This window comes from Velazquezella soli (assembly GCF_977018685.1).
This window is the reverse complement of sequence record NZ_CDRNXF010000005.1, coordinates 679023-909708: the sequence shown is the minus strand read 5'-3', so window position 1 is coordinate 909708 and position 230686 is coordinate 679023. Positions and strand designations below refer to the sequence as shown.

206 protein-coding genes and 1 pseudogene (1 of these 207 running past the window's edge) are annotated in these 230686 nt (G+C 59.9%); 83 read left to right on the top strand and 124 right to left on the bottom strand.

What is annotated here, in order from left to right:
- Positions 1-300 precede the first annotated feature (300 nt).
- Entirely contained in the window at positions 301-549 is a 249-nt protein-coding gene (locus AC0JZ8_RS24565) for a hypothetical protein (protein ID WP_471893838.1), read from the top strand.
- Between the two features lie 56 nt (positions 550-605).
- Here AC0JZ8_RS24565 and paoC read toward each other — a convergent pair whose 3' ends face one another.
- The 3 genes from paoC to paoA are packed head-to-tail and all read right to left on the bottom strand — an operon-like array spanning position 606 to position 4411.
- Positions 606-2813, bottom strand: coding sequence for an aldehyde oxidoreductase molybdenum-binding subunit PaoC (gene paoC, locus AC0JZ8_RS24560; protein ID WP_471893837.1), 2208 nt, complete (start codon positions 2811-2813; stop codon positions 606-608).
- A 3-nt stretch (positions 2814-2816) separates the two neighbouring features.
- Positions 2817-3767: an FAD binding domain-containing protein gene (locus AC0JZ8_RS24555; protein WP_471893836.1), complete on the bottom strand. Its 951-nt coding sequence runs from the start codon at positions 3765-3767 to the stop codon at positions 2817-2819.
- Positions 3764-4411 carry an aldehyde dehydrogenase iron-sulfur subunit PaoA gene (gene paoA, locus AC0JZ8_RS24550; protein WP_062454375.1) on the bottom strand — a complete coding sequence of 216 codons (648 nt, stop codon included), beginning with the start codon at positions 4409-4411 and terminating at the stop codon, positions 3764-3766. The genes AC0JZ8_RS24555 and paoA overlap by 4 nt, the downstream gene beginning before the upstream one ends.
- A gap of 363 nt (positions 4412-4774) precedes the next feature.
- Here paoA and AC0JZ8_RS24545 point away from each other — a divergent pair, with 363 nt between their 5' ends.
- The gene (locus AC0JZ8_RS24545; protein WP_471893879.1) at positions 4775-7318 is read left to right on the top strand and encodes a DNA translocase FtsK; all 2544 of its coding nucleotides are present in this window, start codon (positions 4775-4777) and stop codon (positions 7316-7318) included.
- A 50-nt stretch (positions 7319-7368) separates the two neighbouring features.
- On the opposite strand, the gene AC0JZ8_RS24540 is transcribed toward AC0JZ8_RS24545, so the two are convergent.
- The 5 genes from AC0JZ8_RS24540 to AC0JZ8_RS24520 are packed head-to-tail and all read right to left on the bottom strand — an operon-like array spanning position 7369 to position 11588.
- Positions 7369-7785 carry a DUF2177 family protein gene (locus tag AC0JZ8_RS24540; RefSeq protein WP_062454982.1) on the bottom strand — a complete coding sequence of 139 codons (417 nt, stop codon included), beginning with the start codon at positions 7783-7785 and terminating at the stop codon, positions 7369-7371.
- Positions 7786-7822: 37 nt separating this feature from the next.
- Positions 7823-8203: a DUF2147 domain-containing protein gene (locus tag AC0JZ8_RS24535; protein ID WP_471893835.1), complete on the bottom strand. Its 381-nt coding sequence runs from the start codon at positions 8201-8203 to the stop codon at positions 7823-7825.
- Complete coding sequence (locus tag AC0JZ8_RS24530) at positions 8196-9428, bottom strand: class I SAM-dependent methyltransferase (RefSeq protein WP_430249575.1); 1233 nt, start codon at positions 9426-9428, stop codon at positions 8196-8198. Before AC0JZ8_RS24530 ends, AC0JZ8_RS24535 begins: the two co-directional genes overlap by 8 nt.
- Positions 9415-10230 (bottom strand): DUF1365 domain-containing protein, encoded by an 816-nt coding sequence (locus tag AC0JZ8_RS24525; RefSeq protein ID WP_113110202.1) that lies wholly within the window; start codon positions 10228-10230, stop codon positions 9415-9417. The genes AC0JZ8_RS24530 and AC0JZ8_RS24525 overlap by 14 nt, the downstream gene beginning before the upstream one ends.
- The gene (locus tag AC0JZ8_RS24520; RefSeq protein ID WP_471893834.1) at positions 10227-11588 is read right to left on the bottom strand and encodes an NAD(P)/FAD-dependent oxidoreductase; all 1362 of its coding nucleotides are present in this window, start codon (positions 11586-11588) and stop codon (positions 10227-10229) included. Before AC0JZ8_RS24520 ends, AC0JZ8_RS24525 begins: the two co-directional genes overlap by 4 nt.
- Before the next feature lie 197 nt (positions 11589-11785).
- Here AC0JZ8_RS24520 and AC0JZ8_RS24515 point away from each other — a divergent pair, with 197 nt between their 5' ends.
- From AC0JZ8_RS24515 to AC0JZ8_RS24505, 3 genes are read left to right on the top strand one after another with little or no spacing between them, the layout of a single operon-like run.
- On the top strand, positions 11786-12580 hold the full coding sequence (locus AC0JZ8_RS24515; protein ID WP_062577451.1) for a DUF1295 domain-containing protein: 795 nt from the start codon (positions 11786-11788) through the stop codon (positions 12578-12580).
- A gap of 12 nt (positions 12581-12592) precedes the next feature.
- Complete coding sequence (locus AC0JZ8_RS24510) at positions 12593-13621, top strand: SAM-dependent methyltransferase (RefSeq protein WP_062454391.1); 1029 nt, start codon at positions 12593-12595, stop codon at positions 13619-13621.
- Positions 13622-13641: 20 nt separating this feature from the next.
- A complete protein-coding gene (locus AC0JZ8_RS24505) occupies positions 13642-14676 on the top strand; it encodes a trans-3-hydroxy-L-proline dehydratase (RefSeq protein ID WP_471893833.1) in 1035 nt (344 codons plus the stop codon).
- 7 nt (positions 14677-14683) lie between these two features.
- Here AC0JZ8_RS24505 and AC0JZ8_RS24500 read toward each other — a convergent pair whose 3' ends face one another.
- From AC0JZ8_RS24500 to cyoA, 6 genes are read right to left on the bottom strand one after another with little or no spacing between them, the layout of a single operon-like run.
- The gene (locus tag AC0JZ8_RS24500; RefSeq protein ID WP_471893832.1) at positions 14684-16552 is read right to left on the bottom strand and encodes an adenine deaminase; all 1869 of its coding nucleotides are present in this window, start codon (positions 16550-16552) and stop codon (positions 14684-14686) included.
- Between the two features lie 33 nt (positions 16553-16585).
- The gene (locus tag AC0JZ8_RS24495; RefSeq protein ID WP_471893831.1) at positions 16586-17341 is read right to left on the bottom strand and encodes an SURF1 family protein; all 756 of its coding nucleotides are present in this window, start codon (positions 17339-17341) and stop codon (positions 16586-16588) included.
- 7 nt (positions 17342-17348) lie between these two features.
- The gene (cyoD, locus tag AC0JZ8_RS24490) at positions 17349-17750 is read right to left on the bottom strand and encodes a cytochrome o ubiquinol oxidase subunit IV (RefSeq protein ID WP_113166559.1); all 402 of its coding nucleotides are present in this window, start codon (positions 17748-17750) and stop codon (positions 17349-17351) included.
- Entirely contained in the window at positions 17747-18367 is a 621-nt protein-coding gene (gene cyoC, locus AC0JZ8_RS24485; protein ID WP_062454402.1) for a cytochrome o ubiquinol oxidase subunit III, read from the bottom strand. The genes cyoD and cyoC overlap by 4 nt, the downstream gene beginning before the upstream one ends.
- A gap of 5 nt (positions 18368-18372) precedes the next feature.
- Positions 18373-20376: a cytochrome o ubiquinol oxidase subunit I gene (gene cyoB / locus AC0JZ8_RS24480; protein ID WP_062454404.1), complete on the bottom strand. Its 2004-nt coding sequence runs from the start codon at positions 20374-20376 to the stop codon at positions 18373-18375.
- A gap of 11 nt (positions 20377-20387) precedes the next feature.
- Positions 20388-21509 (bottom strand): ubiquinol oxidase subunit II, encoded by a 1122-nt coding sequence (cyoA, locus tag AC0JZ8_RS24475; RefSeq protein ID WP_244473942.1) that lies wholly within the window; start codon positions 21507-21509, stop codon positions 20388-20390.
- Between the two features lie 304 nt (positions 21510-21813).
- Between cyoA and AC0JZ8_RS24470 the strand changes: the two genes are divergently transcribed.
- Positions 21814-23163 (top strand): MFS transporter, encoded by a 1350-nt coding sequence (locus AC0JZ8_RS24470; protein WP_184656015.1) that lies wholly within the window; start codon positions 21814-21816, stop codon positions 23161-23163.
- An 84-nt stretch (positions 23164-23247) separates the two neighbouring features.
- Here AC0JZ8_RS24470 and modC read toward each other — a convergent pair whose 3' ends face one another.
- The 5 genes from modC to AC0JZ8_RS24445 form a co-directional block, all read right to left on the bottom strand.
- Positions 23248-24318, bottom strand: a complete 1071-nt coding sequence (modC, locus tag AC0JZ8_RS24465; RefSeq protein ID WP_471893830.1) for a molybdenum ABC transporter ATP-binding protein — start codon at positions 24316-24318, stop codon at positions 23248-23250.
- Positions 24315-25016, bottom strand: a complete 702-nt coding sequence (gene modB, locus AC0JZ8_RS24460) for a molybdate ABC transporter permease subunit (protein ID WP_092664528.1) — start codon at positions 25014-25016, stop codon at positions 24315-24317. The genes modC and modB overlap by 4 nt, the downstream gene beginning before the upstream one ends.
- A gap of 48 nt (positions 25017-25064) precedes the next feature.
- Complete coding sequence (gene modA / locus AC0JZ8_RS24455; RefSeq protein WP_471893878.1) at positions 25065-25808, bottom strand: molybdate ABC transporter substrate-binding protein; 744 nt, start codon at positions 25806-25808, stop codon at positions 25065-25067.
- A 232-nt stretch (positions 25809-26040) separates the two neighbouring features.
- Complete coding sequence (locus AC0JZ8_RS24450; protein ID WP_174197375.1) at positions 26041-26217, bottom strand: hypothetical protein; 177 nt, start codon at positions 26215-26217, stop codon at positions 26041-26043.
- Between the two features lie 67 nt (positions 26218-26284).
- Positions 26285-27877 (bottom strand): isocitrate lyase, encoded by a 1593-nt coding sequence (locus AC0JZ8_RS24445; RefSeq protein ID WP_471893829.1) that lies wholly within the window; start codon positions 27875-27877, stop codon positions 26285-26287.
- Between the two features lie 117 nt (positions 27878-27994).
- Here AC0JZ8_RS24445 and AC0JZ8_RS24440 point away from each other — a divergent pair, with 117 nt between their 5' ends.
- Entirely contained in the window at positions 27995-29395 is a 1401-nt protein-coding gene (locus AC0JZ8_RS24440; protein WP_471893828.1) for a helix-turn-helix domain-containing protein, read from the top strand.
- A gap of 213 nt (positions 29396-29608) precedes the next feature.
- On the opposite strand, the gene AC0JZ8_RS24435 is transcribed toward AC0JZ8_RS24440, so the two are convergent.
- The 6 genes from AC0JZ8_RS24435 to pcaD all read right to left on the bottom strand — a co-directional run bounded on the left by AC0JZ8_RS24435 (position 29609) and on the right by pcaD (position 34585).
- Positions 29609-30784, bottom strand: a complete 1176-nt coding sequence (locus tag AC0JZ8_RS24435; protein WP_062454420.1) for an ABC transporter substrate-binding protein — start codon at positions 30782-30784, stop codon at positions 29609-29611.
- Positions 30785-30896: 112 nt separating this feature from the next.
- Positions 30897-31967, bottom strand: a complete 1071-nt coding sequence (locus tag AC0JZ8_RS24430; RefSeq protein WP_471893827.1) for a 3-carboxy-cis,cis-muconate cycloisomerase — start codon at positions 31965-31967, stop codon at positions 30897-30899.
- Positions 31968-32008: 41 nt separating this feature from the next.
- Positions 32009-32626: a protocatechuate 3,4-dioxygenase subunit alpha gene (pcaG, locus tag AC0JZ8_RS24425; RefSeq protein ID WP_192087844.1), complete on the bottom strand. Its 618-nt coding sequence runs from the start codon at positions 32624-32626 to the stop codon at positions 32009-32011.
- 2 nt (positions 32627-32628) lie between these two features.
- Positions 32629-33369: a protocatechuate 3,4-dioxygenase subunit beta gene (gene pcaH / locus AC0JZ8_RS24420; RefSeq protein ID WP_192087845.1), complete on the bottom strand. Its 741-nt coding sequence runs from the start codon at positions 33367-33369 to the stop codon at positions 32629-32631.
- Complete coding sequence (pcaC, locus tag AC0JZ8_RS24415; protein WP_174197378.1) at positions 33366-33785, bottom strand: 4-carboxymuconolactone decarboxylase; 420 nt, start codon at positions 33783-33785, stop codon at positions 33366-33368. The genes pcaH and pcaC overlap by 4 nt, the downstream gene beginning before the upstream one ends.
- 5 nt (positions 33786-33790) lie before the next feature.
- Positions 33791-34585, bottom strand: coding sequence for a 3-oxoadipate enol-lactonase (gene pcaD / locus AC0JZ8_RS24410; RefSeq protein ID WP_471893826.1), 795 nt, complete (start codon positions 34583-34585; stop codon positions 33791-33793).
- Positions 34586-34677: 92 nt separating this feature from the next.
- Here pcaD and pcaQ point away from each other — a divergent pair, with 92 nt between their 5' ends.
- Together pcaQ and AC0JZ8_RS24400 are read left to right on the top strand one after the other, a co-directional pair.
- A complete protein-coding gene (gene pcaQ, locus AC0JZ8_RS24405; RefSeq protein WP_471893825.1) occupies positions 34678-35616 on the top strand; it encodes a pca operon transcription factor PcaQ in 939 nt (312 codons plus the stop codon).
- A gap of 53 nt (positions 35617-35669) precedes the next feature.
- A complete protein-coding gene (locus AC0JZ8_RS24400) occupies positions 35670-36926 on the top strand; it encodes a glycerate kinase type-2 family protein (protein WP_471893824.1) in 1257 nt (418 codons plus the stop codon).
- Positions 36927-36938: 12 nt separating this feature from the next.
- Here AC0JZ8_RS24400 and AC0JZ8_RS24395 read toward each other — a convergent pair whose 3' ends face one another.
- The 4 genes from AC0JZ8_RS24395 to AC0JZ8_RS24380 form a co-directional block, all read right to left on the bottom strand.
- On the bottom strand, positions 36939-37844 hold the full coding sequence (locus AC0JZ8_RS24395; RefSeq protein ID WP_471893823.1) for a S1C family serine protease: 906 nt from the start codon (positions 37842-37844) through the stop codon (positions 36939-36941).
- Between the two features lie 198 nt (positions 37845-38042).
- Entirely contained in the window at positions 38043-38570 is a 528-nt protein-coding gene (locus AC0JZ8_RS24390) for a DUF992 domain-containing protein (protein WP_062454438.1), read from the bottom strand.
- 192 nt (positions 38571-38762) lie between these two features.
- The gene (locus AC0JZ8_RS24385) at positions 38763-39176 is read right to left on the bottom strand and encodes a TIGR02588 family protein (RefSeq protein WP_174197382.1); all 414 of its coding nucleotides are present in this window, start codon (positions 39174-39176) and stop codon (positions 38763-38765) included.
- Positions 39177-39186: 10 nt separating this feature from the next.
- Positions 39187-40080 (bottom strand): TIGR02587 family membrane protein, encoded by an 894-nt coding sequence (locus tag AC0JZ8_RS24380; protein ID WP_245341392.1) that lies wholly within the window; start codon positions 40078-40080, stop codon positions 39187-39189.
- 118 nt (positions 40081-40198) lie between these two features.
- Here AC0JZ8_RS24380 and AC0JZ8_RS24375 point away from each other — a divergent pair, with 118 nt between their 5' ends.
- Positions 40199-40834 carry an alpha/beta hydrolase family protein gene (locus AC0JZ8_RS24375; protein ID WP_471893822.1) on the top strand — a complete coding sequence of 212 codons (636 nt, stop codon included), beginning with the start codon at positions 40199-40201 and terminating at the stop codon, positions 40832-40834.
- A gap of 28 nt (positions 40835-40862) precedes the next feature.
- Here AC0JZ8_RS24375 and AC0JZ8_RS24370 read toward each other — a convergent pair whose 3' ends face one another.
- The 11 genes from AC0JZ8_RS24370 to bcoG all read right to left on the bottom strand — a co-directional run bounded on the left by AC0JZ8_RS24370 (position 40863) and on the right by bcoG (position 51818).
- Positions 40863-41657, bottom strand: coding sequence for a DUF1194 domain-containing protein (locus AC0JZ8_RS24370; RefSeq protein ID WP_471893821.1), 795 nt, complete (start codon positions 41655-41657; stop codon positions 40863-40865).
- 103 nt (positions 41658-41760) lie between these two features.
- Positions 41761-41937: a hypothetical protein gene (locus AC0JZ8_RS24365; RefSeq protein ID WP_175487295.1), complete on the bottom strand. Its 177-nt coding sequence runs from the start codon at positions 41935-41937 to the stop codon at positions 41761-41763.
- Positions 41938-42228: 291 nt separating this feature from the next.
- On the bottom strand, positions 42229-43008 hold the full coding sequence (locus tag AC0JZ8_RS24360; RefSeq protein WP_062454446.1) for an ABC transporter ATP-binding protein: 780 nt from the start codon (positions 43006-43008) through the stop codon (positions 42229-42231).
- Positions 43005-44021, bottom strand: a complete 1017-nt coding sequence (locus AC0JZ8_RS24355; RefSeq protein ID WP_471893820.1) for a FecCD family ABC transporter permease — start codon at positions 44019-44021, stop codon at positions 43005-43007. The genes AC0JZ8_RS24360 and AC0JZ8_RS24355 overlap by 4 nt, the downstream gene beginning before the upstream one ends.
- Positions 44018-45004 carry a FecCD family ABC transporter permease gene (locus tag AC0JZ8_RS24350; protein WP_471893819.1) on the bottom strand — a complete coding sequence of 329 codons (987 nt, stop codon included), beginning with the start codon at positions 45002-45004 and terminating at the stop codon, positions 44018-44020. The genes AC0JZ8_RS24355 and AC0JZ8_RS24350 overlap by 4 nt, the downstream gene beginning before the upstream one ends.
- Entirely contained in the window at positions 45001-46047 is a 1047-nt protein-coding gene (locus AC0JZ8_RS24345; RefSeq protein WP_471893818.1) for an iron-siderophore ABC transporter substrate-binding protein, read from the bottom strand. Before AC0JZ8_RS24345 ends, AC0JZ8_RS24350 begins: the two co-directional genes overlap by 4 nt.
- Positions 46048-46127: 80 nt before the next feature.
- A complete protein-coding gene (locus tag AC0JZ8_RS24340; protein WP_430244834.1) occupies positions 46128-48233 on the bottom strand; it encodes a TonB-dependent siderophore receptor in 2106 nt (701 codons plus the stop codon).
- Positions 48234-48527: 294 nt separating this feature from the next.
- The gene (locus AC0JZ8_RS24335; RefSeq protein ID WP_244508902.1) at positions 48528-48992 is read right to left on the bottom strand and encodes a GNAT family N-acetyltransferase; all 465 of its coding nucleotides are present in this window, start codon (positions 48990-48992) and stop codon (positions 48528-48530) included.
- Between the two features lie 48 nt (positions 48993-49040).
- Positions 49041-49334, bottom strand: coding sequence for an Rmf/CrpP family protein (locus AC0JZ8_RS24330; protein WP_062576751.1), 294 nt, complete (start codon positions 49332-49334; stop codon positions 49041-49043).
- A 73-nt stretch (positions 49335-49407) separates the two neighbouring features.
- On the bottom strand, positions 49408-50910 hold the full coding sequence (locus AC0JZ8_RS24325; RefSeq protein WP_471893817.1) for a carnitine 3-dehydrogenase: 1503 nt from the start codon (positions 50908-50910) through the stop codon (positions 49408-49410).
- 5 nt (positions 50911-50915) lie between these two features.
- Complete coding sequence (bcoG, locus tag AC0JZ8_RS24320; protein ID WP_062454994.1) at positions 50916-51818, bottom strand: 3-dehydrocarnitine:acetyl-CoA trimethylamine transferase BcoG; 903 nt, start codon at positions 51816-51818, stop codon at positions 50916-50918.
- A 107-nt stretch (positions 51819-51925) separates the two neighbouring features.
- Between bcoG and AC0JZ8_RS24315 the strand changes: the two genes are divergently transcribed.
- Positions 51926-52912 (top strand): GlxA family transcriptional regulator, encoded by a 987-nt coding sequence (locus AC0JZ8_RS24315; RefSeq protein WP_471893816.1) that lies wholly within the window; start codon positions 51926-51928, stop codon positions 52910-52912.
- On the opposite strand, the gene AC0JZ8_RS24310 is transcribed toward AC0JZ8_RS24315, so the two are convergent.
- Both AC0JZ8_RS24310 and AC0JZ8_RS24305 read right to left on the bottom strand, forming a co-directional pair.
- Complete coding sequence (locus AC0JZ8_RS24310) at positions 52896-53054, bottom strand: YqaE/Pmp3 family membrane protein (protein ID WP_082471680.1); 159 nt, start codon at positions 53052-53054, stop codon at positions 52896-52898. The two genes, AC0JZ8_RS24315 and AC0JZ8_RS24310, sit on opposite strands and share 17 nt — an antisense overlap.
- Positions 53055-53159: 105 nt before the next feature.
- On the bottom strand, positions 53160-53660 hold the full coding sequence (locus AC0JZ8_RS24305) for a hypothetical protein (RefSeq protein WP_062454454.1): 501 nt from the start codon (positions 53658-53660) through the stop codon (positions 53160-53162).
- 265 nt (positions 53661-53925) lie between these two features.
- Here AC0JZ8_RS24305 and AC0JZ8_RS24300 point away from each other — a divergent pair, with 265 nt between their 5' ends.
- The 5 genes from AC0JZ8_RS24300 to AC0JZ8_RS24280 all read left to right on the top strand — a co-directional run bounded on the left by AC0JZ8_RS24300 (position 53926) and on the right by AC0JZ8_RS24280 (position 58518).
- Entirely contained in the window at positions 53926-54705 is a 780-nt protein-coding gene (locus AC0JZ8_RS24300; RefSeq protein WP_471893815.1) for an SDR family oxidoreductase, read from the top strand.
- 67 nt (positions 54706-54772) lie between these two features.
- Positions 54773-55006 carry a hypothetical protein gene (locus tag AC0JZ8_RS24295; RefSeq protein ID WP_113110177.1) on the top strand — a complete coding sequence of 78 codons (234 nt, stop codon included), beginning with the start codon at positions 54773-54775 and terminating at the stop codon, positions 55004-55006.
- Between the two features lie 249 nt (positions 55007-55255).
- Positions 55256-55711: a MarR family winged helix-turn-helix transcriptional regulator gene (locus tag AC0JZ8_RS24290; RefSeq protein ID WP_471893814.1), complete on the top strand. Its 456-nt coding sequence runs from the start codon at positions 55256-55258 to the stop codon at positions 55709-55711.
- A complete protein-coding gene (locus tag AC0JZ8_RS24285; protein ID WP_471893813.1) occupies positions 55698-57410 on the top strand; it encodes an efflux MFS transporter permease in 1713 nt (570 codons plus the stop codon). The genes AC0JZ8_RS24290 and AC0JZ8_RS24285 overlap by 14 nt, the downstream gene beginning before the upstream one ends.
- Before the next feature lie 37 nt (positions 57411-57447).
- Positions 57448-58518, top strand: coding sequence for an HlyD family secretion protein (locus AC0JZ8_RS24280; RefSeq protein ID WP_471893812.1), 1071 nt, complete (start codon positions 57448-57450; stop codon positions 58516-58518).
- Between the two features lie 109 nt (positions 58519-58627).
- Here AC0JZ8_RS24280 and AC0JZ8_RS24275 read toward each other — a convergent pair whose 3' ends face one another.
- Complete coding sequence (locus AC0JZ8_RS24275) at positions 58628-59710, bottom strand: glycoside hydrolase family 25 protein (RefSeq protein ID WP_062576737.1); 1083 nt, start codon at positions 59708-59710, stop codon at positions 58628-58630.
- Between the two features lie 311 nt (positions 59711-60021).
- Here AC0JZ8_RS24275 and AC0JZ8_RS24270 point away from each other — a divergent pair, with 311 nt between their 5' ends.
- Entirely contained in the window at positions 60022-61728 is a 1707-nt protein-coding gene (locus AC0JZ8_RS24270; RefSeq protein WP_471893811.1) for a glycoside hydrolase family 13 protein, read from the top strand.
- Positions 61729-61781: 53 nt separating this feature from the next.
- Here AC0JZ8_RS24270 and AC0JZ8_RS24265 read toward each other — a convergent pair whose 3' ends face one another.
- On the bottom strand, positions 61782-64007 hold the full coding sequence (locus AC0JZ8_RS24265) for a heavy metal translocating P-type ATPase (protein ID WP_471893810.1): 2226 nt from the start codon (positions 64005-64007) through the stop codon (positions 61782-61784).
- A 240-nt stretch (positions 64008-64247) separates the two neighbouring features.
- Between AC0JZ8_RS24265 and AC0JZ8_RS24260 the strand changes: the two genes are divergently transcribed.
- From AC0JZ8_RS24260 to AC0JZ8_RS24225, 8 genes are all read left to right on the top strand, one after another.
- Entirely contained in the window at positions 64248-65288 is a 1041-nt protein-coding gene (locus tag AC0JZ8_RS24260) for an ABC transporter substrate-binding protein (protein ID WP_471893809.1), read from the top strand.
- A gap of 141 nt (positions 65289-65429) precedes the next feature.
- Positions 65430-66254, top strand: a complete 825-nt coding sequence (locus AC0JZ8_RS24255) for an ABC transporter permease (protein ID WP_471893808.1) — start codon at positions 65430-65432, stop codon at positions 66252-66254.
- Positions 66255-66258: 4 nt separating this feature from the next.
- The gene (locus AC0JZ8_RS24250; protein ID WP_062576729.1) at positions 66259-67047 is read left to right on the top strand and encodes an ABC transporter permease; all 789 of its coding nucleotides are present in this window, start codon (positions 66259-66261) and stop codon (positions 67045-67047) included.
- 16 nt (positions 67048-67063) lie between these two features.
- Positions 67064-68122 (top strand): ABC transporter ATP-binding protein, encoded by a 1059-nt coding sequence (locus AC0JZ8_RS24245; RefSeq protein WP_471893807.1) that lies wholly within the window; start codon positions 67064-67066, stop codon positions 68120-68122.
- A 121-nt stretch (positions 68123-68243) separates the two neighbouring features.
- Positions 68244-69185, top strand: coding sequence for a 2-dehydro-3-deoxygalactonokinase (locus AC0JZ8_RS24240; protein WP_471893806.1), 942 nt, complete (start codon positions 68244-68246; stop codon positions 69183-69185).
- 4 nt (positions 69186-69189) lie between these two features.
- On the top strand, positions 69190-69810 hold the full coding sequence (locus tag AC0JZ8_RS24235; protein ID WP_471893805.1) for a 2-dehydro-3-deoxy-6-phosphogalactonate aldolase: 621 nt from the start codon (positions 69190-69192) through the stop codon (positions 69808-69810).
- Positions 69811-69890: 80 nt separating this feature from the next.
- A complete protein-coding gene (locus AC0JZ8_RS24230) occupies positions 69891-70148 on the top strand; it encodes a hypothetical protein (RefSeq protein WP_471893804.1) in 258 nt (85 codons plus the stop codon).
- 34 nt (positions 70149-70182) lie between these two features.
- The gene (locus AC0JZ8_RS24225) at positions 70183-71352 is read left to right on the top strand and encodes a pyridoxal phosphate-dependent aminotransferase (RefSeq protein WP_471893803.1); all 1170 of its coding nucleotides are present in this window, start codon (positions 70183-70185) and stop codon (positions 71350-71352) included.
- Positions 71353-71431: 79 nt separating this feature from the next.
- Here AC0JZ8_RS24225 and AC0JZ8_RS24220 read toward each other — a convergent pair whose 3' ends face one another.
- From AC0JZ8_RS24220 to hutI, 5 genes are all read right to left on the bottom strand, one after another.
- Complete coding sequence (locus tag AC0JZ8_RS24220) at positions 71432-71935, bottom strand: invasion associated locus B family protein (protein WP_062576716.1); 504 nt, start codon at positions 71933-71935, stop codon at positions 71432-71434.
- 236 nt (positions 71936-72171) lie between these two features.
- Entirely contained in the window at positions 72172-72765 is a 594-nt protein-coding gene (locus AC0JZ8_RS24215) for a HutD/Ves family protein (protein WP_471893802.1), read from the bottom strand.
- A 5-nt stretch (positions 72766-72770) separates the two neighbouring features.
- Positions 72771-74456: a urocanate hydratase gene (gene hutU, locus AC0JZ8_RS24210; RefSeq protein WP_471893801.1), complete on the bottom strand. Its 1686-nt coding sequence runs from the start codon at positions 74454-74456 to the stop codon at positions 72771-72773.
- Positions 74457-74484: 28 nt separating this feature from the next.
- On the bottom strand, positions 74485-76020 hold the full coding sequence (gene hutH, locus AC0JZ8_RS24205; RefSeq protein WP_471893800.1) for a histidine ammonia-lyase: 1536 nt from the start codon (positions 76018-76020) through the stop codon (positions 74485-74487).
- Complete coding sequence (gene hutI, locus AC0JZ8_RS24200; RefSeq protein WP_471893799.1) at positions 76017-77264, bottom strand: imidazolonepropionase; 1248 nt, start codon at positions 77262-77264, stop codon at positions 76017-76019. The genes hutH and hutI overlap by 4 nt, the downstream gene beginning before the upstream one ends.
- A gap of 105 nt (positions 77265-77369) precedes the next feature.
- Between hutI and AC0JZ8_RS24195 the strand changes: the two genes are divergently transcribed.
- From AC0JZ8_RS24195 to AC0JZ8_RS24175, 5 genes are all read left to right on the top strand, one after another.
- Positions 77370-78719, top strand: coding sequence for a formimidoylglutamate deiminase (locus AC0JZ8_RS24195; protein WP_471893798.1), 1350 nt, complete (start codon positions 77370-77372; stop codon positions 78717-78719).
- Between the two features lie 50 nt (positions 78720-78769).
- Positions 78770-79513, top strand: coding sequence for a histidine utilization repressor (gene hutC / locus AC0JZ8_RS24190; RefSeq protein ID WP_471893797.1), 744 nt, complete (start codon positions 78770-78772; stop codon positions 79511-79513).
- 296 nt (positions 79514-79809) lie between these two features.
- On the top strand, positions 79810-80097 hold the full coding sequence (locus tag AC0JZ8_RS24185; RefSeq protein WP_371816237.1) for a DUF1488 family protein: 288 nt from the start codon (positions 79810-79812) through the stop codon (positions 80095-80097).
- Positions 80098-80190: 93 nt separating this feature from the next.
- Entirely contained in the window at positions 80191-81087 is an 897-nt protein-coding gene (locus tag AC0JZ8_RS24180; RefSeq protein WP_062458480.1) for a transglutaminase family protein, read from the top strand.
- A 74-nt stretch (positions 81088-81161) separates the two neighbouring features.
- Positions 81162-81989, top strand: coding sequence for a transglutaminase-like domain-containing protein (locus AC0JZ8_RS24175; protein ID WP_062458483.1), 828 nt, complete (start codon positions 81162-81164; stop codon positions 81987-81989).
- 61 nt (positions 81990-82050) lie between these two features.
- On the opposite strand, the gene AC0JZ8_RS24170 is transcribed toward AC0JZ8_RS24175, so the two are convergent.
- From AC0JZ8_RS24170 to AC0JZ8_RS24110, 13 genes are all read right to left on the bottom strand, one after another.
- Positions 82051-84147: a hybrid sensor histidine kinase/response regulator gene (locus tag AC0JZ8_RS24170; protein WP_471893796.1), complete on the bottom strand. Its 2097-nt coding sequence runs from the start codon at positions 84145-84147 to the stop codon at positions 82051-82053.
- A complete protein-coding gene (locus AC0JZ8_RS24165; RefSeq protein WP_471893795.1) occupies positions 84089-85597 on the bottom strand; it encodes an ATPase domain-containing protein in 1509 nt (502 codons plus the stop codon). Before AC0JZ8_RS24165 ends, AC0JZ8_RS24170 begins: the two co-directional genes overlap by 59 nt.
- A 112-nt stretch (positions 85598-85709) precedes the next feature.
- Positions 85710-87110, bottom strand: coding sequence for an FAD-dependent oxidoreductase (locus AC0JZ8_RS24160; protein WP_471893794.1), 1401 nt, complete (start codon positions 87108-87110; stop codon positions 85710-85712).
- Positions 87107-87721 (bottom strand): cysteine hydrolase family protein, encoded by a 615-nt coding sequence (locus AC0JZ8_RS24155; protein WP_471893793.1) that lies wholly within the window; start codon positions 87719-87721, stop codon positions 87107-87109. Before AC0JZ8_RS24155 ends, AC0JZ8_RS24160 begins: the two co-directional genes overlap by 4 nt.
- A complete protein-coding gene (locus tag AC0JZ8_RS24150; RefSeq protein WP_471893877.1) occupies positions 87718-89814 on the bottom strand; it encodes a hydantoinase/oxoprolinase family protein in 2097 nt (698 codons plus the stop codon). The genes AC0JZ8_RS24155 and AC0JZ8_RS24150 overlap by 4 nt, the downstream gene beginning before the upstream one ends.
- 5 nt (positions 89815-89819) lie before the next feature.
- Positions 89820-91586: a hydantoinase B/oxoprolinase family protein gene (locus tag AC0JZ8_RS24145; protein ID WP_471893792.1), complete on the bottom strand. Its 1767-nt coding sequence runs from the start codon at positions 91584-91586 to the stop codon at positions 89820-89822.
- Positions 91583-92476, bottom strand: a complete 894-nt coding sequence (locus AC0JZ8_RS24140) for an isocitrate lyase/PEP mutase family protein (protein WP_471893791.1) — start codon at positions 92474-92476, stop codon at positions 91583-91585. The genes AC0JZ8_RS24145 and AC0JZ8_RS24140 overlap by 4 nt, the downstream gene beginning before the upstream one ends.
- 49 nt (positions 92477-92525) lie before the next feature.
- Positions 92526-93227, bottom strand: coding sequence for an ABC transporter ATP-binding protein (locus AC0JZ8_RS24135; protein WP_325264294.1), 702 nt, complete (start codon positions 93225-93227; stop codon positions 92526-92528).
- The gene (locus AC0JZ8_RS24130; protein WP_471893876.1) at positions 93220-93966 is read right to left on the bottom strand and encodes an ABC transporter ATP-binding protein; all 747 of its coding nucleotides are present in this window, start codon (positions 93964-93966) and stop codon (positions 93220-93222) included. The genes AC0JZ8_RS24135 and AC0JZ8_RS24130 overlap by 8 nt, the downstream gene beginning before the upstream one ends.
- 11 nt (positions 93967-93977) lie before the next feature.
- Entirely contained in the window at positions 93978-94952 is a 975-nt protein-coding gene (locus AC0JZ8_RS24125; protein WP_471893790.1) for a branched-chain amino acid ABC transporter permease, read from the bottom strand.
- A complete protein-coding gene (locus AC0JZ8_RS24120; protein ID WP_062458510.1) occupies positions 94949-95821 on the bottom strand; it encodes a branched-chain amino acid ABC transporter permease in 873 nt (290 codons plus the stop codon). Before AC0JZ8_RS24120 ends, AC0JZ8_RS24125 begins: the two co-directional genes overlap by 4 nt.
- A gap of 82 nt (positions 95822-95903) precedes the next feature.
- On the bottom strand, positions 95904-97130 hold the full coding sequence (locus AC0JZ8_RS24115) for an ABC transporter substrate-binding protein (protein WP_471893789.1): 1227 nt from the start codon (positions 97128-97130) through the stop codon (positions 95904-95906).
- The gene (locus AC0JZ8_RS24110) at positions 97127-97927 is read right to left on the bottom strand and encodes a GntR family transcriptional regulator (protein WP_244473911.1); all 801 of its coding nucleotides are present in this window, start codon (positions 97925-97927) and stop codon (positions 97127-97129) included. Before AC0JZ8_RS24110 ends, AC0JZ8_RS24115 begins: the two co-directional genes overlap by 4 nt.
- Before the next feature lie 150 nt (positions 97928-98077).
- On the opposite strand from AC0JZ8_RS24110, the gene AC0JZ8_RS24105 reads away from it, so the two are divergent.
- Positions 98078-100063: an oxidoreductase gene (locus AC0JZ8_RS24105; protein ID WP_471893788.1), complete on the top strand. Its 1986-nt coding sequence runs from the start codon at positions 98078-98080 to the stop codon at positions 100061-100063.
- Positions 100064-100085: 22 nt separating this feature from the next.
- Positions 100086-101057, top strand: coding sequence for an NAD-dependent epimerase/dehydratase family protein (locus tag AC0JZ8_RS24100; protein ID WP_062576682.1), 972 nt, complete (start codon positions 100086-100088; stop codon positions 101055-101057).
- Between the two features lies 1 nt (position 101058).
- On the opposite strand, the gene AC0JZ8_RS24095 is transcribed toward AC0JZ8_RS24100, so the two are convergent.
- Entirely contained in the window at positions 101059-101805 is a 747-nt protein-coding gene (locus AC0JZ8_RS24095) for an SDR family NAD(P)-dependent oxidoreductase (RefSeq protein WP_092664416.1), read from the bottom strand.
- 125 nt (positions 101806-101930) lie between these two features.
- Here AC0JZ8_RS24095 and leuC point away from each other — a divergent pair, with 125 nt between their 5' ends.
- The gene (gene leuC / locus AC0JZ8_RS24090) at positions 101931-103349 is read left to right on the top strand and encodes a 3-isopropylmalate dehydratase large subunit (RefSeq protein WP_471893787.1); all 1419 of its coding nucleotides are present in this window, start codon (positions 101931-101933) and stop codon (positions 103347-103349) included.
- The gene (gene leuD, locus AC0JZ8_RS24085; protein WP_471893786.1) at positions 103346-103966 is read left to right on the top strand and encodes a 3-isopropylmalate dehydratase small subunit; all 621 of its coding nucleotides are present in this window, start codon (positions 103346-103348) and stop codon (positions 103964-103966) included. Before leuC ends, leuD begins: the two co-directional genes overlap by 4 nt.
- Before the next feature lie 80 nt (positions 103967-104046).
- Here leuD and mce read toward each other — a convergent pair whose 3' ends face one another.
- The 4 genes from mce to denD all read right to left on the bottom strand — a co-directional run bounded on the left by mce (position 104047) and on the right by denD (position 108546).
- Positions 104047-104448: a methylmalonyl-CoA epimerase gene (mce, locus tag AC0JZ8_RS24080; protein WP_471893785.1), complete on the bottom strand. Its 402-nt coding sequence runs from the start codon at positions 104446-104448 to the stop codon at positions 104047-104049.
- 6 nt (positions 104449-104454) lie between these two features.
- Positions 104455-106599 (bottom strand): methylmalonyl-CoA mutase, encoded by a 2145-nt coding sequence (scpA, locus tag AC0JZ8_RS24075; RefSeq protein WP_471893784.1) that lies wholly within the window; start codon positions 106597-106599, stop codon positions 104455-104457.
- A gap of 82 nt (positions 106600-106681) precedes the next feature.
- Positions 106682-107566 carry an NAD(P)-dependent oxidoreductase gene (locus tag AC0JZ8_RS24070; protein ID WP_471893783.1) on the bottom strand — a complete coding sequence of 295 codons (885 nt, stop codon included), beginning with the start codon at positions 107564-107566 and terminating at the stop codon, positions 106682-106684.
- Positions 107563-108546 carry a D-erythronate dehydrogenase gene (gene denD, locus AC0JZ8_RS24065; protein ID WP_471893782.1) on the bottom strand — a complete coding sequence of 328 codons (984 nt, stop codon included), beginning with the start codon at positions 108544-108546 and terminating at the stop codon, positions 107563-107565. Before denD ends, AC0JZ8_RS24070 begins: the two co-directional genes overlap by 4 nt.
- 173 nt (positions 108547-108719) lie before the next feature.
- On the opposite strand from denD, the gene AC0JZ8_RS24060 reads away from it, so the two are divergent.
- Positions 108720-110156: an FAD-binding oxidoreductase gene (locus AC0JZ8_RS24060; protein WP_471893781.1), complete on the top strand. Its 1437-nt coding sequence runs from the start codon at positions 108720-108722 to the stop codon at positions 110154-110156.
- Between the two features lie 26 nt (positions 110157-110182).
- Positions 110183-110902 (top strand): FadR/GntR family transcriptional regulator, encoded by a 720-nt coding sequence (locus AC0JZ8_RS24055; RefSeq protein WP_113165028.1) that lies wholly within the window; start codon positions 110183-110185, stop codon positions 110900-110902.
- 57 nt (positions 110903-110959) lie between these two features.
- On the opposite strand, the gene AC0JZ8_RS24050 is transcribed toward AC0JZ8_RS24055, so the two are convergent.
- From AC0JZ8_RS24050 to repA, 10 genes are all read right to left on the bottom strand, one after another.
- Positions 110960-111874 (bottom strand): TIM barrel protein, encoded by a 915-nt coding sequence (locus AC0JZ8_RS24050; protein ID WP_471893780.1) that lies wholly within the window; start codon positions 111872-111874, stop codon positions 110960-110962.
- A gap of 14 nt (positions 111875-111888) precedes the next feature.
- Positions 111889-112647: a glycerophosphodiester phosphodiesterase family protein gene (locus AC0JZ8_RS24045; RefSeq protein WP_471893779.1), complete on the bottom strand. Its 759-nt coding sequence runs from the start codon at positions 112645-112647 to the stop codon at positions 111889-111891.
- A 20-nt stretch (positions 112648-112667) separates the two neighbouring features.
- Positions 112668-113549 carry an ABC transporter permease gene (locus tag AC0JZ8_RS24040; RefSeq protein ID WP_471893778.1) on the bottom strand — a complete coding sequence of 294 codons (882 nt, stop codon included), beginning with the start codon at positions 113547-113549 and terminating at the stop codon, positions 112668-112670.
- A gap of 14 nt (positions 113550-113563) precedes the next feature.
- Positions 113564-114490 (bottom strand): ABC transporter permease, encoded by a 927-nt coding sequence (locus AC0JZ8_RS24035; protein ID WP_062458560.1) that lies wholly within the window; start codon positions 114488-114490, stop codon positions 113564-113566.
- Between the two features lie 11 nt (positions 114491-114501).
- Complete coding sequence (locus tag AC0JZ8_RS24030) at positions 114502-115500, bottom strand: ABC transporter ATP-binding protein (RefSeq protein WP_471893777.1); 999 nt, start codon at positions 115498-115500, stop codon at positions 114502-114504.
- Complete coding sequence (locus AC0JZ8_RS24025; RefSeq protein WP_471893776.1) at positions 115497-116510, bottom strand: ABC transporter ATP-binding protein; 1014 nt, start codon at positions 116508-116510, stop codon at positions 115497-115499. Before AC0JZ8_RS24025 ends, AC0JZ8_RS24030 begins: the two co-directional genes overlap by 4 nt.
- A 72-nt stretch (positions 116511-116582) precedes the next feature.
- Positions 116583-118217 carry an ABC transporter substrate-binding protein gene (locus AC0JZ8_RS24020; protein WP_113110141.1) on the bottom strand — a complete coding sequence of 545 codons (1635 nt, stop codon included), beginning with the start codon at positions 118215-118217 and terminating at the stop codon, positions 116583-116585.
- A 332-nt stretch (positions 118218-118549) separates the two neighbouring features.
- A complete protein-coding gene (gene repC / locus AC0JZ8_RS24015; RefSeq protein ID WP_471893775.1) occupies positions 118550-119878 on the bottom strand; it encodes a plasmid replication protein RepC in 1329 nt (442 codons plus the stop codon).
- A gap of 157 nt (positions 119879-120035) precedes the next feature.
- Complete coding sequence (gene repB / locus AC0JZ8_RS24010; RefSeq protein WP_471893774.1) at positions 120036-121061, bottom strand: plasmid partitioning protein RepB; 1026 nt, start codon at positions 121059-121061, stop codon at positions 120036-120038.
- Positions 121062-121064: 3 nt separating this feature from the next.
- The gene (repA, locus tag AC0JZ8_RS24005; protein WP_062576652.1) at positions 121065-122261 is read right to left on the bottom strand and encodes a plasmid partitioning protein RepA; all 1197 of its coding nucleotides are present in this window, start codon (positions 122259-122261) and stop codon (positions 121065-121067) included.
- 385 nt (positions 122262-122646) lie between these two features.
- Between repA and AC0JZ8_RS24000 the strand changes: the two genes are divergently transcribed.
- From AC0JZ8_RS24000 to AC0JZ8_RS23990, 3 genes are all read left to right on the top strand, one after another.
- Positions 122647-123735 (top strand): RHE_PE00001 family protein, encoded by a 1089-nt coding sequence (locus tag AC0JZ8_RS24000; protein WP_471893773.1) that lies wholly within the window; start codon positions 122647-122649, stop codon positions 123733-123735.
- A gap of 127 nt (positions 123736-123862) precedes the next feature.
- Positions 123863-125065, top strand: a complete 1203-nt coding sequence (locus tag AC0JZ8_RS23995) for a mandelate racemase/muconate lactonizing enzyme family protein (RefSeq protein WP_471893772.1) — start codon at positions 123863-123865, stop codon at positions 125063-125065.
- An 11-nt stretch (positions 125066-125076) separates the two neighbouring features.
- Positions 125077-125991 (top strand): DMT family transporter, encoded by a 915-nt coding sequence (locus AC0JZ8_RS23990; RefSeq protein WP_471893771.1) that lies wholly within the window; start codon positions 125077-125079, stop codon positions 125989-125991.
- Positions 125992-126047: 56 nt separating this feature from the next.
- Here the strand turns inward: AC0JZ8_RS23990 and AC0JZ8_RS23985 are convergent, their stop codons facing one another.
- From AC0JZ8_RS23985 to AC0JZ8_RS23970, 4 genes are read right to left on the bottom strand one after another with little or no spacing between them, the layout of a single operon-like run.
- On the bottom strand, positions 126048-127052 hold the full coding sequence (locus AC0JZ8_RS23985) for a TRAP transporter substrate-binding protein (RefSeq protein WP_062458586.1): 1005 nt from the start codon (positions 127050-127052) through the stop codon (positions 126048-126050).
- Positions 127053-127102: 50 nt separating this feature from the next.
- The gene (locus AC0JZ8_RS23980; RefSeq protein ID WP_174197429.1) at positions 127103-128380 is read right to left on the bottom strand and encodes a TRAP transporter large permease; all 1278 of its coding nucleotides are present in this window, start codon (positions 128378-128380) and stop codon (positions 127103-127105) included.
- On the bottom strand, positions 128381-128914 hold the full coding sequence (locus AC0JZ8_RS23975) for a TRAP transporter small permease (RefSeq protein WP_062458592.1): 534 nt from the start codon (positions 128912-128914) through the stop codon (positions 128381-128383).
- Positions 128915-128943: 29 nt separating this feature from the next.
- The gene (locus AC0JZ8_RS23970) at positions 128944-130104 is read right to left on the bottom strand and encodes a fumarylacetoacetate hydrolase family protein (protein ID WP_062576644.1); all 1161 of its coding nucleotides are present in this window, start codon (positions 130102-130104) and stop codon (positions 128944-128946) included.
- Between the two features lie 397 nt (positions 130105-130501).
- On the opposite strand from AC0JZ8_RS23970, the gene mdoH reads away from it, so the two are divergent.
- From mdoH to AC0JZ8_RS23945, 5 genes are read left to right on the top strand one after another with little or no spacing between them, the layout of a single operon-like run.
- Entirely contained in the window at positions 130502-132406 is a 1905-nt protein-coding gene (gene mdoH / locus AC0JZ8_RS23965) for a glucans biosynthesis glucosyltransferase MdoH (RefSeq protein ID WP_471893770.1), read from the top strand.
- Positions 132403-133380 (top strand): zinc-dependent alcohol dehydrogenase, encoded by a 978-nt coding sequence (locus AC0JZ8_RS23960; RefSeq protein ID WP_471893769.1) that lies wholly within the window; start codon positions 132403-132405, stop codon positions 133378-133380. Before mdoH ends, AC0JZ8_RS23960 begins: the two co-directional genes overlap by 4 nt.
- Before the next feature lie 20 nt (positions 133381-133400).
- Positions 133401-133799 carry a 6-pyruvoyl trahydropterin synthase family protein gene (locus AC0JZ8_RS23955; RefSeq protein WP_062458601.1) on the top strand — a complete coding sequence of 133 codons (399 nt, stop codon included), beginning with the start codon at positions 133401-133403 and terminating at the stop codon, positions 133797-133799.
- Positions 133796-134860, top strand: coding sequence for a glycosyltransferase family 4 protein (locus AC0JZ8_RS23950; protein WP_471893768.1), 1065 nt, complete (start codon positions 133796-133798; stop codon positions 134858-134860). Before AC0JZ8_RS23955 ends, AC0JZ8_RS23950 begins: the two co-directional genes overlap by 4 nt.
- Entirely contained in the window at positions 134857-135642 is a 786-nt protein-coding gene (locus AC0JZ8_RS23945) for a class I SAM-dependent methyltransferase (RefSeq protein ID WP_471893767.1), read from the top strand. Before AC0JZ8_RS23950 ends, AC0JZ8_RS23945 begins: the two co-directional genes overlap by 4 nt.
- A gap of 16 nt (positions 135643-135658) precedes the next feature.
- On the opposite strand, the gene AC0JZ8_RS23940 is transcribed toward AC0JZ8_RS23945, so the two are convergent.
- Positions 135659-137044 carry a hypothetical protein gene (locus tag AC0JZ8_RS23940; RefSeq protein WP_471893766.1) on the bottom strand — a complete coding sequence of 462 codons (1386 nt, stop codon included), beginning with the start codon at positions 137042-137044 and terminating at the stop codon, positions 135659-135661.
- A 314-nt stretch (positions 137045-137358) separates the two neighbouring features.
- Between AC0JZ8_RS23940 and AC0JZ8_RS23935 the strand changes: the two genes are divergently transcribed.
- From AC0JZ8_RS23935 to AC0JZ8_RS23915, 5 genes are all read left to right on the top strand, one after another.
- The gene (locus tag AC0JZ8_RS23935) at positions 137359-138666 is read left to right on the top strand and encodes an ABC transporter substrate-binding protein (RefSeq protein WP_471893765.1); all 1308 of its coding nucleotides are present in this window, start codon (positions 137359-137361) and stop codon (positions 138664-138666) included.
- Positions 138667-138788: 122 nt separating this feature from the next.
- Complete coding sequence (locus AC0JZ8_RS23930; protein WP_471893764.1) at positions 138789-139670, top strand: branched-chain amino acid ABC transporter permease; 882 nt, start codon at positions 138789-138791, stop codon at positions 139668-139670.
- Positions 139667-140629: a branched-chain amino acid ABC transporter permease gene (locus tag AC0JZ8_RS23925; protein WP_471893763.1), complete on the top strand. Its 963-nt coding sequence runs from the start codon at positions 139667-139669 to the stop codon at positions 140627-140629. Before AC0JZ8_RS23930 ends, AC0JZ8_RS23925 begins: the two co-directional genes overlap by 4 nt.
- On the top strand, positions 140617-141351 hold the full coding sequence (locus AC0JZ8_RS23920) for an ABC transporter ATP-binding protein (protein WP_471893762.1): 735 nt from the start codon (positions 140617-140619) through the stop codon (positions 141349-141351). Before AC0JZ8_RS23925 ends, AC0JZ8_RS23920 begins: the two co-directional genes overlap by 13 nt.
- 1 nt (position 141352) lies before the next feature.
- Entirely contained in the window at positions 141353-142051 is a 699-nt protein-coding gene (locus AC0JZ8_RS23915; protein WP_471893761.1) for an ABC transporter ATP-binding protein, read from the top strand.
- Between the two features lie 38 nt (positions 142052-142089).
- On the opposite strand, the gene AC0JZ8_RS23910 is transcribed toward AC0JZ8_RS23915, so the two are convergent.
- From AC0JZ8_RS23910 to AC0JZ8_RS23900, 3 genes are all read right to left on the bottom strand, one after another.
- Entirely contained in the window at positions 142090-143808 is a 1719-nt protein-coding gene (locus AC0JZ8_RS23910) for an ABC transporter ATP-binding protein (RefSeq protein ID WP_471893760.1), read from the bottom strand.
- A 157-nt stretch (positions 143809-143965) separates the two neighbouring features.
- Positions 143966-145393: a mannose-1-phosphate guanylyltransferase/mannose-6-phosphate isomerase gene (locus tag AC0JZ8_RS23905; RefSeq protein WP_471893759.1), complete on the bottom strand. Its 1428-nt coding sequence runs from the start codon at positions 145391-145393 to the stop codon at positions 143966-143968.
- Positions 145394-145432: 39 nt separating this feature from the next.
- The gene (locus AC0JZ8_RS23900) at positions 145433-146857 is read right to left on the bottom strand and encodes a phosphomannomutase (RefSeq protein WP_471893758.1); all 1425 of its coding nucleotides are present in this window, start codon (positions 146855-146857) and stop codon (positions 145433-145435) included.
- Between the two features lie 247 nt (positions 146858-147104).
- Here AC0JZ8_RS23900 and AC0JZ8_RS23895 point away from each other — a divergent pair, with 247 nt between their 5' ends.
- The 5 genes from AC0JZ8_RS23895 (at position 147105) to AC0JZ8_RS23875 (ending at position 153890) form a co-directional block, all read left to right on the top strand.
- The gene (locus AC0JZ8_RS23895; protein WP_471893757.1) at positions 147105-148640 is read left to right on the top strand and encodes an O-antigen ligase family protein; all 1536 of its coding nucleotides are present in this window, start codon (positions 147105-147107) and stop codon (positions 148638-148640) included.
- Between the two features lie 219 nt (positions 148641-148859).
- Positions 148860-150068, top strand: coding sequence for a polysaccharide biosynthesis/export family protein (locus tag AC0JZ8_RS23890; RefSeq protein ID WP_092664360.1), 1209 nt, complete (start codon positions 148860-148862; stop codon positions 150066-150068).
- Between the two features lie 106 nt (positions 150069-150174).
- The gene (locus tag AC0JZ8_RS23885; RefSeq protein WP_430252945.1) at positions 150175-150861 is read left to right on the top strand and encodes a hypothetical protein; all 687 of its coding nucleotides are present in this window, start codon (positions 150175-150177) and stop codon (positions 150859-150861) included.
- Between the two features lie 72 nt (positions 150862-150933).
- Positions 150934-153192 (top strand): polysaccharide biosynthesis tyrosine autokinase, encoded by a 2259-nt coding sequence (locus AC0JZ8_RS23880; protein WP_471893875.1) that lies wholly within the window; start codon positions 150934-150936, stop codon positions 153190-153192.
- Positions 153193-153194: 2 nt separating this feature from the next.
- On the top strand, positions 153195-153890 hold the full coding sequence (locus AC0JZ8_RS23875; protein ID WP_113165051.1) for a hypothetical protein: 696 nt from the start codon (positions 153195-153197) through the stop codon (positions 153888-153890).
- A gap of 238 nt (positions 153891-154128) precedes the next feature.
- Here the strand turns inward: AC0JZ8_RS23875 and AC0JZ8_RS23870 are convergent, their stop codons facing one another.
- From AC0JZ8_RS23870 to AC0JZ8_RS23830, 9 genes are all read right to left on the bottom strand, one after another.
- Complete coding sequence (locus tag AC0JZ8_RS23870; protein WP_471893756.1) at positions 154129-155676, bottom strand: cryptochrome/photolyase family protein; 1548 nt, start codon at positions 155674-155676, stop codon at positions 154129-154131.
- Between the two features lie 321 nt (positions 155677-155997).
- Complete coding sequence (locus tag AC0JZ8_RS23865) at positions 155998-158433, bottom strand: PAS domain-containing protein (protein ID WP_113165151.1); 2436 nt, start codon at positions 158431-158433, stop codon at positions 155998-156000.
- Between the two features lie 591 nt (positions 158434-159024).
- Positions 159025-159387 (bottom strand): response regulator, encoded by a 363-nt coding sequence (locus AC0JZ8_RS23860; protein ID WP_471893755.1) that lies wholly within the window; start codon positions 159385-159387, stop codon positions 159025-159027.
- A 122-nt stretch (positions 159388-159509) separates the two neighbouring features.
- Complete coding sequence (locus AC0JZ8_RS23855) at positions 159510-161381, bottom strand: ABC transporter ATP-binding protein/permease (protein ID WP_062458656.1); 1872 nt, start codon at positions 161379-161381, stop codon at positions 159510-159512.
- Between the two features lie 91 nt (positions 161382-161472).
- A complete protein-coding gene (locus AC0JZ8_RS23850; protein WP_274604884.1) occupies positions 161473-161601 on the bottom strand; it encodes a hypothetical protein in 129 nt (42 codons plus the stop codon).
- 254 nt (positions 161602-161855) lie between these two features.
- Entirely contained in the window at positions 161856-162311 is a 456-nt protein-coding gene (gene derI / locus AC0JZ8_RS23845; RefSeq protein WP_062460374.1) for a D-erythrulose-4-phosphate isomerase, read from the bottom strand.
- Positions 162312-162323: 12 nt separating this feature from the next.
- A complete protein-coding gene (locus tag AC0JZ8_RS23840) occupies positions 162324-163094 on the bottom strand; it encodes a triose-phosphate isomerase (RefSeq protein WP_062458658.1) in 771 nt (256 codons plus the stop codon).
- Positions 163091-163870 carry a DeoR/GlpR family DNA-binding transcription regulator gene (locus AC0JZ8_RS23835; RefSeq protein ID WP_471893754.1) on the bottom strand — a complete coding sequence of 260 codons (780 nt, stop codon included), beginning with the start codon at positions 163868-163870 and terminating at the stop codon, positions 163091-163093. Before AC0JZ8_RS23835 ends, AC0JZ8_RS23840 begins: the two co-directional genes overlap by 4 nt.
- Before the next feature lie 110 nt (positions 163871-163980).
- Positions 163981-164661, bottom strand: a complete 681-nt coding sequence (locus AC0JZ8_RS23830) for a GntR family transcriptional regulator (protein WP_092664351.1) — start codon at positions 164659-164661, stop codon at positions 163981-163983.
- 169 nt (positions 164662-164830) lie between these two features.
- Between AC0JZ8_RS23830 and AC0JZ8_RS23825 the strand changes: the two genes are divergently transcribed.
- The 3 genes from AC0JZ8_RS23825 to AC0JZ8_RS23815 all read left to right on the top strand — a co-directional run bounded on the left by AC0JZ8_RS23825 (position 164831) and on the right by AC0JZ8_RS23815 (position 168695).
- Complete coding sequence (locus tag AC0JZ8_RS23825; RefSeq protein WP_471893753.1) at positions 164831-165868, top strand: 4-hydroxythreonine-4-phosphate dehydrogenase PdxA; 1038 nt, start codon at positions 164831-164833, stop codon at positions 165866-165868.
- Between the two features lie 164 nt (positions 165869-166032).
- A complete protein-coding gene (locus AC0JZ8_RS23820; RefSeq protein WP_174197447.1) occupies positions 166033-166971 on the top strand; it encodes a sugar phosphate isomerase/epimerase family protein in 939 nt (312 codons plus the stop codon).
- An 11-nt stretch (positions 166972-166982) separates the two neighbouring features.
- Positions 166983-168695 (top strand): dihydroxyacetone kinase family protein, encoded by a 1713-nt coding sequence (locus AC0JZ8_RS23815; protein WP_471893752.1) that lies wholly within the window; start codon positions 166983-166985, stop codon positions 168693-168695.
- Between the two features lie 22 nt (positions 168696-168717).
- Here AC0JZ8_RS23815 and AC0JZ8_RS23810 read toward each other — a convergent pair whose 3' ends face one another.
- The 7 genes from AC0JZ8_RS23810 to AC0JZ8_RS23780 form a co-directional block, all read right to left on the bottom strand.
- The gene (locus AC0JZ8_RS23810) at positions 168718-169446 is read right to left on the bottom strand and encodes a sulfite exporter TauE/SafE family protein (RefSeq protein WP_471893751.1); all 729 of its coding nucleotides are present in this window, start codon (positions 169444-169446) and stop codon (positions 168718-168720) included.
- Positions 169447-169532: 86 nt separating this feature from the next.
- The gene (locus AC0JZ8_RS23805) at positions 169533-170915 is read right to left on the bottom strand and encodes an NAD(P)H-dependent oxidoreductase (RefSeq protein WP_471893750.1); all 1383 of its coding nucleotides are present in this window, start codon (positions 170913-170915) and stop codon (positions 169533-169535) included.
- 44 nt (positions 170916-170959) lie between these two features.
- Complete coding sequence (locus AC0JZ8_RS23800; RefSeq protein ID WP_471893749.1) at positions 170960-172474, bottom strand: tripartite tricarboxylate transporter permease; 1515 nt, start codon at positions 172472-172474, stop codon at positions 170960-170962.
- A 17-nt stretch (positions 172475-172491) separates the two neighbouring features.
- Entirely contained in the window at positions 172492-172986 is a 495-nt protein-coding gene (locus AC0JZ8_RS23795) for a tripartite tricarboxylate transporter TctB family protein (RefSeq protein ID WP_192078665.1), read from the bottom strand.
- 70 nt (positions 172987-173056) lie between these two features.
- Positions 173057-174046 carry a Bug family tripartite tricarboxylate transporter substrate binding protein gene (locus tag AC0JZ8_RS23790; RefSeq protein WP_113165061.1) on the bottom strand — a complete coding sequence of 330 codons (990 nt, stop codon included), beginning with the start codon at positions 174044-174046 and terminating at the stop codon, positions 173057-173059.
- A 624-nt stretch (positions 174047-174670) separates the two neighbouring features.
- The gene (locus tag AC0JZ8_RS23785) at positions 174671-175648 is read right to left on the bottom strand and encodes an amidohydrolase family protein (protein ID WP_471893748.1); all 978 of its coding nucleotides are present in this window, start codon (positions 175646-175648) and stop codon (positions 174671-174673) included.
- A complete protein-coding gene (locus AC0JZ8_RS23780) occupies positions 175649-176968 on the bottom strand; it encodes an MFS transporter (RefSeq protein WP_471893747.1) in 1320 nt (439 codons plus the stop codon).
- Positions 176969-177103: 135 nt separating this feature from the next.
- On the opposite strand from AC0JZ8_RS23780, the gene AC0JZ8_RS23775 reads away from it, so the two are divergent.
- Positions 177104-178150, top strand: a complete 1047-nt coding sequence (locus AC0JZ8_RS23775; RefSeq protein ID WP_471893746.1) for a LysR family transcriptional regulator — start codon at positions 177104-177106, stop codon at positions 178148-178150.
- Positions 178151-178191: 41 nt separating this feature from the next.
- Here the strand turns inward: AC0JZ8_RS23775 and otnI are convergent, their stop codons facing one another.
- Entirely contained in the window at positions 178192-178959 is a 768-nt protein-coding gene (gene otnI / locus AC0JZ8_RS23770) for a 2-oxo-tetronate isomerase (RefSeq protein ID WP_471893745.1), read from the bottom strand.
- Between the two features lie 4 nt (positions 178960-178963).
- Entirely contained in the window at positions 178964-179878 is a 915-nt protein-coding gene (ltnD, locus tag AC0JZ8_RS23765; RefSeq protein WP_325264411.1) for an L-threonate dehydrogenase, read from the bottom strand.
- Between the two features lie 123 nt (positions 179879-180001).
- Here ltnD and AC0JZ8_RS23760 point away from each other — a divergent pair, with 123 nt between their 5' ends.
- The 3 genes from AC0JZ8_RS23760 to otnC are packed head-to-tail and all read left to right on the top strand — an operon-like array spanning position 180002 to position 182985.
- Positions 180002-181045: a LacI family DNA-binding transcriptional regulator gene (locus tag AC0JZ8_RS23760; protein ID WP_471893744.1), complete on the top strand. Its 1044-nt coding sequence runs from the start codon at positions 180002-180004 to the stop codon at positions 181043-181045.
- Positions 181046-181078: 33 nt separating this feature from the next.
- Entirely contained in the window at positions 181079-182341 is a 1263-nt protein-coding gene (gene otnK / locus AC0JZ8_RS23755; RefSeq protein ID WP_471893743.1) for a 3-oxo-tetronate kinase, read from the top strand.
- A complete protein-coding gene (otnC, locus tag AC0JZ8_RS23750) occupies positions 182338-182985 on the top strand; it encodes a 3-oxo-tetronate 4-phosphate decarboxylase (RefSeq protein ID WP_062458713.1) in 648 nt (215 codons plus the stop codon). The genes otnK and otnC overlap by 4 nt, the downstream gene beginning before the upstream one ends.
- A 32-nt stretch (positions 182986-183017) precedes the next feature.
- On the opposite strand, the gene AC0JZ8_RS23745 is transcribed toward otnC, so the two are convergent.
- The 3 genes from AC0JZ8_RS23745 to AC0JZ8_RS23735 form a co-directional block, all read right to left on the bottom strand.
- Positions 183018-183227 (bottom strand): hypothetical protein, encoded by a 210-nt coding sequence (locus AC0JZ8_RS23745; protein WP_430244696.1) that lies wholly within the window; start codon positions 183225-183227, stop codon positions 183018-183020.
- A gap of 144 nt (positions 183228-183371) precedes the next feature.
- Positions 183372-184253, bottom strand: a complete 882-nt coding sequence (locus tag AC0JZ8_RS23740; RefSeq protein WP_471893742.1) for an MBL fold metallo-hydrolase — start codon at positions 184251-184253, stop codon at positions 183372-183374.
- 46 nt (positions 184254-184299) lie between these two features.
- Entirely contained in the window at positions 184300-184500 is a 201-nt protein-coding gene (locus tag AC0JZ8_RS23735; protein ID WP_062576573.1) for a hypothetical protein, read from the bottom strand.
- 276 nt (positions 184501-184776) lie between these two features.
- On the opposite strand from AC0JZ8_RS23735, the gene AC0JZ8_RS23730 reads away from it, so the two are divergent.
- Together AC0JZ8_RS23730 and AC0JZ8_RS23725 are read left to right on the top strand one after the other, a co-directional pair.
- Complete coding sequence (locus AC0JZ8_RS23730; protein ID WP_062458725.1) at positions 184777-185112, top strand: hypothetical protein; 336 nt, start codon at positions 184777-184779, stop codon at positions 185110-185112.
- Positions 185113-185311: 199 nt separating this feature from the next.
- Entirely contained in the window at positions 185312-185716 is a 405-nt protein-coding gene (locus AC0JZ8_RS23725) for a host attachment family protein (RefSeq protein ID WP_062458727.1), read from the top strand.
- Positions 185717-185850: 134 nt separating this feature from the next.
- On the opposite strand, the gene AC0JZ8_RS23720 is transcribed toward AC0JZ8_RS23725, so the two are convergent.
- The 6 genes from AC0JZ8_RS23720 to AC0JZ8_RS23695 form a co-directional block, all read right to left on the bottom strand.
- The gene (locus AC0JZ8_RS23720; RefSeq protein ID WP_471893741.1) at positions 185851-186258 is read right to left on the bottom strand and encodes a response regulator; all 408 of its coding nucleotides are present in this window, start codon (positions 186256-186258) and stop codon (positions 185851-185853) included.
- A gap of 11 nt (positions 186259-186269) precedes the next feature.
- Complete coding sequence (locus AC0JZ8_RS23715; protein ID WP_113110107.1) at positions 186270-187376, bottom strand: PAS domain-containing protein; 1107 nt, start codon at positions 187374-187376, stop codon at positions 186270-186272.
- Positions 187377-187558: 182 nt separating this feature from the next.
- Positions 187559-188095: a hypothetical protein gene (locus AC0JZ8_RS23710; protein WP_471893740.1), complete on the bottom strand. Its 537-nt coding sequence runs from the start codon at positions 188093-188095 to the stop codon at positions 187559-187561.
- Positions 188096-188173: 78 nt separating this feature from the next.
- On the bottom strand, positions 188174-188935 hold the full coding sequence (locus AC0JZ8_RS23705; protein WP_062458743.1) for an amino acid ABC transporter ATP-binding protein: 762 nt from the start codon (positions 188933-188935) through the stop codon (positions 188174-188176).
- Positions 188932-189612 (bottom strand): amino acid ABC transporter permease, encoded by a 681-nt coding sequence (locus AC0JZ8_RS23700; RefSeq protein ID WP_062458746.1) that lies wholly within the window; start codon positions 189610-189612, stop codon positions 188932-188934. Before AC0JZ8_RS23700 ends, AC0JZ8_RS23705 begins: the two co-directional genes overlap by 4 nt.
- A 94-nt stretch (positions 189613-189706) precedes the next feature.
- Complete coding sequence (locus tag AC0JZ8_RS23695) at positions 189707-190480, bottom strand: amino acid ABC transporter substrate-binding protein (RefSeq protein WP_113110284.1); 774 nt, start codon at positions 190478-190480, stop codon at positions 189707-189709.
- Positions 190481-190752: 272 nt separating this feature from the next.
- Between AC0JZ8_RS23695 and AC0JZ8_RS23690 the strand changes: the two genes are divergently transcribed.
- Both AC0JZ8_RS23690 and AC0JZ8_RS23685 read left to right on the top strand, forming a co-directional pair.
- Complete coding sequence (locus AC0JZ8_RS23690; protein WP_471893739.1) at positions 190753-190959, top strand: hypothetical protein; 207 nt, start codon at positions 190753-190755, stop codon at positions 190957-190959.
- A 423-nt stretch (positions 190960-191382) separates the two neighbouring features.
- Complete coding sequence (locus AC0JZ8_RS23685; protein ID WP_471893874.1) at positions 191383-192048, top strand: DUF6030 family protein; 666 nt, start codon at positions 191383-191385, stop codon at positions 192046-192048.
- 14 nt (positions 192049-192062) lie between these two features.
- On the opposite strand, the gene AC0JZ8_RS23680 is transcribed toward AC0JZ8_RS23685, so the two are convergent.
- Positions 192063-192203: a hypothetical protein gene (locus tag AC0JZ8_RS23680; RefSeq protein ID WP_156461709.1), complete on the bottom strand. Its 141-nt coding sequence runs from the start codon at positions 192201-192203 to the stop codon at positions 192063-192065.
- Between the two features lie 1096 nt (positions 192204-193299).
- Here AC0JZ8_RS23680 and AC0JZ8_RS23675 point away from each other — a divergent pair.
- A complete protein-coding gene (locus tag AC0JZ8_RS23675) occupies positions 193300-193980 on the top strand; it encodes a sugar transferase (protein ID WP_281401120.1) in 681 nt (226 codons plus the stop codon).
- Between the two features lie 85 nt (positions 193981-194065).
- On the opposite strand, the gene AC0JZ8_RS23670 is transcribed toward AC0JZ8_RS23675, so the two are convergent.
- From AC0JZ8_RS23670 to AC0JZ8_RS23655, 4 genes and pseudogenes are all read right to left on the bottom strand, one after another.
- Positions 194066-196303, bottom strand: coding sequence for a glycosyltransferase (locus tag AC0JZ8_RS23670; RefSeq protein ID WP_471893738.1), 2238 nt, complete (start codon positions 196301-196303; stop codon positions 194066-194068).
- Positions 196300-199488: a glycosyltransferase gene (locus AC0JZ8_RS23665; RefSeq protein WP_471893737.1), complete on the bottom strand. Its 3189-nt coding sequence runs from the start codon at positions 199486-199488 to the stop codon at positions 196300-196302. Before AC0JZ8_RS23665 ends, AC0JZ8_RS23670 begins: the two co-directional genes overlap by 4 nt.
- A gap of 97 nt (positions 199489-199585) precedes the next feature.
- Positions 199586-200749 (bottom strand): annotated as a pseudogene (locus tag AC0JZ8_RS23660) (glycosyltransferase family 1 protein); the annotation flags it as partial.
- A gap of 71 nt (positions 200750-200820) precedes the next feature.
- Positions 200821-201963, bottom strand: coding sequence for a glycosyltransferase family 4 protein (locus AC0JZ8_RS23655; RefSeq protein WP_471893736.1), 1143 nt, complete (start codon positions 201961-201963; stop codon positions 200821-200823).
- A gap of 215 nt (positions 201964-202178) precedes the next feature.
- Here AC0JZ8_RS23655 and AC0JZ8_RS23650 point away from each other — a divergent pair, with 215 nt between their 5' ends.
- Positions 202179-203852 carry an FAD/NAD(P)-binding protein gene (locus tag AC0JZ8_RS23650; protein ID WP_471893735.1) on the top strand — a complete coding sequence of 558 codons (1674 nt, stop codon included), beginning with the start codon at positions 202179-202181 and terminating at the stop codon, positions 203850-203852.
- A gap of 4 nt (positions 203853-203856) precedes the next feature.
- Here AC0JZ8_RS23650 and AC0JZ8_RS23645 read toward each other — a convergent pair whose 3' ends face one another.
- Positions 203857-204588, bottom strand: coding sequence for an MOSC domain-containing protein (locus tag AC0JZ8_RS23645; RefSeq protein ID WP_471893734.1), 732 nt, complete (start codon positions 204586-204588; stop codon positions 203857-203859).
- A gap of 99 nt (positions 204589-204687) precedes the next feature.
- Between AC0JZ8_RS23645 and AC0JZ8_RS23640 the strand changes: the two genes are divergently transcribed.
- From AC0JZ8_RS23640 to AC0JZ8_RS23610, 7 genes are all read left to right on the top strand, one after another.
- The gene (locus tag AC0JZ8_RS23640; RefSeq protein ID WP_062458772.1) at positions 204688-205089 is read left to right on the top strand and encodes an NUDIX hydrolase; all 402 of its coding nucleotides are present in this window, start codon (positions 204688-204690) and stop codon (positions 205087-205089) included.
- 174 nt (positions 205090-205263) lie between these two features.
- Entirely contained in the window at positions 205264-207087 is a 1824-nt protein-coding gene (malQ, locus tag AC0JZ8_RS23635) for a 4-alpha-glucanotransferase (protein WP_471893733.1), read from the top strand.
- Positions 207088-207248: 161 nt separating this feature from the next.
- Positions 207249-208163 carry an EthD domain-containing protein gene (locus AC0JZ8_RS23630; protein ID WP_245341363.1) on the top strand — a complete coding sequence of 305 codons (915 nt, stop codon included), beginning with the start codon at positions 207249-207251 and terminating at the stop codon, positions 208161-208163.
- 240 nt (positions 208164-208403) lie between these two features.
- Positions 208404-209414: an HWE histidine kinase domain-containing protein gene (locus AC0JZ8_RS23625; RefSeq protein WP_471893873.1), complete on the top strand. Its 1011-nt coding sequence runs from the start codon at positions 208404-208406 to the stop codon at positions 209412-209414.
- A 142-nt stretch (positions 209415-209556) separates the two neighbouring features.
- Positions 209557-210066 (top strand): recombination regulator RecX, encoded by a 510-nt coding sequence (recX, locus tag AC0JZ8_RS23620; protein WP_062576544.1) that lies wholly within the window; start codon positions 209557-209559, stop codon positions 210064-210066.
- A 437-nt stretch (positions 210067-210503) separates the two neighbouring features.
- On the top strand, positions 210504-211451 hold the full coding sequence (locus AC0JZ8_RS23615; RefSeq protein WP_471893732.1) for a class I mannose-6-phosphate isomerase: 948 nt from the start codon (positions 210504-210506) through the stop codon (positions 211449-211451).
- Positions 211448-213736 carry a glycosyltransferase family 4 protein gene (locus AC0JZ8_RS23610; protein WP_471893731.1) on the top strand — a complete coding sequence of 763 codons (2289 nt, stop codon included), beginning with the start codon at positions 211448-211450 and terminating at the stop codon, positions 213734-213736. Before AC0JZ8_RS23615 ends, AC0JZ8_RS23610 begins: the two co-directional genes overlap by 4 nt.
- Before the next feature lie 36 nt (positions 213737-213772).
- Here the strand turns inward: AC0JZ8_RS23610 and AC0JZ8_RS23605 are convergent, their stop codons facing one another.
- On the bottom strand, positions 213773-213988 hold the full coding sequence (locus tag AC0JZ8_RS23605) for a hypothetical protein (protein WP_471893730.1): 216 nt from the start codon (positions 213986-213988) through the stop codon (positions 213773-213775).
- A 39-nt stretch (positions 213989-214027) separates the two neighbouring features.
- Between AC0JZ8_RS23605 and AC0JZ8_RS23600 the strand changes: the two genes are divergently transcribed.
- The gene (locus tag AC0JZ8_RS23600; protein WP_471893729.1) at positions 214028-215074 is read left to right on the top strand and encodes a glycoside hydrolase family 130 protein; all 1047 of its coding nucleotides are present in this window, start codon (positions 214028-214030) and stop codon (positions 215072-215074) included.
- 49 nt (positions 215075-215123) lie between these two features.
- Here AC0JZ8_RS23600 and AC0JZ8_RS23595 read toward each other — a convergent pair whose 3' ends face one another.
- On the bottom strand, positions 215124-216050 hold the full coding sequence (locus AC0JZ8_RS23595) for a manganese catalase family protein (protein WP_113110092.1): 927 nt from the start codon (positions 216048-216050) through the stop codon (positions 215124-215126).
- Positions 216051-216266: 216 nt separating this feature from the next.
- Here AC0JZ8_RS23595 and AC0JZ8_RS23590 point away from each other — a divergent pair, with 216 nt between their 5' ends.
- Positions 216267-217178 carry a PhnA-like protein gene (locus AC0JZ8_RS23590; protein WP_174197472.1) on the top strand — a complete coding sequence of 304 codons (912 nt, stop codon included), beginning with the start codon at positions 216267-216269 and terminating at the stop codon, positions 217176-217178.
- Positions 217179-217322: 144 nt separating this feature from the next.
- Here the strand turns inward: AC0JZ8_RS23590 and AC0JZ8_RS23585 are convergent, their stop codons facing one another.
- The 3 genes from AC0JZ8_RS23585 to AC0JZ8_RS23575 all read right to left on the bottom strand — a co-directional run bounded on the left by AC0JZ8_RS23585 (position 217323) and on the right by AC0JZ8_RS23575 (position 220772).
- Positions 217323-218114, bottom strand: a complete 792-nt coding sequence (locus AC0JZ8_RS23585; protein WP_430259152.1) for a metallophosphoesterase family protein — start codon at positions 218112-218114, stop codon at positions 217323-217325.
- A gap of 101 nt (positions 218115-218215) precedes the next feature.
- Complete coding sequence (locus AC0JZ8_RS23580) at positions 218216-219520, bottom strand: UDP-glucose dehydrogenase family protein (RefSeq protein ID WP_471893728.1); 1305 nt, start codon at positions 219518-219520, stop codon at positions 218216-218218.
- 232 nt (positions 219521-219752) lie between these two features.
- Entirely contained in the window at positions 219753-220772 is a 1020-nt protein-coding gene (locus AC0JZ8_RS23575) for an Ldh family oxidoreductase (RefSeq protein WP_471893727.1), read from the bottom strand.
- Between the two features lie 214 nt (positions 220773-220986).
- On the opposite strand from AC0JZ8_RS23575, the gene AC0JZ8_RS23570 reads away from it, so the two are divergent.
- The 5 genes from AC0JZ8_RS23570 (at position 220987) to eutC (ending at position 226676) form a co-directional block, all read left to right on the top strand.
- A complete protein-coding gene (locus AC0JZ8_RS23570) occupies positions 220987-223281 on the top strand; it encodes an FdhF/YdeP family oxidoreductase (RefSeq protein WP_430252890.1) in 2295 nt (764 codons plus the stop codon).
- Positions 223278-223568, top strand: coding sequence for a hypothetical protein (locus tag AC0JZ8_RS23565; protein WP_348635241.1), 291 nt, complete (start codon positions 223278-223280; stop codon positions 223566-223568). Before AC0JZ8_RS23570 ends, AC0JZ8_RS23565 begins: the two co-directional genes overlap by 4 nt.
- Positions 223569-224206: 638 nt before the next feature.
- Positions 224207-224428 carry a hypothetical protein gene (locus AC0JZ8_RS23560; RefSeq protein ID WP_062460391.1) on the top strand — a complete coding sequence of 74 codons (222 nt, stop codon included), beginning with the start codon at positions 224207-224209 and terminating at the stop codon, positions 224426-224428.
- 74 nt (positions 224429-224502) lie between these two features.
- Positions 224503-225900 (top strand): ethanolamine ammonia-lyase subunit EutB, encoded by a 1398-nt coding sequence (locus AC0JZ8_RS23555; protein ID WP_092664284.1) that lies wholly within the window; start codon positions 224503-224505, stop codon positions 225898-225900.
- Positions 225897-226676 (top strand): ethanolamine ammonia-lyase subunit EutC, encoded by a 780-nt coding sequence (eutC, locus tag AC0JZ8_RS23550; protein WP_471893726.1) that lies wholly within the window; start codon positions 225897-225899, stop codon positions 226674-226676. Before AC0JZ8_RS23555 ends, eutC begins: the two co-directional genes overlap by 4 nt.
- Before the next feature lie 63 nt (positions 226677-226739).
- On the opposite strand, the gene AC0JZ8_RS23545 is transcribed toward eutC, so the two are convergent.
- Positions 226740-228068, bottom strand: a complete 1329-nt coding sequence (locus tag AC0JZ8_RS23545) for a dicarboxylate/amino acid:cation symporter (RefSeq protein ID WP_471893725.1) — start codon at positions 228066-228068, stop codon at positions 226740-226742.
- Positions 228069-228282: 214 nt separating this feature from the next.
- Here AC0JZ8_RS23545 and AC0JZ8_RS23540 point away from each other — a divergent pair, with 214 nt between their 5' ends.
- Both AC0JZ8_RS23540 and AC0JZ8_RS23535 read left to right on the top strand, forming a co-directional pair.
- On the top strand, positions 228283-230172 hold the full coding sequence (locus AC0JZ8_RS23540) for a sensor histidine kinase (RefSeq protein WP_471893724.1): 1890 nt from the start codon (positions 228283-228285) through the stop codon (positions 230170-230172).
- On the top strand, positions 230159-230686 hold the 5' portion of the coding sequence (locus AC0JZ8_RS23535) for a sigma-54-dependent transcriptional regulator (RefSeq protein WP_471893723.1). 840 nt of this gene lie beyond the right edge of the window; 528 of the gene's 1368 nt are visible here — the first part of the coding sequence; it begins with the start codon at positions 230159-230161; its stop codon lies off the right edge, out of view. The genes AC0JZ8_RS23540 and AC0JZ8_RS23535 overlap by 14 nt, the downstream gene beginning before the upstream one ends.

Genomic DNA, 230686 nt, shown 5'->3' with positions numbered 1-230686 from the left:
CAGCGGTGATATGCGGGCGGTGCCGTTTTGCGGCCTCCCGCACCCAACTCTGGATCCGGCAGCCTCTTCAATCGCGTGCGGCTCCTGAACGAAACTGTTTGAAGGTCGCAGACCGGGGTATCCCGAAGACGCAGGAAGCGTATCGCAAGAATGACACCAGCCATTGTCGAGGGCCGCGCGTGCGGAACCTGCACCCTTTGCTGCCGGTTGCCGGACATTGATGATCTGGACAAGCCTGCGGATGAGTGGTGCAGGCACTGCGTTGCCGGACAAGGCTGTTCCATCTACCAGGATCGACCGATGCTTTGCCGCGACTTCGTCTGCCATTGGCTAACGCGCGAAGGACTGGGCGACGAGTGGGCTCCTCAAAGATCCCACCTGATGGTCTATGGGGAAGGACAGCAGATTACGGTCCTTGCCGATCCGGACTATCCCGATCTGTGGCGTCATCCGCCCTATATGCAGCAGTTCAAGGCATGGGCATCCAACGCTGAAGCACGCGGCGGCTATGTTATCGTCTTCTGGTGCGACGAGGTTCTAAAAATATAAGGCCGGAGCATCTGTGGATGCTCCGGCCAGAGGTTTGCATAACAGTGCCGAGTGGATCAGCCGACCTGCGGCATGTTCCGCAGCAGCTTGTCGAGCGTGACAGGGTAATCCCGGATACGCACGCTGGTTGCGTTGTGCACGGCGTTCGAAAGCGCTGCCGCCACACCGCAAAGGCCGAGTTCGCCAACACCCTTTGCCTTCATCGGCGAGGTGGTCGGATCCGTCTCATCGAGGAAGATGACATCCTGATGCGGAATATCGGCATGGACAGGAACTTCGTAGCCGGCCAAGTCATGGTTGACAAAGAAGCCGCGACGCTTGTCGACGGCCAGTTCTTCCATGAAGGCGCCGCCGACGCCCATCGTCATCGCACCGATGACCTGGCTGCGGGCCGTGATCGGGTTGAGAATGCGCCCTGCTGCACAGACGCTCAGCATGCGTCGAACGCGGATTTCAGCCGTGTACATGTCGACGCCGACCTCGACGAAATGGGCACCGAATGTCGACTGCTGCATCTCTTCTGCGAGATCGCCATACTCGATCGTATCTTCCGCAACGACACCATCCTTGCCAGCTGCCTCAGCGAGAGCAATGCTGCGGTTGCCGGAACGGATCTGGCCGTCGGCAAACGTGACATCTGCGGAGTTGAAACCGACCTTTTGCGAGATCGCATCCCGCAGCGCCACGCATGCGGCGTAGACGCCGGCGGTGGAGCTGTTTCCGCCCCACTGTCCGCCCGATCCCGACGACGCCGGGAAGCGGGAATCGCCGAGTTCTACGGCAACCTTGTCGATCGTTACGCCCATCATTTCGGCCGCGGTCTGGGCGATGATCGTGTAGCTACCCGTACCGATATCCGTCATGTCGGTTTCGACAGTCACGACGCCTTCGGAATCGAGCCGCACGCGGGCGCCAGACTTCATGTTCATGTTGTTGCGGAACGCTGCCGCAACACCCATGCCAACCATCCAGCGTCCATCCTTGACGCGACCCGTCTCGGCGTTGCGCTTGTCCCAGCCGAAGGTTTCAGCACCCCGGCGAAGACATTCGACCAGCTGACGGTGCGAGAACTTCCGTTCAGGCTTTTCCGGATCAACCTGCGTGTCGTTGATGATCCGCAACTCGACGGGGTCGAGGTTGAGCCGCTCGGCCAGTTCGTCCATAGCGATTTCAAGCGCCATGAGACCAGGCGCTTCGCCCGGTGCGCGCATCGCATTGCCTTCGGGCAGATCGAGTGCAGCAAGCCGCATGGAGGTCATCCGGTTTTCGCCGGCGTAGAGAAGGCGAGTCTGCGCCACGGCTGTCTCCAGGCTGCCACCCGGCAGGTTGCCGTTCCAGCTTTCGTGGGCAATCGCGGTGATCTTGCCTTCCTGCGTGGTGCCGATGCGGATACGCTGGATCGTTGCCGGGCGGTGCGTCGTGTTGTTCATCACGAAGGGACGCGGAAGCGCAAGCTTGACGGGGCGTCCCGCCGCTTTCGCACCAAGCGCTGCAAGCACCGCATCCGACCGGAGGAAAAGCTTTGAGCCGAAACCACCGCCGACAAACGGCGACATGATATGGACTTTCTCCGGATCGATGCCGAGCGTGATCGCCATTTCTGACTTGTTCCAGGCAATCATCTGGTTCGAGGTCCAGACCGTAACTTCGTCGCCGTCCCACATGGCAAGAGACGAATGCGGCTCCATCATCGCATGTGACTGGTCGGGTGTCGTGTAGGTCTGGTCGAACTTGACCGCTGCCTCGGCGAACGCCTTGTCGAAGTTGCCGGCAGAGGTGTCTGCGTCTTCACCTTCGGAGCCCTCCGGCTTCTTGGCCGTGTCCTTCGCTGCTTCCAGATCGTAGGAACCGGGAGCGCGAACGTAATCCACCTTGATGAGGCTCGCTGCGGCGCGAGCCTGCTCAAAGGTTTCAGCGACGACGACGGCGATGGCCTGGTGATAATGCGAGATCTCGGGGCCACCGAGAAGCTTGGCCGCATTCATCTTGCCCTTGGAGAGCTTGCCAGCCGTTTCCGCCGTGACGACAGCCAGAACGCCCGGAGCGTTGCGGGCCGCCTGGATATCCATCGAGCTGATCCGACCCTTTGCGATGCCGGCGCCTACGGGATAGCCGTAGGCAACATTGAGGTTGGCGTGGTTCCATTCATAGGCATAGGTCGCCGTGCCGGTGACCTTCTTAGGGCCGTCGATACGCGTGATGTGCTGGCCGACCACCTTCATCTGGTCGATGGGATTGGTCGTGGCGGGACGATCGAATAGCATGGCTTACCCCTTGGTTTCTTCAAGGATGCCGGCGAGCGTGCGCTCGGCCAGTGTCACCTTGAATGAATTTTCTTCTGTCGGCTTTGCGCCTGCAAAGACCTTGGCCATCACGGCCTTGGACCCCTGCGGCAGGTCGGCTTCCGCCTCTTCGACGCGCCATGGCTTGGGCGCCACGCCGCCAACTGCAACGCGACCGGTGCCGTCAGGCTGGATGATCGCAGCGACCGAGACGAGAGCGAAAGCGTAGGACGCACGGTCTCTCACCTTGCGATAGACGTGCTTGCCGCCCACAGGTGCCGGCAGCGTAACGGCCGTGATGATCTCGCCGCGCTCAAGCGTGGTTTCGATCTCGGGCGTATCGCCGGGCAGTTTGTGGAAATCCGCCATCGGGATAGCGCGTGTTGCGCCATCGGGCTTGACCGTCTCGATAGTTGCATCGAGGGCACGCATGGCGATTGCCATGTCGCCGGGGTGGGTGGCGATACAGGCATCGCTGACGCCGATCACGCCCAGCTGGCGGGTCACGCCGCCGATGGCGGAACAACCGCTACCGGGCTTGCGCTTGTTGCAAGGCTGGGCGGTGTCGTAAAAGTAAGGACAGCGCGTCCGCTGCAGAAGGTTGCCGGCCGTCGTTGCCTTGTTACGAAGCTGACCAGATGCGCCTGCGAGAAGTGCGCGCGAAAGCACGCCGTAGTCGCGGCGGATGCGCTCGTCCGAGGCGAGATCCGTATTGCGCACGAGCGCTCCGATCCGGACGCCGCCGTCTTCACTCTGCTCGATCTTGTCGAGGTCGAGACCGTTGACGTCGATGAGATGGGTCGGTGATTCGATCTCGAGCTTCATCAGGTCGAGGAGGTTGGTGCCTCCCGCGATGAACTTGGCGTTCTGGTTGTTGGCGGCCTTGGACGCAGCTTCAGCCGGTGATGCGGCGCGTTCATAAGTAAACTGTTTCATGCCTGCCTCCCCGAAACTTCCGTGATAGCCGCAACAATGTTCGGGTAGGCCCCGCATCGACAGATATTGCCGCTCATACGTTCGCGGATTTCCATCTCGGAAACCTGCGTGGGGGCTGTCAGGTCTTCCGTCACATGGCTCGGGATGCCGGCCTTGATTTCTTCAAGAACGGCGACGGAGGAACAGATTTGCCCAGGGGTGCAATAGCCGCACTGGAAGCCATCGTGCTTGACGAATGCCGTCTGCATCGGATGCATCTCGTCCGGTGTGCCAAGGCCTTCGATCGTGGTGATCTCGGAGCCCTCGTGCATGATGGCAAGCGACAGGCACGAATTGATGCGGCGACCATCGACCATGACAGTACAGGCGCCGCACTGGCCGTGATCGCAACCCTTCTTGGTGCCGGTCAGGTGCAGGTTCTCACGCAACGCGTCGAGCAGGGTCGTACGGTTGTCGAGATCGAGATCCTGGCGTGTGCCGTTGACGACAAAACCCACCCGCGACGTCGCCGTCCCCGGCCGGGGAGGCGGTGTTGCCGCCTGCGCATTTGCAGCTCTGTTGCTGTTTGCCACGGCCACAGAGCCGGCAGCGGTTGCGACGAGAAGATCCCGTCGTGACATTTCAAACGAATTCGGACTCGACATGGGGCCTCCATCTTGACGACTACAGTTGACCCAATAACCACCAACTGCCCGAGTCTGTTCCGTCCCAAAGACCATTTCACCGGCGCCTTTTGTCACAGGCCATCACCGCGCTCTGACGATTTATCGGCGCCGGCAACGCATGGTTAATGTTTGTTTTATATCCAAGGACGTTCGTGTCCCAGATTTGTTCATATGGTTTCATTGGTGGCAATGCGTCTCACAGGCCCGCAATTTCGCGAAACTGACAAGCTGGAAGCCCAGGCTTCCGAACTGCCGGATACCGGCCACTCTCACCCCATAAATCCGCCTGAGCCCCCGAATGCGGGGCAACAGGTGGCTTGCGACATCGTGTCGACAGTCCAGATGCAGGCTCACGAGATCGAGGCGCTGCCGGACTGGCAGAAGGCCTTCATGTTGGGCCCGACCGTTCGTTTCACCCGCACGCCGGAGAAGACCATCTCCAGGCGTGGGGCACCCTCCGGCCCGGAAGCGGAGGGCGAAGCCGTCGCTTCCCACGCCGTCCCCGAGGCTGTCATTCCGCCTATGGCGGCGCCAGCCGTTCAGGAGATTCCAGAGATTACTTTCACCCAAAGACATGACGGCGACGCGCTGTCGACCTCTATCGCTAGCTTCCTGTCGCCTGAACCCGGCGCCCGCAATCTCGTCGGCACTCTCGATCAGGCGCTGAGGGAACGCCGGGCCACGTTTGCCCGGGAAACCGTTGAACCGGTGCTGGTCGCAGTTGCGCCGCCGCAGCCTGAAGCAGTGATTGATGCTCCGTTGATTAGCACTGAAAGACAGTCTCCGATCGCCAACCTGCCGGATCATCTGTTCTTCGAGGTGATGAGCCTTGGAGAGGCCACCGGCGAAGAGTTCGCGCTGACCCCGCCTCCCCCGCCAAAGGTCGAGCAGAGACCTGTGTTCGTTGCTCAGCGTCCGCTCCCGACCTATCCGAAACAGCCGGTCCGGCCCGAACCTGTGCGGGTTGCCCTGAGGGCGCCGGTCATTCGCCAGCCGATCGAGACCCTGACCAAACGTCTGGTTGAAGAAATTCCGGTGGGGCCGTCGCCGCTTGATCTCTATCGTTCGATCACGTTGCGCCAGGCCGGCCACGATGCTGCGCCAAATCCGGTGGTGCCTCCAGTGCAGGATGCGCCCGTCATCGCTGCTCCGGTCATTCCTGAGCCTGTCATTCCTGAGCCTGTTATCGTTGCGCCCGTCATCGCTGAGACCGTCGTCGAGGCCCCGGCGCCTGCGGTCGCTCCCGTTGTGCCAATAAAGTCGATGCGGCAGGTTGTCATGGCCACCCGCGCGATCTCTCCGATCCGGCCGTTCAACACCGAACCGCTGCATGCGTCCGACGACTACGAGTTCCCGTCGATCGAATTGCTGCAGGCACCGGTGGACGACCAGATCAGCCCCGTCAGCCAGGAAAGCCTGGAACAGAGCGCCGGGCTTCTGGAAAGCGTGCTCGAAGATTTCGGCATTCGCGGCGAGATCATCGACGTTCGTCCCGGCCCTGTCGTGACGCTCTACGAATTCGCCCCGGCACCCGGCGTCAAATCCTCCCGCGTCATCGGCCTTTCGGACGATATCGCCCGCTCGATGTCAGCGCTTTCGGCCCGCGTGGCTGTCGTTCCCGGTCGCAACGTGATCGGTATCGAACTGCCAAACCCCGTGCGCGAAACAGTCTACCTGCGTGAGCTGATCGAAAGCGGCACCTATGCGGGTACCGGCTTCAGGCTTCCGCTTTGCCTTGGCAAGACGATCGGCGGAGAACCCGTCGTCGCCGAGCTTGCAAAGATGCCGCATCTGCTCGTCGCCGGCACAACCGGTTCGGGCAAGTCGGTCGCGGTCAACACGATGATCCTCTCGCTGATCTACCGTCTGCGGCCGGATCAATGCAGGCTGATCATGGTCGATCCGAAGATGCTCGAACTGTCGGCCTATGACGGTATCCCGCATCTGCTCACCCCTGTCGTGACCGACCCCAAGAAAGCGGTTCTAGCGCTGAAATGGGCGGTGCGCGAAATGGAAGACCGCTATCGCAAGATGTCGCGTCTCGGCGTTCGCAATATCGACGGCTTCAACGCTCGTGTGGCGGCCGCGTCCGCATCCGGCGAGGTCATCTCGATCAGCGTCCAGGTCGGTTTCGACCGTCAGACCGGCGAGCCGATCAACGAGCAGCAGGACATGGACCTGACGCCGTTGCCGTATATCGTCGTCATCGTCGACGAGATGGCCGACCTGATGATGGTGGCCGGCAAGGAGATCGAAGGTGCGATCCAGCGGCTTGCGCAGATGGCGCGTGCTGCCGGCATCCACCTGATCATGGCGACGCAGCGGCCTTCGGTCGACGTCATCACCGGTACGATCAAGGCGAACTTCCCGACCCGTATCTCCTTCCAGGTGACGTCCAAGATCGACAGCCGCACCATCCTTGGCGAACAGGGCGCGGAAAACCTGCTCGGTCAGGGCGACATGCTACATATGGTGGGCGGCGGACGCATTGCCCGCGTTCATGGTCCCTTCGTGTCGGACCAGGAAGTCGAGCGCATCGTTGCGCATCTGAAGACGCAAGGTCAGCCGCTCTATCTCGGCAGCGTCACGGAAGACGAAGAGGGTGAAGAGGTCGAGGAGGAAGACCAGGCGGTCTTCGACAGGTCCGCGATCAGCGAGGAAGACCGGGACGAGATGTACGAGCAGGCGATCAAGGTCGTCATGCGCGACAAGAAGTGCTCGACCTCCTACATCCAGCGCCGCCTGTCGATCGGCTACAACAGGGCCGCATCGCTTGTCGAACGCATGGAGAAGGATGGGCTGGTCGGCCCGGCCAACCATGTGGGCAAACGAGAGATACTCGACCAGCGCGGTCAGCCGACCGTGGCCGAGGAGCCTGAACAGTAATAGCTCAAAGATATGGCCGGGATTTCCCGGCCATATTGTTTTCGAAACGCTTAGTGGTGTTTTGTTCTGAAGAACCGCAGAACGATCCAGGTGGCAAGACCGCTGGCGAGACCCGAAAGCAAGGTTCCCCAAATGATGTCGGCCACGGAAAGCAGCGTCGACCAGTTCTTCATGACCGCATGGTTGGTGAGATCGTAGGTCATGTACGACATGAACCCGATCGCTGCTCCCTGCCGCACCGCTGCTCCGACACCGCCTGCAATCAGGGCCGGACGCACTGCCATCAGCGTCAGTCCGCCGATGTAGAGAAGGTAGAAGATCACGGCAGGCGCGAGACGGAAACTCGGCAGAAGCATATCGCCCATGACCGGCCGGTAAAGCAGGCTTGTCATCGTGCTGAGCCAGACGGAGTCTATCGCGCCGAACACGATGAACGTGGTGATGTAGGCAAGAGCCAGCGTCTTCAGCGAGATCTTCGCCATGGGTTCGTTCCCTCTTTTCGTGTCAGTCGATGCGGGACCAGTTGACGGCACGGCAAAGAATACCGCCAGCAACGCAGCCTTTCGTCGTCATCTTCTTTTCCGCGACAACGACCGTGATCTTGAACGTCATGTTGCGTTGCGGATCAAAGGCGGTACCGGAATAGGATCCGTCCGCTGTTCGGTCGATCGTCATGACCAGCTTGTCGCCGGCCTTCTCGCTTCCCGATCCGGGCTTGATCCATGTGTTGGTGGCGCAGATCTGGGCGCCGCAAGGCGCGATCTCGACCTTGGCATTGCCGTCGCCACGAGCCCAGTTGCCGTCCAGATCAGCGGAAAGAAGCGGCCCTGCCGACAGTGACAAGAGTGCTGCGACAGCACCGCCTCGCAAACCCAGATTACGCATGTTCAATCGTATAGAAGCCAACATTGATCGCTTCCTCCTCGAAGCCAGCCTCGCAATAGCAAAGGTAGTAGTCCCACAACCTACGGAAACGGCTGTCGAAACCGAGTTCCGCAATCTTCGGCCAGGCGGCGTGAAACCGCGTCCGCCACTCGGCCAGCGTCCGCGCATAGGACGCGCCAAAATGTTCGATGTCGCTCACGACAAGCCCGGATTTCTCAACGGCTGCCGTGAACGCGCTGTCCGAGGGAAGAAATCCTCCCGGAAACACATATTTCTGGATGAAATCCGGATTGCGCCGATAGGAATCGAAGCGGTCCTCGTTGATCGAGATCACCTGCAGAACCGCACGGCCACCGGGCTTCAAACAGCGACGGATGGTGTCGAAATAAGCTGGCCAATAGGCCTCTCCGACCGCTTCGAACATCTCGATCGAGACGATCCGGTCGAATTGCCCTGATGTATCGCGGTAGTCCTGCAGTCGGAGATCGATCTGCCCTTCCACGCCGGCCTGCCGGATGCGCTCGTTTGCAAAGGCCAGCTGCGAAGGAGAAAGAGTAAGGCCGGTGACCCGGGCATTGACGTTCTGTGCGAGATCCAACGCGAGAGCGCCCCAGCCGCAGCCGATCTCCAGCACGCTGTCGCCGTGGCTCATGGCGAGCTTTTCGCGGATACGCTCGAGTTTTTGACGCTGGGCATCTTCGAGAGACTGTCCCTGATGCTCGTAGAGCGCCGAGGAATAGAACATCGAAGGGTCTAGCCACTCAGCGTAGAACTCGTTGCCGAGATCGTAATGCGCCTCGATATTGCGTTTGCTGCCACGCTTGGTATTGGCGTTGAGAAGATGCGACAGGCGAACCGCGATCCGGCCGAGATAGCCCCCATGGGTCGCAAGCGTCAGCCCATGCCGATTGCGTGCCGCAAACCGGATCACATTGGTAAGATCAGGTGTCGTCCATTCCTGCTTGAGATATCCTTCCGCAAAGCCGATGTCGCCCGCATGCAGAACGCGGCTCAGCATCCGCCAGCGCTTGATGACGATAACGGCGTCCGGCCCTTTTTCCGGCCCGGCCATCTCTATGGTGCGACCGGAAGGCAGCACAACGCGAATGGAACCGTAGCGGATACCGCTCAGCAGCCGGTTCACAACCCGCGCACCGAAGCCGGCAACGCCAGCTCCGGGTGTGCGATCGGTCGTTACGGAGGTGAATTCGTCAGATTGGCTCATGGATTTCCACTTTGCGTAGGGGAGCAGCAGGAGTGACGGAGACAGGGTTTTCCGGTGGCTTTGGACGCTTGCGCAAACGCACGCCCTTGAGCCAGATTTTCAGTGCCTCCCAATGGATGCCGCCGATGACACGGAGCGTCAGGAAGGGAATGGCGAAGAAGGCCTTCAGAAGCGCCCGGTCTGTCAGATCACGGCGGTGCGCGAGATGACGAGCAGTCAGCATCGGCCCCTCGGCATCGAATGTATCGATCTTGATCGACAGCCGTTCGGACGGCGGCGTCACGCGAAAGGTATAGCGCTGGTCCATGTCCATGAACGGCGAGACATAAAATGCCTTGTCGCAGTGCTGGACGATCTCGCCGCCGACACGATTATCGGCCGGGATGAGGTAGCCATGGCGTTCGCCGAACGTGTTGTCCACTTCCCACAGGATCGCCTTCACCTCGCCGTCGCGCCCGTAGCAGAAGAAGATGCTGAGCGGATTGAAGGCCCAGCCGAGTATTCTCGGCATGGTGAGAAGCTTAATCGACCCGCCATCAGGCTCGAGCCCTGCGGCGCGCATCCATTGCTCTATCTGGCCCCGAAGATCGGATCCCGAGCGGTCGCCGCGATCTCTTTGCCGAAACGAGAATAGATTGAACCGGTCGACGGAAAACAGTTTCAGGCCGCGATCAAGCGCGTCGAGCTCGTCGAGATCGATCAGCAGCGAATAGATCCTGTAGGCCAGCCGATGCTCTTTCGGCCGCATGCGTGCATGCGTGACATGACCGGGATAAAGCGCCGACCGAAACGAAGCCGTCATGCCGTGACCTCGATCGGAACGGTAGCGCCGAGCGGCCGGCGCACGATCCGGGCGCTTTCCTCGGCGACCTTCCAGGGACGCCGAACGCCGCCAAGATCTTCCGCGACCGCCAGGCCTGCCTGGAGGCCGTCTTCATGAAAGCCCGAGCCGAAGTGGGCGCCGCAGAACCATGTGTTGCGCACACCCTGAAGCGACCAGATTTCCCGTTGTGCCCGCTCGGTTGCCATGTCGAAGATCGGATGCTCGTAGATCTCGCGTCGGATGACTGCGTCCTCGCGGGGCTGACGTGGGGGATTGAGTGTCACGAAGGTCGGCGGCGCATCGCCAAGCGGCTGCAGCTTGTTCATCCAGTAGGTGATGGCAGGCTGGACCTGCGCCTCGCCGGTCTTTGCCGAATAATTCCAGCTGGACCATGCGCCCTTGCGCTTCGGCATGAAGCTCTGGTCGCTGTGCAGAATCGCCTCGTTGCGGGAATAGCGGAAGGCACCCAGAATGCGTGTCTCGTGGTCATCAGCGTCCGACAGAAGACGACGTGCCTGATCTGCATGCGTTGCGATCACCACCTCGTCGAATGCCTGCCATCCGTCCGGTCCGGTGGAAATTTCAACACCGCCACCGGTTCGCCTGATCGCCTGGACGGGTGTCGACAGGCGAATGCGATCGCGAAAGTCAGCTGTCAGGCGATCCACATACTCCCGGCTTCCGCCCGTCACCGTGCGCCAGATCGGCCGGTTCCAGAGTTCGAGCAGCCCGTGATTGCCGCAGAAGCGGACGAAGTTGACCGCGGGATACTCACCCACCTTACCCGCGGGCATCGACCAGATCGCAGCCGCCATCGGGTAGAGATGGTCGTCGCGGAACGCCCGGCCGTAGTGATGTCGGTCGAGGTAGTCATCGAGTGACAAACCGCCCATCGTCGACAGGTCACGCGGCGCATTGCGGTAGAAGCGGACGAGATCGCGCATCATCGACCAGAAGCGTGGGCTGACGATGTTGGACTTCTGGGCGAACAGTCCGAACCCTGTGCCACCAGAATATTCGAAACCGCCATCGTCGAGCGAGACGGCGAAGGACATGCTGGAGGCCGTGGTTGGAACATCCAGATGACGGAACAACGCCGTCAGATTAGGATAGGTCACCTCGTTGTAGACGATGAAGCCGGTGTCGACGGAAACGGTTCTTCCCGATGCGTCGAAATCCACGGTATGGCTGTGGCCGCCGATACGATCGGCTGCCTCGAACATGGTAACATCGTGGGCCTTGGCCAGAAGCCATGCAGCGGACATGCCGGATATTCCACTGCCGACAACTGCGATGCGTCGACGTCCCGAGGTCCTATGCGTCTCACGAATTGCCATACAATTCCCCCAGCTCCCAAAGCAATCGATCACCTGCCCTGTGGGCTCTGTAATCATTACGAGAGATTGAGATAGAGAGTTTCACGCAATATCACTTCTTTTTGCGACATTTTTTCCAAGCCCATGAAACTGATTGGCTATGTCAGCCGTAGAGGGACACAAAGAACGTGTCGGGCTTTCTACGTTCGAGGAGACCAATGGATTACATTCACCTCATTTTTCTGGCGATAGGCCTGTCGCTGGCCATGGCGATCTCCTGGGCCGTACAACGCGCGACGGGTGCGAGCGGCTGGATAGACACGATCTGGTCGCTTGCCGTCGGCGTCGGCGGCGTGGCTGCGGCCTATCTGGCGGCCGGTCCCGTCGAGCGCCGCGTGACAGCAATCGTCATCGTTGCGGCCTGGTCGCTGAGGCTTGCCTTCCATATTGGCGCCCGCACGCGCCTCGGTGGCGAGGATCCCCGCTACGAAAAGCTTATCAAGGAATGGGGCGATCGCGCTTCCTTCCGCCTGTTCTATTTTCTCCAGATCCAGGCGGTCGCTGCCTTCATTCTTGTGCTTGCAGTCTACTGCGCCGCTTCGAACCCGGCAGAATACCCGCAGGTGGGCGATCTTCTCGCGCTTGCCGTGGCAGCGATTGCCGTTATCGGCGAGATGGTAGCCGACGTTCAGCTCTCGAGATTCCGCAAGACGCCGGAAGCCAAGCGGGAAATTTGCCAGAAGGGGCTGTGGGCCTACTCCCGCCACCCCAACTATTTCTTCGAGTGGCTGTTCTGGTGCAGCTGGCCGCTGATGGCGCTTCCGGCGCTGGGCTTTGCCGCTGTCGCGCTCCTCGCGCCGGTGATGATGTACTGGCTGCTGGTGCACGTCTCCGGCATTCCGCCGCTCGAGGAACACATGCTGAAATCCCGGGGTGACCAGTTCCGTGCTGTCCAGGCACGCGTCAACGCATTTTTCCCCGGTCCGCGTCGATCCAAACTCTCAACACAATAAGGGAACGCCACGATGAACATGTTGGCCTTTGCCATCAATACGGCTGAACGAGCACCCTTAAGCGATGGCGTGACGCTTGCCGGGATCGACTTTCTATGCGGTCGCACCAAGCGGAAGCTGGCCTCCACGCCGGCAACCGCCGAGGACGCGTTCGCAAGGTCGATGGCCGACTTTCCGATCGCCACCCATACAGATGACGCCAACCGCCAGCATTACGAACTGCCGCCAGAGTTCTTCAGCCTCGCTCTCGGTCCACAGCGGAAATACTCCTGCGCATTGTATCTGGCTGACGATACCACGCTTGCGGAAGCGGAATCCTACGCGCTGGCCGAGACCGTGCGTCACGCGGAACTGAGCGATGGAATGGACATTCTCGAGCTCGGCTGCGGCTGGGGTTCGCTGTCGCTCTACATGGCCCAGCATTTTCCCAATGCCCGGATCACCTCCGTCTCCAACTCGGCCCCGCAGCGTGAGCACATCCTCAGCGAAATCGAGCGGCTGAAGCTCGACAACCTCACCGTCATCACCGCCGACATGAACGACTTTTCGACGGATGAGACCTACGACCGGGTCGTTTCGGTGGAAATGTTCGAACACATGTCGAACTGGCGAGGCCTTATGGAGCGCACAAGAGGCTGGCTGAAGCCCGACGGAAAGCTGTTCCTGCACGTGTTTACCCACAAGGATCGGTCCTACCGGTTCGAGCACGACAACCCAGCGGACTGGATCGCCCACCATTTCTTCACAGGCGGCATCATGCCCGCGCACGACCTGCCGCGGCGTTTCGATGATATTTTCACCGTCGAACAAGACTGGCGCTGGTCGGGTCTCAACTATCGCCGCACCGCGATGCATTGGCTTGAAAATTTCGATCGCGAGATCGGGCAAATCCAGCCGATCCTGAAGGATGTCTACGGCAAGGATGCCTGCCTCTGGCAGCGCCGCTGGCGTCTGTTCTTCCTTGCCACTGCCGGATTGTTCGGCCATGACAAGGGAGAGGTCTGGGGCGTTGGGCATTACCTGATGACACCCAAGCGGTAACATCTGCCGGGGGGTCGCGTTTGCGCACATCAAAGGTCATCCACATCGTCAGCTGCCATGCGGAGGGCGAAGTCGGGGACGTCATCGTCGGTGGTGTGCTGCCGCCGCCGGGCGATACACTCTGGGAACAGTCACGCTTCATCGCCCGTGACGAGACGCTGCGCAACTTCGTGCTGAACGAGCCCCGTGGCGGCGTCTTCCGGCATGTGAACCTGCTGGTGCCGCCGAAGGATCCGCGCGCCCAGATGGGCTGGATCATCATGGAGCCCGCCGACACGCCACCGATGTCCGGCTCCAACTCCATCTGTGTTGCGACCGTACTGCTCGACACCGGCATCATTCCCATGACCGAGCCAGTGACACGCATGACGCTCGAAGCGCCAGGCGGCCTGGTCGAGGTCACAGCGGAATGCCGCGACGGCAAGGCCGATCGGATCACGGTGCGCAACGTGCCATCCTTTACAGACAAGCTCGCAGTGTCGCTGGAAGTGGCCGGCTTCGGAACACTCACGGTCGACACAGCCTATGGCGGCGACAGTTTCGTCATCGTCGATGCGGCTTCACTGGGGTTCGAGGTGAAACCCGACGAGGCACGCGAGATTGCAGAAGCGGGCGTGAAGATTACCGCGGCTGCCAACGAGCAGATCGGCTTTACCCATCCGGACAATACCGGCTGGGACCACATTTCCTTCTGCCAGATCGCCGCTCCCCTTACCCGGGAAAACGACGTGCTGAGCGGCGCAAACGCCGTCGTCATCCAGCCCGGCAAGATCGACAGGTCTCCCACCGGCACGGGCTGCTCGGCGCGTATGGCGGTTCTCTACGCCCGCGGCGAAATGGCGATCGGCGAGACCTATATCGGACGCTCGATCATCGGTTCGGAATTCCACTGCCGTATCGATTCGACGACGCGTGTCGGTGATCGCGAGGCAATCTATCCGCTGATCTCAGGCCGCGCCTGGATTACCGGAACGCATCAATTGATGCTGGATCCGTCGGACCCTTGGCCGGGCGGCTATCGTCTTTCGGATACCTGGCCGAAGCTCGGAGCGTGAAGCGGCGTCAAAATACGACCGGATGGGTTTTGCCTGTCTGGACGTTGACGAGCCCCTCCGGCGCGTAATCGCTCGGGGCGACCAGAACCCAGCGCCAGGGTGCGCAGGTGAGCGTCGCAAAGGCGAGACGCTCCGGGAAACCTGCGGACCAGCGCGGATGAAAACTCGGCTCGAACATCCACTCGACCTTTTCACCCTCGGCATAGAGCGCCTGCATCTCCTCATGCAGAGCGTCGGCCGACCGGCAGCTCATCAGCCCCGCCACCTCGTAGCGAACCCGCGCGACGACCTTTCCATCGCGAACCAGTGCCCAGCCACCATCATTGGCAGCGACGGCGTTAACGGCTGCGGCCATGGCTTCATCCGATGAGCCGACGCACCAGATATTGTGCTTGTCATGTGCCATGGAGCAGGCAAGCGCCGTATCCGGGGTCCGCGGCCCGCAGCCGAGCCAGAACATTTTCGACACCGCTCCCTTGCCCGAAAACCGGTCGATGATCGAGAACTTGGTTATGTTGCGATCGGCATCCCGCTGAACGAGACCATCTTGGACAGGAAGGTCGATGGTCAGGAAATGATCGGTCCAGTGGAACGGCCGCAACACGGCAGCCGTCATCGTCTCGCGTCCGGGGTGAGCGGCGATTGCGAAATCCTCAGCTGTCAGCTCGCGGCCGATATTGATGGTCTTCGTTGCCCAGTCTGGCCAGTCGATTTTGGGCACCTCGGGCAGATAGCGCTTGTCGTCAGAGACCTGGATGCCATCGGCCCAGACCTTGGCTATCTCGAATTTATCGACGTCGGAGAGAAGCACGATATCGGCATAACGTCCGGGCGCGATCGTGCCCACCCACGGCGTAAGGCGCATGTGACGGGCCGGATTGATGGTCACGCACTGGATGGCTATCTCGGGCGCAAGGCCTGCCTCGATGGCGAGGCGAACGTTGTAATCAGTGGCGCCGAGTTTCAGAGTATCGGAGGCGCTGCGATCGTCGGTCGTCAGGGCGATCTGCGACCAGTCGGCGAGGCCCTTCTCGAGGAGACCTGCGATGACCTCCGGCAAACTGTGCGGGCGCAGTTCCATGAACAGGCCGCGGGTCAGCTTGTCCCAGAACTCCTCGACCGTCCAGGCTTCGTGATCCGATGCCAGACCGGCCGCGGCGAAAGCGTTGATCGTTGGGATGTCGCGAATGCCCGCCGCGTGACCTTCAACGACTCCGCGCTTCTCGAACGTTGCTCGGATCATGCCCCAGAGGCGGTCGTAGGAAGGGCTGGTTCTGTCCCACACGCCCGGCCAGTCCATCACCTCGTCGAGACCCGCAACCATCAGGCTTTCGGTCATGAACTGCTTCTGCTCGTCGTAGCCGAGATAGCCGCCACCGTGCTCATAACCTGTGGGCGGCACGGCCGAGCCGGGCAGCGGAAAGATCTTGAGCGGCGAACCGGCCGCGCGGGCCTTCAGCCAGAATTCGAGCGTCTTTGCACCGTTGACGTTCGAAAACTCATGGCTTGCCTCACAGGTCCAGGTATTGCCGCGGGGAAGAACGAGTGCTGCTTCCCATTCCGGTGTCAAATGCGAGCTTTCGATATGCTTGTGCACCTCTCCAAGCCCTGGAATGGCAGCCAGATCGGGTTCATGCACCCGGTGAGCGACGGTGCCCGGATAGGATCCTGCATCGCCGACATAGGCAATGCGGCGGCCCTTGATGATGATTTCCTGATCGGTGCGCCATGTCCGGGTGCTGACGTCAAGCAGCCGCCCTACCCGGAGCGCTGTATCCGCCGGCAGCTTGCCAAGTGCAACGAGCGTCAGTTCCTGGCGAACCGCGATCTCGACATCAGAATCGAGGCCAATATCGTTGATGGCGGGAGTATCCAAGGCTCGTTCTCCTCAAGATGAAATCGTTGCGGATCAACCGGCCGCGCGCTGCAAGCGTCCGAAGAAGATCGCAGCACCGAGAGACATGATTGCGAGCGCAAACCAGGTCAGTGCGTAACTCAGATGGCTGTTGGGAAATTGGATGACAGTCAGGCCGCCGACCGGATAGCCACCCGGGTTCGACGTTGCGTCCGCATCGATAAAAAAGGGCATGACGCCCTGAAGACCGCGCGACGCGCTGATCGCTGCGACATCGCGCGAATACCAACGCTCGTTGCCCGGATCGTTCTCGCGCAGGAAGCCGCCGCCGGGTTCGGAGAGGCGGACAAGACCTGTGACGGCGGCCTCGCCGACGGTTTGGCTTTCAACCCGGGTTGAGGGATCCCTGCGGTCAGGGGGCGCGAAGCCGCGATTGATCAGGATCGTCCTGCCGTCTTCAAGCTTCAGAGGCGTCACGACCCAGTATCCGGGCCCGAGCTTCGTCACGGCCTGAACCAGCGCTTCCTTCGTGTGATCGAAGGACCCGGAGATGGCGACGTGGAGATATTCGATATCGTCAGGTGACTGGCCGGCTGCCGGAGGTGCCACCGGCGTTGCATGCACACGGGCGTCGACCCTTGCGATAAGATCGAGCTTCCAGAACAGGCGTTGCACCTGCCAGGATCCGAGCGCCACGAAAATCAGCGCCGCGAAGACCAGAAACGCCCGCATGATATGGGAGCGAGAACGGGAAAGTGGCGCGGAATGACCCGCGCCACTTTGATTGGTGTCTGTCTCAACCGGTCTCATGACCGCCTCAAGGCATGTTCTTCATCATCTCCGGCGACATGACCATCATGTTTGCATTGAGATGGTGCATGACCCAGAGCGAGCCGGAGAGAGCGATGACCACGATGACGATCGTGAAGATCAGTGCCATCGCCGTCCAGCCGCCTTCGGACTTGGTGTTCATGTGCAGGAAGTAGATCATGTGCACGACGATCTGGATGACGCCGAAGATCATAACCAGAGCGCCGGTGACAGCCTTGTTCTCGAAGACATCTCCCATCACAAGCCAGAACGGTATCGCCGTCAGGATCACCGACAGGATGAAGCCGGTCGTATAGCTTTTCAGCGAACCGTGGCTTGCCTCGTGCCCGTGGCTATGGGCGTGATGCGCTGCGTGCGCATCTTCGTGCGCGGGTGCTTTGTCGGTCATCCGAGGACTCCCATGAGGTAAACGACGGAGAAGACGCCGATCCAGATGACGTCGAGGAAGTGCCAGAACATCGACAGGCACATCAGGCGACGGCGGTTTTCCGGGATCAGGCCATGCTTTGAAACCTGCACCATCAGCGTGACCAGCCAGATGATACCGAAGGTGACGTGCAGACCGTGGGTTCCGACCAGCGTGAAGAACGCCGACAGGAACGCAGAGCGCTGCGGACCGGCACCTTCGTGCAGGAGATGGCTGAATTCGTAGAGTTCGATGCCGAGGAAGGCGAGACCGAACACGCCGGTCACGCCCAGCCAGAACAGCGTCTCCGCCTTGGCGCCACGCTCCATCTGAAGCATCGCGAACCCGTAGGTGATCGACGAGAACAGCAGCATCGCGGTGTTGAGCGCGACGAGCGGCAGGTCGAACAGATCCGCCGGCGATGGGCCGGCCGCATAATTGCGGCCGACGACAGCGTAGGTGGCGAACAGGATCGCGAAGATCAGGCAGTCGCTCATCAGGTAGAGCCAGAACCCAAGATTGGTGCTGTTCTCCGGATGATGATCTTCTTCCAGGTAGAATTGCGGGTTTTCCGCCGTCTCTGTTTTAGAAGCACTCATGGTTATCACACCTGCCTAGCGAGCAGTTCGGTCCGCTTGTTCTCTTCCGCGACAACGTCGTCCGCCGGAATGTAGTAGTCGCGGTTGTAGTTGAACGTATGGACGATCGACACAACGATGATGGCGATGAAGGACAGGGCAGCAAGCCACCACATGTACCAGATCAGGCCGAAGGCGAGTGCCACGCTGATGCCGGAGAGGATCGCGCCGGTGCCGGTGTTCTTCGGCATGTGGATCGGCTTGAAACCCTGAAGAGGACGCGCATAACCGCGGTTCTTCATGTCGTACCAGCTGTCGTGATCGTGGACCACCGGAGTGAAGGCGAAGTTGTAGTCCGGTGGCGGCGAAGATGTCGACCATTCCAGAGTACGGCCGTGCCATGGGTCGCCCGTTTCGTCCCTCAGTTCATCACGCTTCCAGACGCTGACGCCGATCTGGATGATGAACGAGGCGATACCGATGGCAATCATACCTGCACCGCAGGCTGCGATGATGAACCAGATCTGCAGCGACGGATCTTCGAACTGCGATACGCGGCGGGTAACGCCCATCAGGCCAAGAACGTAGAGCGGCATGAAGGCGAAGTAGAAGCCGACGAACCAGAACCAGAACGATACCTTGCCCCAGAATTGGTTCAGCTTGAAGCCGAACGCCTTCGGGAACCAGTAGTTGACGCCTGCGAGAAGGCCGAACAGCACGCCGCCGATGATGACGTTGTGGAAGTGGGCGATCAGGAACAGGGAGTTGTGGAGCACGAAGTCGGCAGGCGGAACAGCCAGCATGACGCCGGTCATACCACCGATGGCGAAGGTCACCATGAAGCCGACCGTCCAGAGCATCGGGACGTCGTAGCGAATACGACCGCGATACATCGTGAACAGCCAGTTGAACATCTTCGCGCCCGTCGGGATCGAGATGATCATCGTGGTGATGCCGAAGAAGGCGTTGACCGAAGCACCCGAACCCATCGTGAAGAAGTGGTGCAGCCACACGAGGTAGGACAGGATCATGATCACGCAAGTCGCGTAGACCATCGAGGCATAGCCGAACAGGCGCTTGCCGGAGAAGGTCGCAACGATTTCCGAGAAGATCCCGAAGACCGGAAGGATTAGGATGTAGACTTCCGGGTGACCCCAGATCCAGATCAGGTTCACGTACATCATCGGATTACCGCCGAGGTCGTTCGTGAAGAAGTTGGTGCCGACGTAACGGTCAAGCGACAGCAGCACGAGGGTTGCGGTCAGGATCGGGAACGAGGCAACGATCAGGATGTTGGTGCAGAGTGCCGTCCAGGTGAAGATCGGCATCTTCATGAAGGACATGCCGGGAGCACGCATCTTCACGATCGTCGCGATCAGGTTGATACCTGACAACGTTGTGCCGACACCCGCCACCTGCAGACCCCAGATGTAATAATCGACCCCGACGCCCGGGCTGTAGTCAGCGCCCGACAGTGGCGGATAGGCCAGCCAGCCGGTACGTGCGAACTCGCCGATGAACAGCGAGATCATGATGATGATCGCACCGGCCGTCGTCATCCAGAACGAGAAGTTGTTCAGGAACGGGAACGAGACGTCACGCGCGCCGATCTGCAGCGGCACGATATAGTTCATGAAACCGGTAACGAAGGGCATCGCCACGAAGAAGATCATGATCACGCCATGGGCGGTGAAGATCTGGTCGTAGTGGTGAGAGTTGAGGTAGCCCTCGTTGCCGTTGAAGGCGATGGCCTGCTGTACGCGCATCATGATTGCGTCGGCAAAGCCGCGAAACAGCATGATGATGGCCAGCACGATGTACATGATGCCGATTTTCTTGTGATCGACACTGCAAACCCAGTCGCGCCAGAATGGCCCCCAGAGCTTGAAGTAGGTCATGAGACCCACCACGCCGATGCCGCCCAGACACACGGCCGCAAACGTCACGATCAGGATCGGTTCGTGAAACGGCAGTGATTCGAAGGACAACCTTCCGAAGATAAACTTCAGGATGTCAGGATTGGAAAACATGGGACAACCCGTTAATTGTTGATCTGCGCAGGCGCCGGATCGGCGTCGCCATTGTTCGTGTCCGGCATCGAGTGGTTGCCGTGACCTTGCTCATTGTGCGGCTGTTCATCGCTCTTGGCAGGGGTGCCAGTCGCGGGGAAAGTCGCGGCGTTTGTACCTTCCGCATCTCCGATACGACGATTGTCATACTGAAGTTTCGCGCGGTTCTCGTGGCTCTCGGTGCCGGCACCACCCATCATGTCGATATGCATCATCTCGTTCATGCACATCTTGCCCGGTTCGGCACACATGTTGAGGATCGCGCTGTAGAGATCCTTGTCGGCCGCCGCAAAGTAGCGGATCGGCTCACGCTCGGACGGCTTCTCAAGCTTCAGATAGGCATCGCGGTTGAGTGCGGTACCCTGCTGCTTGACCTTTGCGATCCAGCCGTCGAAGCCTTCGGCCGTGTAGCCGTGGAACTTGAAGCGCATGTGCGAGAACCCGGCACCGCTGTAGTTTGCCGAAAGTCCCTCGAACTCGCCTTCCTTGTTGATGACGGCGTGCAGTTTGGTCTGCATCCCCGGCATCGCGTAGATCTGGCCGGCGAGCGCCGGAATGTAGAACGAGTTCATCACCGAGCTCGAGGTGATCTCGAACGTGATCGGGCGATCGACCGGTGCGGCCATCTCGTTGACCGTGGCGATGCCGTATTCTGGATAGAAGAACAGCCACTTCCAGTCGAGCGCCACGACCTGAACCGTCAGAGGCCGCGTTTCGGCGGGAACCGGACGTTCCGCATCGAGGCGGTCGAGAGGACGATACGGGTCGAGACGGTGGGTGCTGATCCAGGTGATCGCACCGAGCGCCACAATGATCGCCAGCGGCGCGGCCCAGATAACCACTTCGAGCCGTGTCGAGTGATGCCATTCCGGATCGTATTTTGCTGTGGTGTTCGCATGACGATAGTGCCAGGCGAAGTAGAGCGTGAGAAACACGACCGGCACGATGATCAGCAGCATCAGAACGGTCGAGACGATAATCAGATCTGCCTGCTGCCTGGCGATATCGCCTGATGGCGACATCACGACGAGATTGCAGCCCGAAAGGGTGGCCAAAAGCGGCAGCAAAGCGATTTGGATGAGACGTTTCAACATTGGGAACATTGGTCTGCTCGAAACTTTCGATGTGTCCAGTCGGCCTAACGGAGCAAGCAACTGATCTCCATGAGGTGTTTCGTCGCAGTGCAATAACTTTTTCGCGCTGCAATGCAAGCGGGGTGTGTGGATTGATGATGGTCGTTGCAAAAACATCAACTCCGCCTCAATGTCCATCTGTTGCCATGGGTGCCTCAGAAAACACCAAAATCCGCCCAAAATATGCTTTTTGCGCGACGTCTTGATTGACAGCTGGTACGCCCGACATTCTCATGTGGAAACAGACGTGCAGGAGAACACATTCATGAGCCAACTTGCCAATCCTACATCCACAGAGATGGAACGGGATGCCCGGCAGATCCACGACGACAAGCCGGTCGAACCGAGCAATATTGCTATCGGGGTCGTCATCGGCAGAATGTCGGAATTTTTCGACTTCTTCGTGTACGGCCTCGCCTCGGTCCTGGTTTTCCCTCGAGTGGTCTTTCCGTTTGCCGGAGACCCGGTCACCGCCACGCTTTACTCGTTTGCGATCTTCTCGCTCGCGTTCATCGCGCGTCCTGTTGGCTCGGTTGTCTTCATGTGGGTAGACCGTACCTATGGACGCGGCACGAAGCTGACGATTGCCCTTCTCGTGCTCGGTGGCTCGACGGCCTCGATCGCCTTCCTGCCCGGCTATGAGACGATCGGATACTGGTCGCCGGCTCTGCTGGCGCTGTTCCGTCTCGGCCAGGGCTTTGCGCTGGGTGGAGCCTGGGACGGTCTTGCATCGCTGCTGGCACTGAATGCACCCCCGAACCGCCGCGGCCTTTACGCGATGATCCCGCAGCTCGGCGCGCCATTCGGGTTTGCGCTCGCGAGCGTCCTGTTCGGCTATTTCGTCTTCAATCTCTCCGACGCCGACTTCCTGAGCTGGGGCTGGCGCTATCCGTTCTTCGTCGCGTTTGCCATCAACGTTGTGGCCCTGTTTGCTCGTCTGCGCATTGTTGCATCGAAAGAGTTCGGCGATGCGCTCGAAGCCCACGAATTGCAGGCAAAGCCGGTTCTGGAAGTGCTGCGCGTTCACGGGGGCGACGTCGTTCTCGGCGCCTTTGCCCCGCTTGCAAGCTTCGCGATGTTCCACCTTGTGACGATCTTCCCGCTGAGCTGGGTGACACTTTTCGGTGGCCAGAGCGCCGGGAAATTCCTGTTCGTCCAGGTCATCGGTGCTTTGCTCGGACTCGTGACGGTCGTGATCTCCGGTCTTCTTGCAGACAGGATCGGTCGTCGCCGCCAGTTGATCATTGGTGCGGTGATCATCGCCATCTTCAGCTTTACGGCGCCGTTCCTGCTGAATGCGGGCGGTACCGGCCAGGATGCGTTTATCATCATCGGCTTTGCCATCCTCGGCCTTTCCTTTGGTCAGGCCTCCGGGTCGGTTTCGTCGCGCTTCAGCCAGCCTTACCGTTACACCGGTTCGGCCCTGACGTCCGACCTCGCATGGTTGGTCGGCGCAGGTTTTGCGCCACTGACCGCGCTCGGTCTCGCGAGCCAGTTCGGCATCATCTTCATCGGCGGATACCTGATTTCGGGTGCCATCTGCACGATCGTCGCCCTGATGCTCAGCCGTGCACCTGACAGGTCGGCCGACAGCCCGCAGGGCGTCACGACCTGATCGAACGGGTTAAAGCCTATAGACAGACGAAAAGGGTCAGCCAGCGCTGGCCCTTTTTATTTCGGGCACATCGTACCCGGCCAATTACCGTGCCAGGGCGACGGTCTTGATCACCGCATAGACGGGCAGTCCGGTTTGAAGTGCAAGGCGCTGCACCGACAGGCCGGTGATCCGGGCAAGAACCACGTCTTCGCCACACCGGATCTTGACGCGTACCATGCCCTCCCCTTCGGCATTCATCTGGGCGATCTGCCCTTCCAGAATGTTGAGGGCGCTCAGCCCTTCGGGCTTCCTGGTGGCGAGCATCACATCTCGCTCCGGCACATGGAGCCTGACGCTCTGTCCAACCTGCGCCTGCGCGTTCGAAACGACGAGAACTTCGGACGAAAGCCGCACAGTCGCCAAGCCATGCGCCGAATCGATCGCTTCGACGGTTCCGGAAAGAACCACGCCGGCTTCGCGGCGCTCTGTGGCCAGTACTTGGCTGCCGGACAGCACGTCCGACGGTGTGCCTGATATCTCCACCCGACCGTCGCTCATCATCACGACGCGGTCCGAGAGCCTCGCCACTTCCGCGACCGAATGGCTGACATAGACGATGGGCATCGCGGTCTCATCGCGCATCCGCTCCAGATAGGGCAGGATTTCGGCCTTTCGCTCGTCGTCGAGCGCTGCGAGTGGTTCGTCCATCAGGAGCAGTCTGGGTGACGACAAAAGCGCTCGGCCGATCGCCACGCGCTGCTTTTCGCCACCGGAAAGGTTGCCCGGCCGGCGGTCGAGGAGCGGACCGATGCCGAGCAGTTCGACAACATGCGAGATATTCTCGACCTGCCCTGACTTGGGCGCGAACCATTTTCCGTAAAGAAGGTTCTGACGGACGCTTAGATGCGGGAAGAGCCGTGCTTCCTGGAAGACATATCCGAAGCGACGCCTGTGCATTGGCACGAAGATGCCACGTTCGGTATCCAGCAAGACATCGCCGTCGATCTCGATCCGTCCGCGCTGCGGTTTGGAGAGGCCGGCAATGGCGCGCACCAGCGATGTCTTTCCGGATCCCGAGCGGCCGAACAGCGCCGTCACGCCGCCTGTCGAGGTGAAGGATGCGTCGAGCACGAAGCTCTTGAACGACTGCCGCACGTCCACGATCATCGTCATTCGACCGCCACCTTGCGTCCGACCAGATAGGCCATGAATTCGGACGCGAGCAGCGCCGCAAACGAGATCGCGATCGCCACGATGGTAAGACGCATGGCGCCGACATCACCGCCGGGAACCTGCGTGAACGTGTAGATCGCTGCCGACAGCGTCTGCGTTTCGCTGGGGATATTGGATACGAATGTGATCGTCGCACCGAATTCACCCATGGCCTTTGCGAAGGCGAGGATCATACCGGCGATAATGCCGGGAAGAATGAGCGGCAGGGTAACGGTCAGGAAGACCCAGAGCGGACTGGCGCCAAGCGTTCCGGCCGCCTCCTCCAGCTTCCGATCGACAGTCTCGATCGACAGCCGGATCGAGCGGACCATCAGGGGAAATCCCATCACCCCGCAGGCAAGGGCGGCACCCGTCCAGCGAAAGGAGAGGACGATGCCGAGATAGTCCGCGAGGAACGAGCCCACCACGCCACGTCTGCCGAAGACGATGAGCAACAGGAACCCGGTCACAACAGGCGGCAGGATCAGCGGCAGAAGCACGATGCCGTTGAGGATCGATTTGCCCCAGAATTTTCCGCGCGCCAAGACATAGGCGACGAGAATGCCGAGGGGCAGGCTGACAAGGACGGCCACGCTCGAGACCCGAAGGCTCAGGCGCACCGCCGTCCATTCCTCCTCGCTGAGTACCAACCAGTCCAACGCTGCTTCCCTTCAGACATCAGCCCAAGGGGGCCAAGTCAAACTGGCTTACTTCAGAACCGTAAAGCCTTCCTTCTCGAAGAAAGGCGCGGCTTTGGCGGACTTCAGGTAATCAAGATATCCCGCGGCATCCGGCGATTTTGAATCCGAGAGAATCGCAATCAGGTAGATAATCGGCGCATGGCTGTCCGCGGGGAAGGTTCCGACCACCGCGACACCCGGATCGGCAGCGGCATCGGTTGCATAGACGATGCCGTAAGGCGCTTCGCCGCGCGACACCAGCGCGAGCGCTGCCCTCACACTTTCGGCACCGGCGACGCTTTTTTCGACCGACGACCAGATGCCGAGCTTTTCCAGCGCCGACTTTGCGTATTTGCCCGCAGGAACCGAATTCGGCTCACCCATGGCAAGCTTGCCGCCGTTCAGAAGCCGGGCAAGGTCGAGACCCCTGATGATATCGACCGGTGCGGCATTCTCTTTGGGCGCGACCAGCACGATTTGATTTCCGAGCCAGTTGGACTTTGTGTCTTCCTTCACCAGAGCCTTGTCGGACAGATAGTTCATCCAGTCGAGATCCGCGGAGATGAACACGTCTGCCGGCGCACCGCTTTCGATCTGCTTGGCGAGCGCCGAGCTTGCCGCATAGGAGGCTGTCACCGGCTTGCCATAGGCCTTGTTGGCAGCGTCGAGCGCATTCTTCATGCTGGCTGCAGCAAACACCGTCACCTTCCCATCCGCCGCGGCCGGAGCAGCCAGCAAGGCGAGAGACAAGGAGGCTGCGAGGACGGTCATCAACCCTTGAAAAACATAGGAACGTCGAGTCTTACCATTCATCCAATCGCGCTCCCAGGCATAAGCAAGATATCCATCTCGATATATCGCACGCGGAATTTTTGCCAAGGGATATATTCCGCGAAATATCTCGCTGGGTAAGCCAATCCAGAACGCTCCACAGCAATCGGCCCCAAGCACCAGCATCGAGTGCCGCACCGATGGTCTTAATCACCGGTGCTGCTTTGCGGGTTCAAACAACGCGACCGAGCCGGTGGTACAGGTTCGAGTATTTTACCGCCTCCGGCTGCTCCTTGATTTCCTGCAAATAGTGACTGATCGCGACCCGGATGAGTTCGAAGTCCTGGTTTGAGAAGACGGCTCTCGATCGTTCGGGTTGTGACGTCTTGGTCTCAGTATTTGTCGACATTTCAGCTCCTCCGTTGAAAGTGTACCTCGAAGGAGCATCGCTCCTTCGAGGCGTATGATCCTGCAGCTCAAGCTGCAAACTGGTTCATCGTATTGTGCTCTCCAGCCGCCTTCAGCGCCGCATCGCCACCAAAATATTCCTTGTGATCGTCGCCCAGATCCGAACCGGCCATATTCTGGTGCTTCACCGCTGCGATCCCCTGGCGAATTTCCTGCCGCTGAACGCCGGCGACGTAGCCAAGCATTCCCTGATCGCCGAAGTACTCCTTCGCAAGATTGTCGGTCGAAAGAGCGGCCGTGTGGTAGGTCGGCAGGGTGATCAGATGATGGAAGATGCCTGCTCGCTTTGCTGCGTCACGCTGAAATGTCCGGATGCGCTCATCAGCTTCTTTGCCGAGTTCCGTACCGTCGTAGTCGACGCTCATGAGCTTCGCACGGTCATACGCCGAAACGGCCCTGCCCTGCTCGACCCACACGTCAAAGACCTGTTGCCGGAAGTTCAGCGTCCAGTTGAAGGAAGGCGAGTTGTTATAGACGAGCTTCGCGTTCGGAACGACATCGCGAATGCGGTCGACCATCCCGGCGATCTGCTCGATGTGCGGTTTCTCGGTCTCGATCCAGAGAAGGTCCGCGCCGTTCTGAAGCGCATTGATGCAATCGAGCACGCAACGATCGGCACCCGTGCCGGGTCGGAACTGGTAGAGGTTCGAGCGGAGGCGCTTCGGACGCAGAACCTTGTCGCCACGGGTCAGCAGGACGTCACCGTTCAATCGCTGGCCCGCGCCGACCTCCTCGCAATCCAGAAACGAATTGTACTGGTCGCCGATATCGCCTTCGGAGACCGAAAAGGCGATCTGTTTGGTCAGCCCGGCGCCCAAAGAATCCGTGCGAGCCACGATGACGCCGTCGTCCACTCCCATCTCGAGAAAGGCGTAGCGCAACGCACGGATCTTCGCGACAAAGTCTTCATGAGGGACGGTAACTTTACCATCCTGATGGCCACACTGCTTCTCGTCGGAGACCTGGTTTTCGATCTGAAGAGCGCAGGCCCCTGCCTCGATCATTTTCTTGGCGAGCAGGTAGGTCGCTTCGGCATTGCCGAACCCGGCATCAATATCGGCTATGACCGGGACGACGTGCGTTTGGAAATCATCGATCGCGGAGGTGAGCTGCCGTTCCTTGACAGCATCGCCTGCCTCCCGGGCTTTGTCGATTTGCCGGAATAGGTCACCAAGTTCACGAGCATCGGCTTGCCGCAGGAACGTGTACAACTCGTTGATCAATGCCGGTACGGTCGTCTTCTCGTGCATCGACTGGTCTGGCAGCGGCCCGAACTCCGAGCGTAACGCGGCGACCATCCAGCCGGAGAGGTAAAGGTAGCGCCGCTCCGTGCTTTTAAAATGCTTTTTGATCGATATGATCTTCTGCTGACCGATGAACCCATGCCAGCACCCGAGCGACTGCGTGTACTTGGACGGGTCGTTATCATACGCGTCCATGTCTCGCCGCATGACCTTGGCGGTGTATTTGGCGATGTCGAGGCCGGTCTTGAACCGGTTCTGAAGCCTCATCCTCGCAACGGCCTCGGGTGTCATTCCAGTCCAGCATTCATTCGCACCTATCAGGTGCTCGGCTTCTTCAAGTAGCTTTTGATACGACATGAGACCCTCCAATGTTTCTGTCCATGGGAGGATAACAGCCGGTAAGGCCATGGCGAGCCACGCTGAAGTCAAGCTGTCAAACTTTACAGAAGTTCTTCGTAATGCTGTAATGCTTGTATGGATAATCGTGTTTACCTTGGGCCGCGCTTGCGAAGACTTCGCCGAGACTTGGGCCTGAAGCAGGTAGAGATGGCGAGCGACCTCGACATCTCGCCATCCTATGTCGCGCTGATGGAACGCAATCAGCGCCCGGTGACAGCTGAAATACTGCTGCGCCTCGCCAAGGCATATAAGATCGATTTTAGCGAATTTACCGCTGACGCAGGCCAGGATCTTGTCGCGCAGTTACGGCTTGCAGCACGAGACGCGATCTTCACTGACATCGATTTGAATGCGGTCGATATCGCGGATATCGCACACAGCTTTCCCGGGTTTGCTGAAGCGCTGCTGCGACTTTACACGGCATACAAAGAGGAGCAGTTCGCTTTAGCCGACCGGCGCCAACACACGACAAACGACGGACGCCCGTTTGAAGGGGATTCCATCGCCGCCGTCAGAAGCTTTCTAGCCGCCCGAAAGAACTTCTTCCCGATTTTGGACACGCTGTCGGAAAAGCTGGCGGGCCGGGTAAGCCAAGGCGGCGGTTTGCCAGCCTTCCTCCAGAACGAGCACGGGTTTAAAGTCCGAAGGCTTCCCACAGAGGTGATGTCAGGATCCCTCCGGCGACTTGACTGGCATCGCAAAGAACTGCTGCTCAACGAAGCTCTGGATCATTCAAGCCAGAATTTCCAGATGGCGCAGCAGCTCGCCTACCTTGAGTTTGAGAACGAGATTGCAAGCACCGTTGCCGAAGGGAATTTCGAATCGCAGAATTCGGAGCGGCTTGCTCATCGAGCCATCGCTGCCTATTGCGCGGGGGCAATCCTCATGCCGTATGCTGGCTTTGCCAAAGCTGTGGAGGCTCGCCGATACGATATAGACTCATTAGCCCGTTTCTTCGGGACGAGCTTCGAGCAGACTGCACACCGGCTCACGACGCTCCAGAAGCCCGGACACGAGAGAGTTCCCTTCTTCTTCATAAAGGTCGACGTTGCCGGAAACGTCTCCAAGAGACTGAACAGCGGCGCCTTTCCCTTTGCACGACACGGCGGCGGCTGTCCGTTGTGGACGGTCCATCAGGTGTTTACCTCTCCAAGGCGGGTCGTGACACAATGGATGGAGCTGCCTGATGGCCAAAGGTTCTTCTCGATAGCTCGAACCGTGCACTCGGGCGGTGGCAGCCACGGCCTTCCGAGCGTCGACCGCGCGATCGCGATCGTCTGTGAGGCTCGATATGCAGACCGGCTTGTCTACGCCTCAGAGCACCCTCAGACACATAAGCCGACGCCTATCGGCATTGCGTGCCAGCTCTGTCAGCGCACAGAATGCACTTCTCGTGCCGAACCGCCGATTGGACGGCAGGTACTTCCAGACAACTATCGAAGGACGGAGGCTCCGTTTGGGTTCTCCGACGCGTAGCCCGACTGAGGACGCGTACGATGCGCTCGACATGGGTAAGAAGGGTAATGGCGCTTTGCAAACTAACGGATGCTGCGAACCTGTCGGCGAGCCGGGGATCATGACTCGAAGGCTTTCCAACCCTGCTGAACACGGGCTCAGCAGGGCCGTTTTGACAATTGGGTTGGTCCTACAAACCCATTGACAGGCCGGAGCAGCACTCAGCCGGAACGCCTACTTCTTGGCGAAGGCCAGACCCGGATCGCCCTGTTTCTCGAAGGTCTGGATTTCCTTGTTGAAGTATTTGCCGTCTGCGCCTTTCTCGACGCTGCGCAGATAGATGTTCTGGGTGATGTGCCGGCTGGTAGGATCGATCGTCACGGGTCCACGCGGACTGGTCCATGACAGGCCTTTGACGGCCTCGACGGCCTTGGCCGCATCCTGCTTGCCGCCGGTCGCCTCGATCATTTTTGCGATGACATGCATGCCATCGAATGCGCCGACGGCCGGGAAGGAAAGTTCGGCAGGGTTGCCGATCGCCTTTTGCGCTGCTTCGACGAAAGCCTTGTTTTCGGCCGAGTCATGCGAGACCGCGTAGTGGAAACTGGTGGTGAGGCCAAGGCCGGCTTCGCCCAGAGCCGGCAGATCGGATTCCTGCGTCAGATCGCCCGTTGCGAAGAACTTGATGCCTGCTGCCTTGAGGCCGGTGTCGTTATAGGCCTTCACGAAGGCAAGCGTCGGCGGGCCGGATGGCAGGAAGGTGAACAGCGCCTGCGCGCCGGAATCCTTGATCCGCTGCATCAGGGGTGCGAAATCCGTTGTCGAAAGCGGCATCCGGATGGATTCGACAACCTGCCCGCCCTCTTTCTCGAACGCTGTTTTGAAAGCCGTCTCGGCATCGGCGCCTGGGCCGTAATCGCTGACCAGCGTGATCGTCTTGGTGACGCCGCCATCCTTGGCGACCTTGGCGAGCGGCGTGGCCGTCTGCCAGGTGGTAAACGAGGTGCGCACCACATAAGGGCTCGCGTTCACGATTGCGGACGTGGCGGCGTTCATGACAACCATCGGCACATTGCCCTGCTGCAGCATGGGGGCCGCCGCCATCGCGTCTGGCGTGAAATAATATCCGGCGAGATACTGGACCTTCTCGCGAACGATCAGCTCCTGCGACATCGCTTTGGACTTGGCGGGATCGGCGGTCGGCACGTCGCGATAGACCACCTCGATCTCGTTATCGCCAACCTTCTTGCCGTTCAGGGCAAAGAAGGCATCGATACCGGCTTTGAAGTTTTTTCCCTGCAGCGCGAATGGGCCCGAGAAGGGACCGACGACGCCGACCTTGATGGTCTCGGCATAGCTGGCTCCCGACATCAGCGTCAGTGCGAAAACAGTTGAAATCAGCGTCTTCATTAGGCTCTCCCGTGCCATGTGTCGCATCGCCTCCCGATGTAACGTTGCGAGAAGATTGCATGCGGTGCTGCAATGTAAAACCGAAATCGGCGTGTCAGCCGATTGCTATTCGTCAAATATCGCGCGGGGCATCGCGGCCGAGCGCGGTGATGTTGAAAGCGAGCTCGCCGGCCAGCCGCAGGCCCGCACCCGCCGCCATCACGATATGCGGCAGGACCAGCCATTCCAGCGTCCAGGCAGCGCCCGAGCGCTCCTGCTCGTGGACCATGGCCAGTTGCATGCCGGAAAGCTGGACCGCGGTGTAGCGCGAAAGAGCGACAAGCGCTTCGGCCGCCACCGGGTTCTGCTTGTGCGCCATAGCGGACGAGGCCCCCCCGCCAGACAGCGTTATCTCGTCCCCCATCTGCGCGAGAAGGGCGATATCCTGTCCGAATTTGCCGAGGCTTCCAGAAATTGTCGCAAGGATGCCGGCGAACTCGGCAAGCCTGCTCCGCTGGCTCTGCCATTGCGGAGCATCGGCAAGGCCGAGCTCGGCGGCCACCATGGCGCGCACTTCCGCCGCGTGATCACCCAGTTTTTCCAGCGTGCCGACGGCACCGCCAAACTGCAGCGCAAAGCCATCCTCGGCAAAGGCGGCAAGCAGATGTTTCTGCCGGATCAGCGGATGGCGCCAGGCATCCACGCGGTCCGATACCTTGATCGGCAAAGCCGCCTGCATGCGCGTATGCCCCATCATCGCGCGGGAACCGTGCGCCCGGTCAACTTCACCGAACCGCTCGGCCAGATCCTGCAGTCGCCCCAACAGAAGCGTGGCGACCGATTTCAGGCGGAGCATCAGGGCGGTGTCGATCACATCCTGGCTGGTTGCGCCGAAATGGACATGCGGGGCTGCCTCATCCCCGATCGTACCGCGCAGCTGTCGGACCAATTCCGGCACGACGACACCGTCCCTGGCTGTCGCCTGCTTCAACTTGGCGATGTCGGGCGAAAACGACGCGCATGCCGCAGCGATCGCCTGCGCGGATGCATCCGGTATCAGACCGCTTTTTGCCTGCGCGGTGGCGAGAGCCGCTTCGAACGCAAGCATCGCCGCGACCTCGGCCTCTGGAGACAGAAGACTTGCGACCTCCTCATCGCCGAGCAGACCGGACAGGAAGGGATGTTCGAATACGGAAACGGTCATGCCGGAATTGTCACCTTGCTGGTCTTTCTCGAAATTGGCCGTCAGATATCGAAGAATATCGTTTCCTTGTCACCCTGGAGATGGATGTCGAAGCGAACCGTATCACCGTCCCGCTGCCCGATCAGGGTCGGCACCCGCACGCGATGCTCTATGCGGGCAAGGACCGGATCTTCCGCATTGGCGGCTTCCTCGTCGGAGAAATACATCCGTGTCTGCAGGCCGAGGTTGATGCCGCGCGCCACGATCCAGAACGTGACATGCGGCGCCATCGGCCGGCCGTCCCGGAACGGCACCCGCCCGGGCTTGATCGTTTCGAAGGCGAACTCGCCAGTTGCCATATCGCCGGGACAGCGGCCCCAGCCAAGAAAACTGGGATCGGCCGTGCCGCGCGTTTCTGACGGGCTGTTGTAGATCCCGTCGGCATCGGCCTGCCAGATCTCGATCAGGGCGTCCTTCAGAGGCGCACCGGCACCGTCATAGACGAACCCCCTGATGGTGATTCGTTCGCCCTTGGTCTTGTCGCTGGCCATTGGCCCGGACCCGAGATCCTGGTCGTAGATGCCTTCAAGCCCTGCGAAATTCGGCGTGCAACCGATATGCACGTAGGGTCCGGCCGTCTGGGATGGCGTTTCCTTGAGGTAGTTCAGCGGCTGCGCCATGATCAATTGCCTTCCAGACGATTTTCGAAAAGGGTCGAGCGGCGCCCGCGCAGGATGATATCAAACTTGTAGGCCCGCAGATCGTGCGGGATCGAGGCATTCATGTCGAGCGGTGCGATCAGGCTTTCGATCGCGTGCCTGTCCGGGATCGTCTTGACGATCGGGCAGAGCCAGATCATCGGATCACCCTCGAAATACATCTGCGTGATCAGGCGCTGGGCAAAACCGTTCCCGAATACCGAGAAATGGATATGCGCCGGACGCCAGTCGTTGACGCCGTTCGGCCAGGGATAGGGACCGGGCTTTATCGTGCGGAAACAGTAATAGCCCTCTACATCCGCAATCGCCCGGCCGAAACCGCCGAAATTGGGATCGAGCGGTGCAAGATAGCTTTCCTTCTTGTGGCGATAGCGTCCACCGGCATTGGCCTGCCAGAATTCGACGAGAGCCCCCGCAACGCCCCTGCCCCGTTCATCGAGCACACGGCCATAGACCATGATGCGCTCGCCGATCGCGGATTCACCGGGCTTGGCGTAGTTGACGATCAGGTCGTTGTCGAATTCGCCGAGAATGTTGTGACCGAACACCGGCCCGGTGATTTCGCTGCGCGTGCCTTCGAGCGAGATCAGCGCCCGCTGCGGCGAGCGCAAGACCGAGGTCTTGTAGCCGGGCGTGTATGCCGGAGGGTGCCTCTCCCGGTCTCGGGCAAAGAAGGGTGTCGTTTCTGGTGGTGCGTTGCTCATTTCTGCTCCTCCGCAGCAGGCTTTGCCGCATCGATTTCGGCATAGGTGGCCTTGGCGATCTTGAAAGCGTGGTTGGCGGCGGGCACGCCGGCGTAGATCGCCACATGCATCAGCGCCTCGCAGATATCCTCGCGCGTCGCTCCGGTATTGGCCGTGGCGCGGATATGCATCGCCACCTCTTCATCATGGCCGAGTGCGGCCAGAAGCGCGATCGTCACCATCGACCGTTCCCGCTTCGACCATTGCTCCCGCGACCAGACCGAGCCCCAGGCGCCTTCGGTGATCAACTGCTGGAACGGCTGGTCAAACGGCGTCCCGTTGGCAAGGGCGCGGTCCACATGCGCGTCGCCGAGAACCGAGCGGCGCGTCGCCAGTCCCTGCTTGTAGCGTTCCGACGGGATTGAAGCTTCTGCCATATCGTTCAGGACTCCAGTTCTTCGAGAAAGCCGCGGATCAGGGCCGCGTAGGCGCCAGGCGCTTCGATACAGGGTATATGCGCCGTGCCTTCGATGACTTCATAGCGTGCACCGGGAATGAGATCCGCAAGCGACCGCACCAGTTCGGGCGGGGTCGATCCATCTTGATCGCCTGCGATGCACAGCGTCGGCACCGAGATCCGGGCTGCCTGCTCCGTGAAATCCGCCTTGCTGATCGCAGCACATGTGCCGCTGTAGCCGAGTGCGGGTTGGCGCACCAGCATGTTGCAATAGGCCTTGTAGGCGGCATTTCCGGGCTCGCGGAACGACGCTGTAAACCACCGCTGCATGACAGGTTCGAGAATGCTGGCGATGCCGTTTTGCTCGACGGCGCCGATACGGTCAGCCCACATCTGCGGCGTCCCGATCTTGTGCGCGGTGTTGGAAAGGATCAGCGCGCGAACGAGATCCGGCCGCGACGCGTAGAGGCTCTGGGCAATCAATCCACCCACGGAAAGGCCGCAGACGATGACATCGGACAGGCCGAGATGATCGAGCAGCGCTGCAAGCTCTCCGGAGAGGTCCTCGATGGAATAGGGAGGGTTTCCAAGATCCGACAACCCGTGACCACGCTTGTCGTAGGTCAACACGGTGTAGTCGCCTGCCAGCTTGGGGACAACGTGATGCCAGATACGGCTATCCGTACCGAGCGAATTCACGAGCACCACGACCGGCCGGTTATCTCCCGCCCAGTCGATATCGTAGTGAACCGCGACGCCGTCGAGATCGACAAACTGCATGAACCAAATCCTCCTGGGCACAGTGTTCGCACTGGCATGCGGTTAAGTAAAATGATAATTTTTGGCCATTGCTTAACCCATGGGTTATGAATTTGGACAATCTGAAGATCAAGTTCCGCCACCTGCAGACCTTTGTCGAGGTCGCCCGGCAGAAGAGTGTAGTGCAGGCCTCCAAGGTGCTGAATGTCAGCCAGCCGGCGGTGACGAAGACCATTCGCGAAATGGAGGAGGCGCTTGGTGTGACGGTGTTCGAGCGCGAAGGCCGCGGTCTGCGCTTGACGCGGTCAGGGGAAGTGTTTCTGCGCCACGCCGGGACCACGCTCGCCTCCTTGAAGAGGGGCATGGATGCCGTCTCCACCACCCGCTTTGGTGACACGATGCCGCTGCGGATCGGCGCACTCCCGACGGTCGCCAGCAACATCATGCCGCGGGCAATGACGCTTTTCCTTGCCGAGAATGCAGGCGGCCAGGTCAAGATCGTGACGGGCGAGAATGCCGTCCTGATGGAACAGCTACGCCTCGGCGACCTCGATCTGGTGGTGGGACGGCTTGCGGCGCCCGAGAAAATGGCGGGGTTGAGCTTCGAGCATCTCTATTCGGAACAGGTCGTGTTTGCGGTCCGCACCGGGCATCGACTGCTCGATGCAAAACAGTCGCTGTTTGAAACGCTTGGCAATTTCCCGATCCTGATGCCGACGCGCGGATCGATCATTCGGCCGGTCGTCGAGCAGTTTCTGATCACCCAAGGCATTACCGATCTCCCGGTCCAGATCGAGACGGTTTCCGATACGTTCGGTCGCGCCTTCGTCCAGACCAGCGACGCTATCTGGATCATCTCCCACGGCGTTGTGGCGGCCGATATCGCCCACGGCCTGCTGGCAACGCTGCCCATCGACACGGCGGAGACGAAGGGTCCGGTGGGGCTGACCCTCAAGGCCGAGGCCGGCGTCCCTGCGCCGCTCGATATTCTGATGCAGACGATCCGCCAGGCGGCGCGCGACATTGCAGGGGCGGCGGGCAAACGCGATTGACGACCGCAGGTCATCGTGATCGAACGGGCTAAAGAGGCATGAGGGAGCGGAGAATGCAGGATCGGGCGTTGTTGGAGGCGATGTTTCGTGCGGCGGTAAAGGCCGCCGATCCTCTGACCGGCATCAGCCGGCACCTGCCAGCGAAGCCGCAAGACGGCCGTACCGTCGTTGTCGGTGCCGGCAAGGGCGCGGCCCAGATGGCCGCTGCGCTCGAAACGATATGGCCCGGCGAACTCTCGGGCGTCGTCGTCACCCGTTACGGCTACGGTTGCGAAACACGGTTTATCGAGGTTCTGGAAGCGTCTCACCCGGTGCCCGATGCGGCCGGTCTCGCCGCTGCCGTCAGGATCATGGAGGCGGTCTCCAGCCTGACGGAACGGGATCTGGTGATTGCACTGGTCTGCGGCGGCGGCTCTGCCCTTCTGCCGGCGCCACCGGAGGGACTGACGCTCGATGACGAGATCGCGCTCAACGAGACCCTGCTGGCATCGGGCGCGCCGATTTCAGCGATGAACGTTGTCCGCAAGCATCTTTCGACCATCAAAGGTGGCCGGCTTGCAGCAGCAACCCGGGCCAGGGTCGTCAGCCTGATCGTCTCCGACATTCCCGGCGACAATCCAGCCTTTGTCGCGTCCGGCCCGACAATCCCCGACGAGAGCACGCGGCACGATGCGCTGGCCATCGTCGAAAACTACGGACTCAATCTCACGCGGGCCATGATGGCGCATCTGACGTCGCCCGCAGCCGATGCTCCCGATCCTTCAGACCCGGTTTTCGCCCGGAACGAGCATCACGTCATCGCCTCGGCCGGCGTTTCGCTGCAGGCCGCCGCCGAGATAGCGCTGGCACATGGCCTGACGCCGCATATCCTGTCGGATTCCATCGAAGGTGAAGCGCGCGATGTGGCGCTCGTTCATGCAGCGATTGCGCGGGAAATTGCAAAGCACGACCGGCCGTTCGCCAAGCCTGCCGTGCTTCTCTCAGGTGGCGAAACGACTGTGACGCTGCGCTCCGACGGCGGACGTGGCGGACGCAACGGCGAATTCGCACTGGCCCTTGCGCTAGCTATCGACGGCCTCGAGATCACTGCGCTCGCAGCCGATACGGATGGGATCGACGGCTCCGAAAACAACGCCGGCGCCTTTTGCGACGGCAGCACGAGAAGGCGACTGATCGCGGCCGGACAGGATGGACGCGCGCTTCTGTCACGCAACGACAGCTATACCGGCTTCGAAGCGACCGGTGACCTGTTCGTCACCGGCCCGACGGGCACGAATGTCAACGATTTCAGGGCGATCCTGATCCGGTAATCCGGCTGTCGTTCACTGCAGTTGCGGTTTCAGAAGGTAGTCGTTGCGGTCCGCCGATTTCACGCGAAGCCAGGCTTCGCGGCCGTCACGGAGAACACGCATGGGAATTTCGGCACCGGGCGGACCGCTTTCCCAAACCTTGCGGTAGAAGTCAGCCAACCCGTCGACCTCACCGTCGCGGATTTCCGAGATGACGTCGCCACGCTTGAGCCCTGCCTTTGCGGCCGGGCCATTTTCGGTGACGCTCATGACAACGACGTCGCCATTCGTTTCTGCCGAGAACGCGCCGAGCCAAGGGCGCGGCTGGCGCTTGAATTCGCCGCTGTTGAGCAGGTCATCCAAGATTGGAGCCAGTAGGTTGATCGGGACCACCATATTGATATCGGCGATCTCTCCGCCCTTGCTCATCTGCAGTCGTAGGGAGCCGACACCGATCAACCGGCCTTCGGCATCGACCATCGCGGCGCCTCCCCAGGAGGGATGCGCTGGCGTGATGAATATCGCCTCGTCGAGCAGGTACTCCCAGTATCCGGCGAACTCCTGCTTGGCGACGATATTGCCGCGCACATACTGGCCCTCCCCGTCCGCAAAAACGATCGGATCTCCGACAGCAGCATTGTCGGAATCGCCGATCTCGAGCGCCGGCAGTTCCAAGGGCGCCAAGGCCTGGACGAGACCGAAGCCGCTTTCCTGATCGTAGGCGAGTGCATGGCCCGGGACCTTGCGGCCATCACGGCTCGTGATCCACACGTCATCGGCCTCGGTAATCAGATAGCCGATCGTCAGGATAAGACCGTTTTCCCGGATGACCACACCGCTGCCTTCGCGCCGGACGCCGAGAGCATCGGCCGTGAACGCGTTATCGGGAATGGAGGCGCGTACCGCGACGACGGACGCCAAGATTTTCTCTATATCCATGATGCCGATCCTTATCTTGTCGCGGTAGGGGCGCGGCCGCCTAGCCGAATTGATTGATCGCAAACTGCACGCTGTTTCCAAGCGACAGGGTCAAAATATGATTTTGCGCGGACCGGTTCAAGAGGTTGCTACCAGACATGGAAAGGCCGCCGGAGTTACCCGGCGGCCTTCCAAATGACTTGACGTCTGGCCGATAGATCAGTTGGCTGGGGTCAGCGTAACCGAAGTACCTGTCGCAGCAACGTTCAGGCCGAGCTGACCGGTGATGCTGACGGTCTGGAGATGGATCGAACCGGATGTGCCGCCGACGAGAATGTTGGCGCCGATGCCGGCACCGACAGTCGCTTCAGCCGTTGCGCCCTGGTAGAGGCCGCCGAGCGAACCGTGGTGATAGCCAGCGGTCGGTGCGAAGACTGCCCAGATCAAGCGGCTGCGCGTGGTGAAGCCGAGATCGACACCCATCTTGCGAATGACGCCGGTGTACTGATCGATCGGCTCGCTGCCCATCGTGGACGAGAAGGTGCATTCGGCTTCCTTGGCGGAACCGATGACGTAACCGACGCCACCGCCGACCTGGCAATCGAGATAGCCGATACGGACGCCGCCGCGCTGGTCAGCTTCCTGGTATGGTGCATCCCTGCGCGAAATCACGTCAGCAGAAAAGGCGGTCGTTGCGGTGAGAACGATCGGCAGGGCGGCAACAGCCGCGGCGAAAGTCTTATTCATCCCTGTACTCCATTTAATTCTTCTTTTACCGCGACCTCACCTCTTGGTCGGTCGCAGGCAGCGAACATAAACGCACATGACTCCGAATCGATCCCGTCATCGCTACACGAAATGTCACGCCGGATTCCAGAACGTGAGTGGATTGCATTGGCGGCGCCCGTCGAAAAGCCATGATCGGCTGGCGGCGCCCGTTCAGGGATCGGTGAAGCTGATCGTCCGCAACCGGATCTGGTCCTGACGCGGCTCACGGGCGAAAAGGATGGCTCCCGAGGCCTTCGATTGCGCGGGAACGTAATCGAAGGTGACATCCGCCTGTTCGATGGCCGCATCACCATCCATGACCTCGCCGCGCACGACGACCACTGCCGCCGTTCGGTTTGCGCTGTTGGAAACATCGAACCGGATGCGGTAGCCGCCCTCGACGGGCATGCGTTCGGTGATCTCGATACGGAACGCGGGTGAGACTTTCTCTTCGCTTACGGCGCGCCAGCCAACCCAGCCTAGGACGCCCGCGACAATCAGCGTCGAAACGATCGCAGTGACCCATTCGATCCAGTGTGCCTCACCCTTTTCGGTGACCTTGCCGATATCGCTCGTGTCTTTCATCAGGGCCTCGCTAAAGGATCAGTCGGGCCGCGGCAGCGCCGATCGCCCCCGGGAATGAGAGGACGATGACCGAGATCAGCACCGGCGTTGCCGCCATGCCGTCCAGCCGGCCGAAGATCCACAACACATAGAGACTGACCAGCATCGCGACCATATAACCGGGAAGCGTGTAGCGGAAGAAGATAGGCCAGCGTGAGCTGTCTTCCGGCATTCTGTGCCCGCCGCGAAAAGACACCGCGTAGACGAAACAGTGCATGATGGCGATCGACACCAAGATCGTCAGCACGCCATGCCAGTTCATCATCTTGTAGGAAATCAGGACGACTTCTTCCGTCGGCGCGACATTGAGGTTGAGAAACAGTGCACCGATCGCCATCAGAAACAGCTCGCGCACGTAGTTCGTCGAAAGACTGTCGGGAACGGCATCTGATGACTGGGACGTCTCGTCGTCCTCGTCGTCAGCGTTATCCTCTCCACCCAGCTGGGAGCGCCCGAGCATGGCGCCGATGCTTGCGGGCACCGCCTGAATGGCGATCTTGCCGATGATGGTTGCCATGGGCATATCGGCCTTCAGCACTCCGAGCATCACAAGTGCCGCACCACTCATGACGATCCCGAGCGCGAAGGCCGTCAACGCGTCGCGCACGGCCTGCCAGAACGTAGAAGTGCGCTCAAACCCGATGAGATGCGCCAGCACGATCAGGAGCGGGATGTTGAAGAGGAGCAGGATCAGGAGCCGGGATTGCTCGATATAGAAACCCAGCTCCCACAGCTCCATCGTCATCAGCATGGGAATGCCGAACAGCATCGCGCCCGCGGCACCCCGGCCAAGGCCCACGAGAAAGCGCCGCAATTCGCCATCGGCTTGCGTCTTGCTGTTTTCGATACTGGCAGTTCCGCCCAAACCGGTCGCTTTCGCTTACACGCCTGAATGGCATAGATAGGAACATGGCCCCGATTGGCTAGCTATCCCTCTGCCGATAAAAGGACTTATCCTCAGTTTGCGGAAGGGCTTCTTGACGATGGCGACACAATTTCTGATCGATGGACGACAAGACGCGCCGGTGACCATCCTTCTTGCGCATGGCGCAGGCGCCCCGATGGATTCAGGCGCTATGACAGCCGTCACTGAGGCTCTCGCTGCCGAAGGGTTTCGCGTGGCGCGGTTCGAGTTCGCATACATGGCGGCGCGGCGTGAAAGCGGCAGCAAAAGGCCGCCACCGAAAGCCGAACGATTGCAGGACGAATACCGCGAGGCCATCGGCGATCTCGATGGGAAATCGAAGCTGGTTATAGGCGGAAAATCCATGGGCGGACGCGTCGCCAGCATGATTGCCGACCAGGAGTTTGCCGATGGCAGGATCGCCGGGCTCCTCTGCCTGGGTTATCCGTTCCACCCGCCGGCCAAGCCGGATAAGCTCCGCACCGCGCACCTGAGCGACCTTAAGACGCCGACGCTGATCTGCCAGGGAACCCGCGACACGCTCGGCAGCGAAGAGGAGGTCAAAGGCTACGATCTTTCGGACGCGATCGAACTCCTGTGGCTTCCCGATGGCGATCACGATCTGAAGCCGCGAAAAACCGTTTCAGGCTATTCCGCAGACGATCACCTGAAGACGGTTGCGGCCCACGTCAAAAGCTGGTCCGCGCGGCTTTGATGCTCACTGCCCCGTCTTGAGTCCCGGTCTAACGGTCGAAAATGTCCTGCCACTGTTTCTCGCCCATCATGCAATCGCTCTTGGGCGCCGAAGCAATCTTCATGACTTTCTCCGGTGGCGTGATGCCGCTCACCTCCATCACCAGCTTGCGGCGCACCGCAACTGCGAAATCCTCGATGCGGTGAACCGGGAGAACGAAGGAGCCCGGACCACCCGTCACGCAATCCGCGTAATACTTATCCAAGCCGCCCGGTGCACCAGACGGTCGCAGCATCAGAGCCAGACCGTTGATGACAATTCCGGCCTCGACCGCCTTGTTCCGTGCAGGCTCAACCGGGTTGCCGGAATTGTTGGGCCCATCGCCCGAGATATCGATGACATGGCGCATGCCCCTCAACGGGTTGGAGACGATCATCGTCGCCCCTTGCGTGATCGCCGCGGAAATCGACGTCCGCCTCTGTGTCTCGATCGGACGCGCTGCCAGTTTTTGCGTAAAGACAAGCGCATCCTGCGCATTTTCGATCACGTGCCAGTCGATGACCGACCCCGGCACGACCCCGCCAGCCCATTCGAAATAGCTGATCGCAATGCGGCCGGTCATACCTGACCTGACCGCATCGAGAAATTCCCTGTGCTGGAGAGCTTCGATATAGCCTTCGCGCTGGATGGCGACCTCTTCGAAATCCATGGAGCGTGAGGTATCGACGGCGAGGACGAGTTCGACATCGACCTGGCCGGACGGACCGCCCGCAGTGGCAGGCGATTGTACGACGGGCGTTGCAGCCGAAGACAGGCTGATCAGCATCGCGAGTGTTGCAAGCATCTGCACTCCAATCACTGCGTTTGTACTGCTGAAAACAGTAACACAGGAATGAAAAGCTTCGATGCCGTTGCGCGAACTCGACTTCAACTCTCAGTGATGAGAATCATTCTGCAGGCGTCACCTCCTGCTGGGTGCCTTGTGTGAGCGCTTCGACAAGGCAATCCATGATCGCTTTTCTGAGCGCGTAGGTGCTTGCGCTGGTTCGCTTGCGGTCAAGGCACTGCGCGGCTTCGATCAGGCTCATACCGTGGTGGACGACAATCTGATGGGCCCTGTTCATGGCCCAGTATTCGACTGAAGAACTCTGGTCTTCAAACCTGTGGCTTACTGCGTCCAATGTGGCCTCACTAGATAAATGCATCGTGACGGCGAATCATTTGCTGAGCATAATCTAGCGCAACAGTATAGATTCGTGAATCCGGCACGGATTTGCTTCGCGGCAATAAACAGTCCAAATTCTTAAGTGAAAACAATCACTGTTAGTTTTTATGAATGAGATCTTCCCCGTGATATGAATATATATCACGTTTCTGGCGCGAGGCTTGTCGGCATGCCGCCGGCATCGACCAGTTTACCGCGGGACGACCATCGGTTTTCCCGTCACCGGATCGGCAATGATCATTGATTTCAAACCGAAAGCCGCGTCGAGATTGGCTTCCGTCATGACCTGCTCGGGGCTTCCCACATCCACCAGTCCGTTACTGCCGAGCAACACGAGATGATCGGAAAACCGGACGGCTAGATTGAGATCGTGCAGTACGGCCACAACCGTCGTTCCGTGGTTGCGATTGCGCTCGCGCAGCACGGAAAGCACGTCCATCTGGTGGCTGAGGTCAAGCCATGTCGTCGGCTCATCGAGCAAAAGGTAGGGCGTATCCTGTGCGAGCACGAGCGCGATCCAGGCCCGCTGCCTCTGGCCGCCGGACAGTTCGTCGAGCGGCCTGTCGGCGAGATCGGCAAGGCCGACCTGTGACAACGCCCGTTCGCAGGCGATCGCATCGGTCTCGCTCCAGGGCGCGAGCAGTCCGCGCCAGGGTGTGCGGCCTCGCCGCACCAGATCAGACACACTGATGCCTTCCGGGGCCTTGGATGCCTGCGGCAGGATGGCGAGCCTTCGTGCGAGAGCTCTCGTGTCGATCTTCGCAATATCATCCCCGCCCAGCGTCACAGTGCCGTGCAGCGGCGGGATAAGCCGTGCCAACGCTTTCAGAAGCGTCGATTTTCCGCATCCGTTCGGCCCGAGAATGGTCGTGATCTTGCCGTCCGGCAGTGTGAGCGACAGATCCTGGATCACGATCCGGTCGCGATAGCCAAGGGTCAGGAGTTCGGTTTTCAGCGCCTTGCCTGTCACAGGTCTCCAGTCTCCATTTCACGCGAGAGCAGCCACAGTAGATAGGGCGCTCCCATGATCCCTGTCATCACGCCGACCGGTAGCTGCAGACCTGGCACAAGCGAGCGGGCGACGAGATCCGCGAGTACAGTGATTGTGGCACCTGTGACGGCGGCTGCTGCAAGCCGCGATCCCGGCCTGCTGGCCTTAGTCATCCGCGAGCCGAGCGGCCCGGCCATCAGCGCAACGAACGGCACCGGCCCCGCCACGGCGACACCGGCGCCAGCCAGCAGCACACCCGTGGTGATCAGCAGATATTTCGACCGGCGCACACGCGCGCCGAGACCCGTTGCAAGCTCATCGCCCAGTTCGAGCAAGCCGAGCGAGCGCACCTGAAAGGCCAGCAAAGCAAACAGAACGCCGCCGGTGGAGGAAACCTGAAGCGCATGTCCCCAGTTACGGGCGGCCAGAGAGCCTGCAAGCCAGCGCTGCGCATCCGCAGCCTCCTGGAGCGGCAGGCGGGTCATCAGGAAGCTGCTTGCAGCAGAACAGAAAAACCCCATCCCGAGGCCGACGAGAATAAGCGTCAGCGCCACCTGCGTACCGTGCCGCCGGTAAGAAAGTCCCGCAACAATGACAGCCGCGATCAATCCGCCGGCCGCGGCCAGAAATGGCAGCGGCAGGGAAAGGCCGAAGGCGACGCCGCAGATCACCGCAAGGCCAGCGCCTTGCATGAAACCCATCACATCCGGCGCCGCCAGCGGATTGCGCAGCAGGATCTGGAAGATCGTGCCGGACGCACCAAGAACTGCCCCGACACCGACTGCCGTCGCAATTCCCGGGCCTCGCAGGACACGCAGCGTCAGCGCTCCTGGCCCGGTCCCGGTCCATAGACCGGTCCACAGATCCTGCGGTGTCAAAAAGATCTGGCCGAGCATGAGCGATGCGAGAATGGAGGAAAGCAGCAGGCCAACCAGCAGGACGACGCCAGCCCTGCCGCCACCCCTCGCCCGACCATTGCCTCGCGCCGTCACGATGTCGCTCCGGGACGAAGCCGCCGTGCGATGATGACGAAAGCCGGGGCACCGATCAGCGCCGTCATGATGCCGACGCGAATTTCCGATGGCGCGAGAAGGATACGCCCGAGCGTATCCGCATAGAGCAGGATCGACGCGCCGATGACGGCGGCGGCCATCAGCTCGAACCGCAGGGCGTGTCCGGCGACGCACCGTGCGAGTGGCGGGACCAGAAGGCCGATGAAAGCGATGGGGCCCGCGACCGCGACCGCAGCACCCGTCGTCAGCGTGATCGCCACGAGGGCTCCGGCCTGCACGCGCGCCGGTTTCGTGCCCAGCCCGCGGGCAAGCGAAGACCCGAGTGAAAGTGCCTCGATGCGCGGCGCAATCAGGAGAGCCACCCCGATACCGATGGCAGCGGCGATCCCCATGCCGGCGAGCGGACGCGCGCCAGCCTGTGCCAGAGATCCTGTGATCCAGAAACGGAGAATTTCGAGCGTCTCGTTGCGGGCAAGGACGATGGCCGACACCAGAGACAGAAGCATCGCATTGAGCGCTGTGCCCGCGAGCGCCAGCCGGACGGGGCCCGCATCGCCGCGTAGTCCGCCGCCCAGCATGAACACGGCGGCGGCGGCGAGTGCTGCGCCCGGAAAGGCCATGGCAGACATCAAGCCACTATCGGACCGCCCTGTCAGCAAAGCCGCAATCACCACAGCGAAGGCGGCACCGGAGTTGACGCCCATGATGCCGGGATCCGCCAGCGGATTGCGAGTGAGCGCCTGCATGATCGTGCCGGCGATACCGAGGCCCGCACCGGCGATCAGCGCCGCCACAAGGCGCGGCATTCGGACGGAACCGATGACGATATGGACCGGATTGCTCTTATCATATTCAAAGATTGCCTGGAACACATCGATAGGCGTGACATCGCGCACCCCGACGCCAAGTGTCAGCACCACGGCGAAGAGGAAGATCAGGCCAAGGATGGCAGCTGACTTCACGGGGCAAGCCCGGCGGCAACGCTTGACGGAACCTGTGTCTCGGCTTTTCCGTCCAAAGCCAACCCGATCTCCGCTTCGAGCCGCTCGAGCGCGAACGGCAGGGAAAGAACGCTGCCGAAGGTCAACGCTCCGGCCAGAAGCGCTCCGGCCAGAACCTCACGACCCTCGACATGAGCCTTCAGCGTCTTGCGCATCGGCATCGAGACGATGTCCGGCACGGCATCGGACGTGGAAACCCAGATCAGCAGGTCCGCGTCGAGACTGGAAAGATCCTCCGGGGAAAGCCGGGCGTAAAAACCCTCGTTTGTTTCGAGGTTGGCGAGTGCTGGCGGCGGCCTGAAACCCAATTCCTTCAGGAACGTCGCGCGGGTATCGGTGCCGATAAAGGCGCCGGTTTCTCCGCCGAAATTGTAGGCGCAGACAGCGGTCTGTTCCGCCCATTGCGGATGCCGTGTCCTGATGTCCGCAAACCTCGACTTGACGCCTTCGATGAGTTCCTCAGCCTTGCCAGTGTTGCCGACCGCGCGACCGATGACGCGGGTCTGGGCGTCCCAGGTGGTGCCATAGGCGAGATCGCCCTTTTCCTGCATCAGGACAGGCGCAATCTGGGATAGGATATCGTATTCGGCCTGCGAGATACCTGATCCGATGCCGATAATCAGGTCCGGTTGGAGCGAAGCGACGATCTCCATTGACACTTCACCAGAGATGACCTGCGGCTGGGCATATCCCATCAGCGCCCGGGCCCAAGGCCAGACGTTGTAGGGATAGCCTCCGAACCATTGGCGCGTGGCGACAGGGACGACACCCAGCGCCAGGAGGGGATCATGGGTGGAATACCCGAGCGAGACCACACGCCTGGCCGGCTGCGGCAGTACCGTTTCACCGAAGGCATGGACAAAGCGAAGTTCGTCTTCCGCCACCGCGACACCAGGAAGGCCTCCGGTCGCCGCAGCGGCAAACCCCGACGCGATAGCCGTCAGAACCTGTCGTCTCGTGGGTGCAACGATACCGAAGCCGATCGCTGTCTGGCAGATAGGCATCTGTAAACGGTCCTTTCCACAGTCATGTCTTGGTATAATCAGGTTTCACAGTTCGAGTGCCCCATTGAGGCGAAGCCCGGTTACCAAGTGTATTTCAGCGTTGCGAGAACCGTACGGCGATCGCCGTAATAGGCGGTGTTGCTGAAGCCGTCGATCTGGCTGATATATTCCTTATCGAGCAGGTTCGTGACGTTCGCCGAGAGAGCGACGTTGTCGCGGATCTGATATTTCACGGCTGCGTCGAACAGGACCCTCGAAGGAACGGGATCCGTGTTGGCGTTATCGGCATAGGAACTGCCGACCAGGCGTCCGCCAACGCCGAGCGTCAGATCGCCGCGCGCGCCGTTGCCGGGAAGCGTGTAGTCGAACCATGCCGACGCCATGTGCTTGGGAACCAGATACGGCCGGTTGCCAACGAGAGTGGGGTCGACATCCTCCTCGATCTCTGCATCCAGGTAGGAATATCCGGCGGTAAAGTTGATCCGATTGGACAGCGCGACCTTGGCTTCCAGTTCGAGACCGCGAACGTTGATCTTTCCGACCTGGTACTGTGCCGAATAGTCCGGTGCCCATTGTGCAACATTGGTCTGCGTCAGGTCGAACAGTGCCGCCGTGAAGAGCGCATCGATGCCGGTCGGCTCATACTTGATGCCAATTTCGTACTGCCTGCCTTCCTGCGGTTTAGGGGTGCCGATGAAGTAGCTGCGATTGGCCGCAACCGGAAGGAAGGATTCCGAGTAGTTGGCGTAGACAGAGACTTCGCTCGTGGCCTTGTAGGTCACACCGGCTCGCTTGGAGAAATTCTCGTCGACCGCGTCGTAGTCGGTGCCGTAGGAGGTACTTTCAGTTTCGGCATGGTCATACCTACCGCCGACGGTAAAGATCAGACGATCGTCGTAGGTCAGCTCTTCCTGAATATAGAGACCCTTGGTCGTGAGATCGGACTCGGACGCAACGCCGGCACCGAATGACACGCAGCTTCGACCGCAGTATACCGGATTGCGGATATCGCCGACGCCGAGTGCAGTACCGTCAAACCGCATTTCCTCGTTGCTGTCGCGACCGTAGTCGAAGCCGAACAGCGTCCGGCTGTCGAAGGCACCAAAGCTCGCCTCGTATTGCAGCTGGTTGTCGATGTGGAAACGCGTGGATTCGCCGTAGACTGCAAGAGCGTTCCGGCTCGTGGCTGGATCAGCCGAATTGTAGACACTCTCGTAGGTGACATCGAGTTTGGTGTACCTGGCGTTCTGGCGGAACTCGAGACCATTGCCGAAATCGTGGCGGAACTGGTAACCGATATTCTTCTCGATTACGTCCATGTTGTCGAAATCTTGCTCGCCGAGATAGGTCTCGGAATCGATGCCGGAGCCGAGCGGAATGCCGTGAGACGTGCTGCCGTCACGCTTGTTGTAGTCCATCAGAAGCGTGAAGGACGTATCCGCGGTCGGAGACCAGGTCAGCGCCGGCGCGACGTAGATGCGATCGTCCTCGGTCTCGTCGATCCCTGCGTCGGCATTCTGCCACTTGCCGGTCAAACGATAGCTCCAGATACCGTCTGCATCCAGCGGGCCGCCGAAATCGGTTCCAGTCTCGACATGACCGTCGCCGAGTGTCGTGTAGACTTCGCCGAATTTCTCGTCCTGCGGAAGCTTGGTCACCGCATTGACGATACCACCCGGTCCCGACAGTCCGAACAGAGACGAGTTGGAACCCTTCAGCACTTCGATGCGCTGCATCGCGTAGGGTTCGATACGGTTGGTCGTAAAATCGCCACCCGTATACATCGGCAGACCGTCGCGATAGGTGGCGTTGCCGGTCGAGTAGAACCCGCGGATCAGATAGTGATCGTAGCGATTGTCGGAGCCGTAGATGTCGGTCGAAACACCCGGCGTGTAGGCCAGAGCCTCGTCGAGCGTCGTGACGCCGCGCTTTTCCAGTTCTTCTTCCGTCACGACGGAAACCGAAGCGGGCGCGTCGAGCAGAGGGGTATCGGTCTTGCTGCTGGAACGGGAAGCCTTGGCAACGATCGTCGCATCGGGACCCACTCCATTGCCACCGCTTTCGAGCACAATCGGCGCGAGCGTTGTGCCGGTGGCATCAGCTGTCTGTGCAAGAGCCTGCAGCGGCAGCAGGATTGCCACACTGGAAAGAAGCGCTATCCGTTGGGCGCTTACCCGGCGCCCCATCGAAATCCGTGAAAAACGATTGATTTGAAAAGGTCTTGACCGAAACGCCACGCGAAATTCCCCTCGTACTAAAATTCCTGCCACGACGCCCCGCCGCTTCAGACCAAGCGGCAAGGAAAATCATGATTATTTTGATCAGGAATTATCGGGAGGGCTTTTGCAAGTCAACGGTTGAACTCTTTTGCTCAAAGCAAGAGTTGCCCGGAACGGAAACGCGAGGTCAAACTGTGGCAGGAATGTCATAGCGGGGGCGCTGGCTGTCCGTGCTTCCGGGATAGGACAGGGCTGCCTAAGCTAGCTCCGCTCTGCCAGCGCGTTCAATTTCGCACCCTCGAGACGGTAGAAGATGTGGGTTTCCTTCCGCTCGCCGCCGAGGTCGTCGTAGAACTTCAAAAGCCGCTGGTTCGTGCGCGCCGCCGTCCAATCGACGCGGCCAAACTTCCGTTCGACGGCAATCGCTGCAAGCCGCTGCATCAGTTTGATACCAACCTCTTGGCCCCGCTCGGAAGCTGACACGAAAAGCTCTTTGAGGAACAGGCCCGGCACCAGGCCGGGACCGGGAAAGATCGAAGCGAAGGCGGCAAAGCCGATCACGCGGCTGGTTCCGGCGACGATGATCTCGGTATTGAGCGGCCGGTTGAGAATCCCCGCGACGATTGCGTCCCGCGGAGGGCAGAACACGCCGTAATAGCCCTGCATTTCCTCGAGCAGTCCCGCAAGTTCATCGGTGTCCCCGGCGCTAAACGGTCGAATCTGCATGATTTTTGCCCTGTTGCGATAGGTGTGATCGTCCGGCAGAAAAATCAATCAGCTCGGATCCTGATATCCTTCCAGCCAAAGTGCGCGACGGTCAAGATCATCCGTGTAAGGGCAGGTGTCCAGCGTGTTGCCGCTTGCCGCGGATCTCCGGCCTTCTTTCACGATGATCAGCCGTTCCGAATCCGTCAGTGTATCAGGCTGGACTGCGGTGCTGTCGATGGCTACTTCCACCCGCACCCCCTGTCCACGCAACGCATCGATCGAAGAGACGGCATCCTGCGCCGTTGCGAAACTTTCCCGAATGATCTGATCGCCTCGGACGGCCCTTAACTCGTAGGTCATGGCGCATCTCTCCTTGTTGTCAGAAACAGAGGAGATGCGGTTATTGTTCCGGCCGCCTAACGCTTCCGCTAAGCTAATTTTTCTGCCCGACCGAGCGGCCTGCCCCGTCCGGGAACGTTAGCTTGGCATGCGCCTGCGCAATCGGCGCAAGCTTTGCCATCACTTCCGGAGGAGCGACCACGGATTTGCCGGCGCTTGCATCCACATGCAGCATCAGCTGCTCTGCCGTCGCGATGATGCCGTCAGTCTTCGAGTCGTGAATGGTCGAGAAAAATCGGATGCGCTTTTCGTCGAAGGAAAGGATCTGCAGTGTGGTGTAGATCGCCTGGCCGAGCTTGGCCTCGCCCAGATGCCGGATATGCGTCTCGACCGTGTAATAGCTGTGGCCCGCCTCGACATACGCGAAGTCGACGCCGATCAGGCGCAGCAGGGCATCGGACGTGTCGCCGAACACCTGGAGGTATCGGTGCTCCGTCATGTGGCCATTGTAATCGACCCAGGCGGCGTTGACCTTGGTATCGACCAGCCGCAGCGGGGCCGAGGTGTCGACGGACAGGTTTGTCCCCTTGCCGTTTCCGCCACCTTCGGACCAGAGATGCGTCTCGAACTCGGAAAGGATTTTGCCCGCGCCCCAGCCCTTGCCGCCGTCGCCGGCCTTCAGCGCCTGCATGATTCCGACGAGGTTTTCATCCCGGATCCGCTCCAAATCACGGATGCCATAGGCGCCGGACTGGGCATCCGATTGGGCTGCGATCTTGTCGACCAGAGCGTCGTCGAGATCGACCACGTCGGTCAGCTTGGTCCAGGGCCAGGCGAGGCAGGGGCCAAACTGCGCCAGAAAATGCCGCATGCCCGCTTCGCCACCCGCAATGCGGTAGGTTTCGAACAGTCCCATCTGCGCCCAGCGCATGCCGAATGAATAGCGGATCACATCGTCGAGTGTCTCGGTATCGCAGATATCGTCATGGATCAGCCACAGCGCCTCGCGCCAGAAGGCTTCCAGCAGACGGTCGCCGACAAAGGCTTCGATCTCCTTCTTGAGGATCACGCCCTTCATGCCAATCGGCGCCAGCCGCTCGCGGGCGAGAAGCAGGGTCTCCGGGCTTGTGCGTTCGCCGCCGACCAGTTCGGCCAGCGGCAGGAGGTAGACAGGGTTGTAGGGATGCGCGACGAACATACGCTCGGGATGCCGCATGTCGCGCTGCAGTTGCGTCGGCATCAGTCCTGAAGTGGACGATCCGATCAGCGCCTTCGGATCGGCGGCCGCATCGATTTTCGTCAGCACGCCACGCTTCAGGTCCAGCCGTTCCGGGACGCTTTCCTGGATCCAGTCGGCGCCTGCGACCGCCTCCTCAAGCGTCGCGCAGAACGTGAGTTTTCCCCGAGGCGGCAGCGGCGCCATGGTAAGCATGCCATAGGCGCGCTCCGCATTGGCCACCACCTCCGTGACGATGCGCTCGGCATCGGGGTGCGGATCGAAGATGGAAACGTCGATGCCGCCAAGCAGGAAACGCGCGGCCCAGGCGCCACCGATGACACCGCCGCCGATACAGGCTGCCTTCTTGATCTTGCTCATGCCGGTCACCTTTTCTGCAGCTTGAGTTTTTCGCGCACCTCGGCCGGGCCGATGATCTTTGCGCCCATGCCCTCGATCACCCCGACCGCTTTTTCGACGAGCTGCGCATTGGTCGCGAGTTGCCCCTTGCCGGCATAGAGATTGTCTTCAAGACCGACCCGCACATTGCCGCCGGCCAGCACCGCTGCCGCCGGATAGGCAAGCGCGTTGCGGCCGATCGAGAAGGCCGAGAACGTCCAGGTTTTCGGAACGTTGTTGACCATGGCCATGAACGTGTTCAGGTCGTCGGGCGCGCCCCATGGAATTCCCATGCAGAGCTGGATCAGCACCGGATCCTCGATCAGGCCTTCCTCGACGAGTTGCTTGGCAAACCACAGATGGCCGGTATCGAAAGCCTCGATCTCGGGACGCACACCGAGCGCCGTCATCTGCCGTGCCATTTCGCGCAGCATCGACGGCGTGTTGGTCATGACGTAATCGCCGAGCGAAAAATTCATGGTGCCGCAGTCGAGCGTGCAGATCTCCGGCAGGCACTCCGCCACATGCGCCACACGCTCGGTCGCGCCGGCCATGTCGGTTCCATCAGGATTGACCGGGAACGGCGCTTCGACATTGCCGAACACGAGATCGCCGCCCATGCCGGCGGTGAGGTTCAGGACCACATCGACATCGGCCGAGCGGATGCGATCGGTCACTTCCCGGTAGAGTTCGATATTGCGGGCCGCGGCACCGGTTTCCGGGTTGCGCACATGGCAGTGAACCACGGCGGCTCCCGCCTTCGCCGCGTCTATCGCAGAATCGGCGATCTGCTTCGGCGTGATCGGCACGTGTGACGATCGTGATGTCGTATCTCCGGCACCCGTCACGGCGCAGGTTATGAAAACCTCGCGGTTCATCTCAAGCGGCATCATATGCTCCTTCTGATCGAGCGTATTACGACCGAGAGGCAGATGGAATGCTTTGCATTATCGGAGCCATTTCATACACTATCGGCAATCAGCACGGATTACGATGAATGACCCAAAAGGGCCCCAGTAAGCACTTCGATATCCTTCTTCTGCCAGAGACCAACCTCATCCTTCTGGCGTCGGTGATCGAACCGTTGCGGGCTGCAAATCGCATTGCCGGGGGCAACCTCTATCGCTGGACACTGCATTCTCCTGATGGAACGCCGGTCGACACGACATGCGGAATACCGATCGCGGTGGCTGGCGCGTTTCGACCGGCAAGGGAAACGGACCCGCTGTTCGTCTTGTCGAGTTATGACTGGAAGAAAAGCGTCACGCACGACCTGAAGGCGCAGCTTGCCCGCACCGCGAGACATCGCAGCCTGATCGCGGGTATTGAGACCGGAACCTTCGTGCTGGCCGAGGCTGGCCTGCTGAACGGGTCGCGTGCAACCATCCACTGGGAGGATCTGGAGGCCTTTTCGCTGGTTTATCCGGAGGTCGAGCTTGTACGAGACCGCTTCGTGATCGACAGCAAGCGCATTACGACAGGCGGACCGGTTCCGACGCTCGACCTGATGCTGGAACTGATCCGCAGGGCCCATGGCCATACGCTGGCGCTCGAAGTGTCCAGGCTGTTTCTCTATGAATACGGTCACCGCTTAGACCGCGAGCATGGTTCAGCCGTCACTTCCGTCAGACAGGGACGCGACGCCAGAGTTCAGGCGGCGGTGCGATTGATGGAGGAGACTGTCGATGCTCCCTTGGTTCTCACCAGGCTCGCAAAGCGCGTCGGTGTAAGCGCCCGGCATCTTCAAGACATGTTTCAGACAACGATAGGTGTGGGACCACACACTCATTATATTGCCCTGCGTCTGAACGCAGCCCGACGAAAGGTCATCGAGACCTCAGGGACAATCGCCGACATAGCCGCCGAGACCGGTTTCAACTCGGCTTCCGCCTTATCGCGCAGCTACAGGGCGCAGTATCGCGAAAGTCCGAGTGAGACGCGACGGCGCGTCAAGCGCCGCGATCCTGTTATTTCTTCAGGATGACCCACAGCGCGTGCACGATACCCGGAAGAAAGCCGCACAGGGTGAGGAGGATGTTCAGCCAGAAGTGGAGGCCGAGGCCGACCTGCAGGAACACGCCGAGCGGCGGCAGGAGGAAGGCAAAAAGGATGCGGATGATGTCCAAAATTATCTCTCCGAATGATCGATGGCGCAAGACAACGTGCAGTGCAGCGAAAAGTTCATTTCACTGCTCTGCGGTCGAGGTGCGTGGTGAGGCGATTTCGAGCGCCTACCGGGTTAAATTGATGCTGCTGGTTACGACGGTCTTGCCCGTGCTCGGATCCTTGTCGACCGTCTGCAGACGCAGGCTGCCAGCACCGCGCGATTCGATTGTCATATTGGCAGTCCGATCGCCGTTGATGACACGTGCCCAACGGACGGACAGATTGATCCGGTTGCCGGATTGTCTTCCCGAAAGGGTCGAAGGCTGACCGGAAGGGCCGGTATAGGTGCCGCGGTAACCATTGCCGCTTTCCTGAAGTGTGGCGGATATTTTGCGCTGGACGACCAGCAGGCCGCGGCAGGTGCCGTCCATCGAAAACGCCGTGCGCCCACCCGACATATCGAATTTGCACGTCACGTTGATCGGCTTTGCGCCGATGCGCGTCACGACGGTGCCGACGCCGGTCCAACTGCCCTTGAGCGTGGGAAGAAAGGAAGACTCCTGTGCCGATACGGGCAAGCTGAGAAGGCTGGCGATGCAGGCGATGATCGGGCGGCGAAAGCGCATGGGTTGGCTCCATCTGAGATTGCTACCCAACGTCGCAAACGCGTTTGGAGTTCCCCTCCTCCAAAGCAGGATCCGGCGGAGCCTGAACGAGAACTGTGACGGGCTCGAATGCGGGACGGTGCCCTTGATCCTGGAGCCCCTATTAAGAGACGCCGGCGACCGGGGTCTCTCCATGCGGTCACTTTTGACTTCCGGATTGGGAACCACGATTTACGTTTGCCGTTTGCCCTTCGCTGATTTTCGCGTCGCAGCAAGGAATGTGCTCATGGAATTGAAAACGCAGGTCGCTCTGGTCACTGGCGCCGGATCTGGAATAGGCAAGGCGGCAGCGCTCAAGCTAGCCGAATCGGGAGCCAGAATCGGGCTTCTCGGCCATACGCGCAGCGAACTGGAAGAGACGGCTGACGAAATCACGGCCGGAGGCGGCGACGCCCTCGTGCTGGATGCCGACGTTGCGGACGAAGCCGCAATGAGAGCAGCGGTTGATCATCTCGTCGAAGCCTATGGCCAACTGGACATCGTTGTGATCAACGCCGGTATCAATGGCGTCTGGGCCCCGATCGACGACATGAAGCCGGACGAGTGGGACACCACGATCCGCGTCAACCTGCGCGGCACCTACCTATCCTTTCACGTCACCGTGCCGCATCTCAAGAAACAGGGCGGGTCGGTCGTCGTAATCTCCTCGATCAACGGCAACCGCACGTTCACAACGCCGGGCGCTACCGCCTATTCGGCCACCAAGGCTGCCCAGGTTGCGATGGTGCAGCAACTGGCACTCGAACTTGGCAAGCACAGGATCCGCGTGAATGCGATCTGCCCGGGATCGATCGGGACAAGCATCGACGACAATACAAGCCTTCGCGGCAAGGAGGAAACGGCTGTCCCTGTCGTTTTCCCGGCAGGTGAAATTCCGATCACCGGAGGAAAGGCAGGCGAAAGTGAGGATGTTGCTGACGTCGTGCTGTTTCTCGCGTCCAATCGCTCCCGTCACATCACTGGAACGCCGATCTTCGTCGACGGCGGGCAAAGCCTTCTTCGCTAAGATGTAAAGGCGTGGAACCAGTCGATGACATTCGCGTTACTGTCCGCCATCAAGGAGGGCAGGAAACGTGAAGAATTTTATTATCGCAGCCGCTATTGCTATTACATCGACTGTATCATTTGTACCTTTTGCACAGGCTCAGAGCGTTACGATCGTTACCGACGACCGCCGTGGACCGCCGCCGCCGCGCATGATGCGCGAACGTGACCGTCATCATCAGCGCCGCGGTTGCGTCGTGAAGAAGGTCAAGACGATGCGTCACGGTGCCGTGATCATCAAGGAAACGAAGGTTTGCCGCTAACACCAAGTGCTGGCCGCAGGTTTTCTGCGATACAGCGATAAGTCCTGCCGCGCTTCCCAAGAGCGCGGCATTTTCTATGGAATAGGCACGTCAGTATGGGAGCGGACACTCCGGACCCATGCAGCAGAACGGGGTCCGCAATGCGATAATGGCGTTGCTGAAGCCGGCAGACAGGGCGATCCCGACCTTGAACCGGAATAGTACGCATGCTAACTAATGGTCATCATAAACTTAGCACACTAACCTTTTATGGATCAGGATCTCGCAAGCTCTGATTTTCTGGAATCGCTTACCAAGGTAAGCCGGAAAATCCGCACGGCGTTCAATCAGCAGGTCACCGCCCACGGCCTGACCTATCCGCGCGCCCGTGCGTTGTTTCGGCTGACTAGAAAGCAGAGCATGACACAGACCGAGCTTGCGTTTGAGCTTGAGCTCGAGCAGGCGACACTGGTCCGGCTGCTTGACCGCATGGAACAGAACGGCCTGATCGAGCGCAGGCCCGATCCCGGCGACCGACGCGCAAAACTGATCTCGCTGACGTCCCACGGCAAGGAGCAGGCAGACTTCGTGCGCTCCCTCGCGGACCAGATCCGGAAACAGATTTTTGCAGGCCTCGACCACGACGATATCCGCCGTGCCAACGACCTCCTGGACGCGATCGGCACCAATCTTGCCGATCTGGAGAGCTTCAATGTCATCACGTGACACAACAGTCGTGAAAGACGACGTCGAAAATTCAGATGCGAGCCCCGATGCGGGGCGATCGGCCGCCTCAGCTGTGCAGGATGCGGCCCCTGCCGTTGCGCCGCCTGTAGCCCCCCCGGCTTTCGTTCCGAAACCGCTTCCGATTGCGCTCCTCTATGCATTCGCGTCAATTGCCGCGGCGGTCATGCAAGGCCTGGGCACAAGTCTGATTTCGGCCAACCTCCAGCAGATCGCTGGCCCGATGGAAGCGACCCAGACCGAAGCGTCCTGGCTGGTAGCCGCCTATCTGTTTCCCAACGCCAGCCTTGGTCTGTTCCTGTTCAAGGTCCGCACGCAATACGGTATCCGCAACTTCTGCGAAATCGCCATTATCCCTTACGTGATCATCAGCCTGGCACATCTGTGGGTGAACGATCTCAGCGTTGCCATTGCCCTCCGGTTTTTTGCGGGAGCCGCGGCCGCGCCTGTCTCCTCCATCGCAATTCTCTACATGCTGGAGATCTTTCCGCCGGAGAAGAAGCTGAATATCGGTATCTGTCTGGCGCTGATCGGTCTGCTTCTAGCAACGCCGATTGCCGGTCTCGTGTCGCCATCGCTGCTCGACGAGCGCGACCTTCAGGGCCTCTACCTTCTGGAACTGGGCCTCGCACTGATCGTGTTCGGCCTTGTGTTCCTGCTGCCACTCACCTCGCCTCCAAGAGCCAAGGTGATCGCGCCGCTCGACTTTGTCAGTTATGCGCTTCTGGCCACCAGCATGGGATGCCTTGCCGTCGTCTTCACCATGGGCCGCCTGTATTGGTGGTTGGAAGCGGACTGGCTCGGCTGGCTGCTTGTCGTCGCGATCGTCACCGGCGTTCTGATGACGATCATCGAACTCAACCGCAAGACAAACCTCATCGACGTGCGCTGGATCACCTCGCGCGAGATCATCCATTTTGCAGGCGTTCTCCTGGTCTTCCGCATGCTTTTGACCGAGCAATCCACAGGCGCGATCAACTTCTTCAAACAGCTCGGGCTGTTCAACGAACAGATGGCTGGGCTCTACTGGGCGATCCTGATTGCCAGCGTGATTTCAGGCCTCGTCTGCGCGCTTGTTATGAAGCCCGGCCGGGAAGGCTTCATCCACCTCGTCGCGTTGATCCTGATTGCGGCGGGATGCTACATGGACAGCCAATCCACGGTCCTGACCCGGCCGGAACAGATGTATGTCAGCCAGGCCATGATCGCATTCGGAAGCGGTCTGTTTCTACCGCCGGCCATGGCGGTGGGTTTTGCCGCCGCGCTGAAGAAGGGCCTGACCTACGTCATCAGCTTTATCGCCGTCTTCCTGTTTACCCAGAAGGTCGGCGCGTTCCTCGGCAGCGGCTTGTTCGGCACCTTTGTCACCTGGCGCGAGCAATATCACTCGTCGATCCTGACATCGCGACTTCTGCCCACCGATCCGATGGTGACGGCGAGAATCCAGCAGTATGTCGGCGCCTACGCTCGGTCGACATCCGATCTGACCCAGCGCACGATCCAGGGCACCACGACCTTCGCCAAGGCCGTTCAGCAACAAGCCTATGTGCTCGCCTATAACGACGCCTTCTACGTGACTTTCCTGATCGCAATCGGCGCGATCGTGATGCTTGTATGCCATCTCGCGTGGACCCACCGCGATCGGCTCATGCCGCATGCGTCTGCCTCCACGCAGGCCTGACCGTCAATTCGATACACTTTAGAAAAAGAACAGAGCTATGAACGCTGCCTTCAGATCCATTTCCACATACGTCGCGCTCATCGTCGGGATCGTCGGCGTGTTTATCGTGCTTTACGCCTGGAACCTGCCCCCCTTCCACGGCACGGTCGAGACCACGAACGATGCCTATGTCCGCGGACAGGTGACGTTGCTCAGTCCGCAACTGGCGGGAGTCATCGTCGACGTGCCGGTGCAGGACTACCAGAAGGTCAAGAAGGGCGATCTGATCGTCAAGATCGATGACCGCATCTATGCCCAGAAGCTCGAACAGGCAGAGGCGCAGCTCGCCACCGCTGAAGCGTCGCTCGACAATTCCGAGCAAAGCCGCAAATCGGCGGAGGCCAATATCGTCTCGGCAAAGGCCGGCATCGAAAGTGCGCAGGCAGCACTGAACGCGGCCAAGCTGGCCTATGAGCGCACCGAGACTTTGCTCAAAAACAACGTCACCACCCAAAGCGAGTCGGAGAAGAACCGCGCCGCCTATGACCAGGCGCAGGCGAGCCTCCACCAGGCACAGGCGACCGAACTGGTGGCTGAACAGGACCTCAACACGATCGTCGTCAGTCGTCGTTCGCTGGAAGCGAGCGTCGGAAGCGCCAAGGCCGCGGTCGAACTCACGCGGATCGACCTGCAAAACACCAGGATCATCGCACCGCAGGACGGAACCCTTGGAGAGGTGACCGGCCGCATCGGTCAATATGTTTCCGTTGGCACACAGGTCGCTTCGCTCGTGCCCAATCACGTCTGGGTGGTCGCAAACTTCAAGGAAACCCAGCTGGAGAACATGACCGTCGGCCAGCGCGTGACATTCACGGTCGATGCTCTGGGTCATCAGGCGTTCACGGGAACGATCGAACGTTTCGCCCCGGCGACAGGCTCGGAGTTCTCCGTGATCAAATCCGACAACGCGACCGGCAACTTCACCAAGGTCGCTCAGCGTATTCCGGTGCGCATTGCCATCGATACCGATCAGCCCCTGACGGACCGCCTTGTGCCCGGCATGTCCGTCGTGGCCAAGATCGATATCGCTCAGGAGGGTGCCGCAGCTGCGGAGGTAGAGACGCGCTAAGCCGAAGTGGCGATGGTGTCAGCGGAACCCGGATATCCCGGATAGCAAAACGCCCCGCATCAGACGCTGACGCGGGGCGCTCGCCGATTATCGTCTGAAGTCGATCCCATCAGTTGCGGGCGACCCAGTCATGCCAATCACCCTCGCCGCCGCGGAAGACGTTGAGATCGATCTTACCCTCGACGCCCTGCGAGAGGCCGGATCCGGAATACTGCCAGAACACCCATCTGCGATCGGGATAGACCACCGACGGATGCTGAGCGACCGCGCGCAGCCAGAATGGGTAGTTGAGGAATTCGCCGCGCAGGTTGTCCTTGTAGAAATCCGGCGCCGTGTAGATCACCGGCCGCTTGCCGTAATGACGCTCCAGCATGTCCATGAAGACCTGCATCTTTTCGAGCACCTTGGCGCGCGACAGACGCATTTTGCAGCTCGACTCGCCGTTATATTCGACGTCGATCACAGGCGGCAGCGCGTCGGGATCTTTCGGAACATTGCGGATGAACCATTCGGCCTGGTCGCTCGCGACGCGGCACCAGTAGAAGAAGTGGTAGGCGCCACGCTTGACGCCGGCCTCCTTGGCCTTGCGCCAGTTGGTCTTGAACATCGGATCCAGATGATCGCCGCCGTCGGTCGCCTTGATATAGGCAAAGTTGGCGCCCTGCGTCCGCAGCTTTGCCCAATCGATATCGCCCTGCCAGCGAGAAACGTCGACGCCGTGAACGGACATCTTGCGTGGCGAGACCTTGCCGAAATTGATCGGTTTGGCATCGCGGAAGCTGTGGCTGTAGATCCGCGAGCGGCCACCCGGCGAAACCCCAAGGCCTGGCCTCATGTCGGGCAGGGAAACCGGAGTGAGCGCCGATACGGGCCGCTGGGCCGGCATCGGCATGCCGACGGTCGTGACCATCGGATTGCCTGGCGCTTCGACCGAAGGACCCGGCGCGATGTTGCGGAACGCCGGCGACTGCGGCACAGGCCCGCCCCAGGCCAATGGCTTCTGCGGTGGTGACGGAATTCCGGCGGTCGTCCCGACGTCGACGGCGGGAACCAGCGGAGCCGTTCTTGCAGCCAGACGGGACGTCTTTGCAGACCCGGATGAAGCGGGCACAGCGGATTCCAGATCGCTGCTGGAGGTACATCCAGTCGCAGCGAGGGCCAGAACGAGCAGTGATACAGCCGTAAGACGCATAAGGAACCCGTACTCGATACAAAACGGAATCCGTGCAGCAGACGATCAGCGCCGCACGTTTACTAACGGGACCTTACCGGGAAATACTGAATGCAATCTTTACGGAGGTGCTCCAAGCCCTGCAGGATGACGCCTAGAGAGGCGAAATCGATAACACTTCAGTCACGAGGTCGTCAGGTGAGTGCAATGAGCCCGCGAAGGGCACCACGCGATCGGTCAGGCAGTCTCGGTTCAAACCGACATGGCGCTCGTTTGGAACTCTCCCTGCGGCGTTGGCGTTCGGTTGTTGAAAATATCTCAAGGAGACGTGGATGGACCAGTTACGGGATCAGCTCGAGAATAAGCTGGCAGCACTTGTCCAGGAAGCGGCGCCACCCCTCGAACGGCAGTGGTGGCATAGCTCGACCGTCTACCAGATCTATCCGCGCAGCTTCTGCGATCTGAACGGTGACGGCATCGGCGATATTCCGGGCATTATCTCGAAACTGGATTATATCGCGTCTCTCGGCATCGACGTCATATGGCTCTCCCCGATCTTCAAATCGCCGATGGATGACAACGGTTACGACATCTCGGACTATCGCGATATCGCGCCCGAATTTGGAACGCTTGCCGATTTCGATCTGCTGGTTGCCGAGGCTCGACGCCGGGGCATCGGCATCCTGCTCGATCTGGTTGTCAATCACACGTCCGACGAACACCCGTGGTTTCAGAACTCACGAGCCTCTCTCGACAATCCGTTTCGTGACTTCTACGTCTGGCGCAAGCCGGGTCCTGACGGCGGACCGCCCAACGATCTCCAGTCGACATTCGGCGGCCCCGCCTGGACGCTCGACGAGACGACCGGCGAATACTACCTGCATCTCTTCTCGCGCCGCCAGCCCGATCTGAACTGGGAAAACCCAAAGGTCCGTGCCGAAGTTCATGACATGATGAACTGGTGGCTGGAACGCGGCATTTCCGGTTTCCGGATGGATGTCATCGATTATATCGGCAAACAGGTGGACCAAGGCGTGGTGACCGACGGTGCGCACCTGCACGAATATCTGCAGGCGATGAACCGCGAGACCTTCGGTGGCCGCAACGTCCTGACCGTCGGCGAGGCGTGGAGTGCCACACCTGCATCGGCACTTCTCTATTCCGGTCGCGAGCGGCAGGAACTCTCGATGGTGTTCCAGTTCGAACACGTGACCCGCCAATGGGATGAAACCTACGGCAAATGGCAGCCGAAAACCTTCGACCTCATCGAACTGAAGTCGGTGCTGAGCAAATGGCAGAACGCGCTGGCCGACGATGGCTGGAATTCCCTGTTCTGGGGCAATCATGACCTGCCGCGTGCCGTTTCGAAATATGGTGACGCTACAGGCTATCCCGTCGAATCCGCTAAGATGCTGGCGACGGTCCTGCATCTGCTGAAAGGCACGCCGTTCATCTATCAAGGCGAGGAAATCGGCATGACCAACATGCCGTTTAGCGCGATCGAGCAGTACCGTGATATCGAGACGCTCAACATGTATCAGCTGCATGTGGATGCCGGCCGTTCGCCTGAGGATTTCATCATGGGCGCCAACGCGAACGGCCGCGACAACGCCCGCACGCCGATGCAGTGGAACAGCGCAGCTTATGGCGGTTTTTCCACCGTAGAACCCTGGATCGGCGTCAATCCGAACTATGCGTCGATCAATGCGGACGTGGCGATGAGCGACGAGCGTTCGGTCTGGAACCATTATCGCCAGCTAATTGCCTTGCGGAAATCCCATCCGGTCATCGTCTACGGCAAATACCAGTCGTGGCTCGACGACAACAGGGACGTCTTCGTCTACACCCGCAGACAGGACAGAGACCTACTGGTCGTCATCGGCAGTTTTTCAGCGCATGAGGTCAGTCTGGACCTGCCGAAAGAACTGAAGATCTCCGGCAATTGCCTCATCTCCAACTACCAGCCGATAGAAGCGCTGGGTGAGACGGTGGTTCTGAAGCCGTATGAGGCCTTCGCGATCCTGCACCGGATGCCATGACGAAAAGTCTTTAGCCTTAGAGAGACCTGCGCCCTTGAGCGCAGGCCACCAACCTATTTCCGCAACAGTCTGAGCGCGTTGATCGTCACCAGAACCGTTGCGCCGGTGTCGGCGAGGATCGCCGGCCAGAGCCCGGTTATGCCGATCACCGTCGTCACCAGAAAGACGGCTTTCAGACCGAGCGCAATGGTGATGTTCTGGTGGATATTGCGCATTGTCCTCTTCGACAGGGCAATCATTTCAGCAATATCTGCCACCCGGCCGTGCAGCACAGCGGCATCGGCGGTTTCGAGCGCAACATCCGTGCCGCCGCCCATGGCGATGCCGACATCCGCTGCAGCCAGCGCCGGCGCGTCGTTGATGCCGTCCCCGACTTTGCCGACGACGAAACCGTCACGCTTCAGTTCGCCGACGATACGGCTCTTGTCTTCCGGCAGCAGGTCGGCGCGGACCTCGATGCCGAGCTCCTGTCCGATTGCAACAGCCGTGCGCGCATTGTCGCCGGTCAGCATGACTGTTTTTACGCCCGCTTCGGTCAGAGCCAGAAGCGCAGCCTTGGCATCAGCCCGCGGCTCATCGCGCATGGCGATCGCACCAGCGAGCACGCTGCCGACGATCAGCACGGAAACCGTTTTGCCCTCGTCATTGAGCGCTGCGATGCGGCGGCTGTGCGCCATCGACATCGACACCCGCTCGGCGGCAGCCTTGGGAGAGCTTAAGAAGACGTCCTGTCCCTCGACCTCTGCTGTCAAACCTTTTCCGCCGAGCGCCTTGCCATCACTCGACTGCGGAATGACAACTTCGTCTTCTTCAGCTTTCGCGAGGATGGCCTTTGCAAGTGGATGGCTGGAGCCGATTTCCAGCGCGGCCGCAATCCGCAGCACCTCATCGGCACTGTGGCCGAAAGCAATGACATCGGTGACCTGCGGCCGTCCCTCGGTCAGCGTGCCGGTCTTGTCGAGGGCAACGGCGGTGAGCTTTCCGAGTGTCTCGAGCACCGCACCGCCCTTGATCAGCAGGCCACGGCGGGCACCGGATGAAAGCGACGCAGCGATCGCCGCAGGAGTCGAGATCACCAGTGCGCAGGGGCAACCGATCAGCAGGATGGCAAGACCCTTGTAGATCCATTCGTTCCAGTCACCGCCGGCAGAGAGGGGCGGCAGGATGGCGACCAGAGCGGCAACCGCAACGACGCCGGGCGTGTAGTAGCGCGAGAAGCGGTCAATAAAGCGTTCGGTCGGCGCCTTCTTTTCCTGCGCCTCCTCGACGAGGCGAACGACGCGGGCAATCGTATTATCTTCGGCAGCAGCGGTGACACGCACCCGAAGCGCGCCATCGGTGTTGATGGTGCCGGCAAACACGACATCGTCAACGCCCTTGGCAACCGGCGTGCTTTCGCCCGTCACGGGCGCCTGATCCACCGCGCTCTGGCCTGACATGATGACGCCATCGGCTGATATCCGGTCGCCGGGCCTCACAAGGATGATCGAACCGATCGCAAGGCTTTCGGCCGGCACGGTTCGCGTCTGGCCGCCCTCCTCCAGAAGTGCTTCCTTCGGCACCAGAGCGGAGAGGCTCCTGATGCTGTCGCGTGCCTTTCCGGCGGCAACGCCTTCCAGTAATTCGCCAACGAGAAACAGGAAGACGACGGCCGCCGCTTCTTCCGACGCATCGATCACCACCGCGCCGACAGCGGCGATCGTCATCAGCATTTCGATCGAGAACGGCGTGCCGGCCAGCGCCGCCATGATGGCGCGTCGCGCGATCGGCACCAGACCGATCAGCATCGCGGCGGTGAAGATATAGGTCTCGTAAGCGGGAAACAGGTGGCCGAGCCCATAGGCAACTCCAAATGCCAGGCCGGCTATAATGGTCAGTCGGCCCTTGGCGGATTTCCACCATGGGCCCTCCATCGGGGCGTGGTCATGCCCATGCAGGCCTTCAGTGGCGGCTGTGTCCCGCTCATGATGGGAATGGTCATGACTGCTTCCATGATCGTGATCATGATGGTCGGCGTGATCAGCAACGGGAATGACCGGCTCAGCCGAACGATTCCGCTGCGCAAGCTGTCTAAGCGGATAACCGAGACCGGAAACACGCTTTTCGACGGCGCTAAGATCGACGCTGTCATTGTGGCTGACCGTCATCGTGCCCGCGGCAACCGATACCGAAACATCCTCGACGCCGGGCATGCGGCGTACAGCCGTGTCGATCTTGGTGGCGCAGCTGGCGCAGTCCATACCGCCGACCTTGTATCGCGCCTGATTTACTGCCGTCATCGTGCTGGTTCCCTGCCGTTCGTCTCAGATCACCTCTCGTGTCTACAACCTCTAGCCACTAGAGCTGCAAGAGGGAAAACGCCCACACGTGCGTTCCTATTGCAGTGCATATCCACATGGATATTGCGCGTGCACAATTATTGAGCTTGCGGGGAAAGCGATGAAAAAATACTGTCGTTCTACGCTCGGCGCTGTCCGAGCAGCCAATTCAACACCGATTGTTCGACAAAGGATCACCTCATGAAGGCTCATCGCCTCACCAAGTTTGCAGCGCTTGCAATTCTTGCCACGTTTTCCAGCGTCGCCTCGGCCAGTGCCCAGACGAAGACCTTCACCATTTCCTGGTGGGGCTATAACGGCGACAAGATGAAAGCCAACATCATCGAGCCGTTCAAGAAGATCTGCGGCTGCGACATTGTGTTTGAAACCGGCAACAATGCCGACCGCTTGAACAAGCTGAAGCTGCGCGACGGCAAGGGCGTGGACGTGATCTACCTCTCGGACAGCTTCTCCCAGCTCGGCGTCGCACAGGGCCTGTTTCAGGAAGTCGACGCATCCAAGATCCCGAACCTTTCGGAAATCTACGAACTCGGCCGCAACCCGCAGGGCAAGTATGGTCCGGCCTACACGATCGGCCGCGTCGGTCTCGTCTATGACAGCGCCAAGGTGGATCCGGCGATTACATCCTGGGCCGATCTGTGGCGCGCCGACATGAAGAGCTCGGTCTCGCTGCCGGGCATCACTACAACGGCCGGCCCGATGGTCGTGTTGCAGGCCGGCAAGCATGCGGGCGTCGATGCCTACGAGGATTCCGAAAAAGCCTTCGAGGCCATCACCGCGCTGAAGCCGAATGTGGTCAAGAACTACAATACCGGCTCCGAACTGGTGAACCTGATTTCGACCGGCGAGGTGCGCGTTGCCCTGGCGCAGGATTTCACGCTTGCTTCGATGCAGGCAGCCGTCAAGACGATGACCTGGGCGACACTGAAGGAAGGCGATATCGCCACCCTCAACATGGTCAACATTCCCAAGGGCTCCGAAAATGTCGAGCTGGCGCACCAGTTCATCAACTTCGTTCTGTCGAAGGAAGTTCAGCAGAAGGAAGCCGAACAGGGCGTCGATGCGCCGATCAACAGCAAGGTCGAGCTTTCGCCGGAACAGGCCAAGATGTGGACCTATGGCGCAGACCAGGTCTCGAAGCTGGGCCGCATCGATTACGCCAAGCTGAACGACGCCAAGACCGACTGGATCGACCAGTGGAACGAGGTTTTCGGCCAGTAATCTCAGTCACAGACGACGAGCCCTCTCCTCGATCCAAGGAGAGGGCTTTTCCTGATCCGGGCGGGGATTGCGGAGCACATCCGCTGCCGGAACGCCGGTGCCTAAAAGGCGCAGGGCAGCCCGGAATTTGAAAGAACAGACATGAAGCGTTTTGCCAAATGGGGGCTGACGATGCCGGCGACGATTGCTGTCGTCGTCGCTCTCGTTATTCCGGTTCTCTTGACCATCGCCACCACGTTCGGTGAGCCGAAAGGCGCCTTTTCGACCTACACCGCCTTCTTCAACAGCGGCTTCCGCACCAATATCCTCTACCGCACGCTGCGTATCGCGCTGATCACCACCGCGATCTCGCTGGTCATCGGCTTTCTGACGGCTTACGTGATCGCCCGGATGCCGGGGCGGCTGAAGTCGATCGCGATCATCGCTGCTGTCTTCCCACTTCTGACCGGCGTCGTGGTTCGCTCATTCGCCTGGCTGATCATCCTCGGCAAGAACGGCATCGTCAACGACACGCTCATGTCGCTCGGCATCATCTCCGAGCCGCTGTCGATGCTCTACACCGAGGGATCGGTGATCGTTGCGATGGTCTATCTGTTCGTGCCGCTGATGATCCTCACCCTGACCGGTGTGCTCGAGGGCATTCCGCGCGAAGTGGTCGAAGCCTCAACCTCTCTGGGTGCCACGCCGATTGCCACATTCTTCCAGGTCATCCTGCCGCTTGCCGTGCCTGGCCTGATCGTCGGCGCGGTCCTCGTCTTTACCGGCAGCTTCACCTCCTACGCGACGCCGCAGCTTCTGGGCGGCGAGCAGATGATGATGATGGGAACGCTGCTTTACCAGCGCGCCATGGTCACCTTCGACTGGGTGGGCGCCTCCACCATCGCAGCGATCATGGTGGTCATCACCATTGCCGTAGTGACGATCATGAGCCGCATGGCGCGGCGCCTCAATCCGATGGCGGTATGACAAGATGACCACACGCATCCATCCCCTCCTAGGCGCGTTCGCCGCCCTCGTCTTCCTTTTCCTGCTCGCGCCGCTCGTCATCATCGTCGGCGCGTCGCTTTCCGACACATCCTACCTGACGTTTCCGCCGCAGGGCCTGACACTGCGGTGGTTTGCCAATATTTTCGAGATCTCCGCCTTCCGGAACACCGCGATCACCAGCTTCCAGGTGGCGATCCTCGGAACGGCGCTGTCGCTGCTGATGGGTATTCCTGCCGCCTATGCGCTGAACCGGTACCGCGTCGAACTGCCGAAATGGCTTTCCACGCTGTTCGTCCTGCCGATCCTGGTCCCCGAAATCGTGTTCGGCTTCTCGCTTCTGAAGTCGATTACCATCGGCTTCGGCCTGCCGGTCTATCCGAGCCTGATCCTCGGCCACGCGCTTCTTGTTCTTCCCTATTCCGTGCGCGTCGTCGGTGCGAGCCTTGCGGCCTTCGACTTCTCCGTGGAAGAAGCTGCGATCAGCCTTGGTTGCCCGCCGCTCAAGACCTTCATGACGGTCGTGCTGCCGAACATTCGCGCCGGCGTCATCGCCGCCTTCATCCTCGCGTTCATCACCTCGATCAACGACGTGTCCATCTCGGTGTTTCTGACCGGTCCCGGCATTTCCACGCTGCCGATCCAAATTCTGGCCCATATGGAGCAGTTTTTCGACCCCACCATCGCCTCCGTCTCCGTGCTTTTGATGCTGGTGACGGTTGGCGTGATGGCCATCGTCGAAGCCACGCTCGGCCTCACCTTCCTGACCAAGTAAGACGAGTAGAACCCTTTTGACCGTATCGCTCACCATCGAAAAACTTTCCGCCCATTACGGATCGACACAGGTGCTCAAGGACCTGTCGATCTCGGTCGCGGCCGGCGAACTCGTCTCGCTGCTCGGCTCATCCGGCTGCGGCAAGACGACGACACTGCGGATCGTCGCCGGTTTCCTGGAACCGACCAGCGGCCGGGTGCGGCTTGGGGATCGCGACCTCACCACCCTTCCGGCGCATGCCCGCGATATCGGGCTTGTGTTCCAGAACTACGCGCTCTTCCCCCACCTGACCGTGATGGAGAACGTCGCCTTCGGTCTGAAACAGCGCGGCATTGCCAAACCCGATCGGGCCAAGCGCGCGGGAAGCATGCTCGACCGCGTCGGCCTTTCGCACCTGGCCGACCGCCTGCCGTCGGCGCTGTCAGGCGGCCAGAAGCAACGCGTGGCACTGGCCCGCGCGCTCGTCATCGAACCACCGCTCCTGATGTTCGATGAGCCGCTCTCGAACCTCGATGCCAAACTGCGCGTGGACATGCGCGTCGAAATCCGCCAGTTGCAGAAGGCGAACGGTACGACATCGCTTTATGTCACCCACGATCAGGAAGAAGCCTTCTCGATCTCCGACCGCGTGGCGATCATGAATGCAGGCCGCATCATGCAGCTCGACACGCCCGAAGTCCTCTACCGCAAACCGGCCAACGCCTTCGTCGCCAGTTTTGTGGGCTTCGAGAACCTCATTCCGATGAAGGTGGTCACCCGCGACGGCGCGACCGTCACAGCCGAGGCTGCCGGCGGTGCGCGACTGTCGTTCTCGCAGGATGTCTTCGGTGCGATCAAGGACGATTTCGTTCTGGCCACCCGCGCCGACGGCCTTGTTGCCCGGCAGTCCGGCGAAGGTATTCCCGCGACCCTTGGCACCCGCACCTATCTCGGCCGAGCCTACCAATACAAGTGTGTGACCGTTGCCGGCGAGATCACGGCGAATGGAGCACTGTCCGAACCATACGACCCTGGCACGAGCGCTGTTCTGGTGCCTGTACCGGAACAGTGCTGCATCCTCGATCCCGAAGCCTGAGCCTCGATTTACAAACCTCAAGCCCCTCCTCAAAAGTATGACTTTTCGCAGCACTTGCTCTCGACAAGGCGGGCCTGCCCGCGCTATCGAAGGCCAAAATGTTCGGGGAGGAAACCGAGAGATGCCAGAGCCTAAGTCGATCATTCTAGATTGGGGCACGAGTTCGCTTCGCGCCGCGCTCGTATCTGAAACGGGCGAAACGCTCGATACCCGGGATACGACAAGCGGCGGCATCCAGTTCGTTAAGGATGGGGCCTTCGAGGCCGCCCTGATGGAAACGGTCGGGGCATGGTTCGACGCGCACGGCGCAATCCCAGTCCTCGCGAGCGGCATGATCACCAGCCGCAATGGCTGGATCGAGGTGCCTTACGTCGATGCGCCCGCGGGTCTTGCCGAACTGGCAGCCGGCACGCGGCAGATCACGCTTGCCAACGGCGCCATCGTCACCTTCCTGCCCGGCATGCGCGATCCCGCGGCACAGCCGTTTCCGGACGTGATGCGCGGCGAGGAAACGCAGATCGTCGGCTTCGGGCTGGACAAGAACCGGACCCTCGTCCTGCCAGGCACCCACAGCAAGTGGGCGCGCGTCGAGAACGGCCGGATCGCCGGTTTCCAGACCTATGCGACGGGTGAAATCTTCGCATTGCTGACCAAGCATTCCTTCATCGCCAAGGCATCGGAGCCGGCACCCGGCTCCGAGCCGCGCTGGGAGGCATTCGACCGGGGTGCCGGGTTTGCCGCAAGCGACGCGCGTGCCGCCGACGCATTCCTGTCTGCGGTCTTCAGCGCCCGCACCGGCGTGCTGGCCGGCGTTCTCGCGCCTGACGATATCGGCGACTACGTTTCCGGTCTCGTCATCGGTTCGGAGTTCCGTCAGGCCCGCGCAGCAGGCTGGCTGAAACCCGGTGAAGCCATCGGCATCGTCGGCAACAACGTGCTGAACAGCCGCTACAGCCGCGTCGCGCCGCTGTTTGATCTCGATATAGAGCCGGGCCCAACCGATGCCGCCAAGGGCGGCGTCCAGTTGATCGCCAGACAATTGCAACTGACGAACGAAGGATAGTTCGATGACGTTCCAAGACGCGCTGCAAGCCTGCAATCTGGTTGCCATCCTGCGCGGCATCACGCCTGACGAGGCCGAGCCGATCGGCGAGGCGCTGATCGAAGCCGGCTGGCGCATCATCGAAGTTCCGCTCAATTCGCCGGACCCGCTGAAGAGCATCGAAAAACTGCAGAAGCGGTTCGGTGACCGGGCGCTGATTGGTGCGGGAACGGTGCTGACGACCGCTCAGGTCGCGGACGTCGCCTCGACGGGCGCAACCGTCATCATCTCGCCGAACGCGAACCTCTCGGTCATCGAAGCGAGCGTCTCGCGCAACATGATCAGCCTGCCGGGCGTCGCGACGCCGTCGGAAGCCTTTGCGGCAATCGGCGCCGGTGCGACCGGCATCAAGGCCTTTCCGGCGGAAGCGATCCCGCCCATGGTCATCAAGGCCTGGCGGGCGGTTCTGCCGAAGGATATGCCGGTTCTGGCCGTTGGCGGGATTACGCCTGACAACATGAAATCCTTTATCGACGCCGGCACGAACGGCTTCGGCATCGGCGGATCGCTTTACAAGCCGGGTGACGATGTTGCGTCGGTGGCGGCGAAGGCCAAGCTATTTATCGAGGCGATGCGCCGCATCTGATACCGAATCAACGCCATGCGCCAATCCGCGCATGGCCTTTTTCGACCAATCGGCGTAAAGCAGCGGTTCTTGAATCAGCAATGCACCGCATCCTTATGAAAATCCTTCCTGAAGAGCAGTTTTCCGAAGACGAACCGCAGTTCGAGGATGACATGGGCGAAGACGAACTTGTCCAATCTGCGTATTTCCTGATCGAGGCGCTGACCTTCGCCCCGGTGGCGAAACCGGGCACGCCCGAAGAGCCGTCGAAACCAACGCCAAATGAACGCTTTCGGACCGAAGGTTCCGTGTCCGATGCGGCCTGCAACCGGTTGACCGTACGTCGGAACTTGGCCTAGGCATAGTTCCCCGCCATACTCAGCCGAGATTCGCATGACGATCATCCGACCCGACATCAGCGCCCGCGCTGCGGCCGCTCCGCGTAGCGGTATTGGCGAAATCGTCACCTATGCACGCGGTCGTGACAACCTCATGCCGCTGTGGATCGGCGAAGGCGACCTTGCGACGCCCGACTTCATCACCCGCGCGGCCAGCGACGCGCTTCTCGCAGGCGAGACATTCTATACCTGGACGCAAGGAATCCCGGAGCTTCGCCAGGCAATCCTGCGCTACTACCAGCGCCACTACACGGCCGATCTCTCAGTCGACAACATCTATGTCACCGGATCGGGCATGCAGTCGATCGTGCTGGCGATCCAGACGGTCGCATCGGCCGGCGACGAGGTGATCTACCTGTCACCAGCTTGGCCGAACGCTGCCCATGCCGCAAGTGTTTCCGAGGCAAAGGTCGTGCCTGTCGTCCTCGATTTCATCGATGGCCGGTGGGTGCTCGATGCGGGCCGACTGGAAGCTGCGATCACGCCGAAAACCCGGGCGCTGTTCATTAATACCCCATCCAACCCGACGGGCTGGACGGCAACGAAGGATGATCTCCAGGCGATTCTCGGCCTTGCGCGCCGCCATGGTCTCTGGATCATCGCCGACGAGATCTACGGGCTCTACTATTTCGAAGGCACGCGGGCGCCGTCGTTCATGGATGTCATGGACGCGGAAGACCGCATCATCTTTGCCAACTCGTTCTCGAAGAACTGGTGCATGACCGGCTGGCGTATCGGCTGGGTGGTGGCGCCGGCGGAGATCGGCCAGACGCTCACCAATCTCATCCAGTACTCCACATCAGGCGTTGCGCAATTCATGCAGAAGGGCGCGATTGCGGCACTCGACCTTGGCGACGAGTTCATTCGCTCCAATGTCGAGCGTGCCCGAACCTCGCGCGACATTCTGTGTGACGCGCTGGTCGCCACCAACCGTGTCGAAACGCGAAAGCCCGAAGGCGCGCTCTACGCGTTCCTGAAGATCGACGGCGTAACAGACAGCCGCGCCGAAGCCTTCAGGATTGTCGATGAAACCGGCGTCGGCATGGCGCCGGGCACCGCATTCGGCCCCGGCGGCGCTCCCTTCATGAGAGCATGCTTTCTGCGCGACCCGAAGCAGATCGAAGATGCAGCCGAGCGCCTGTTCGCCTACATCCGCCGACGCTGACCGGGCGAGCTCGTCAAGATCGGCGATGGGCGAATGCCGGTTTCGAACTCCACCCATCAGAGATCTTAAGAGATCGACGTCAGTTGCACTGACCGGCCTGGTTGAGGGCTGCGGTCACGCCGCTGAGCGAGAACGTATAGGATGTGCGGGTGCCTCTCCCCGAGACCGCCTGAAGCGTCATATTGCTTCCCGTACGCATGGCGTCGATCATCGCGGAATCATTGCTTTCCTGCTGCGTCCAGCCGGAGTTGCCCCGCGGCGTCATGGCAAAAGATTTGCCATCGATCGTGACCGTTATCTGTGAGCTGTTTTGAAGATCATATCCCATGATGGCCTGCGGATAATATCCGCTGCCCGAAGGCTTGGGCGCCACGAGGAAGAAGTTATCGCCGTGGTTGACGCTTGCGGGCGTCGCCTGTTTCGGAATGGTCAGGACGTAGCAGCTTTTCGAAGCTCCCGCCTGATAGGAATAGACGTTCCAGTCGCCGAACTGCCTCAGCATCGTCGGGCTCGGCTGGGCAAATGCCGGCAGGGCAATCACGGCTGCAAAGAGAGGCGCAAGGGCGAAAGGTTTGAAGGACATCTCGTCTCCTGTTGGGAATGGCAAGGGAAATACGGGTACGAATGCATCCGTAAGTGATCCCATAGGGGGAGGAGGCGGTTACCGGAAAGTTAAAACTTTCACCTTCTGCGCCGTCGCCTCCGCCAAACCCGGTCTGGAACCGGGCAGATGTGATCACCGGAAAGAGACGAAATATCGCGTTTCCGGTTCTTTAGCGCGATCGCTGCGGCCATCCTCACGGCATCTTCACAAATGCGTCAAACCTGTAACGAAACCGAGGCTTTTTGCCGTGAGGCGATGCGGACAAGAAAAGTCCGGCTTGATGGCGCCTGACTAAGTTCGATCTCCGAATCGCCCGGATGCAGCAGGATCGCATCATACGCGCCAAGCAATGTGCCGTCTTTCAGAACCAAATCCGACGTCGGCAGAACCAGGGTCACGTCCGAACCGTTCGACGTAATGACGCGTTGACTGACGGAGAGCATCGTCACGCCGTGAATAAACTTTCCGCGCCGGGTCATGACATTGAGATCGGTGATCGGGCCAGAGAGTAGCCTTGCGCTGGTCACTGCATCGGCCGGAAACGCGTGGGGCGGCGTGTCGGGGCGCAGGACACGATCGGGCTCGCGCTCGACCGAAAGCTCGATCCCGTCGCCCGTCAAAATGCTGAGGGTCCGGTCTATGTCCGCGAACACAGAGAACGGGCCGTCCTCGGCCATCGTCGCCATGCTGATACGCCAGTCGAAATCATCGACCGACGCAGCCTCGGGAAAGACGGCGATCTCCACCGTCTCGCCCTTGCCGTTCTTCCAGGGCATCCGCTTATGGTCCGATGCAGGCAGGATGCGCATGCGCGTCAGTTCCCGAGGATGCCGGGAAGGCGAAGACCCTTGTCTTCGGCGCAGTCGATCGCGATCTCGTATCCCGCATCGGCGTGGCGCATGACGCCGGTCGCAGGGTCGTTCCACAGGACACGTTCGATCCGCCGGGCTGCATCATCCGTTCCGTCGGCGCAGATGACCATGCCGGAATGCTGCGAATATCCCATGCCGACACCGCCGCCGTGATGCAGCGACACCCAGGTGGCGCCGGATGCGGTGTTGAGGAGCGCGTTGAGGAGCGGCCAGTCGGACACGGCGTCCGAGCCATCCTTCATCGCTTCCGTCTCGCGGTTCGGCGAGGCGACGGAACCGCTGTCGAGATGGTCGCGGCCGATGACAACAGGGGCGGACAGTTCACCGCTTCTCACCATCTCGTTAAAGGCGAGACCGAGCTTGTGGCGATCACCCAGACCCACCCAGCAGATCCGCGCCGGAAGTCCCTGGAAGGCGATGCGCTCGCGCGCCATGTCCAGCCAGTTGTGCAGGTGGGTGTTGTCGGGCAGCAGTTCCTTTACCTTCGCATCCGTCTTGAAGATGTCCTCAGGATCGCCTGACAGGGCCGCCCAGCGGAACGGCCCGATGCCGCGGCAAAACAGCGGACGGATATAGGCCGGAACGAAGCCCGGAAACGCGAAGGCATTTTCCAGGCCTTCGTCCTTAGCGACCTGGCGGATGTTATTGCCGTAGTCGAGCGTCGGCACGCCGGCATCCCAGAATGCCACCATCGCCTCGACATGCGCCCTCATCGATGCGCGGGCGGCGACCTCCACCGACTTCGGATCGCTTTCGCGCTTGGCTTTGGCTTCCTCGACGGTCCAGCCGACCGGCAGGTAGCCGTTGCGCGGGTCATGGGCCGATGTCTGATCGGTGACGATATCCGGGCGAGCGCCGCCGGCTTTCATGCGGGCGACCAGTTCGGGGAAGATTTCGGCGGCATTGCCGAGCAGGCCGACCGATTTCGCTTCGCCCGCCTTGGTCCATTGGTCGATCAGCCCCAGCGCTTCGTCCAGCGTTTTCGCCTTGGCATCGACATAACGGGTGCGCAGACGAAAATCGATGCGGGTCTCGTCGCATTCAACCGCAAGGCAGCAGGCGCCTGCCATGACCGCTGCGAGCGGTTGTGCGCCGCCCATGCCGCCGAGGCCGCCCGTCAGGATCCACTTGCCCTTGAGGCTGCCGCCGTAATGCTGGCGGCCCGCCTCCACGAAGGTTTCATAGGTGCCCTGGACGATGCCCTGCGTGCCGATATAGATCCACGATCCGGCGGTCATCTGGCCGTACATGGCCAGGCCCTTCTTATCCAGTTCGTTGAAATGATCCCAGGTTGCCCAATGCGGCACGAGGTTCGAATTGGCAATCAGCACGCGCGGCGCATCCTTGTGGGTGCGGAACACGCCGACCGGCTTGCCCGACTGCACGAGAAGCGTCTCCTCCTCGGTCAGCGTCTTCAAGGTCGCGACGATCTTGTCGAAGTCGTCCCAGGTGCGGGCGGCCCGGCCGATGCCGCCATAGACCACGAGTTCATGCGGGTTTTCCGCCACATCGGGATCGAGGTTGTTCATCAGCATCCGAAGCGGCGCTTCGGTCATCCAGCTCTTGGCATTGAGCTCGGTGCCCTTGGGCGAGCGGACATCGCGAATGTTGTGGCGTGGATTGGTCATGTCGTGGCTCCCCAATTTCTTCTGATGATCAAACTTCAAGGACCGGCAGGATGCCCGGCGAGATGGCGTGGGCGAAGGCACCGGACGCGACCAGTTCGCTTGCGGCCTTGAGATCCGGCGCTAGGTAACGGTCATCGTCGAGCGCAGGGACGGAAGCCCGCAGCACGGCAACGGCTTTTGCGAGCTCGGTACTGGTCTTGAGCGGCCCGCGCAGTTCCACGCCCTGGACGGCCGTCAGCGCTTCGATCCCGAGAATGCCGAACAGGTTTTCGGTCATGCCGAGCAGGCGTCGCGCGCCGTGGCAGGCCATCGACACATGGTCCTCCTGATTGGCGGAGGTCGGCGTCGAATCCACTGAAGCCGGATGCGACATCTGCTTGTTCTCGCTCATCAGCGCGGCCGACGTGACTTCGGCGATCATCAGGCCCGAGTTGAGACCGGGCTTTTTCGACAGAAATGCCGGCAGGCCGTAGGAGAGAGCAGGATCGACCAGAAGCGCGATACGGCGCTGGGCGATCGCACCGATCTCGCAGATGGCAAGCGCCGTCTGATCGGCGGCAAAGGCAACCGGCTCGGCATGGAAATTGCCGCCGGAGACGACGGAATTGTCTGACAGAACCAGCGGATTGTCAGTGACGGCATTTGCTTCGACTTCCAGCGTCCTTGCGACGGACCGCAACAGATCGAGGCAGGCGCCGTCGACCTGAGGCTGGCAACGGATGCAATAGGGATCCTGAACGCGCTCATCGCCTTCAATGTGGCTCGCACGAATTTCGGAGCCTTCGAGAAGGTTGCGAAGCGCAGCACCGGCATCGATCTGGCCCTTGTGGCCGCGCAGGGTGTGGATGTCAGGGTCAAACGGCGCTGATGACCCCATCGCGGCGTCTGTCGACAGGGCGCCTGTAACAAGTGCCGTCTGGGCTGCGCGATGCGTGCGAAACAGACCGGCGAGGGCCAGTGCGTTGGACGTCTGGGTGCCGTTGATCAGTGCCAGCCCTTCCTTGGCGGCAAGAATGACAGGGGTCAGACCCACCTTGGCGAGTGCATCGGCAGACGGTAGGCGTTCTCCGTGGAGGAAGGCTTCGCCTTCGCCCATCATGGTGGCCGCCATATGGGCAAGCGGTGCCAGATCGCCGGATGCGCCGACCGAGCCTTTTTCCGGAATGACCGGAATGACGCCCTTTTCCAGCATGCCTTCGATCAGGCGGATCAACTCGATCCGGACACCGGACGCGCCACGGCCGAGCGAGATGAGCTTCAGCGCCATGATGAGACGTACCACATTTTCCGGCAGCGGCGCGCCGATGCCGCAGCAATGCGACAGGATGAGATTGCGCTGCAGAGTGGCGAGATCGGCACTGTCGATCTTGATCGAGGCAAGTTTGCCGAAGCCGGTGTTGATGCCGTAGACCGGCGCGTTTCCGGCGGCGATTTCCGCGATCCGTCTCGCTGCCTTTTCGATGCCTGCATCGAAGGAGCGATCGAGAACCGCCGAACCATTGTTCCAGTAGAGATCGGAAAGCTCGGCCAGAGTAACGCTGCCGGGGTGAAGCGTGATCGTCATAGCTGTTGACCTCTGAAGACGTTCGAATGGAGCGGGTTGAAGCCGATGCGGTAAACCAGCTCGGCGGGTCGCTGGATGTTCCAGATGGCGAAGTCCGCCGATTTTCCGGCCTCCAGCGTGCCGGTTTCGGAGAGAAGACCGAGCGCCCTCGCCGCCTCGCGCGTCGCACCGGCGATGCATTCTTCGACGGTCAGCCGGAAAAGTGTCGCCGACATGTTCATCGTCAGCAGCAGCGAGGTGAGCGGCGACGTGCCGGGATTGCAATCGGTCGCAATCGCGATCCTAACGCCGGCATCGCGCAGCAGCTGCACCGGCGGTTTCTGCGTTTCGTTGATCGCATAAAAGGCGCCCGGCAGAAGAACCGCAACCGTGCCCGACGCCGCCATCGCAGCAGCGCCCTCGGCGTCGAGATATTCGAGATGATCGGCGGACAAGGCACCGTAGGATGCCGCCGTCGCGGCACCACCGAGATTGGAAAGCTGTTCGGCATGCAGCTTGACGGGCAGACCGAGCGACGTTGCGTGATCGAACACGCGCCGCATCTCGGCAACCGAGAACGCGATGCCTTCGCAGAACCCGTCGACAGCATCGGCGAGGCCTTCCGCATAGGCAAGGTCCATTGCGGGCAGCACGACGTCGGTAATGTAGTCGCCGTTGCGTCCGCGGTATTCGACAGGCGTCGCGTGGGCGCCAAGGAAGGAGGTGACGATCCGCACCGGCCGGATCCTTTCGAGCGCCCGGGCGGCGCGCAGCATGTTGAGCTCACCCTCGATCGACAGGCCGTAACCGGATTTGATCTCGAGCGTCGACACGCCTTCTGCAAGCAGCGTATCGACCCTTGGAAGCGCGGCCTTCACAAGCCCATCGACGGAAAGAGCGTTGGTCGCCTTGACGGAGGAGACGATGCCGCCGCCAGCGCGCGCGACTTCCTCATAGGTGGCACCTTCGAGCCGCATCTCGAATTCCATGGCGCGATCGCCGCCGAAGATCAGATGCGTATGGCAGTCGATCAGGCCGGGCGTGATCACCCTGCCCTCCACGTCGATGATCTCGTCGGCTTCCAGAAAGGTTGATGGCAAATCGGACTGGGGGCCGGCGAAAACGATCCTGCCGCCTTCGACGGCAATGGCACTGTCCTCGATGAGAGCAAGCCCTTGTGCCTCGTCGGCAAGCGTCAGCAGCCGAGCGTTGCGCCATAGCGTTCTGGTTGGCGCCACCGCTGAATTATCGCTATTTTCGACCACGAAGCCTTCCTCTTTTTGTTTTAATGTATATACATAAAAAACCAAGGCAAGAAGAATTTGCAAGCGCCTGCTGACCGCAGACGGGACCGACAAATGGAGTTGGCAGTGAACACCATTTTTGCAGAAAATGCACTCATTGGCGGGGAATGGGCGAGCAACGTGAGCCTGACGATCGAGCATGGCAATGTGCGATCGATCGAGCGTAACGCGATCCCTGCGGCCACCGACGAGCGGCACCGGCTGATCGTGCCCGGCATGGCCAATCTTCACAGCCACGCTTTCCAGCGCGCCATGGCGGGACTGACGGAGGTTCGCGGATCGACGAGCGACAGCTTCTGGAGCTGGCGCACGCTGATGTACAAATTCGCCCTGTCGATGACGCCTGACGATATCGAGGCGGTCGCAGCGCAGCTCTATATGGAAATGCTGGAGGCGGGGTTTACCCGCGTCGGCGAGTTTCATTACCTTCACCACGACCGCGACGGGCGCCACTATGCCAATATCGCCGAGCACGCGGAACGGATCGGTGCTGCCAGCGCTGCGACCGGGATCGGCTTGACCCTGCTGCCAGTCTTCTACGCCCGCTCCGGGTTCGGCGGAATGGCACCGACCGAGGGGCAGAGACGCTTCATCAACTCGGTCGAGAGCTTTTCCACGCTGATGGAGGAATGCCGGAAGATTACTTCTGCGCTTCCCGGCGGCCAACTCGGCATCGCGCCGCACAGCCTGCGGGCGGCGACGCCTGAAGAGCTGCGGGACGTATTGCCGATGGCGGGTGGAGGCCCGATCCACATCCACATCGCCGAGCAAACGAAAGAGGTCGAGGACTGCATCGCATGGTCGGGCGCCCGCCCCGTCGAATGGCTGCTCGCCAATGTGCCGGTCGATGAGCGCTGGTGCCTGATCCACGCTACCCATATGACCGAGGCGGAAACGCGCGACATGGCACGCCGAGGGGCCATTGCCGGTCTCTGCCCCATCACGGAAGCCAACCTCGGCGACGGCATATTTCCGGCGCCGACATTTCTCGAGGAAGGCGGCCAGTTCGGCGTCGGCTCGGACTCGAACATCTCGATTTCGGTCGCGCATGAACTTCGGCAGCTCGAATATTCGCAGCGTCTTGGACTACGCTCGAGAAACGTCGTGGCACAACCGCAGCAATCGACGGGCGCGCGCCTGTTCCAGGCGGCACTCAAGGGCGGCGCCCGCGCATTGCAGTCGCAGGACGACATCGTCGCCGGCGCATCGGCGGATTTCGTCTCGCTCGACCTTGAGGCCGCCCCCTACCTTTCGGCAGATCAGGTTCTCGATCAGTGGATCTTCGCTGACGCGATCAAAGTGGATTGCGTCTGGGCGGCGGGCAAGAAGCTGGTGACGGGCGGTCGGCATGGGAGACGAGAGACGATCCTGCCGAGGTTCCAGGCCGTGATGGCCGCTCTGCTTGACGCCGGCTGACCGGATATGGTGGAGAAGCCGTTTGATGCAGAGAGCCGAAGGACTTCGCCTTGACCGGAGAAAAAGACATCAAGGCGACGCGTGGCGTGGGCACACTGCACCAGAAGATCCTGGGCGACATCGAGAACAATATCGTCAGCGGCGAATGGCCACCGGGTTACAGGATCCCTTTCGAGGTCGAGCTCGCCAAGCACTACAATGTCTCGCGGATGACCGCGAACAAGGTTCTGACCCAGCTTGCCAATGCCGGACTGATCGAGCGGCGCAAGAAATCGGGCTCCTTTGTTGCCCAGCCGCGCAACCAGGCTGCCATTCTTGAGATCTACGACATCGAAGATGAAGTCCGCGCGCTGAACAAGGACTACCATTTCCGGATGGAGGAATGCCGGGAGCGGAAGACTGTGGCAACGGACCGGCTGCGCCTGAGCGTCTCCGGCAAGGAAAAATCCATCTACGTCGTCTGCCTGCATTTCGCCGACGGGAAGCCGTTCTGTCTCGAGGAACGACTGATCAATCTGAAGACCGTGCCGCAGGCAAAGGACATGGATTTCTCGACGGTTTCACCGGGCAAGTGGCTGATCGCGCAGATACCATGGACCGCTGCGGAACATCGGATCTCGGCCCAGCTTGCGGACGAAGAGCTGGCAAGGCGGCTGGAAATCACGCCGCAGTCTGCCTGCCTCGTGGTAGAACGCAAGACCTGGGACGTTTCCGGCCCGGTGACGTCGGTGCGGTTCAGCTACCCTTCCGACAGCCATGCGATCACTGCGCGCTTTGCTCCGGCCTCGAGCTGAGACCGGCTTGCCCACCCCAAGCATCCCTTGCCAATTCAGGCTTAAAATGCGGTCTGTCGCAGCAGGCTCGCCATTTCGCGTTGGACTTCGGGGGCTCAACGTGACCTAGTCATATGGTTCGTCGGCATAGGATGCCATCGATCCGGCGTTTGGAAAATTGGCGGCGCTGCCTCAATACGGACTGCGGGACCAAAAAGCCGGTTACCTGCGAAACGTCACTGGGCTTGTTATCATCGACTAAGCGGATGGCAGCAAGATACCCGACATGCAAACGTGGTAGTCCGACATTCGGAGCCATGCTGACGACAGAGGCTGCCATGACACTTTCTTTCCCAAATCCCGCGCGCAGTTACGATGAATCGAAAAGACGCGTCCGCTTTCTGGGTCATGACGGCATGTTCGAGGTTCGGTTCTTCGTCGCTGCTGAAGTTCTCAGCAGCAACCTTGTTGAAAGAACTGCCGTCAGCGATGATTATCTTGCCTCTTTCGATGCGCTACGACCGAAGATCCTGAAGGCGGCCCAGGCTGCCTACAAGGCGAAAAACGCACAATCCATCATGCTAGATCTCGAGAATTTCAAATGAACAGACTTCTGCTGAGCGCCATCGCTCATCGTCCCGACATGATGTACTTTTCCGATCTGACCCAATGTCAGTCGAACTCGGCTCGGTGATCGCATGACGATCTTTTCGGTTCGTCACCTTACGTCCTACCAGTATCATAAGCCGGTCGAGTTCGGCGAACACAGGCTGCTGTTCCGACCAAGGGACAGTTTCGACCAGACGCTGCTCGTGTCGCGCCTCGAGGTCTTTCCAAAGCCTGCCTATGTCCGCTGGATCCATGACGTGTTTGGGAACTGCGTGGCGCTGGTCGGTTTTGAGGGTGCGTCTCAGAAGCTCCAGTTCGAAACGACCATCAGGCTCGATCATACGCCGCAGCTCGCGATGGATTTTCAGATCGACGAGGAAGCCCTCACCTATCCCTTCACCTATGACCCGGTGGAAGCGTTCGATCTGGAATGCACCATCCGTCGCCATTACCCGGATGCCAACGACGAGGTTGGCAAATGGGCGCGGCAGTTCGTGAAACCCGGCCAGCCGACCGAGACCGGCCGATTGCTGATGACGCTCTGCTACGCGATCCGTGAAAGCTTCGTCTATGCCCGTCGCCATGAGCACGGCACCCAGGCTCCGCTCGAGACGCTGCAGCTGCGTCGCGGGACCTGCCGCGACTTTGCGCTTTTGATGATGGAAGCCGCACGGGCCCTTGGCCTCGCTGCACGTTTCGTCACCGGCTATATCTACGTTCCCGATCGCGACGGATCGACGACGCTTGGAGGCGGGTCTACCCACGCGTGGTGCCAGGTCTACCTGCCGGGAGCCGGATGGGTGGAATTTGATCCGACCAACGGCATTGTCGGTAACCGCGACCTCATTCGCGTCGGCGTCGCCCGCGACCCGAAACAGGCTATCCCGCTTCGTGGCAGCTATGACGGTGAGGCGGAAGATTTCAAAAGCATGTCAGTGCAGGTCAACGTCACGACCGACGAGTTCCAGGCCAAACTTCATGGCTAAACGGAACCGTATCAACGCCCGGGCATTGCCGCATTGCTGCCATCTCGTCAACGGTATTTAGGAGACATCGCTTCATGAGGATACGCGCCGGTTTTCATCTGGGCTATGAATGCCAACAGCCGACTGCCATGCTTCTGGCGTTGAATATCCACCCCTCCCGTCGCGTAGATCTATTGACCGAACAGGTGCTGACCTTCGACAGACCGATCGAGGCCTGGGGTTATCAGGATGTCTTCGGGAACGCCTGCAGCCGCATCGTTGCACCGCCCGGCCTGACGACGATCTCGACCGAGTTCGAGATCTATGACACCGGGCTTCCGGACCCGATCCCGGAAGATGCGCAGCAGCACCTCATCCAGGATCTACCCGACGACGTTCTGGTGTTCCTGCTGGGCAGCCGTTATTGCGACACGGACCGTCTGTCAGACTTCGCCTGGAACACGTTTTCCTCAACTGATCTGGGCTGGCCGCGCGTCAAAGCCATTCTTGATTTCGCGCATAACCGCATTGCGTTCAACTATCAGAACGCCGATTCGCTGCGGACCGCGTTCGGCGGCTTCAACGACCAGACGGGCGTGTGCCGGGACTACGCGCATCTGGCGATCACCCTGTGCCGGTGCATGAACATTCCCGCACGCTACTGCACGGGTTATCTCGGAGACATCGGTGTTCCCAAGGATCACAATCCGATGGACTTCAGTGCCTGGTTCGAAGTCTATCTCGGCGGCCGCTGGCACACTGTCGATGCCCGTCACAACAAACCTCGTATCGGCCGGATCCTGATGGCGACCGGTCGCGATGCGACCGATGTCGCGTTGTCCACGGCCTTCGGCCCGGCGATCCTGGCAAGGTTCGAAGTGATCACGGACGAACTGCCGATGGGCGGAGACGGGCAGGCGTAATAGCCGTGCCGAGTTTCTGACCCTTTGAGCTTTATGACGTCGCGCCCGGTTGCGAGAGCACCTAGCGCGGCGACGTAAGCTTGCCGATCTGTTCCGCCAGCTGTGCCTGCGTATACGGCTTTCCGAGCCGCGCAACCTCAAGATCAACGCCAGGCGGAAGATCCGCGTAGCCGGAGGCGATCAGGATTGGCAATTCGGGCAGCAAGGCTCGTGCAGCCTTCGAGAGTTCGCCCCCGGTCATGCCAGGCATGGAGTAGTCGGTGATCATCAGATCGAACTTTGGTCCCTTACCCAGATGCTCCAGCGCCTCCTTGCCGGAATGGGCTTCGACCACGTCGTGTCCGAGATCCAGCAGCATGTCGGCGGAACTCATGGCGATGAGGACGTCGTCGTCAACAAGCAGGATACGCTTGGGACCACCCTGATATTCTGCCGGAGGCGATGGTGCCTCGGCCTGCCTCGGCTGCTCGGCAGCGGAAGAGACCGGAATCCACAATTCGGCGGTAGTGCCGGAACCGATCCTGCTCGACAACTTCAACTCTCCCTTTAACTGGGACGCCAGGCCGTGGATCATCGACAATCCGAGGCCCGTTCCCTTGCCCAGTTCCTTCGTTGAGAAAAACGGTTCGATGGCTTTCTGCAGCGTCGCCTCGTCCATGCCTTGGCCTTCGTCCTTGACCGAGAGCACGACGTAACGCCCGGCTGCAAGCGTATCGTTTGAGAACCTCTGCTCTTCCTGGCTGAGGCTGATCCGCAGCGTGCCACCGTCGGGCATGGCGTCACGCGAGTTGACGGCAAGGTTGAGAAGCGCGAGCTCGATCTGGTTGGCATCTGCCGAAACCTTCGGCAGATGATCCGGTATCGAGGTTTCGACGAGGATGGTCGACCCGACCGAGCGTTCGAGAAGGTCGCGCATGCCACCGATCAGGGCGCCGAGGTCAACGGGGCCGATCTGCAGATCTTGGCGGCGGGCAAAGGCGAGCAGCCGCTGCGTCAACGACGCCCCGCGTCTTGCACCCTGGAGGGCGCCATCGATCAGGCGTTCGGCTTTCGGATCGCCCGCAACGAGCTTGCGGAGCAGTTCGAGATTGCCGAGCACTGCCATCAACAGGTTGTTGAAATCGTGGGCGACGCCGCCGGTCAGTTGGCCGATCGCCTCCATCTTCTGCGCCTGGCGCAGTTGATCTTCCGCCCGCTCACGCTGCGACACCTCGTCCATCACGACCGAATGGGCCTGTTCAAGTTCACGCGTCCGCTCGGCGACACGCTCTTCAAGCAGTTCGTTGATCTGCCGCTGCTGCTTCTCGTTGATGACCCGGTCGGTAATGTCGGCGGATACGCCGACCAGCTTGACCGCCTTGCCCGAGTGGTCGCGGTAGAGCTGTGCCCGCACCTCTGCCCAGCGCACGGTGCCGTCGCGCCAGACGGTGCGGTATTCGACAGAATAATCCTCACCGCTCTCGGCTGTTGCGGTATGAGCATCCTGTACGCGTTGCCGGTCATCGGGATGGATGCTGGCAAAAAGGTCCTGATAGGTGAACGCCTCTTCCGGACCGCGTCCGAAAATGCTCTTGCAGGTCGCAGACGTGCTCAGGACATCGGTTGCAAGATCCAGTTCCCAAGCGCCGAGCCGACCGGCCTCGAGTGCTGTCTGCAAACGCCGCTCTCCTTCGTCGAGAGCTTCCATCCGCAGACGTGCATCATATTGGCGCCGACGCCCGCGTGCGGCAGAACGGGCAACGCTGATGAATGTCGTTGCGTGGAAAGGGCGCTCGATGAAGCTGACATTGCCAAGGACCTCCGACAGCCGCGCAGCTGCGGGATTACGCTCCGGACCACCGCCGCGGTTTGTCAGAATGACGAAAGGTAGATCCGACCAGCTCGGCTGGTTCTCGATCCACTGGGAGATGGCGCGCAGGTCGGCGGAGCGCAGAGCTTCCTCGGTGATGACAGCGAGCGCGATGTTGTCGTCAAGGCTGTCGACGAAACCGGACAGGTCCAGGGCCGCCTTCGAAGCGATACCGGCTTCCTTCAGGAGGGATGCCGCAATCTGCGCATCGCGACCGTGTGGGGCGTGAATGAGGCCGACGGCATCTCTGTTAGGAATGGCTTTCGTCCTCGTTTGAAAGCTCCAGCAGTTGCTGCTTTTCGCCGACAAGCGTCGGTACACCGCGCAACACGCCCTGGAAACCGGAAAGCGGATCGCCCAGTGTCAGCCCCGCATCGGTGATGCGAAACTCGCGGATGGTTTCTTCGTGCCGACCGGTTCGCTTCTTGATGACCGAGACTGCACGCCGAACCCTGCCCAGTGCCTCGAAATAGCGCAGCAGGATAACTGTATCGGCGAGGTAGGTGACATCGACCGGGGATTTCATGTCTCCGACGAGCCCGTGCTGGGCAACTGTCAGAAACGTATTGGCGCCTTGCCGATTGAGGTATTGCAGCAGTTCATGCACGTGCAGGATCAGCGCGTTTTCCTCGGGCATCGACGCCTGGTAGCCGTTCACGCTATCGATCACGACTGTCCCGGCCTTGAAGGTCGCCACGCGATCCCGCACACGTTGCGAGAATTCCCCCGGCGACAGCTCGGCCGCATCCAGCTGCTCGATGTGAATAGCGCCGTTGTCGCGCATCTTCTCAAGGTCGATCCCCATTGCTTTCGTACGCGAGAACAACAGGCCGAGCTCCTCGTCGAATATGAAGACGGCTGCTTTCTCACCGCGCTTCACGGCAGCTGCTACAAACTGGAGCGCGAACAGGCTTTTGCCGGTACCGGCAGGTCCGATGAGCAGCGTGCTCGACCCGCGCTCTATACCACCGCCAAGAAGATCGTCGAATTCGGCAATGCCGCTTTTCAAAATAGCTCGGTCGAATGCCGTCTTGTGCTCGATCGCACGCAGCCGCGGAAAGACCGAGACGCCTCCGGTCTTGATGACGAAATCATGATAGCCGCCGCGGAACGCCTGGCCGCGATATTTGATCACCCGCAGGCGGCGGCGTTCCGAACCATAGTCGGGAGCCAGCTGCTCGAGATGAAGAACGCCGTGAACGACGCTGTGGACGGTCTTGTCGAGATTGTCCGACGTCATGTCATCGAGCAAAAGGACTGTGGCGTCGGATCGAGAAAAGAAATGCTTCATGGCCAGGATCTGGCGGCGGTAGCGGAGAGAACTCTGTGCCAACAGACGGATTTCCGACAAGCTGTCGATCACCACACGCTGCGGTTTCAGACGCTCGAAGGCCTCGAAGATCAGCTTGGTCGTCTCGCCGAGCTCCAGATCTGAGGAGTAAAGCAGGCTTTGCTGCTGGTCTGCGTCAAGCAGGCTTTCCGGGGGGACGAGCTCGAAGATTTCGATCGAATCCCCGAATTCGATACCGTGCGAAAGCGCGCTTTCCCGCAGTTCTTCTTCACTCTCCGACAGGCTGATATAAAGACAGCGCTCCTTAAGTGTCGCGCCTTCCAAAAGAAATTGCAGGGCAATAGTAGTTTTGCCCGTGCCCGGCGTCCCTTCGAGCAGGAAAACATGGCGGCGAGTCAGACCGCCCGATAATACATCGTCCAGTCCCCGAACGCCTGTCCTCGCCTTTGTACTCAAGCCGTCGATCATGTTTTTTCCTTTTGCGACTTTTGACTTAGCGCAAACTGGCGTGGAAACAAGAGATGGACGGGTTGGGTACGGTAACTGTGACGAACGAGATGTTTCCGGCTGTCCTTCGATTCTAGCAGTTGCGCAGGTAAGCGGCGACGCGAAGACCCGAAATGCGTCCGAGCGCCACTGCAGTCAGGAGACCGTTCCCGGACAGGTAGCCGCTCGCTTTGCTGCCCGATACGCCACAGGCGGCGCCTCCGGCGGCAAAAAGGTTTGCGATGGTCGAACCGTCGCGTCGAACCACACGTGCCTCGCCGTCAACAACAAGCCCGCCCTGGGTGTGGAAGAGTGCGCCGGTGACCCTTACCGCTTTGAAGGGCGCTCGAAGTGGCGGCACGTCTGCCAGAGAACGGCCGAACGGGTCCGCCCCACCCTCGGCTTTGCAATTCTCGAAAGCACGGAAGCTTGCCGTCAGTTTCTCCGGCGAGACCTGCATCCGCTCCGCAAGCGCCTCGATCGTATCGGCCTCGATGATCGCATGCATACGCTCGGCGCTTCTGAAATCCTCGAACTGGGCCGCGATCGCGGCGATCCGCGTGTCGAACACGGTCCATGCGATCCCTTCCGGCTGGGCAAGCACGTTGGACGCCTGCTCGGAATACCCCTTCGCCTCGTTGGAAAAGCGTTCGCCTGCGACATTCACCTGGAAGCCGCCTTCCATCACGGTCGCCCAGGTGATCAGGATCCCGGCAGGATGGGCGACGGATCCATGTCCCTGATGACCGCTCAGATGCCGCGTCGCAGCACCCAGCGCCTCACCCCACACGATCGCATCGCCCTGGTTGCCCGGGTGGCCGAAATAAAGAGCATCCCGCATCTCCGGAATGTGGTGGGCGACCAGCGCCGGATTGCCGCCATAGCCATTGCAGGCAAGGATCAATGCCTCACAGCCGATGTCTTCGCGGGACCCATCCGGTCGCGACAGGGTCATGCCTCGCGGTTTGCCGTCGGAGCCAACGACGAGCGTGTCCACATGAGCTTCCGTCAGGATATCGATGCCGGCTTCTTCCGCGGCGTCGCGCAGACGATCGATCAACTCCTCGCCGGACCGGGAGGGAAGACCATGCATTCGAAGGTGCGAGTGACCGGGATAACGGAAGTTGTCGACCAGCGAAAACGCCAGGCCGTGGTCCTCGGCCAGCCATTCCAGCGTTGGGCCGACCGTTTCGGTTACCAGCCGAACGAGGCCCACATCCGGCTCGTCATCCGCCTTGTGCAGGATATCCGCCCCGAAGGTTTCCGGCGTGTCCTCGACGCCGATCGCGAGCTGCCAGCGCGTGCCTGCTGCCGGGATGAGGCCGGCTGACAGCGCCGTCGAGCCGCGCGGCAGCGGATCGCGCTCCAGCACAAGCACATCGACGCCTTCCGCCTTGGCGGAGAGCGCTGCAATCATGCCGGCGGCACCTGCGCCGATCACGACAAGCGGCACCATCACCTCGAATTCCCGGTCCGAGACTTCGACCTTTCTCATCGCGCGTCGAACTCGGCGATCATGTCTTCGATTGTCGCGATCCGGCTGACAGGTTTCAATGCTGCGATCGCGGTCTCGTGCGTTTCCTGCGAGAAGGCGGCCGAACCATCCGACAGGGTGATCGTTTCGAAATCGCGGACATGGGCGTCACGAACGGTGGAGGCGACACCGCCATTGGTGACGATGCCGCCGATCACCAGCTTCTCGATGCCGCATTTGCGCAGGACCCATTCAAGCCGGGTCATGTAGAACGCCGAATAGGCGACTTTCTCGACAATGAGATCGGCCGGTGAAAGATCATCGATCAGGCTGTTGCCCCAGGTGCCGGGCGCAAAATCGCCCTTGCCGAGAAAGGGCCGGAGTTCCTTCAGATGCGGCGAGATGATTGGCTCGCCACCCTTGCCCGGCACCAACGTGAACTGCGCCGAGATGATGTAGCCGCCTTTTGCGCGCATCACGTCCACAAGTGGCTTGATGCGTTCCGGCAATGCCGCGATCTCTGGCGCCCCTTGCCCGGCCCGGCCATAGGCGCCGTCGGGGGCCAGAAAATCATTGGTCAGATCGACGATGATCAGACCCGTCTTCTCGATGGGGATCGAATGTCCGCTCATGATTTCCGCTCCACGATGATATTTCCGTAGAGATCGACACGCGCCTTGAATTCCAGCGAGACGACTGTCGTTGCATCCGGCTGTTCGAGGATCGCCGGGCCCTGGATTTCCGAACTCTCCGGCAGTTGCAGGCGATCGTAGATCGTCGTTTCATGCCAGGCACCGTCGAACCAGACCTGTCGCGAGCCCGTCTTTGCGGAGGCAACCGTCGTATCGGTTGGTGCGGCCAGCGCCTTCAGATCGAAGCTCGGACGAATGCCGATCGCGCTGGTGCGAAGGTTGACGATCCGCATCGGAACACCCGGCAGAAGCCGGCTGAAACTTGCCTGATAGGCATCCTCGAAAGCCTGCTGGATCATCGCCTGGCTGACATCGGTGTTACCCCCGCTGATCGTTGCCGGCAGTGTGACGCGAACCGTATGGGTCTGACCGACATAGTGCATGTCGAGCTCGAACAGCGTATCGATCCGCTCCACCGTAAGATGAGCATCCTCGACGACGGCGCGCGCCTTGCCCGCCTCCTCGACCATGCGTGCGTCGATCGCCGCAACGTCGATGCCCTCGAGCGAGAGGTTCAAGGTCTGGACCTGGTCGTGCCGGATGTCGGCGATGACGCAACCCAGCGCAGATGTCACACCCGGATAACGCGGCACAAGCGCCGCCTTCAGCCCGACTTCGCGGATCAGCGCCGAGACATGCAATGCCCCGCCGCCACCGAAGGGAACGGCCGCGAACTTCTGCGGATCGTGACCGCGCTCGATCGACATCAGCCGGATCGCGCCGGCCATGCGGCTGTCGGCGATCTTCACGATCGCTTCGGCCGCTTCCATCACACCGAGGCCGAGTGGCTTTGCCACATGCTGCTCGATAGCCGCCTTGGCGGCCTCCACATCGAGACGGGCAAGCTTGCCGCCGATCGGCCGGTCCGCGTTGATGCGGCCGAGCACGACATTGGCATCCGTCAGCGTCGGACGGGTATTGCCCTGACCGTAGCAGACCGGGCCGGGCCGCGAGCCGGCACTTTCCGGGCCGACCTGCAGCAGGCCGCCTGCATCCACATGGGCAATTGAACCGCCGCCGGCACCGATCGTGGTGATCTCGATCATCGGCGTGCGGATGACGAGGCCGAAATCGATCGTCGTCTGGGCCGCGAGTGCTGCCTTACCGTCGGCAATCAGCGAGACATCGAAGGACGTGCCGCCGAGATCGCCGGTGATGACGTTCGGAAAGCCGGCCGCCTTTGCGATCGCGGCTGCGGCGATGACGCCTGCCGCCGGACCGGATAGCGCTGTACGGGCCGGAAGCCTGCGCGCCGTTTCCGTCGACATCACGCCGCCGTTCGACTGGACGATATGGAAGCGGCCGGCGAAGTCCTCGCTTGCCAGTGCCGTTTCCAGCTTGCCGAGATAGGAGCCGACGACCGGCTGCAGATAGGCGTTGAGGACCGTCGTTGACGTGCGCTCGAACTCGCGGATTTCGGGCAGGATTTGAGTCGAGCAGGCGAGGTTTTCGTTGTCCCAGACCGCACGGGCGGCTTCCACCGCGTGCTCCTCGTTTTCGGGATTGGCATAGGCGTTGACGAAAACGATCGCGAGCGCTTCCGCACCCATTGCCTTCAGCTTTTCGGCAGCGACGCGGACGGCATCGACATCGACGCCCAGACGGATCGTTCCGTCGGCGAGCGTGCGTTCCGCCACTTCCAAGCGCATGTCGCGTTCGACGACAGGTATGAAATCGCCCCACAGGCCCCAGGTGTTGGGCCGGTCCCGGCGACGCATTTCCAGCACGTCACGAAAGCCTTCGGTGGTGATCAGACCGACCCTGGCGCCCTTGCGCTCCAGCAGCGCGTTGGTGCCGACGGTCGTGCCGTGCACGATCGAGGAGAGGTCAGCGATGGCGCCGAAACCCTTCAGACCATCGAGGAAGCCGACAGCTTCATCACCGCGGTTGGAGGGGACCTTGTTGGTACGGAATTTCGAAGACGCTTCATCGAAATAGAAGAGATCGGTAAAGGTGCCGCCGACATCGACCCCGACGATCCTGCCCAATCCCGACTGGCCCAGTTTTTCATTTTGTTGTTTTGTTGTTCCCAGATCGCTCACGCGGCCACTCCCTTGCGCAGCTTGTCGGTTGCATCGTGGTCGATCTCGCCATCTGCGCCGATCACCACGCCGTAGAGGGCTTCCGCCTGGCTGGTGCTGACGAAGCCGAGGCGCACGTCATGCAGAACCTTGTCCGGGTCGCGCCCATGCGGATCGCCCCAGCCGCCACCTCCCGGCGTTTCCAACCGGATCCGCTTGCCGGGCTTCAGCCTCAGATCGGTGATCTTCGACGCCATCGGCGGAACGGCTTCGCCGCCGTCTTCCGTCTGCCAGGAGAACCGGTTCAATGCCGCTGACTCTCCGCCGACGACGCCGAACGGCGCGCGTCTGCCGCGTTCGCCGAGCAGCGCCACGTCGCCGCCGGTGAGAAGCTCCAGTTCATAGATAGAACCGACGCCGCCACGATGGGTGCCGGCACCGGCCGAATCCGGCCGCAGTGCCCATTGCGTGAACATGACGGGATAGGCCGCTTCCAGGATCTCCACCGGCGGAATGGTCGCGGTCGAAATCGGGTTGTTGGCGTGGTTCAAGCCATCCGACATCGGATTGCCGCCGAGACCGCCACCGAAGAACGAGAACATCACCCATCGCTTGTGGTCTGCCCTGTGACCGGCGAGCGACAATGCGTTGATCGTGCCGAACGGCGCCGCAGTCGCACGCGCCGGATCAGCCTGGGCAATGGCGCCGAGAACGACGCCGATCAGCCGCAGGATGGTTTCCGTATAGCCGGCAACCGGCTTTGGAGCATTTGCGCCGAGCAGCGAATTGTCGACGATGTTGAACGAGATAGGGCGGAGGCAACCCGCATTCGCCGGCACTTCGGTGAAGATATGCTTCAGCGCCACGTAGCAGGCGGCAATCGTCGTCGAGCGCGAGATATTGATCGGACCCTGGGCCGACTGGGTGGAGCGCGAAAAATCGAGCGCCATCGTGTCGCCGGAAATCGTCAGGTCGAGCGCCACCGTCAGCATCTCGTCGGTGATGCCGTCATTGTCGAGCACGTCTTCGAACGAATAGGTACCGTCGGGGATCGAAGCGATCGCCGAGCGCATCAGCGCTTCGGCGCGGTTCGAGAAAGCCTCGAACGCCGCATCGACTGTCGCTGGACCATATTCACCGAGAAGAGCGCCAAGCCGTTTCTCGCCGAGATCGAGCGCATTGAGCTGACCGTTGAGATCGCCCCAGTTCGACATCGGAACGCGGGAATTGGCGGACAGGATTTCGATGATGTCGTTGTTCATCTTGCCCGCGGAGATCAGCTTGACGACCGGGATCCGCACGCCTTCCTGGAAGCTTTCGACCGCCTTCGGATTGTAGCTGCCGGCGACATTGCCGCCGATGTCGAGCCAGTGACCGACCGAGGCCATCCAGCAGAACAGCTTTCCATCGCGGAAGATCGGCCGCACCAGACGGAAGTCGTTCAGATGCGTCCCGCCTTCGTAAGGGTCGTTGAAGATGAACGTATCGTTCTCCTGCAGGCCCCCTTCCCGCTCGACCTTGGAGATGACGGCGCGCACGGCAAACGCCATCGCCCCGACGAAGATCGGCAGGCCGGATGTGCCCTGCACCAGCGTATCGCCGGTCGTGGCGTGATAGATGCCGTGGCAGGCATCCTTGGCTTCGGCAATTGTCGGGTTGAAAGCCGAGCGATAGAGCGTCGCGTCCATTTCGTCTGCAATCTGCTCCAGCCGGCCCTTCAGAACCGCCAAAGTCACGGGATCAAGCGTCACGGCATCGGTCGTGACGGTAGCTTGCGAGCTCATGCCGCATCCTCTTCATGTCTGTCTTTTCCATCGGCATCTTCGTAGGTTCTGCCGAGCGCGAGCATGTCGGGCGTGCCGATCAGCGCATTGAGCCCGTTGAAATCGAACATCCGGTCGGCGAACGGCGCGTTGGATCCGGCAGCTGCCAGCGAGGCGTAATAATCGACCGCCGTCTTCGCCATTGCCCGGACGATTCCGCCCGGAAAGATGACGATCTGGAAGCCGAGATCGGACAATTCAGCTGCGTTGTGGATTGGCGTCGTGCCGCCCTCGACCATGTTGGCGACCAGCGGCTTGACGCCCTTCAGCGCGCCGGCGATGTCGCCCAGCTGCTCGCCACTCTTCGGCGCCTCGACGAACAGGATGTCGGCACCGGCTTGCGCATAAAGATGCGCGCGTTCCAGCGCCCGATCGATGCCTTCCATCTGCAGCGCATCGGTGCGCGCGATGATCAGCGTCTGTTCGTTGGCGCGGGCGTCGACTGCCGCCTTGATCTTTCCAACCATCTCTCCCGTGGAGACGACCGACTTGTCGTTCAGGTGACCGCAGCGCTTCGGCGTCGTCTGATCCTCGAGCTGGATGCCCTGGGCGCCCATCTTTTCAAACAGCCGCACCGTGCGCTGGACGTTGAGCGCATTGCCGTAGCCCGTGTCAGCATCGACGATGACAGGCACGGTCATCCGGTCGCAGATCATCGCGATCCGGTCGGCCACTTCCGCCATCGAGACGAGCCCGATATCGGGGCGTCCGAGATGGGTATAGGCGATGGCCGCACCGCTCAGATACACTGCGCGAAAGCCGGCGCCTGCTGCAATCGACGCCGTCAGGGCGTCAAACACTCCAGGCGCGACAATCGGAATGCCGCTCTTCAAATCCTGGCTGAGATTCATGGTGTGTTTCCTTGGTTCGTCGGTCTCTCTGGACCGTATTCTTCTTCGTTCAAAGGCCGAGATAGGCCCGTTTCAAGTCAGGATCGTCCCGAAGTTTGGCGGCGTCGCCGGACAGTGCGACCGAACCATTCTCCAGGATGTAGGCCCGGCTCGCGAGGTCCAGCGACTGCATCACGTTCTGCTCCACCAGCATGATCGGCAGTCCGTCGTCGCTCAGGCGGCGGATAAGGGAGAACATTTCCTCGACCAGAAGGGGCGACAGGCCGAGCGAAGGCTCGTCGAGGATCAGAAGCTTGGGTTCGCTCATCAGGCCGCGGCCGATCGCCAACATCTGCTGCTCGCCGCCCGACAGCGTGCCGGCGAACTGCCGGGTCCGTTCCTTCAGCCGCGGAAAGATTGCGAACACCTTTTCGATATTGCCGGCCCGGACCCGCTTCGGCCGGCAATAGCCACCGAGTTCGAGATTTTCCAGAATGGTCAGGTTGGGAAAGATCTTGCGACCTTCCGGCACGTGGATGAGGCCGGATGCGACGATTTCGCGGGCAGTGGCGCCCAGTATCTCACGGCCGTCGAAACGAACCGAGCCGCTGCGGGCGGGCTGTACCCCTGATAGTACCTTGTTGAGCGTGGTCTTGCCGACGCCGTTCGATCCGAGCACGGCGACCACCTCGCCCTTGCCGACGGAAAGGCTGAGGCCGCGAAGGACTTCCGTTCCGCCATAGCCGGCGCGCAGGTCTGCGATCTCAAGCATGGGCTGCTCCTTCCGCCTTGATGCGCGCTGCAGCGCCGTGGCCGAGATAGGCCTCGATCACTGCCGTATCGGTACACACCAACCGCGGCTCGCCGCTTGCAATCATCTTGCCCTGCGACAGCACGTAGACGGTGTCGCAGAGGTTCATCACCGCCTGCATGATGTGTTCGATCATCAGGATCGTGACGCCCTCCTCGCGGATCTGCCGGATGATCGGCAAAACGTCACGGATTTCGGATGGGTTGAGCCCAGCCAGTACCTCATCGAGCAGCAACAGCTTCGGCTGCGTCGCGAGTGCCCTTGCCAGTTCGAGCCGCTTGCGGCCGGCAATCGTGAGGCCCGAGGCAAGCTTGTCGAGTTCGTGGCCAAGACCGACTTTCTCAGCCGTCAGGGTCGCAAGACGTCTCGCCTCGGCCGGATCCTTGGTGTGAAGGAAGGCACCGACGGCGATGTTGTCGCGAACGTCAAGACCTGCAAAAGGCTGGACGATCTGGAACGTGCGCGCCAATCCGCGACGCGCCCTCAGGTGCGGCTTCTCGCCGGTAATGTCCTCGTTCTGAAACGTGACCGTTCCCGCATTGGGGCTGAGGAAGCCGGCGATCATTGCAAACAGTGTCGTCTTGCCGGCCCCATTGGGACCGATCAGCCCGGTGATCGAACCCTCCGCCACATCGATCGTTGCATCGTCGACGGCGAGAAGCCCGGAAAATCGCTTGGTGAGATTGTGCGCTTTCAACATGGTCATGCCCCTCACATCGCCTTGCCGCGGCTCTTGCGCCGATACCAGAGATCCGCCACGAAGCCTCTGATCCCGTTCGGTGCGAAAGCGACGCAGAGAATGAGAATGATGCCGAAGACGACGAGATCGACGCCGGCGATGCCGCCCGAAAACGACTTGGTGATTTCGCCGAGACCCAAAAGCAGGACCGAGCCGATCAGCGGACCGAGCATCGTGCCTGCGCCACCGACGATTGCCGCAAACAGCGCCTCGATCGAGATCCACGAGCCGTAGGCGACATTGGCATCGATGAAGAGGAAGTTCTGCACGTAGAGGCAGCCGGCAAGCGCGGTGATTGCGGCAGACAGAGTGATCGCCTGCATCTTGATCCTGAAGATATCGACGCCGAGCGCCTGCGCCGCCTGATCGTTTTCACGAAGCGCGATGAGATAGGCGCCAAAGGCGGATCGTTCCAGCCAACGGGTCAGAAGCAAGCCGCCTGCCACGAAGCCGATGAGGATCAGCAGGAACCAGCGGCGGTCGGAGAATTGCAGATAGGCAAAGCCGTTGTTGATCGACACAAGCATGCCGGCAGCGCCACCGGTGAAATCCCAGCTGTTGGCGAGGATGCGCAGCACTTCCGCAAATGCCAGCGTGATCAGCGCGAAATAGGATCCTTTTAGGCCTGCCCGGAAGCTCAGAAAGCCGATCAGGGCGCCGACGGCCGCACCGAGGATGACGCCGCAGACAAGGCCGACCCAGGCATTGATGCCGAAGCTGGTCTGCAGGATCGTCGTCGTATAGGCGCCAGTACCGAAAAAGGCCGCGTGTCCGAAGGAGGAGAGCCCGCCATAGCCGCCGAGAACATTCCAGCCCTGCGCCGTCAGCGCGATGATCATCATGAAGATCAGGAGATTGAGAATGTTGCCCGGCAGCCCGGCAATGGCTGCGATGCCGACCACGCCGAGAAAGGCAAGGGCCGCGATGAATTCGAAGTTCTTCTTCATGCGCGTGCTCCAAACAGGCCGGTGGGCTTCACCAGAAGCACGAGAATGAAAATGAGGAAGATGCCGATCTGGCCGAGGCTATCGCCGAGGAAGAGGCTGGAAATGGCTTCGACGACGCCGATCAGCAGGCCCCCGATCAGGGCGCCAGGGATCGATCCCATGCCGCCGAGAACCACGATGGTGAAAGCGACCAGAACGAATGCCGCCCCTGTCGTGGGGCTGACATAGAAGGAGGGCATCAGCAGCCCGCCGGCAATCGCCAGACAGGCGGTACCGATCGCAAATGTCATGGCATAGACATGCGCGACATTGATCCCGACAAGGCTGGCGCCGAGTTTTTCCTTGGCAACGGCGCGGATCGCCTTGCCGATATCGGTGCGGTTGAGGATCGCCCACAGAAGGACGGCGGTCACGACCGAGACTCCGAGCCCGATCACCCTCGGCAGTGAGAGGAGGAGCGGACCGAGCGGCACGATCTCGAACGCGTAATCTGTCGCAATAGTGCGGGTGTCGGAATTGAACCCGGCGAGAAGCAGGTTCTGGATGACGATCGAAAGACCAAGGGTGGCGAGCAGAATGCCGTTGTCGGAGCCGCGACTGGCCGGACCGATGATGAAACGCTGCAGACAATAGCCGATCGCGAACATTAACGGCGTGACGACGAGGATGGCCACGTAGGGATCAAGGCCGAACCTGTCAGAGGCCAGCCAGACGAGATACATCGCGACCGTCAGCAAGGCGCCGTGGGCGAAATTGACGATGTGCAGCACGCCATAGATGAGGGTGAGCCCGAGGGCGATCAGCGCATAGACGGCACCGAGCATCAGGCCGTTCATCAACGCTTCGAAAATGATTGTCGGCGAATACATGATTTTCCTTCGAAGAAGGGCTTGCCGGAATGGCCCGGGACAGAAACGCCGCCCCGGGCCTGCCGCACTCGCTGGGTATGGATTAGCCGTTGGCCGGGAACTTGGGCTTGGCCTGGGCGAACTGCTCCGGATAGATGACCTTGATCTGGCCACCCTGAACCTGGGTATTGAGCGGAAGCGCGTTGACGTTCTGGCCGGTCGCATCGAACTTCGACTTGCCGTAGGGCATCACGCCGCTGTCGAACTCGTTCTTCTGCAAGGCTTCGATGATCGCGCCGCTTTCGGCACTCTTTGCAAATTCCAGCGCCTGCGCTGCGACCTTGACAACCGAATAGTTGATCGGCGCGTTGTAGGCGTAGAACTTGCCGGCGGCCTGAACGGCCTGCATCAGCTTGTCGTTGGTGGGGTTCTTGGGATCGCCCCAGTGGTTGACGTCCATCACGCCTTCTGCCGCTTCCGGGAATTCCTTGACGAACCGGTAGCTGGAGGCCGCACCGCCGAAGAGAGCATAGATACCGCCCTTCGGCTTGACCCGCTGCTGTTGCAGTGTGCGGGCGAACAGCACGAATTCGTTGAAGTAATGCGAGGGAATGATGAGGTCGGGCTGCAGCGAACGCAGGCGGAGAACAACATTCGACATGTCGCGCGCCGGTGTCGGGTGCGAGATCGCCTCGACCACTTCGAAGCCGAGGGCAGGCAGGCGAGCCTGCATCAGCTTGGCGAGACCCGAGCCGAGAAGACCGTCTTCATGGACGATCGCCACAGTCTTTGCGGCCTTGCCGGAAGCGTCGTTGATGGTCACGAGGTTCTTCAGCGCGACGTCGGCCGCCATCGAGAAGCTGGGGTTGAAACGGAAGACGTTTTTCAGGTTGCGGGTCATCAGCGCGTCGGAGACGGCGCAGTCGATGATGAAGGGAAGCTCGTAGCGGGCCGCGGCCTGGGTCGCGGTCATGGAAATGCCGCTGGCAAAACCGCCGACGACGATCGCAGCGCCATCCGCCTTCAGCTGTTCGGTCGCCTGGGCGCCGGCTTCGGCATTCGAACGGCTGTCGCCGATCAGAAGTTCGAGCTTGGCGCCGCCGAGCGACTTGATGCCGCCGGCATCGTTGATTTCCTTGATCGCATATTCCGCGCCGATCCGTGCCAGATCGCCGTCGCCGGCAAAGCCACCGGTCATCGGCTGCAGCAGGCCGATCTTGACCGTCGGCGCCTGTGCCCGGCTGAGACCGGGTGCCGCAAGGACCATCGCCGAGACACCGCCAACCTTCAGCACCGTGCGCCGGGAGACCGAGTTCGTGAACTTCTTCATTCCTTCACCACCCTCTTAGGATTGCGGGGGCCGGATGCCCGCTCGTTACGGTAGACCTCGGACGTAGGGCTCCAGTGCCGGCTCCCTTCAGTGCCCTTGCGTACGAGGTTCATTTGCAGGCTGTATCTGTCGGGACGGTAGAGCGCTTGGAGATACTCCATGCCGCGCCCTCCCTTGCCGTAGACGACGCGGGTCAGCGCGATGAGGGGCGAGCCCACACCGATACCAAGGGCCTCGGCCACTTCCGGATTGGCAAGAACCGCACCCACTTCCTGCCATGCCGTTTCGGCACGCAGACCGGCTCTCTCCATCAGCTCAAGGAGAGCCATATGGGCAAGGTCTTCACGCGAATATTCTCGACCGACACGTTCGGGCACGTAGGCTGTCAGGTACGAGAAGGGAAGGTCGTCGAAGGAGCGCACGCGCACCGACTTCTGAACCCGCTCGTCGTCTTCGAGATGCAAGGCCTCGGCAACCTTCTCGGGCGCCTCGATATAGTCAAAAGAGATCAGCTTGACCGCCGTCGTGCGCCCCATTTCAATGAGGTGCGCAAAGGCATTCGACAGGTCGGCCGTGGCCATCTGGGCAAAGTTGGAGCCCCGCACATAGGTGCCGGATCCGACCCGCTTGTCGACCAGGTCTTCGGCGGAAAGTAGATCGAGCGCGAGCCGGACTGTGACCCGCGAAACCCCGTATTGTTCAGCCAACGCAAGCTCGCTCGGCAGGCGCATGCCGGCCTTCAGCTCGCCCGAAACGATCTTGTCCCGCAGCAGAAGATAGACCTTCTGAGTCTTCAAGGGTTCGGTCGCCGGCCTCAACGTGAGCTCCCAATCTATCTTATTTTTAATACAGGTTTTGTATAAAACGGCTGACAGATCTCGTCAATGCCCATATAACACTCAGCAGACGTATTTGCCTATATGCAGTGCAACATGCGAGATTGTGCGATGCAAGAGAGATCTGCCGGAACCGAGTTTTCACGTGCGATGGCGCCGCTTGCCGTGGGCAATCTCACGTTTCGCAACCGCATTCTCGTTCCGGCGCACACGACCAATTTCGGCGAAAACCACCTGCCGAGCGAGCGCCACCTTGCCTATCACCGTGAACGTGCGAGGGGCGGTGTCGGTGCGATCATCTTTGAATCCATCCGCGTTCACGCGAACTCGCTTGGCCGGCCGCAGGCCGTCTGTGGCTTCGACCCTGCCTGTATCGAACCGTTCCGCAGGATTACCGAGGCTGTCAAAGCGGAAGGCGCGCGGATCCTTGGCCAGATCATCCATCTCGGCCGGCAGGTTGAGGGCGATTTTGAGCGAACGGTCTCCTGGGGCCCATCGCCGATTGCGTGGGCGACATCCGCGCTGCCGCCACGCCCGATGGATCGCGCCGACATGGATGCGGTGATCGAAGGGCATGTGCTGACCGCGCGCCATCTCATGGCGGCGGGCTTCGAGGGGATCGAGCTGCAGATGGCACATGGCCATCTTCTGCAGCAGTTCCTTTCACCGCTTTCGAACAACCGTGACGACGCGTATGGCGGCTCGGCGGAAAACCGGATGCGGTTTCCGCTTGAGGTCCTGCAGGCTGTCCGCGCGGAAGTCGGTCGCGATTTCTGTCTGGGCATTCGCCTCAGTGGCGATGAGTATGTCGAGGGCGGGATCACCATCGATCAGGCCGAGAGGACCGCGGTGTCACTTGCGGCGGCCGAGAAGATCGACTTCTTCAATGTCTCGCATTCCGCCTATCACGCCTCCTATTCGCTCGCTTCGCAGATGGCCGACATGGCAATCGATCCGGAACCATTCCGGTCGTTGCCGGCGCGGATCCGCGTCGCTTTACGCGGCGAAGGCCACGACATTCCCGTCTTCGCCGTCTGTCGGTTCAACACGCTGGCAGAAGCCGACGCGATCATTGCGGCCGGCGGCGCGGATGCGGTGGGTATGGCGCGTGCCCACCTTGCCGAGCCCGCCATCGTCAACAAGACGATCGAGGGACGGATGAACGAAATCCGCACCTGCATTGCCTGCAACCAGGGCTGCGCCGGGATGCTGGAAAAGAACCTGCCGATCCGCTGTCTGGTCAATCCACGTGCCGGGCTGGAAGGCGAATGGCCGGAACTTGCCGCGACAGGCACGCAATCACCCAAACGCTTGCTCGTGGTCGGCGGCGGACCGGCCGGGTTGGAGGCGGCGCGTACGGCAGCGGAGCGCGGCCATATCGTGACGCTGTGGGAAAAGCAGGACGATCTCGGCGGTCAGTTTCGCGACGCGGTGAAGATGCCGAAGCGCGCCGAATTCCGAACCCTGATGGAAGAGCAGATTGCCGATCTCGGTCGGTTCGGTGTGACGGTGGTAACAGGCAAGCATGCCGATGCCGCATCGATTGCCGATTTTGCGGCCGATGCAGTGTTTCTGGCGACAGGTTCGATGCCCGTTCGCGCAGAATTTGCCGGTGGCGGAAAGGCCTTCACGATCGTCGAGGCACTTGACGACCCGGCAGTGCTCGGCACCGACGTGGCCCTGTTCGACCGCACCGGCGAATGGGCCGCACTGACGCTTGCGGAACATCTCGCCGACCTCGGCAAAAAGGTGACGTTCTTCTCGCCGGCCGGCGGCATCGCCTGGCGCACGACCATCTACTCGACACTCGCAAACCTGAAACGGCTGCGCGAGAAAAAGGTGAGGATCGCAACGCTCCGGAAGGTCACAGCCTTCGACGGCAAGACCCTGGCGGTCGAGGATCTTTCGACCGGCGAGAGCGAGTTGCATATGGGGTTCACCGGTCTCGTGGCAGCCGAGCACAATTTTGCGGACCAGTCCCTGTTCCAGCAGCTCCGTCATCTTGACGTGCCCGTCCGGCAGATCGGCGACAACCTTGCGCCGCGCACGGCCCTTGAAGCCGTCTATCACGGCCATCTCTCGGCTCGAGACCTATGAGATCTGGAAGGAGTAACACTCGATGAGCATTCTGATAACGGGTGCCGCCGGCTTCCTTGGGCTGAACCTGATCGAGGTCTTAAATGCCCAGAGCCAACCAGTCGTTGCCCTCAACGATCGCGCTCTTCCCACAGCCTTTGCCGTGAAGCCGGGTGTCACGGTCGAATTGGCGGACGTGCGGGATCGCGTGGCGATCGCCGACATTCTCTCGCGCCACGACATTAGCTGCATCATCCATGCGGCTGCGATCACCCTTGGGCCAAAGAGTGCCATCGCATCGGCAAGCGACGCCTTCGACGTCAATACGGTCTCGGTAGCGATCCTGCTTGAGGAGGGTCGGAAAGCCGGCATCCGCCGCTTCGTCTACCCGAGCTCCTCCGCCGTCTACGGCGCGGCGCCCTTCGATGGCGCAGCCGTGACCGAAGAGACGAACCCGATGCCCACGACGCTTTACGGCTTTACCAAGCTTGCCAGCGAAAGACTGGTTGTCGAAGCGGGGAAAAGTTTTGGCATATCCACAGTGCGGGCGCGCATCACCGCGGTGTTCGGGCCGCACGAGCATGAGACTGGCGTGCGCGAAACGATGAGCCCGCCCTTCCAGATCGCCGCCAAGGCGATGGCGGGTGAGGATGTTCTCCTGCCCACGGGCGGCGCTCGCGACTGGACGAGCAGCCGAGACATCGCGAAAGCGCTTGCGCTGCTTGCAATGCGCGAAAGCCTGCCTTCGGATCTCTACAATCTCAGCGTTGGCCAAACCTGGCATCTAAGCCGCCTCAGTGCGCATCTGGCGAAAGCCTATCCCGGCTGGCGCTTTGCTGAGGGAAAGGCCGATGGCAGCGACAGCGCGATCGCCTTCAACGACGACCTCTCCCGACGTCGCCATGCGGTCTCGGCCAAGAAATTCGAAACGGATTTCGGCTTCCGCTTCATGGCGCCGGACGAGGCCTGCGCAGACTATGTCCGCTGGCTTGCCGATAAGACCCATGCCTCGTGAACTACCGCGCCGTATAGCCGCCGTCGGCCAGCACGTCGGTGCCGGTGATGAAGCTTGCCTCGTCGGAGACGAGAAAAAGCGCCGTCGCGGCAATCTCCTCCGGTGTTCCGATCCGACCGATCGGATGAAGAGGAGCGAGCATTTCGATGACCGCCGCCTCGCTGCCGGCCTGTCGGGTGACACGGCTCGTCAACACCGCACCCGGCGAAAGACTGACGGCACGAATGCCCTGATCGGCGTGGTCGAGCGCGAGACTGCGGGTGAGCGAATGCAGCCCGGCTTTGCTCGCCGAATAGGCGGCACGCCCGGGCGTCGTCACATGTCCGAGCTGGGACGCGATATTGAGGATGACGCCGCCCTGTTTGCCGAGATGCGGCACGCCGTATTTGCAGATCAGGAAAGCGCCCGTGAGATTGACATCCAGCGTCTTGCGCCAGCTTTCGAACGGGATGTCGCAGACGGTGCCAAGCGGCGTCTCGGTTGCCGCGTTGTTGACGAGGATATCGATACGGCCGAACCGGCTGGCAACCGCGTCGATGCAGGCCTCGACCGAAGCCGGATCGGCAACATCGCATGGAATTGCAAGGCAGCGATCAGGGTCAGAGCCATCGGTTGGAACGGCGTCGAGATCGAGCATCGCGACGCTTGCGCCAGCCGAGGCGAACCTCTTGGCGATCGCCCGCCCGATATCGCCGCCCGCGCCGGTGATGATGGCGACGCGGCCTTCAAGGCATTGAGGAGAAAACATGCATCACCCTTCAGGAGAATACGAACACTTCGGATCGTCTGTCATCATCGCTTGATTTGCAAATTGAATCTGTCTTAATCTCAATACAGATTTTGAGGGCCTTAGCCGGCCTTGAGGAGTTGATAATGCCGAGGGAACACCGTCCACAGACACTGTTCAACAGGATCTGGCAGAACCACGTGATCGCATCGCAGACCGATGGGCAGCAGCTGCTCTTCATCGATCGGCACCTGGTTCACGAAGGGTCGTTCCACGGTTTCAACAAGCTGAAGGACAAGAATGCGCGGGTCTCCCGGCCAGACCTCACCTTTGGTATCGTCGACCATTATGCGCCCACGCGGGTACGCGACATTATCCGGATCGATGCCGCCATTGCGGGGATGATCACCCAGCTGGAGGAGAACTGTCTTGCCAATGATGTCCGCATCTTCGGGCTAAACGACCCGCGCCAGGGCATTGTCCACGTGGTCGGCCCGGAGCAGGCAATCACTCTACCCGGCGCCACGATCGTATGCGGCGACAGCCACACCTCGACGCATGGCGCTTTTGGCGCAATCGCGTTCGGCATCGGCGCTTCGGAAGTGGCGCATGTCCTGATGACCCAGACGCTGTGGCAGAAAAAGCCGAAATCGATGCGGGTCCGCTTCGACGGCAAGCTTGGGCCTGGAATCACCGCCAAGGACATGGCACTGGCGATGATCGCCGCGATCGGTGCCGATGGCGCCCAGGGCCATGCGATCGAATATACCGGCTCGGCGGTCGAGGGGCTGTCGATGGAAGGTCGGCTGACACTCTGCAACCTCTCGATCGAAAGCGGCGCGCGCTGCGGCCTTATCGCCCCAGACATGACGACGGTGAATTTTCTGCGCAACCGGCCGCTCGCACCGAAAGGCGATCTGTTCGAGCGTGCAGCCGAAGCCTGGCTTTCCCTGCGCGGCGATGACGACGCCCCCTTCGAGCGCGAGCTGGTGATTGACGGCAGCGAGATTGCACCTGTTGTCACTTGGGGTATCAGCCCCGAAGACGCGCTGCCGATCACGTCCGCGGTGCCGTTGCCCGACGACATGACCGACGAGTCACGCGCGGCCCATACGCGCGAAGCGATCGACTATATGGGTCTGAAACCCGGCATGCCGCTGACAGAAATTCCGGTCGACCGCGTCTTCATCGGCTCTTGCACCAACAGCCGTATCGAAGACCTCAGAGCCGCCGCTGCCGTGCTTTCCGGCCGAAAATCTGCCGTTCCGGGCCTGGTATCGCCAGGATCGTCGCTTGTCAAACACCAGGCCGAACAAGAGGGCCTCGACCGGATCTTCGTGGATGCCGGATTGGAATGGGTCGATTCCGGCTGTTCGATGTGTGTCGGCATGAATGGTGATCTCGTTCCACCGGGCGAACGCTGCGCCTCCACCACCAACCGAAATTTCAAAGGCCGACAGGGGCCGAAGTCACGCACGCACCTGATGTCGCCGGCCATGGTCGCCGCCGCCGCTGTGACCGGTCACCTGACCGATGTTCGAGATCTGATGGGAGGCCGCAGTTGAGACCGTTCAAGACCCTCGACGCAAAAGCCGCGCCGCTGCCTTTTGCAAGCGTCGATACCGATCAGCTGATCCCGGCGCGCTTCATGAAGCGCTCGCGATCGGAGGGATACGGCCAGTACCTCCTGTACGACATGCGCTTCGACGGAGAAGGAAATCCGATCCAGGATTTCCCGTTGAACAACCCTGCCCGCGCAGGCGCCGAAATCCTTGTGGGACGGCGTAATTTTGGCGCGGGTTCCTCGCGGGAGGCGGCCGTTTACGCGCTTGTCGACTACGGTTTTCGCTGTGTCATCGCGCCGAGCTTCGGCGATATTTTTGCATCGAACTCCGTCAACAACGGCCTTCTGCCGTTGCGGGTGACGGAAGAGGACGCCGAGACCATTCTTTCGCTGCTCGAGAATGGCCAGGACCGTGCCTTTGTCGATCTCGAAACCTGCGAGATCCGGCTCGCCAACCATGTCTTCCGCTTCGAGATAGAGCCCGTCTGGCGCACCAAGCTCCTCAACGGCTGGGATGATCTCGACCTCACAGCAAGCTATGCCGACGACATTGCCCGCTACGTGGTCTCGGACAGAGAACGCCACCCGTGGCTCCAGGAGATCCCGGCTTCGGCATGAGAGACTGCGGCAAGTCCGGCACGTGATCTGGATTGGCTCATTGCGTTGGGTGGCGCTCGCAGGCAGCCAACAGTTACCCGTCAGGCCTGCTCGAACTCAATCAGCGTGCCTTGAAAATCCTTGGGGTGAACGAAGATCACCGGTTTTCCGTGGGCGCCGATCTTCGGCTGGCCGTCGCCCAGAATGCGTGCGCCCGTCTCGACGATCCTTGCGGAGGCGGCTTTGATGTCGTCGACCTCGAAGCACAGGTGGTGGATGCCGCCGGACGGGTTCTTGTCCAGAAAGCTCGTGATCGGTGACGTCTCTCCGAAGGGGTGGAGAAGCTCGATCTTGGTGTTGGGCATTTCGACGAACACGACAGTCACGCCATGCTCGGCCAAATCCTGTGGCGCGGAGACAGACGCGCCGAGGCCGCGATACTGATCGGCTGCAGCTACCAGATCCGGCACCGCGATTGCGACGTGATTGAGTTTCCCGATCATCGTGCCTCACACATTTCTGCGTTTTCCTTCAAGGAGATCGATCACGGCGTTGGCGGCATCAAGGACGTTTGTGCCGGGCCCGAACACGGCAGCGACGCCGTTTTCGAGGAGGTAGTCGTAGTCCTGACGCGGAATGACGCCGCCCACCACGACGATGATATCGTTTGCACCCTTGCGCCTGAGCGCCTCGACCAGTTGCGGGGCAAGCGTCCTGTGACCGGCTGCCAGCGACGACATGCCGACCACCTGAACCTTCTGCTGGATTGCCAGATCGGCGGCCTCATCCGGCGTCTGGAACAGCGGGCCGGCCAGAACCTCAAAGCCGATATCGCCGAAGGCCGAGGCGATGACCTTGGCGCCACGATCGTGGCCGTCCTGGCCGAGCTTTGCGACCATGATCCTCGGCTTGGCCTTAGCCGATGTGTATTCGGCAAGACGCCTAGTCAGCGTTTCGTATTCCGGGTCGCCCTCGTAGGCAGGGCCGTAGATATCGCTGACCACATCCGGCATGGCCGCATGATCGCCGAATGCCTTGCGCATCGCATCCGACATCTCGCCGACCGTGGCACGCGCGCGCGCTGCCTCGACGGCAGCCGCCAGAAGATTGCCGCGGCCCGACGTCGCGACGTCGCCAAGGGCTGCAAGCGTCGTTTCCACCTTTTGCGGGTCGCGCTTGCGGCGCACCTCTTCCAGCCGCTCGATCTGGCCGTTGCGCACGGCCGTGTTGTCGATGGCGAGAATGTCGATTTCGTCTTCCGTCTCAAGCCTGTATTTGTTGACGCCGACGATGATCTCCTCGCCGCGGTCGACCTTGACCTGGCGCAGCGTCGCCGCCTCCTCGATCAGCCGTTTTGGCAGGCCGTCGGCGACAGCCTTGGTCATGCCGCCGAGCGTCTCGATCTCCTCGATCAGGGCCCAGGCCTTTTCCGCGAGCTCGCTGGTCAGGCTTTCGACGTAATAGGAGCCCGCCAGCGGATCGACGACCTTGGTGACGCCGGTTTCGTGGGCAAGGATCAACTGCGTGTTGCGGGCAATGCGGGCGGAAAATTCGGTCGGCAGCGCCATCGCTTCATCCAGCGCGTTGGTGTGCAGCGACTGGGTGCCGCCGAGCACGGCCGACATTGCCTCGTATGCCGTGCGGATGACGTTGTTATACGGATCCTGCTCGGCCAGAGAGACGCCCGACGTTTGGCAATGGGTACGCAGCATCAGCGAGCCCGGCTTCTTCGGCGCGAACTCCTCCATGATCCTCGACCATAGAAGACGGGCGGCGCGCAGCTTCGCCGCCTCCATGAAGAAGTTCATGCCGATGGCGAAGAAGAAAGACAGGCGTCCGGCAAACTCGTCGACATCGAGGCCCTTGGCGATCGCGGCGCGCACATATTCGCGACCGTCGGCGAGCGTGAAGGCCAGTTCCTGGACCAGCGTCGCACCCGCCTCCTGCATGTGATAGCCGGAAATGGAGATCGAGTTGAAGCGCGGCATTTCTCTTGCGGTGTATTCGATGATGTCCGCAACGATCCGCATCGAGGGTTCGGGCGGATAGATATACGTGTTGCGGACCATGAACTCCTTGAGGATGTCGTTCTGGATGGTGCCCGAAAGCTGCGAGCGCTCGCATCCCTGTTCTTCGCCGGCGACGATGAAGGCGGCAAGGATCGGGATCACCGCACCGTTCATGGTCATCGATACGGACATGTCTTTCAGCGGAATGCCGTCGAACAGGATCTTCATGTCCTCAACCGAGTCGATCGCGACGCCTGCCTTGCCGACATCGCCCTCGACGCGCGGGTGGTCGCTGTCGTAGCCGCGGTGGGTGGCAAGGTCGAAGGCGACGGACAAGCCCTTCTGGCCGGCAGCCAGATTACGCCGGTAAAAGGCATTGGAAGCCTGCGCCGTCGAAAAACCGGCATATTGGCGAATCGTCCAGGGTCGACCGGCATACATGGTCGCCCGCGGACCGCGTACGAAAGGCTTGATCCCAGGCATCGTATCGAGATGCGAGATGCCGTCGAGATCGTCTGCCGTATAGAGCGGCTTGATGTCGATCCCTTCCGCCGTGTGCCAGACCAGCGTGTCAGGTGAAGCCTTCAGCTCCCGCTCGGCAAGAGCTTTCCAGGCCTGGGTCTTTTCCCCGGTATCTTTTGACAAAAGCATCCCCCTCAGCGCTTCGTTTCAATCGACAGCCTATCAGGTATCGCCTCAGCCAGCCGGGTCAAGCCTTTCGAAAGAACTACGGGTTCAGCTTTTCGAGATGAAGGAGCAATCCGCTGTGATCGAGCGGCCCGCCGCCGTCCTCGACGAAATCCGTGAACTCCGCCCTCACCCCGCTGGTCAGCGGCAGCGTGAGGGAGAGGGCGTCGGCAACGTCCATGACCGCGTTGAGATCCTTCAACTGGTTCTTTGCCGTGCCACCGGGGTCGAACGCCCGCTCCACCATACGGCGACCATGGATTTCGAGGATGCGACTGTCGGCGAAACCGCCGCGGATTGCGTTGCGGAAGGCTTCGCGGGAAGCGCCACCGGCTTCGACAAGGATCATGGCCTCGGCGACCGCACCGATCGTGACCGCAACGATCTGCTGGTTGGCGAGCTTGCAGATTTGTCCCGCGCCGCTCGGGCCCACATGGGTTACCCGACCCATTGCCGAAAACATGTCTTGGAGGCTTGCGACCACATCCGCATCACCGCCCGCCATGATCGCAAGCGTGCCAGCCTCGGCACCGACGACACCACCGGACACCGGCGCATCCACATGGGCAACGCCCAATTCCTCAAGCTTTGCTGAATGCTCCTTGGCGGTGGCAGGCGCAATCGAACTCATGTCGATCACCCTGCCGCCCTTAGCCAGAAGTGCGGCACAACCGCTCCCGAACAGGACGTCGCCAACGGCCTTGCCATCCGTCAGCATGGTGATGACGATATCGGCGCCATCGACGGCCTCTGCCGGTGATGCCGCGACGGTAGCCCCATCGCTCTCGAGCGCCTTGGCCTTATCCGGATTGCGGTTCCAGACGGCGATTGAATATCCCGCCTGAAGCAGCCGGCGCGCCATAGGCGCCCCCATCAGACCTGTTCCGAGGAAGGCAATCTTTTTCGAGGGGTTTGCGACAGTCATGGCAGCTTCCCCCCAAGCTCATCCTCGATATGGACCTGGATGATCTCGTCGAAATTCTTCTCCGCCGTGAACCCCAGTTCGATCGCGCGTTTTGCCTCAAAACCCGGAGCCCAGCCTGCGACCATCTTCATGATCATCTCGTTCGGCTCGCGCCGAATGAGATTGACCGCCTTGTCGCCCGCGATCCGCCGCAGTGCTTCGATCTGCTCGCCGACCGTGGCGCTGACGCCTGGCATCGAAAGGCTTCTCTGTGCCCCGAGTTTCGCCAGATCGAGATCCGCCGCATGGACAAGATACCCGACGGCTGAGCGCGGCGACGTGTGCCAATGGCGCGTGCTGTCCGGCACCGGCAGAACGGCCTCCTCGCCGATCAGCGGTTCGCGCAGGATGTTGGAAAAGAAGCCGGATGCGGCCTTGTTCGGCTTGCCCGGCCGGATGCAGACGGTGGGCAGGCGAATGCCGATGCCATCGAAAAAACCACGGCGCGAATAGTCTGCCAGAAGCAACTCGGACATCGCCTTCTGAGTGCCATAGCTGGTCAGCGGCGTCAGGTGGAAATCGTCCGGGATCAACAGCGGCAAGGGCGCGCCGACCACGGCGATGGACGATGTGAAGACCACGCGCGGCTTGTAGCCGTCAGCTTGGTGGGCCAGGCGGATCGCATCGAACAGATAGCGCGTGCCGTCGAGATTGATCCGGTAACCTTTGTCGAAATCGAGTTCGGCTTCGGCCGAGACGATGGCTGCGAGATGATAGATCAGATCCGGACGACCTTCGACCAGGGTTTCGGCGACGCCCGGCGTCGACAGATCCACCGCGAAACTGTCGATCGCCACGGTGGTTTCGGGTTTTTCCGGACTGACCACGTCGACCAGCGTCAATTTTTCGATCGCGGCGCCACCGACCGCTCCCTCCCGAAGCAGCCGCGTCGTCAGTTTGCGCCCGACCATTCCGGCCGCGCCGATAATCAAGATATGCATGGAACCTCCCTTTTCCGAAGAGTTCGCAGAGCGTTGCGAACCCGGCATGATTTTTCTTGTACGGTTGTCTGATAACCTTATATGGTTTGTCCAGCCTTACCGGGTGAAAAAGAGGTTATCAAGAAGCCGCGCCTTTCCAAAGAGCGGACGGATGAGCCCAAGGGAGAGACATCATGGCATTGGATCTTGAGGATAGCCCGGCCATCTCGCTGACCGCCTCGTTGGGCAGCGACATCGTGATCCGCGACGAGACCGAGATTGCGCGCTACTGCCGCGACTGGCATGGCGACGTTTCCAGCAGTGCCGTTGCTGTGCTACGCCCGCGCTCGACGCAGGAGGTCGCCGCCTGTGTAAAAGCCTGTCGCGCGCTGAACCTCGCTATCGTTCCGCAAGGCGGCAATACCGGGCTTGTGCTCGGCGGGATACCTGATGATCCGGTACGCCAGGTCGTGATCAGTCTTGAGCGGATGAATGCGATCCGCAATATCGACGCTGACGATTTTTCCGCCGTGGTGGAGGCCGGGTGCATCCTCTCCGAACTCAAGGACGCGATCGCCGACAGGGCGATGTTCTTCCCGCTCGCACTCGGCGCACAGGGCAGCTGCCGAATTGGCGGCAACGTCTCGACCAATGCCGGCGGCATCAATGTGCTGCGTTACGGCATGACCCGCGAGCTGGTGCTGGGACTTGAAGTGGTGCTGCCCGACGGTTCGATCCTCAACGGGCTCTCGACGCTTCGCAAGGACAACCGCGGCATCGATCTGAAGCAGCTGTTCATCGGTGCCGAGGGCACGCTCGGCATCATTACCGCCGTTTCGGTCAAGCTTACTCCCTACCCCGATCAAGTCGCGACAGCACTTCTAGGCCTCGCCTCACTCGAGGACGTCATTACCCTTTACCGGCGGGCACGTCGGGATTGCTGCGATCTGATGTCGGCCTTCGAATTCATGCCGCCGCTTGCCCTGACGCTCGCGAGAGAAGCGATCCCCGACCTGCCCGTGCCGATGTCGGGCGACTATCCGGCCTATGTCCTGATGGAGATATCGGGATCTGGCCTCGTCGACATCCAGAACCTGATGGAGCGCTTTCTGGAGGGTGTGATGGAGGGTGGTCTCGTTCTCGACGGGACGCTGGCATCCTCTCAGGCGCAGGCGAAAAACCTCTGGCTGATCCGCGAAGGCATGAACGAGGGACAGGCCAAGCGCGGCGCCCATATGCGAAGCGATGTCTCCGTTCCGCTCTCTCAACTGCCGGCCTTCGTTCATGACGCCGAGCAGGCGATCCATGCCGCCCTTCCCGATTGTATCTGCGTATCCTACGGCCATGTGGGCGATGGCAACGTGCATCTCAACTGTCTGCCGCCTTCGGATCTTTCGGCAGCGGACAAGGCTGAACGGATCTATCGGTCCAAGACCGTGCTCAACGAGGTGGTGGACCAGTATTCCGGCAGCATCAGCGCCGAACATGGCATTGGCCGCTTGAAGCAGAGGGATTTCGATGTCAGGCTTCCCGAGACAAAGCGCAAGTTGCTGACTGCGATCAAGCGGGCGATCGATCCCGACCTCGTGATGAACCCGGGATGCCAGTTGAATTTATCGGCAGAGTCGTAGAAACCATCCGTAACAGGAAGGCGGCCTTGGCTTTGACGGATTTCAACCAGATCAGGCGCAACGCGCATCTACCGGCCCGGATCGCCGCGGAAATCGGACGCGAGATCGTGGAGGGACGGATCGCGTCCGGAGAAAAGCTGCCGACCGAACATCTGCTTGCCCAGACATTCGGTGTCAGCCGGTCGGTGGTGCGCGAAGCCATTGCACAGTTGCGCAATGAAGGACTGGTGGAGACACGCCAGGGCGTCGGTGCCTTTGCAACGGAAAAGGATCGTCGCCAGATGATCCGCGTCGAGCCGGCCGACCTGTCCGATCCCGAGAATTTCCGAGACCTGTTTCAGCTGCGTCTGGCGCTCGAAGTCGAGGCGGCAGCGCTTGCGGCCGTCAGCCATACGCCTGATGATCTGAAGCGTCTCGACGAGGTTCTGGCTCAGATGACCGGTGCCGCCAAATGGACTGAGGAAGGCATCGCTGCCGATCTTGCCTTCCACCGCGCCGTCGCGGCTGCAACCCGCAACGATTATTTCATCCAGTTCATCGGCTTCATCGCCGAGCGTATCCAGCTCACGATCAACGCCGCGAGGGCGAAGGCCGTGCTGGAAGAGATCGTGGAAGTGACGATCGCCGAGCATGTGGCAATCCGCGACGCGATTGCGGCCCGCGACGCGTCCCGGGCCAGAAGCGCCATGCGCGATCATCTCGATGGCGCGTCCGGCCGTCTCAATCTGGAACTCACGGTTCCCTAAGGGCGGACCTCAAAGGGCCAGAGCGGGGGTAGTTTCTCTCCCCCGCCCCTTTCGACGTTATTCTGCAGCGATCGCCGAAAGGCGTCCGTTCAAAGCCATGAGGCCCTTTGCCCGTTCCAGGCTTGCAGGCTGTTCGGCATGGTAGCGCCGTCCGATTTCCATCATCAGCACGGTGCCGGGAAGGAACGTCAGTTCCGAGAAGATGTCTTCCCAGTCGATGTCGCCCCAGCCGAGCGGCATGTGCAGATCGCCGATGCCGAGCGCAGTGTTTTCCTGCACGTGGTAACCCTTGTAGAAAGCCTGCGGGCGGCCGAAGCTGTCATGGACATGCAGATGGCCGGCAACAGACGCCATGGCACGCAGCTCCTCACGGAAGTTCAGGCCGCGATAGGTCGACTCGATATAGGCGTGGCTGAAGTCGATCAGTGCCACGAGGTTCGGATGCCCGATCGTCTTGACCGTTTCGGCGATCTGTGTCGGTGTCTGGCGATACTGGCCGGACTCCGTGGTGAAGATGTTTTCAAACGCGACCCGAACACCGTAAGGCTTGCAGAATTCGGCGAGTTCGAACAGCGCTTCGCGTTCTCGGGCGTCGGCTTCGGCGCGCTCCATGATCTGTTCGGCGCGGAGGTTGCCGCCGTGCTGGACCAGGATGCCGGCACCGATGCGGTCGCAGATCTGCGCAAGCGCCTTGGCGGCGTCGAGCTGGTAGCGGCAGGTTTCCGGCTCCATGAAGTTCGAGGAGACGAGGCCATGAACCGTGTAGCGGAAGTCGAACTGCTTTGTCAGCGCCACAAGCCGATCGGCGCGCTCTTCGATGATGCGTCCGCCAGCGATGAGATCGAGGCTGGTCAGGCCGAGTTCGACGGTATCGACGCCGATCTCGCTCAGGATGCGAAGTTCCTTTTCTAGGCTTTCAAACTCTCCATTGGTGGAGCCGGCATTGAAGCCTGTGCCGATGATGTTGCTCATTGTCGTATTCCTTTTCAGGCAGGTTCGGATTGGAACTGGGTTTCGCGTCTCAGCTTGAGTGCGAGGTCCGGGCTGTCGGAGGTCAGGTGACCGATGCCCCGTTCGAGCCAGCGCCGGATCAGCGCCTCGTCGTTCAGGGTCCAGACGCAAAGGCGCTCGAGCGGAAGCCTGCCGGTGATGAGCGCCCATTCGGCATCCATCAGCTCGTGATGGACAGCGATGATATCGCCAAGATCGACGACCTTCTCGAGAAAGCGTTCGAGGCCGCCTTGTTTGTCGGCCCATTCCGCATTGACAGACACGAGGCGCGCAATGTCAGGAGCAATGCGCTGGCATTCCTCGAGAACGGAGAGGTCGAAGGAGGTCAGATGGCAGCGCTCGGCCAGACCGAACCGCTCGATTTCCGCGACGACTTTTTCCGCAATGCCCGAATAGGGCTGCTTGGATTCGTCGGACTTGATTTCGACATGCAGCTGCTTGCCTTCAGATCTCGCCAGGACGGCGAGGACGTCGGCCAGCGTCGGCACGGTGTCATCAGAACCGTCGAGATGCGTTTCGCCACGAATCTCCGGCGTCAGCGAGCGGACCGGTCCTGTCCTGTCGGTCGTGCGATCGAGCGTCGCGTCGTGGATGACGACCAGTTCGCAGGCATCGGTCAGGTGCACGTCGAATTCGATCGCATCCACACCCAGATCCAGCACGTTGCGAAAGCCGGTCATGGAGTTTTCAGGCCAGAGATTGCGGGCTCCCCGGTGGCCGGTGATCTTCGTCATTGTCGTCTCCTGAAGTGTGATCAGCGAAGGGTCGGATCGAGCTTGTCGCGCAGCCAGTCACCAACGAGCGAGATGGAAAGCGTCGTCACCATGATGACGAAGGCCGGCGCCAGCATGATCCACGGCGCCCGTGTCAGGTATTCGCGGCCGAAGCCCACCATGTTGCCAAGGCTGGTTTCCGGCGGCTGCACACCGAGGCCCAAAAACGAGAGCCCGCTTTCCATCAGGATGATTTCCGGAAAGGTCAGCGTCATCGAGACGATCAGGGTCGAGGCAACGTTCGGCAGGATGTGGTGAAGATAGACGCGGCCAGGCGTGGCGCCGAGCTGCACAACGGCAGACGCATAGCCTTGCGCACTGGCCGAGATCGCGAGACCGCGGGCGATGCGGGCATAGCGCTCCCAGCCATAAAACCCCATCAAACCAATCAAAAGCGGCATCGACGAACCGAAGAAGGCGAGGACGGCGAGCGACATGATCAGGAACGGCAGGGCAGCCTGGAAATCGGCGAGCACGAGGACAAGATGCTCGACCGCGCCCCGAAACTTTGCTGCGGCAAAGCCAAGCACGGTGCCGAACACGGCGGAGATGATCGTTGCACCAAAGGCGATTGCCAGCGATACGCGGATCGACTGCAGCAGGCGCGACAGGACATCGCGGCCGAGTTCGTCAGTGCCCAGCAGATGCGCGGGATTGCCGGGCAGCGACAGACGGGCGCGCAGATCCATGGCGGTGATGCCATAAGGGCGGATCACGTCTGCGAACACGGCAACCAGCACCATTCCGATCAACCAGACGATGCCGAAGGTAACGGAGAACGGAACCTTGCGGACCTGCTTGATGAAGCGGGTAAAGAGAGACAGGTTGGGCGATTGTGGTCGGGCGATATCGGTAACAGTCATGACCGGCCTCCTCTCTAGTGAGCGCTCTGGGCGCGAAGCCGTGGATCGAGAAAGCCGTAGAGCAGGTCGACGATGAGGTTCGACACGACCATGGTGGCGGCGACCAGGAGCAGGATGCACTGGACGACAGCGAGATCCCGGTTGCTGACAGAGACGACGAGCAGGCGTCCGATGCCGGGCCAGGAGAAGATCGATTCCACCACCACGGCGCCGGCGATCAGCGTGCCGACCATGAACCCGACGATGGTGACGATCGGAACAGCGGCATTCGGCAGCGCATGCTTCCAGACGACATCCTGCCACTTCATCCCCTTGGCAGAAGCCGTGCGGATATAGGGCTGGCCCATCACCTCGATCATCGCACTTCTCGAAAAGCGCGCGAGAATGCCGATACCGCCGATGCTCATCGTCAGCGTCGGCAGGATGCCGTGCTGCCACGTGTCCTGCCCACCGGATGGAAGCAGCCCGAGCGTGATCGAAAAGATCAGCACCAGAAGCAGGCCCATGACGAAGGACGGAATGGTGAAGCCGAAAATGGCAGCCAGAATAACGCCGCGATCGATCGCGCTCTGGCGATGCAGGGCCGCATAGACGCCGGCCGGGATGCCGATCACGACCTTCAGGAACAGCGCCGGGATCGTCAGCTGAAGGGTTGCCGGAATGCGCTCGATCACCAGCTGCATGGCCGAGGCCTTGTCACGCATGGAGACGCCGAAATCGCCGGTGAAGATCGCCCGGATATAGGAGAGGTACTGGATCCACAGCGGCTGATCGAGGCCCCAGGCCTTGCGGAAGGCATCGACGGATTCTTGCGGAACATCGGGACCAAGCATGACCTGGGCCGGATCACCCGACAGCCGCAACACGACGAAGGCAAAGGTGATGACGGCAAGGATGGTGATGAGCGCGCGAAGAAGGCGGATGGAAGCGAAACGAAACATCGGGAATTCCTTTAGGCCGCGACCGACGCCTCGGCGCGGGTCACCATGTGACAGGCCGCGGTTCGGCCGTCGGCAACCGACAGAAGCTGCGGCACGCTGGTACGGCAGATATCGGCGGCCATCGGGCAGCGGGGATGGAAGGCACAGCCGGATGGGCGGTTGGCAGGGTTCGGCGGCTCCCCCTGCAGGATGACGCGGCCCTGAAGCAGCTTGCCCGGCACCGGCACACTGGACACCAGCGCCTTGGTATAGGGATGGAGCGGCGTCTTGAAGATGACGTCCGAGGACGCCTCTTCAACGATGCGACCGAGATACATGACGGCGACGCGGTCGGCGATATTGCGGACCACTTTCAGGTCATGGCTGATGAACACCATGGCGATGTGGTTTTTCTCCTGCAGGTCGCGCAGCATGTTGACCACTTGCGCCTGGATCGACACGTCGAGCGCCGAAACTGGTTCGTCGCAAACCAGAAGCTTCGGCCGCGACGCAAGTGCCCTCGCAATGACGGCGCGCTGACGCTGACCGCCGGAAAGCTCATGCGGATAGCGACCCGCCTGATCGGGTCTCAGACCCACAGCCGACATCAACTCGGCGACGCGCGTTTCTCGATGGGGCTTCGGCACGAGATTGTGGATGGCGAGCGGCTCGCCGATCTGCTCGGAAATCGTCAGACGGCGGTCGAGCGCTGCCAGCGGATCCTGATAGACGAACTGCATTTTTGCGCGCAATGCACGCCATTCCGGCGTTGCGAGCTTCGGCATCGGTTTGCCTTCGAAGAGAGCCTGCCCTTCCTGCGGCGGATCGATGCCGAGCAGCATGCGGCCGAGCGTCGACTTGCCGGATCCGGATTCACCGACGATGCCGAGCGTCTCTCCCGGCATGACTTTCAGATCAATGCCATCGACGGCGCGGACCGGTGTCGACCGTCCGAACATGCCCTGGCGAACCTCGTAGGTTCGGACCAGACCTTTCGCTTCGATCAGAGGGGTTTTGAAGTGCTCGTTCATGACAGCGGCTCCAGAACGCGAGCCTCGACCGGATGCGTGATGCCGATCGGTTGATGGTTACCCACGGGATGGTGACAGGATAGAAGCCGCCCATCGTCCGTTGCCGAAAGAGCCGGCATGCGGGTTCGACAGTCGATTGCGGCATGCGAACAGCGCGGCGAGAAGGCGCAGCCTTCCGGCAGGTCGCGTGGATTGGGAACGGTCCCCGGAATAGGGATCAATCGTTCGCGCGGACCATCCAGACGTGGAATGGCATCGAAGAGACCGCGCGTATAGGGATGGCGCGGGTTGTCGAACAGGGCCTGGATTGTCCCCTGCTCCACGATACGGCCCGCATACATGACGCAGGCGCGCTCGCAGACCTGCGAGACGGCGCCCAGATCATGGCTGATGAAGATCGTCGCCATGCCGGTTTCGGCGCGCAGTGCGATGAGGAGATCAAGGATCTGAGCCTGGATCGTGGCATCGAGAGCTGTTGTCGGCTCGTCCGCCACCAAAAGATCCGGCTCGCCGGCAAGTGCCATGGCGATCATCACGCGCTGACACTGGCCGCCAGAGAATTCGTGGGGAAAGAGATCGATGCGCCGGCGTGCATCCGGAATGCCGACCATGTCGAGCAGCCGCAGCGCTTCGGCTTTTGCCGCCTCCCCGTTAAGGCCGCGATGGATCGCCAGTGCTTCGGTCATCTGACGACCGACGCGCAGAACCGGATTGAGCGAGCTGGACGGATCCTGGAAGATCATTGCGATCCGCTTGCCGCGTACGCCTTCGAGCACGTATCGTGGCTGTGCGAGGATTTCCTGTCCGTCGACGCGGACTGATCCACTGACCGTTGCTTTTCCGGGCAAAAGCCCGAGTGCCGCGAGCCAGGTGACGGACTTGCCGCATCCGGATTCACCCACAAGGCCGATCGCCTCTCCGCGGGCGATATCGAGATCGATACCATGCAGTACCTGAACGCCGTCGAAAGCGACCTTCAGGCCGCGCAGTTCCACAAGGTTTTTCACCATGGAACGCACCTCCATTTTATAAGCAGATGCGCCGGCCGCGATTTTCGCGGCCGGCGTGAGACATCAGAACGATCAGGCGTTCCAGTTGGCTGTACGGAAGTCCATGGCGAAGGCAGGTGCTGCCTTCCACTTCAGAGACTTCTTCATGCCGGTAAAGACGGCGTTCTGGTGCAGGACCTGATAGGCCGGGTCTTCGCGCTCGCAGATTTCCAGCATGCGGGCAAAAGCCTTGTGGCGCTGGGCGCGGTCGGTCGAGGTTTCCATGATGACGGAAAGCTTGTTGACCTCCTCGTTCGTCCAGTCCTTCTTCTGCTGCGCTTCGCCGTTTGGTCCGAACTGGACGACGAGTGGCGTGATCGGATCGTTGATCGAGTTGGAAGCGGACCAGTCGCGCACACCCTTGACGCCAGCCGGATCGTGGATCTGCGCCCAGTTTTCCTTCATCTGGATTTCGACGTTGAGGCCGACCTGCTTCCACATCTCGACCATGATCTGCGCGTTCGCAGTCTGGTTGGTGTAGTAGTTGTTGAGAAGGCGATACGGGATGGCGTCGCCCTTGTAGTTGGCTTCCTTGAGAAGCTTGCGAGCAAGCTCCGGGTTGAATTCCGGAGCAGCCCAGCCTTCGACATACATGTTGGATGTCTTGAAGGAGTCGAACTGAAGTCCGGCCGGAACGACTGTCTGGCCAGCCCACAGTGCTTCCACGATCGCCTGACGGTCGATCGAATGCGTCATCGCGCGACGGACCAGCGGGTTGGCAAGAACCGGGTTCTGCGTGTTGAACGTGGAAATGCGGTGGTTCCAGATGGTCGAGCTCTGCACTTCGAGGCCCGGAGCGGCCTTGATCGCGGAGATCTGATCCGGCGGCAGGTCGCAGGCGAAGTCGTATTCACCGGAGAGCAGGCCGTTGACGCGGGAAGCGACTTCCGGAACCTCGACGAAGCGGATCTGCTGCAGCGGCGGACGGCCACCCCAGTATTCGTCGAAAGCGACGAGCGTCAGCGACACGTCTGGCTTGAATTCGGAGACCATGTAAGGACCGGTCGTGACCGGCTTGCGGGCCCAATCCGTATAGCTCTTGGCTTCGTCCCAGGCGCGGCGGTTGGTGATCTGGCTGCCGAAGGAATAAAGGCGGCCTTCGAGCGTGATGTCAGGCGTTGCATTGTGGAAACGCACGGTGTGCTTGTCGACGACTTCGACACCGGCCAGTGCCGGCCAGAGGCGACGAGCGACACCGGGAACGATCGCCGGCAGTTCCTTGACCGTGGTCGGCTTGTTGTCGGCTTCAAAGACGGTCTTGCCGCCCTTCGGCTCGGTATTACCAAACAGGCGTTCCTTGGAGAAGGAGAACGCAACATCTTCAGCGGTCAGTTCGTCGCCGTTGTGGAATTTCACGCCCTGACGCAGCTTCAGTTCGAGCGTCTTGTCGTCGATGCGCTTCCATTCGGTCGCGAGGCTAGCAACAGGCCCCTGATTGCCCATCCAGTCGCGGCCGATCAAGCCTTCCCAGAGGTTGGGGAAGAACACGCGTTCGCCAACGTTCGACTGTTCGTTCCATACGTCCAACGTGTTGTTGTTGGTGATCTTCTGAACGGCAATCGTCACCGATGGTCGTGTCGACTGGCTAAAGGACATGCGTGGAAGGACAATGGTGCCTGCTGCGGCTGACATCAGCCCCAAGGCGTGGCGACGGTTGATAGAAAGCATTGGATCTCTCCTGTGGGCGAGTGAATGCGTTCACGGAAAACACAATGGTTTCCGCGTCAGATGCCACTCGAAATCGACAAACAAATTTGAGCCGGCTGGCCGCGTGTTTCGGGAGGACCTCAACCGCGCCGCTGACTTGGCGTAGCTCTAGGGGACCAATGTTACGCGGATGTGACGTTTGTCTGTGTGTTCGATTTCCGCTCGTTGACGCGATCTCCAGACGCGCTGGCCTTCAGGAAGGAGAGGTTTCTCTTTGTTTCACAAACTCCGAACGATGGTTCCGCGGACCTCTTTGTCGACGGGGATCGAGCGAAAATTCCCCGATGTCATCATCAGCAAACCCAAGCGGTTTTGGTCGGGCCTTGTTGGGGTGAGGTCGTGCCTGGGTATGTTTCAGGCTTCGATCGACTGCCTCTCATCAGAGCCATCAGCATCGGCGCGGTCGCGAATTCACCCTTCTCTGCCCGGCGTGTCAGGTCTCTCAGATAGCCTCCAGCAGACGTGATATGCTCAGCGCGTTCGAGCATGCAGGCAAGCACTGTTGCGGCGTTCTCAGGCCCCATCACGATTGCTGCGCGTTCATAGACAGCTGGCGTGATGTCGAGAGTGGAACGAACAACATAGGCTGCCGTAATCAGATCCCTCCAGGACGCGATCCCACCTCTTGGCCCATAATCGTTGATCTGGGTGCAGGCTTGCAGGACGAATGGGAGTGGTAGAGCTTTGTGTGTGGTGATCGAGCTCAAACAAGGGCGCTTTTGTCGAGTATCGCGTTGATCGTCAATCTCTTCGATTGCTGTGCCGTTCGCCAAAGTGTGTTCCGGTGCTTGTTCGGTTGAAAGCCCTTTCGACACTGGTTCAGATTCAGGAATGATATTTGTTTTTGAATCCTGTATGTGGCGCTCACTTTGAGATTCATTGGCGCTCATCTCTGGTGATTTCATATTTAATTTCAATTGGTTGACGACGTCTTCACGCAGTACCGAGAGTTTTGTGAGGAGCGGCTCTGCGATATCGAGAGTGAGGACGCGCGGAATTGCCTGTAGGACGCATTGAAGATTTGTCTGTGCCTGCTCCCAGTCACCGGAAATCTTTTCATCCACGGCAAAAGTAATCAGCTTTGCGAGATCTCTTCGGCAAAGAGAAATTCTCTCTTTTGCAGCCTTGAGTTGTTCATGGCTAAGAGCGATCTCCGCTGCCATCGTTTCGATCTCTCGTGCGCGTGCCAGAAGTGGTGCGAGACTGAAGCCGAAGGCATCATCGAGTTTGCCACCTGAACTGCGGCGTGCATAGCGTTTGCCGTTCGGGCTGTCCTTGCGCAGGATTAGTCCGGTTTCCACCAGCACCGAGAGATGGCGCCGAAGTGTTGCCGGTGCCATTCCACGCGCTCGAAGCGACAACTGGGCATTGGACGGGAAGACGATGAGATTGCCATCTTCGCAAAGTTCATCGCCCGGATAGAAGGTCAGGAGCGCGTCGAGCACAGTCAGTGCCCGGTCACTGATCCCGAGGGACGACCGTGATTCGCAGATTGATCGAAACAGTTTCCACTTCGATCGCTTGATTCCGGATGCAATTTCGCTGGCTTTTTGTTGGTTTGCCAACAGTCCATACGACATCGCCCGCCGCCCAAAGGGCGTCGTTACAGTTCCACTCTCCATTTTCTCTCACCTTTTTTCAGGCAAAAGAAAGCCGCTCACCGAAACGGTGCCAAAGACTCTTGACTGTGATTCATGGAAGTGCGATTCTCGATCTTGCTAGAAATCGGAGAGAGGCTTCCACGACCTTGGTCGTTCGGGGGCCTTTTTCTTTTGCTGATCAAACTCCCTTGTTGCGTTTAAATTCTGCGAAAAGCTCTGTGAGCCGTTCGCTGACGAAGTCGTCAAAACCCGGCGCGCTTTTCGCATCGAACACGAATGTCGACCGGTTTCCCGATTTGCGTATGACAACGGGCAGACCCCTCAGCTGTGCTTGAGCCGGCTTGCCACTATCCTCAGGTTTCGCGGACAACTGTGTAAAGGCGAGCTGGAAACGCTCGTCGCTTGTCTTACCCTCTGCCCTGCCCTTCTGAAGCGACGAGAGCAGCCTTGGAATGTTTCCGGCATTGAGCTTTTCCGACAGCTCCGTCCACCGCCTGCGGCCAACCTCAGGTGCCGGACCGACCGCATCGATGATTTCCATCGGAATCGCCCGGACCAGGCTGATCATTTTTGACAAGGCTGCCTTGTCGACGCCAAGCGCTGCCATGATGATATCGCGCGTGAACGAACGATCCTCGAGACGGGTGGCGAACAAGGCGCGTTCGATATGCGAGAGGTTCGTGCGGGCGTTGTTTTCCTGGCCCTGGCTGACGACCAGCTGGTCATCGGTCAGAACGCGGACAACCGCCTTGACCTTGAGGCCCAGCTGTCTGACGGCTGCAAGTCGGCGGTGACCGTAGGCGACCTGGAACCGGCCCGACTGGTCGGGATGAGGCCGCACGAGGATCGGCACCTGCTGTCCATGCTCGCGAACCTGCTCGACCAGCTGGGACAGCGCTTCGCCATCGATCAGCATACGGTCGGAAACAAAGGAACTGTCGATCAGCGATGGATCCAGTTCGACGACGGAAAGCCCTTCCGAAAGCTGCCGCTCGAGATCCTGCGCCCGTTCCATCTTCTGCGTGATGCTGCCAAGCGTTCTCGTGATGCCACCAACGGGGACACCGCTGCGGACGGCCGGTGCCATCCCGGCCAAAGGGCGTGACGATTGAGCAGCCGGGGGTGCGGCCGGTGTCGGCGCTGGTGCTGAACTGTTGTCCGGCGCCGAAGGTTCGAAGATGCCGATCAGGTTTTTACGTGCCATCTCTTAGCGCCTCCCCCACACGGACCGGATCAATTCTTCAATCTCGAGGTTCACGGCATTGAGCGAGTCCATCGCCCGGTCATAGGTGCCGCGGGTGAACTGATTGCGCTCGACCTCATACAGTGTCTGTTTCGTGACGCCGGCATCGGAGATCGCTGTCGACTTCAACATGGCGTTGTGAAGCATACGATTGCCGAAGATGGCGCGCATAAAGCCCGTCATCTGGCTCTGTGGGCCGTCATTGGGTTCAAACCGCGTCACAAGATATCGCATCCAGTCATAGCTTGTCCGCCCCCCTGCCCGCTCGACAACCGACATCAGTTCGCTGGTCATCGAGAGAAACTGCGACATCGACATGACGTCGAGCATCTGCGGGTGAACGGTAATCAAGGTCGATGTCGAGGCGCAAAGCGCCGACATGGTCAGGAAGCCGAGCTGCGGTGGGCAATCGATGACGACGACATCGTAAAGGTCTTCGATATCGGCAAGAACTTCGCCGATGCGGGCAAAGAACATCGTCGCAACCTGTCCCGACGCCATGGCCTTAGGCGTTTCGTGCTCGAACTCCATCAGTTCGAGGTTGCCCGGCAGGATATGCAGGTTCGGTGTGTAGGTGGAGCGGACAATTTCCGAAATAGGGCGCGGATCCTCATAGCGGATCGCACCATAGAGCGTCTCGCCTTCGCCCACATCGAGCTCGGGTTGATGCCCGAACAACGCCGACAGAGACGCCTGCGGATCGAGATCGATCGCGAGCGTCTTGTAGCCACGAAGGGCAAGATATTGAGACAGGTGCGCGGACGTCGTCGTCTTGCCGCTTCCGCCCTTGAAGTTCATGACGGAAATGACCTGCAGCTTTTCGCCAGGACGGCGGGCCGGTACGTATTTCGCCACGCCGTTCTTTTCGTCGAGAACCTGACGAATACGATCCATGTCGGTCGGTAGGTAAACACGCCGGCCGTTCGCCAGCGGCTCGGGCCCGTATCCTTCTGCGGCAACCTGACGGAGATAGCCTTCTCCGATCCCGATGAAGCTCGCGGCTTCGGCTGGCTGGAAGGGCCGGATCGTCTTTTGAGATGTCGGTGCGAAAATTTTCGCTTGATGCATCTGAAGTTGATGCGCAAGCTCCTGGGCATCTGTTGCCAGAGTCGTTGGCAAGTGCTCCTGAGGTTCGTCGACTTTAAAGCTTGGCTGCGGCATCTTTCTCTCCAACTGCGCAATTGGCGAAGTTCTTCGGAAAACTGCGCAGTTGAATATGCCCCGATTCGCACGAGTTGTACAAATGATTCAATGCAAATGAATTTTGCGCCTGTGGAGAGCAAAAGTCGCGCTCGTTGTCCGCGGACAACGAGAAGTGGGGCAGGGGTAAGGTATCAGATTTTGCTGAGTGGATCGCTAGACGTTTGCCATCTTTAACCTGTCTATAAGTGTTTATGGTGCTTGCTTATCATCATACAGATGCTAGCTTGATCCATCACGCCAGAAACTAAACGGTTCCATCTCACGGACGCATCCATCTTGTGTCCGGTAGCGAAACCGAACGTGACGCTAGCTTTCACAACGGCATTGAACTATAACGCTTTCAATGCGTTACGATCTCTCGAAAATAGACTTTGGTGAGTTGTTCGGACCGATCTCCGCAGCGACAGCCGGCGTTGTACGACTCGATGAGCGGATCGCTAGTTCCCCCGTACGGCAAGGCTGGATCGGTCGCGCCCAATTCTCGGACGCCTGCTCGTCCCTGTGGATCGACGGGGAACTTGTCCATATCGAAGACCTTGTTCTTCATGACGCAGGGATGGCAGTTCGAGCCTCCACTCACGAATTGACAGTTGCGCATGACGTACTGCGAACGCGTCGGCGAATTGCGGCGAGCGAACCGGAATGGGCATTGAGCGCCGCTGGTCTTGCTGCGCTGAGGTCCGGTCGTCATGACGAGGCTCAAGACATTGAGATCAAGGCGGCACCGAGAGGTCCCGCAACGATCTCGCGTGTCGATGATTTCGAGGATCCCTTGGCAGCAATCGATGCTGTTCTCGCGCGAAGCCAGGCGTTGCTTGCGGACGCCGTAAGCGTTCGTGCGATGAAGATACCAGGCCGGGACGCTCTCATCTATGACGAGGACTGGGACGAGGACGCTCGTCTGTCGGAATGGCGCGTGGTGCTGGACGAAACGCAGTCCATGCCGCCCCTCCTCAGGGCCGCCGTTGCGTGGGACGCTTGGTCTAACCTGCAGGTGTCGAAGCATGCGCCATGGCTTGGACGTTTGCTGGCGAGCGCAGTGTTGCGCGAAGCCGGGTTAACCGAAACGCAGTTGTCCGCGGTCAACTTCGGTCTCCGGCAGGTGTCGCGGGAGCGCACAATGAGCAGGAACCGCATGGTGAGGCTTCTCGCGTTCACGGAAGCAATTGCGCTCGCGTCCGAGCATGGCATGAAAGAGCACCAGCGGTTGTTGCTCGCCAAGCAGCAACTCGAGCGCCGTCTGGTGGGCCGGCGACAGTCGTCGCGACTTCCCCAGCTGATCGAACTTGTCTTGTCGCGCCCGCTTGTTTCGAGCGGGATGATTGCCGACGCACTGGAGATAACCCCGCAGGGCGCGCTGAAAATTGCTGCCGAGCTCAATCTTCGTGAATTTACCGGGCGAGGGCGCTTTCGAGCCTGGGGAATACTTTGATCTGACGGGTTAACGCGTTGCAAATAAAGACAAAAGCGAACTGAAACGAGTGTTCCCGGCCTTTCTATCGTCCAAACGATCCCTTAATGATGAGGGTATGTCGTGGAGGACATTAAGGGAGGTATCAATGAAGATCACGAAACTCGAAACCGTGCGAGTTGCAGAGCGCGCAAACCTGATCTGGGTTCTGGTTCATACGGATGAAGGTCTGACCGGTCTCGGCGAGACGTTCTTCGGGGCAGAGACGGTCGAAAGCTACATTCACGAATATGTTGCACCGCGGGTGCTCGGCCGCGATCCGCTTGCCATCGATCTTCTCGCACAGGACCTCGTGGGCTATGTCGGGTTCCGATCCTCGGGTGCTGAGGTGCGTGGCAACTCGGCTTTCGACATCGCGTTGTGGGATCTGTTCGGCAAGGTCACGGGCCAGCCGATCGCGCAGTTGTTGGGCGGCTTCAGCCGCAAGGAAATCCGCACCTACAATACCTGCGCCGGCACCGAGTATATCAAGAAATCCACTGGCCAGACCACGGGCAACTATGGCCTGTCGACCGGCTCGGACTACGACGATCTCAACGGGTTTCTCAACCGGGCGGACGAATTGGCACATTCGCTGCTGGAGGAGGGGATCACGGCGATGAAGATCTGGCCCTTCGATGCCGCCGCCGAAAAGACGAGGGGACAGTATATTTCACCTTCCGATCTCAACGCAGCGCTTCAGCCATTCGAAAAGATCCGCAACGCTGTCGGCGACAAGATCGACATCATGGTGGAGTTTCACTCCATGTGGCAGCTCCTGCCAGCGATGCAGATTGCCAAGGCGCTGACGCCCTACAGCACGTTCTGGCATGAAGACCCGATCAAGATGGATAGCCTGTCGAGCCTGCGTCGTTATGCCGACGTATCGCCCGCACCAATCTCAGCATCTGAGACCTTGGCAACGCGCTGGGGTTTCCGGGATTATCTCGAAACGGGCGTCGCCGGCATCGTCATGCTGGACATCTCCTGGTGCGGCGGGCTGTCGGAAGCACGCAAGATCGCATCGATGGCGGAGGCTTGGCATTTGCCGATCGCTCCGCACGATTGCACCGGTCCGGTTGTCCTCGGCGCATCGACGCACCTGTCGCTTAACGCACCCAATGCGCTGGTGCAGGAAAGTGTGCGCGCCTTCTACAAGACGTGGTACCGCGATCTCGTCACCGCACTGCCTGGGGTGAAGAACGGCATGATCACGGTTCCGCCTGGTCCTGGCCTCGGAATGGACCTCAATCCAGACCTGGACAAGGTCTTCACCGTAACACGGCGTTTCTCAAACCTCGCAGACATGTAGGGCATCGCGGCATGATCGCATCCATCTCCAAGCAAATCGTCTCGGCGCGCATGGCCGGGCCCCTCATCATGCTGCTCGGCATGGTCATGTTTGCGCTTAACGACGCCATGGGGAAGTGGCTCGTTTCGAGCTACGGCCTTGGACAGGTCGTGCTTCTGCGCAGCCTCGCCGCGCTTGTCATCCTGCTGCCTTTCCTGTTCTTTCAAGGATTCGGCTCGCTGCTGAAGGTCGAACGACCCGGCATGCAGGCGCTTCGGGTGTTCTGCTCCACCGCCGAGGTTTTCTGCTTCTACTATGCCGTGATGTATCTTCCGCTCGCAGACGTCATGACCTACTGGCTCGCAGCACCGATCTATGTCGCCGCGGCCTCGCCACTGCTACTGGGTGAACAAGTCGGCTGGCGTCGGTGGACTGCAATCGGCATCGGCTTTATCGGTGTCGTCATCACGCTCGAACCGTCGAGCGCGATGATCAGTCCGCCAGCGATCGTATCCATCTTCGGCAGTGCCGCCTTCGCGTTCATGATGATTTCAGGTCGTTTCCTGAGGGCCACCCCAGACCGGACGCTGGTCTTTTTCCAGATCGTCGGTGCGGCACTTGCAGGCCTTGCTTTCGCGCCTTTCGACTGGTCGACGATCGCTTCTACCCGCGATTTTGGCCTGCTTGCATTGCTCGGTATAGTAGCAATGACCGCTCATGTTCTCGTTAACAGAGCATTGAAGATCTCGGATGCGGCAACGGTCGCTCCCCTACAGTACACGCTTTTGCTCTGGGCGGTTCTGTTCGGCTGGCTGTTCTTTGGCGATATGCCGAGATTCGGAATGCTGATCGGTGCAGCACTGATCGTCGGTTCCGGCGTCTTCATCTTCCTGCGTGAGCAGACGCTGAAGAAGCGCCAAAAGGTGCAGCCGATCGCGCTCGAATAGCCATGAAAAAAGCCCGCGACGGTAACGTCGCGGGCTCGTCTGCCGAAGGCTGATGCTTACTTACGGACTTCCTTAAGTTCCGCCAGGATGCCATCAACCACATCGGCACCAATCTGGTCCTTGTGCTTTTCATAGACAGCAAGCGACTTTTCACGAATGCGAGCCTGCTCCTCAGGCGACAGCGTGTTCACCTCCAGGCCGGCGGCCTTGATCTTTTCCAGCGACTTCTTGTTGAGATCGCCGATCACCTGGCGCTCCACATCGCGACCGACCACTGCGCATTCACGCAGTGCAGTCTGTTCTTCCGGCGAATAGGTGTTGAAGATCGCCTTGGAGAAGAGGAAGAGGAACGGCGTATATGCGTGGTTGGTCTCGGTGACGTATTTCTGCACTTCGAAGAACTTCGAGGTGTCGATCGTCACATAGGGGTTTTCCTGCGCGTCGATCGCGTTGGTTTCCAGAGCCGAATAGACTTCGCCGAAGGCCATCGGGGTCGCGTTTGCACCAAGGTTCTGGAAGGTGTCGAGGAAGATGTTGTTCTGCATGACGCGAACCTTCATCCCCGAGAAATCTTCCCACTTGGTGACGGCGCGCTTGGAGTTCGACAGGTTGCGGAATCCGTTTTCCCAATAGGCAAGATTGACCAGACCGGCGCCATCGAGCTTCTTGTTCATCTCGTCGCCAAATTTGCCGTCGAGCACCTTGTAGGCCTCAGGGGCATCGCGGAACAGGAACGGCAGGTCGAAAACGCCGAGTGCCGGAATGATGCCGACGAGCGGAGATGAGGATGTGACGACGGCTTCCTGAACGCCCGAGCGCAGGGCCTGGGTTGCCTGAAGGTCGCCGCCGAGAGCGCCGCCCCAGAAAGCGGTCAGCTTCAGCTTGCCGCCGGACTTCTGGTCCAGGCATTCCTGCATGGCCTTGATTCCGTTACCGACCGGATGGTCGGCATTGATGCCGTTAGAAACGCGAATGTTGCGGCTCTTGAATTCGGCGAAGGCCGGTGCTGCTGTGGAGCAGGCAAGCGCGATCGCTGTAGTGGCAAGAAGCAGTCTCTTCATAGTAGTCCTCCCAGTTGGACGTTGATGTGAACAGGTTGAATGGCAGGCCGTCAATGCAACCAACGTGCGGGCACGATCACAAGATCGGGAAACAGCACGAGCAGGAAAAGCACGAGCGACTGCGCCAGAAGGAACGGCCACACGCCGGCCGTAACCTTGCCAAGCGGTATTCTCCCGACACCGCTGACAACGTTAAGCACAACACCGACCGGCGGCGTAATGAGGCCGATCGAGTTGTTGATGATAAAGAGCACGCCGAAATAGACCGGATCGATTCCTGCCTGCTTGATGATCGGCATGAGAACCGGCGTCAGGATCAGGATGGTCGGGGTCAGATCGAGTGCCGTACCGACAACCAGAACCAGGATCATGATGACGAACATCAACAGCGTGGGGCGATCGATCAGCGGTTCGATATAGCCGGCGATTTCTGCCGGAATATTCGCAGCCGTGATGAGCCATGCCGATACGAGTGCCGCGCAGACGAGGAACATGATGACCGAAGTCGTCTTGGCGGCCTGCAGAATGACGTGCGGAAGGTCTCTCGGCTTCAGTTCCTTGTAGATTACCATGCCGACGAACATCGCATAGACGGCGGCAACGACGGCAGCTTCGGTCGGCGTCACGATGCCGATCTTGATGCCGCCGAGGATGATCACAGGCATGCCGAGCGCCCAGGCAGCGCGTCCGGTTGCGTGCAGGCGTTCCTTGTAGGTAGTCTTCGGAAGCGCCTGGACGTTATCTTTGCGCACCACGATCAGCCAGGTAATGATCAGTGAGACGGCCATCAGGATGCCGGGAAAAATGCCAGCCATGAAGAGCTGGGTGATCGACACGTTCGCGGCAACGCCGAATACGATAAACGCCATCGACGGCGGAATGACCGGGGCGATGATGCCGCCGGCAGCGATCAGACCACCGGAGCGGGGAATATTATAGCCTGCCTTGGCCATCATCGGGATGAGGATGGCGGCAAGGGCCGCCGTATCGGCAGCGGCCGAACCCGAAATGCTGGCCATGATGAGCGCTGCAAAAATCGCGACGATCCCGAGACCACCTCTGATGTGACCGACGCAGGCGATCGCGAAATCGATGATACGCTTCGACAAACCGCCGGAATTCATCAATTCGCCGGCGAGAATGAAGAAGGGGATGGCGAGCAGGGTGAATGTATCAGCGCCCGCGATCATGTTCTGCGCGATGATCTGGCTGTTGAACATGTCCATGTGCCACATGAGCACGACGCCGCAGAAAATCAGCGAGAAGGCCACGGGTACGCCAACGGCCATCGCCCCAAGCAGCGATCCAACAAAGACGAAAAGAGTCATTTAGGTCCGCTCCGCCAGTTGTTCGATCGTCATGTTTTCACCCGTGAAGGCTGCGATTTCCGCGTCGGTGACACGACCGGTGATCAGGCGAAACAGCCGTTCAAGCGCGATCAGCACGCATCCTCCACCGGTGAAGAAGCCGATGCCGTAGACCCACGCCATGGAAAGCCCGGTCACAGGTGCGACCATGCTGGCGTTGATCGGCAACTGGACCCATGTGCCCCAGAAGAAAATTGCCGAACACAGGATGATCAGCAGGTTCGAAATGATCATGCAGGCGATACGGCCCGAGCGACCGAGCATGGCGACCAGCGACTCCACACCAAGGTGGGAATGTTCGCGAAACGCAACGACAGCACCGATAAAGGTCAGCCAGACGAAGAAGTAGCGCGACAGCTCTTCCGATATGTTGAGGCCGGAGTTGAAACCGTAGCGCAGCACCACGTTGAGGAACACCATGATTGCCATGCCTGCCAAAAGCAGGATCAGCAGCAGTTCCAGAAAGCGATAAAAGAGATCGTTTATTCGTTGCATCGGGTTCCTCCTCCCATCAACCGCGGCGGCTACAAGAGCTTGCGCTTCGCGAGGTTCTTCATCAAAGCCGTCAGCCCGAAGTCCCAGGGCGGGCAGGCTTCACTGTTTTCCACCCAATTCACCAGTCGCCCAAGCCTTGGCGACGAAATCTCGACGCGGTCGCCGATCTCGTGCGTAAAGCCCAGACCCTTGCCGCGCCGATCCTTGACCGGTGCAAACATGGTGCCGAGAAACAACACGGCGCCATCAGGGTATTGATGGTTGCGGTTGAGAAGCTGCGAAACGAGATCTTCTGGCGTGCGGCTAATTGCCTGCATCGGGCTGACGCCCGTCATCTCGAAACCTTCAGGGCCCTCGACGACAAGCGAGATCTCCGATTTCTTGACGTCTTCGAGCGAAAATTCGCCGTCGAACAGTCGGATGAAGGGACCGAGAGAACAGGATGCGTTGTTGTCCTTTGCCTTGCTGAGAAGCAGGGCGGACCGTCCTTCGAAATCGCGAAGATTTACGTCATTGCCAAGCGTCGCACCGACAATCGCACCCGTGGATGTGACAGCAAGCACCACTTCCGGTTCGGGATTGTTCCAATCCGACTTCGGGTGAATGCCGACCAGCGACCCGCAGCCGACGGCCGACATGGGTTGAGCCTTAGTGAAGATTTCCGCATCCGGACCGATCCCGACTTCGAGATACTGCGACCAGAGCCCCATATCCTGCAACAGCGCTTTCACGCTTGCCGCCTTTTCTGAGCCGGCTACAAGTCCCTTCAGGCTGTCGCCCAGAACCGGCGCCAGGCGGCCGCGGATCTCCTGGGCCCGAAGCGGATCGCCCTTGGCCTGTTCCTCGATGACCCGTTCCAGCATGCTGTCTGCGAAAGTTACGCCTGCGGCTTTGATCGCCTGCAGGTCAACAGGCGCCAGCAGCGTTCCGGCAGTGCCGTCTAGGAAGTCATTGAGAGAGCCGAGATCCGTCCAATCGGTAGCGGCCGTCAGGCGCTCCACCAGGCCGTCGATCTCAAGCAGTGCTGACAGCGTCGCAGCGAGCGACGAAAGATCCAGAAGCCTGCCATTCCGGTAAAGGACAGGGCAGGGGCCGTCCGCAGCCTTCGACCAGACACGACCAACCAGAGTGGCGGTCTCGGAATCCTGCGGCAAAATCAGTTCGGGCGTCAGCCCGCCATGTATAGTCATTATGATCCTCCAAGCGGCCGATCGATCAGGCCTCCACCCGTCAATCTGTTGTCCGATGTCTGACAACGTCGCTTCAGCTTTCTACTGAGTGTTTTTCTTCGTGTCCAGTACTGCAACCCTGTCAATTCTGGGGATCATCTATACAATATACGCGGGCAAAGAACGCCGACGCACGCTGTCGTTCCGGTGCGCCCCAATGAAGTCGATGCAAGCTGACCAGGCGACGGATGAAGGATCATCCTACCTCGAGCGGTGACGGACGATCCAAAAGGATCCCAGTAAAACCTGCGGCTGTTTGCGCACTGGCGCGGATCTGGAGCGGGGCAACGGCGTCGGTAAACTTCATTTGAAATCGCTCGGCGCTTGCTAGGACGGAGGTTCAGCCTAAGTGTTGCGCATGGGCAATTTAAAAGAAGGCGTTCTCAACGCGATGGCTGCCGACCAAAGTGCAACGGGCTGGCAGTCGGATCCCGATCGAAGTCCCGACTTCCAGTATTCCGGACTTCCCGTCCGGTGGCGCCGTCGTATCGTTCTGGCGCTCAACCTCGCAACGATCGCGGGGCTTGGGTATGTCGTCTACCGACTTCTTTCCCCAGGTGGCATTGATGGTGCGGAAGCCGTCATGCTGATCGGGTTCATGCTGGCAACGCCGTGGACGGTGCTTGGGTTCTGGAACGCCGTGATCGGGATCGTCCTCCAGCACGGCCCCGGCGACCCCTCCAACAGCATCTACCCCTTCTATCCGCAGGGTCAGGGAAGCCAGCCGATCGCTTTGTCGTCGCGGACAGCGCTGACGATATTCCTGCGCAACGAAGATCCGCGGCCCGTCTTTGCCCGGATAGAGGCGATGCAGAAGAGCCTTAAGGCGACCGGCCTTCAACGCCACTTTCGGTTCTTCGTCCTCAGCGACACGTCCGAGCCCGACATCATCCAGTTGGAAGAAGCGGGCTTCGATCTCGTTGCCGCTCATGTCGTGGTGGATGGCGGTAACCGGCCGGTCTATCGTCGTCGTGCTGACAATGCCGGTTACAAGGCGGGCAATATTCAGGACTTCCTGAAGGAACACGGAAGCCGCTACGACTTTTTCCTGCCGCTGGATTCCGACAGCGTCATGTCCGGCGACGTGATGATACGGCTGGTGGCTGCCATGGAGGCACGACCTGAGCTCGGGATTCTGCAGACCCTGGTCGTCGGAGTGCCCGCCGAAAGCGGCTTTGCCCGGATGTTCCAGTTCGGCATGCGTCACGGAATGCGGTCTTTCACGCTCGGCTCCGCATGGTGGAGCGCTGATTGCGGGCCTTACTGGGGGCACAACGCACTGATCCGCGCCGCGGCATTTGAGGCCCACTGCAATCTGCCCGTTCTCCCGGGATCGCCGCCATTGGGCGGCCATGTGCTGAGCCACGACCAGCTGGAAGCGACCTATATGCGTCGGGGCGGCTACGAAGTTCGTGTGCTGCCGATCGAGACACAGAGCTTCGAAGCCAACCCACCGACATTGCTGGAGTTTGCCAAGCGAGATCTGCGATGGTGCCAAGGCAACATGCAGTATTGGCGTTTCCTTTTTGAGCCGGGCCTCAAGCCGCTCAGCAGGTTTCAGCTTTTTCAGGCCGTCCTGATGTATGTGGCACCGCCGGCCTGGATCGTCGCGACGTTTGCCGCCGCATGGAAGGGTGTGACCGGCGGCTTTGATGCGACCTATATCGAACTCGGCTTCTGGTCGTTCATCACCATCTTTCTTCTGTCGGTCACCCCCAAGATCGCCGGCGTCGTCGATGTGCTGCTTACCCCCGGCGCGATCCGCTCCTATGGCGGACCATTGCGCTTCGGTCTGTCGGCGGTGATCGAACTCCTGGCCTCGATGATCATGGCGCCCATCGTTGCCGTCTATGTCTCGGTGTTCCTGATCGGTCTTCTGTTCGGACGTTCGGTCACCTGGAGCGGTCAGAACCGCGACCGGCTCGGCGTTACGCTTTACACAGCCATCAAGGCGATGGGCCTTCAGACATTGATCGGCGTTGTCCTTGCTACGATCATCACGGGCCTGATCGGTGGGTACGCGATCTTCTGGGCTCTGCCTGTGGTCGCCGGTCTCTGTCTGGCGATCCCGTTCACGGTCTTCACGGCCTCGCAGCGGTTCGGTTACTGGACGACCCGCCTCGGACTGTTCGCAATTCCCGAGGAAGGCTGTCTTCCGCGGGTCCTCACCCGCCTCGTTCCGCATGAAGCCCGTCTCTGGCGTCGTCCGTCCGTCAAAGTTGAAGGCAAGTTTCCCAAGCCGGCACGCGATGGTCAGGCATGACGATAGCGCAAGCATTGTGGCTGGTGCGAGAAAACCAGCCTGAAGTGCGAGAGACGCCGCTTGGTCCGCTCGGGCACGGCGATGTCCTGGTGGAAAGCCTGTTCGGCGCCATCAGCCGCGGTACGGAGTCCCTGGTGGCAGCCGGCTCGGTCCCCGAAAGCGAATACGACAGCATGCGGGCGCCGTTGCAGGATGGAGAATTCCCGTTTCCGATCAAGTACGGCTACGCGGTGGTCGGAACCGCAAAGGACGGCCCGGAAGCGCTTGTCGACCGGACAGTATTCTGCCTCTATCCGCATCAGGATGCCTTCCACGCCCCCGCTGAGATGGTCGTGCCGGTTCCAGCAGGCGTGCCCGCCTCGCGCGCCGTCCTTGCAGCCAATATGGAGACGGCCCTCAACGGCGTTTGGGATGCCGGCATTCTTCCAGGCGACAAGGTCGCGGTCGTCGGTGCAGGGCTCGTCGGGCTTCTGATTGCCTATCTCGCCGCAAGGATCCCCGGCACCGAAGTCACCGTCGTGGACGTCAATGGCGATCGCCGCGGTCTTGCCGAAGATTTCGGATGCCGGTTTGCATCACCCGAACAGGCGAACGACCGTGCCGGCGGATGCGATGTGGTGATCCACACGTCGGCCACGGCCGCAGGTCTTGCCACATCCATTGCGCTCGCCGGCTTCGAGGCGCGGATCGTCGAGATGTCGTGGTATGGCGAAGGCAGCGTGAAGATTCCGCTGGGCGGTCGTTTCCACAGTCAACGCCTGTCGATCGTCGCTTCGCAGGTCGGCAACGTACCGGTTCAAAGGCGCGCAAGGTGGCCGCTGTCGCGACGTCTGGCCGCGGCACTTGCATTGCTTGCGGATGACCGCCTCGACAAACTCTTCTCCGGCGAGACGGACTTTCCCGACCTTGCCCAAGACTATTGCCAAATTCTCGCCGATCCCGGCACCCTTTGCCACCGTATCCGATACCGTTAGTCTGAAAGGACATTCCCCGCATGTTTGCAGTTGAAGTTCGCGACCACATGATGATTGCCCATAGCTTGCCACGGGAGGTATTCGGCCCGGCCCAGGCGATGCATGGCGCGACCTTTATTGTCGATGCCGCCTTCATGACCGAAGATCTCGACGAAAACGGGCTCGGCGTCGATATCGGCCTTGCAACGACGGTGCTGAAAGCAATCGTTGCGCCGCTCAACTACCAGAACCTCGACGAACTCGAAATCTTTCGCGGCAAGGTCACCACGACGGAGGTGCTCGCCAAGCACGTCTTCGATCAGCTGAAAGCCGGTATCGCTGCCGGCGATCTTGGTCCGGGTGGCGTGCGCATCCGCCGCCTCAAGGTAACCCTGCATGAAAGCCATGTGGCGCGTGCCTGGTACGAGGCGGCGATTTGAACGCCGCATCAAGGGAGCGACGGCTGGTATTCGCCATCCCCGGCGATATCGACACCCGCAGCGGCGGGTATGGCTATGACCGGCGGATGATCGAGGAGCTCAGGGCAATCGGCTGGACAGTCGAGCACCTGCAGCTTCCCGGCGGCTTTCCGGAACCGAGCGAAAGCGAGCTTGCCGAAACAGCCGAAAAACTCGCAGCCCTCGCCGACGATAGTCTCGTTCTGATCGATGGCCTTGCATTTGGGGCAATGCCGGCAATTGCCATGGAGGAGGCGACCCGCCTCCGCATGATTGCGCTCGTCCATCATCCGTTGGCACTCGAAAGCGGCATTCCGGCCGGCGTTGCCGAGCGGTTGCGAAAAAGCGAGATGACAGCGCTAGGTGCAGCTAAAGGTGTCGTCGTCACAAGCCCCAGCACGGCGCGAACTCTGGTATCGCAATTCCGCGTGGCGCCGGATCTCGTGCGTGTCGCCGTGCCTGGAACGGAGCAGGCAAAGCCTGCATCGGGCAGCACCGGCGGGGACGGGGTGATGATCCTGTCGGTCGGATCGCTGACGCAGCGCAAGGATCATGCGGCGCTGATTTCAGCGCTCGAGCGCATCTCCGATCGCCCATGGCAGTGCCGGATCGCAGGCAGCGATGACATGGATCGCCAATGCGCCGCCGCTCTGCGACGACAGATCGAGGCGTGCGGGCTCAGTGATCGCGTCACGTTGACGGGCGCGCTTGATGATGTGGCAGTCGAGTATGATCGGGCGGATATCTTTGCTCTCGCCAGCCGCTACGAAGGCTACGGCATGGCCTTTGCGGAAGCCATGGTGCGCGGCCTGCCGATCGTCGGCTGTCGCGGCGGGGCGATACCGGATCTGGTGACTGACGAGGCCGGGATCCTCGTGGAACCGGGCGACATCGCCGGGCTCGCCGAAGCTCTGGCGCTGCTGATCGACCAGCCGGAGACGCGACAAGCTTATTCTGCGGGCGCGCTTGCCGTTGGCCAGCAGCTGCCCGATTGGCCGGCAACGGCAAAGGTCCTTTCCGATTTTCTGGAGGAGATGCGATGAGTGGCTTCGACACAGTCTGGCTCGATCTGCGCGAGCCCGCGGACAATGCTGCGCGTGAACCCGACCTCCGGCGGTCTGCCATCGAAAGTGTGACCGCAGACGGGAACGGCGCGACGGTCGTCGATCTCGGCTGCGGAACCGGCTCCACTGTCCGCGCACTTGCGCCCCAGAGCTCGTCCTGGCACTGGCGGCTTGTCGACAACGATCCGCAACTGCTCGAAGAAGCGGCAAACAGGCTCGGTATGCCCGACCAGGTGAAATGCCTGCAGGCCGACCTTAGCCGTTTGGCGCCTGAGCCCTTCACGGATGCGAGTCTGGTGACAGCGTCGGCGCTTTTCGACCTCGTCTCAGCCGAATTTCTGGAGCGTCTTCTGCATCTCCTCGCGAAGCGTGACATCGGTCTCTATACGGCGCTCAACTACGATGGCGTCTGCAGCTGGGAAATCGCGCACGAAGCGGATGGCTTGGTTGTCGAAGCGTTCAACGCCCACCAACGCCGCGACAAGGGCTTTGGACCGGCGCTTGGTCCAACGGCGGAACCGGTCTTGTCCCGGTTGGCAGAGCAGGCGGGCTTCAAGGTTCTCACCGGTCAGAGCCCCTGGCGCCTCGGCGGCGATCAAGCCGAATTGCAGCGGCAGTTCATTTCAGGCTTGGCAAACGCTGCGGCTGAAACAGACCGGTTGGACGAAAGCGTTCTGGAAGACTGGCGACGGATGCGCCTCGAGATGGCATCGCGTTCGGCCTGCGAAGTCGGGCACTGGGATATGCTTCTCCTCCGCTGATTGGTTGCCACCCCGATCATCCCGCTGTCGGGGTGGAAAGAAGCCAGAGGCCGAAGACGGTATAGCCTACCATCGCAAGGGCCAGAAAAGCCTGACTGATGGTGGCGCTTGCCGGTTTCACGAAGTGCTTGAGCGCAATCATGTGGGCGATCAGAATGCCGATGCAGTGCCCGGCCACGATGATCGCGGTCTGTGCGATCCAGAGCTTTTCGACACTGCTGATGTCGATCAGCATCGATGCCGTGACGTGCCGATCGGCGGTTCCGAACAGATCCCAGCCAAGCGCAAAGGGATCCGAGATCGCAGAGTATAGATATTGCCCGTTGATCAGAAGCAGGGTGAGATAGTGGGCTGCATGGAAGGCAACCGCTATCGGAACAATCGAATAGACGAGATGCATGATGAGCCCGCGATCGGTGACTGAACGCACCTCTCCGGCAAGCCTGGCTCCTGATATGACGGCCGCGAAATAGATCATTGCGAGCAACGCCGGAGCTGCGATCAAGCCCAGCGTATTCGGCAGCACCACAGCACTGCGGCCGGGAAATTCGAGCGGGTTGACGCCGATCGTCGAAAGCCAGGTGAAGGTTTCGGCAAAGCCATCGAAGGACGCGGTTCCGAGCGTCAGCAGCAGGAAGAGGGCGGCGCTGATCGGCGGCGGCTCTGCCGCGACGCAGTTTTGCCCAGGCCAGCGGAATTGGACACTCGCCCATATTCCGGACTTCGGCGGCGTGATCTCGAAGGGCGCGATCATCCCGATCATGCGGAAATACACGGAGAAGGGTTCGCCCCGCTCTGTCCAGTCCCGCTCTCCGAACACCAGCATCGCGAGGAAATTGAAGAGCCAGTAGACCGACACGGCGATGGCCAGACGGGGAGGGTCCTCCGGCGCAAGCGAGACGAGCTCATACCAGGCAAACATCGGAAACAGCAGGATAGCCGGGAGGTAGCCGACGGCCTCCGGCAGCTTCAGCAGGCGAGCTTCACCAAGCCTACCGCCCGTCGCTCGCTGCAGGATACGGAGAGGTCCCATCCAGGGGTTGAGCCATGGCCACAGGTTCCCGACCAACGCCTGCAGCAAGGTCAAGGCCACCCAGAACAGCGTCCAGACGACAAGCGGCAACGGATTTTCGAGCGGATCGGCGGTCGAATAGCGGCCGGCAACGATCAGTACCAGCAGAAGCAGGAAGCTCAGCGTGCTGACCATCGCAATCGGTGGCACCGCCCGGCGATCGAGCGTGATGGAGGCAGTACCGGCATGTGTGAACCAGCGCGACGGAACCAGCAGCAATGCGACGAAGGTAACTGCGACGACGATCGCGCCGCCTGTCAGGTAATATTCGGTCGGCAGCAGCATCACCAGCCCGCGTTCCGTCCCGTGCGCGCTGGCCGTGCAGGGCATGAGCGTCCACAAGAGAGCTGCCGTCGCCGATGGACAGGCCGGCAACCGGTGTTTTCGGGGAAATGACGGCAACGGGTTCATCCTGCGTCTGGTGGCGTGATCGGCTGAAACATCATGCCGGGATGGAGAAGCGTATCCCATACCACGACATCTTCGCTCAGACTGGGCCTCGTGCCGCTCCTGTCAGGTCTCCTGATCAGCGGAATTCTTTGCTATAGGACATGGTAGGGCTCTTATTGTCGGTGGCACCTGGTAGACCATCGACTATCGCATCAGCATGATGGGCGTCAGTACCGTTGAGAGGAAAATTTCGAATGACCGACAAGACTTCAGCACCGAAATCCTCGGTGACCCGCCGGACGACCCTTCTTGGAATGGGCGCGGCAACGGGTGCGGGCATTCTTTCTTCCGTCTCGCCGGGCTTCGTCCGATACTCGCACGCCCAGACCTCCGCCCCGATCAAGCTCGGCTTTGAATGCCACCGCACCGGTATCGGCGCATCCTATGGTCGCTGGTACGAGCGCGTCGCACGCGCTGCCGTCAAGATCATCAACGAGGAGGGCGGCATCAACGGCCGTCCGGTAAAACTGATCGTTGAAGACGATGGCACGGATCCGAAACGAGGCGCCGAAGTCGTCGAGAAGTTCGCGACCCAGCATAAGGTCGATGCTGTGTTCGGGACGCTGTTTTCACACGTTGTCGTCGCCGCCGCGCCGCGGGCGGGCGAATTGAAGATGCCTTATCTCGTGGTGTCGGAAGGCACCCACGTGTCCTCAGGCAGCCTCAACCGCTATTGCTTCCAGCCCGGCATTACCGATGTTCGCAGCCAGGTCACTTCAGTGGCACCCTGGATCACAAAAAACCTCGGCAAGAAGGTCACGATGATCTTCCCGGACTACGCCTTCGGCTATGACCACCGCGATAATCTTCCGCCCGCCATCAAGGCGCAGGGTGGTGAGGTCGTCGAGATGATCGCCGTTCCCCCGACGGAAACATCGTTCACGCGCTACCTGCCGCGAATTCCCGCAGACACCGACGTGCTCTACCACATCATGGTCGGTCCGGCGGTTCTCACCTTCGTCACCGAGCTCGGTCAGTTCTACGGCTCGCAGCGACCCCAGATCTTCGGCTTCATCGATAGCGTCGAGGCCGTCGATCTCTCGACGCCGCAACTGGGCTTCCTCGATGGGACCTACTTCTGGGAGGGCATGCCCCGTTATGCCCAGAAGGACCAGAGCGAATGGGACAAGTTTTATCGCACGGCCGTGGGCGTCAACCAGAATGGCGCAAGCACCGCCGATCCGAAGGACATCGCCACCTACGCCCATATGTACGGGGTCTGGGAAACCCTGTTCACCATCAAGCAGGCGATGCAGACGGCCGGATACAACGGCCCGCAGGACAAGGCCAAGTTCATCGAAGCCTTGGAAGCGATCGAGACATTCGAGGAAGGCCGAGACCATCCGCAGGGCAACAAGATTTTCAACGGCAAGAACCATCAGGTTTACGGCCATCAGAACATCTCCAAGGTCGAAGGCGGCCGGATGGATGTCGTGCACCGGACATCGATCGAAGACGGGATGTACGAGGTGACCGCCGACTACACGAAAATGTCGCTCTGACTGCTGCTTTTGGAAGGGATCGGCTGACCGGTCCCTTCGCTCTTCACCCCGCGTCGTTTTTCCTGTCTAACCGCAGCAAATCAGGCGAGGGGACAGTCGTGTCCGTGCATAGGAGCTAGGGTTTGGCGTTCGGTCCGTTTCTGCTGCTGGCGACATTGGAAGGACTGCTGCAGGCCGCGGTCCTCACATTGACCGCACTCGGCCTGTCTCTGGTGTTCGGCGTCATGCGCGTCGTCAATGTCGCCCATGGCGAATTCTATATGCTCGGCGCTGTTGTCGCTTGGTGGGTGGCGTCGATGTTCTCGCTGCATCCGGCAGTCGGTTTCTTCGCAGCGCTCGTCATCAGCCCGCTGATTGTCGGCGCGATCGCATTCGCCAGCGAGCGGCTGATCCTGAAGCGACTGAACTACGATCCGGAATCGACCATCGTTGCCACGATCGGCATGCTCTACATCATCCAGCAGACGGTCCTTCTGACCTATGGTCCGGATGCGCGGCCGGTGTCCGCTCCGTTCTATTACCGCATCCAGCTGCCGTGGTTCGGCTATTCCGGTTACAACCTGTTCGTCATCGCAGCGGCGATCGTGTTGCTGCTGGCGGTCTGGTTCGTGCTCAGCCGTACACGGCTCGGGCTCATCATGCGTGCCACGCAGCTCGACCGCGAGATGGCGCAGGCCTTCGGGATACCGATCGAACGCGTTTATGCCTTCGTTTTTGCCGCCGGGGCCATGCTGGCGGCGATTGCTGCGGTGCTGATCGTGCCGATCCGTCAGGCCCATTACCTGATGGGGCTCGATCCGCTGCTTCTCTCCTTCATCGTCGTCATCCTTGGCGGCCTTGGCAGTCTGCGAGGCACCGTTATCGCCGCGCTGCTGATAGGATTGAGCGACGGCATCATTTCGGTGTTCTTCTCACCGACGCTTGCGAAGATCATCTCGACCCTGCTTGTCACCCTTGTTCTGGTGTTCAAGCCGGAAGGTCTGTTCGGGGCGAAGGCGCGATGAGAAGCGAAAACACCATCCGCGTCATCGCGCTTCACGTGGGCGTGCTGGCAGCTCTCTTTCTTGTCCAGTTCGTGCTGCCCGATTATCACCACCTCGCCCTGACCCGCGTCATGCTGTTGGCGATCTATGCCATGGGCTACAACATGCTGTTCGGCTATACGGGCCTGCTGAGCCTCGGACATGCGATGTTCTTTGCCGCCGGTCTCTACGGCGCCGGCATGACGGCCTATTACACCGATCTCGGCGTGCCACTCGCGTTTCTCATCGGAATTGTCTGTGGTGCCGCCCTGTCGCTCGTCATCGGCGTGATTGCTCTGCGAACGACCGGCGTCGCCTTCATGATTGTCACCATGATGTTCGGCCAGGTTGCCTATCTCACGATCACCTACTTCACCGACTATACCCGCGGCGAAGAAGGCCTGACGATGCCGACCTCTGCGCGCAGTTTCGATCTTCTCGGTTTCCACGTCGACCTGACCAACGCGGTCCAGCGCTACAATCTGGCGCTCGGCCTTCTGGCTCTGACACTGCTCGTCATCTTCGTCGTCGTCAGGGGACCAATCGGCAGGGTGTTGATCGCGATTCGCGAAAACGAGACGCGCACGCTGATGCTGGGCTTTGATACATTCAGGATGAAACTCGGTGCGCTCGTCCTGTCCGGCACGATCTCCGCCATGGCCGGTGCCGCCTACGGGCTGATGTTTGCCTATATCGGCGCAACCTTTGCCACCATCCAATATTCGATCGAAGCCCTGCTCTTCACGTTGCTTGGCGGTGCCGGAACGATCCTCGGTCCGCTGCTCGGCTCGATCCTGATGTTCTACATGATCGACATCACCAGCGAGTACACGCAGGCCTATCTGCTGGTGACCGGCATCGCGCTTGTGGTTCTGGTCCTCTTCTTTCCGAAAGGCATTCTCGGGACGATCCGCGAAAGGTGGCTGCCATGGCTTCCGTGACCCTGCTTTCTACCAAAGGTCTCAGTCGCCACTTCGGAGGGCTGAAGGCCGTCGACAATGTCGATTTTACCATGAGAGAAGGCGAGATCCGCGCGCTGATAGGTCCGAACGGTGCCGGGAAGACGACCTTCGTCTCGCTGCTGGCCGGCCGTATCGCCCCGAGTGCCGGGTCGATCGAGTTCCTGGGCAAGGATATCACCGACCGACCGGCGCATCAGCGCGTGCGCGACGGCATTGCCTATACGTTCCAGATCACCAGCATCTATCCGACGCTGACCGTGTTCGACAACGTGGCGCTGTCTGCCCAAAGCGCGCTGAGGCGTCACCCCGGCTCGAAACGGTCTGATATTGCCGAGAAGGCGCAGGAAGCCCTGGACCGCGTCGGCCTTGCGGATCGAACGGGAGAAAAGGCCGGGACCATGGCCTATGGGCACCAGAGGCTTCTTGAAGTCGCGATGGGACTGGCGCTGGAGCCGAAACTCCTGATCCTGGATGAGCCGACGCAAGGCTTGTCGGATAGCGAGATCGAAAGTTTCTGCCGGCTGGTCAAGGAAATCGCCACGTCTGCAACGGTCCTTTTGATCGAGCACAACATGCCCGTCGTCATGCAACTCGCCGACACGATCACGGTTCTCAACCACGGTCAAATCCTCGCCGAGGGGTCGCCCGGAGACATCCGTGCCAACGCAGCCGTGCAGGCCGCCTACCTGGGAACCGGTTGATATGCTCGAAGTCTCGGATCTCGATGTCTATCACGGCAGCAGCCAGACGCTGCAGGGTATGTCGCTTACGGTGGAGAAGGGCGAGGTTCTCTGCCTGCTCGGCCGCAATGGTGCGGGCAAGACGACGACCCTGCGTGCCATCATGGGTCTCGCAAAGACCGGTGCCGGTAGTATCCGGCTGGATGGTACCGAAATTTCGGCGCTGCCGGCGCATGAAAGGCCACGCCTCGGCATCGGCTATGTGCCGCAGGGCCGCCGGTTGTTCTCCGAGCTGACCGTGCGGGAAAATCTCGAAATCGGCATGATGACGCGGCGCAGTCCGCAGCGCGTGCTCGACGAAACGCTTTCGCTGTTTCCCCGGCTGCAGGAGCGCCTCGGCCAGGTTTCCGGAACGCTGTCCGGCGGCGAACAGCAGATGCTGGCGACCGCGCGCGCCTTATGTCTCGATCCGAAGGTCATCCTTTTGGACGAACCGACCGAAGGCCTGATGCCCTCGATGATCGCCACGATCCGCGATGTCGTGTTGACGCTGCGCAATCAGGGGAAAGCAATCCTGCTGGTCGAGCAGCGGGTCGAGGCCGTGTTATCGATCGCCGACCGCGTCTGTTTCGTCGAGAACGGCAAGGCGCAGGCAGTCATGCCGGTTGAGGCGTTGAGGGCCGATCCGTCTCTTCTGTCCCGCTACGTCGGTGTCGGCTAAAGTTCGGCGATCTTGAGCGGCTCGATCGTGATCACCAGTCAGACCATGCCGACCTGGCCGGAATGCAGCCGGTTGTATGCGCCCCGACGTTCGATGAGGTCCTGATGGGTGCCCTGTTCGGCAATACCAGAATCGTCAATGACGACGATTCGATCGGCGCCCTGGATCGTGGCGAGCCGGTGGGCGATGATCAGCGTGGTCCGCCCCTGCGATAGTTCGGCAAGCGAACGCTGTATCGCACGCTCGGTTTCCGTATCGAGCGCGGAGGTCGCTTCGTCGAGGATCAGGATAGGAGGATTTTTGAGGAACATGCGGGCAATCGCCACCCGCTGCTTCTGGCCGCCGGACAATTTCACACCGCGCTCACCGATGACCGTATCGAGACCCTCCGGCAGGTTTGCCAGCATGTCCTCAAGACGTGCGCGGTGCGCGGCTTCGACAATATCAGCCTCGGAAGCGCCCAGTCTTCCATAGGCGATATTTTCCCGCAGCGTACCACCGAACAGGAAGACATCCTGCTGCACGATGCCGATCTGCTGGCGAAGGGATTCCTTCGTCATCTTGCGGATGTCGATCCCGTCGATCGTGATGCTCCCCGACACGACTTCGTAGAACCGCGGAAGAAGCGAGCATATGGTTGTCTTGCCGGCGCCCGAGGGCCCCACGAACGCGATCGTCTCGCCAGCGAGGATATCGAGGTTGATCTCTTCGAAGACAGTCTTCGTCGCGGTGTAACCGAACGTCACGGACCGGTACGCGATCTCGCCTTTCAGGTGATCAACTGCGACCGCATCCGGTGCATCGGCAATATCCGGCTCCGTGTCGATCAGCTCGGTAAACCGTCTGAAGCCTGCGATCCCCTTCGGATAGGTCTCGATCACCGAATTGATCTTCTCCACCGGACGAAAGAAGATGCCGACGAGAAGCAGGAAACCGATGAAGCCGCCCGCCGTCAGCTCGCCGGCCAGCACGAAATAGGCGCCGGTCACCATCACCACCATCTGCGTCAGCCGCATGCTGAGGTAACTCATCGAGCTGGTGGCGGCCATCAGCTTGTAGGCTTCCAGCTTTACGCGGCGATAGCTTTGGTTGTCCTTTTCGAACAGCGCCCGCTCGTGACCCTCGTTCGCGAAAGCCTGCACGACGCGCATACCACCGACGTTTTCCTCGATGCGTGCGTTGAACTCGCCGATCCGGCTGAAAAGCCGATGGAAATTCTCGGTCATGCGGCCGCCGAAATGGCTGGTTGCCCAGGCGGTCACAGGAACGATGGTCGCAGTGATGACCGCCATCTGCCAATTGACCGAAAACATCAGCAGAAGAGCGCCGATAAAGGTCATCAGCGCAATGAACAGGTCTTCAGGCCCATGATGCGCGACTTCGCCGATTTCCTCGAGATCCTTGGTGAGGCGCCCAACGATATGGCCGGTCTTCTGATTGTCGAAATAGCCGAACGAAAGCTTCTGTAGGTGGTTGAACGCCGCCCGCCGCATGTCTGTCTCGATATTGATGCCGAGCATATGGCCCCAATAGGTGACGACGGCCATCAACCCGGTGTTGAGGACATAGATGACGAGAAGGCCAGCGGACGCGAGGATGATCAGCAGCCATTCCTGGCTCAGCAGAAGCCTGTCCACAAACAGCTTCACCGCCATCGGAAAGCCAAGCTCGAGTAACCCGGACACGATGGCGCAGCCGAAGTCGAGGAGGAAAAGGGTCTTATAAGGCTGGTAATAGGAGAAGAAGCGGCGAAGCATGCTGACCTGCAGACGATGTCACATCCGGCCTGCAGCTATGCAGGCCAGAGGAGAGAACATGAGTAGACCTCTCATATTCGAAAAGCCGGCCGAAAGGATAGTGCCGTTATGCCACGGCACGCCCTTCACTTCGCTTAGGCGGTCTGCACAGTTGTGATCAGCCGCGTCCGAACTCGTCGACGATGCGGATGATGTCGTCTTCGCCGAGATAGGAACCGGTCTGGACCTCGATCATCTCAAGCATGATCTTGCCGGGGTTGGCCAATCGATGGACTTCACCCTGCGGAATATAAACGCTCTCGTTCTCGCGCACTGTCTGCACGGTGTCACCGATCGTCACCTCGGCCGTGCCCTTGACGCAGATCCAGTGCTCGGAGCGGTGGTGATGCTTTTGCAGCGACAGCTTCTTGCCCGGCGTGACGAACAGACGCTTCACCTGGAACCGATCGCCGTTGAGGATCGAGGTATAGCCGCCCCAAGGGCGGTAGGAGGTTGGGTGTGTTTCGGTGAGTGCCGAAGTCGCCTTGGCGGCGGCGAGTTGCTTGACGATATTGCCGACGTTCTGACTGTCGTCGAGGCGGCCGACATAGACGGCGTCCTCGCTGGCGATAACGGCAATGCCATCCAGACCCTGCACGGCCATATGACCATGGCGAGACAGGACGAGCGAGTTCTTGGTGTTGATCAGCGTCGCGTTGCCGAGCGCGACGTTGCCGTCCGCATCCTGCGCGCCCAGCTTCCAGACCGCATCCCAGCTGCCCATGTCTGACCAAGTGAAGGACGCCGGCACGACAGCAGCGTTTGCTGTCTTTTCCATGATCGCATAGTCGACCGAGATGTTCGGGCTGGCCGAAAACGATGCCTCGTCGAGGCGCAAGAAATCGAGGTCACCGGATGCCTTTGCAACGGCAGCGCTTGCAGCTTCAGCAACAGCGGGCGCAAAGCGGGCGAACTCGCTGAGAACCACGCCAGCCTGGAACATGAAGATGCCGGAGTTCCAGACAAAACCGCCAGACGCCAGCATCTTTTCAGCGTCCGGCAGGGCTGGCTTCTCAACGAAGCGCTTTACCGTGTTCGCACCGCTTGAGAGCTGGTCACCGATCTCGATATAGCCATAGCCGGTCGAAGGCTCGGTCGGGGTGATGCCGAAGGTGACGAGCTTGCCGCTTGCTGCCGTCTTGCGTGCGGTCTGAATGGCATCGAAATAGGCCTTGCCGGCTTCGATTTCGTGGTCGGAAGCCAGCACCTGCAAGATCGCATCATCGCCGAACTTGTCAGCCACGAAGGCCGCGGCTGCGGCAACGGCCGGTGCCGTGTTGCGTGCGGAAGGCTCCAGCATGATTGCCGTGAGTGGAAGGCCAAGCTCGCGTGCCTGTTCGGCGGCAAGGAAGCGGAAATCTTCGTTGGTGATGACGATTGCAGGCTTATAGAGCGTCTCGTCGGCAACACGCGCAAGCGTCGCCTGAAACAGCGTCTGGTCGCCGATGAACTGTATAAACTGCTTTGGTGCAGAAGACCGTGACAACGGCCACAGCCGCGTGCCCTTGCCGCCTGCCATGATTACGGGAATGATCTTGCCAACCATAGTCTCAGTCTCCACTGACGCTTTTGCTTTTGAGATTTGTCATCGGTTACGTACTGCCGCCCAATGCCGAATGAGATCAAGCCCTTGATCCAACAATTCCGAGGCGGCCCGTTCATCCGGCGCTTCGACGTAGCAGCGCATTTCAGGCGCATTTCCAGACGGCCGAAGATGGATGATGCGCCCGTCCTCAAGTGTCACGCGAAGCCCGTCTATTTCGCTTTTCGCAGTGACCGAGCCGATGGGCGCGAGGAAAGCGAAAAGATTGTCGTCGGATGCCCGCAGATGCGCCATCAGTGCCGCACTCGTTTCCACGGGGAAGTTTTCCAGCCGGTCTGCCGCTGCAAAAGCAAGCGGATGATCGGCAACGATGCGCGATAGCGGTTGCTTGGCGTTCGTGAGAAGCGAAAGCGTCGCGAGCGCCGGAAGGAAGCTGTCGCGAGTTGGCAGCGCTTGCAATGTGCCTCCGGCAACTGTGAAATCGGAGCCGGTCAGCGTGCCGCCATTGGCCTCGAACCCGACGATCGCCGTTTTGCCATCCTTGGCTGCCGCCTGCATGGCGGCAATGACGAATGGTGAGCCGACCTTTGTTCTTACAACCGTATAGTCGCCGGCAGCCTCTATCCGTGAATTGGACGTGACTGGAGTGGCGACCACTTCGGCATGGAGGAAGTTTGCCGTGATCAGGCCCAACAGATCGCCTCTGAGCGGCTGCCCCTTTTCGTCTGCGACGAGCGGGCGGTCGCCATCACCATCCGCGGAGACGATCGCGTCGAGATGATATTGTGGGGCCCAACCCTGCAGCAGCGCAATCGTCTCGGCAGAGACGGCTTCCGTATCGACGGGAATGAAACGCTCAGAGCGTCCGAGCGGCAAGACCTGCGCCCCCAGCTTTTCAAGAACCTGAACGAAGAGATCGCGCGCGACTGTGGAATGCTGATAGACACCGATAGTCAATCCGGCCAATGCATCCGGAGCAAGCAGCATGACGTTCCGTTCGACGAAAAGTGCTTCGGCCTCCACGTGCTGATCCGAAGCTTCGCCCGGAGTGGCGTCGATCTCTTCATCTGCCATGGCGCCGGCGATCGCCGTGATCCGGATCTCGTCCTGTTTGTCGATCTCACCATCGGCACGGTAGAATTTGATACCGTTGCGATCATCCGGGATATGCGATCCAGTGATCATCAGGCCGGCAGCCGAGAGCTTCATACCGTAAAGTGCCAGCGCGGGAGTGGGTATGGCCCCACAATCGATGGCGTTCAGTCCTGCCCGCTGCAAGGCGCCGATACAGGTTGCCGCAATCCTCGGGCTTGAGGCGCGGAAATCACGTCCCACCAGAACCGGATCCCCCGGCTTGGCAAGACCGGCCTCTAAAAGATGGCGTGCGAACGCTGTGGTGTAGAGCGCCGACGCTCTGCCTTCGAGATCAGTGACAAGACCGCGAAGGCCGCTTGTTCCAAATTTCATGATGCGTCTGTTTCGATTGGTCGGATAGCAATGATTGTGGGAGCCAATACCATAAAAATATGGAACGTAGCTATAGACGCTTGAACGGTAAAAGCGAGAGTATATGGAGGCGTATAGTTAAATAATCACAAGTCATATTTCCGCTTTGATTCGAAAGACCGTGATAAACTACTAAAATATACTTTGCTCTGGATGTGGTATTGCTAAAGCATTCCCAGTGTTGGGCGTAATTTGGATTGGGGCTAATATGAAAGATTTCCGCGGGGGGTGGCTGCCAAAGAACGCTGTCTATAGATCAATTGTTTTTATCCACTGGTCAGCACTCGCCTTAGCGCTTTTGAATTTTGGCGCCGTGCAAATTTCCACTCTCGCGATCTACGGATTGGCAAGTGCTCTCCTGCTTTGTATCGCCGTCTTCGTCCGAGGGATCCCCAAGGCAGGGGAGCCGGCAGTGAAAGCGGGTATCGTATTGGCACTGGTCGCCTTCGCATGGGTAATGTTCCAGACTACTCCACTGCCTGAAGCAATCTTCAGTCAACCGTCGTGGAGAGACCTGGCCGAGTTTCAGCTCGATGCTTCCCCGGTAATATCCTTGACGCCTGCGGATGACTGGGCATCTTTGCTTCGTTTCCTCGTGCCGGTTGAGGTCTTTCTGATCGGGATTATTCTGTGCGACAGCGACGAACGAGCGATCGCCACCCTCAGAGGCCTGGCGATAGCAGGAGCAGTTGTCGCTCTTCTGTCCATCGCCCAATTCCTGATCGCGCCCAAGACACTCCTCTTCATCGCAAAGACGGCTTACCTCGAAAGCCTAACCGGCTTCTTTGTCAATCGGAACACCGCCGCAACCTATTTCGGGATTGTCGCCATCCTGAACTATGGAATCCTTTCGTCTCACGTGCGGTGCGTTGAGGTCCGGCGAATTCTCGCGTCGCTGGATCAAGGCAGGGGTCTTCCATTCGATCAACGAAAGGCAGTTCGAGGAGCACTAAGCTTTGCGATACTGTTTATGGTACCGGTCACGGCTCTTGTGCTGACGAAGTCCCGGGCCGGGGTTGCGGCAAGTTTTGCCGCGCTTCTGTTGATGACCCTGTTGTTCGTGTTCAGATCTTCGCAGAACAAGCATCCTGTCCCTGCGCTTCGAGGTACCGGACTTAGATCCATCCGCGTAGGCGCATTTCTTACAGCGATTGCACTAACCGGCTTATTCGCAGCAGGCTTCCTGTCGCTTTCTGGCAGAGCTTTGCTCCGAGCAGAAGTGCAGGGCGCAAGCGACGGCCGCTTCTGCATCATGCCGGGATTGGTCTCGGGGGTATCCGATCATTTTCCGTTCGGGACCGGACTGGCAAGTTTCGAAACCGCCTTTACAGCGTATCGCGATCCGGACTGCGGCGTCTATACGGTTTGGAATCGTGCCCACGATGTCTATCTCGAAGCAGTCTTCACGTTGGGCGTCGCTGGCATACTGATTATCGCGTTTGGACTGGCCTTTATCTTATCGTGCCTCGTCAGAGGAATGGCAGCGAGGCGTCGCCTTCGTTATGTCCCGGGATCCGGCTTCGCGGTGGTTTTGCTGCTTGTCGTTCACTCCGCCTTCGACTTCTCAATCCAGATCTCCGGCCTCGCCATTTTCGTGGCTGCGACCTTGGCGCCGATCGTCGTTGTCTGCGTTGCCGATCCAAAAATCGGGTCGAAAAACAGGCGAAATCGAACGATCCAAACAAGTGTGGCGGGGCAATTGCCGTTGGCGCCCAGCCTGCGAGATAAACAGTTGCCTGCTTGAAATATGCAGCTTATCCAAAGCATCTACATTAGTAAGATAAGTTCTATTGTACTATTTTATAGCTTAGGCACAAATAATATATATAATTATCAGTTAAATATGTGATTTATCAGCAACAAAGCTTCGTTTCGCTCTCGATTCATTTGTTACTTTCCAATCTAAACTAGAAATAAATAATCTCGTGTGCAAGTTTCGCTTGGGGCTTCTAAGGGGACACACGTGAAAATCAAAACCGCATCGACTTTTGTTCTTGTGGCGACGTCATTCCTGTCGGGATGCACAGCGCTGCCAAACTCTGGACCAGATTCTCGGCAGGTGGAGGCGCAGGCAACTGCAAAGGTTACATCAGCCAAAAAGGCACAGGCCGTCGGGATCGACTATGCTCTCGTCGACATTAGTAAATCTGTGCTTGCTTATGTAGAGGATACAAAGGCGACCTCCCTCAAAGGGGGGTTCGGCGGCGGTCGTGGCGGAGCCCCGAGCTTGCCGCTCGGCGTTGGTGACGTCGTTCAGGTCTCCGTCTTTGAATCTCAGTCCGGCGGCCTGTTTATTCCCAACGACGCCGGGAGTCGTCCTGGTAACTACGTGTCGCTACCGAACCAGACAATCGATCGGGAGGGTACGATCAGCGTCCCTTACGCCGGTCGTATCCCGGCCGCCGGGCGTCCGGTGGAGGACGTCCAGCGACAAGTTGAGGATGCACTCGCCAATCGCGCGATTGAGCCGCAGGTGTTGATCACGAAGGTCAGCAGCCGATCTGCTCAGGTCGCGGTTCTGGGCGACGTACGCTCGCCTGCGAAGATAGAGTTGACGGAAGCTGGTGAGCGCGTGCTTGACGTCGTTTCAGAAGCCGGCGGCCTGAGCTCGCCCGGCATCGAAACCTATATTACGCTGCAAAGACGCGGAAAATCGGCGACTGTCCTTTACGATTATCTGGTCGCCACGCCGTCTGAAAACATCTATGTCGCACCTGGCGACACCATTCTGGTCGATCGTGAACGTCGAACCTACCTTGCATTTGGCGCCTCGGGTCTCAATGGCAGGTTTGACTTCGAGGAATCGAAGCTGACCCTTGGTGAAGCACTGGGGAAGGCGGGCGGATTGCTGGACTCGCGTGCAAATCCGGCGCAGGTCATGCTCTACCGCACAGTCAAGAAAGACTTCCTGGCTAAGCTGGGCGTGGATACCAGTCGGTTCAGCGGCGAAATGGTTCCCGTCATTTTCAGAGCCAATATGAGAGATCCTTCGGCTCTCTTCGCTGTCCAGAAGTTCCCGATGCAGGATAAGGACACGATCTATGTGTCCAACTCCGACTCCGTCGAAACGCTGAAGTTCCTCAACATCCTGAATTCTGTGACTTCGACTGTCGCTGGTGTTCCGTCGGATGCCATCGCCACCCGCGATGCTGTTCGAGAACTCGCCCCGTGAGTTTTGGCCTCAAATTCACAAGTTAACAGTAATTTAATCTCTCTATTGATGATTTTTTACTTCTGTGCGATGGATTGATTAGTTTAGTAACCTTCGGGAGACAGTCATGCCTAAGTTTTTCATAAGTAATATTGCAGGTATCGCGCTTGCCACTGCTCTAGTTTCAGGTATTGCTGACCTTTCTTCGGCTCATGCACAGTCGGCTTTGCCAACGGCGGGATGCTTCGTCGCGCCGGCGCGGATGTCTGATGCCGAGATCAGCGCGTTTCTCGCAGCTCCAGAAAGTCTGTTGTCGCAGTTCTCGTCTGGCGGGCTTCCACTGTCCAATCAGGCTCGTTCGCTCGCCGGATCCAGCGCCGACGCACTGTCCCCGCTGATTGCCATCGCTGCAAAGGCTAATGCCGGTCAGGCTGCCGCGATCGGCGCGGGGCTTGCTCGTGCCGCAAGGGCCTGCGCTACCGTCAATCCCGAATATGCCTCCCGTATCCAGGACGCTATCGCGGACAGCGGCAATCGCGCCCTCGAGACAGCGTTTCTCGCGGCCAACAGCGAAACGCAGACTGCGTCTCTTGGCGGCGGCCTCAGCGGTGGCGGCTCGGCAACCGGTGGCGCTGGCGCGATTGGCGGCGGCGGCACGCCAGGTGGCGGCAGCAATGGTGGCGCTGGAACGACTGCGTCGACCGGCTCGGGCTCGTCCAGCTTCTCTTCCGGCGGCGGTAGCGGATATTACGCGAGCGAAGACGGCGGCTCGACGACGATCGTCGAAGGCAGTTCGACCACGGCGTCGTTCTGAGGCGGCTACTGTCTGGCATTTCATTGAGCGAGGTTTTTCTTGCAGATTCATAACAAGAGTTTCTCTGGTGGCCTGCAAGGCGACGATGTCGATCTAGAGCGCTCCGTTCAAGGAATTGATTTCGACGCTGTTTTAGCGATCGCCAGACGACAATGGATGATCGTAGCGGCCGCAGTGGCGGCCGCTATTGTCCTAGGATTGGCGTATATATTCACGGCAGTTCCTCTTTATACGTCCAACGTCAGCGTCTTGATCGACCAAGGCAATAGAGAAGTCGTTCAGCAGCTTTCGACAATTGGTGGCGTGGTCGACGACGAGGGTTCCGTTCTCAGTCAAGTTGAACTCCTGAAATCGGACACGATTGCCATGTCCGTCGTGGATAAGCTCGACCTTACGAATGATGCGGCGTTTGCGAGTGCCGGAGGGTCTATCATTGGAACGATGGTCGGAACGCTCCGGTCGCTGGCAAATGTCTCTTCTTGGTTCGTTGTTGAACCCGAAACTAGCGATCAGGTGGAGGCGAAACGCCGCGCCGCTGCGAACACGCTCCTTTGGAACATGGAGATCAGCCGCGTTGGTCGCACTTATGTTTTGAGCATCAGCTACACCTCTCCATCGTCTTCTCTCGCTGCGAAGATCGCCAACGCGATCGGAGAGGCCTATCTGGTTGACAAGCTTAATTCGAAATATGAGGCAACCAGGCGCGCAAGCGGCTGGCTGCAGGATCGCATAGCCGAACTGCGCCAGAAGGCTTTGGACTCGGATCTTGCCGTCCAGAAGTTCCGCAGTTCCAACGGCCTCGTTGCTGCCGGCTTGGTTCTGGTTGCTGACCAGCAGTTGTCCGAACTCAACAGCGCATTGATCGTCGCGCAGTCCGATACCGCAAAAGCTGAGGCGCGCCTGCAGCGGATCGCGCAGATCATCGCTTCGGGCCAAGGAGACGCGATCGTTACGGATGTTCTCGACAGTTCCATTTCCAACGAACTGCGCCAGAAATATCTTGATGCCTCCAAGCGGGAAGCGCAGATATCCGATCGTCTCGGAGTCAATCATATTCAAGCGATCAGGCTGCGCAGCGAAATGACGGAATACAACCGTCTGATGTTCGAAGAGGTCAATCGTATCGCCGAAAGCTACAAGAGCGATCTCAACGTTGCCAAGGCCCGGGAAAAGAGCCTGACGGATTCGGTCGCGCAGGCCACAGGCATCAGCGCCACCGCGAGCGAGACCCAGGTACAGCTGAGAGAACTCGAGCGGGAAGCTGACACCTACAAGAACATGTACCAGACCTTCCTGCAGCGGTATCAGGAGGCCATACAGCAACAGTCCTTCCCGGTCACAGAAGCACGTATCATCACGCGAGCAGCTGCACCCGACAGTCCGAGCCATCCCCGCAAGCCATTGGTGCTGGCGCTGTTCGTGATTATCGGTGCCGCGGTCGGGAGTGGCCTTGGCGCGTTTCGTGAGTTCCGGGACCGTTTCTTCAGAACCGGCGAACAGGTTCGCGACGTTCTCAATCTGGAATTTCTGGGCATCGCGCCAATAGTGGCTCCCGGAAAGGCCGTCGATGCTCCGGATAACTCTGACGGTCGTGGCTTTGGCCAGGTTCGAAAGACCCATGCCGTTTCGAATTACGTCATCGATCACCCACTCTCCGCCTTCGCGGAAACGCTTCGAAGCGCCAAGATTGCTGCAGACCTCGCGCTTACCGGCAAGAGTTGCAAGATCATCGGCGTCGTTTCGTCATTGCCTGGAGAAGGCAAGTCAACGATTGCGGTGAATTTTGCCGAGTTGCTGGCGGGGCAAGGAAACAGAACCGTCCTGATCGACGGCGATTTGCGCAACCCGGGCGCGACGCGGGCGATCGGGAGACATGCGGAATCCGGCCTTCTCGAAGTGCTCATCGACAACAAGGATCCGCAGTCGCTTTTCCTCCGAAACGATCGGACTAAACTTGCGTTCTTGCCTGCAGTTGTCCGTCACCGCATTCCGCATTCGTCCGAACTGCTATCGTCCGCGCGCATGCGCCAGGTGCTCGCAGACATCAGCAATACCGCAGACTATATCATTATCGATCTGCCGCCTCTTGGCCCGGTCGTCGATGCCCGCGCCATTGCAGGCCGAATTGACGGGTTCATCTTCGTCACCGAATGGGGCAAGACAGCACGCCGGGTCGTTCGTCAGGTTCTCGCTTCCGATCCCTATGTCCGCGACAAGTGTCTTGGTGTCGTGCTGAACAAGGTCGACCAGGAACGGATGAAGCTCTACCGAGCCTATGGCTCCAGCGAATATTATTACTCGCGATACTCCCAGTACTACCAGGAAGGCTGAGAATGACGCGGCGTGGTCGCAGACCGCTTCTCATCGGAGCGGTCGTCCTGCTCTGCATGGGAAGCCTGGCGATCTCGGTGACACAGATCTCACGCTACGCCCGGTTCGGGACCATGCGACACATCGCGGCCCAGATTGAACGCGACAAACCGGTCTCGCGGGAGTTGCTCGAAGGAACTCTACCGCAGATGAGACTGCTTCTCAGAGACGATGTTTGCCAAAGCGAGTTCGTCAAAGCAGCTGTAACGGTTACGCTCTTCCGGCTGGATACACAAAGCCCGGATGTCGATTACGACAACTGGTCGAGCGCGCTTGGGGAGGCAGAGACCGTGGTTCGCTTTGCGCTTCACTGCCTCCCGAGTGATGGAAACTTCTGGGTCCGGTATGCGATGGTCAGGCAAGCGGTCGGGGAACAGCCAGAGGAAATCGCAAAGCTCGTCACGCTGTCACAGCTTTACGCTCCCGCAGAAGAAAACACGATTGCGGCGCGGTTCCGCTTGTACAACCGCCTGACGAAGCCGAGCCTTACCCTCGCGGCAGCACCGCTGAAAGCGGATCTTGCGGTGGTATGCTCCTTGAAAGGCGCTGCCCTGCGGCGGCGTTTGCCTTTGGCGAACCCAGTCCTTGCCCGTGAGGTCCAATCTTACGCGCAAGATTGTCAACTCGGTCGATCGTTGCGCGACAAAACGGGGAGATAGGTTCGGCCACCCAGCCGGGCGTCAGATCGTTCGAGAACGGTCGGTCGCGACCAGTTCTCGAAGGAACAAGTGAACCCGGTTCGCCTCCGCCCTGTTTTTCCTTCCGAGAGCGGAGGACCATTCCGCATGATCCCGGCTCACTCTTGGGGGTAGAGACACGGACCTCGTCGGCGATCGGATCCATTCATTCTGCGGGGGCGCTCCTCAGATGCTCCGTCGCCGGCCTATTTCCACACGGTCAAACACGGCTTCCGTCATCCAGTTTCCCGAGAAATGCAGAAGCACTGTTGCGATAGGCCTGCTGCGTTCCTGCCGACATCCGTCGCCATGACGCATACATCTGCGCCAAACGGTGGTTGCCCGACAGTGACTCGGCATTACGGGCGAGGAAATCCCAGTACAAGGCATTAAAGGGACAGGCTTTCTCGCCAGTTTTCTGCGACACGTCATACCGGCAGCTTTCGCAGTAATTGGACATACGAGAAATGTACGCGCCGCCTGCGGCGTATGGCTTGGAGGCCATAAACCCACCGTCGGCAAACTGACTCATTCCGATCACATTGGGCAGTTCAACCCATTCGTAGGCGTCGGCATAGACTTCCAGATACCAGCGATGGACCGCGTAGGGATCAAGACCTGCCAGCATCGAGAAATTTCCGACCACCATCAGACGCTGGATATGATGCGCGTAGGCATGCGTAATCGTTTGTTTGATCACTGTGGACATGCAGGCCATGTCCGTTTCACCGCTCCAGAAAAAGTCCGGCAGGGGACGGGATGCGGCGAAGAAATTGCTTGTCTCGTATCCCGGCATTTTCAGCCAATAGATGCCGCGGATATATTCGCGCCAGCCGATGATTTGGCGGATGAAAGCCTCGACCGCATTCAGCGGCGCGTGTCCGTCGAAATACGCGCGCTCCGCAGCCCGGCATAGTGCGAGCGGATCGAGCAGTCCAACATTGATGTAGAAGGAGAGAAGCGCGTGGTTCAGGAACGGCTCTTCGGCCAGCATCGCGTCCTGCGTTTCGCCAAAATTCGGTAGGAAATCGCGGATGAATCCATCGGCTGCCTTCTCCGCATCGGTGCGGGTCACTGCAAACGAGAAATTCTCCGTCGAACCCATATTGTTCGGGAACGTGCGCTCGACGATCGCAAGAACCTCCTGCGTTGCTGCGTCGGGCGGAAAGACATGATGCTTCGGGCGAAACAGGTCGGGTTTGGCAGGTTTGCGATTTTCACTGTCGAAATTCCACCGGCCACCTTCGGGGTGGTCCCCGTTCATCAACAGGCCGGTCTTGCGCCGCATGTCACGATAGAAATACTCCATCGTCAGAGCCTTGCGGTCCTTGGCCCAGGCTTTGAACTCCGTCGTCGAACAGATAAACCGCGTGTCCTGCCGCACCTCTACCGGCAGATTTACCAAACCTTGCCAGTCTTCCATGGCGGAAAGAACGCGCCACTCGGCAGCTTCGGTGACGATGATCGATCGGGGTGACGTCTCTGCAATCGCGCGCAAAAGCTCGGTCGTGAAGGAGCCTGAATTGTCGCGATCATCAAGCCGCACGTACCGGACGCAGAAGCCTTTCGCACGCAGCTCATCGGCAAAATGGCGCATTGCGGAAAAGATGAAGGCGAGTTTCAGTTTGTGATGCTCGACATAGGTCGCCTCCTCCACCACCTCGCACATCAGGATCATATCCTGCGTGGGATCGGCACCCTCAAGGCTCGATAGCGACAAGGATAGCTGATCGCCAAGAATGAAAATGAGGTTGCGGGTTGGCTTCACAGCTTGCTTTGACCCTCTTCTATAGTGACGGATACCGTGCCTTTCCGCCAAACCCCTGCAAGAGCGGAGGTCGGGATCGAACAGGGAGCATGTCGATCTTGTCTATCCGGTGAATGCCGACGGGGTCGAAGCGTTGCATTTCAACACGCGAAAAGCACAGGCCAATGATGACGGCGCGAGTGTACGCGCCGCGGCCTCCCATTTCGCTCGTCGATTGCCCAATCTCTGATCGGACCGCGAGCTGTGCGCAGGCAGGCTTGCCCGTCGGTCCAGCCCCCGAGTTCGAACGCTCCTCACGCCGCCCCGCTTCATTCGCGAAGGCTACTGGTCCAGCACCTTCCGTATTTTATCAGCAAGCTGATCGAGGCTGAAGGGCTTTTGCAAGAGGTGCGTTCCACCCTCCAGCACGCCGTTATGGACAACGGCGTTGCGGGTGTAGCCAGTCGTATAGAGAATATTCAATTCTGGCATCAGAACCTTGGCGGCGTCGGCCAATTCGCGGCCTGTCATCCCCGGCATCACGACATCAGTAAACAACAAGGTCGGCTTGAGACCGGCCCTGATCAAGGTGAGCGCCTGCTCGCCCGATGCGGCTTCGACGACGGTATATCCCAGTTCCCGAAGCGCCTCGGTGGAGAAAACGCGCACGCGCTGGTCGTCCTCTACGACAAGGATCGTCTCGGAAACGCTGCCCCGGCCCGGCTGCTTGACGACGCCCTGGATGTTTACGGGGGCTTCAACCTCACCGTGATGCCGCGGCAGGTAGATCTTGATAGATGACCCGACGCCTTCTTCCGAATAGATTTTGACGTGCCCGCTCGACTGCCTGACGAAGCCGAAGATCTGGCTTAGTCCCAGACCCGATCCCTTGCCGACCTCCTTGGTGGTGAAAAACGGATCGAAAGCCTTCGCCATAACCTCGGGCGTCATCCCCGTTCCGGTATCCGATACGGCAATCATGACATATTGCCCGGCTGCCACTGCATTGTCCTGCGCGTATTCGTCGGAAAGATACGAGTTTGCGGTTTCGACCGTCAGGTTGCCGCCGCGGGGCATGGCATCGCGGCCATTGACGGCGAGGTTGAGAATGGCGTTTTCCAGCTGACTGCTGTCGGCATAGACTTTCCACAGTCCGGCCGCCAAGACGGTTTCCACGGAAACATGCTCCCCGAGCGTGCGGGTCAGCAATTCCGACATTCCGGCAATCATGCGATTGGGGTCGATCACCTCCGGCTGAAGCGGTTGCCGTCGCGAGAAAGCGAGAAGGCGGTGCGTCAGTGACGCAGCTCTCGTTGCGCCATCTTTTGCGGCCTCGATGTAGCGGCCGACATCGACCTCACCGCGCGCCAACCGCTTTTCGAGCAGGCTGATCGAACCCAGTATGACGGCCAGCATATTGTTGAAGTCATGCGCGATGCCGCCCGTGAGCTGACCAACGGCTTCCATTTTCTGCGCCTGGCGCAACTGGTCCTGCGCGTCGACCAGCTTCGCGGTTCTTTCTTCTACTTCACGCGCCAGTTGCTCGCGGGACTTCGACAGAATATCGCGTGCATCGACGATGTCCTGGATATCGGTGCATGTCCCGAACCAGCGGCTGATTTCGCCATCCTCCTTCCGCACAGGCTGCGCGCGGCCGAGAACCCATCGATAGTTACCGCTACGATGTCGGAGGCGGTACTCGATGTGGTAGGGCTCTCCTGTGACGAGGCTGCGACGCCAGGTGGACCAGGCGCGATCCTGATCGTCAGGGTGGAAAACGCCGTTCCATTCCTCGCCGTCTGTCGAGCCTTGCGGGACGCCCGTGAAGTCGTACCAACGCTGGTTGTAATAATCGTGGTGGCCGTCGGGTTGCGTGGCCCAGATCATCTGGTCGATCGAATTGGTGATCGCACGGAAGCGTTCCTCGCTCTCCCGCAGCGCGATTTCGACAACGCGGCGATCGGTGATGTCAAATGACACACCCGGAAACCGCAGTGGTGTACCGTCCGGCGCAAGCGTGACGCGGCCTTGGGCAGTCACCCACCGGACGGAACCATCCGCGTCGACGAGCCGGTATTCCTGCGAAAATATAGTGCCCGTCTTCAGCGCTTCGTCGATCGCGGATTGAAGGGCCGGCAGATCATCGGGATGAACCAGACGGAAAAAAGCACCGATCGGAGCGCCGCTGGCGGCAACGCTCCGCTCAACGCCGTAGATCTTGGCAAATCGCGCGTCGGCCACCACGCTGTCGTTCGGGATGTCCCAGTCCCACGTCCCGACAGTCTCTGAGGCGCCGAGTGCGTATTCCAGTCGCTCTTCGCTCGCCCGCAACGCCCGTTGCGCAGAGAGGCGGGCGGTCGTCTCGGTACCTTGGTTGAAAACCCCGACGACACGACCTTCCGCCGAAAAGATCGGTGCGAAGCTGTAGTCCCAATGCGTATGCTGAACGCGTCCGCCGCGAAGCATCGGCAGCATTTGATCGGCCACACGAAAACCCTTGCCCGTCTCGACGACGGCCATGAGTTGCGGTTTTATGATATCCCAAATGTCCGCCCAGACGGTCGACGCGGGGCGACCCAATGCCCACGGGTGTTTCTCTCCAGCGATCGGCGACCACGCATCGTTATAAAGGAGACGCATTTCGTCTCCCCAGTAGATGGCAGTTGGCAGGTCGGTATTGAGGCACAAGGCCAGCGTGGTCTGCAGCTCTATCGGCCAGTCCTCGATAGGTCCTAAGCTGGTTGTGCTCCAATCGACCGCGCGAATCCGCGAAGCCATTTCGCCTTCTATCTCTGAAAGGATCTGCATCACGTCAGAGGCTCACTGGCTGTTCGGCACATGAAGGCTACGCTCATTTCAGTTTAATGGCTTCAGTCTGCAGATCGGGTCTAACAGAAAACGGGAGGGGTGGGGAGACGGTGTTTGACGCCTGGAGGATAGTGGCCACAGTCTGTGTTCAACCTCTAAGGCGAAGCGTTGTTTCCGCAGAATATTCCTGAGAAGCCGGTCTTCTCGCGCAAATGCTGTCTCCGGAAAAACCAAAGGCGGCGTCTTGCCGGACCGGTATGAGTCAGCGAGCCCTCGGTACGGAGCAAGAGGTCACCGAATTAACCACACCGCCAAAAGACCAACAGCGACGACTGTTGTTGCGGCACCGTAGCCGTAAAACGATTCAAGCAATTTGCGGTGCATGGGTTTCGTATCTCCATCCCGTGCGTCGGACGGGGCCCCGGTCATTGTCATTTATGCAAAGGTCTCAGTCGAATTCGTCGCCTCAAGCGATCCCTCGCGTCGTAACGGTAAACGCGGAGTCATCCCTTGGTCGCTCTGCACAACGTCGTTTGTACAAAAAGGTTCCATAAGAGCATGTCAAAGCATACACTCTCTGATGGTCTGGAGAAGTACGCCCGGCCCATGGGGTTTCGGGATAAAACGTTCTGCGAACGTAAGCTCGGATTGTTGAAGCGTCCAGTTTCCCGACGTGAGGATGATCCGGATCGGGGGCCATCTATCGCGCACCATCCGAGCGAGTTCCACGCCTTCACCCTCGGCAAACAGGTCGATATCCGTCAGGAGAAGTTGGATATCGAAGTTGCTCTCCAGGATGTCTGTGGCTTGGGCTGCATCGACCGCGGCAAACACCTCGTACCCGGCATCCTGCAACTCCTCCACCAATATAAATCGGAGGACGGGCTCATCTTCAACGACGAGAATAACTCCGGCTTGGCTCATTTCGGACCTCGGCATCACATTCTCTGTACGTTACCGTACAATTGAACATTTTGGCGAGGCATCAGTTCCGACTTTTACACAGGGCGTTGTCTCAATCTGAGCCGAACTCTCATTCACATCCTCTACGGCTTGATGATCGGGCGGACGAGAAGTCGCGACAAGACGTTTCGGCCGCGTGTGTAAGGCGCGAGATCGACGTCGCTAACCAGCCTTGCCCCGCCTTCCCGGCGCTCGAGCGTGATCTTCCGGCTGTGAAACTGTTCGAGCTCTACGCGGTGTGCCACGCTCAGGATTGTGGCATTGGGCAGCTCGTCGATCATCATCTCCATGATTTTGTCCTGCGTCTTTTCGTCGAGAGCGGAGGTGGCTTCATCAAGGACAATGATGTCAGGGTCGTTGAGGAGAAGCCGGGCAAACGCCAACCTCTGCTTCTCTCCTCCTGACAGCGTGTGGTCCCATGGCGCTTCGTCCTCGATCCTGTCGCGCAGGTGCCCGAGCCCGACTTTGTCGAGGGCAACATGGATTTCTTCTGCCGACCACGTGTCTGCCGGTTTCGGGTAGGCGACGGCGCGACGCAGGGTGCCCGAGGGGATGTATGGTTTCTGGGGTAGCATGAACAGTTCCTGGCCCTTGCGGAAGTTGACACTTCCTTCTCCCCATGGCCACAGCCCCGCAATGGCTCGCACCAGCGTACTCTTGCCCGAACCGGATTCACCCGCCACGAGGACGCGTTCGCCGGGCCCGATCTCCACCTGCGTTTCCTTGACAACCGCAGTGCCGTCGCCAAGCGAGACGGAGACCTCGTTCAGGCTGAGCATGGTGTCACCCTCAGTCTCGCCGTGCTTGATCCGTCCGACAGTTTCATTCTGTTCGGCCTGTTCCAGACCATCAAGTGAAACCATCAGCGAGGCTACGCGACGGGCGCAGGCATTCCAGTCGGCGAGACGGGGATAGTTGTCGACCAGCCATCCAAACGCACCTTGAACGATTGTGAATGCCGATGCCGCCTGCATGACCTGACCCAGTGACATGCTGCCATCGAGGAACTTTGGGGCACAGAGCAGGACCGGAACGACCGGTGCAATGAGCATCGATCCGTGCGAGACCAAGGACGTGCGCATATATTGCCACGCAAGCAGACGCCACTGCTGACGGACATTAGCGAAGGTCCGATCGAGATCGTTGCGCTCTTCCTCTTCGCCGCCCAGCAGCGCGATGCTCTCGCCGTTTTCGCGCACGCGGGTCAGTGTATAGCGGAATTCGGCCTCCACTTGGTTCTTATTCTCGGACACTTTCACAAAGTTCCGGCCGATGACCGCGATCGAACTCGATGTGATGATGGCATAGACGACCGCCGCAATCACGAGGAAGCCAGGTATGGTGACGTAATTTCCGGCGATCGGAATCGTCAGCGCGCCACCGATCGTCCACAGGACGACGATGAAGGTCGACGCCGACACGAAAGCCGAAATCACCCCTGACGTGAAATCCACGGGCGATTCCGTCGCTATCCGCATATCCTCGGAGATGCGGGCTTCCGGGTTCTGGTGATCGCCTCCGATCAGGTTCAGCTGGTAGTAGCGTCCATTCGTAAGCCACCGCGAGATCAATGATTTCGTGAGCCACGAGCGCCAGCGGCGCTGCATCAGCATGCGCAGATAGACCTGCGAACTGACGAGCGCGACGCTTCCAAGCACGAGGGGCGGAAACAGAAGGCCTAGCGAATAGACCTGATCGGCATTCCGCTGCTCGATCGCATCGAATAGTCCGCGGTTCCAGACGTTGATACCATACTGGAAAGCGACGTTGACACCGATGAGCGCGAGAAGCGTTATCGAGCATACCCAGGCGATCTTGTCGCCATCGCGACCCCAATAGCCGCGAGCGCTGACCCAGAAACGTTTGAGAAGATAGGCGCGTCGTGCCTGTTCTGCCTGTTCCGGGGTAAGGGTGGCGGCTGTTGCGCCTGGCTTGGTCGAGGTGGTTTCTGACATTGACACTCCGGTCGAGATCGTCCGCTGGGCAGCGCACTTAGAAACTGTAGAAAGATTGACGGAAACGGAAAGCAGGTGGGGTAGGTGTGGCCTATGCCTGCGGATCGAATGGCGCGGCTAAAGCGACAAGCTGCGCTGCGGCCATCGCTCTCGTGTCAAACATGATTTGCTTTGCTGGAGTGCCAAAGTGGCGTTGTGCGAAAACGCTATGTTCAATCATCGTTTCTCCTCCCCTGATACCCGCAGGTGGCGCAGAAACGTAGTTTGGAACATTAAGGTTCCTACCGCCGGAAAGACGATAGACACTAGGATTTTTGAGGGGTGTGGGGACTAGGTTTCCAGTCGCCCGTAGGCCTGCCCGTTGAGCGAGCTTCGACGGGGTATGGCCGCGGAAAAGGACACGTGAATCTTGTGTCGACATCTGTCAGTCGGGGAGGAGGGCGTGACCGGACATTGTCCGGTCACGGAAAAGGTTCAGCGGGCGTTGTACTTCCCGTCTACCTCGTTGATCGCCTGGACATTTCCGGCCGAGCGACCGTTCTCGTCAAAAGTCTGCGCCAGAAAGGCGTCCGCAATCGCCTTGGCCAGTTCGGTGCCGATCACGCGGGCACCCATGGTAATGATCTGGGCGTTGTTGGAGAGGGCGGCGCGTTCAGCCGAATAGGTATCGTGTGTCAGTGCGGCGCGGATGCCGGGGACCTTGTTGGCCGAGATGCAGACACCGATGCCGGTTCCGCAAACCAGGATGGCCTTGTCATAGGTGCCGTCGATGACACCGGAGGCGACACGGTCGGAAAGCGTCGCGTAGAACGCATCGGGACCGGCATCGGTACGCGATACTTCATGCACGTCGAAACGGTCTTTCAGATGATCAGCGAGAACCTTTGCGAGGCCTTCGCCGGCGCTGTCTCCTGCAATTGCAAGCTTCATGGTCATGTCTCCTCAGAGTTTGGCGGCACATTTTGCCAGGATGTCGAGATAGCCCTCGGCATTCCAGGCGGAACGGCCAATGAAGAGCCCGTCGATATGAGGGCTCGAAATTAGTTCTTCGCAATTGCCGGGATTGACCGACCCGCCATAGAGGCAGGGGATGCGGCGTCCAAGGATGGACTGCGCCACATCGATGATCTCGGCATGGCGGGCGGATGCGTAATCTGCGGTGGCGGGTATGCCATTCTCGCCGATCGCCCAGACCGGCTCGTAGGCGAGCAGGATCTCGGCATTCTTCTGGTCGCCCGACAGTTTGGAAAGGGCACCGCGAACCTCATCCGCAAGGACCTGCTGTGCGTTGCCGCTATCGCGATCAGCGAGCGTCTCTCCGATGCAGATCAGCGGGATGAGCCCGTGGCGAACCGCTGCTTCGGTTTTCAGCCCGACTGTTTCATTCGTCTCGCCGAAATGCTCGCGCCGCTCGGAATGGCCGAGCTCGACGATGTCGAGCTTGCAGTCCTTCAGCATCAGCGGCGAGATCTCGCCGGTCCAGGCACCCTGATCAGCCCAGTGCATGTTCTGCGCGCCGACCTTGACGGAGGTTCCGGCAAGGGCAGCCTTGACCTCGCGCGTGGCGGTAAATGGCGGAATGACAAATCGCTGGATGCGCGAATCCCTGTCTTCATCAGCTGCCTTCACGGCAGCCGCGAATTCCAGAGCTTCGGCAAGCGTCTTGTTCATCTTCCAGCTGGTGCCGATCCAGAAGCTTGGCGATGTGGTCATGGATGTGATCCTCCCGACGATGCGATGGTCAGTGTGACGCCCGTGTCTTCGATTTCTCGAAGCAGTTGGGCCTCAGGCTGATGGTTGGTGATGACGGCGTCGAATTGATCGAGACCGGCGAGGACATGTAGCGCCGTTTGGCCAATCCGCTCGTGGTTGACGAGCAGGTAAGCGCGCGCCGACGATGCCATCATCGCCCGTTTAACCCGGATCACGGCGTCGTCCATGTGATAGGCCTGCCCCGATGCGACGGCCGGGGTTGAGATGAACGCAACGTCAGCTCGCAGCCGCGATAAAGCCTCTTCCGTGACCACGCCGAAGAATGCGTTGAACTTGGGCGAATAGACGCCGCCGAGGGCGATCAGCGTGATGCCGGTCTCGGTTTTCAGCCGCTCCATGACGGCCGCGTTGTTGGTGATAACCGTCAGCGGACGTTTGTCGGCCAGTGCCTCGCCGAGCACGGCCGCCATCGATCCGTCATTGACCATGACGGTCATGCCGGGTTCGACCAGATCGACAGCTGCCTTGCTGATGGCGTGCTTGGCGGCATGATCCTGACGTTCGCGGATCCGAAAATCGCTCTCGAACTGGGTACCTGCGTCGATCGTTGCGCCGCCGCGCACTTTGCGAAGCACCCCTGCCTGCTCAAGCTCGTCCAGATCACGGTGAACGGTCATCTTGGAGATGGCAAAAAGCTCCGCCAGATCGTCGAGATCGACGGTTCGCTTTTCGATCAGCAGATTGATGATCCGTTGGTGTCGTTCTTCGCGCTTCATCCGAGACCGTCCGCGTGGGATGAAACGGATATAACACCTATATTGTTATAATCAACATTATGGATGTGATTTTGTGGCAGCCATGTTGACTCTGGAGATTTCGACTTGCGCTATATCGCGTCTTTGACGCGCTGCCACGCATTGAGCAAATGAAGCCCCAATACCTTGGACAAGGTTTCTCCGTCCCGCGCTTCGAGCGCGACGATCATCTCCTCATGCTCGGCCATGGCCGCCGACCACTTGTCCGGACCCTCGTGGCCGATGAACCGGATTCTCTTCAAGCGCGACTGCAGTTGCGCTTGAACGCTGCTAAGTGCCTGGTTGTCCGCGATCCGACAGATTTCGGTATGGATGGCCTGGTTGAGCTTGTAGTAGCGCAGGCGATCCTTCACGTCGTAGCAGGCCCGCATCTCGTCATGCAGTTGCCTGACCCGGGCGATATCGTCATCCGTCGCGGTCTCGCAGGCAAGGCTTCCGGCAAGCTCCTCCAGGTTCTTCAGAACGATGAGCATGTCGTGCACATCCTTGCCGCTGAACCTTTTGACGATCGCGCCGCGGCTTGGAATGAGTTCGACGAGCCCTTCGCTGGCAAGGTACTTGATCGCTTCCCGCAGCGGCGTGCGCGAAACGCCCAGCTGTTCGCCGAGCTGGCTTTCGTGCATCCGCGAACCGGGGGCAAGCTCTCCCTCGATGATCATGTCGCGCAACCGAGTGACGAGTGTGTCGTGCAAGGCCGTCCGCCGGATGGGGCCGGATGGCGAGACAGGCGATTCGGGCAGTGTATCACTCATTTTGAAAGCTCGATTTCTGGACCGCCATGATGATCAAAGCGTCTCGCCAGGATTATACCAGAACCCGAACGGCACCAAACGTAAAAATGCTGCATACAAAATGCAAAAGACTTGTCCTGCGATTCCGGATGGCTTAGAAACGTCCTCACCGAGGTAGGAGAATTGACCCATGGATATCACCCAGCATCACGATAGCCGTCCAACCATTGCGCTTGCGATGGGAGACCCGGCCGGTATCAGCCCCGAACTGACCGCACAGCTTCTGGCTTTGGATGACATCAGAGAGCAGGCCTATATCGCTGTGATCGGCGATCGGCGCATTCTCGATAAGGGCGCGCAGGAAGCAGGCGTTCAGCCAGATCTGATCTCGGCTTCGCTCGATGATCTTTCGGGTCTCGATCGCTCGAAGCACGCATTTATCGATTTGGGCCATCTCGCTCCGGAAGAGGTGGAGCGCGGCGAAGCGACGCTGGCCGGCGGCACGTTCGCCACGCGCAACTTCCGCACCGCCCTTGAGCTCGCCCATGCCGGAAAGGCCGATGCGGTCTGCTTCACGCCGTTCAACAAGAAGGCGATGCGCTTTGCCTATCCGGGCTACGATGACGAAATCCGTTTCGTCTCGGACGTTCTGTCGTTCACCGGCAAGATCCGCGAGTTCAACGTTCTCGAAAAGATCTGGAACGCACGTGTCAGCTCGCACATCCCGCTCAAGGAAGTGGCTGCCAACCTGTCCGTGGACCGGCTTCTGTCGGAACTCGAACTGACTGTTTCTTGCCTGAGGGCCGCCGGTATCGATGAGCCGCGCGTCGCGGTCGCCGGTCTCAACCCGCATGCGGGCGATGGCGGCAGCTTCGGAATGGAAGAAATCGAGATTATTGAACCCGCCGTTGCCGAAGCAAAGGCGCGCGGTTACGGCGTCGAGGGTCCGTTCCCGGCCGATACCGTGTTTCTTCGCGCCATGAAGGAAGGCTATCACGCCGTCCTCACCATGTATCATGACCAAGGTCAGATCGCCATGAAGCTGATTGGCTTCGACAAGGGCGTGACGATGATGGGTGGCCTGCCATTCCCGCTTTGCACGCCGGCTCATGGCACGGCCTATGACATCGCAGGCAAGGGAATAGCCGATATCGGCGCGACCCGTGAAGCGATCCTGCTTGCGACTCGTATGGCAAAGCGCCAGCGCCTGGCAGCACAGGCCGCGTGATCACTTGATCATAAATGACCGGCCGTGAATGGCCGGTCATCTCAGCCCGAGAGGACGCGGGCTTGGCGCATGTCGGTCGGCTTGAACGCCGGCTGCCAGATGTCAGAGTGTGCGGCTTCCCTGCGCCATCAAGAGCGCGGTGGCGTCGCGGTTGGAGGACGACAATGACAAGTTCAGCTCCCAAGTGGACGCGTGAGACCTGGCCGATCGCGGCCGCAATGATTCAATACCCCAATATGTTGCCGGACGGTCGTTCGGTTCAGGATCAGACCGTCGAGGAATGGGCCAAGACTGTCGGCGAAGTCGCAGATGCAGGCTTTACCGAACTCGATCCCACGGACAGCTGGCTCCGCGTCGCCGATCTTTCGGCTGATCGCCGTCGTGCGTTCTGCGAGGTCGTGAAAGATGCAGGCATGACCATCCCGGCGATATCGACATCGCGGCGCAGCGTCATCGACGAGAAACACGGCGACGATTACCTCGCCTACAGCCACCGCGTCATCGAGACTGCCGCCGAGATCGGCGCGCAGAGCGTTTCCTTCGGCTTTTTCGAGCCGCTGACGGACAAGCAGAAAAGCGCGTTGTGGTTCTGGACCGAACAGGGTGCCAAAAACCCCGATGATCCCGCGACGTGGAACAAGGCGGTGGCCCGCGTTGCCGAACTCGGCAGGCACGCCGCAGAAGTCGGGATCGAGGTTTCCCTCGAAATGTACGAGGACACGTATCTCGGAACGGCGGACAGTTCTGTCCGCTTCGTCGAGGAAGTCGATCTGGCCAATGTCGGCATCAACGCCGATCTCGGCAATCTCATCCGTCTCCATCGGCCGGTCGAGCACTGGCTACAGATGATGACGAAAGTCGCGCCTTTCGCCAAATACTGGCACGTCAAGAACTACATGCGGATCGAGGACGAGCATGCGGGCCTGATCGCCAGCCACCCGGTTCCGCTCGAATCCGGCTTGATCAACTATCGCACAGCAATCAAGCTTGCGCTGGAACACGGCTTCAACAGCCCGTTCCTGTGCGAGCATTATGGTGGCGACGGCCTTTCCGTCAGCGCGACCAACCGCGACTATCTCCGGCGCATTCTGCCGCGTAATTGAGGACCGCTTAAATGACGACGATCTTTGATGCCCCAGACGAATTCGCCTCGACTGCGCTTGCCGGCTTTTGTCAGATCTATCCCAACCACGTACGCCTCATCACCAACGGTGTCGTGCGAGCCACGAAAGTGCCTGATGGCAAGGTGTCGGTGGTTGTCGGCGGCGGCTCGGGTCATTATCCGGCTTTCGCGGGCTATGTCGGCCAGGGTATGGCCGATGCAGCGGTTGCAGGTGACGTGTTTGCGTCTCCATCGACGGCAGCGGTTGCACGTGTCTGCCGCCATGCCGACAATGGCGGCGGCATCATTCTCGGCTTCGGCAATTATGCAGGCGACGTGCTGAATTTCGGGGTCGCTGCAGAGCGTCTTCGTGCCGAAGGCATCGATGTGCGCATCATTGCCGTGACCGATGACGTTGCGAGTGCGTCGGCTGACGAACACGCCAAGCGCCGCGGCATCGCCGGCGACCTCATGGTCTTCAAGATAGCGGGAGCGGCGGCGGAAGCGGGGCTTTCGCTTGACGAGGTGGAGCGTATCGCCCGGCATGCCAATGAACGCACGGTTTCGTTCGGCGTCGCCTTTGCAGGCTGCACCCTTCCAGGTGCAAAGCAGCCGTTGTTCACGGTCCCGAAAGGCCGGATGGCTCTCGGCCTCGGCATTCACGGCGAACCTGGCATTAGCGAGCAGGATATCGCGAGCGCGACGGATCTTGCAGATGTGCTCACGGACAAACTGCTGGCCGAAAGGCCGCAGGGCTGCACGCGCGTCGCGGCCATTCTCAACGGTCTCGGTTCGACAAAATACGAAGAACTCTTCGTGCTGTGGACCGCCGTCCAGAAGAAACTTACCGGGTCCGATCTTCAGATCGTCCTGCCGGAAGCCGGTGAGTTCGTCACCAGCCTCGACATGCAGGGTTGCTCGCTGACGCTGACTTGGCTCGATGAAGAGCTTGAGCGCTATTGGGCGGCACCCTGCGATGCGCCGGCATTTCGTCGCGGACGGCCTGAAGTCGCTGAATTGCGCACCGATGTCATCACCGATGAGGAAGCTGCTCCGGTCATCCCGGCGGCATCCGAAGCGTCGCGAAAGTCGGCCGCCTGCATCTCGGATCTGTTTGCCAGGATTGCCGCCATGCTCACGGACAAGGAATCCGAGCTTGGCCGCATCGATGCGATCGCCGGCGACGGCGACCATGGGCAGGGGATGCAGCGCGGTTCCGATGCCGCGGCCAAGGCGATGGCCGCTGCCGTATCGGCTGGCGCCGGCGCCCAGACGACGCTTGCGTTGGGCGGCGATGCCTGGGCTGACCGGGCCGGCGGCACATCCGGCGCGATCTGGGGATTGTTGCTGCGGTCGTGGAGCAGCGCGCTGAGCGACAACGACGTGCCTGATGAAGCAGCGATTGCCGAAGGCGCGCGCAGGGCGCTCGATGCCGTCACCAGTCTCGGCCGCGCCCGGATCGGCGACAAGACGCTCGTGGACTCGCTTATTCCGTTCGTCGAGACGCTGACGGAGAAGACCGCGGCCGGCAAGTCCCTGCCGGAAGCCTTCAAGGCTGCAGCCGACGCTTCGAGCGCGGCTGCCGAAGCAACAGCTGCACTGACGCCGCGGCTCGGGCGTGCGCGTCCGCTTGCGGAAAAGAGCATCGGCCATCCAGATGCAGGCGCCGTATCGCTCTCGATGGTGGCGCAGCTTGCGGCTGCCTTTATCGCCGACCGCGGCTGACCCTGAAAATGTCTGTTCGGTTTCAGCCGAACAGACCGACACATGTCAGCCAGAGGCCGGATGCCAGGGTGATGGCATCCATCATCAGGCCAAACTTGCGCTCGGACATGCTGACGACATAGCGTTTTGCAAAGAACGTTCCGGCCATCAGTGACGAACCAATCACGAGACCGCTGATCACGAGATCATGGGTCAGCGCACCTGCCTGATAGAACGTCAGAAGCTTTGCCGCTTGTACGAAAATCGAGGCCGCTGCTTCCGTCGACAGGAAGGCGCCCTTGGTCAGCCCGAAGGCCATAAAGGCTGGAATGCTGAGTGGACCGGTGGATAGGAACATCCCGGTCAGAAACCCGATAACGGCACCGGCGATTGCCATTCCACTCAGCCCGATGGTCATGTTGCGGTGGCGAATGTATCGCCGGAACGGGACAAGCAGCATGATGAAGAGGCCGAGCAAAGTGCCGCTGATGGCTGCCGGCAGATGGACCAGGCTGACAGCGCCCAGCGACGCTGCCGGCATGCCGGGCAGCGCATAAGCGAGAACAGCGCGCCAGTTGACATGCCTGTGCCAAGCCATCACACGCGCGGCATTCGCCATCAGCCCGGCGATCGCCATGACGGGAATGGCGCGAGCGGGGTCAAACATCGGAACAAGAACCGGCAGGAGAATGAGGCTGGCGCCGGTGCCGATCACCCCGCTCAGGCAACCGGCGACAAAGCCTATGGCGCAGACGAGGATATAGGAGAGCAAGGCTTATCCTCGACGCGAGTTCGGCCACAGGGCCTTTGAGCGTGCGCGGCCAGCGTTCGCGCCGGCCGCGCATTGCCTTGGGAGGCTTAGAAGAATGCCTTGTCCTGCTCGCGCCGCAGTTCGAGCAATGCTGATGTCTCGTCGAGTTCGACATCGCCGCAAAGGATCGGCTGGCCCGCCTTTACGGCCCTTTTCAGCGTGCGATTGGCTGCCAGATAGAAGGGAACGGCCCTATCGTCTAAGAGCGGACCGGCCGGAATCATCCGCGCAGAAACGTTGACGATCGAGTGATGGTGGCCGCTTGCCGTCAGAACAGTTCCGGCGTCGAGATCGGCATCTGCATGCGCGACGAGGTCGATCACCGGCCGCGGCTCGGCCGCACCACTGGAGACGCCGCGCAGGCCGACTTCCAGAATGCTCGTTGCAGCCTCGACGCCCAAGAGATGGCGTGGAATGTAGAGCATGGCGACATCGCCCTTGCGGCTCACGACGTGGCCTTTTTCCGCCAGCATCTGCCAGGTCTCCGCGTCGTCGCAACGCACCGTCACGAAGACGCCGCCGGCAAAGCTCAGTTCGCCGGGAAGCCGCAGGCAGTGGAAGACGTCGAGCACCTTTGGCGCGCCGAGCAATCCGCCGCTCGAACGCTCGGAAAAGAAATCGGCAACTTCGGTGATCCGCGCGATCGGAACATGCAGATCGGCCCGGTCGACCAGGAAGCCCGTGGCATTGGCAACCAGTGTCATTTCACACAAGTCCGGAACCGCGCGCTGGGGAAACTCCGCTGCGATTTCCGATCGTCTTGCCGCGATGGTCGACAGGTCAAGCGTCGCCGGTTCGATCCAGTCGCCAAACTCAGGTGCAGACGCCATCTTGCCGTTCGAGCTTAGCGTCTTCTGTTTTGGGTCGTAGATGAAATCGTATTCGCTGGCCTTGCCGGCGGCGATGATATCCAGTCCGAGCACTTCCGCCCAGGTGACCAAGCCCATCAACAGGCTCGGCTGATCGCCATCGACCGGGGTCACGATGACATTGTTGTTGCGTGCGCGGAGAGCAAGGCCGGGACCGACGACGCTATCGACTTCCTTGGAGACGAGCGCGACATGCTTGCCGGCATCGATCGCAAGCCGGCAATGCTTCGCGCCGGCCTCGGGGTGACCGGTGGCTTCGACAACCACGGAGATCGGAAGGTCGAGGACGACGGAAAGGTCACCCGCCGCAATATAATGGCCGTTCTCCCATGCCGTCTTCGCCTCGCTCGCGGTTGCGCATTGGGCAATCCTGGACGGATCGATCCCAAGGCCCCGCAGAACGTCTGTCGCGGTTTGCGCCTTCAGATCGACCGCAACGCGGGTGCTGATCAGCGCCTGCTTCAAACTCTGAGAGATGAAGCTGCGGCCGAAGCCGCCGGTGCCGACGATGCAGCATTCCACCGGGGCGGACTCTCTGCCGAAATAGGTGTGATAGTTCATGGTGTTCCCCTCCTAAACCGTAACGAAAAAGGCGTGGGCGCGGCTTATGCCGCCGCGTCCACGTTCTTGTGGTTTCTGAGGTACTTGATGAACTTCAGGCTCTGCGGAATGATGAGAAGAGCGAGTGCCACGGTCATGATCGAGCCGACCAGATAGTTCGAGAAGAAGATCCCGAGCGATCCGTCGGAGGCGATCATCGACTGGTGGAACGAGCTTTCCGCCTTGCTGCCGAGAACCATGGCGAGAACCAATGGTGCCAGCGGAAATTCCAGCTTGTTGAAGACGAAACCGACGACGCCGAAAATCAGTACCAGCCAGAGGTCGGAGGTCGAATTCGCCACCGTATAGGCGCCAACGAAGCAGATCGCCACGATCATCGGTCCGATGATTGCAAACGGGATGCGAAGCAGCGCTGCGAAGAACGGAACGGTCAACAGGACCAGGATGACACCGACGAAGTTGGAGATATACATGCTGGCGATCAGGCCCCAGACGAAGTCCGGCTGCGTGGTGAACAGCATCGGTCCCGGCGTCAGGCCCCAGATCATCAGGCCGCCCATCATAACGGCTGCGGTTGCAGAGCTTGGAACGCCAAGGGCAAGCATCGGCAGCATGGCGCAGGTGCCGGCCGAGTGGTCGGCGGTTTCCGGTGCAACGATACCTTCGGGACGGCCGGTGCCAAACTTTTCGCCTGGCTTCGACCACTGACGTGCAAGACCATAGCTCATGAACGATGCTGCGGTCGGGCCACCGGGCGTGATGCCCATCCAGATCCCGACGGCAGACGAACGCACGATCGTGGTGAAGTATCTCGGCAGCTCCAGCATGGTCTTGAAGACGTCGCGCGGATCGATACGGGACGCGACTCCGCGGAATTTCAGCCCGTCCTGAACGGTTGCCAGAAGCTCGCCGATCCCGAACAGACCGATGACGACCACCAGGAAGCTGACGCCGCTGAGCAGTGCTTCGATGCCGAATGTCAGGCGAAGCGATCCGGTGACCGTATCCATGCCGACAGTGGACAGAAGAAGGCCGAGGCTGAGCGAGACGGCCGTCTTGATAGGGGAGGCGCTGCCCATGCCGACGAAGGCGCAGAAGGCCAGGAAATAGACGGCAAAATATTCAGCCGCGCCAAACCGAAGCGCAAAACGCGCCGCCCAGGTGGACAGAAGCGTGATGACGACGATACCGACGAAGGCGCCGATGCCGGCCGACATGAAGGCAAGCGTAAGCGCGCGGGTCGATTGCCCGGATCGCGCCATCGGATAACCATCGAAAGTGGTCGCCACCGAACTCGGCTCGCCGGGAATGTTGAAGAGGATCGAGGTCGTCGAGCCACCGAACAGCGCGCCCCAATACATCGACGCCAGAAGGATGATCGCCGAGACCGGGTCCATTGTGAATGTCAGCGGAATGAGCAGCGATACGCCGTTCGGAGCCCCGAGGCCGGGGAGGACGCCGACGATCAGCCCGAGAAGGACGCCGACGATCATCAGGGTGATGTGCATCGGCGTAAGTGCCGTCGCAAAGCCACCCATAAGCAGTTCAAAATTTTCCATGATCAAGCTCCGGGTGCTTAGTAAATGCCGAGCATTTCTTCGATCGGGCCCTTATGCAGCGGCACCTGGAACGCTTTTTCGAAGACAAAATAAAGCGCGATGGAGAAGACAACACCGATCAGGATCGCGATCCACGGCTTGTAGCCGCCGTTGCGCCAGGCAACGTAGAAGAGATACAGCGCCGTCCCGATATAGGTGCCGAGAAAGACCGTCACGATGACGAAGACGATCATCGGCAGAAGGAAGGAAAGAACCCTTCGCGTCTGTTCCGGTTCGAGGAACGTCTCGCGCATCTCCTCGCTGCCCATTTTCAACCTGAAAATGGCCTGGGCCGCACTGGCGAAAGCCGCAACGATCAGGATGATGCCGACGTAAAACGGAAAGTAGCCGGGCATGGGACCTGATTCACTCCAGCTGACGCCGAGTTCCAGGGCACCTGTTGCACCCAGCGCGCCGACGGCGGCAAGCGTGATGGCGGTGACGATCTCGACATGGAGTCGCTTGATATGCATGATTGTTTTCCCTCGATCGCAAGATCCGGCATGAAAATGCCGGATCTAAAATCGCATTGGCGTCAGGACTTTACTTAACCAGCCAACCTTCGGCCTCGAAGACACCGACGGCGTTCTTCTCGCTGGTCACAATGAAGTCCTGCAGCTTCTGGCCGGACATGAAATCGCCGGTCTGCGAGGTCTTGCGGACATAGTCGGCCCATTCCGGGGTCTCGCTGACCTTTTTCAGAACGTCGCTGTAGTAGGCGACCGCATCATCAGGCGTTCCTGCCGCGGTCCAGACCGTGCGGGGCATCTTGTAGGAAGGAATGTTGACGCCGCTCGAGGCGCAGGTCGGGATGTCGCCCCAGCCCTTGCCGTCATGGACCGGATCGCTCTTGGCCATCGGCTTGTCGGAGAAGACGCAAAGCGGCTTGATCGCACCCGCCTGCCACTGGCCGACATTTTCGTTGGGATTGTTGACGTTGGCAGCGACATGGCCGCCGGCCAGCTGAACGCCGACTTCGCCACCGCCGTTAAAGGGCAGATACTTGAAATTGGTGCCTGTCGTCTGCTCGATCAGAGCGACCAGGGTTTCATCCGTGTCCTTCGACTGGCTGCCTGCAAAGGAAAGCTTGTTCGGCGCAGCTTTCGCGGCTTCGATGAGATCCGTCGGCGTCGCGTATTCGGAATCGCCCTTCACCCAGATCAGAAATTCGTCGAATGCGAGCGCTGCGACGGGACGTAGGTCCTCCATCGAATAGGCGAGCTTTGCGACATGCGGCAGGAGATAGGCGTTGTTGGTTCCGAAGTAGAGCTTGTTCGGATCGCCTTCATTCTTGCGAGCGTAGAGGAACGCTTCCGCACCGCTGCCTCCGCCCTTGTTGAGGACCACCATCGATTTTTCCATCAGCTTGTGCTTGGCGATGATCGACTGGATGGTGCGGGCAAAGTTGTCGGTGCCGCCGCCAGGGCCGGATGCGACGACGAACTCGACGGGGCGTGTCGGTTCAAAGGCAAGCGCCTGTCCCGCCAGCACGACCGCGGCCGCAAATGTCAATCCTACGGATAGCTTCTTCATCTTATTCCTCCTTTAGATGAAATGGCTGCAGGTTTGCCTACAGCCGATCGGTCTTCGTGTTCACGAAGCGGCAGCGAACTGCGTCCTCGGCGCACCTCGTGAGATCGACCCGGCAATGAGCGGCCAGGCAGACGCCGGCTGCGATCTCGTGATGTCGGGCAGTTCTTTGAATTCGAATGAGAAAGAAGCGAGCGCGCTGAAGCCACTCTGATCGTGGCGGTTGGGCCTCGCCGAGACGCCTCTTGCGGGCGCAAGTCCGACTGATTTTGGGCTTCGTCCTGACGCCATAATCTCCTCCATCCGAGGAAAATCATAGGCCATCTATTAGCACACATCAAGTCTTCAGAATTTTGTATACAAAATTTTGCGGACAGCGAGACGCCGGCGGCGATACAATCAATCAGCGTGATCTAATCGATTTGCTTTTGATTTACGCCATAGCTCGACTGTTCAAACTCGCGTTTGCGAACACGAGTTTGAACGGATCACGAGATTTTTTTTTAGAGAACTTAGGCTGATCGGCACCGGAAACCGTCATGCGGATAGCAAAGCAGCAACCTTAAATTCAGGTCCCGATTGGCGATTCGCAATCGCAGCGAGGTCTATGCGGCCTTCGACTGCGTGCTACCCAAAGGCAGCCGTCCGGGCGACCTCAGGCGCGGTGCCGGTCAGGCCGGCTTCGTTCGCCATCGGCAGCCGGTAGTATTTGCGTGCAGTCCCCGCAAAGAGTTTTGCCTGATCTCTCAGGGAATAGCGTGCCGCCACGTCCTTGAAGCCCGAATAGATCGTGTCAAATGAACCGCATAGACTATCGACCGGGAAATTGCTGGCAAACATCGTCCGCTCGGCTGAGAACATAGCAATGGTTTCGGTAATGATGGCGCTGTTGTCCTCGATTGACCAAGGCCGCCCTTTCTGGCCGATCCCAGAAATCTTGACGCAGACATTGGGCATATCCGCAAACTTGCCCATCGCCGCGTGCCATCCCTTCATCCCTTCGCTGGATCGATCCGATGGCAGACCCGTGTGGTTGAGGATGATGGTCGTGGAAGGAAAATCCCGTGCCAGCAGCATGGCCTCGTCGAGATGCCACCAGTTCGTCTGGAGATCGAAGCTCAGTCCATGCGTCTCGAGAAGGGCGTAGCCTTTGCGCCAGGTCTCGTCGGTCATGAGAGTTCGGTGATCGGCAGCAACAGCGGCGCTTTCGGCGCCGCCCGGCTTGTGACGCACGCTGCGCACCAGCTCGAACGCTGCCTGATCGGCAAGGACATCAGCCACATCGGGCCTATCGAGCCATGCCTGGGCGACGATGGCATTGGGAAGCCCGAATTCATCCGCGACCTTGGTTGCGTATCGGCTTTCCCCAATGGGATCGGCCGGATCCCACTCGGTCTCGACATAGACCGTCTGCACGACGTTGTGGCCTTCCGCGTCCTTCAGGTAGTCGGGCGGAAGATAGCGCCGCTTGATCGAGCTGTAGTCGCCATACCGAAAGGGGATTTTTGCCTCCGGCTTTAGCCAGGGATGGTCGTTGGCTACGGGGTCCCAGAAATGCTGATGCGCATCGACGATAGGGCCGTCCCAAAGAGGAAAGTCGTCCAATTAGCTGCCCTTCCGTTCACGAGTACCTTCGTTGAAGTCGATGGTGAGAGTGGCGATGACATAGACGACGGCGCAGCCCGCAAAGAAGCCGAGCACGGTGCCATAGGAGCCACCGGTCCATTGAAGGATGAAGCCTGTCAGGATCGGGACGATGATGCCGCTGACACTGCCGGCAAAGTTCATTGTGCCGCCGATGACGCCGACCCGGCTCTTCGGCGCGAGGATCGAGGGGAGGCTCCAGTAAAGGCTGCCGAAGTAGAGCAGGAATAGTGTGGCGGAGAGAAGCGCGACCGCGGCAACCGGGCTGCTCACATGCGGCAGAGCAATGAATGTGGCGGCGACGCCGAGGCCAGTGATGCCCAGAAGAAGCTTGTAGACGACGGATCGTTTAAACCCTGCGGCCACCATCTTGTCGGCGACGAAGCCGCTCGCGAGCGAACCCAGCATGCCGGCGAGGAAGATGACGAAAGTCGCTCCGCCCATTTCCTTGAGGTTGAAGTTGCGCGCCTGCGCAAGATAGCTCGGGCCCCAGGTCAGCAGACCGAAATTGATCATCGCCCATCCGGCGCGACCTGCCACGAGGCTGACGATCGACCGGCGAAGGATTTCGGTCGGTTCGCTTTCCGTAGCCTCGGACTTCGGTTGCCCCACTTCGTTGATGATATCCATTTCCGCAGCGTTGATGCCCGGATGCGTGGACGGAGCGTCACGGAGGTAACGCCATGCGAGCCAGCCCAAAAGAATGGTCACGAGCCCTGCGACGATGAAGGCAAGCCGCCAGCTTCCGAGCGTAAGGATGAGCCAGCTGATCAGGACGCCGCCGATGGCAGCCCCGAGCGGGGCACCGCTATCCATGAAAACGGCACCGCGTGCCCGTTCCCGTTTCGAAAGCCAGATCGAATTGAGTTTTGCTCCGGCCGGGAAGAGAGGCGCTTCCGCCGCGCCGAGACCGATGCGCGTCAACAGAAGCGAGATGCCGCCGGTCGTGAAGCCCGCAATGGTCTGGAAGATACCCCAACCGAGTGTGGACACCGTGATGACCGAGCGTGCGCCAAAGCGGTCGATCAGCATGCCTCCGGGGATCTGCATCAATGCATAGCTCCAGAAGAAGGAGCTCAGGATAAGACCCTGCATGGCGGGGCCGAGCGAGAATTCGGCGGCAATGCTGGGCATGGCGATCGAAAGAGCCGTACGGTCGACCATGTTGATGACAACGAGCAGGAAAACGACGACGAAGATGTACCATCGTACATTCGTTGCCGCTTTACCCTTTAGCTCCACGCGGCCAGCGGCAACGGGTTGCTGTTCAATTTCGGACATAGATACAAATCCTCCCTGACTTGTCGGCGCAGGCCTCATCAGGCTTGCATCCACCCGGTTGTCACCGACCTCCTTGATCGGCGTTCCTCTCCACCGTGCATCCCGGGAATATAGTTGACTGGCTATGCCGAAATAATGAAATATACAGATCATGTGATCGACTTTTCCGATCACGGCATCTGCCGTCTGAAATGGATTGCGCCAATGACATCAGAGCGTTTCGACCGCGGGCTGTCGCTCCTGCGCCATCTGAAAAGCACGCAACTCCTGCTTCTCGTCGAGCTTGGAAAGGTCGCGAGCCTGCGAAAAGCCGCGTCGGCTCTCAACATGACGCAGCCGACGGCGACGAAACTGATTCAGGATCTGGAAGCGGCCGTCGGCCATCCGCTGTTCGAGCGCAGTTCCAGGGGCATGCGCGCAACGCCCTATGGCGAGGTGATGATCAGACATGCGCGGCTCATGCAGATGGAAATCGTCCGGACGAGGGAGGATCTCGATTCGCTGTCGTCGGGCGCATCCGGCACGTTGCGGATCGGGGCTGTCATCAGCGCCGTTCCGTTTCTGCTGGCAAAGGCTGTCGCTGCGCTCAAGCGCGAGCATCCCGGCCTGCAGGTCTCGATCGATGCTGGGACAAGCGATGCGCTCGTTGGCTCCCTGTTGAACGGTCACCTCGATGTGCTGCTGGCACGACCGATCGTGCTCGGCGATCGCAACGACTTCGATTACGTCGATCTCATCGACGAACCGCTGAAAGTCGTCGGCCGGCGGGACCATCCGCTCGCGAGCAGGTCGTCCGTCACGGTGCGCGAGCTGGGCGAATGGCCCTGGACGCTTCTGCCGGCCGGAAGCCCGATGCGAAAGGTTCTGGCGCCCGTCTTTGCCGAAATGCGACTGTCCGGTCCCCAAAACATCGTCGAAACTTCGTCAATGATGACGATGGTGGCGCTGATGCACGAGAGCGACATGCTGGCCGTGATGCCCGGCGACGTATCGGACTTCTACATCCGCCATAACCTGCTGGTCGAGATCCCGGTCACGCTGCCTGCGGTGATGGGATCATACGGGATCGTCACGCGTCGAGATCGCCCGATGACGCCCGGCGTCGAGGCGTTCTTGACGCAACTCCAGACGGCGCTGCAAGAACAGCGACGGATCAGGGCGGAACTGACGAGCGACGGATGATGCAAGCCGGATGCATACTTCGGTAAATGGGTGAGCCGGGTTCAGATCGAACTCATCCAGCCCAGTCCGTCCTCGGTTACTCCCGCAGGCCGGTATTCGCAGCCGACATAACCCTGATAGCCGAGGGCGTCGATCTCTTCGAAGATCATGCGGTCGTTGAGTTCGCCTGTCATGGGTTCATGCCGGGTAGGAACCGCCGCAATCTGGATATGCCCGATGCGCGGCGCCATCTGCCTCAAGGCTGTGATGACATCTCCATGCATGATCTGGCGGTGATAGATGTCGAACTGCAGACTGACATTGGGGCGATCGAGATCGGCGACGAGATCGAATGCGCGATTGAAGTCGTTGAGAAAATATCCCGGCATATCGCGTTTGTTGATAGGCTCGATGACGAGACCGATACCGGCTTCGGCCGTTGCAGCGGCCGCCTTTTTCAGATTGTCCACATAGCAGGATGCAGCGGTGGGATCATCCGCTGGCGCGATCCCGGCCATCATGTGAAGAAGCGGCGTTCCGAGCGCCTTGCCATAGGCAATTGCCTTGACCAGCGACGACTCGAACTCCTCGCGCCGGTCGGAAAGGCTCGCAAGACCCCGATCGCCGCCTGTCCAATTCCCGGGTGGCATGTTGAACAGGGCCTGGTTTAGCCCGGCATCACGAAGCTTCTCGGCGACGACCTCGGCTGGATAGTCGTAAGGGAAGAGATACTCGACGGCGCTAAAGCCAGCCGTGGCCGCAGCCGCGAACCGCTCCAGGAACGGTCGCTCGTTGAACATCATCGACAGGTTTGCGGCAAACTTCGGCATGGGCCTATTCTTTCTCTGGCATGCCGGGCAGGTGAAGCCCGGTGATCTGGGCGAGCAGCCGCGCAACCGAACTGTCGTCATCGCGACCCATCCCGGCGGCCTCGGTCATGATGAAGAGTTGCAATGCGGCCGCGGTGATCGGAAGCGGAAACTTCTGCTGGCGGCCTATGTCGGAGACAATGCCGAGATCCTTGGTGAAGATCGAGACCGCACTGTGAGGGCTGTAATCGCCATCGAGCACATGCGGTATGCGGTTTTCGAACATCCAGCTATTGCCAGCCGATTTGGTGATGACGTCAAAGACCCTGGCAATGTCGAGATCGAGGCTTTTCGCGAATGTGATCGCTTCGCAGGCGGCCGCTATATGGACACCTGCCAGCAACTGATTGACGATCTTGAAGGAGGAGCCGACACCCGGCTGGTCGCCAAGCTCGTAGACGGTGGCCGCCATCGCATCGAGCGCCGGCCGCGCCGCCTTGAATGCTTCAGGCGAGCCCGATGCCATGAAGGTCAGTTCTCCCGAATGCGCCTTTTTCGAGCCCCCGCTGATCGGGCCGTCGAGATAAAGCAGCCCGGCTGCCTCGGTCCGTGCGGCGAAGGATTTCGCATCGCTGGGCGAGACGGTGGCGCAGCAGACGATGACGCCGCCGGAATGCATCGCGCTGACGATCCCGGCCTTGCCGAAAAGGACTGTTTCCGTCTGTGCCGCATTGACGACCACGACGACCGCGATGTCAGCGCCTTCAACAGCATCGCCCGGCGAGGAGGCAGCAACGCCACCCTCATTTTCGAGGGTCGAAAGCGCGTCCCGGTTGACGTCGAAGCCGCGAACCTTGTGACCGGCGCTCAGCACAGAGCGTGCCATGCCTAGTCCCATTGAGCCGAGGCCAATGATGGCGATAGTGGTTGGGCTGGACATGAGCGGCACCTCCATGAAGCGCTGTGTAGTCAGAATCTCAGCGCTAACATGTTTTCAACCACATCCTCTTGCCCTGTTCAAGCGACATATGTTAGCGCTGAGATAAATGGAGGAGAGAACGACTTGGACGGGGATGGGAGGTCCATTGCAGACGATAGCGTGCCCTCGGCCGCTGAGACGCCGACGCTTGCGCATGTCGCTCGGCTGGCAAAAGTCAGCGAGAACACCGTCTCGCGCGTGATCCGCAACAAGGGACCGATCGCACCGGAGACAAGGCTCCGCGTCAATGCGGCAATCGACGCACTCGGCTATGTCCCTAACAGGGCTGCCGGTTCGCTTGCGTCCTCGTCTTCGCCGATCATCGGCGTCATCTTGCCGTCGTTGTCGAACATCGTTTTTCCCGAAGTGCTCAGGGGTATAAATGCTGGGCTGATCGGCACGTCCTATCGCCCGATGATCGGTGTGACCGATTACAGTCTCGAGACCGAGCAGGATATTATTTCGTCGCTTCTGGCCTGGCATCCGGCGGCGATCATCACCACAGGTTTCGAGCATACCACGGCCGCAAGACGCATGCTTGAAGGCAGCCGGGTGCGGATCGCCGAACTGATGGATATCGATGACCGGCCCATCGACCTTGCGGTCGGCCTGTCGCATCGCGAGGCCGGCCGCGCGATGGCACGCCATCTCGTTCAGCGCGGCTATTCGAGGATCGGCTATGTCGGCCATGACTGGACTGCGGATCGGCGCGCGCGTTTACGGTATGAGGGGCTTTGCGAAGGTTTGTCTGAGACGGGCCTGTCGCTGGTCGCAGAGTATCGGACAGAGGCGCCAAGTTCGACGCTCGAAGGACGTCGAGCTCTGGCCAGTCTTCTTGCCGACGGTGCCGCCATCGATGCGGCGGCGTTTTCCAACGACGACATGGCGGTGGGCGGTTTCATGCACTGCATGGCGGCCGGAATGCCGGTGCCGGACGGTCTCGCGCTGATGGGCTTCAACGGGCTCGAGATCGGACAGGTTCTGCCAAAGCCGCTGACGACGGTGCTTTCCAATCGCTTTGCCATCGGCAAGACGGCAATCGAAGCCTTGCTGGAGACGCCTCAGCGTCCACAGGAGGCACGGATCATTGACACGGGATTTTCAATTATAGAGGGGGCAACCGCCTGAAGGCGGAGCCCATCCTCAAGACGGGAGAATGATATGCTGCTTGGCGCAATCGCCGATGATTTGACCGGCGCAACGGACCTTGCCCTGATGCTGTCGAGGGAGGGCATGCGCACGATCCAGACGGTGGGCGTTCCGCCCGCCGATTTCGATTTGAGCGATGTCGACGCGGTCGTCGTCGCCCTGAAATCCCGTACCAATCCCGCTGACGTGGCGGTCGCGATGTCGCTCGAGGCACTGCGTTGGCTGAAGACGGCCGGTGCCCGCCAGATCATCTTCAAATACTGCTCGACCTTCGATTCGACGCCGAAGGGCAATATCGGGCCGGTTACCGATGCGCTCGCACGCGAGCTTGGGACGGATCTGACGATCGTTTGCCCTGCTTTCCCTGCCAACCGCCGGACGATCTACAAGGGTCATCTCTTCGTGGCAGATCAACTGCTGTCGGATAGCCCCATGCGCCATCACCCCCTGACGCCGATGACGGATTCGTCGCTGGTGCGTCTGATGGCGGCACAATCCAAACTTCAGGTCGGCCTTGTCTCACATGAGAACGTCGCAAAGGGTGCCGAGAGCGTTCGTGCGGCATTCGACGAGGCGCGTCGGCGTGGTGACGGCGTCGTGGTCGTCGACGCGATTACCGACCAGGATCTGCGCGTGATCGGTGAGGCAGTCGCGGAGTTCCCGCTGATCACCGGCGGTTCCGGCATCGCAATCGGTCTGCCCGAGAACTTTCGGCGCGCGAAGCTTTTGCAACGAGACATCACGGCAGGACAGTTTCAGGCGCCGGACGGGAGGGCCGCCATTCTTGCCGGTTCCTGTTCAGAGGCGACACGGGGCCAGATCAAGGCCGCTATCGAGGCCGGCATGTCAACGCTCAAGCTCGATCCGGTCGATATCGCACAAGGGCGTATGGACGTTGACGAAGCGATCAGATGGGCTCTGGCGCAGGAAGGCGTTCCACTGATCTACTCGAGCGCCGATCCCAAGGATGTTCTGGCGGCCCAAGGCAGCCTTGGACAGGAAAAGGCTGGCGAGATCGTCGAGCAGTTCCTCGCAAAAACCGCCATCGGACTGCGCGAAAACGGGGTCCGGAGGCTGATCGTTGCCGGCGGAGAAACGTCAGGCGCCGTCGTTGGAGCACTGGCGCCGTCCGCCTTGTTTATCGGCCGCGAGATCGACCCGGGTGTGCCCTGGACACTGACGATGGGTGATGGCGCACCAATGGCGCTTGCACTCAAATCCGGCAATTTCGGCACCGCCGACTTCTTCCTCAAGGCGTGGGAGCTTTTGAAATGACGGCAGTTCTTTCCGAGGAAACAAAGCTTCGCGACGAGATCGTCACGGTTGGCAAGTCGCTTTTCGACCGGTGCTTCACGTTCGGATCGACCGGCAACATCAGTGCGCGGCTATCGAATGGCGATATGCTGATGACGCCGACAAACGCATCGCTTGGCGCGCTCGATCCGGCGCGCCTTTCGAAATTCTCGGCTGAGGGCGTGCATGTCTCCGGCGACAAACCGACCAAGGAAGCGTTCCTGCACCAGTGCATGTATTGCGAACGCAGCACGGCGTCAGCGGTCGTTCACCTTCACTCGACGAATGCCGTCGCGATCAGCCTCATCGAAGGACTGAACCCGGAGGATCTTCTTCCGCCACTGACGGCTTATTACGTCATGCGGGTGGGAAAACTGCCGATGGCTCCGTATTTCCCGCCAGGCGATGCCGCTTTGGCGGAGGCGGTGCGGGAGCGTGCTCGCGACAGTCACGCCGTCCTGCTCGCCAATCACGGGCCGGTAGTTGCCGGGAAATCGCTGCGCGAGGCGCAATACGCGACCGAGGAGCTCGAAGAAACGGCGAAACTGTTCCTGATGCTGCGTGGCGAGAAAATCAGGCCACTGACGCAGGAGCAGCGTGACGATCTTATGGAGCGCCACGGCTGATCCTGCTGGGGTAGGTGACCGCGTGCTGTGCTTCAGCCGCGGAAACTGCCTTCGTTCATGTCCTTGGAATCATAGTTGAGATCAAAATCCTTTTCGGATTTCTTTCCCGGCGCATCGCGGTGAACGGTCGCGTCCTCAGAGCCCGTTACGACTGTCGGCTTTGCGCTGTGAACCCCTGTCGCCTTGCGATCGGCCTGGGACGGGGCGTACTGACCCTTTGCATCGTCTTCCGGTTTACTCATTGCAGTGCTCCTTTTCTGTCCTATCCAACAGGTAGCAAGAGCAGGAGTTCCGTGACGATCAGCCTGATACTCGCAAAGGGGAACGAAGATTGTGCTCTCGCTCCGTCCGGTTCGAGCAAACACGTGTGCCGGAGGATGGACGGTTCAGATATAAGCGACACCGGCCTTCCGGGCTTCCGCTGTCGCATAAAGGTTGGACCGATGGCAGCGTTCGTAAAACGCTACCGTTTCGCCCGGCATATCCTCTGGCAGGCTCAGGAAGTCCCGCAGGCGCAAGCCGTCTTTCTGGTCGAGATCAGCATTGGCCAACGCGGGGCCGTCAAGAGCGGCGATGCGGTCGTGCAGTCGTGAGAAGTAAGCAAGGTTCGCTTCGACGATCGACGGTGCGGAGGTCTGGCCGTGAGCTAGAACGACGTGGCGGGCATCAAGATCACGGATTGTTTTCAACGAGCAGCAAAGCGCCTTGAGATCGTGAGGATCCTTGCTCCAGACCTCGGGGATCGGCCACTCGACGGCATCGACCGCAAGACAGGTTCGGATGGAAGGGATCCAGACCGCGACATGATCCGGCGTATGTCCGGGCGTGTGAAGCAATTCGAGGACCAGATCGCCGCCATCCAGGATCATGCTCTCGCCAGTGAAGCATATATTGGGGGCAACAATCTCGACATCCCGAAATCGTCCGTCGCGCTGTTTTTCGACCAGCTTATCTCGTGCAGCGGGATCGTTCAGCCGCTCCAGCGCCTTGGCGTGCGCGATGATCGGTATGCGATCGCCAAGCCCGGAATTGCCCCAAAAGTGGTCCCAGTCCATATGGGAGTTGATAACCAACAGAGGCCGATCGCCCATCTGGTCGTCGAGCAGTGCCAGCGCCTCCCGACACAGGGATGGGGTGCCAAGCGTATCGACAAGGACATTGAACCGATCGGTCCGCACGAAGACGGCATCGACCTCGTCGCCAGCCCTCACGATGACAATCCGATCATCGAGGCCAGGGTAAGTCGTGAGCCGAACCGAAATATCCATCGCCAATCCCTTGCGATGCATCACTTGAAAAGGCGATGGCCCGCCGTCAGCGGAACGAGGGCAACCCATGACTAGGTTTCGGCATATCCAGCTTCGGCAGAGAATTCGCGAGAGCCGCAGCCTCGCCGGAATAAGGGAAGTCATCGCCCAACTGGCGATCGCCTTCGTACACCTTGAAGGATGGCCCATCGACCTCGACGATCTTGTAACCGTTCACGTATTCGACCTTTGGCGTTTTCCAACCCATATCGATCTCTCTTTCTTGAAAGCTGACACGACGGTCAGCGCGATGTCATGACGGTCGATCCGTTGGCAAAGGTCTAACAGGTACACGCTCAAACGCCTAATCATGACCGAGCGGCAGCCGAGTGCTTGATCGGCGCAGGAAATCGATAAGGCCACCACGCCATGCGTATCCTGTCGTGCCACAATCGGCGCGGCTTAGCCTCAGGATCGAAGGGAACAAATCGAGGTCAAATGCATTCGAGGTCGCAGTCAATGCCGACTTTTCTTGGGGGCCCTTATGAAACGACTTTCCGTGACCGCCTTTGCCGCTCTTTGCCTCACCGCCGGAGCAACCTACGCGCAGACGAACAACGACGAGGCAGCCCAGGCATGCCAGTCGACCGGCTTGCTGGCGCTGCAGGAAAAATCGTCCGCCATCACCGACCTGGTGCTCGACATGGAAACCCTGGCCGTGAGCTCCGCGGATACCAAGGTCGAGAATGTCGCGGTGAAGACCGTCGTCATGGGCGATGCCTATATCGCACGCGGCGGCGAAACCGGTAAGCCTGATCGTTTCGTCTGCCTTCTGGGCGAAAAAGGAAAAGTGCTTCTGACGTTTTTTACCGCGCAGTAGCCGACGGAGCCGCGTCGCAGTTGGTGCCGGATTTGCGACAGTTCCGTCAGGTACGGCGGGTGTCAAGGATCAGATAACTCAGCGCTATCCACGTCGTTTGCTCGGAACCGATCCGCCGCTGCGGGATTACTGTAGGCCTCGAAACATGCACCGGCTGGTTCCTCGAAGGAAGCAGGCGGTGCTGACTATGGAGACCCTTATGCAGCTACCACAGAACACGATCGTTGCCGTTGCCGATGGCGAAAAGCTCAGCCTTTTCAAGAATGAAGGTGACGCGGCAAACGTCAAGCTGAGAGCGATGCCGGCCACGGACATCGACAGCTCGAAAATCTCTTCCGGTGCGCGCCATTCCAGCAGCTCCGCAAACCCGGATGACAGCCAGCAGGACGAAGACGGTTTCAGCAACGGCATTGCCGACATGCTGAACAAGCATGTGCTGGATGGAAAGATCAAAAATCTTGTTGTCGTGGCGGCGCCCCGCACACTCGGTGAAATGCGCAAGAGCTACCACAAGTCGCTGTCTGACGTTCTGATTGGCGAACTCGACAAGGACCTTACGGGCCATTCGATCCAGGATATCGAAAAGGCGCTGGCTGCAGCCTGATCGCTACAACAGCACCAGAAGTGGAGGCCCTGCAGCAGCGGGGCCCTACTTTCGAGAAGTGAAGGCCATCAGTATCCGATGTCTGCGGATAGATGGACACTGTTAGAAAGGGCGGCGCCCACGCTTCTAAACAGTCAGGCGACCTCGGAGGCCAGGATTAGGCCAGGAGGGGGGCTCGGTACTTCCCCACCTTCGACCCGTAGCGCCAGATAATCCAAGGCGTTCTGCAGTCCGTTCATCGTGTACGGCTTCTCGATTGCGCCGAGCGCGCCTGCAAAATCGTCCGGGATCCGCTTCAAATTTCCTGAAACAAATATGTAAGGGACGTTTTTCGAAGCAAGGAATTTTCCGACGTCGATCCCTGTCGGGCCATCAAGAAGTTGGATGTCGACGAAAGCGAAGTCAGGCGCAGTCTTTTCAGCAAGTTCGTATGCGGTCGAGCTTGAAGCCGCCTGGCCGATAACATCGTGACCCGCAGCCTCGACCTCAGTTTCAAGTTCGAGCGCCAGCAGCGCCTCGTCTTCCACGATCATCACGCGCAAAATTCTGTTCCTTACTCATTGACCATCAGGGTAACGCTCACTTCTGTGCGCTTGCCATCCGTTTTCCGTTCGATTTCAGCGCCCAGCTGCCTGGCACAGGTCTCCAGCATCAGTCTGCCGAAGTCGTGTTCGCGCTGGTCAAAGACAACGGGGGTGACCGTGTCGACGACCCTTACCAAGAAGTGTCCGTTCAGGCGTCTCACTTCCAGGTGAATTTCGCCGCCGCCATCGCTCAAGCCGCGTCGAACGACATCACCGATCAGCTCGTTCAAGATAAGAGCGAGAGGTGATGCCTTGTCAGCCGGGACGATGACTTCGTGCAGGTCGGTTGTCATCACAATGTCAGATCGCCTAAGCGCGCCGACCACATCAACGATGAGGTCGCCTGCGAACTCTGCAACATCGAAATGGCCGACATCATCGTCATTCAGAAGCTTACGGTGAACAGTGCTCAGCGCTTCGACGCGGCTGAGGACGGAAAACAGGGTCCGCTTTGCTACCTCGTCCTCCGCCATCCGCGCCTGGAGCTTGACGATCGAGGCGATGGTGAGGAGATTGTTTTTGACGCGGTGGTCGACTTCGTGAACGAGCGCGGTCTTTGTTGTCAGCGCGTCCGTCAGGTCCGCTGTGCGCCTTGCGACTTCCTCTTCCGCGATATGCCGAGCCGCCGCTAACTCTGCCTCTTTGCTCTTGATGTTGGTAAAGTCCAACTGAGACGCGAAGAAGTAGATGACTTGCCCATTTTCGTTTCGAACCGGGCTGACGAAGAGAGCATTCCAGAAGGTCGTGCCGTCTCGCCGGTAGTTGAGAATGTCGATCGCAAGATCCCGCTCTTGCGACACCGCTTCCCGAATTTTGGCAACGGCCGCAGGGTCAGTTTGCGGACCCTGTAAGAGGCGGCAGTTGCGCCCAACAAGTTCCTGCGCCGAGTACCCGGTTAACTTCGAGAACGCCCGATTGGAAAAGATGATCGGGTTATCGACCTGGCGTGGATCGGTGATGATCATCGGCATGCGTGTTGCTTTGAAAGCTGCTGCGAACGGATCTCCGGATGCGTGGGCGGCGATTAGCCGGTCGCCTGCGTCTCGTGCGCCGCGAACATCTTTTTCCACAGCCATAAAGTCCGTCGCCCCTCATAAGCGTTGCGAAAAATAATGCTTTAACCGCGGACAGGTTCCGACATCCTGTTAAAATTGACGGTCGTCAGCAATCCGCTCCATTCTCTAGGAAAAACCTGAAAATTCCGTGTTTCGAGATGTTGCGGAGATTAGGCACTGTGCAGTCGCGGGATTACAAATGGTTAGTGGCGCTCACGTCTCGTCTCAAGACCGGCATAACGTATGGCGATAAAGGCCGTCAGGCATGCGACCGAGAACATGTTGAGCCTGAGCAGGATGGCAAGGTCAGGATCGCTCCAAACCCGCAATGGAGGACCGAGAAAATACTGCGAGAATAGAAACACAGCGAAGACAAAGGCCGCCATGCTGCGCTGCCACCACTTCTCCTGGGCAAAAAAGGACAGTGCGGAAAGCATGAAGCAGGCACCAAAAAAAAGCGCCGTCCCCGAACCATGCCCGAACAGTTTTGTCTCGAACAACGTGTCGAGCGTGCCGACGATTGGCAACGCCAACCGCGCCATGAAAGGTGATTGGCGAGCAATGAAAGGGATCGCGAGAAACAGGGGGGCGGCAAGCAAGGTAGCGCATGACGCAGCCACGCCATTGCCGACGAGATACCAGACATAGACGGGATAGAATGGCTTGTTGAATACGATCACCCAGGCGATCGTGACCGTCGCCTGGGTGAGGGGATCGAGTGGCGGTCGTGTCTGTGTCATCGCTCGGCAACCCCTGTCTTTGAATATGCAAACAACGGCCGCACGCGGTTTCAGCAGTGGCGTGCAGCACCGGAATGGCTACGCCGAGAAGGTCTGCGCGGCGTTGATCGACGACACGAACTGACGTGTGCGTTCGTGGACAGGGTTGCGAAAGACCTGTTCGGCGCTGCCGATCTCGACGACCTGCCCCGCCTCGAGAAAGACAACGAGATTGGCAACCTGCGAGGCAAGTCGCAGATCGTGCGTCGCCATCACCATGGTCGTGCCCTCTTTGGCAAGGGTGCCGAGCACGTCGACGACCTCGGCGGAAAGCTCCGGGTCAAGCGCCGAAGTCGGTTCGTCGCACAAAAGAACCTTCGGCGAGGGCGCGAGCGCCCGCGCAATTGCCACACGCTGCTGCTGGCCGCCTGAGAGATTGGCGGGCCAGGCATCGGCCTTGTGTTCCATGCCGACTTTCGTCAGCAATTCCATGGCGCGCGCCCTGGCTTTTTCGCGGGACCATTTCTGGACGACAAGCAGCCCTTCCATGACGTTTTCGATGGCCGTGCGATGTGGGAAAAGCTGGAAGTTCTGAAACACCATTCCCGTCTGGCTGCGCACTTTCTGAATGGATTGCCACGGCGCCTTGCGGCCGGGTGCAAAGTCGACGCTCTCAGCGCCGATGCGCACGCTTCCGGCGGTCGGTTGCTCCAGGAGGTTGATGCAGCGGAGCAAGGTACTCTTGCCGCCGCCCGACGGTCCGACCAGAGCCGAAACGCTGCCCTCCGGAAAGCTGAGAGAGATATCCTTCAGAATGACGGCGTCGCCGAAACGCTTTTCGATATGCGACAGTTCGATCATCGGTTGGCCTCCAGCATGCCGCCGTATCGGGCAAAGCGAAATTCGAGCCGGGACTGCAGGTGAGACAGGATGGAGCTCAAAGCGAGATAGATGATGGCGGCCTCGATATAGAGGATGAGCGGCTCATACGTCGTGGCAACGATACGCTGCGCGGACTGGAAAAGTTCGGGCACCGTGATTGCCGCGGCAAGCGAGGTATCCTTGACCAGCGATATGAACGTGTTTGACAGAGGCGGCACGGATACCCGGCTTGCCTGCGGCAGGATCGTGCGCCGCATCGCCTGGCGCCAGTTCATGCCGGTGGAATAGGCGGCTTCCCACTGACCCTTGGGGACGGAGGAGATGGCTGCACGGATGATTTCCGACGTGTAGGCACCGACATTGAGCGTAAAGCCGATCAGGGCCGCCGTAAAGGCATCAAGCAGAATTCCCACACTCGGCAGGCCGTAGAAGATGACGAAGAGCTGCACAAGGAGTGGTGTACCGCGAATGATCCATACATAGAAGCGAGCGATTGCTGAAACCGGCCACGGCCCGAACAACCGTGCGACCGCGGTGACAAGCCCCAGCGATAGGCCCAGCACAAAGGAAAGGAGTGTCAGCGGGATCGTAAATTTCACGCCGGCCCACAGAAGTGTCGGCAACGAATCGATCATCAATTGAAGCCAGTGCGGCACGGCGAACCTCAAAACATATGACGCCCGGCGATGGTCGCCGAGCGCTCTGATCTCAATACATATGGCGCAGTTTCAAGAACGGAACAGTCCGTTCTTACTTCGAGACGTCCTGACCGAAATACTTGTCAGAAATCGTCTTGTAGGTTCCGTCCGCCTTGATGTCGGCGAGCGCCTTGTTGATGGCTGAAACCAGCTCGTCGTCGCCCTTGCGAACGATGATGCCGGAGAAATCCGCATCCGCCTTTTCGGCAACGATCTTCACGGGAGCCTGAGGCTGCTTCTTCTTGAAATCGAGGAAGGAGAGGCTGTCGTTGATCGTGGCATCGGCGCGGCGGGTCAGAACCAGCTGTATCGACTGGTCAAAGCCGTCGGTGCCGACGAGCTCTGCTCCAGACGCCTCGGCCAGCTTGCCGAAGTTGCTGGTCAGCGACTGTGCCGACTTCTTGCCCTTTAGGCTTTCGAACCCTTTGATCTCCTCATCATTGCTGCGAACGATCAGCACGGCCTTGGACGCGATATAGGGGTCGGAGAAGGCATATTTCTGCTTGCGGGCTTCGGTGATGCCGACCTGATTGATGACGGCATCATAGCGTTTGGCATCGATGCCAGCGATGAGGCCATCCCACTTGCCTTCGATGAATTCTGCCTTCACGCCAAGCTTGTTGGCGACAGCCTCGCCGATCTCGACGTCGAAGCCGGTCAGCTTGTTGGCGCTGTCGTGGAAAGTGAAGGGGGCATAGGTGCCTTCCGTCCCGATCTTGATAACGCCGGCGGCCTTGATCTGGTCGAGGTTTTCGCCAGCGACAGATGGGGTGATGGCAACGGCCTGCAGCATGGCGGCAGCAGCGATGGATTTCAGCCAGTTCATGGTCATTCCTTTCGGGCATCAGGCCTGATGGCCTTTCGATGCGGTGTTATCTAGGAAAACCTGTGCTGTTGGAGGAGAGGATCGAGCAAATAAAACAGGCAAATGAGATTATTTTGCTCATTTTTCTTCGCGCATGACCCGACGCAACCACGACACAGCCTTCGCGCAGGATTTCCGGCAAGACGCCATCGTGCCGCAATCTGCTGTCCCGGAAGACCCGGGCGGAACCCTTGCGTTCTCTAGCTGTTGTTTCGCCGAACAGGAGCAACATCATGCCCGACGAAAAACGCGACGTAACCGGCAATGAGGAGGCACAGGCGGAAGGGAGCCCGCAGGGCGAGCATAGCCCGGAGCGCGAGCAGACGGCGGGCGATTCAAAGCCTCATAGCAGCTCGCCGCAGACGTGGTCGGCCGATCACGGCGGAGGTGTTTCGCCGCCAACCAGCAAGCCGGTGAGTTCAGACGATAAGGCGGATTAGGCGTCTGAACATCTAAAGCCTTCGAACTGTACCAACGCCCTCGCCAACGGATTTTGGCCGGAGGCTGTGATGACCCACGTCTAAGCTCGAATCATTCTTCGTTTAGTAGCAGCTGAATAATAAAACGCCTCTAGCGTGCGCTGCGGTAGCGAGATATTATGCTTTCCGTTAGCGCATGCGCTCGGGTCAGTGCCAACGTAATATTAGAATAATAAAACGATCGATATTGCCATTTTTGTAAATAAGAAAGTCGGGTTCGCGCAATTCTAATGCACGCCAGATTGTTCTCAGTTTTTATTTCCTAAGTACCTTTCCTGTTTTTTGCAGTGCTCACGAGGTTTTCTTGGCTTGAGCAGATATTACAACGATAGGCGGTTTGCGGAAGGGGCAAGGCATCGGGGGCCGGGAGGTCTCGTCGTGTTCATGCTCCTGTTCGCCGCCTTCTCAAGCGCAATCGGCGCAAGCCTTCTCCTGTCCAATGATCACATGCGTCTCAAGCTTTTGTTGCTGCGGCTGGGTTTCCAGCAAAGCAGCGTTGCGAACCTGAGCGTGCCCTTTGTCAATACACAGTCCGCCGCACAGGCAAGCATGGGGGTGTCGGTGGTCTTTGCAAAGAAAGCCCGCCTCTTGAAGGGCCGCGCCCCGATACGTGCTGACGAGCAGTGCGCTACTCTTGCAGCCCTTGCCGAGGTGGAGCCTGTGTTTACCCTCGAAGATGGTGGCGCCAAATGGGAATGCAGCTATCTCGTGACGGGAGCGGATTTGGGACGTCAGTCATCGATATTCGTCCAGATCCGGGGTAGGGAGGCTGCAGGGAACGCGACATTTCGGCTGAAAATAAGCTTCGGACCTTTGTCCGAACGGGAAGCGCTCGCCTATCAGGCGTCCGCAATTGCAGCACGCTTGCTCGATCTCGATGCGTATCTGTCCATTTCGCTCGGAGACGCCTTGGCGCGCGGGCAAGATTTTCGCAGAGAGATTGCGGCGGCAACCATTTCATATAAGCGGGAAATGCTGGATGAAAGTCGATACAATCTCGTTGGAACGTATCCGCTTCCGAAAGCCCCTGCTCAGCAAGTCACAAACTGAGTTGATTTTCGTATCTACTTGATACTTGCCGTGACAGTCGTGTCGTGAGGCGTGCCGATGTGCTCGGCAATCTGGCTGATGCCCTGGATGATGACAGCCCAGAGAGCAATGGAGACACCGAAAGCAAATGACAGATTTCTGAAACGACGCGACATTTTTCCCTCACAAGATGAGGAATATGTACCGCACAATAGTTCGAATACAGTTAGTGTGATCGGTCAAATTGAACCTAACTGTAGCGCCCGCCGATCGACCATGAAAACGCTCGCCGAGAAACTTCGCGCTCAGAAAATCGGCGGGTAACAGACCCTGACGATTTCGATCTGGCGCGGTTCTCGGTAGGTGATCTCAAGCAGTTCGCATTCCTCTGTGACGTAGCTCGAGCGGACAAGATGTGTGTTCGGTTGCGTCTCGTTATACCTCGACCGCTGAATGATGTCCGCCGCGTATGCCGACGCCCCGAGCGAAGCTGCGAGGAGTAATGTCGCAATAGTTAACTTCGAAATTACGTGTAAAGCGGCCATCTCAACCTCTCTAATCACCCGTATTTTGCATCTACATCTAGTATATTTTTCAGATTAAAACGAAAGGCACAAATAACATCACGCCGAATGGATCGTAGCTGTTGGCGAGTGATGTGACCCTAGTCCAGGAGGGCTGCGGCAAGAGCCTGATTGTAGGTCGGAGCGATCACCTTTTCTAATGATCATTTCAGAGCGCTTGCCGTCAGTTTCGGCGCTTACGCAATCTTTCTGTCCGTTCGGAAATTGCAGGCAGATCTTGCCGTTGTCGATCTTGTACCCGATCGTCTTACCCGTTTGGTAAGTATACCCGTTCCCTTTTTTTGCAGCGTTCCCCGAACCTTCGTTCATGCGCCCGGGGATTTCTGTTTGGAAGCAACGCACATCTCGGTATGTGCGTACTGTGCGGGAAGCGACGAAATTATTGCGGCAATGATAGCAAAACTGTGCAGCGCATAATTTGATCGATCTCTCAAGTCGTCGACCGCAGAATATCACGGTTCTCTCGAACGAACCGGAGGGTTTCGCCGCACGTTGCTGCGAATCCACATATCAAATCTAATTTCATATGTAATAATAAAGCAATATTGCTTGTTTTATATTTAACCATTTATTAAGTTCCGGGCTGACTCGTGTTTAGAATCGAGATATGGAGTATTGATAAGACGATCATATATTAACTCTCGTATATTGGATGGTTCCCTTGAGTGCTGTGGAGCTGGTGGTACAACTGGATGCTAGTGAGTACCTCGCCGGTAGTTCGGCGAATGATAATTATAAGCTTACATATAGTGATCAGCCTGCGGCTTGGGAATTTGCGGCCAAGCGCGCAGTCGACGTGCTGATATCCCTGATTGCCCTGGTTACGCTTCTTCCCCTGTTCGTCCTGATATGCGCGATCATCCGTGCCGAGAGCAGAGGGTCACCGCTGTTTTCCCAGATTCGATGGGGGAAGGACGGTCGCAAAATTAAAATCTATAAGTTCAGATCGATGTTTACCGACCGGGGAGATGTGTCTGGCGTCGCACAGACAACTCGGAACGATCCCCGAATTACACGGGTCGGCCAATTCATTCGCAAATCCAATATCGACGAACTGCCGCAACTCATCAACGTGCTCAAAGGGGACATGTCTCTTGTCGGTCCGAGATGCCACGCCGTCGGCATGCTTGCGGCCGGCGTTACCTATGAGGAACTCGTTCCGGATTATCACCAGCGACACAGCATGCGGCCTGGTCTTACCGGGCTGGCGCAAATGCGCGGCCTGCGAGGGCCAACGGATCGTGCTTCGAAAGCCCGGGCTCGCATCGCATGCGATCTCTATTATGTTGCCAATTTCTCGATCTGGCTTGACGTCTACATCATCCTCCAGACCATCAGGATGGAACTGACGAATGGCAAGGGCTTCTAAGCCAACCGTTCTTCGAACCGATCCAATAGCAAACGGCGGCACACTGGTGCCGCCGTCGCTTGTTTGATATTTCGGCGGTTGGGTCTCAATCAACGCTGCCTTGGATCGCCGACGACAGTCCGGGATCTACCGCTCGCCCACCGAGAGACACGCTGCTTGCTAGCAATCCGTTCTGACAAGCCCGTCCGTCGTCCCATCCAGGATGATTGGCGATCGGGTAAAGGCAAATCCCCTCGAACGGGACACCGGACTGCATGGCACGTTTTGCCTGATCCGAGACATAACGGTACCAAGGCCCACGCCGCTCATCCTCGATGCCGGTTTCTGCAATCAAAATCGGCTTGCCATAACGCGCGTAGGTTTCGGCAAGGATCCTGCTCAGCGGCTTGTAGCTGGGATGACCGATGTCGATCGGCGGCCCGCCATGGATCCATTGGTTGTTGAAATAGTAGTTGACGCCAATGATATCGAGAAACCGCTCCTGACCGCCGATCTGCGGCCACATGCGGCCGGCGATGAGGTCCCATCCCTGGAACTGCGACTGCCTGTGACCTTCAGCAACGCCGGACTCGAAAGGTCTCGATTGGTCCGCCACGACATTGATAACCGGATCGCAGTGAACGAAGCGCGCGCGGGGGTCGACCGAGAGGATTTCCTCCATGGCAGCGATTGCGGCCCGGGCGAGCTGAACCTTGAGCTCGAATCCTCGACCACGCGCGAACGGGTTGAGATAGGCGGCATCTCCGCCGCCCCACGAGAAGAATGAGATTTCGTTGACGGGGCAATAGAACGGCACTTCGCTTGTGTTGTCGCGAACCAACCGTGCGCAGGCGCCGGCGAAGGCTGCAAACCGATCGACAAATTGCGGCGACCAGATATCGAGATCGTCAGGCCATCCGTAGTGTAAGAGGTCCCAGATGACCTGCGTGCCGGTTTTCTGCGCGGCTTCGATCATCGGCAATACGCTCGACCAGTCATACGTCCCGGACTTTTCGATCAGATGCCAGCGAAAACCATCGCGGACCGTACGGATTCCAAGTCCTGCAAGCTGACGATAATCCTGCTCCGCAAAGCGATCGTGCTCGATTGCCGCAATCATATCCAGGCGTCGACCGGTTGTTTCGCCGTCAGCGGGACGTAGTCGATGCGTCGAGCATTCGAAACCGCCCATCAGAAACGATTTGAAGATGCCGGTCGGCCCCTGCGGCGATTTCTCCGCAAGGACGTCGCTGAAAAGCTGTGTCCACTGCGGCAACACGGCCTCGATCGAGTAGCTCGCCTCGACCTTGCGCCGCAACGCTTGTCCGAGAGAACGGCGGAAACCTTCGTCGCCCGCAAGTAAGCGGATCTTGTCAGCGACGGCGGCCGGATCGTTATAGGGCACGAAGAGGCCGGAGACCTGGTCGTCGATCTGCTGCTGGGCGCCGTTGTCAGGTGTTGCGATGACGGGCAGGGCGGCGGCACCTGCCTCGGCAATGACATGCGGCATGCCTTCGCCGCGCGACAGCCAGACAAATATATCGAACGCCGACAGAAGCTCGGCCACATCCTTGCGATCGCCTAAAAACGTGACCCTGTCCGCCAAGCCCAGCCGGCGGGTGAGATCCTTCAAGTGATCGGCATAGTCCGGCATGAAAGCATCGGGTCCGCCGACAATGACGAACTGCGCATACGCATTATCTCTGACGACCAGTGCGGCAGCATGGATGAAGTCCTCGACATTCTTTTTCGGATCCAGCCGACCGACCCAGCCGATGACAACCTGCTCATCCCGGAACCCAAGCTTTGACCGCATGACCGAGCGGTTCGCCGAATTGAACTCGGAGAGATCGACCATCGAGGGTATCTCGAGCGCGTGCTGCTCGCGGCCGGGCATTCTTGACGCAGCCGCGTCGCGGATGGAGCGGCAGACGCCGACATACCGGTTCGTGAGGTGCTTCGGGCCAGCTTCCGCCTCCGAAACAAGACCGCCATGCTCGATCAGCGGGGGGCGGAGATGGAGCCGTTCGAGTGCCGGATAGATGTCGGCAACGTTCTGGCTGGAAACGACGATGTCGTATCCAGGAACCTTGCCGGCCAGATAGCCAACCGTGTCCTCGAAGGACAGATCGTAAGGCGACGTATCGACATCGACCCCGAGCGCCCGCAGTTGCTCGTGAGTCTGCTCCGGCATTCCGGGCTTGCGGAAGCAGGCAACGACATCGATCCGGTAGAGATCAGGATCGAGGTTTGCCGCGAGGAGCCGCACTTCGGTCTCCTCGCCGCCGACCACCAACCACGCGAAGACGAACAGAATCCGTACAGGCTGAGGTTCAGGTGTCATTCGCCCACCTTGAAGACAACCTGCAGGAATTCCGGACGGTTTTCGATCAGGTCCGTCAGGAAGGCCGGCGCGTCGTCCATCGGAATGACGTGGGTGATCATCTGCTCGCGGATGATGTCGCCATGCGTCCGGAGAAGATCGACCGATGCGCGGGCGAGCCGGCCGCGGTTCCAGAGCGCACCAAGACCACGCGGAACGCGGTTGATCTGCGCGCAACGGATGTTGAGGCCGTTGTGGTGGAACTCTTCGCCCAACCGCAACTGATCCGCGCCGCCTTGGTAGAAGGCAAGGTCGATCACCGTGCCCTGCGGCCGCAGGGCTTTCAGCGCCGTGTTGAGGCTGCCTGAATACGCACGTGTCTGGAACACCAGATCTGCACCGCGTCCCATCGCGCCATCATGCCAGCGGGCCTTGGCATGCTGCCACGCGTGCTCCTCGGTCATGGCCTGAAGGCCCATCGCTTCCGCTTTTTGACGGCGGAACTCCGATGGGTCGGTCACGATAACTTCGGACGCACCCAGGGATTTCGCAAACAGGGCAGTCATCAGCCCCACTGTTCCGGCGCCGATCACAATAACCGGGCGATCCTTCACGCCTGCACCGAGGAAGGGCACGTGAGCTCCATAGGCTTCGGCATCGGCGTGCAGAATGCCGTTTGCGGCAATCGGTCCCATCTGGGCGACGAGGACGCCGAGCACGGGATCGATGTCGGCTGGTAGCGGCACCAGAAGATCGTGGAACGGGTTGGCCGTGTGGCCCGATTTATGGCCGTAGGCGGATGCGACCACCTCGCCTTGCGCAAAACCGCCTGTGCGCGACTCTGAGACCCTGGCGACTTCCATGTAGCCGAGGAACGGGACCGGATAGTGCAGGTCCGGTTCGTTCTCAATAAACACCCCGCGCTCGCCGTCAAAGCGCGAGCGGAAATAGGGATTGGTGTTTTTGAGGAACGTCAGTTCGGTCCCCGCGGAAAGACCGGTGTAGAGCGTGTCGAGCCGAACCTGGCCATCTCCGGGAGGGCCTTCCTCGTATTCGAAGAAATAGGACCGCCCGGGGGCCTCGACGCCGAGCGAGCGGATGATCCGGTGGCCCGGTGCCAAGCCCGGCGCGGGTGCTTCCGGCCGAGGCTGGGATTGCAAAGGCAGAGGCTCGGGCTGCCGCATCTCTGGCGGCGCGATCGAAACCGGCTTGCCTTCCTGCACAGAGGCAACGACAGCCAGCGCCAGCCGGTGCGTTGCAAGTGCTTCGGAATAGGGGCAGCGGATCCGGTTTTCCCCGCCGCGAACGGCATCGATGAAGTCGCGGTCTTCGCGCCACACGGGGTCGCCGTCTGCGCCACGGACCGGCCGGCCTCGGCCGACATCCACCATGATGTCGCGGTCGGTAAGCTCGATTGCGAGACGGTCTGCGAAGATGTGAAGCCCGACGCGATGGCTCCAGCCGAGAAGGCAGGTGGAGGCAACGTTTGCGACGACGCCGGTTTCGAATGTCAGAGTGGCCGTCGTCACGGTGGGCACGTCGAGGCCGGGAAATTCGGGCCTGTCCGTGTGACCGGCACGTCCGTAAACCTCGGTCACCTCACCAACAAGAAAACGCGCAAGGTCGAGAAGATGGGTCGCCTGCTCCACCATCTGTCCGCCGGACTTGTCCTGCTTCCACCACCACTGCGGCGGAGGCGTGCTATCCAGCCAGTAGCCGGACAGAAGCTGGGCGGGATTGTCCTTTAGGAGATTGCGGGCCTCATCGACGATGTCGAGGTAGCGCCAGTGGTAGCCGACGCCGGTCACGAGACCCTTCGCCGTCACGGCAGCCGAGATCTCTTCGGCCGTCTCGATGTCGAGCGAAACCGGCTTTTCGACGAAGAAAGGAATGCCGCGCTCGATCAGGTCTCGCTCCGGTTCCCCGTGCGCAAACGGCGGCACGCAGACATAGACGGCATCGGGGCGGACGGCGTCCAGCATGTCGCGGTGGTGGGCGAAGGATTTCGCTCCGAAGCGCGCTGCGGCCTGATCGGCGCGGCCGATATCCGGATCCGCGAACCCGACGAGTTCCACATCGTCGAAGCCGGAGATGACATCGAGATGGCGGTGCGCGATACCTCCAACGCCGATAAAGGCGAGGCGTGTCTTCTGCATGGATAGGTCCTTTTGCATGAGATTGGCAGGCTGGGAAATGAACCGGTCGTAGACCGCTCTCGTTTCCCTCGCCATGCGATGTGCGGAAAAGTGATTGTCGAAGCGGACGCGCGCAGCCTCGGCGACATGCGCAAGTCTCTGCCGATCCGAAAGCGCCGCGATGACGACAGAGGCCATTGAAGCGGAACTGCCGGGTGTGGCGAAAAGCGGATGGTCCTCCCCGAGCGCCTCGACGGTGCCGCCGATCCGGGTGGCAACGACCGGGCAGCCGAGCGACATCGCCTCGAGCACCGCAAGCGGCAGGCCTTCGAACAGCGATGGCAGAACGAAGAGGTCGCCAAGAGCGATGATGTTGGCGACATCCGGGCGATGTCCGGTAAATCGAATGCGGTCGGAGATGCCGAGCTCATCCGCCAAAGCCCCGAGCCTCACGCGTTCCTCGCCGGATCCGACCAGAAGAAGGCACAAGGAGGGGTGCGCCTCCAGAATCTGCGGCATGGCCTCGAGGAGGGTCTTGTGATCCTTCTGCGCGGTCAACCGGGCAATGGTCACGAGCACGATCTCGTCACGCACATCGAGGTCCCGACGAAGTGCGTCGCCTGTTGCCGTCTGCTGCGGCACGAAGATACCGTTGCGGATAACTGTCAGTCGGTCGGGCGCAATGTGCCCGCGAAAACTGTCCCGGGAGGCTTCCGAAACCACGACGTGATGGGCGACATCCCGCGTGCGTCGCTGATACTCGTCCTGCTGGTCGCGGTCGGTGAGGAGATAAGGAAGATGCTCCGTGCGAATGACCGGGATACCGGCTCGGTTCGCGGCCTTGACCAGCGCGTGCCCCTCCCATCCGATCCCCGCATGGACATGCAGGAGGTCGACATTGCTGCCGGACAGCCAGTGGGCAAAGTCATCGACGTCATCCGCAAGTTTGATGCCGAGGCCGAGACGGGCAGCGCGCGGGAGCAATCCTGCCCGGTCTTCCGACAATAGCGCAATGAACACATCAGCCTGCCCGCACAGCCCGCGCGCCAAGGCAAGCATATGCTCGCCCATCCCGGATGGGTCCAGGCTATCCGTCGCAAGGACTATCCGCGGCATCCTAGTCACGCTCGGAATGCACCAGAATGTCGTTTTTGCCCAGCAGCGCAGATGGCAATGGAGGATCTACAGCCGTCTGGTCGACAATCGTCGCCATGCTCTTGAACGTGGCATCCCAGGACGAGCGCGCGAGCATCCTGTCAACCGCTTCGAGCCAGGACGTATCGGCGCGGGCAATGGCAAGCGCGGCATCGCATCCGCTGACAAAGCTGTCGGCATCGTCGGCAAAAAACACGCCCGGCGTATCACCGTAGGTACGAACGACGTCTGCAATCTTTGTGCTGACGACCGGTCGCCCTGCCGCCAGATATTCAGGCGTCTTGGTGGGGCTGATGAAACGGGTTGCCTCGTTGAGCGCAAACGGCATCAGCGCCGCATCCCAACCCGCAAGATAGGACGGCAGGTCGGCATAGGACTTGTGCCCGAGGTAGTGAATATTGGCCGCGCGAGGCAGATCGGACGGCGATATCTTGGCGATCGGACCGAGAAACACGAAGGAGTAGTCCGGTCGTGCTGCAGCCGCTGCGCGGATCAGGTCGAGATCGAGGCGTTCGTCGATGACGCCGTAGAAGCCTAACCGCGGGTGAGAGATCTTTGCCTGATCGCTTGGATCGGCAACTGAGTTTCGTGCTGCGCGGAAATGGTGCGAATCGACACTGGATGGGAAGGCATGGATGTTGTCATGCAGATCGCGCTTTGCCTCGTAGAGGCTTACCCCTCCGGTAAAGACCGCGTCCGCGCGCGCCATCAGCGCGTTTTCCATATCCTTCAGTTGAGGCGGCGCAAACTTGAAGTTGGCCAGCTCGTCCATGCAGTCGTAGACAACCGCGGCCGCGTCCACATGCTGCGCGAAAGAATACATCATCGGCGTGTAGAACCAGAGTATCGGCCGCCGACCACCGTGAAGCAGGATGAGATCGTCGAGCAGGCGGCTAAGCGCCCGATCCCGCTCGGCTTCGCTCCACCAATGCGGAACTCTTGGCCGGATCGCCTTGACGGACGTATCGGCGAATGGGTGAATTTCCAGGTAGGCAAGATGATGATCGGTTGGAATGAATTCCTCGAAAAAGAAGACCTGACGATCCTGAGAGAAGCGCTGCATCAGGTGCTGCGGCCGCTGCAGGACGAAGTCCCATCGCAGATGCGAGAAGCAGATGAGCGGCGTGTCGATCGGCAAGGCGTCAGGCGTTTGCGGGAAGGAATTCAGAACGTTCATCAGGCACCTCGAAACAGATGCCGCCAAACAAAGCCTGGGCAGCAAAGTTCCGGACGCTCATCATAATTCTGTTACCTGTCGTTCATCAAATCTCGGAGGCGGCTGATGCTATGCTGCCACGTCCAGTTTTCCAGCACTGTCTCGCGTGGTTTCATCCCGTCGGCGAGCCCGAGCAGATCCCGGATACCGTCGTGAAAGTCCTGCTCCGAAGCCATTCGGCCCGTCTCCGGCATAATGTATTGTAAACCGCACCGAAGCGCGCTGTTGGCGAGGACGGGAATGCCGGCCAGCATATATTCGGTGAGAATGGCAGGTGCTCCGTCGTCGACGCCGCAGACGACGCCGATCCGTGACTGGTTCATCAACCGGTTGACGTCGTCGAAGGGTATTCCCGGCGGCTCAATGAAATCAACATTGATGCCAAGCGCGTGCGCATGGCGCCTCAACTCCGGTACGAGTTCTCCGTAACCGAAGACGCAAAGGGTCCGAAGCGACCGCGGTAGCTTACCCAGCGCTTCGAAGAGCATGTCGTGGCGCTTGTAGGGCTGGGCGGCCGCCACATAGATCACGTGATAGATCTTCGGAAGGTTCAGCGGCCGGAATGTCATCTCGGATGCGAACTCCGGTCCGATCGGCATCACGACTGTGCGCATGTCAGGATGCCGGGCGCGAACAACCTCCGACTGCCACTCCGCTCCCGTGATCACGAGATCGAAATGACGGCTGACCTCGAACGGCACGCGAAGTGCCGGAGCGTCGATGGAGTTGTAGATCTTAAAGCTGTCGCGACAGGCAAGCATGATCTCCTCGCTCACCCCAAGCCCCCAGACACACAGTATGTCGGGGGCGCCGAACGCCTCGATATGCCCGAGCATGTCGTTCGAGGCAAAGGGAGCCTCCGGACCGTTCATCCGGAATGAACGGCGCACCAGCGACGGATTGCCGGAACGCCACTCTGGCGGAGGATCACCGCCGCGCCAATGCGTCCAGATTTCCGCGCAATCGACCAGCCCGTCCTTGAGGGCTGCGAGTGGAAGCCGCTCGATATAGCCGCCGTCGACAACCACGTCGTTCGTATCCGGAATGGACAGGGGAGGAGATCCGCGTGAACCTGATGACCATAGCGTTCCAAAGCTTCGAGGAGACGGGAGGTCTTCGCCGCTCCAGCTTCCATCCTGAAAATCACTGATGACGACAATACGCCGTGGTCTCATACACGTCTCTAATCATTGACACTGAAGAACGGGATGGCGATGTTCGACGTCACAAACTTCCGGAAATGGGAACGGTTCCACTGTCAGGCAACATACAGCCGGACCTTAATTCTGACGTGGAGCGGCGATCGTTGCGTCGTGAAGGAACCTCGAGGCATCAGCCTTGTTGGCGCAGTCTCCAGACTTTCTGGTTCCTGCAAGGATAGATCGGGCATATGGCTTTGAGAGTTGCAATCATCGGATCCGGTCCGACCGGCATCTACACGCTGAAGGGCCTCATCGGGAAGTCTGAACCGCTCGAGATCACCATCTTCGAAAGCGACGCGGAACCCGGCAAGGGAACCCCCTATCGCCCCGATCTCAACGATGCGGCGATGCTCTCCAACATTGCCAGCATCGAGCTGCCGCCAATCTGCGAAACGCTGACCGAGTGGCTTCGCCGTCAGACGGATATGGAGTTGCAGCATCTCGGCGTCGAACGCGATGCCATCAGCGAGCGGGAGTTTTATCCGCGCGTGGTTCTGGGAGAGTTCCTGCACGCGCAGTTCCAGCAGCTGCTGACTGCCGCAACCGCCAACGGCCACGTGATGCACCTCAAGGCGCGGCATCGTGTCGTCGATATCGAGCTGCGCACGGACGATATCCGGTTGAGCGTAAAAGCCTTGGACGACGAACCGGCGGAATTCGGTTTCGATCACGTGGTGATGGCGACTGGCCACGACTGGCCGGAGACCACCGAGGTGCGGCCCGGTTACTTCATGTCGCCGTGGCCGGCACCGCTTCTCAAAACCATACCTCCATGCAATCTCGGCATTCTGGGCACGTCGTTGAGCGGCATCGATGCGCTGATTACCGTCTCTACCGCACATGGCGCCTTCATGCTCGATGGGCAGGGCGATCTTCAGTATGAGCCGCTGCCGGGAACAGAAGCCTATCGCGCGACGATGATGTCGCGCAAAGGGGTGCTGCCCGAAGCCGATTTCTACTGCGAAATCCCGTACCGCCCGCTGACATTCTGTACCGAACAGGCGATCGAAAACGCGATCGCCACGCGGAAGCTCGATCTTCTGGATGCGATCTTCGACCTGTTCAAGCAGGAGCTAGTGGCCTGCGATCCGGATTATGCAGCAAGCATCGGCCTGTCGCTTCTGACCGTTGAGACGATCGCGCCCGCCTATTTCCGCGCTCGGGAAACCAACGACCCGTTTGCCTGGGCTGCTCGCAACCTCGCCGAAGCCGACCTGAACAAGAAGCTGAAGCAGACGGTGGAATGGCGCTATGCCATCCTGCGGATGCATGAGGTGATTGCGAAGGCGATACCGCATCTGGACGCTGATGACCTCACGCGGTTCCACATGCACTTCAAGACCGTCTTCATCGATGACTACGCGACGGTTCCGCATGAATCGATCCGCCGATTGCTCGCTCTCCATCGCACCGGCAAGCTTGAGATCGTAGCGCTCGGAAACAGCAGCGAGATCGACAACAAGAGCGTCGAGCGCGGAGCTGTCGTTCGCACGGAAGGCCGGGAGCTTCGGTTTGGGGCTTTCATCGACGCCACAGGACAGCACGAGCTGTCGGCCCGCGACATTCCGTTCCCGACGCTCGTTGGCCAGGGTGTCGTTCGAAAAGCGGCAACAAAGGCTGCGTTTTCTCTTGATGGCGCCGAGCAGGAGATCGTCCGGACAGGAGGGATCGATCTCGACGACGATTTCCGGCTGGTGTTCGAAGACAATCTCTCGAACAACCTCTACTGCGGTTCGATCGCTTTTCTGCTGCACAAGCTTCCGTTCGTGCAGGGAATCACCAGCGCACGCGATATCGGCGAGGTGATTTCGAAAGCGATCCTGAAATCGAACGCGCCGCCTCTGATCATCGCGCAAGCTTAAGGCGTCAGCCCGTCACGATCTCGACCGGGTCACCCAATGTCAGCTTCCCGGGTATCTCGACATCGCCGTAGATGCCGAAGTTTCGCTTGTTTTGTCGCAACAGCGAGCGAAGCACGTCGGGGTTTTCGGGAAGCCCGGGTTGCGCGATCAGCGTCATTCCGCACCGCTTGGCTTCTTCGCAGATGTGGATGGTCGCTCCTCCCATCTGCATCCGGCTTCCAAGCCATGACTTCTCCTCAAAGCCCTCGGCCGCAGGCGTTCGCAGCACGACGTTGGGGCGAAACCGGCGGCTGTCGATATCGTCGGTTCCGACGATCGTGGACAAGTGTCGAAGTGAGTTGGTCGTCACGAGATGGACCGGGCTCACTTCATAACGGTTGACGGCCGTCTGTGCATCGCCGGTCGCGACATAGGGACGCGTTTCGACCTCGAAGCCGAAATAGAGGGTCAGCTTCGCATCGGTATCTCTCTCTCCGACACGCAGCCACTCCCCATCCGGAAATCCGATTTCAGGCCGGTCTCGACCTGATCTCGAGTGGAGGAAAAGTGCCGGTTTCCAGCGAGCTTCTTTCTCGGGCGCCGCCGGATGGCCGGACTGCGCATCAGCAACGCACCATGAACGATCGCCCTCGATTCCGTCCGTTCCCAGCTCGACGGAGGTCAAACGCTCGCCGCCAAGCGAGCTTACCGGGTAGCGCCAGATCTCTTCGATAGTCCCAAATTGCGGCGGTGCCATTCATACCCTCGTCAATGCGTCTCAAGGGCAGGGAACTGAATTTGCCACAGGTGGTTCCCTCAATGCCTGCGAACGCTTCGACAGGACAAAGGAGAAACAATGGCGAAGATCGTATGCGCAGGTTTTGTCGGAAATGGAAAGATCCTGCTTGTCCGGCGCGCATCGCACCGAAAGTGGTCGGCAAATTTGTGGGATCTGGTCGGCGGTCATGTCGAAAAAGGCGAGGGCCTGGACGAGGCTCTGGTGCGGGAATGCGAGGAAGAGGTGGGGCTCACGCCACTTGCCTTCAACAAGGTCGCGACATTGTACGAGAGCCGTGACGAAAAGCAGAAATCGCCCTTCCACACCTATGCGGTACCGCTCTGGAAAGGTGGACAGGCTTCCCTGCTCGGCACCGAGCATTCCGAATTGGGCTGGTTTGGCCGGGAAGACCTCGAGGCAATGGAACTGGCCATGCCGGAGTACCGCTCTGTCATCCTGCAAATGCTGCAGGACTCGTAGCGCAATTTCGTCCGCTGCAGCGTGATGTACCTCGCAGAGCAGAAACTCTTTCCTAGTCCGGGCATTGCGCCGGGGAACTTCCTCAACCCGCAGACGGTTTGGGCTCAGAAATCGACGTTGGAGGAAAGCTGAATGCTTTGCCTGCCGACCGTATAATATTGACGAGGTGGGCTAATGAAGCAGAATATTGACGACGCCATGCTCGATCGGGGCAAGAGCTCCGAGGCCTACGATATCGAAAACAAAAGACCCTCACCCCAGGGCAATGACGTGCCCGTTTCGACAGCCGGCCGGGCGAAAATCCTCGCGTCGCTGGAGCGGTACCCGCAAAACAACGACCAGGACCAGACCGCCTCGGTCGAAGCCTCCGGTCAACCCCAGTGCTTTCTTCCTGATCTCCAAGGCGAGCGGGTCTGGGGCGTGGCGCTGCAGCTTTACGAACTGAGATCGCGCCGAAACTGGGGGATCGGCGATTTTGACGACCTGTCCACTTTCATTGATCTCGCCGCAGGCTGGGGTGCCGACTTCGTCGGTCTCAATCCGCTCCATGCGCCGTTCATGGCCGCTGCCGAACGGTGCAGTCCTTACGAACCCTCCAACCGGCGTTTTCTCAATCCCCTCTACATTGCTGTCGATCGGATCGACGGCTTCGCAAGCTCGCCTGAGCTGGAGGAAGATATTGCCCGGTTGCAACGAACTGAACTGGTCGACTACGGGAATGTCGCGCGGATCAAGCGCGAGGTGCTCTACAGAATCTGGACGACAGAAAAACGCCGAGAGGACCCCGCGTTTCAGGATTTCTGCAGGGAAGGCGACGCTGAACTGAGGCTGCACGCCCTGTTCGAGGCGATCTCGGAGACCCTTGTCGCATCTGGGGGCAGCGTCGGTTGGAAGGCGTGGCCGCAAGAATATCAGGATCCGCAGTCGGAGACGGTAAAGCTGTTTGCGGAAACGCACGGCGATCGCGTCGATTTCCACCTGTGGCTCCAGTATCTGGCACATGGGCAGCTCACCAAGGCTTCAGCTCGTGCAAAGGCTGCAGGCATGCGCGTCGGCCTCTATCTCGACGTCGCCGTCGGCGAGGCACTGGACGGATCGGCCACCTGGAGCAGCCGTCATGCCTATGTCGAAGGTGCCAGCATCGGCAGTCCGCCAGATCCCATGGCGGTTTATGGTCAGGACTGGCAGCTTGCAGCGTTTCACCCTTCGGCGATCGCTTCGGGAAATCCGTCCCCATTTGAGACCACGATGGAAGGTGTCATGCGCTACGCGGGCGCGGTTCGCATCGACCATGCAGCAGCTCTGCGGCGCCTTTTCCTTGTGCCATCGGGAGAAAGCCCCGAAGAGGGTGCCTATGTCGGCTACCCCCAACAAGCGTTGATCAAGACGCTTGCGGACCTCTCCAACACATATGGCTGCCTCGTCATCGGAGAAGATCTCGGCAATCTGCCGCAAGGGCTGCAGGGAGAATTGGAGGCAGCCAACATTCTCTCCTACAGAATTCTCTCTTACGAGCAGGGAAAGAAGGGCTTCCATCCGCCCGACCAGTATCCGGCGCTGGCATTGGCATGTGTATCAACCCATGACCACCAGACGTTTTCCGGCTGGTGGCGGGCAGCTGACGTCATGATGCGGGAAAAGAACGATCTCGTGCCGGAGGACGCTGCCCGTCAGCAGAAGAGCGAGAGAAAGAGCGAAAGGCGCGACGTGCTTTCCGCATTCCGGGCGGCCGATCTTATCGGGTCGGAAGCGGTCGATCACTCCAGTCGTAGAAATCTGGCGGCGACTGCCCATGCCTTCGTTGCCAGAACGCCATCCCTCCTGATGGCTGTACGGCTCGCCGATCTCACGGACGAAAAGCAGCCCACCAACGTCCCTGGCACGAGCGACAGTTATCCGAACTGGAAACCGAAACTGTCCGTCATGCTGGAAGAGCTCGACGCACTCCCGGAACTGCATGACATCCTGGGTGAGGTTGCGGCCGCGCGGCGAAAATAAAAGCTAGGTCTTGGGAGCAATAGAAGCGCGCCGTCACTCGGTGACGGCGCGCTTCCGATGCGATGATCCTGCGTCCGCTCGTCTGCCGGCTCTAATGTTGGGGCAAAAGGAACAACCGAAACCTCTGCATGTTCTCCCCGTGCAAAGAATCGGAGTTTCATTTGTCCATTTCATCGAACGACACGAATTTTGCGGCGCGCGATGCCGCCATAGCGATCAACACCTACACGACCGTCCTTCGTCGTCCAAAAGTGCCGCACGAAACGTTCGCCAATTATTGGCGCGATGTGCATGGCCCGCTCTGTTCCCGAATCCCCGGGCTTGGATGGTATGTACAAAACCACTTCAACCGCGAACAGGACGCGCATCTCTGGCCTGAAATCGACGGGGTTTCGCCATTTGAAAACTATGTCCTGGACGGCGGCGTCGAGATCGGCTTCGAGACGGCGGCCGACCAGAAGAAATTCAATGACGCCTGCTCGATCCTGTTTGCGGACGAGCAGAACATGTTTGCAGCAACCGTTGCCTATGCCCTTCCCAAGGGCTCAACCACACTCATCGATCGCAGCGCCGACCCGGTTCCCAACGGAGACGACGGACTTGATCGCATCCACGTCCATCTCGGCTCCAGGACAGGCGATGCGTTCGCCTTTGCAACGTTCATGACGAACCTTGCCGAGAAGATTTCCTCAGACCCTGCCGCTATGAAAGTGCGTCTGCACCTGCCCGATGTCTACGACAATGCAAAACCCGCACCGCCTGCTCCCGGCGTCGATCATACTGTTCCAGACGAGCGCCGGCACATTGCGGTGTTGGAGCTCGCATTCGCCAGCCCGCTTGCTCGTCGGCAGTTCTACGGCGGCGATCTGTTCCAGAGCACGCTCTCCGACCAGAAAGCCCAGATCAGCCATGCGACTGCCTTCGCAGTAAGCGGCATCTATACCTATGTCCGCGACAAGCAGCTGACGACCGCGGGATTGAGAGGAAGCCGACAGGCGCAGCTGATCGAGACGCTGGGAGCCGCCAACCAGGTCTCCGACGATGTTCGCACCCTTCTTCATAAGGGCGAATTGTAAGACTGGCTGTCGGTGCTTTCCTCCGCTGTATGGCTCGGGCGGGAGACGCCGACGATGCGAACTGTCGTCTCGCCGCCAGCTTCGAGATCGGGTCGCCTATGGCGGCTCGACGGGAGGCCGATCTTGTGCCACACGATTTCCACGATCCTCTTTGAATAGGGATTGCAGATAGTGCTAAAATTCCCCAGTTGAGCTGGTTCGTGCCACCACGTTGGGACCGATATGGCGAAAGACCAGTTGATGAAGATCGAGATACCCACAGACAAAATTTCCTCAAGAGAGCGGTATCTCGAAGCCATCGTCCAGAGCGCGATCGACTACGCGATCATTTCGATGGATCTCGATGGTCTCGTGACCAGTTGGAACGAGGGTGCTCGGCGTGTTCTCGGCTGGGATGCAGACGAGATGGTGGGCAGGCCGGCCACAGCTTTCTTCACGCTCGAGGATCGCGAGCAGGGCATTCCGCAACGGGAGATGACTGCCGCCCTGAGCCAGGGACGTGGTAGCGACGAGCGATGGCATCTGCGCGAGGACGGTTCAACCTTCTGGGCGTCCGGCGAGATGATGGCGTTGCGATCCGATGACGATACCGTCATAGGCTTCATCAAAATCCTTCGCGACAGAACGCAGGAAAGAGAACAGGCCGACCAGCAACGCCTGCTCATGCTTGAGCTCGGTCACCGGATGAAAAACACCATCTCGGTGGTGCAGTCGATTGCAACGCAGTCGATCCGCAATGCGGCCTCGCTCGAAGACGCCGGTGAGAAGCTCCAGTCGCGCATGTCGGCCTATGCCTCGGCACACGATATTTTGCTTCAGAAGAACTGGGTGAGCGCAACGCTTGGCCAGATCGTGAACGCCGCAACGATCAACCTTGGTCTTGAGGGTTCCGACCGCGTCCGGATCGAGGGACCGGAGATCGAGCTTGATCCCCAGGCTGCCCTGTCGTTCTCGCTGGTGCTGCACGAGCTTTTCACGAATGCCTCCAAGTACGGCGCACTCTCCGAGAGCAATGGCCACATCGAGATTGCATGGACAATCGAAGCCCGGGAGGGAGAGGATTTTCTAATCTCGTCTTGGCGGGAAGTCGGCGGGCCACCCGTCGCTATCCCGACCAGAAAGGGATTTGGCTCTCGGCTCATCGCGTCAAGTCTGAACTCTTACGGAACCGCCACGACCGATTACGAGCCGGATGGTGTCGTCGTGACAACTGCAATGCCCTTGTCCAGGATCCAGTTCGAAAAAACCTGACCGCGGTTGATACAACAAGGTTCTCTGATTGTCAGTTATCGCGTGATACAACTGGAACAAGGACTTGATTTTGGAGCCTTTACCAGACGATAGCAGCAACGAGCTTGCTGAAAAACCCGTATCGGATATCCCGACGACGCGTATGCTGTCATGGGCGCGGAACTCCGCTATCTATCGTCTGTCCAAAAGGATGCACACGGAAAAGCAGCTCCGGCAAGCGATCACGCGCAAGGCGCGGGAAAAGTTCGAAGACATCGGCGATGCGCAGGTCGAGGCGCTTGCGGCGTTTGCCGTGAAGTTCGGATATGACAACAGCGCTCTCGATGATCAGGCTTACGCAGAAGTCGCGACCCGTTCTGCGCAACGAAGCGGCCGGTCGAAACGCGCGATTTCGCAGCGGCTCGTGATCAAGGGAATAGACCGGGAAACCGCCTCCGAGGCAGTCGCTGACGTGAACGATCTGCGTGCCGCGGTCGTGCTCGCGCGAAAGCGGGCATTTGGCCCGTTCAGGAGAGTGGAGCTCGATCAGAAACGCAAGGCCAAGGAGCTCGCATCGTTTGCACGCGCAGGCTTCAGCTCGGAAATCGGGAGGCAGGTTTTCGAGATGCATCGCGACGATGCTGAGGTAGTCCTGAGCGAAGACGTGGTGTGAAGGAGCGCCGAACAGCTCTCCGGTCATTGGGGCGATGCTGGCTAGATGTTGCAGCGTATTCCTAAGTCGTAGAAATGCGTGTCTATAGTACACTTTTGCATTTTTTGCGCTTTTAAAGCGTATCTCATCAGTACCAGCTAAGTAAATTACCAATATACTTATAATTTATAAAATCTCTGATGCGTGAAGAATTTGATTTTGTTGCGGTTGGTGGCTGATTTTATTTAAAAATTGAAATCCGTAGGACATAACCCTATATCAGGTATGCCTGCGCAAAGCCTGACAGGCCGCCGGCGCGAATTGCCCGGCGGGTTCCGATATCCCAGGGCGCGTTTCAAAACCTGACATCGTTGCGATAGCGACCGTTCCACCTGATTTGCTGGCGCAGCTACCGACCTCAGATCGAACTGATCTTAGCGGCATACCCACGAGGTATCATGACGGTAGAACATCTAGGCGTGCAGCCCGCAGCAAAGCCGTGGGGCCGTCGTGAACTGAAGCCGTGGAGCCAGTCGGACGGCACGACTGTCATTGGCGAGCTGCGCTACGCGCGCAACGGTCCAGACCGTGACGCTTCTGCACTGCTGCTCAAGTTGCTGTTCACGTCTCAGGCGCTGTCGATCCAGGTTCATCCGGATGACGCGGCCGCCCAGGGAGTCGGCATGAGGAACGGCAAGACGGAAGCCTGGTACGTCCTTTCTGCTGACGACGGCGCCGAAGTGGGGATCGGGTTGAAAACGCCCGTGTCCACGGAGGAGTTGCGCGACGCCATTTCCGACGGTTCGATCGGTAGCCTGCTCAACTGGCAAAAAGCCTATGCGGGCGATGCGTTCTTCGTCCCTGCCGGAACCATCCACGCGATCGGTGCGGGGCTCGTCATTGCCGAAATCCAGCAGGCGAGTGACACGACATACCGTCTTTTCGACTATGGAAGCGCGCGTGAACTCCATATCGAACAGGCAGTTTCAGTGGCGCAGGTGGGACCGGCACCGCGCCAGGAACCGATGCGTCATCTGACGAAAGAGAGAACGCTACTCGTCTCCTGCGACTTCTTCGTGCTCGAGCGGGTGACACTTGCTGCAAACACGCTGTGGCAACTCAAGGCCGAAAGCGAATGCTGGCTGCTTCTCCTTGCGGGCGAAGCGTCGATAGGATCGATGCAGCTGAAGCTTGGTGATGCCGTTTTCCTGGAAGCGGAAGACGCATCTATACAAGCCGGTGCTGCTCCGATCACAGCTTTGCTCGCCTATGCCGGCAAAGACGCCCGGGAAAACCTGCTGCAGTACGTCGGTCCGCTCCGGGACATGCCGGATCTCAGGAAGACGACCATTGTTCAACCCTTAGCGGACGTTCCAGCGTTCCCTTCAACGGAGACGCTGTCATGACCCAGACCAGGAAAATCGCTTTCGTCGGCAACTCGCTGCCGCGCCGCTGCGGCATCGCGACCTTCACGGCGGATCTTGAGCAAGCGGTATCGAAAACCTCGGCAAACGTCGAAACGGCGATTGTTGCCATGACGGATCATGGCCAGGTGTATGACTATCCGCACAGCGTCCATCTGCAGATCGCGGACGACGACCTCGCGGAATATGTCGCAGCCGCGAAATACCTGAACGCTGAGAAATTCGATATCGTCTGCCTCCAGCACGAGTTCGGCATCTTCGGAGGCAATGACGGAAGTCATATCCTGGCGCTGCTGTCACGGCTGACGATGCCTGTCGTAACGACGTTGCATACGGTTCTTGCCGAACCGACACCATCTCAGCGCCGGGTCTTCAACAATATCGTCGATATCTCGTCGAAGGTGGTGGTGATGGCCGCGCGGGGGCGCGAGCTGCTGCAGGAAGTCTATGATGTGCCGGCGGAGAAAATCGAGTTCGTCCCGCACGGAATCCCGGAAATCGCCTTCAGCGAGCCGGACGAGGCGAAGACCAAACTCGGCTTTGAGGGTCGATCCGTTATCCTGACGTTCGGCCTGTTGTCACCCAACAAGGGCATCGAGGTCATGATCGACGCGATGCCGGTGATCCTGCAGAGCAGGCCGGACGCAGTCTACGTCGTGCTTGGCGCGACCCACCCGAATCTTGTGCGGACCGAGGGCGAGACGTATCGACAGTCGCTCGTAGCGCGTGCAAAGGATCTCGGCATCGAAGACCATGTGGTCTTCCTCGACCGTTTCGTCGACCTGCCGACCCTCCTCGACTTCATTTCGATGTGCGACGTCTACGCGACGCCTTATCTCAACGAAGCCCAGATGACCTCAGGCACGCTTGCTTACAGTTTCGGGCTCGGCAAAGCCGTTGTATCGACCCCGTACTGGCACGCGAGCGAGCTCCTTGCGGATGGCTCCGGCGTTCTCGTACCGTTCGGCGATTCCGAGGCGATCGGTCGGGAAATCGCAGCATTGCTGACCGACGATGACAGTCGCAACGCGATACGCCGTCGCGCCTATGCCGCCAGTCGGTCTATGACCTGGCAGCGCACGGGCCAGCGATACCTCTCGCTGTTTGAGGCGGTCATCCAGCCAAAAATCCGGCCCGGTGCTGTCCCGCCAGTTGGCCGCAAGCCGTCGGCCCTCGGCTCGCCCGGTGTGCCCGAGCTCCAGTTCGCATACCTCTTGTCGATGTGTGACGACACCGGACTATTCCAGCATGCCGTCCATTCTGTCCCGGACCGGTCGCATGGTTACTGCGTCGACGACAATGCCAGGGCGCTGCTGCTTTCAGTCACTCTCATGGCCTCCGGCGAAACCCAGTTGCCCGATATCCTGACCACGCGGTTTGCGTCCTTTGTCCAGCATGCGTGGAACCCGGATCAAAAGCACTTTCGCAATTTCATCGGTCTTGACCGGCGATGGCTGGAAGACAAGGGCTCGGAAGACAGCCATGGCCGCACCCTCTGGGCGCTTGGACAATGCGCACTCAACGACACCAGTTCGGCGAGACGCAACTGGGCTGCCGATCTGTTTGCCGAAGCCCTTCCGACAGCAGTCGATTTCACCTCACCTCGCGCCTGGGCATTCACGTTGCTGGGATTGGACGGATATTGCGCGGCCCGGCGACACGACATCAATGCCCGACGGGTTCGGTCCACTCTTGCAGATCGGCTGATGGCGCTTTTCTCGCGTGTGGCCACACCGGATCGGCCGTGGTTTGAAGAGGGGTTGTCCTATGACAACGCCCGTCTTCCGCAAGCTCTGATCCTTGCGGGTCTGGCCGCTGAGAAGCCAACCCATATCTCCGCTGGCCTGCAGAGCCTGCGCTGGCTGATGACGATGCAGACTGCACGGACAGGGCATTTCCGCCCGGTCGGTTCGGATGGTTTCGGTGATGTCGGCTTGCCGCCACAGCATTTCGACCAGCAGCCGGTCGAGGCGGCCGCAACCATCTCTGCCTGCCTGACGGCCTGGCATGCCGAGAAACGCCCCGAATGGCAAAGCAGTGCACGGATGGCGTTGGACTGGTTTACGGGTGCCAATGACCTTTCCCTCCCGCTCGTGGACATTGACACCGGAAGTTGTCGCGATGGGCTGCATCGCGCACGCCCCAACGAGAACAGGGGGGCCGAGTCCGTGCTCGCTTACCTCTTAGGCCTCGTCGAATACCGCAGGATCGTGCGGAGCGGCAGTCAATCGGCAATCTCCTCCCAATTGCACGCTCTGAGTGCCTGAACCCGAATTCCGTTCAAATGAAATGAGATCGCTTTGTCAAAAGCCGTTGTTGTCAACCGCCAATCGCTCTTCCTGCGACCCGATTCCTCGCGCGTGGTCGTGCGTCCGTTCAAGCCCGCCACCGAACCCCGGGATCTGAACCCGACGGACAAAACCCGGGCGAACCTTATTGTCGATCGGGTGCTGGCGCTGGAACCGCAGGCCGCCGATCTTCTTCTTGCGGACGTGCTCGAGAATTTTGAGGGCCGCCACCGTAACCTCCTGGCGACGTTCGAAGCACGCGCGAAGGAGATGGAAGAAGCCTTTGCGCCGCACACGGTTTTCAGCCCGACGCAGCGACAGCTGATCGGGGCCTACTTCCTCAACGAATATTCGTTTGAAGCCTCGGCACTGTTCAACCCCAGTATCGTCGCTCACCCGGACCAATCGGGCGTGCCGGAGGGTAGCCGCCGGTTTGTCTTGAGCCTGCGCGCCGTCGGCGAGGGGCATGTCTCCTCGTTGACGTTCCGCACGGGACTGATCGCGCCCGATGGCGGCGTGGATATAGAACCGACTGCACGGCTTGCATCCACCCCAACGATCCAAACGCCGCTGTCCGGCTCACCGGATGAGAGCGTCGAACTCAGTTTCAGCGCCGACCAGCATATCAGCGAACGCGTCATCTTTCCGGTGACACCAGCTCAGTCGAACGGCATCGAAGATGCACGCTTCGTCGAATTCGAGACGGAGGAGAATGAGGAAAAGACGTTCTATGCGACCTATACCGCTTACAGCGGCAAGGCCATCCGGTCGGAATTGCTCCAGACCAGCGACTTCATCTCGTTCAAGATGACGCCGTTGACCGGCACCGCGGCGATGAACAAAGGGATGGCGCTGTTTCCGCGGAAGATTGATGGTCGCTACGCGATGATCGGTCGGCAGGACAACGAAAATCTCTACCTGATCTATTCCGACGACCTGCACGAATGGAACGGCGGCCAAGCGATCCTGCGTCCCAAATTTCCCTGGGAGTTCGTGCAGATGGGAAATTGCGGATCCCCCATCGAGCTCGACGAAGGATGGTTGCTTCTCACACACGGTGTGGGCCCGGTCCGTCGGTATGCGATCGGGGCCGCACTTCTCGACAAGAAGGATCCCTCGAAGGTTCTCGCCCGGTCACGCGATCCGCTCGTTCGTCCGGAAAAGTCGGAACGTGAGGGGTACGTCCCGAACGTCGTCTACACATGCGGTGGAATGCGGCACGGCGACCTGATCATATTGCCATACGCAGTCTGCGATACGGTTTCCAACTTCTCGACGATCAGGATTTCGGAGCTGCTGCAGACCCTGGACGGGTGACACGTCCAATGAAAAACGGCGGGAACCAAAGTCCCCGCCGCCGACTGAATTAACGCGACTTCTTGTAAAGCTTTTCTGCGATCTCGAACATTTCTTCCGGCGCGTAATCCGGCGTGAATGCCGAGGGAACGCCGGTCAACTGATGGATCTTGCCACCGTCGGGCATGCCATCGATCACTTCGAGTTCGCCCGGAGGATCGTTCGGGAGGGCGACTTCGCCATTGCCCCAGATGCCCGCCATTTCCTTGTAGTCGTTCGGGCTGAACGTGTAGAGCCGGCGATGCGAACCCTCATCCAGGTATTTCTGGCATTCCGGGATCTTGGAAAGCGGAATGTTTGGCGTCGGCAGGAACTTTTCAATTTCAACGCCGGTGATTTTCTTCAGCGCCAATGCGTAGGCATGGGCGTGAACCGAACCGCGCACGAGAAGATAGCCGCAGACTTCGCGACCCGTCGGGTCCGTCAGCGTTTCGTAGACGCGCAGCTTGTGCAGTCGGGCACCGCATTCCAGATGGAAATTGTGCAAGAGATCGACGACGACATTGCCCGTGCTGGTGATGAAATCGTTATTCCACGATACGCCGTTGCTGTTGATCGGAGCCGCTCCACCGCCACCGGACAGAAAAGCCGCGGCCAACCGCATATCCTTCATATCCTCGAAGGGTGCGCCCGAAATATCGCCACCGTCGCCTTCGTCGCCCCCTGGAATGTCCGGGCCGTTGTTGAGCATTCCAACGCCATTGCTGACAAGCTCGACATGGCCAAGTTCTTCTGCAGTGATACTGGCAACAAGGCTGTAGAACGGCTTCAGTTTTTCCTTGGACCGAAAGTTGAAGCTCTGAAACATGTAGTTTCCGAGCGTCGACATTTCTCCATATTTCCCGCCAAGCAATTCCTGGAGTGCTGCGGCAGCATTGGGGTCAGCACGTTTCGGTGCCGGCAGATTTGCCTGCAGCTGATCAACTCGCATGAACATTGAGGTATTCCTTTGGTTGTAGGTCTCGTCCCAACCACCGGGCAAGATGCTTGTTCCCCGGAAATATTACTCATGCTCAGAATTAACCGTCGAAGGTGATTATGTTGCTTTTGTTCCAATATTTCGTGTTGGCCGACGATTTTGACGGAACTTGAATGAGGCGAAACTGTTAACGGCGCACTCACGCGTCTGTGAGGCGCTTTAAGGATCACCATCATGGTAACACCAGTCACAACCCATCTACCGCACGAAACCGCTCATGGCGTCTCAGTCAATGCGACGTCGGCACTGAACAAAGTATCCTGGGGAGCAATCTTTGCAGGCGTCGTCATCGCGCTTGCAGTGCAGTTCCTGCTCAATCTTCTCGGCGTCGGTCTTGGTGCCGCGGTTCTTGATCCGGTCACGTCCGACAACCCGACTGCCAGCACCTTCTCCATCGCCGGCGGCATCTGGTTTGTCATCGCCGGGATCATTGCGGCCTTCGTTGGCGGCTACGTCTCGAGCCGCCTGTCCGGCCGCCCCAGCAACTCGACGGGCGGTTACCATGGTCTGACGACCTGGGCTGTTACAACGCTCGTGGTCCTCTATATGCTGACAACCTCGATCGGCGCACTCGTCGGCGGCGCATTCAGCGGCCTGTCGAGCGTCATCGGTGGCGTTGGCCAGACGGCAGCAACGGCTGCGTCGACCGCAGCGCCTGCAATTGCCAATTCCGCCAACCCGATGGCCGGTATCGAGCAGCAGATCCGCAGCACAACCGGTAACGATCCGCAGGCTCTCCAGAACGCTGCAGTTGCCGCTGTTCAGGCAGCCGTAACCGGCGACCAGGCAAAGGCAGAAGATGCCCGCAACCGTGCCGCTGAAGCAATCGCTCGCTCGCAGAACATCCCGGTCGAACAGGCTCGCCAGCAGGTTCAGCAGTATGAGGCAACGTACCGCGAGAACGTCGAAGCTGCAAAGCAGCAGGCACTTGAAGCAGCAGAAGCCACGGCAACTGCCGTATCTGCTGGTGCAATCCTTGGCTTCATCGCCCTGGCACTCGGTGCAATCGCCGGCTGGGTCGGTGGCAGCTTCGGGACGAAGAAGAACGTGGTCGTAACGGAGACCGTCGGTCGCCGCACGGTCTGATCTGACAAGCAAAACAACGAGCCCGCGCCAACGGTAGATGCCGATGGCGCGGGTTTTTTCATGCGAACAATGTCTGCTTGAAGTCGTGGCGCAGATCGGCCTCGCCAGCGCATCTGATGGTAACGAGTGCAGAAGGCTTGGTCCTCACTGCAGAATCGAGATCTCCTCACCATCGATACGCAGAACTGTCAGTTTTCCGGAATAGACTGCTCCGGTATCGATCCCGATGCGACCGATCCCATAATCAGGATCTTCCTGCGGCGTATGCCCGTGGACGACGATGAGATGTGGAAGTTCAGGCCCTTGCTTGAGGAACGCCCCGCGGATCCACATCATATCCTCATCGCGCTGCTCTTCGATCGGTATGGCCGGTGCCACGCCCGCATGAACGAACAGGACTTGGCCGGCCTTGAGGCTGACAGGCAGATCCATAAGAAATGATCGGTGCGTTTCAGGTACCGCCTCCTGCAAGACGTGCATGAGAGACGCGCCGCTACCTTTGCGGCGGAGGCTCAGATGCTGCAGATCCACGCCGTAGGATGCGAGCGTCTTGTCGCCGCCCATTTCCAGCCAGTGCATATACGCTTCGGGACGCTCCAGAAAGCGCAGGAACAGATCGTCGTGGTTGCCGCAAAGCGTCACGCGTTTCAAACCGAGAGCGCTGGGGCTCGAGAGATGTTCGAGCACCTGCGCCGATGCGGGTCCCCGATCGACGTAATCGCCGAGGAGAACAACGAGCCCGGGGCGTCCCAATCGCCTCATGTCATCCGCGATGACGGCTTCAGCCCTTTTCAGCAGGTCAAGACAGCCGTGAACATCGCCGATCGCGTAAAGCGGGTAGGGTAACGGTTCGCTTCCAAGGTCGAGCCTTCGCCTGCGCTGCTCGCCAAGTTGCGGTGAGGCGCGCAAGGTCAACCAGCGGATCATCTTTCGCATGCGCCGTAATCCCCGTTCGAAATCCGCCAGGGATTACGGTCGCTTTGAAGGTTCTTGCTTGTCCCGCTCAAGGCAACACCGCCATGTGCCGGATCCCGGGTTCAGATGCTCTTGCCCACACCCGTATAGGCAAAGCCGTGTGCTTCAACTTCCTGAGCGCGATAGACATTGCGCAAGTCGACGAGAACCGGCGTTTTCATGATGGACTTCAGGCGGTCGAGGTCGAGGGCTCGGAACGCATTCCACTCGGTCACGAGCACGGCGACATCCGCACCTTCTGCTGCTTCATAGGGTCCCGCTGCGAACTCGATGTCCATCATCTCCTTGGCATTTGCCATGCCTTCGGGGTCATAGCCGGACACGATCGCGCCGGCATCCTGCAAAGCCTGAACGACGGCGATTGCCGGGCTGTCGCGCATGTCGTCGGTATTCGGTTTGAAGGTAAGGCCGAACAGAGCGACTTTCTTGCCGCGCACATCGCCACCGGCAGCGGCGATCACCTTGCGGCCCATGGCACGCTTGCGGCTGTCGTTGACAGCAATCGTGGTCTCGATCAGACGCACGGGTGCGTCAAAGTCCTGTGCGGTCTTTGCCAGCGCCAGCGTGTCCTTTGGAAAGCAGGATCCGCCATAGCCCGGACCTGCGTGCAGGAATTTCGATCCGATGCGACCGTCGAGGCCGATCCCGCGCGAAACGTCCTGAACGTCGGCTCCGACCTTCTCGCAAAGGTCCGCCATCTCGTTGATGAAGGTGATCTTCATGGCGAGAAAACCATTGGCGGCATATTTGATCAGTTCGGATGTGCGGCGTGATGTAAACAGCAGCGGCGACTGGTTGATGAACAGCGGACGGTAGACCTCGGTCATCACAGCCTTGGCACGGTCATCCGAGAGGCCGACAACGATGCGGTCCGGACGTTTGAAGTCATCGATCGCTGCCCCTTCGCGCAGGAATTCCGGGTTGGAGACAACGGCGACATCCGCATCCGGATTGGCTTCCCGAATGATCCGCTCGACTTCGTCGCCGGTGCCGACAGGCACGGTGGACTTCGTCACGACGACGGTAAAGCCCTTGATCGAAGCTGCGATCTCTTTTGCGGCAGCATAAACGTAACCGAGGTCGGCATGACCATCGCCACGACGCGAGGGGGTGCCAACAGCGATGAAGATGACGTCGGCTTCGCTGACGGCCGGCGCAAGCTCGGTCGTGAAGGAAAGACGGCCGGACCTGGCGTTGCTTTCGACCAAGGCATCAAGGCCGGGCTCGAAGATCGGGATGACGCCATTCTTCAGGGCATCGATCTTTTCCGCGGCCTTGTCGACGCAGATCACGTCATGGCCGAAATCTGCAAAACACGCTCCGGACACAAGCCCGACATAGCCCGATCCAACCATTACGATACGCATGAAATCTCCTGAGAATTGGGTCGCTTATATTTGCGCAAGTTAAAATGTAGTAGGTCAGGCTAAAGATTGTCGATGTAAATTGATTCCAAGCATTCCTTACATGCCTCCTTATGTTTTCTTGCAAGCAAAAGGCAAAGGGTTTGCTGCGTTATAGTTACCCCCGATGACAAGTTTTTTCTCTTCCGCGCGGTGAAGTTCATATTCGCGAAATTGCATTTGCAAATACGAGACATCAGGGTGTAGCGAGAGCCATCAGCATGTCATGGTTTTGGGGCGAGAGCGGTATGCCATTTGCGAGGGCAGCCTTTCGAGTGTTATGTCTCCGCTCCCCGGGAAGACGATCTTGACCGGCATCGAGGACAAGGTCGCAGATCTGCGCAACACGGTCGGCAAAAGCGTAATTGCCGCCCCGCTCGGGATCGATAACCACAAAAAACTGGCCAGTGAATGGCGTCTGCGCACCCTTGTGGCCACTCCAGTCGAACTCACCTGAAAAATAGCCGCCGGTCAGGGCCGCACTGAGGATTTCGATCATCAACGCGATCGAATTGCCTTTATGCCCGCCGAATGGCAGCAGCGCACCGCCGTCAAGAATTGCCTTCGGGTCGGTTGTCGGTTCTCCGTTGCGGTCTACACCCATGCCGGGCTTCAGGTCATGCCCGGCGCGTGCCGCGATCTGCACGTCGCCGTGAGCGATCGCTGAAGACGCCTGATCGAAGACGAATGGAGCAGAGCCCGCGCGCGGCGAGGCGAAGGCAATCGGGTTGGTGCCAAACACCGCCTTGTGGCCACCGTGCGGTACAACACACGCCATGCTGTTGACGACGCTCAGGGCGACAAGCCCCTCATCCGCAAACGGTTCGACATCCGGCCAAAGCGCGCTGAAGTGATGCGAGCGACGGATAGCAAGGACCGCAACGCCGTTGGCTTTGACTTTTTCGATCAGGTGGGACCGCGCGGCGAAGAACGCCGGCTGGGTAAATCCGCCCTTGGCATCGACGCGGAGAAAGGCCGGGGCGACGTCCTCTACCTCCGGCACGGCTTTGCCATCGACCCAGCCGCTCTTCAGAGAGGATACATATCCCGGCATGCGGAAAATCCCGTGACTCAACGAGCCATCCCGCTCACAGCCGGCACAGTTTTCGGCAAGGATCTGGGCATTTGGCTCAGATACGCCGTTGCGGACGAAAATCGTCTCTAGCAAAGCGACCAGATCGTCAAAGCCGATATGGATGGCAGCACTTTCTGTCATGTTCTCTCCTGCGTAGCCGTTCCGCTCGGTATCTAGATGTCGCTTCAGTCGGCGCGAGAATAGCCGCAGACGCCGCGCTTTCAATCCCGGTGATGAGAAGTTCCGCGACGGACCACCATAAATCGGAGCCCCTTAGAAGGACGATAGATATTTCCTATCAAGCCATGCTGTTCTGCCGCTTGATCAAATCGTCCCCGCGACAAATAGATGCAGCATGGATACAGGATTTATCGGTAAGAAATCGTCGGCCGCAGGCGGCTGGGGCGCATTAAAAAGCTGCGGCAAGCAGCTTCTGAACAGCGGCTCGCCGCTGTCCGGTGCAAGGGCAATGCTGAAGGCCAATCAGCCTGACGGTTTCGACTGTCCCGGCTGCGCCTGGGGCGATCCGGAGCATGGCTCCTCGTTCGAATTTTGCGAGAACGGCGTAAAGGCCGTCTCGTGGGAGGCGACCGAAAAGCGCGCCACACCGGCATTTTTTGCGGCACACACCGTTTCCGAGCTGCGCCGTCAGTCCGACTATGAGCTTGAGCTCAACGGTCGTCTCACTCATCCGATGCGTTACGACGCGGCAAGCGATCGCTATCTCCCGGTCACATGGCAGGACGCGTTCGCCGAGATCGGCGACATCCTCAAGGGATTCGACAGCCCGGACCGCGCTGAATTCTACACGTCCGGCCGCGCCAGCAACGAAGCGGCATTCCTCTACCAGCTGTTCGTGCGCGCCTACGGCACCAATAATTTCCCCGACTGTTCCAACATGTGCCATGAGGCGAGCGGCGTGGCTCTTCGCCAGTCGATCGGCGTCGGCAAGGGAACGGTCCTGCTCGAGGATTTCGAGAAGGCCGACGCGATCTTCGTGATTGGCCAGAACCCGGGTACCAACCATCCGCGCATGCTGGGCGACCTGCGGCGCGCCGCGGTCCGCGGTGCCCAGATCGTCGTCTTCAACCCGGTCAAGGAGCGCGGCCTGGAGCGGTTCTCGGACCCGCAGGACAAGCTGCAGATGCTGCGTGGCGGCGCGACCGATATCGCCAGCGACTATCTTCAGCCGCAACTGGGCGGCGACATGGCCGCCGTGCGCGGGATGTCGAAAGCGGTTCTGGCCGCGGAAGCAGCAGCTGTTGCAGCCGGCCGTCCGTCCGTGCTCGATCACGCGTTTATCGCCGAACACTGCGAAGGCTTCGACGCCTATCTGGCCGCGGTCGAGGCAACCAGCTGGGATGAGATCATCTCGCAGTCTGGCCTGACCCGCGAAGCGATCGAACGCGCTGCAGACGTCTACATGCAGGCAGAGCGCGTCATCTGCACCTGGGCCATGGGTATCACCCAGCATCTGCACTCGGTCGCGACCATTCGCGAAATCTCGAACTTCATGTTCCTGCGCGGCAATGTCGGCAAGCCGGGAGCCGGACTGTGCCCTGTGCGCGGTCATTCCAATGTTCAGGGCGACCGGACGGTCGGTATCAACGAAAAGCCTCCAGCTGCCTTCCTCGACGCGCTCGAGAAAGAATTCGGGTTCGCGGTGCCGCGCGCCAATGGTCATAACGTGATCGCCGCAATCGGCGCGATGCTGGATGGTTCCGCACAGGCGTTCATCGGGCTCGGCGGCAATTTTGCCCGCGCCACGCCCGATAGCGCATTGGTCGAGCAGGCGCTTCGCAAGCTCAAACTCACCGTGCATGTCGCAACCAAGCCCAACCATTCTCATCTGATGCCGGGTGATGTCTCGTTCATCCTGCCCTGCCTTGGCCGCACCGAGATCGATCTTAACTCTGCCGGCAATTCGCAGCTCGTCAGCGTCGAGGATTCGATGAGCATGGTGCATGGCTCGGCCGGCATCAACAGGCCTGCCTCGGCGCATCTTCTCTCGGAAGTCGCGATCGTTGCCGGCATGGCCGCGTCCACCGTCGGCTCGGACATGATCAACTGGGCGGCTCTGGCCGACGATTACGACCTGATCCGCAAGCATATCGAGGCGACCATTCCGGGCTTTGAGGATTTCAACGCGCGTCTGCGCAAGCCGCGCGGCTTCCACCTGCGCAACACGGCTGCACATCGCGAGTGGGTCACGCCGACGGGCAAGGCATCCTTCTCCGATATCGCCCTGCCGTCCGAGACCGTCAATCAGGCCGCCCTCAAGCGCCACGATCACTTTGCGCTGCAGACGTTCCGCTCGCATGACCAGTACAACACGACGGTCTACGGTCTCGACGATCGCTATCGTGGCGTTTACGGCGAAAGACAGGTCATCTTCATGCACCCTGATGACGTAAAGGCGCTGTCCGCAAAGGCTGGGGAACGCGTCGACGTCGTCTGCGAGTACACTGACGGCATCGCCCGCGTTGCATCTGATTTCCGCCTTGTCCCCTACGACATTCCGCGGGGCAGCATCGCCGGCTATTACCCCGAACTGAATGTTCTCGTGCCGATCGGAAGCGCGGGCGAAGAGAGCGATACGCCCACATCCAAATCGGTGATGGTCTCCGTTCGCCGTCGCGAGGCGGCGTGACGGGCAACCCGCCGGATCCAGACCGGTTTATGGCGCTCACTGCCAGGCTGCAACAGCAGGATCCCCGCCTCAGCGGCATACAGGCGGGGATGATCATTGCGCTCGAACTCGATGTTGCCAGGGACAGCCGCAGCTTTTCGCGGCTGTTCGGCATCGAGCATTCGATCGTGCTGCGTGAACTGACGGACATTCCGGGTGCCTGGCTTCAGGTCACCAGCAAGGATGAACGCACGCTCAGGACATTTTATCGCCGGCCTGACGACGGCGCGGCTGTTCCCGTCGAATAAAAAGCTTTGTTGGAGGCGGTTGCAACCTCTTTCCCGCGCTGACCTCCGGTGCGGGCATGAGGACGTCATGTCTCACCATGGTCCCATTGCCTATAAGGTGCTGCAATCGAAGTCCGGGTGATCGGCCCGGGCTTCTGTGCGTCGGTGACTGGTATCCATACAGCAAAGTCCGTCGCCTCCATCTCTCGCATCGCTCAATGGCGGGACATTCCCTGCCGTGCGCCTGGGTTCGTTCGTCTTGTATCCGCCGACGTTCGCCAACCTCGTTGATGATGCTTTCCCTAAGTGCTGTGCTAGCTGACTAGTTGTCTCGACCTTGCGACGATTGTTGTCGCCGCCGTGGCACTTTCTGCGTCTTGCTTCGTTTCAGTTGCGATCTTGACTGGGGTTGTGTTCCTGAAAGTCGTGACAGTCAGATCTGTGCATTGCAGCAACGAGTGAAAGGGCTGTCGGCGCTGTCGATGGTGCGTTGCTCGTGACCGCGAGGATTGTGCGTTGCAACTAACTTCTTGCGGTTGCAGAGGTTTTTCCGCAGGGACCTGGAACTTATCTCATTTGTAAGAAAGTGATGACCCGCCTCTTGAAGCTTGCATCGCATCGACCAAATGATGGCCGTCACTGAGAAGTTTGAGTTTGTCATGCCCGCATTTATGGAAAAGACCTTCGGCCCCACGGAACTTGAAGTCCTCGATATCGTACTCGAGAATTGGCGAGCGAAGTATCATCTCGAGAGGAGCGATCCGGACGTCAGTATCGCGGCTGCGGTCATGATCAACCTGTTCCGGGAAGGCAATCACACGATTCCGGAACTGGAAACAGCGCTTGCCGGCCACAAAGCGCTCGCCGATCTCATTTCATGACGCTTGCCGCTTGCATCGGTCGGAGCCTGGCGTGATGATGGACGTAATGTTCCTCTGAGCCGGTAAATCGCCTGATGCCCTACCAGACCACGATCGAGCAGACGGTCTTTCGTTTCCGTGATCTGAAGGATCTCTTGGCCAAGGCGACGCCCGAGCGGTCTGGTGACCAGCTTGCGGGGGTGGCGGCAGAGGGTCCGGTAGAGCGGCTTGCGGCGCAGATCACACTCGCAGACCTGCCGCTTAAGGCATTCCTCGCCGAGGAGCTGATCGCGGCCGAGACCGACGAGGTCTCGCAACTGATTGCCGACCAGCACGACCTTTCGGCATTCGCACCGATCTCGTCGCTGACGGTCGGCGAGTTCCGTGAATGGCTGTTGAAGCCCGAGACGGGGCAGCGTCAGCTGGAGGCAATCACGTTCGGCCTGACGCCTGAAATGGTGGCAGCGGTCTCCAAGATCATGCGTGTTCAGGACCTGATCTCGGTTGCGGCCAAACGCGAGGTCGTGACACGCTTTCGCTCGACGATCGGTCTTTCGGGCCGGCTTTCGACCCGCAACCAGCCCAATCATCCAACGGATGACTCGCGCGGTATCGCAGCGTCCGCCGTCGACGGTCTACTGATGGGGTCGGGCGATGCAGTGATCGGCGTCAATCCTGCAACCGATAGCATTGAGGATTACGTCCGGATCGTCTCCCTGCTCGATGAGTTGCGCTCCCGTCTGTCGATCCCTACCCAGACCTGCTGCCTCGGCCATGTCACGACAGCCATCCGGGCAATCGAGCAACAGGCTCCTGTCGATCTGGTATTCCAGTCGATCGCCGGCTCGCAAAAGGCAAACGAAGGTTTCGGTGTCAATCTGGCGATGCTAAAGGAAGCCCATGACGCGGCGCGGGCTCTCAAACGCGGCCCTGTCGATGCGAACCTGATGTATTTCGAAACCGGACAGGGTGCGGCGCTTTCCGCCGATGCGCATTTCGGTGTGGATCAGCAGACGATGGAAGTGCGCGCCTATGCGGTTGCTCGGGCGTTCGATCCACTTCTGGTCAACACGGTCGTCGGCTTTATCGGACCCGAATATCTCTTCAACGGCAAGCAAATCATCCGCGCCGGGTTGGAGGACCACTTCTGCGGCAAGCTCATGGGTCTGCCGATGGGGGTCGACGTCTGCTACACAAACCATGCGGATGCCGATCAGGAGGACATGGATACGCTCCTGACGCTTCTCTGTGCCGCCAACGTCAACTTCGTCATCACTGTGCCAGGCGCTGACGATATCATGCTCAATTACCAGTCTCTATCGCACCACGACGCCGTTTACTGCCGCGAGACTCTGAAACGCCCGCCTGCACCGGAATTCGAAGCATGGTTGAACGAGATGGGGCTCACCGATCCGGCAGGCTATTTGAAGGACGATCCGGTGCGGCTGACCCGGCACCTGTCCGAGCTTGCTCTTCTTGGAGCCTCGGCATGACGGATCGCGATCAGCCTGTCCCGGTGGAAGACACCGAAAAGCGCAGCCTCGATCTCAGGTCGATGACCGCGGCCCGGGTATCGCTCGGACGCTTCGGCGCCGGTCAGCCGACAAAGGTGCAACTCGCGTTCCTGATGGATCACGCACGGGCTCGCGAGGCGGTGTGGAGCGGGATGGATCGCTATGGCCTTTCGCAGCGTCTGAAGTCGATGGGCCTTGGCGCAATCGAGGTCACAAGCCTTGCGGAAGATCGCGGAACATACGTCCGTCGCCCGGATCTTGGCCGGCAACTCTCCGGACCGTCTGTCGATTTGCTTCGTTCGGTGAGACCCGAAAGCGGCGACAATTTCGATGGGGTCATCGTTGTCGCCGATGGATTGTCGTCCAATGCGGTGGAAATCAACGCAACGCCGCTGATCGAAGCGCTTCAAACACGCTTGAAGGAATTGAATCTTTCCCTGGCGCCGATCGTTCTGGCTGAAAATGCGCGGGTTGCGCTGGCCGACCCGGTCGGCGAGGCACTGGGCGCCAAGCTATCGATCATTCTGATCGGGGAGCGACCGGGGCTTTCGGCAGCCGACAGTCTCGGCGCCTATGTCACCTACGAACCGAGGTCAGGCACGCCCGATTCCCGACGCAACTGCATATCGAACATCCGCGACGGCGGGATGTCGATTGCCAGCGCGGCCGATGCGATCACGGCTCTGGTCAAGGCGATGGTGCAGACCGGTATCAGCGGTGTGGCTCTACGGGAGGCAGCAGCGCTCCTGCGTTAAGCCACATATCAAAAGGGCGGCACCCTTGAGAGGTACCGCCCTTTTGACGCTTGGGAGCGTATCTTATTCCGCCGGCTGTAGGGCCGGGGCTACCGGATCGCCGGTCAGCTCGCCGGCCATCGCCTTGTCCAGCATGTCCTTGTCCAGCTCGTTTTCCCAGCGTGCGACGACAATGGTCGCAACCGCGTTGCCGACGAGGTTGGTCAGGGCGCGGCACTCCGACATAAAGCGGTCGATGCCGAGGATGAGCGCCATGCCGGCGACCGGGACGGAGGGAACAACCGATAGCGTTGCAGCCAGCGTGATGAAGCCTGCACCGGTGATGCCGGCGGCACCCTTGGAACTCAGCATGGCCACGAGCAGAAGCAGGATCTGATCACCAAGCGACAGGTCAATGCCGGTCGCCTGAGCGATGAAGAGTGCTGCCAGCGTCATGTAGATGTTGGTGCCGTCGAGGTTGAACGAGTAACCTGTCGGGATGACCAGGCCGACAACCGAGCGCTTGCAGCCTGCACGTTCCATCTTCTGCATCAGGCCGGGAAGCGCTGCTTCCGACGACGAGGTGCCGAGAACGAGCAGCAGTTCCTCTTTGATGTAGCGGATCAGCGAGAAGATCGAGAAGCCGTTATACTTCGCCACGGCGCCCAACACCACGATCACGAACAGAAGTGCGGTGATGTAGAATGTCAGGATCAGGTAGGCGAGGTTGGCGACCGAGCCGATGCCGTATTTGCCGATGGTAAATGCCATCGCGCCGAAGGCACCGATCGGAGCGGCCTTCATCAGGATCGCAACAAGACGGAAGATCGGAGCGGTGAGCGAGATCAGGAAGTCGGTGACCGGCTTGCCCTTTTCGCCGACCATGCCGAGCGAAATACCGAACAGGACCGAGAAGAACAGGACCTGGAGAATGTCACCCTGGGCAAACGCGCCAACGATGGTTTCCGGGATGATGTTCATCAGGAAGCCGGTGATCGTCGTCTCATGCGCCTTGGTTGCGTAGGTCGCCACGGCCCTGCCGTCCAGCGTGGACGGATCGATGTTCATTCCGGCACCTGGGTGCAGCAGGTTGCCGACAATCAGGCCGACGATCAGTGCGAGCGTCGAGAAGGTCAGGAAGTAGAGCATCGCCTTGCCGGCGACCCGGCCAACCTTCTTCAGGTCGGACATGCCGGCGATGCCGGTTGCCACAGTGAGGAAGATCACGGGAGCGATGATCATCTTGACCAGCCGGATGAAGGCGTCGCCAAGCGGCTTCAGGCTGGCGCCGAATTCAGGCCAGAAGTGGCCGATTAGCATGCCCGCGATGATCGCGACGATAACCTGGAAATACAGGTGGCGATAGAATGGCAGTGCCGCCGGCTTGCCGGCTGCGGGTGTCGAGATATCCATAAAGTCCTCCAGTCGCCCCGCTCAAGGTTCCCACCCGGGGCATGTTCTTAGAATCGAACTTGAGGCGAGCAAGGGACGTGCCAGATCCGCACCTATCGACTAAGTTATTGAATTAACTTGACGGCGCTATCTTAACCCGGTGTCACGCAAAACGATTTGTGCGGAGTACCGCACTCGTCCTTGATGTTTGTGCGAAATTATGCTCATAGGGGCGATGTCCTACACAAACGATCCTCAGCCTGCTGAGCACCTGGTTCGGAAATTTCGGCTGGCCTGGATCGTGTTTGGCGTCGCTGCGATCAGCATCGTGGTCGCCGCAGGGTTTGCGGTCGAGCGCTACGGCCGTGCATCAGCGTTAACGCGACTGGAAGCGCAGGCTCGAACGGATGCGGACCTGAAGGTTGCTCTTCTGCAGGCCGTGCTCGAGCGACCGCGGGCGCTACCGTTGCTTCTGGCCGGTGACCGCGAGGTCCGCGACGCTTTGGTCAACTTGAGCGCCGATGCGGCTATTGCGAAGAGAGAGGCACTGGATGCCAAACTCGAAGACCTGGTCGTTAAGACCAATGCCAGCGTGATCTATGTCGTTGGCCCGGACGGGATTGCGATCTCGTCGAGCAATTGGCGGGAGCCAACAAGCTTTGTCGGCAACGACTATACCTTCCGTGCCTATTTCACGCGGGCGATGCAGAAGGGGGCGGCTGAACATTTCGCACTGGGCAGCGTCAGCAAACGGCCCGGTCTCTACATCTCGCAACGCGTCGGTCCGGCCGAAGCGCCGCTCGGCGTGGTCGTTGCAAAGATGGAGTTCGATCAGCTGGAAGCGGACTGGCGCAACTCGCAGCGCCCTTCGTTTGTTGTTGATTCCAGCAATGTCGTACTGATCACCAGCCTCCCATCCTGGCGGTTCATGACGACGCAGCCGCTGGATCCGGACGATCTCGGCGCCATTCGCCAAAGTCTGCAATTCGGCGATGCGCCGCTTCTCCCCCTGCCATTCATCCGCCAGCAGCCGGTCGGAGACAACGCGCGGACGCTGCAGGCTATTCTTCCGGGAGGCGCGGGAGCAGAAGACTTCCTGGAGATCACGACCCCGATCCCGTCCACCCCCTGGCGCTTCGAATATCTTCTGCCAATCTCCAAGGCGATGTCGGATGCGCTTCGCGAAACACGGCTGATGGCGATCCTGGCCGTAACGACACTATTCGCGCTGGCAGCCTTCCTGCTGCGACGTCGGCAGGTGACCGAGATGGCGATTGCCCAGCAGAGGCTTGCGCGGGAAGATCTCGAAAATCGGGTTGCGGCGCGCACGATCGACCTCAGTCTTGCGCGTGACAGGCTGGAGGCGGAGATCATGGATCACAAGCAGACCGAAAGCCGGCTGCAGTCCGTCCAGCAGGATCTGGTACATGCCAACAGGCTTGCCATCCTCGGCCAGGTTGCAGCCGGTGTCGCCCACGAGATCAACCAGCCTGTCGCGACGATCCGCGCCTATGCGGACAATTCCAAGGTACTGCTCGAACGGGGCAGGGCCGAGACTGCGGTCGAAAATCTGGATCACATCGCGTCTCTCACGGAACGGATCGGTGCGATTACGGATGATCTGAAGGCACTTGCGCGCAAAGGCCGACCGGCTCCGGAACCGGTCCTGCTGCAGGAAGTCTTCGACGGTGCGACCATGCTGGTTCGCAGCCGCTTCACCGGACGAATGGATACGCTGAAGATCACGCCGCCGCCAAGCGGGCTGGTCGTGATGGGGAGCCGGTTGCGGCTGGAACAGGTGTTTATCAATCTGTTCCAGAATGCGCTGGAGGCTGTTGAGGGCCGGCCGGATGCGCTGATCCAGGTGACGACGGATGTGTCTGCCGATCGGGTGCTGGTGCATGTCTGCGACAACGGTCCCGGCATCGCGCCGCAGATTCTCAAGGCTCTGTTCGAGCCCTTCAACTCGTCGAAGGAAAAAGGGCTGGGGCTCGGCCTCGTCATCTCCAAAGACATCGTCACCGATTACGGCGGGCGCATCGAGGTCGAGAGCCGCGATGGACGGACCTGCTTTACAATATCGCTCGTGAAAGCTGATGAGGAAAACGATCATGACAGAGCCTGACATGGGCGCGGTGCCGGTCATTCTGATAGACGACGACGCCGATCTCCTGCGCGCCACAGGCCAGACGCTGGAGCTTGCCGGTTTCGAGCCGATCGCGTTCACCTCGGCCACGGACGCCCTGTCTAAAATTTCCGCGGACTTCCCGGGCATCGTCGTCTCCGACATTCGAATGCCGGGGCTCGATGGTCTCGAACTTTACGACCGCCTCCGCAGTCTGGACGAAGAGCTGCCGGTCATTCTGATGACCGGCCACGGCGATATTCCAATGGCTGTGAAGGCCATCCAAAGCGGCGTCTACGACTTCCTTGCCAAGCCGTTTGCGACGGACAGGCTTGTGCAATGCGTCCGGCGCGCTGCTGAAAAGCGACGTCTGACACTGGAAAACCGCCGGCTGCGCGCAGCAGCTCAAAGTTCCAGCCAGGAATCCCCGTTGATCGGCCAGACACCGGTCATGCAGCGGCTACGCAACATGCTTCGCCAGATCGCCGATACCGATATCGATGTCCTCGTCACC

Excerpts from the sequence above, each read along its gene's own strand:
- AC0JZ8_RS23795 (WP_192078665.1), bottom strand. The coding sequence starts at position 172,986 with ATGCATATCAAGCGACTCCATGTCGAGATCGTCACCGCCATCACGCTT.
- AC0JZ8_RS23995 (WP_471893772.1), top strand. The coding sequence starts at position 123,863 with ATGAAGATCACGAAACTCGAAACCGTGCGAGTTGCAGAGCGCGCAAAC.
- repA (WP_062576652.1), bottom strand. The coding sequence starts at position 122,261 with ATGCCGCAGCCAAGCTTTAAAGTCGACGAACCTCAGGAGCACTTGCCA.
- AC0JZ8_RS23545 (WP_471893725.1), bottom strand. The coding sequence starts at position 228,068 with ATGGATATCTCGACACCCGCAGCCGGCAAGCCGGCGGCACTGCCATTC.
- AC0JZ8_RS23815 (WP_471893752.1), top strand. The coding sequence starts at position 166,983 with ATGACGACGATCTTTGATGCCCCAGACGAATTCGCCTCGACTGCGCTT.
- AC0JZ8_RS24365 (WP_175487295.1), bottom strand. The coding sequence starts at position 41,937 with ATGAACAGGGCCCATCAGATTGTCGTCCACCACGGTATGAGCCTGATC.
- AC0JZ8_RS23625 (WP_471893873.1), top strand. The coding sequence starts at position 208,404 with ATGAAGATCGAGATACCCACAGACAAAATTTCCTCAAGAGAGCGGTAT.
- AC0JZ8_RS24030 (WP_471893777.1), bottom strand. The coding sequence starts at position 115,500 with ATGAACGAGCACTTCAAAACCCCTCTGATCGAAGCGAAAGGTCTGGTC.
- AC0JZ8_RS24325 (WP_471893817.1), bottom strand. The coding sequence starts at position 50,910 with ATGAGCAAGATCAAGAAGGCAGCCTGTATCGGCGGCGGTGTCATCGGT.
- AC0JZ8_RS24100 (WP_062576682.1), top strand. The coding sequence starts at position 100,086 with ATGAGCATTCTGATAACGGGTGCCGCCGGCTTCCTTGGGCTGAACCTG.
- AC0JZ8_RS24050 (WP_471893780.1), bottom strand. The coding sequence starts at position 111,874 with ATGAGCAACATCATCGGCACAGGCTTCAATGCCGGCTCCACCAATGGA.
- hutH (WP_471893800.1), bottom strand. The coding sequence starts at position 76,020 with ATGACGATCACGCTTCACCCCGGCAGCGTTACTCTGGCCGAGCTTTCC.
- cyoC (WP_062454402.1), bottom strand. The coding sequence starts at position 18,367 with ATGAGTGCTTCTAAAACAGAGACGGCGGAAAACCCGCAATTCTACCTG.
- AC0JZ8_RS23980 (WP_174197429.1), bottom strand. The coding sequence starts at position 128,380 with ATGACTCTTTTCGTCTTTGTTGGATCGCTGCTTGGGGCGATGGCCGTT.
- AC0JZ8_RS24390 (WP_062454438.1), bottom strand. The coding sequence starts at position 38,570 with ATGAATAAGACTTTCGCCGCGGCTGTTGCCGCCCTGCCGATCGTTCTC.
- AC0JZ8_RS23830 (WP_092664351.1), bottom strand. The coding sequence starts at position 164,661 with ATGAGTGATACACTGCCCGAATCGCCTGTCTCGCCATCCGGCCCCATC.
- AC0JZ8_RS23575 (WP_471893727.1), bottom strand. The coding sequence starts at position 220,772 with ATGACAGAAAGTGCTGCCATCCATATCGGCTTTGACGATCTGGTCGCT.
- AC0JZ8_RS24235 (WP_471893805.1), top strand. The coding sequence starts at position 69,190 with ATGACGTTCCAAGACGCGCTGCAAGCCTGCAATCTGGTTGCCATCCTG.
- AC0JZ8_RS24020 (WP_113110141.1), bottom strand. The coding sequence starts at position 118,217 with ATGCTTTCTATCAACCGTCGCCACGCCTTGGGGCTGATGTCAGCCGCA.
- AC0JZ8_RS23585 (WP_430259152.1), bottom strand. The coding sequence starts at position 218,114 with ATGCGAAAGATGATCCGCTGGTTGACCTTGCGCGCCTCACCGCAACTT.
- AC0JZ8_RS23900 (WP_471893758.1), bottom strand. The coding sequence starts at position 146,857 with ATGAAATTTGGAACAAGCGGCCTTCGCGGTCTTGTCACTGATCTCGAA.
- AC0JZ8_RS23690 (WP_471893739.1), top strand. The coding sequence starts at position 190,753 with ATGCCCGACGAAAAACGCGACGTAACCGGCAATGAGGAGGCACAGGCG.
- AC0JZ8_RS23665 (WP_471893737.1), bottom strand. The coding sequence starts at position 199,488 with ATGGGCGAGCATATGCTTGCCTTGGCGCGCGGGCTGTGCGGGCAGGCT.
- AC0JZ8_RS24240 (WP_471893806.1), top strand. The coding sequence starts at position 68,244 with ATGCCAGAGCCTAAGTCGATCATTCTAGATTGGGGCACGAGTTCGCTT.
- AC0JZ8_RS23960 (WP_471893769.1), top strand. The coding sequence starts at position 132,403 with ATGACGATAGCGCAAGCATTGTGGCTGGTGCGAGAAAACCAGCCTGAA.
- AC0JZ8_RS24270 (WP_471893811.1), top strand. The coding sequence starts at position 60,022 with ATGGACCAGTTACGGGATCAGCTCGAGAATAAGCTGGCAGCACTTGTC.
- AC0JZ8_RS23610 (WP_471893731.1), top strand. The coding sequence starts at position 211,448 with ATGACCCAGACCAGGAAAATCGCTTTCGTCGGCAACTCGCTGCCGCGC.
- AC0JZ8_RS23670 (WP_471893738.1), bottom strand. The coding sequence starts at position 196,303 with ATGACACCTGAACCTCAGCCTGTACGGATTCTGTTCGTCTTCGCGTGG.
- AC0JZ8_RS24220 (WP_062576716.1), bottom strand. The coding sequence starts at position 71,935 with ATGTCCTTCAAACCTTTCGCCCTTGCGCCTCTCTTTGCAGCCGTGATT.
- AC0JZ8_RS24045 (WP_471893779.1), bottom strand. The coding sequence starts at position 112,647 with ATGACGAAGATCACCGGCCACCGGGGAGCCCGCAATCTCTGGCCTGAA.
- AC0JZ8_RS24530 (WP_430249575.1), bottom strand. The coding sequence starts at position 9,428 with ATGAGCCAATCTGACGAATTCACCTCCGTAACGACCGATCGCACACCC.
- pcaG (WP_192087844.1), bottom strand. The coding sequence starts at position 32,626 with ATGGCGCAGCCGCTGAACTACCTCAAGGAAACGCCATCCCAGACGGCC.
- derI (WP_062460374.1), bottom strand. The coding sequence starts at position 162,311 with ATGAAGCTTGCAATTGCAGGAGACAGCGCCGGCGAAGGCCTCGCAAAG.
- AC0JZ8_RS23735 (WP_062576573.1), bottom strand. The coding sequence starts at position 184,500 with ATGGGTTGGAAAACGCCAAAGGTCGAATACGTGAACGGTTACAAGATC.
- AC0JZ8_RS23695 (WP_113110284.1), bottom strand. The coding sequence starts at position 190,480 with ATGAACTGGCTGAAATCCATCGCTGCTGCCGCCATGCTGCAGGCCGTT.
- AC0JZ8_RS24180 (WP_062458480.1), top strand. The coding sequence starts at position 80,191 with ATGACGATCTTTTCGGTTCGTCACCTTACGTCCTACCAGTATCATAAG.
- AC0JZ8_RS23645 (WP_471893734.1), bottom strand. The coding sequence starts at position 204,588 with ATGGCACCGCCGCAATTTGGGACTATCGAAGAGATCTGGCGCTACCCG.
- mce (WP_471893785.1), bottom strand. The coding sequence starts at position 104,448 with ATGATCGGGAAACTCAATCACGTCGCAATCGCGGTGCCGGATCTGGTA.
- pcaH (WP_192087845.1), bottom strand. The coding sequence starts at position 33,369 with ATGAGCAACGCACCACCAGAAACGACACCCTTCTTTGCCCGAGACCGG.
- AC0JZ8_RS23540 (WP_471893724.1), top strand. The coding sequence starts at position 228,283 with ATGTCCTACACAAACGATCCTCAGCCTGCTGAGCACCTGGTTCGGAAA.
- AC0JZ8_RS23780 (WP_471893747.1), bottom strand. The coding sequence starts at position 176,968 with ATGTCCGAAATTGAACAGCAACCCGTTGCCGCTGGCCGCGTGGAGCTA.
- AC0JZ8_RS24510 (WP_062454391.1), top strand. The coding sequence starts at position 12,593 with ATGAACATGTTGGCCTTTGCCATCAATACGGCTGAACGAGCACCCTTA.
- pcaC (WP_174197378.1), bottom strand. The coding sequence starts at position 33,785 with ATGGCAGAAGCTTCAATCCCGTCGGAACGCTACAAGCAGGGACTGGCG.
- AC0JZ8_RS24145 (WP_471893792.1), bottom strand. The coding sequence starts at position 91,586 with ATGAGCTCGCAAGCTACCGTCACGACCGATGCCGTGACGCTTGATCCC.
- AC0JZ8_RS23925 (WP_471893763.1), top strand. The coding sequence starts at position 139,667 with ATGAGAAGCGAAAACACCATCCGCGTCATCGCGCTTCACGTGGGCGTG.
- AC0JZ8_RS24070 (WP_471893783.1), bottom strand. The coding sequence starts at position 107,566 with ATGACTGTCGCAAACCCCTCGAAAAAGATTGCCTTCCTCGGAACAGGT.
- AC0JZ8_RS23840 (WP_062458658.1), bottom strand. The coding sequence starts at position 163,094 with ATGACCACATCGCCAAGCTTCTGGATCGGCACCAGCTGGAAGATGAAC.
- AC0JZ8_RS23985 (WP_062458586.1), bottom strand. The coding sequence starts at position 127,052 with ATGAAGAGACTGCTTCTTGCCACTACAGCGATCGCGCTTGCCTGCTCC.
- AC0JZ8_RS24285 (WP_471893813.1), top strand. The coding sequence starts at position 55,698 with ATGTCATCACGTGACACAACAGTCGTGAAAGACGACGTCGAAAATTCA.
- AC0JZ8_RS23835 (WP_471893754.1), bottom strand. The coding sequence starts at position 163,870 with ATGAAGCGCGAAGAACGACACCAACGGATCATCAATCTGCTGATCGAA.
- recX (WP_062576544.1), top strand. The coding sequence starts at position 209,557 with ATGCTGTCATGGGCGCGGAACTCCGCTATCTATCGTCTGTCCAAAAGG.
- AC0JZ8_RS24135 (WP_325264294.1), bottom strand. The coding sequence starts at position 93,227 with ATGCTTGAGATCGCAGACCTGCGCGCCGGCTATGGCGGAACGGAAGTC.
- ltnD (WP_325264411.1), bottom strand. The coding sequence starts at position 179,878 with ATGTCCAGCCCAACCACTATCGCCATCATTGGCCTCGGCTCAATGGGA.
- AC0JZ8_RS24130 (WP_471893876.1), bottom strand. The coding sequence starts at position 93,966 with ATGTTGAAAGCGCACAATCTCACCAAGCGATTTTCCGGGCTTCTCGCC.
- AC0JZ8_RS24265 (WP_471893810.1), bottom strand. The coding sequence starts at position 64,007 with ATGACGGCAGTAAATCAGGCGCGATACAAGGTCGGCGGTATGGACTGC.
- AC0JZ8_RS24225 (WP_471893803.1), top strand. The coding sequence starts at position 70,183 with ATGACGATCATCCGACCCGACATCAGCGCCCGCGCTGCGGCCGCTCCG.
- AC0JZ8_RS24230 (WP_471893804.1), top strand. The coding sequence starts at position 69,891 with ATGCACCGCATCCTTATGAAAATCCTTCCTGAAGAGCAGTTTTCCGAA.
- paoA (WP_062454375.1), bottom strand. The coding sequence starts at position 4,411 with ATGTCGAGTCCGAATTCGTTTGAAATGTCACGACGGGATCTTCTCGTC.
- leuC (WP_471893787.1), top strand. The coding sequence starts at position 101,931 with ATGCCGAGGGAACACCGTCCACAGACACTGTTCAACAGGATCTGGCAG.
- AC0JZ8_RS23820 (WP_174197447.1), top strand. The coding sequence starts at position 166,033 with ATGACAAGTTCAGCTCCCAAGTGGACGCGTGAGACCTGGCCGATCGCG.
- cyoB (WP_062454404.1), bottom strand. The coding sequence starts at position 20,376 with ATGTTTTCCAATCCTGACATCCTGAAGTTTATCTTCGGAAGGTTGTCC.
- AC0JZ8_RS24315 (WP_471893816.1), top strand. The coding sequence starts at position 51,926 with ATGACCCAAAAGGGCCCCAGTAAGCACTTCGATATCCTTCTTCTGCCA.
- AC0JZ8_RS23590 (WP_174197472.1), top strand. The coding sequence starts at position 216,267 with ATGGTAACACCAGTCACAACCCATCTACCGCACGAAACCGCTCATGGC.
- AC0JZ8_RS24440 (WP_471893828.1), top strand. The coding sequence starts at position 27,995 with ATGGATAATCGTGTTTACCTTGGGCCGCGCTTGCGAAGACTTCGCCGA.
- AC0JZ8_RS24040 (WP_471893778.1), bottom strand. The coding sequence starts at position 113,549 with ATGACTGTTACCGATATCGCCCGACCACAATCGCCCAACCTGTCTCTC.
- AC0JZ8_RS24260 (WP_471893809.1), top strand. The coding sequence starts at position 64,248 with ATGAAGGCTCATCGCCTCACCAAGTTTGCAGCGCTTGCAATTCTTGCC.
- AC0JZ8_RS23730 (WP_062458725.1), top strand. The coding sequence starts at position 184,777 with ATGAAACGACTTTCCGTGACCGCCTTTGCCGCTCTTTGCCTCACCGCC.
- AC0JZ8_RS24255 (WP_471893808.1), top strand. The coding sequence starts at position 65,430 with ATGAAGCGTTTTGCCAAATGGGGGCTGACGATGCCGGCGACGATTGCT.
- otnC (WP_062458713.1), top strand. The coding sequence starts at position 182,338 with ATGACGGCAGTTCTTTCCGAGGAAACAAAGCTTCGCGACGAGATCGTC.
- AC0JZ8_RS23860 (WP_471893755.1), bottom strand. The coding sequence starts at position 159,387 with ATGAGCCAAGCCGGAGTTATTCTCGTCGTTGAAGATGAGCCCGTCCTC.
- AC0JZ8_RS24025 (WP_471893776.1), bottom strand. The coding sequence starts at position 116,510 with ATGGTGAAAAACCTTGTGGAACTGCGCGGCCTGAAGGTCGCTTTCGAC.
- AC0JZ8_RS23920 (WP_471893762.1), top strand. The coding sequence starts at position 140,617 with ATGGCTTCCGTGACCCTGCTTTCTACCAAAGGTCTCAGTCGCCACTTC.
- AC0JZ8_RS23555 (WP_092664284.1), top strand. The coding sequence starts at position 224,503 with ATGCCCTACCAGACCACGATCGAGCAGACGGTCTTTCGTTTCCGTGAT.
- AC0JZ8_RS24330 (WP_062576751.1), bottom strand. The coding sequence starts at position 49,334 with ATGACCTACGAGTTAAGGGCCGTCCGAGGCGATCAGATCATTCGGGAA.
- AC0JZ8_RS23560 (WP_062460391.1), top strand. The coding sequence starts at position 224,207 with ATGCCCGCATTTATGGAAAAGACCTTCGGCCCCACGGAACTTGAAGTC.
- AC0JZ8_RS24545 (WP_471893879.1), top strand. The coding sequence starts at position 4,775 with ATGCAGGCTCACGAGATCGAGGCGCTGCCGGACTGGCAGAAGGCCTTC.
- AC0JZ8_RS23915 (WP_471893761.1), top strand. The coding sequence starts at position 141,353 with ATGCTCGAAGTCTCGGATCTCGATGTCTATCACGGCAGCAGCCAGACG.
- AC0JZ8_RS24435 (WP_062454420.1), bottom strand. The coding sequence starts at position 30,784 with ATGAAGACGCTGATTTCAACTGTTTTCGCACTGACGCTGATGTCGGGA.
- AC0JZ8_RS24060 (WP_471893781.1), top strand. The coding sequence starts at position 108,720 with ATGGCATTGGATCTTGAGGATAGCCCGGCCATCTCGCTGACCGCCTCG.
- AC0JZ8_RS24035 (WP_062458560.1), bottom strand. The coding sequence starts at position 114,490 with ATGTTTCGTTTCGCTTCCATCCGCCTTCTTCGCGCGCTCATCACCATC.
- AC0JZ8_RS24165 (WP_471893795.1), bottom strand. The coding sequence starts at position 85,597 with ATGATCGACGGCTTGAGTACAAAGGCGAGGACAGGCGTTCGGGGACTG.
- AC0JZ8_RS24375 (WP_471893822.1), top strand. The coding sequence starts at position 40,199 with ATGGCGACACAATTTCTGATCGATGGACGACAAGACGCGCCGGTGACC.
- AC0JZ8_RS24115 (WP_471893789.1), bottom strand. The coding sequence starts at position 97,130 with ATGAAGAAGTTCACGAACTCGGTCTCCCGGCGCACGGTGCTGAAGGTT.
- AC0JZ8_RS24470 (WP_184656015.1), top strand. The coding sequence starts at position 21,814 with ATGAGCCAACTTGCCAATCCTACATCCACAGAGATGGAACGGGATGCC.
- AC0JZ8_RS23805 (WP_471893750.1), bottom strand. The coding sequence starts at position 170,915 with ATGAACTATCACACCTATTTCGGCAGAGAGTCCGCCCCGGTGGAATGC.
- cyoA (WP_244473942.1), bottom strand. The coding sequence starts at position 21,509 with ATGTTGAAACGTCTCATCCAAATCGCTTTGCTGCCGCTTTTGGCCACC.
- AC0JZ8_RS24565 (WP_471893838.1), top strand. The coding sequence starts at position 301 with ATGCTTTGCCGCGACTTCGTCTGCCATTGGCTAACGCGCGAAGGACTG.
- AC0JZ8_RS23655 (WP_471893736.1), bottom strand. The coding sequence starts at position 201,963 with ATGAGACCACGGCGTATTGTCGTCATCAGTGATTTTCAGGATGGAAGC.
- AC0JZ8_RS24400 (WP_471893824.1), top strand. The coding sequence starts at position 35,670 with ATGCAGGATCGGGCGTTGTTGGAGGCGATGTTTCGTGCGGCGGTAAAG.
- denD (WP_471893782.1), bottom strand. The coding sequence starts at position 108,546 with ATGCATATCTTGATTATCGGCGCGGCCGGAATGGTCGGGCGCAAACTG.
- AC0JZ8_RS24275 (WP_062576737.1), bottom strand. The coding sequence starts at position 59,710 with ATGCGTCTTACGGCTGTATCACTGCTCGTTCTGGCCCTCGCTGCGACT.
- AC0JZ8_RS24555 (WP_471893836.1), bottom strand. The coding sequence starts at position 3,767 with ATGAAACAGTTTACTTATGAACGCGCCGCATCACCGGCTGAAGCTGCG.
- AC0JZ8_RS23850 (WP_274604884.1), bottom strand. The coding sequence starts at position 161,601 with ATGATTGAACATAGCGTTTTCGCACAACGCCACTTTGGCACTCCAGCA.
- AC0JZ8_RS24120 (WP_062458510.1), bottom strand. The coding sequence starts at position 95,821 with ATGTATTCGCCGACAATCATTTTCGAAGCGTTGATGAACGGCCTGATG.
- AC0JZ8_RS23895 (WP_471893757.1), top strand. The coding sequence starts at position 147,105 with ATGAAAGATTTCCGCGGGGGGTGGCTGCCAAAGAACGCTGTCTATAGA.
- AC0JZ8_RS23640 (WP_062458772.1), top strand. The coding sequence starts at position 204,688 with ATGGCGAAGATCGTATGCGCAGGTTTTGTCGGAAATGGAAAGATCCTG.
- AC0JZ8_RS24175 (WP_062458483.1), top strand. The coding sequence starts at position 81,162 with ATGAGGATACGCGCCGGTTTTCATCTGGGCTATGAATGCCAACAGCCG.
- AC0JZ8_RS23955 (WP_062458601.1), top strand. The coding sequence starts at position 133,401 with ATGTTTGCAGTTGAAGTTCGCGACCACATGATGATTGCCCATAGCTTG.
- AC0JZ8_RS23940 (WP_471893766.1), bottom strand. The coding sequence starts at position 137,044 with ATGCCCTGCACGGCCAGCGCGCACGGGACGGAACGCGGGCTGGTGATG.
- AC0JZ8_RS24125 (WP_471893790.1), bottom strand. The coding sequence starts at position 94,952 with ATGAAGAAGAACTTCGAATTCATCGCGGCCCTTGCCTTTCTCGGCGTG.
- AC0JZ8_RS23905 (WP_471893759.1), bottom strand. The coding sequence starts at position 145,393 with ATGGTTGGCAAGATCATTCCCGTAATCATGGCAGGCGGCAAGGGCACG.
- repB (WP_471893774.1), bottom strand. The coding sequence starts at position 121,061 with ATGGCACGTAAAAACCTGATCGGCATCTTCGAACCTTCGGCGCCGGAC.
- AC0JZ8_RS24525 (WP_113110202.1), bottom strand. The coding sequence starts at position 10,230 with ATGACGGCTTCGTTTCGGTCGGCGCTTTATCCCGGTCATGTCACGCAT.
- AC0JZ8_RS24345 (WP_471893818.1), bottom strand. The coding sequence starts at position 46,047 with ATGCCTATCTGCCAGACAGCGATCGGCTTCGGTATCGTTGCACCCACG.
- AC0JZ8_RS24385 (WP_174197382.1), bottom strand. The coding sequence starts at position 39,176 with ATGAAAGACACGAGCGATATCGGCAAGGTCACCGAAAAGGGTGAGGCA.
- AC0JZ8_RS23990 (WP_471893771.1), top strand. The coding sequence starts at position 125,077 with ATGATCGCATCCATCTCCAAGCAAATCGTCTCGGCGCGCATGGCCGGG.
- AC0JZ8_RS23745 (WP_430244696.1), bottom strand. The coding sequence starts at position 183,227 with ATGAGTAAACCGGAAGACGATGCAAAGGGTCAGTACGCCCCGTCCCAG.
- AC0JZ8_RS24370 (WP_471893821.1), bottom strand. The coding sequence starts at position 41,657 with ATGCTTGCAACACTCGCGATGCTGATCAGCCTGTCTTCGGCTGCAACG.
- AC0JZ8_RS23800 (WP_471893749.1), bottom strand. The coding sequence starts at position 172,474 with ATGGAAAATTTTGAACTGCTTATGGGTGGCTTTGCGACGGCACTTACG.
- AC0JZ8_RS24105 (WP_471893788.1), top strand. The coding sequence starts at position 98,078 with ATGCAAGAGAGATCTGCCGGAACCGAGTTTTCACGTGCGATGGCGCCG.
- AC0JZ8_RS24445 (WP_471893829.1), bottom strand. The coding sequence starts at position 27,877 with ATGTCGTATCAAAAGCTACTTGAAGAAGCCGAGCACCTGATAGGTGCG.
- AC0JZ8_RS24520 (WP_471893834.1), bottom strand. The coding sequence starts at position 11,588 with ATGGCAATTCGTGAGACGCATAGGACCTCGGGACGTCGACGCATCGCA.
- AC0JZ8_RS23650 (WP_471893735.1), top strand. The coding sequence starts at position 202,179 with ATGGCTTTGAGAGTTGCAATCATCGGATCCGGTCCGACCGGCATCTAC.
- AC0JZ8_RS24340 (WP_430244834.1), bottom strand. The coding sequence starts at position 48,233 with ATGGGGCGCCGGGTAAGCGCCCAACGGATAGCGCTTCTTTCCAGTGTG.
- modA (WP_471893878.1), bottom strand. The coding sequence starts at position 25,808 with ATGACCGTCCTCGCAGCCTCCTTGTCTCTCGCCTTGCTGGCTGCTCCG.
- AC0JZ8_RS23685 (WP_471893874.1), top strand. The coding sequence starts at position 191,383 with ATGCTCCTGTTCGCCGCCTTCTCAAGCGCAATCGGCGCAAGCCTTCTC.
- AC0JZ8_RS24095 (WP_092664416.1), bottom strand. The coding sequence starts at position 101,805 with ATGTTTTCTCCTCAATGCCTTGAAGGCCGCGTCGCCATCATCACCGGC.
- AC0JZ8_RS23600 (WP_471893729.1), top strand. The coding sequence starts at position 214,028 with ATGGAAGAAGCCTTTGCGCCGCACACGGTTTTCAGCCCGACGCAGCGA.
- AC0JZ8_RS23855 (WP_062458656.1), bottom strand. The coding sequence starts at position 161,381 with ATGTCAGAAACCACCTCGACCAAGCCAGGCGCAACAGCCGCCACCCTT.
- AC0JZ8_RS23945 (WP_471893767.1), top strand. The coding sequence starts at position 134,857 with ATGAGTGGCTTCGACACAGTCTGGCTCGATCTGCGCGAGCCCGCGGAC.
- AC0JZ8_RS24155 (WP_471893793.1), bottom strand. The coding sequence starts at position 87,721 with ATGAGCGGACATTCGATCCCCATCGAGAAGACGGGTCTGATCATCGTC.
- AC0JZ8_RS23680 (WP_156461709.1), bottom strand. The coding sequence starts at position 192,203 with ATGTCGCGTCGTTTCAGAAATCTGTCATTTGCTTTCGGTGTCTCCATT.
- AC0JZ8_RS23715 (WP_113110107.1), bottom strand. The coding sequence starts at position 187,376 with ATGGCTGTGGAAAAAGATGTTCGCGGCGCACGAGACGCAGGCGACCGG.
- AC0JZ8_RS23580 (WP_471893728.1), bottom strand. The coding sequence starts at position 219,520 with ATGCGTATCGTAATGGTTGGATCGGGCTATGTCGGGCTTGTGTCCGGA.
- AC0JZ8_RS24450 (WP_174197375.1), bottom strand. The coding sequence starts at position 26,217 with ATGTCGACAAATACTGAGACCAAGACGTCACAACCCGAACGATCGAGA.
- AC0JZ8_RS23825 (WP_471893753.1), top strand. The coding sequence starts at position 164,831 with ATGGATATCACCCAGCATCACGATAGCCGTCCAACCATTGCGCTTGCG.
- modC (WP_471893830.1), bottom strand. The coding sequence starts at position 24,318 with ATGACGATGATCGTGGACGTGCGGCAGTCGTTCAAGAGCTTCGTGCTC.
- AC0JZ8_RS24185 (WP_371816237.1), top strand. The coding sequence starts at position 79,810 with ATGCTGACGACAGAGGCTGCCATGACACTTTCTTTCCCAAATCCCGCG.
- AC0JZ8_RS24430 (WP_471893827.1), bottom strand. The coding sequence starts at position 31,967 with ATGACCGTTTCCGTATTCGAACATCCCTTCCTGTCCGGTCTGCTCGGC.
- AC0JZ8_RS24140 (WP_471893791.1), bottom strand. The coding sequence starts at position 92,476 with ATGAATCTCAGCCAGGATTTGAAGAGCGGCATTCCGATTGTCGCGCCT.
- AC0JZ8_RS24395 (WP_471893823.1), bottom strand. The coding sequence starts at position 37,844 with ATGGATATAGAGAAAATCTTGGCGTCCGTCGTCGCGGTACGCGCCTCC.
- bcoG (WP_062454994.1), bottom strand. The coding sequence starts at position 51,818 with ATGCCGCTTGAGATGAACCGCGAGGTTTTCATAACCTGCGCCGTGACG.
- AC0JZ8_RS23935 (WP_471893765.1), top strand. The coding sequence starts at position 137,359 with ATGACCGACAAGACTTCAGCACCGAAATCCTCGGTGACCCGCCGGACG.
- AC0JZ8_RS24305 (WP_062454454.1), bottom strand. The coding sequence starts at position 53,660 with ATGCGCTTTCGCCGCCCGATCATCGCCTGCATCGCCAGCCTTCTCAGC.
- AC0JZ8_RS24290 (WP_471893814.1), top strand. The coding sequence starts at position 55,256 with ATGGATCAGGATCTCGCAAGCTCTGATTTTCTGGAATCGCTTACCAAG.
- AC0JZ8_RS23710 (WP_471893740.1), bottom strand. The coding sequence starts at position 188,095 with ATGACACAGACACGACCGCCACTCGATCCCCTCACCCAGGCGACGGTC.
- malQ (WP_471893733.1), top strand. The coding sequence starts at position 205,264 with ATGAAGCAGAATATTGACGACGCCATGCTCGATCGGGGCAAGAGCTCC.
- mdoH (WP_471893770.1), top strand. The coding sequence starts at position 130,502 with ATGGGCAATTTAAAAGAAGGCGTTCTCAACGCGATGGCTGCCGACCAA.
- otnK (WP_471893743.1), top strand. The coding sequence starts at position 181,079 with ATGCTGCTTGGCGCAATCGCCGATGATTTGACCGGCGCAACGGACCTT.
- AC0JZ8_RS24535 (WP_471893835.1), bottom strand. The coding sequence starts at position 8,203 with ATGCGTAATCTGGGTTTGCGAGGCGGTGCTGTCGCAGCACTCTTGTCA.
- AC0JZ8_RS23775 (WP_471893746.1), top strand. The coding sequence starts at position 177,104 with ATGAAATATACAGATCATGTGATCGACTTTTCCGATCACGGCATCTGC.
- AC0JZ8_RS24000 (WP_471893773.1), top strand. The coding sequence starts at position 122,647 with ATGCGTTACGATCTCTCGAAAATAGACTTTGGTGAGTTGTTCGGACCG.
- AC0JZ8_RS23615 (WP_471893732.1), top strand. The coding sequence starts at position 210,504 with ATGACGGTAGAACATCTAGGCGTGCAGCCCGCAGCAAAGCCGTGGGGC.
- AC0JZ8_RS23725 (WP_062458727.1), top strand. The coding sequence starts at position 185,312 with ATGCAGCTACCACAGAACACGATCGTTGCCGTTGCCGATGGCGAAAAG.
- AC0JZ8_RS24300 (WP_471893815.1), top strand. The coding sequence starts at position 53,926 with ATGGAATTGAAAACGCAGGTCGCTCTGGTCACTGGCGCCGGATCTGGA.
- AC0JZ8_RS24280 (WP_471893812.1), top strand. The coding sequence starts at position 57,448 with ATGAACGCTGCCTTCAGATCCATTTCCACATACGTCGCGCTCATCGTC.
- AC0JZ8_RS23970 (WP_062576644.1), bottom strand. The coding sequence starts at position 130,104 with ATGACTATACATGGCGGGCTGACGCCCGAACTGATTTTGCCGCAGGAT.
- AC0JZ8_RS24250 (WP_062576729.1), top strand. The coding sequence starts at position 66,259 with ATGACCACACGCATCCATCCCCTCCTAGGCGCGTTCGCCGCCCTCGTC.
- AC0JZ8_RS23910 (WP_471893760.1), bottom strand. The coding sequence starts at position 143,808 with ATGCTTCGCCGCTTCTTCTCCTATTACCAGCCTTATAAGACCCTTTTC.
- AC0JZ8_RS23975 (WP_062458592.1), bottom strand. The coding sequence starts at position 128,914 with ATGCAACGAATAAACGATCTCTTTTATCGCTTTCTGGAACTGCTGCTG.
- pcaD (WP_471893826.1), bottom strand. The coding sequence starts at position 34,585 with ATGCAGTTTGTCGATCTCGACGGCGTCGCGGTTCACTACGATATCGAC.
- AC0JZ8_RS24495 (WP_471893831.1), bottom strand. The coding sequence starts at position 17,341 with ATGAGACCGGTTGAGACAGACACCAATCAAAGTGGCGCGGGTCATTCC.
- hutU (WP_471893801.1), bottom strand. The coding sequence starts at position 74,456 with ATGACCAATCCACGCCACAACATTCGCGATGTCCGCTCGCCCAAGGGC.
- AC0JZ8_RS23595 (WP_113110092.1), bottom strand. The coding sequence starts at position 216,050 with ATGTTCATGCGAGTTGATCAGCTGCAGGCAAATCTGCCGGCACCGAAA.
- AC0JZ8_RS23865 (WP_113165151.1), bottom strand. The coding sequence starts at position 158,433 with ATGGCTTCGCGGATTCGCGCGGTCGATTGGAGCACAACCAGCTTAGGA.
- AC0JZ8_RS24215 (WP_471893802.1), bottom strand. The coding sequence starts at position 72,765 with ATGCGCATCCTGCCTGCATCGGACCATAAGCGGATGCCCTGGAAGAAC.
- AC0JZ8_RS23875 (WP_113165051.1), top strand. The coding sequence starts at position 153,195 with ATGACGCGGCGTGGTCGCAGACCGCTTCTCATCGGAGCGGTCGTCCTG.
- AC0JZ8_RS23790 (WP_113165061.1), bottom strand. The coding sequence starts at position 174,046 with ATGAAGAAGCTATCCGTAGGATTGACATTTGCGGCCGCGGTCGTGCTG.
- eutC (WP_471893726.1), top strand. The coding sequence starts at position 225,897 with ATGACGGATCGCGATCAGCCTGTCCCGGTGGAAGACACCGAAAAGCGC.
- AC0JZ8_RS23740 (WP_471893742.1), bottom strand. The coding sequence starts at position 184,253 with ATGGATATTTCGGTTCGGCTCACGACTTACCCTGGCCTCGATGATCGG.
- repC (WP_471893775.1), bottom strand. The coding sequence starts at position 119,878 with ATGGAGAGTGGAACTGTAACGACGCCCTTTGGGCGGCGGGCGATGTCG.
- AC0JZ8_RS24335 (WP_244508902.1), bottom strand. The coding sequence starts at position 48,992 with ATGCAGATTCGACCGTTTAGCGCCGGGGACACCGATGAACTTGCGGGA.
- AC0JZ8_RS23705 (WP_062458743.1), bottom strand. The coding sequence starts at position 188,935 with ATGATCGAACTGTCGCATATCGAAAAGCGTTTCGGCGACGCCGTCATT.
- cyoD (WP_113166559.1), bottom strand. The coding sequence starts at position 17,750 with ATGACCGACAAAGCACCCGCGCACGAAGATGCGCACGCAGCGCATCAC.
- paoC (WP_471893837.1), bottom strand. The coding sequence starts at position 2,813 with ATGCTATTCGATCGTCCCGCCACGACCAATCCCATCGACCAGATGAAG.
- AC0JZ8_RS24515 (WP_062577451.1), top strand. The coding sequence starts at position 11,786 with ATGGATTACATTCACCTCATTTTTCTGGCGATAGGCCTGTCGCTGGCC.
- AC0JZ8_RS23885 (WP_430252945.1), top strand. The coding sequence starts at position 150,175 with ATGCCTAAGTTTTTCATAAGTAATATTGCAGGTATCGCGCTTGCCACT.
- AC0JZ8_RS23570 (WP_430252890.1), top strand. The coding sequence starts at position 220,987 with ATGGATACAGGATTTATCGGTAAGAAATCGTCGGCCGCAGGCGGCTGG.
- AC0JZ8_RS24160 (WP_471893794.1), bottom strand. The coding sequence starts at position 87,110 with ATGAGAAAGGTCGAAGTCTCGGACCGGGAATTCGAGGTGATGGTGCCG.
- otnI (WP_471893745.1), bottom strand. The coding sequence starts at position 178,959 with ATGCCGAAGTTTGCCGCAAACCTGTCGATGATGTTCAACGAGCGACCG.